The 210371-nt window shown below is 71.2% G+C and carries 175 protein-coding genes and 2 pseudogenes (1 of these 177 only partly in view); 100 read left to right on the top strand and 77 right to left on the bottom strand.

The window, feature by feature from the left end; translation table 11 throughout:
* Nucleotides 1-265: 265 nt before the first annotated feature.
* Entirely contained in the window at nt 266-562 is a 297-nt protein-coding gene (locus ACFU9P_RS01405; RefSeq protein WP_376386989.1) for a hypothetical protein, read from the top strand.
* A gap of 95 nt (nt 563-657) precedes the next feature.
* Here the strand turns inward: ACFU9P_RS01405 and ACFU9P_RS01400 are convergent, their stop codons facing one another.
* Together ACFU9P_RS01400 and ACFU9P_RS01395 are read right to left on the bottom strand one after the other, a co-directional pair.
* The gene (locus ACFU9P_RS01400; RefSeq protein WP_384077893.1) at nt 658-2247 is read right to left on the bottom strand and encodes an MDR family MFS transporter; all 1590 of its coding nucleotides are present in this window, start codon (nt 2245-2247) and stop codon (nt 658-660) included.
* Nucleotides 2248-2341: 94 nt separating this feature from the next.
* Nucleotides 2342-3055, bottom strand: coding sequence for a TetR/AcrR family transcriptional regulator (locus ACFU9P_RS01395; protein ID WP_384077892.1), 714 nt, complete (start codon nt 3053-3055; stop codon nt 2342-2344).
* 323 nt (nt 3056-3378) lie between these two features.
* Here ACFU9P_RS01395 and ACFU9P_RS01390 point away from each other — a divergent pair, with 323 nt between their 5' ends.
* Both ACFU9P_RS01390 and ACFU9P_RS01385 read left to right on the top strand, forming a co-directional pair.
* Entirely contained in the window at nt 3379-3582 is a 204-nt protein-coding gene (locus tag ACFU9P_RS01390; RefSeq protein WP_041994569.1) for a cold-shock protein, read from the top strand.
* A 351-nt stretch (nt 3583-3933) separates the two neighbouring features.
* Complete coding sequence (locus ACFU9P_RS01385; protein WP_376382057.1) at nt 3934-4359, top strand: pyridoxamine 5'-phosphate oxidase family protein; 426 nt, start codon at nt 3934-3936, stop codon at nt 4357-4359.
* 109 nt (nt 4360-4468) lie between these two features.
* Here ACFU9P_RS01385 and ACFU9P_RS01380 read toward each other — a convergent pair whose 3' ends face one another.
* A complete protein-coding gene (locus tag ACFU9P_RS01380; RefSeq protein WP_376382055.1) occupies nt 4469-5134 on the bottom strand; it encodes a histidine phosphatase family protein in 666 nt (221 codons plus the stop codon).
* A gap of 179 nt (nt 5135-5313) precedes the next feature.
* On the opposite strand from ACFU9P_RS01380, the gene ACFU9P_RS01375 reads away from it, so the two are divergent.
* Entirely contained in the window at nt 5314-5568 is a 255-nt protein-coding gene (locus ACFU9P_RS01375; RefSeq protein WP_384076996.1) for a type B 50S ribosomal protein L31, read from the top strand.
* Nucleotides 5569-5687: 119 nt separating this feature from the next.
* On the opposite strand, the gene ACFU9P_RS01370 is transcribed toward ACFU9P_RS01375, so the two are convergent.
* Nucleotides 5688-6146 (bottom strand): MarR family winged helix-turn-helix transcriptional regulator, encoded by a 459-nt coding sequence (locus ACFU9P_RS01370; RefSeq protein WP_384076993.1) that lies wholly within the window; start codon nt 6144-6146, stop codon nt 5688-5690.
* A 159-nt stretch (nt 6147-6305) separates the two neighbouring features.
* On the opposite strand from ACFU9P_RS01370, the gene ACFU9P_RS01365 reads away from it, so the two are divergent.
* Nucleotides 6306-7502 (top strand): MFS transporter, encoded by a 1197-nt coding sequence (locus tag ACFU9P_RS01365; RefSeq protein ID WP_384076990.1) that lies wholly within the window; start codon nt 6306-6308, stop codon nt 7500-7502.
* Nucleotides 7503-7567: 65 nt separating this feature from the next.
* Nucleotides 7568-8392, top strand: a complete 825-nt coding sequence (locus ACFU9P_RS01360; RefSeq protein ID WP_384076987.1) for an aldo/keto reductase — start codon at nt 7568-7570, stop codon at nt 8390-8392.
* Nucleotides 8393-8464: 72 nt separating this feature from the next.
* Here the strand turns inward: ACFU9P_RS01360 and ACFU9P_RS01355 are convergent, their stop codons facing one another.
* Complete coding sequence (locus ACFU9P_RS01355) at nt 8465-9211, bottom strand: FadR/GntR family transcriptional regulator (RefSeq protein WP_384076985.1); 747 nt, start codon at nt 9209-9211, stop codon at nt 8465-8467.
* 298 nt (nt 9212-9509) lie between these two features.
* Here ACFU9P_RS01355 and ACFU9P_RS01350 point away from each other — a divergent pair, with 298 nt between their 5' ends.
* The 5 genes from ACFU9P_RS01350 (at nt 9510) to ACFU9P_RS01330 (ending at nt 16950) form a co-directional block, all read left to right on the top strand.
* The gene (locus tag ACFU9P_RS01350) at nt 9510-10838 is read left to right on the top strand and encodes an SLC13 family permease (protein WP_384076982.1); all 1329 of its coding nucleotides are present in this window, start codon (nt 9510-9512) and stop codon (nt 10836-10838) included.
* A gap of 35 nt (nt 10839-10873) precedes the next feature.
* Nucleotides 10874-12316, top strand: a complete 1443-nt coding sequence (locus ACFU9P_RS01345; RefSeq protein ID WP_384076979.1) for an acyl-CoA synthetase — start codon at nt 10874-10876, stop codon at nt 12314-12316.
* A 73-nt stretch (nt 12317-12389) separates the two neighbouring features.
* On the top strand, nt 12390-13784 hold the full coding sequence (locus ACFU9P_RS01340; RefSeq protein WP_384077891.1) for a carboxyl transferase domain-containing protein: 1395 nt from the start codon (nt 12390-12392) through the stop codon (nt 13782-13784).
* Between the two features lie 125 nt (nt 13785-13909).
* Nucleotides 13910-14875: a DUF2510 domain-containing protein gene (locus ACFU9P_RS01335; RefSeq protein ID WP_384076976.1), complete on the top strand. Its 966-nt coding sequence runs from the start codon at nt 13910-13912 to the stop codon at nt 14873-14875.
* A 596-nt stretch (nt 14876-15471) separates the two neighbouring features.
* On the top strand, nt 15472-16950 hold the full coding sequence (locus ACFU9P_RS01330; RefSeq protein ID WP_384076973.1) for a UDP-N-acetylmuramoyl-L-alanyl-D-glutamate--2,6-diaminopimelate ligase: 1479 nt from the start codon (nt 15472-15474) through the stop codon (nt 16948-16950).
* A gap of 112 nt (nt 16951-17062) precedes the next feature.
* Here ACFU9P_RS01330 and ACFU9P_RS01325 read toward each other — a convergent pair whose 3' ends face one another.
* A complete protein-coding gene (locus ACFU9P_RS01325) occupies nt 17063-17605 on the bottom strand; it encodes a cupin domain-containing protein (protein WP_384076971.1) in 543 nt (180 codons plus the stop codon).
* A 246-nt stretch (nt 17606-17851) separates the two neighbouring features.
* Between ACFU9P_RS01325 and ACFU9P_RS01320 the strand changes: the two genes are divergently transcribed.
* The 14 genes from ACFU9P_RS01320 to ACFU9P_RS01255 all read left to right on the top strand — a co-directional run bounded on the left by ACFU9P_RS01320 (nt 17852) and on the right by ACFU9P_RS01255 (nt 33244).
* Nucleotides 17852-18316, top strand: coding sequence for an RrF2 family transcriptional regulator (locus ACFU9P_RS01320; protein WP_384076968.1), 465 nt, complete (start codon nt 17852-17854; stop codon nt 18314-18316).
* Nucleotides 18317-18510: 194 nt separating this feature from the next.
* Entirely contained in the window at nt 18511-19389 is an 879-nt protein-coding gene (locus tag ACFU9P_RS01315) for a DsbA family protein (RefSeq protein ID WP_384076966.1), read from the top strand.
* A gap of 790 nt (nt 19390-20179) precedes the next feature.
* A complete protein-coding gene (locus tag ACFU9P_RS01310) occupies nt 20180-21769 on the top strand; it encodes an ABC transporter substrate-binding protein (protein WP_384076963.1) in 1590 nt (529 codons plus the stop codon).
* The gene (locus ACFU9P_RS01305) at nt 21766-22857 is read left to right on the top strand and encodes an ABC transporter permease (protein WP_384076961.1); all 1092 of its coding nucleotides are present in this window, start codon (nt 21766-21768) and stop codon (nt 22855-22857) included. The genes ACFU9P_RS01310 and ACFU9P_RS01305 overlap by 4 nt, the downstream gene beginning before the upstream one ends.
* The gene (locus ACFU9P_RS01300) at nt 22854-23825 is read left to right on the top strand and encodes an ABC transporter permease (RefSeq protein ID WP_384076958.1); all 972 of its coding nucleotides are present in this window, start codon (nt 22854-22856) and stop codon (nt 23823-23825) included. The genes ACFU9P_RS01305 and ACFU9P_RS01300 overlap by 4 nt, the downstream gene beginning before the upstream one ends.
* Entirely contained in the window at nt 23809-24933 is a 1125-nt protein-coding gene (locus tag ACFU9P_RS01295) for an ABC transporter ATP-binding protein (protein WP_384076955.1), read from the top strand. Before ACFU9P_RS01300 ends, ACFU9P_RS01295 begins: the two co-directional genes overlap by 17 nt.
* The gene (locus ACFU9P_RS01290) at nt 24930-26066 is read left to right on the top strand and encodes an ABC transporter ATP-binding protein (protein WP_384076952.1); all 1137 of its coding nucleotides are present in this window, start codon (nt 24930-24932) and stop codon (nt 26064-26066) included. Before ACFU9P_RS01295 ends, ACFU9P_RS01290 begins: the two co-directional genes overlap by 4 nt.
* A 42-nt stretch (nt 26067-26108) precedes the next feature.
* Nucleotides 26109-27257: an LLM class flavin-dependent oxidoreductase gene (locus ACFU9P_RS01285; RefSeq protein WP_384076950.1), complete on the top strand. Its 1149-nt coding sequence runs from the start codon at nt 26109-26111 to the stop codon at nt 27255-27257.
* A complete protein-coding gene (locus ACFU9P_RS01280; protein WP_384076947.1) occupies nt 27254-28495 on the top strand; it encodes an acyl-CoA dehydrogenase family protein in 1242 nt (413 codons plus the stop codon). Before ACFU9P_RS01285 ends, ACFU9P_RS01280 begins: the two co-directional genes overlap by 4 nt.
* A complete protein-coding gene (locus ACFU9P_RS01275; protein WP_384076944.1) occupies nt 28492-29631 on the top strand; it encodes an LLM class flavin-dependent oxidoreductase in 1140 nt (379 codons plus the stop codon). Before ACFU9P_RS01280 ends, ACFU9P_RS01275 begins: the two co-directional genes overlap by 4 nt.
* Nucleotides 29628-30611: an alpha/beta fold hydrolase gene (locus tag ACFU9P_RS01270; RefSeq protein ID WP_384076942.1), complete on the top strand. Its 984-nt coding sequence runs from the start codon at nt 29628-29630 to the stop codon at nt 30609-30611. Before ACFU9P_RS01275 ends, ACFU9P_RS01270 begins: the two co-directional genes overlap by 4 nt.
* A gap of 26 nt (nt 30612-30637) precedes the next feature.
* Complete coding sequence (locus tag ACFU9P_RS01265; RefSeq protein WP_384076939.1) at nt 30638-31183, top strand: flavin reductase family protein; 546 nt, start codon at nt 30638-30640, stop codon at nt 31181-31183.
* 430 nt (nt 31184-31613) lie between these two features.
* Complete coding sequence (locus ACFU9P_RS01260) at nt 31614-32564, top strand: DUF1996 domain-containing protein (RefSeq protein ID WP_384076938.1); 951 nt, start codon at nt 31614-31616, stop codon at nt 32562-32564.
* Nucleotides 32564-33244, top strand: a complete 681-nt coding sequence (locus ACFU9P_RS01255; RefSeq protein ID WP_384076935.1) for a DUF305 domain-containing protein — start codon at nt 32564-32566, stop codon at nt 33242-33244. Before ACFU9P_RS01260 ends, ACFU9P_RS01255 begins: the two co-directional genes overlap by 1 nt.
* A gap of 166 nt (nt 33245-33410) precedes the next feature.
* On the opposite strand, the gene ACFU9P_RS01250 is transcribed toward ACFU9P_RS01255, so the two are convergent.
* The gene (locus ACFU9P_RS01250) at nt 33411-34433 is read right to left on the bottom strand and encodes an alpha/beta fold hydrolase (protein ID WP_384076933.1); all 1023 of its coding nucleotides are present in this window, start codon (nt 34431-34433) and stop codon (nt 33411-33413) included.
* A 287-nt stretch (nt 34434-34720) separates the two neighbouring features.
* Here ACFU9P_RS01250 and ACFU9P_RS01245 point away from each other — a divergent pair, with 287 nt between their 5' ends.
* Both ACFU9P_RS01245 and ACFU9P_RS01240 read left to right on the top strand, forming a co-directional pair.
* The gene (locus ACFU9P_RS01245; RefSeq protein ID WP_384076930.1) at nt 34721-35689 is read left to right on the top strand and encodes an SDR family NAD(P)-dependent oxidoreductase; all 969 of its coding nucleotides are present in this window, start codon (nt 34721-34723) and stop codon (nt 35687-35689) included.
* 150 nt (nt 35690-35839) lie between these two features.
* Nucleotides 35840-36220, top strand: a complete 381-nt coding sequence (locus tag ACFU9P_RS01240; protein ID WP_376382005.1) for a VOC family protein — start codon at nt 35840-35842, stop codon at nt 36218-36220.
* A 9-nt stretch (nt 36221-36229) separates the two neighbouring features.
* Here the strand turns inward: ACFU9P_RS01240 and ACFU9P_RS01235 are convergent, their stop codons facing one another.
* Nucleotides 36230-37258 (bottom strand): LacI family DNA-binding transcriptional regulator, encoded by a 1029-nt coding sequence (locus tag ACFU9P_RS01235; protein ID WP_376382003.1) that lies wholly within the window; start codon nt 37256-37258, stop codon nt 36230-36232.
* Nucleotides 37259-37604: 346 nt separating this feature from the next.
* On the opposite strand from ACFU9P_RS01235, the gene ACFU9P_RS01230 reads away from it, so the two are divergent.
* Both ACFU9P_RS01230 and ACFU9P_RS01225 read left to right on the top strand, forming a co-directional pair.
* Entirely contained in the window at nt 37605-39077 is a 1473-nt protein-coding gene (locus ACFU9P_RS01230) for a glycoside hydrolase family 1 protein (protein WP_384076927.1), read from the top strand.
* Nucleotides 39078-39117: 40 nt separating this feature from the next.
* Nucleotides 39118-39948, top strand: a complete 831-nt coding sequence (locus ACFU9P_RS01225; protein WP_384076924.1) for an aldo/keto reductase — start codon at nt 39118-39120, stop codon at nt 39946-39948.
* A gap of 35 nt (nt 39949-39983) precedes the next feature.
* On the opposite strand, the gene hypE is transcribed toward ACFU9P_RS01225, so the two are convergent.
* The 6 genes and pseudogenes from hypE to ACFU9P_RS01195 all read right to left on the bottom strand — a co-directional run bounded on the left by hypE (nt 39984) and on the right by ACFU9P_RS01195 (nt 46431).
* Nucleotides 39984-40973 (bottom strand): hydrogenase expression/formation protein HypE, encoded by a 990-nt coding sequence (gene hypE, locus ACFU9P_RS01220; RefSeq protein WP_384077890.1) that lies wholly within the window; start codon nt 40971-40973, stop codon nt 39984-39986.
* 130 nt (nt 40974-41103) lie between these two features.
* Nucleotides 41104-42252 carry a hydrogenase formation protein HypD gene (gene hypD / locus ACFU9P_RS01215; RefSeq protein WP_384076921.1) on the bottom strand — a complete coding sequence of 383 codons (1149 nt, stop codon included), beginning with the start codon at nt 42250-42252 and terminating at the stop codon, nt 41104-41106.
* A gap of 188 nt (nt 42253-42440) precedes the next feature.
* Nucleotides 42441-42716, bottom strand: a pseudogene (locus ACFU9P_RS01210) (HypC/HybG/HupF family hydrogenase formation chaperone); the annotation flags it as partial.
* Between the two features lie 151 nt (nt 42717-42867).
* The gene (gene hypF, locus ACFU9P_RS01205) at nt 42868-45285 is read right to left on the bottom strand and encodes a carbamoyltransferase HypF (RefSeq protein WP_384076919.1); all 2418 of its coding nucleotides are present in this window, start codon (nt 45283-45285) and stop codon (nt 42868-42870) included.
* Nucleotides 45282-46001 (bottom strand): hydrogenase nickel incorporation protein HypB, encoded by a 720-nt coding sequence (gene hypB, locus ACFU9P_RS01200; protein WP_384076916.1) that lies wholly within the window; start codon nt 45999-46001, stop codon nt 45282-45284. The genes hypF and hypB overlap by 4 nt, the downstream gene beginning before the upstream one ends.
* Nucleotides 45985-46431 (bottom strand): hydrogenase maturation nickel metallochaperone HypA, encoded by a 447-nt coding sequence (locus tag ACFU9P_RS01195; protein ID WP_384076913.1) that lies wholly within the window; start codon nt 46429-46431, stop codon nt 45985-45987. The genes hypB and ACFU9P_RS01195 overlap by 17 nt, the downstream gene beginning before the upstream one ends.
* Before the next feature lie 113 nt (nt 46432-46544).
* Here ACFU9P_RS01195 and ACFU9P_RS01190 point away from each other — a divergent pair, with 113 nt between their 5' ends.
* Entirely contained in the window at nt 46545-46946 is a 402-nt protein-coding gene (locus tag ACFU9P_RS01190) for a helix-turn-helix transcriptional regulator (RefSeq protein WP_376381991.1), read from the top strand.
* A 66-nt stretch (nt 46947-47012) separates the two neighbouring features.
* Here the strand turns inward: ACFU9P_RS01190 and ACFU9P_RS01185 are convergent, their stop codons facing one another.
* The 8 genes and pseudogenes from ACFU9P_RS01185 to ACFU9P_RS01150 all read right to left on the bottom strand — a co-directional run bounded on the left by ACFU9P_RS01185 (nt 47013) and on the right by ACFU9P_RS01150 (nt 54023).
* Nucleotides 47013-47216 carry a DUF6893 family small protein gene (locus ACFU9P_RS01185; RefSeq protein ID WP_376382067.1) on the bottom strand — a complete coding sequence of 68 codons (204 nt, stop codon included), beginning with the start codon at nt 47214-47216 and terminating at the stop codon, nt 47013-47015.
* A 94-nt stretch (nt 47217-47310) separates the two neighbouring features.
* Nucleotides 47311-47778 (bottom strand): annotated as a pseudogene (locus ACFU9P_RS01180) (hydrogenase maturation protease); the annotation flags it as partial.
* Between the two features lies 1 nt (nt 47779).
* Nucleotides 47780-49180 carry a hypothetical protein gene (locus tag ACFU9P_RS01175; protein ID WP_384076910.1) on the bottom strand — a complete coding sequence of 467 codons (1401 nt, stop codon included), beginning with the start codon at nt 49178-49180 and terminating at the stop codon, nt 47780-47782.
* Nucleotides 49177-49854: a DUF6084 family protein gene (locus ACFU9P_RS01170; RefSeq protein ID WP_376381987.1), complete on the bottom strand. Its 678-nt coding sequence runs from the start codon at nt 49852-49854 to the stop codon at nt 49177-49179. The genes ACFU9P_RS01175 and ACFU9P_RS01170 overlap by 4 nt, the downstream gene beginning before the upstream one ends.
* A complete protein-coding gene (locus tag ACFU9P_RS01165; RefSeq protein ID WP_384076906.1) occupies nt 49851-50522 on the bottom strand; it encodes a DUF5947 family protein in 672 nt (223 codons plus the stop codon). Before ACFU9P_RS01165 ends, ACFU9P_RS01170 begins: the two co-directional genes overlap by 4 nt.
* The gene (locus tag ACFU9P_RS01160; RefSeq protein ID WP_384076903.1) at nt 50519-51112 is read right to left on the bottom strand and encodes a NifU family protein; all 594 of its coding nucleotides are present in this window, start codon (nt 51110-51112) and stop codon (nt 50519-50521) included. Before ACFU9P_RS01160 ends, ACFU9P_RS01165 begins: the two co-directional genes overlap by 4 nt.
* Before the next feature lie 4 nt (nt 51113-51116).
* Nucleotides 51117-52901 (bottom strand): nickel-dependent hydrogenase large subunit, encoded by a 1785-nt coding sequence (locus tag ACFU9P_RS01155; protein WP_384076901.1) that lies wholly within the window; start codon nt 52899-52901, stop codon nt 51117-51119.
* 66 nt (nt 52902-52967) lie between these two features.
* Nucleotides 52968-54023, bottom strand: a complete 1056-nt coding sequence (locus tag ACFU9P_RS01150; protein ID WP_384076898.1) for a hydrogenase expression protein HypE — start codon at nt 54021-54023, stop codon at nt 52968-52970.
* Nucleotides 54024-54274: 251 nt separating this feature from the next.
* On the opposite strand from ACFU9P_RS01150, the gene ACFU9P_RS01145 reads away from it, so the two are divergent.
* Nucleotides 54275-55864, top strand: a complete 1590-nt coding sequence (locus tag ACFU9P_RS01145; protein ID WP_384076895.1) for a PstS family phosphate ABC transporter substrate-binding protein — start codon at nt 54275-54277, stop codon at nt 55862-55864.
* 19 nt (nt 55865-55883) lie between these two features.
* Here ACFU9P_RS01145 and ACFU9P_RS01140 read toward each other — a convergent pair whose 3' ends face one another.
* Complete coding sequence (locus ACFU9P_RS01140) at nt 55884-56144, bottom strand: hypothetical protein (protein WP_384076892.1); 261 nt, start codon at nt 56142-56144, stop codon at nt 55884-55886.
* Nucleotides 56145-56158: 14 nt separating this feature from the next.
* Nucleotides 56159-57307: an anion permease gene (locus ACFU9P_RS01135; RefSeq protein ID WP_384076890.1), complete on the bottom strand. Its 1149-nt coding sequence runs from the start codon at nt 57305-57307 to the stop codon at nt 56159-56161.
* A 388-nt stretch (nt 57308-57695) separates the two neighbouring features.
* On the opposite strand from ACFU9P_RS01135, the gene ACFU9P_RS01130 reads away from it, so the two are divergent.
* From ACFU9P_RS01130 to ACFU9P_RS01110, 5 genes are all read left to right on the top strand, one after another.
* The gene (locus ACFU9P_RS01130) at nt 57696-60587 is read left to right on the top strand and encodes a carbohydrate-binding protein (protein WP_384076887.1); all 2892 of its coding nucleotides are present in this window, start codon (nt 57696-57698) and stop codon (nt 60585-60587) included.
* A 20-nt stretch (nt 60588-60607) separates the two neighbouring features.
* The gene (locus ACFU9P_RS01125) at nt 60608-63337 is read left to right on the top strand and encodes a ThuA domain-containing protein (protein WP_376381970.1); all 2730 of its coding nucleotides are present in this window, start codon (nt 60608-60610) and stop codon (nt 63335-63337) included.
* Nucleotides 63338-63639: 302 nt separating this feature from the next.
* Nucleotides 63640-65067 carry a polyprenol phosphomannose-dependent alpha 1,6 mannosyltransferase MptB gene (gene mptB / locus ACFU9P_RS01120; RefSeq protein WP_384076883.1) on the top strand — a complete coding sequence of 476 codons (1428 nt, stop codon included), beginning with the start codon at nt 63640-63642 and terminating at the stop codon, nt 65065-65067.
* Nucleotides 65064-66326: a glycosyltransferase 87 family protein gene (locus ACFU9P_RS01115; protein WP_384076880.1), complete on the top strand. Its 1263-nt coding sequence runs from the start codon at nt 65064-65066 to the stop codon at nt 66324-66326. The genes mptB and ACFU9P_RS01115 overlap by 4 nt, the downstream gene beginning before the upstream one ends.
* An 84-nt stretch (nt 66327-66410) precedes the next feature.
* Nucleotides 66411-67157, top strand: coding sequence for a DUF4232 domain-containing protein (locus ACFU9P_RS01110; protein ID WP_384076877.1), 747 nt, complete (start codon nt 66411-66413; stop codon nt 67155-67157).
* A gap of 62 nt (nt 67158-67219) precedes the next feature.
* On the opposite strand, the gene ACFU9P_RS01105 is transcribed toward ACFU9P_RS01110, so the two are convergent.
* The gene (locus ACFU9P_RS01105; protein ID WP_384076874.1) at nt 67220-68767 is read right to left on the bottom strand and encodes a CAP domain-containing protein; all 1548 of its coding nucleotides are present in this window, start codon (nt 68765-68767) and stop codon (nt 67220-67222) included.
* A 113-nt stretch (nt 68768-68880) separates the two neighbouring features.
* Nucleotides 68881-69951, bottom strand: a complete 1071-nt coding sequence (locus tag ACFU9P_RS01100) for a ferric reductase-like transmembrane domain-containing protein (RefSeq protein ID WP_384076871.1) — start codon at nt 69949-69951, stop codon at nt 68881-68883.
* A gap of 152 nt (nt 69952-70103) precedes the next feature.
* Between ACFU9P_RS01100 and ACFU9P_RS01095 the strand changes: the two genes are divergently transcribed.
* Nucleotides 70104-70775, top strand: a complete 672-nt coding sequence (locus ACFU9P_RS01095) for a hypothetical protein (RefSeq protein ID WP_384076868.1) — start codon at nt 70104-70106, stop codon at nt 70773-70775.
* 232 nt (nt 70776-71007) lie between these two features.
* Nucleotides 71008-71643 (top strand): sigma-70 family RNA polymerase sigma factor, encoded by a 636-nt coding sequence (locus tag ACFU9P_RS01090; protein ID WP_376381956.1) that lies wholly within the window; start codon nt 71008-71010, stop codon nt 71641-71643.
* 8 nt (nt 71644-71651) lie between these two features.
* Here the strand turns inward: ACFU9P_RS01090 and ACFU9P_RS01085 are convergent, their stop codons facing one another.
* From ACFU9P_RS01085 to ACFU9P_RS01020, 14 genes are all read right to left on the bottom strand, one after another.
* Nucleotides 71652-72824: an MFS transporter gene (locus ACFU9P_RS01085; RefSeq protein ID WP_384077889.1), complete on the bottom strand. Its 1173-nt coding sequence runs from the start codon at nt 72822-72824 to the stop codon at nt 71652-71654.
* Nucleotides 72825-72921: 97 nt separating this feature from the next.
* Complete coding sequence (locus ACFU9P_RS01080; protein ID WP_384076865.1) at nt 72922-74172, bottom strand: ATP-grasp domain-containing protein; 1251 nt, start codon at nt 74170-74172, stop codon at nt 72922-72924.
* A complete protein-coding gene (locus ACFU9P_RS01075) occupies nt 74169-75320 on the bottom strand; it encodes a pyridoxal-phosphate dependent enzyme (protein ID WP_384076862.1) in 1152 nt (383 codons plus the stop codon). Before ACFU9P_RS01075 ends, ACFU9P_RS01080 begins: the two co-directional genes overlap by 4 nt.
* Complete coding sequence (locus ACFU9P_RS01070; RefSeq protein WP_384076859.1) at nt 75317-76057, bottom strand: class I SAM-dependent methyltransferase; 741 nt, start codon at nt 76055-76057, stop codon at nt 75317-75319. The genes ACFU9P_RS01075 and ACFU9P_RS01070 overlap by 4 nt, the downstream gene beginning before the upstream one ends.
* Nucleotides 76058-76294: 237 nt before the next feature.
* A complete protein-coding gene (locus ACFU9P_RS01065; protein ID WP_384076856.1) occupies nt 76295-76984 on the bottom strand; it encodes an NADPH-dependent F420 reductase in 690 nt (229 codons plus the stop codon).
* Between the two features lie 103 nt (nt 76985-77087).
* On the bottom strand, nt 77088-77540 hold the full coding sequence (locus ACFU9P_RS01060; RefSeq protein WP_376381947.1) for a lamin tail domain-containing protein: 453 nt from the start codon (nt 77538-77540) through the stop codon (nt 77088-77090).
* A 129-nt stretch (nt 77541-77669) separates the two neighbouring features.
* Nucleotides 77670-78923 (bottom strand): exo-alpha-sialidase, encoded by a 1254-nt coding sequence (locus tag ACFU9P_RS01055; RefSeq protein ID WP_384076853.1) that lies wholly within the window; start codon nt 78921-78923, stop codon nt 77670-77672.
* Entirely contained in the window at nt 78920-79717 is a 798-nt protein-coding gene (locus ACFU9P_RS01050; RefSeq protein ID WP_384076851.1) for an HpcH/HpaI aldolase/citrate lyase family protein, read from the bottom strand. Before ACFU9P_RS01050 ends, ACFU9P_RS01055 begins: the two co-directional genes overlap by 4 nt.
* Nucleotides 79718-79878: 161 nt before the next feature.
* Nucleotides 79879-80859, bottom strand: a complete 981-nt coding sequence (locus tag ACFU9P_RS01045) for an aldo/keto reductase (protein ID WP_384076848.1) — start codon at nt 80857-80859, stop codon at nt 79879-79881.
* Entirely contained in the window at nt 80856-81692 is an 837-nt protein-coding gene (locus ACFU9P_RS01040; RefSeq protein ID WP_384076845.1) for an ATP-binding cassette domain-containing protein, read from the bottom strand. The genes ACFU9P_RS01045 and ACFU9P_RS01040 overlap by 4 nt, the downstream gene beginning before the upstream one ends.
* A 68-nt stretch (nt 81693-81760) precedes the next feature.
* Nucleotides 81761-82615, bottom strand: coding sequence for an ABC transporter ATP-binding protein (locus ACFU9P_RS01035; protein WP_376381937.1), 855 nt, complete (start codon nt 82613-82615; stop codon nt 81761-81763).
* 3 nt (nt 82616-82618) lie between these two features.
* On the bottom strand, nt 82619-83593 hold the full coding sequence (locus ACFU9P_RS01030) for an ABC transporter permease (protein WP_384076841.1): 975 nt from the start codon (nt 83591-83593) through the stop codon (nt 82619-82621).
* A 2-nt stretch (nt 83594-83595) separates the two neighbouring features.
* Nucleotides 83596-84525: an ABC transporter permease gene (locus tag ACFU9P_RS01025; RefSeq protein ID WP_046505504.1), complete on the bottom strand. Its 930-nt coding sequence runs from the start codon at nt 84523-84525 to the stop codon at nt 83596-83598.
* Between the two features lie 3 nt (nt 84526-84528).
* Nucleotides 84529-86151 carry an ABC transporter substrate-binding protein gene (locus ACFU9P_RS01020; RefSeq protein WP_384076837.1) on the bottom strand — a complete coding sequence of 541 codons (1623 nt, stop codon included), beginning with the start codon at nt 86149-86151 and terminating at the stop codon, nt 84529-84531.
* 213 nt (nt 86152-86364) lie between these two features.
* Here ACFU9P_RS01020 and ACFU9P_RS01015 point away from each other — a divergent pair, with 213 nt between their 5' ends.
* The 13 genes from ACFU9P_RS01015 to ACFU9P_RS00955 all read left to right on the top strand — a co-directional run bounded on the left by ACFU9P_RS01015 (nt 86365) and on the right by ACFU9P_RS00955 (nt 106979).
* Nucleotides 86365-87711 carry a four-carbon acid sugar kinase family protein gene (locus ACFU9P_RS01015; protein ID WP_384076834.1) on the top strand — a complete coding sequence of 449 codons (1347 nt, stop codon included), beginning with the start codon at nt 86365-86367 and terminating at the stop codon, nt 87709-87711.
* On the top strand, nt 87708-88757 hold the full coding sequence (gene pdxA, locus ACFU9P_RS01010) for a 4-hydroxythreonine-4-phosphate dehydrogenase PdxA (protein ID WP_384076831.1): 1050 nt from the start codon (nt 87708-87710) through the stop codon (nt 88755-88757). Before ACFU9P_RS01015 ends, pdxA begins: the two co-directional genes overlap by 4 nt.
* A 78-nt stretch (nt 88758-88835) precedes the next feature.
* Nucleotides 88836-89615 (top strand): DeoR/GlpR family DNA-binding transcription regulator, encoded by a 780-nt coding sequence (locus ACFU9P_RS01005; RefSeq protein WP_376381926.1) that lies wholly within the window; start codon nt 88836-88838, stop codon nt 89613-89615.
* Nucleotides 89616-90180: 565 nt separating this feature from the next.
* A complete protein-coding gene (locus tag ACFU9P_RS01000) occupies nt 90181-92049 on the top strand; it encodes a BTAD domain-containing putative transcriptional regulator (RefSeq protein WP_384076828.1) in 1869 nt (622 codons plus the stop codon).
* A gap of 63 nt (nt 92050-92112) precedes the next feature.
* Nucleotides 92113-94365 carry a TOMM precursor leader peptide-binding protein gene (locus ACFU9P_RS00995; RefSeq protein WP_384076826.1) on the top strand — a complete coding sequence of 751 codons (2253 nt, stop codon included), beginning with the start codon at nt 92113-92115 and terminating at the stop codon, nt 94363-94365.
* Nucleotides 94366-94594: 229 nt separating this feature from the next.
* Nucleotides 94595-96499 carry a TOMM precursor leader peptide-binding protein gene (locus ACFU9P_RS00990; RefSeq protein ID WP_384077888.1) on the top strand — a complete coding sequence of 635 codons (1905 nt, stop codon included), beginning with the start codon at nt 94595-94597 and terminating at the stop codon, nt 96497-96499.
* Nucleotides 96500-96543: 44 nt separating this feature from the next.
* A complete protein-coding gene (locus ACFU9P_RS00985; protein ID WP_376381921.1) occupies nt 96544-98211 on the top strand; it encodes a SagB family peptide dehydrogenase in 1668 nt (555 codons plus the stop codon).
* A gap of 22 nt (nt 98212-98233) precedes the next feature.
* Nucleotides 98234-101029 (top strand): lantibiotic dehydratase, encoded by a 2796-nt coding sequence (locus ACFU9P_RS00980; protein ID WP_384076823.1) that lies wholly within the window; start codon nt 98234-98236, stop codon nt 101027-101029.
* The gene (locus ACFU9P_RS00975) at nt 101017-102078 is read left to right on the top strand and encodes a lantibiotic dehydratase C-terminal domain-containing protein (protein WP_376381917.1); all 1062 of its coding nucleotides are present in this window, start codon (nt 101017-101019) and stop codon (nt 102076-102078) included. The genes ACFU9P_RS00980 and ACFU9P_RS00975 overlap by 13 nt, the downstream gene beginning before the upstream one ends.
* On the top strand, nt 102075-103205 hold the full coding sequence (locus ACFU9P_RS00970) for a peptidase M50 (protein WP_384076820.1): 1131 nt from the start codon (nt 102075-102077) through the stop codon (nt 103203-103205). Before ACFU9P_RS00975 ends, ACFU9P_RS00970 begins: the two co-directional genes overlap by 4 nt.
* A 47-nt stretch (nt 103206-103252) precedes the next feature.
* Complete coding sequence (locus ACFU9P_RS00965; RefSeq protein ID WP_384077887.1) at nt 103253-104251, top strand: ABC transporter ATP-binding protein; 999 nt, start codon at nt 103253-103255, stop codon at nt 104249-104251.
* Nucleotides 104248-105003 carry an ABC transporter permease gene (locus ACFU9P_RS00960; RefSeq protein WP_376381913.1) on the top strand — a complete coding sequence of 252 codons (756 nt, stop codon included), beginning with the start codon at nt 104248-104250 and terminating at the stop codon, nt 105001-105003. Before ACFU9P_RS00965 ends, ACFU9P_RS00960 begins: the two co-directional genes overlap by 4 nt.
* Nucleotides 105000-106979: a TOMM precursor leader peptide-binding protein gene (locus tag ACFU9P_RS00955; protein ID WP_384076817.1), complete on the top strand. Its 1980-nt coding sequence runs from the start codon at nt 105000-105002 to the stop codon at nt 106977-106979. The genes ACFU9P_RS00960 and ACFU9P_RS00955 overlap by 4 nt, the downstream gene beginning before the upstream one ends.
* A gap of 160 nt (nt 106980-107139) precedes the next feature.
* On the opposite strand, the gene ACFU9P_RS00950 is transcribed toward ACFU9P_RS00955, so the two are convergent.
* A complete protein-coding gene (locus ACFU9P_RS00950) occupies nt 107140-107316 on the bottom strand; it encodes a thiazolylpeptide-type bacteriocin (protein ID WP_046505532.1) in 177 nt (58 codons plus the stop codon).
* A gap of 166 nt (nt 107317-107482) precedes the next feature.
* Here ACFU9P_RS00950 and ACFU9P_RS00945 point away from each other — a divergent pair, with 166 nt between their 5' ends.
* Nucleotides 107483-108805 carry an amidohydrolase gene (locus ACFU9P_RS00945; RefSeq protein ID WP_384076813.1) on the top strand — a complete coding sequence of 441 codons (1323 nt, stop codon included), beginning with the start codon at nt 107483-107485 and terminating at the stop codon, nt 108803-108805.
* Here ACFU9P_RS00945 and ACFU9P_RS00940 read toward each other — a convergent pair.
* Nucleotides 108708-110144 carry a M20/M25/M40 family metallo-hydrolase gene (locus ACFU9P_RS00940; RefSeq protein WP_384077886.1) on the bottom strand — a complete coding sequence of 479 codons (1437 nt, stop codon included), beginning with the start codon at nt 110142-110144 and terminating at the stop codon, nt 108708-108710. The two genes, ACFU9P_RS00945 and ACFU9P_RS00940, sit on opposite strands and share 98 nt — an antisense overlap.
* A gap of 217 nt (nt 110145-110361) precedes the next feature.
* Here ACFU9P_RS00940 and ACFU9P_RS00935 point away from each other — a divergent pair, with 217 nt between their 5' ends.
* Genes ACFU9P_RS00935 through ACFU9P_RS00925 form a run of 3 tightly spaced genes read left to right on the top strand, consistent with a single transcriptional unit; the run spans nt 110362 to nt 112777 of the window.
* The gene (locus ACFU9P_RS00935; RefSeq protein ID WP_384076810.1) at nt 110362-112101 is read left to right on the top strand and encodes a DUF885 domain-containing protein; all 1740 of its coding nucleotides are present in this window, start codon (nt 110362-110364) and stop codon (nt 112099-112101) included.
* Between the two features lie 56 nt (nt 112102-112157).
* Entirely contained in the window at nt 112158-112400 is a 243-nt protein-coding gene (locus ACFU9P_RS00930; RefSeq protein ID WP_376381905.1) for a hypothetical protein, read from the top strand.
* Nucleotides 112400-112777 (top strand): toxin Doc, encoded by a 378-nt coding sequence (locus ACFU9P_RS00925; RefSeq protein WP_384076807.1) that lies wholly within the window; start codon nt 112400-112402, stop codon nt 112775-112777. Before ACFU9P_RS00930 ends, ACFU9P_RS00925 begins: the two co-directional genes overlap by 1 nt.
* Nucleotides 112778-112807: 30 nt before the next feature.
* On the opposite strand, the gene ACFU9P_RS00920 is transcribed toward ACFU9P_RS00925, so the two are convergent.
* Nucleotides 112808-113476: a helix-turn-helix domain-containing protein gene (locus tag ACFU9P_RS00920; protein WP_384076804.1), complete on the bottom strand. Its 669-nt coding sequence runs from the start codon at nt 113474-113476 to the stop codon at nt 112808-112810.
* A gap of 192 nt (nt 113477-113668) precedes the next feature.
* On the opposite strand from ACFU9P_RS00920, the gene ACFU9P_RS00915 reads away from it, so the two are divergent.
* Nucleotides 113669-114868, top strand: coding sequence for a cytochrome P450 (locus tag ACFU9P_RS00915; RefSeq protein WP_376381899.1), 1200 nt, complete (start codon nt 113669-113671; stop codon nt 114866-114868).
* Nucleotides 114869-114871: 3 nt separating this feature from the next.
* Nucleotides 114872-115087, top strand: coding sequence for a ferredoxin (locus ACFU9P_RS00910; protein ID WP_384076802.1), 216 nt, complete (start codon nt 114872-114874; stop codon nt 115085-115087).
* A 117-nt stretch (nt 115088-115204) separates the two neighbouring features.
* Here ACFU9P_RS00910 and ACFU9P_RS00905 read toward each other — a convergent pair whose 3' ends face one another.
* From ACFU9P_RS00905 to ACFU9P_RS00895, 3 genes are all read right to left on the bottom strand, one after another.
* Nucleotides 115205-115807, bottom strand: coding sequence for a hypothetical protein (locus tag ACFU9P_RS00905; protein WP_376381895.1), 603 nt, complete (start codon nt 115805-115807; stop codon nt 115205-115207).
* Nucleotides 115808-115947: 140 nt separating this feature from the next.
* Nucleotides 115948-118098, bottom strand: coding sequence for a hypothetical protein (locus ACFU9P_RS00900; RefSeq protein WP_384076799.1), 2151 nt, complete (start codon nt 118096-118098; stop codon nt 115948-115950).
* A 268-nt stretch (nt 118099-118366) separates the two neighbouring features.
* Nucleotides 118367-120490, bottom strand: coding sequence for an alpha-galactosidase (locus ACFU9P_RS00895; protein WP_384076796.1), 2124 nt, complete (start codon nt 120488-120490; stop codon nt 118367-118369).
* A 178-nt stretch (nt 120491-120668) separates the two neighbouring features.
* On the opposite strand from ACFU9P_RS00895, the gene ACFU9P_RS00890 reads away from it, so the two are divergent.
* The 9 genes from ACFU9P_RS00890 (at nt 120669) to ACFU9P_RS00850 (ending at nt 136564) form a co-directional block, all read left to right on the top strand.
* Nucleotides 120669-121844: an ROK family protein gene (locus ACFU9P_RS00890; RefSeq protein WP_376386852.1), complete on the top strand. Its 1176-nt coding sequence runs from the start codon at nt 120669-120671 to the stop codon at nt 121842-121844.
* A gap of 8 nt (nt 121845-121852) precedes the next feature.
* Nucleotides 121853-123163, top strand: a complete 1311-nt coding sequence (locus tag ACFU9P_RS00885; RefSeq protein WP_384076793.1) for an ABC transporter substrate-binding protein — start codon at nt 121853-121855, stop codon at nt 123161-123163.
* Nucleotides 123164-123185: 22 nt separating this feature from the next.
* Nucleotides 123186-124145 (top strand): carbohydrate ABC transporter permease, encoded by a 960-nt coding sequence (locus ACFU9P_RS00880; RefSeq protein ID WP_384076790.1) that lies wholly within the window; start codon nt 123186-123188, stop codon nt 124143-124145.
* Complete coding sequence (locus tag ACFU9P_RS00875; RefSeq protein WP_376386858.1) at nt 124142-125068, top strand: carbohydrate ABC transporter permease; 927 nt, start codon at nt 124142-124144, stop codon at nt 125066-125068. Before ACFU9P_RS00880 ends, ACFU9P_RS00875 begins: the two co-directional genes overlap by 4 nt.
* A 117-nt stretch (nt 125069-125185) precedes the next feature.
* The gene (locus tag ACFU9P_RS00870) at nt 125186-126988 is read left to right on the top strand and encodes an alpha-galactosidase D (protein WP_384076787.1); all 1803 of its coding nucleotides are present in this window, start codon (nt 125186-125188) and stop codon (nt 126986-126988) included.
* A 157-nt stretch (nt 126989-127145) separates the two neighbouring features.
* On the top strand, nt 127146-129587 hold the full coding sequence (locus ACFU9P_RS00865) for a glycoside hydrolase N-terminal domain-containing protein (protein ID WP_384076784.1): 2442 nt from the start codon (nt 127146-127148) through the stop codon (nt 129585-129587).
* Nucleotides 129588-129640: 53 nt separating this feature from the next.
* The gene (locus ACFU9P_RS00860; protein WP_384076782.1) at nt 129641-130822 is read left to right on the top strand and encodes an SGNH/GDSL hydrolase family protein; all 1182 of its coding nucleotides are present in this window, start codon (nt 129641-129643) and stop codon (nt 130820-130822) included.
* 214 nt (nt 130823-131036) lie between these two features.
* Nucleotides 131037-133223, top strand: a complete 2187-nt coding sequence (bglX, locus tag ACFU9P_RS00855; RefSeq protein WP_384076779.1) for a beta-glucosidase BglX — start codon at nt 131037-131039, stop codon at nt 133221-133223.
* Between the two features lie 122 nt (nt 133224-133345).
* Nucleotides 133346-136564 carry an alpha-L-rhamnosidase gene (locus tag ACFU9P_RS00850; protein WP_384076777.1) on the top strand — a complete coding sequence of 1073 codons (3219 nt, stop codon included), beginning with the start codon at nt 133346-133348 and terminating at the stop codon, nt 136562-136564.
* Between the two features lie 57 nt (nt 136565-136621).
* Here ACFU9P_RS00850 and ACFU9P_RS00845 read toward each other — a convergent pair whose 3' ends face one another.
* Nucleotides 136622-137929: a nucleotidyl transferase AbiEii/AbiGii toxin family protein gene (locus ACFU9P_RS00845; protein WP_384076774.1), complete on the bottom strand. Its 1308-nt coding sequence runs from the start codon at nt 137927-137929 to the stop codon at nt 136622-136624.
* 247 nt (nt 137930-138176) lie between these two features.
* On the opposite strand from ACFU9P_RS00845, the gene ACFU9P_RS00840 reads away from it, so the two are divergent.
* The 4 genes from ACFU9P_RS00840 to ACFU9P_RS00825 all read left to right on the top strand — a co-directional run bounded on the left by ACFU9P_RS00840 (nt 138177) and on the right by ACFU9P_RS00825 (nt 142092).
* Nucleotides 138177-139445, top strand: coding sequence for an ATP-binding protein (locus ACFU9P_RS00840; protein WP_384076771.1), 1269 nt, complete (start codon nt 138177-138179; stop codon nt 139443-139445).
* A 138-nt stretch (nt 139446-139583) separates the two neighbouring features.
* A complete protein-coding gene (locus tag ACFU9P_RS00835) occupies nt 139584-140093 on the top strand; it encodes a hypothetical protein (protein WP_376385513.1) in 510 nt (169 codons plus the stop codon).
* A gap of 46 nt (nt 140094-140139) precedes the next feature.
* Nucleotides 140140-140523 carry an MmcQ/YjbR family DNA-binding protein gene (locus ACFU9P_RS00830; protein ID WP_384076769.1) on the top strand — a complete coding sequence of 128 codons (384 nt, stop codon included), beginning with the start codon at nt 140140-140142 and terminating at the stop codon, nt 140521-140523.
* Nucleotides 140524-140796: 273 nt separating this feature from the next.
* Nucleotides 140797-142092, top strand: coding sequence for an SUKH-4 family immunity protein (locus ACFU9P_RS00825; RefSeq protein WP_384076766.1), 1296 nt, complete (start codon nt 140797-140799; stop codon nt 142090-142092).
* Between the two features lie 38 nt (nt 142093-142130).
* Here ACFU9P_RS00825 and paaE read toward each other — a convergent pair whose 3' ends face one another.
* The 6 genes from paaE to ACFU9P_RS00795 form a co-directional block, all read right to left on the bottom strand.
* Entirely contained in the window at nt 142131-143285 is a 1155-nt protein-coding gene (gene paaE, locus ACFU9P_RS00820; RefSeq protein ID WP_384076764.1) for a 1,2-phenylacetyl-CoA epoxidase subunit PaaE, read from the bottom strand.
* Nucleotides 143285-143809 carry a 1,2-phenylacetyl-CoA epoxidase subunit PaaD gene (gene paaD / locus ACFU9P_RS00815; protein ID WP_384076761.1) on the bottom strand — a complete coding sequence of 175 codons (525 nt, stop codon included), beginning with the start codon at nt 143807-143809 and terminating at the stop codon, nt 143285-143287. The genes paaE and paaD overlap by 1 nt, the downstream gene beginning before the upstream one ends.
* Nucleotides 143803-144666: a 1,2-phenylacetyl-CoA epoxidase subunit PaaC gene (paaC, locus tag ACFU9P_RS00810; RefSeq protein ID WP_384076759.1), complete on the bottom strand. Its 864-nt coding sequence runs from the start codon at nt 144664-144666 to the stop codon at nt 143803-143805. Before paaC ends, paaD begins: the two co-directional genes overlap by 7 nt.
* Nucleotides 144667-144675: 9 nt before the next feature.
* Nucleotides 144676-144978 (bottom strand): 1,2-phenylacetyl-CoA epoxidase subunit PaaB, encoded by a 303-nt coding sequence (paaB, locus tag ACFU9P_RS00805; protein WP_376385525.1) that lies wholly within the window; start codon nt 144976-144978, stop codon nt 144676-144678.
* Entirely contained in the window at nt 144975-145997 is a 1023-nt protein-coding gene (paaA, locus tag ACFU9P_RS00800; protein ID WP_384076756.1) for a 1,2-phenylacetyl-CoA epoxidase subunit PaaA, read from the bottom strand. The genes paaB and paaA overlap by 4 nt, the downstream gene beginning before the upstream one ends.
* 116 nt (nt 145998-146113) lie before the next feature.
* Nucleotides 146114-147325 (bottom strand): thiolase family protein, encoded by a 1212-nt coding sequence (locus ACFU9P_RS00795; protein ID WP_384076753.1) that lies wholly within the window; start codon nt 147323-147325, stop codon nt 146114-146116.
* Nucleotides 147326-147530: 205 nt separating this feature from the next.
* Here ACFU9P_RS00795 and paaK point away from each other — a divergent pair, with 205 nt between their 5' ends.
* A complete protein-coding gene (paaK, locus tag ACFU9P_RS00790) occupies nt 147531-148874 on the top strand; it encodes a phenylacetate--CoA ligase PaaK (protein WP_384076751.1) in 1344 nt (447 codons plus the stop codon).
* Nucleotides 148875-148958: 84 nt separating this feature from the next.
* Here paaK and ACFU9P_RS00785 read toward each other — a convergent pair whose 3' ends face one another.
* Complete coding sequence (locus ACFU9P_RS00785; protein WP_384076749.1) at nt 148959-149597, bottom strand: TetR/AcrR family transcriptional regulator; 639 nt, start codon at nt 149595-149597, stop codon at nt 148959-148961.
* Nucleotides 149598-149697: 100 nt separating this feature from the next.
* On the opposite strand from ACFU9P_RS00785, the gene ACFU9P_RS00780 reads away from it, so the two are divergent.
* A complete protein-coding gene (locus ACFU9P_RS00780; protein ID WP_384076746.1) occupies nt 149698-150489 on the top strand; it encodes an MBL fold metallo-hydrolase in 792 nt (263 codons plus the stop codon).
* Between the two features lie 38 nt (nt 150490-150527).
* Here ACFU9P_RS00780 and ACFU9P_RS00775 read toward each other — a convergent pair whose 3' ends face one another.
* Nucleotides 150528-153923, bottom strand: a complete 3396-nt coding sequence (locus ACFU9P_RS00775) for an amidohydrolase family protein (RefSeq protein ID WP_384076743.1) — start codon at nt 153921-153923, stop codon at nt 150528-150530.
* 135 nt (nt 153924-154058) lie between these two features.
* Here ACFU9P_RS00775 and ACFU9P_RS00770 point away from each other — a divergent pair, with 135 nt between their 5' ends.
* From ACFU9P_RS00770 to ACFU9P_RS00750, 5 genes are all read left to right on the top strand, one after another.
* A complete protein-coding gene (locus ACFU9P_RS00770) occupies nt 154059-155264 on the top strand; it encodes a cysteine desulfurase-like protein (RefSeq protein WP_384076740.1) in 1206 nt (401 codons plus the stop codon).
* Nucleotides 155265-155312: 48 nt separating this feature from the next.
* Nucleotides 155313-155582: a hypothetical protein gene (locus ACFU9P_RS00765; protein WP_376385540.1), complete on the top strand. Its 270-nt coding sequence runs from the start codon at nt 155313-155315 to the stop codon at nt 155580-155582.
* Nucleotides 155583-155727: 145 nt separating this feature from the next.
* The gene (tap, locus tag ACFU9P_RS00760) at nt 155728-157848 is read left to right on the top strand and encodes a telomere-associated protein Tap (protein ID WP_384076737.1); all 2121 of its coding nucleotides are present in this window, start codon (nt 155728-155730) and stop codon (nt 157846-157848) included.
* Between the two features lie 2 nt (nt 157849-157850).
* On the top strand, nt 157851-158408 hold the full coding sequence (tpg, locus tag ACFU9P_RS00755; protein WP_384076734.1) for a telomere-protecting terminal protein Tpg: 558 nt from the start codon (nt 157851-157853) through the stop codon (nt 158406-158408).
* A 67-nt stretch (nt 158409-158475) separates the two neighbouring features.
* A complete protein-coding gene (locus tag ACFU9P_RS00750) occupies nt 158476-159096 on the top strand; it encodes a DinB family protein (protein ID WP_384076733.1) in 621 nt (206 codons plus the stop codon).
* Between the two features lie 8 nt (nt 159097-159104).
* Here the strand turns inward: ACFU9P_RS00750 and ACFU9P_RS00745 are convergent, their stop codons facing one another.
* Nucleotides 159105-159524: a MerR family transcriptional regulator gene (locus ACFU9P_RS00745; RefSeq protein ID WP_376385549.1), complete on the bottom strand. Its 420-nt coding sequence runs from the start codon at nt 159522-159524 to the stop codon at nt 159105-159107.
* Between the two features lie 59 nt (nt 159525-159583).
* Entirely contained in the window at nt 159584-160609 is a 1026-nt protein-coding gene (locus tag ACFU9P_RS00740; protein WP_384076729.1) for an MDR family NADP-dependent oxidoreductase, read from the bottom strand.
* A gap of 364 nt (nt 160610-160973) precedes the next feature.
* Here ACFU9P_RS00740 and ACFU9P_RS00735 point away from each other — a divergent pair, with 364 nt between their 5' ends.
* The 3 genes from ACFU9P_RS00735 (at nt 160974) to ACFU9P_RS00725 (ending at nt 164338) form a co-directional block, all read left to right on the top strand.
* Complete coding sequence (locus tag ACFU9P_RS00735; RefSeq protein WP_384076726.1) at nt 160974-161432, top strand: VOC family protein; 459 nt, start codon at nt 160974-160976, stop codon at nt 161430-161432.
* 184 nt (nt 161433-161616) lie between these two features.
* Nucleotides 161617-161838, top strand: coding sequence for a hypothetical protein (locus ACFU9P_RS00730; RefSeq protein WP_384076723.1), 222 nt, complete (start codon nt 161617-161619; stop codon nt 161836-161838).
* 403 nt (nt 161839-162241) lie between these two features.
* Nucleotides 162242-164338 carry a glycosyl hydrolase family 28-related protein gene (locus ACFU9P_RS00725; protein ID WP_384076720.1) on the top strand — a complete coding sequence of 699 codons (2097 nt, stop codon included), beginning with the start codon at nt 162242-162244 and terminating at the stop codon, nt 164336-164338.
* A gap of 87 nt (nt 164339-164425) precedes the next feature.
* Here ACFU9P_RS00725 and ACFU9P_RS00720 read toward each other — a convergent pair whose 3' ends face one another.
* The 5 genes from ACFU9P_RS00720 to ACFU9P_RS00700 form a co-directional block, all read right to left on the bottom strand.
* Nucleotides 164426-164830 (bottom strand): VOC family protein, encoded by a 405-nt coding sequence (locus ACFU9P_RS00720; protein ID WP_376385559.1) that lies wholly within the window; start codon nt 164828-164830, stop codon nt 164426-164428.
* Between the two features lie 75 nt (nt 164831-164905).
* Nucleotides 164906-166045 carry an ROK family protein gene (locus ACFU9P_RS00715; RefSeq protein ID WP_046494922.1) on the bottom strand — a complete coding sequence of 380 codons (1140 nt, stop codon included), beginning with the start codon at nt 166043-166045 and terminating at the stop codon, nt 164906-164908.
* 219 nt (nt 166046-166264) lie between these two features.
* Nucleotides 166265-169564, bottom strand: coding sequence for a PQQ-dependent sugar dehydrogenase (locus ACFU9P_RS00710; RefSeq protein WP_384076716.1), 3300 nt, complete (start codon nt 169562-169564; stop codon nt 166265-166267).
* A 127-nt stretch (nt 169565-169691) separates the two neighbouring features.
* On the bottom strand, nt 169692-170660 hold the full coding sequence (locus ACFU9P_RS00705; RefSeq protein WP_376385563.1) for a sugar phosphate isomerase/epimerase family protein: 969 nt from the start codon (nt 170658-170660) through the stop codon (nt 169692-169694).
* Nucleotides 170661-170903: 243 nt separating this feature from the next.
* Nucleotides 170904-171863, bottom strand: coding sequence for a hypothetical protein (locus ACFU9P_RS00700; RefSeq protein WP_384076713.1), 960 nt, complete (start codon nt 171861-171863; stop codon nt 170904-170906).
* Between the two features lie 635 nt (nt 171864-172498).
* On the opposite strand from ACFU9P_RS00700, the gene ACFU9P_RS00695 reads away from it, so the two are divergent.
* Both ACFU9P_RS00695 and ACFU9P_RS00690 read left to right on the top strand, forming a co-directional pair.
* The gene (locus ACFU9P_RS00695; protein WP_384076710.1) at nt 172499-174115 is read left to right on the top strand and encodes a hypothetical protein; all 1617 of its coding nucleotides are present in this window, start codon (nt 172499-172501) and stop codon (nt 174113-174115) included.
* A 37-nt stretch (nt 174116-174152) separates the two neighbouring features.
* The gene (locus ACFU9P_RS00690; RefSeq protein WP_384076708.1) at nt 174153-174650 is read left to right on the top strand and encodes a GNAT family N-acetyltransferase; all 498 of its coding nucleotides are present in this window, start codon (nt 174153-174155) and stop codon (nt 174648-174650) included.
* 6 nt (nt 174651-174656) lie between these two features.
* Here the strand turns inward: ACFU9P_RS00690 and ACFU9P_RS00685 are convergent, their stop codons facing one another.
* The gene (locus ACFU9P_RS00685; RefSeq protein ID WP_384076705.1) at nt 174657-175454 is read right to left on the bottom strand and encodes a class II aldolase/adducin family protein; all 798 of its coding nucleotides are present in this window, start codon (nt 175452-175454) and stop codon (nt 174657-174659) included.
* A 101-nt stretch (nt 175455-175555) separates the two neighbouring features.
* On the opposite strand from ACFU9P_RS00685, the gene ACFU9P_RS00680 reads away from it, so the two are divergent.
* Both ACFU9P_RS00680 and ACFU9P_RS00675 read left to right on the top strand, forming a co-directional pair.
* Nucleotides 175556-176371: a FadR/GntR family transcriptional regulator gene (locus tag ACFU9P_RS00680; RefSeq protein WP_384076702.1), complete on the top strand. Its 816-nt coding sequence runs from the start codon at nt 175556-175558 to the stop codon at nt 176369-176371.
* Nucleotides 176372-176533: 162 nt separating this feature from the next.
* On the top strand, nt 176534-177535 hold the full coding sequence (locus ACFU9P_RS00675) for a cupin domain-containing protein (protein ID WP_384076699.1): 1002 nt from the start codon (nt 176534-176536) through the stop codon (nt 177533-177535).
* Between the two features lie 113 nt (nt 177536-177648).
* Here the strand turns inward: ACFU9P_RS00675 and ACFU9P_RS00670 are convergent, their stop codons facing one another.
* From ACFU9P_RS00670 to ACFU9P_RS00625, 10 genes are all read right to left on the bottom strand, one after another.
* A complete protein-coding gene (locus tag ACFU9P_RS00670) occupies nt 177649-178548 on the bottom strand; it encodes an AAA family ATPase (protein WP_384076696.1) in 900 nt (299 codons plus the stop codon).
* A 52-nt stretch (nt 178549-178600) separates the two neighbouring features.
* Nucleotides 178601-179686, bottom strand: coding sequence for a cupin domain-containing protein (locus ACFU9P_RS00665; protein WP_384076694.1), 1086 nt, complete (start codon nt 179684-179686; stop codon nt 178601-178603).
* A 111-nt stretch (nt 179687-179797) separates the two neighbouring features.
* On the bottom strand, nt 179798-181027 hold the full coding sequence (locus tag ACFU9P_RS00660; RefSeq protein WP_384076691.1) for an MFS transporter: 1230 nt from the start codon (nt 181025-181027) through the stop codon (nt 179798-179800).
* Between the two features lie 128 nt (nt 181028-181155).
* Nucleotides 181156-182292 (bottom strand): ABC transporter ATP-binding protein, encoded by a 1137-nt coding sequence (locus ACFU9P_RS00655; protein ID WP_376381171.1) that lies wholly within the window; start codon nt 182290-182292, stop codon nt 181156-181158.
* Nucleotides 182293-182316: 24 nt separating this feature from the next.
* Entirely contained in the window at nt 182317-184113 is a 1797-nt protein-coding gene (locus ACFU9P_RS00650; RefSeq protein ID WP_384076688.1) for an ABC transporter permease, read from the bottom strand.
* A gap of 6 nt (nt 184114-184119) precedes the next feature.
* On the bottom strand, nt 184120-185226 hold the full coding sequence (locus ACFU9P_RS00645; RefSeq protein WP_384076685.1) for an ABC transporter substrate-binding protein: 1107 nt from the start codon (nt 185224-185226) through the stop codon (nt 184120-184122).
* 40 nt (nt 185227-185266) lie between these two features.
* Nucleotides 185267-186376: an ABC transporter substrate-binding protein gene (locus ACFU9P_RS00640; RefSeq protein WP_376381162.1), complete on the bottom strand. Its 1110-nt coding sequence runs from the start codon at nt 186374-186376 to the stop codon at nt 185267-185269.
* A 297-nt stretch (nt 186377-186673) separates the two neighbouring features.
* A complete protein-coding gene (locus ACFU9P_RS00635) occupies nt 186674-188275 on the bottom strand; it encodes an ethanolamine ammonia-lyase reactivating factor EutA (RefSeq protein WP_384076682.1) in 1602 nt (533 codons plus the stop codon).
* 7 nt (nt 188276-188282) lie between these two features.
* Entirely contained in the window at nt 188283-189419 is a 1137-nt protein-coding gene (locus ACFU9P_RS00630) for an ethanolamine ammonia lyase-activating protein (protein ID WP_376381156.1), read from the bottom strand.
* A gap of 77 nt (nt 189420-189496) precedes the next feature.
* Nucleotides 189497-190255, bottom strand: coding sequence for a 2,3-diphosphoglycerate-dependent phosphoglycerate mutase (locus tag ACFU9P_RS00625; RefSeq protein ID WP_384076679.1), 759 nt, complete (start codon nt 190253-190255; stop codon nt 189497-189499).
* A 166-nt stretch (nt 190256-190421) separates the two neighbouring features.
* Here ACFU9P_RS00625 and ACFU9P_RS00620 point away from each other — a divergent pair, with 166 nt between their 5' ends.
* The 5 genes from ACFU9P_RS00620 (at nt 190422) to ACFU9P_RS00600 (ending at nt 194458) form a co-directional block, all read left to right on the top strand.
* Entirely contained in the window at nt 190422-190745 is a 324-nt protein-coding gene (locus ACFU9P_RS00620; protein ID WP_376381150.1) for a 2Fe-2S iron-sulfur cluster-binding protein, read from the top strand.
* A gap of 41 nt (nt 190746-190786) precedes the next feature.
* Nucleotides 190787-192073, top strand: a complete 1287-nt coding sequence (locus ACFU9P_RS00615) for a Rieske 2Fe-2S domain-containing protein (RefSeq protein WP_376381147.1) — start codon at nt 190787-190789, stop codon at nt 192071-192073.
* Between the two features lies 1 nt (nt 192074).
* Nucleotides 192075-192581, top strand: coding sequence for a 3-methyl-2-oxobutanoate hydroxymethyltransferase (locus tag ACFU9P_RS00610; protein WP_376381144.1), 507 nt, complete (start codon nt 192075-192077; stop codon nt 192579-192581).
* A gap of 80 nt (nt 192582-192661) precedes the next feature.
* Complete coding sequence (locus ACFU9P_RS00605) at nt 192662-193513, top strand: 3-methyl-2-oxobutanoate hydroxymethyltransferase (protein WP_384076675.1); 852 nt, start codon at nt 192662-192664, stop codon at nt 193511-193513.
* Between the two features lie 90 nt (nt 193514-193603).
* Nucleotides 193604-194458, top strand: coding sequence for an alpha/beta fold hydrolase (locus ACFU9P_RS00600; protein ID WP_384076672.1), 855 nt, complete (start codon nt 193604-193606; stop codon nt 194456-194458).
* Between the two features lie 129 nt (nt 194459-194587).
* On the opposite strand, the gene ACFU9P_RS00595 is transcribed toward ACFU9P_RS00600, so the two are convergent.
* Nucleotides 194588-195070: an RpiB/LacA/LacB family sugar-phosphate isomerase gene (locus tag ACFU9P_RS00595; protein WP_376381135.1), complete on the bottom strand. Its 483-nt coding sequence runs from the start codon at nt 195068-195070 to the stop codon at nt 194588-194590.
* 57 nt (nt 195071-195127) lie between these two features.
* Nucleotides 195128-196081, bottom strand: coding sequence for an ABC transporter substrate-binding protein (locus ACFU9P_RS00590; RefSeq protein WP_384076670.1), 954 nt, complete (start codon nt 196079-196081; stop codon nt 195128-195130).
* A 189-nt stretch (nt 196082-196270) separates the two neighbouring features.
* Between ACFU9P_RS00590 and ACFU9P_RS00585 the strand changes: the two genes are divergently transcribed.
* Genes ACFU9P_RS00585 through ACFU9P_RS00570 form a run of 4 tightly spaced genes read left to right on the top strand, consistent with a single transcriptional unit; the run spans nt 196271 to nt 200154 of the window.
* Nucleotides 196271-197392, top strand: a complete 1122-nt coding sequence (locus ACFU9P_RS00585; protein WP_376381129.1) for a zinc-binding dehydrogenase — start codon at nt 196271-196273, stop codon at nt 197390-197392.
* Complete coding sequence (locus tag ACFU9P_RS00580) at nt 197389-198078, top strand: 4-carboxy-4-hydroxy-2-oxoadipate aldolase/oxaloacetate decarboxylase (RefSeq protein WP_384076667.1); 690 nt, start codon at nt 197389-197391, stop codon at nt 198076-198078. The genes ACFU9P_RS00585 and ACFU9P_RS00580 overlap by 4 nt, the downstream gene beginning before the upstream one ends.
* Before the next feature lie 52 nt (nt 198079-198130).
* Nucleotides 198131-199153: an amidohydrolase family protein gene (locus tag ACFU9P_RS00575; RefSeq protein ID WP_384077885.1), complete on the top strand. Its 1023-nt coding sequence runs from the start codon at nt 198131-198133 to the stop codon at nt 199151-199153.
* 8 nt (nt 199154-199161) lie between these two features.
* On the top strand, nt 199162-200154 hold the full coding sequence (locus tag ACFU9P_RS00570) for an ABC transporter substrate-binding protein (RefSeq protein ID WP_376381123.1): 993 nt from the start codon (nt 199162-199164) through the stop codon (nt 200152-200154).
* A 72-nt stretch (nt 200155-200226) separates the two neighbouring features.
* On the opposite strand, the gene ACFU9P_RS00565 is transcribed toward ACFU9P_RS00570, so the two are convergent.
* Entirely contained in the window at nt 200227-201513 is a 1287-nt protein-coding gene (locus tag ACFU9P_RS00565) for an NAD(P)/FAD-dependent oxidoreductase (RefSeq protein WP_384076664.1), read from the bottom strand.
* 262 nt (nt 201514-201775) lie between these two features.
* Between ACFU9P_RS00565 and ACFU9P_RS00560 the strand changes: the two genes are divergently transcribed.
* Both ACFU9P_RS00560 and ACFU9P_RS00555 read left to right on the top strand, forming a co-directional pair.
* On the top strand, nt 201776-203434 hold the full coding sequence (locus ACFU9P_RS00560; RefSeq protein ID WP_384076661.1) for an FAD-dependent oxidoreductase: 1659 nt from the start codon (nt 201776-201778) through the stop codon (nt 203432-203434).
* Between the two features lie 31 nt (nt 203435-203465).
* Entirely contained in the window at nt 203466-204911 is a 1446-nt protein-coding gene (locus tag ACFU9P_RS00555) for an ATP-binding protein (protein WP_384076658.1), read from the top strand.
* Here ACFU9P_RS00555 and ACFU9P_RS00550 read toward each other — a convergent pair.
* Nucleotides 204878-206065, bottom strand: a complete 1188-nt coding sequence (locus tag ACFU9P_RS00550) for an MFS transporter (RefSeq protein ID WP_384076654.1) — start codon at nt 206063-206065, stop codon at nt 204878-204880. The two genes, ACFU9P_RS00555 and ACFU9P_RS00550, sit on opposite strands and share 34 nt — an antisense overlap.
* A gap of 413 nt (nt 206066-206478) precedes the next feature.
* Between ACFU9P_RS00550 and ACFU9P_RS00545 the strand changes: the two genes are divergently transcribed.
* From ACFU9P_RS00545 to ACFU9P_RS00525, 5 genes are all read left to right on the top strand, one after another.
* A complete protein-coding gene (locus ACFU9P_RS00545) occupies nt 206479-207042 on the top strand; it encodes a hypothetical protein (protein ID WP_384076652.1) in 564 nt (187 codons plus the stop codon).
* 121 nt (nt 207043-207163) lie between these two features.
* Complete coding sequence (locus ACFU9P_RS00540) at nt 207164-208000, top strand: DUF4097 domain-containing protein (protein WP_384076650.1); 837 nt, start codon at nt 207164-207166, stop codon at nt 207998-208000.
* 147 nt (nt 208001-208147) lie between these two features.
* Complete coding sequence (locus ACFU9P_RS00535) at nt 208148-209161, top strand: ATP-binding cassette domain-containing protein (RefSeq protein WP_384076648.1); 1014 nt, start codon at nt 208148-208150, stop codon at nt 209159-209161.
* Entirely contained in the window at nt 209158-209946 is a 789-nt protein-coding gene (locus ACFU9P_RS00530) for an ABC transporter permease (RefSeq protein ID WP_384076645.1), read from the top strand. Before ACFU9P_RS00535 ends, ACFU9P_RS00530 begins: the two co-directional genes overlap by 4 nt.
* Nucleotides 209947-210088: 142 nt before the next feature.
* Nucleotides 210089-210371, top strand: the 5' end (the start) of a protein-coding gene (locus ACFU9P_RS00525; protein WP_384076643.1) for a class I SAM-dependent DNA methyltransferase. It continues 455 nt past the right edge of the window; the window shows 283 of its 738 coding nt (coding positions 1-283); the start codon lies at nt 210089-210091; its stop codon lies off the right edge, out of view.

Raw genomic sequence — 210371 nt, 5'->3', positions numbered from 1 at the left:
GCCGCGGAAGCGCCTTCCCGGCGGTCCCGCACCCGTACGGTCTCTCACCCGGCGTTCCGCCGATACGGCCGGTGGGCGGAGGGGGCGACGGGCCCGGAGCCCGTCGCCCCTTCCGCGTTGACTCCCGCGTCCACCCGGGCGCACTCGAATGCAGCATCGACGGTGACGCGGTTGTCCCACGGCTCGTTGGGGTGGCGACATCAGCCCGGCAGTGCCCGTGGACCGGACGGGCCGCGCCGGCTCCGAAGGACGACCGGAGAGAGCCATGACGACTGCACACGCTCCCCACCCCGACCACACCCACCAGCACGGTGGCGGCTGTGGCCATGTGGCCGTCCCGCACAACGACCATGTGGACTACGTACATGACGGCCATATCCACCATATGCACGGGGACCATGTGGATGAGTGCGAGCCCGGCAGCCACGCCCCGCACGGCGGCCACGCACACCAGCACGGCGAAGGGTGCGGGCATGTGGCGGTGCCCCACGACGACCATGTCGACTATGTGCACGACGGACACCGGCACGCCGAGCACGAGGGCCACTGGGACGACCACTGAGCGGAACGCACAGGGCCCCGGCCGCACCCGCGAGGGAGCGACCGGGGCCTGAGTCCGTGACCCGCCCGCCGGACCGGAGCCGGAGAGCCGCCGGGTCAGCCCACTGGGGCGGGCGGAACCGCCGGGGCGTCTGCGCCCGCATCGGCGCCGCTGCCGGACGGCCCCTGCTTGCTCTCCTCCGCGAGCCGCTCCATCCCGCTGGTCGTCTTGAGCGGCTTCTCCTTGACGAAGAGCACCGCGATCAGCGCCAGCGCCGCGAACGGGGCCGCGACCAGGAAGAGTTCGGCCGTGGCCACTCCGTACGCGTGCTGCACGATCTCCCGCATCGGCGCGGGCAGCGTGGAGATGTCCGGTACGGCGCCCTCGCCCGAGCCGCCGGACGCCGCCGCCCCCGAGCCGCCCAGGCTCTTGGCCATCTCGGCCGTCACCCGGTTGGCGAGGATCGCGCCCAGCACGCTCGTACCGATCGTTCCGCCCATGCTGCGGAAGAACGACAGGACCGAGGTGGCCGCGCCCAGTTCGGCCGCGGGCACATCGTTCTGCGCGGCGAGCACCAGGTTCTGCATCAGCATGCCGACACCGATACCGAGCACCGCCATATAGACGCTGAGCAGGCCGAAGCCGGTGTCGGCGTCGATGGTCGCCAGCAGCGCGAGACCGCCCGTCATGATCACGGCACCCGCGATCAGATGGATCTTCCACTTGCCGGTGGCGCTGATGATCTGGCCCGCGACCGTGGAGGACACCAGCAGACCGAGGATCATCGGCAGACTCATCAGCCCCGCGATGGTGGGGGACTTGCCCAGCGAGATCTGGAAGTACTGCGAGAGGAAGACGGTGCCGCCGAACATCGCCACACCGACCAGCAGGCTGGCCAGGGTGGTCAGGGAGACCGTGCGGTTGCGGAAGATGCCCAGCGGAATGACCGGCTCGGGCACCCGCCCCTCCACGAAGACCGCGGCCACCAGCAGCACCACGCCCGTACCGGTCAGCGCGGCTGTCTGCCAGGACGCCCAGTCGAACTCGTTGCCCGCCAGCGAGGTCCAGATCAGCAGCGCGCAGACTCCCGCGACGATCAGGAACGCGCCCAGATAGTCGATCTTCACCTCACGGCGCACCGTGGGCAGCCGCAGGGTGCGCTGCAGGATCAGGATCGCGGCCAGCGCGAACGGCACCCCGATGAAGAAGCACCAGCGCCACCCCAGCCACGAGGTGTCCACCAGCAGACCGCCGACCAGCGGCCCCGCCACCGTACCGACGGCGAAGACCGCGCCGAAGATCCCCGCGTACCTGCCCAGCCGCCGGGGCGGGATGACCGCCGCCATGACGACCTGCGCGAGAGCGGTCAGACCGCCCGCGCCGATGCCCTGGACGACCCGGCTGAAGATCAGCAGCCCGACGCCCTGCGAGAAGCCGGCGAGCAGCGACCCGGCCACGAACATGGCGAGCGAGATCTGCAGCAGCAGCTTCTTGTTGTAGAGGTCGGAGAGCTTGCCCCACAGCGGCACGGTCGCCGTCATGGCGAGCAGTTCGGAGGTGACGACCCAGGTGTACGAGGACTGGCTGCCCCGCAGATCGGTGATGATCCGGGGCAGCGCGTTGGCCACCACTGTTCCGGCCAGGATGGCCACGAACATTCCGGCCATCAGCCCTGACATGGCCTGAAGGATCTGCTTGTTGGACATGGAGGTCGGCGCCTGTTCCGGCGCGTCTATTGCACTCAAGGTGTCCTTCTTCGGGGTACGTACGAGGAGACGGAAGTCGGTGGGCAGGGGAGGGTCAGCCGGTCGGGGACGGCTCCGGGAGGCCGGTGGCGGGAGGGGGCTCCGGGAGGCCCGCCGCGAGATGGGCGAAGACGCTCCGGAGCACCTCGGGGAAGTCGGCGCCCGGCCCCTGCGCGCACCAGTGCTCGATGGCCACCCGGGCGGCGGTACCGGCGACGGCGGCGAGCAGCCGTGAGTAGAGATCGGGCCCGGGGGCGCCCGGACCGTTCTCACAGCTCCCGGCCGCGGCCGGTGGCTCCTTGCGCGGGGCGCGCGAGCCGATCCGTACGGCGATGGTCTCGGCCATCTCGATTTCCTCGGCCATATGCGCGCCCAGGCCCCGCACCAGCAGTTGCGGCGAGCGCTGGAGCACCTTGGCCCGCAGGGTCCAGATCTCCTGCCGCTCGGCCACATCGACAAGTTCGGTGGCGAGCGCCTCGCGTACCGCGTCGAGCGGCGACAGTCCGGCGGGTGCCTCCCGTACCGCCCGCCGCACCCGCTCCCCGGCGTCCCGGTCGATCATGACGAACGCGTCGTCGTGGCTGTCGAAGTAGTTGAAGAACGTACGCGGCGAGACCCCGGCGGCCTCGCTGATCGCCTCGACCGTCACGTTCTCGGCCCCATGTTCGGCGGCCAGCCGCACCGCCGCCTCCGCCAGGGCTGCCCGGGTGGCCCGCTTCTTCCGCTCGCGGAGCCCAGGCACCGCACCGTCGTCCGTCACATATTGCAGGGTATGCAAAAGTGCAGGATCTGCAAAACTGGCTTCGGCCGTAGGTCGTACGGGCCGGCTGACCGGGGTGCGGCGATCGCTGAGCGGGTTGGGCCGATCGCGGTCCGGTACACGCCACGGGCGCAAGAGTTGGTCGTTTCTGTGGCTGTATCGCTTCGGGCCCTGTAGCGTCTTGATCAGCTGTCGTGGTTCCGAAGTACCGCTCGCCCGTGACGTGCCGTCACGGGCGTTTGTGCTGTTCAGCGTCTCTGCGGACCAGGGCGATCACCTCCGGTTCCCGCACCGTGCGGGAATCACGCGTCCCTTGAAACGGAGACTGAGCAATGGCCAGTGGCACAGTGAAGTGGTTCAACTCGGAAAAGGGCTTCGGCTTTATCGCCCAGGACGGCGGTGGCCCCGACGTGTTCGCGCACTACTCGAACATCGCGACGTCCGGCTTCCGTGAGCTCCAGGAAGGCCAGAAGGTCACGTTCGACGTCACCCAGGGCCAGAAGGGCCCCCAGGCGGAGAACATCCTTCCCTCGTAACGCATAACGCGTACGCGTAGTACGGCGTCCCCGAAGGCCTGAGAGGGCCGGGACGACAAGGGCGCCGGGGGGGGGGGGGGGGGGTTTGCCGCCAGCGCGGTCGGTGCGGGGCCTGGTAGCTCCGTCGCCCGTAGCGCATCCGAGTGGACGAGCGAGGAGCAACCGGCGCGGGTGGGTCAGGGAAACCCCCCCCCCCCCCCCCCTCCGCCCTCCGTTTTTCCTCCGTACGGCGGCGCGTCGCCGCCACCCGGACGGAGCGGCTGCCCATGCTGAGGGGGCCGCCGCCCGTACCCGGGCGGACCGGCGCGTACCAAGGCGTGAGCCGTGCACAGCACAGACGGAGGAAATCCCGTGGCCCTGACCCGAGAAGAGCGCGAACAGTTCCTGGCCGAGCCGTACATCGGCGCGCTGGCGGTGAACGCGGCGGACGGCCGGGCTCCGCTCACCGTCCCCATCTGGTACCAGTACCGGCCCGGCGGCGACCTCTGGATCATGACGGGCAGTACCTCGCGCAAGGGGCGGCTCATCGAGGCGGCGGGCCGGTTCTCGCTGCTCGCCGACCGAACCGAGCCCACGATCCGGTACGTCTCGGTCGAGGGCCCGGTGACCGCCACCGAGCCCGCCACCCGCGACCAGGTCCGGGAGATGTCGGCCCGCTATCTCGCGGCCGACAAGGTCGACGCCTATGTCGACCTCGCGATGCGTGAGTACCGCGATCAGGTGGTGATGCGGATGCGGCCCGAGCACTGGTTCTCGGCCGACCTCGGGCGGCTGTGAGCGTTCTGAGCGTTCCGGGTGTTCTGGGCGGTGCGAGCCGGCTCCGAGCGGCGGTTCCCTCGCCTGTGCCGTCGTACCGCCGCTCGCGCCGCCCGCCGTCCCGCCGCCGTCAGGCGACGTTCTCCTTGTGCTCCTTCTCCCGGTGCTCCTTCTCCCGCGCCGTGGCGCGCAGCAGGCCTTCGGGGAGCGCCAGGTTCCAGGCCGTGATCACCGGCCGGCCGTGCTCCGTGCCCAGCCGGCAGACGGTCCCGGTGGCGAGCAGGAAGAGCGCCCCGGCCGCCGGGGCGAGCCCGAGATAGCGCGCCGTGAGCACCCGGAGGAAGTGGGCGTGCGAGACGAGGGCGACATCGTCGTCACTGGAGTCGAGCGCCTTGAGGGCCTCGGCGAGGACACTGTCCGCGCGGTGCCCGACATCCGCGGGACTCTCCCCGGGCTGGCTGGCGGAGCCGGGCACGACGCCGTCGGTCCAGAGGTCCCAGTCGGGCCGGGTGCGGTGGATCTCGGCGGTCGTGATGCCCTCGTACCCGCCGTAGTTCCACTCCCGCAGATCCGGGGTGACCCGGAAGGTGCCGAGGCCGGCCAGCTCGGCGGTGCGCCGGGCGCGGGTCATGGGGCTCACGAGCGTCAGACCGATACGGCGCTCGCTGAGCAGCGGCACGAGCGAGCGGGCCTGGTTCTCACCGCGCTCCGTCATCGGGAGATCGGTGTAACTGGTGTGCTGCCCGGAGAGGGACCAGGTGGTCTCTCCGTGCCGTACAAGGATCAACTCACCCATGAGTGCCGCCCACTTCCTGCTCTCCGCGCGCGTTCCGCCGGGGGCCGCCACGGGCCCGCCACACCCAGTGTCCCTTCTTTCGGTGTCCGGTACCCGGCGGGAATGCCACCGGCGGGCGTCGCGTTACACGGACGTACCACTTGATGGAAGCGAATTCCACCATCAGGAAGGATTCCCGTATGAAGCCTCGTATTCACCCTGAATCCCGTCAGGTCGTCTTCCGGGACCGTGCCGCGGGAGCCGCCTTCCTGACCCGTTCCACCGCGGACTCGGCGGAGCGGGTGGAGTGGGAGGACGGCAACACCTACCCCGTCATCGATGTCGAGATCTCCTCCGCCAGCCACCCCTTCTACACCGGCAAGGGCCGCGTCGTGGACACCGCGGGCCGGGTGGAGCGCTTCGAGCGCCGCTACGGCAAGGGCGGGCGGAGCTGACCGTACGGTCGTACGGGCGGCAGTCGTAAGCCGTACGAAGCGTGCGAAGGGCCGGACAGGGACCCGAAGAGGGTTCGCTGTCCGGCCCTTCCGCGTGTGCGGAGACGTTCCCCGGCGGGTCAGGCGGTGGTGTCGAGGGACTCGACCGTCCTGACCAGGGGCGCCAGTTCGGGGTTCTTGGCCGCCTCGTCGAGGGCCTCCCGCAGTGCCCGGTCGTTGGTGGGCCGCGCCTGTTCGAGCAGCCGCAGCCCCTCCTCGCTGACATTGGTGTAGATCCCGCGCCGGTCGGTCGGGCAGAGGTAGCGGGTCAGCAGACCGCGGTCCTCCAGCCGTGTGACCAGGCGCGTCGTGGCGCTCTGGCTGAGCACCACCGCGTCGGCGACCTGCTTCATCTGGAGATGGCCGCCCTCGCCGTCGTGCTGACGGCTGAGAACGTCGAGCAGTGAGTACTCCCGGACGCTGAGGCCGTGCCCGGCCTGGAGCACGCGCTCGATATGCCCCTCGATCCTCCCGTGCAGCAGGGAGAGGGCGCACCAGCCCTGGGCAAGACCCGTCAGCGCGGTGTCCGTGGCGGTCATGGCTTCCTCCTGCGGGCGAGGCGAGGGCGTACGGGGCCCCTGAGCCACCCAGGATAGGACATTGCCGCAATATACCGCGCTTGCAAATAGTCGGCGTGTGCAAGTATTGTCTTCGCGTGTAAGCCGCATGTGCAATCGTCTGGGAAGGCCAAGAAACCCATGCCACTCGCGCTTCTCGCCCTGGCCATCGGGGCGTTCGGGATCGGCACCACCGAATTCGTGATCATGGGACTGCTCCCCGAGGTGGCCGACGAGTACGGCGTCACGATCCCCACCGCCGGGCTGCTGGTCACCGGCTACGCCCTCGGAGTTGTCCTGGGCGCCCCGCTGATGACCGCCCTCGGCACCCGGATCCCGCGCAAGCGGATGCTGATGCTGCTGATGGGGCTGTTCGTCGCGGGCAATGTGCTCTCCGCGCTCGCACCCACCTTCGGGGTGATGCTCACCGGACGGGTCGTCGCCTCACTCGCCCATGGCGCGTTCTTCGGGATCGGCTCCGTCGTGGCGGCGGGCCTGGTCGCGCCGGAGAAGAAGGCCGGTGCCATCGCCATGATGTTCACCGGACTCACCGTCGCCAATGTCGTCGGCGTACCGCTCGGCACCTTCATCGGACAGAACGCCGGCTGGCGGGCGACCTTCCTCGTCGTCGCCGGACTCGGAGTGCTCGGGCTCGCGGGGATCGCCGGGCTGGTGCCCGAGCAGCCCCGGCCGGAGGGCGTACGGCTGCGCCACGAACTGGCGGCCTTCCGCAACGCGCAGGTGCTGCTCGCCATGGCGATGACCGTGCTCGGCTTCGGCGGTGTCTTCGCCGCGATCACCTACATCACCCCGATGATGACCGAGACCGCCGGATTCGCGGACTCCTCGGTGACCTGGCTGCTGGTGCTCTTCGGCATCGGCATGGTCGGCGGCAACCTTCTCGGCGGCCGGTTCGCCGACCGGCGGCTGATGCCGCTGCTGTATGTGACCCTGGGGGCGCTCGCCGTGGTTCTCGCGCTGTTCACGCTCACCGCTCACCACAAGATCGCGGCGGCCGTGACGATCGTACTGATCGGCGCCCTCGGTTTCGCGACCGTACCGCCGCTCCAGAAGCGGGTCCTCGACCAGGCGTCCGCCGCGCCCACCCTGGCCTCCGCCGTCAATATCGGGGCCTTCAACCTCGGCAACGCGCTCTCCGCCTGGCTCGGCGGCATCGTCATCGCCGCGGGCTTCGGGTACACCGCGCCCAACTGGGTAGGCGCGGCGCTGGCGGCTTCCGCACTCGTCCTCGCGGTCGTCTCGGGCGCGCTGGAGCGCCGTACGCCCGCTGTCACTGAGCGCTCCGCGGACGACCTCGTTACGTTGGAAAAGGTGTGACCCCCGCGCTCGTACCCGCCGAGAAGCAGCTCGTACACGCTACGAAGCAAGAGAACAGGAACACCATGACTTCCGTCCCGAACGTCGTCCTCAACAACGGCGTCAAGATCCCCCGGCTCGGCTTCGGTGTCTTCCAGGTCGACGACGCGCAGACCACCGACGCCGTCCTGACCGCTCTGGAGGCGGGCTACCGCAGCATCGACACGGCGGCCGTGTACGGCAACGAGGAAGGCGTCGGCCGCGCCATCGCCTCGTCCGGAGTGCCCCGCGACGAGCTGTTCGTCACCACCAAGCTGTGGAACAGGAACCAGGGGTACGACTCGGCCCTCGCCGCGTTCGACACCAGCCTCGCCAAGCTCGGTCTGGACCGGGTGGATCTGTATCTCATCCACTGGCCCACTCCGGCGCGTGACCGCTATGTCGACACCTGGCGCGCGATGGAGAAGCTGCTCGCGGACGGGCGGGCCCGCGCGATCGGCGTGTCCAACTTCCAGCCCGCCCATCTCCAGCGGCTGCTGGACGAGACGGGTGTGGCGCCGGTCCTCAACCAGGTCGAGCTGCACCCCGGCCTCCAGCAGGCGGTACTACGGGATTTCCACGCCCAGCACGACATCGCGACCGAGGCGTGGAGCCCGCTGGCGCAGGGCGCGCTCCTCCAGGAGGAGGCCATCGCGGAGATCGCGGCGCGGCACGAGAAGTCGCCCGCGCAGGCCGTGCTCCGCTGGCACCTCCAGCTCGGGAACATCGTGATCCCCAAGTCCGTCACGCCGGCACGGATCCGCGAGAACATCGATGTCTTCGACTTCGAGCTGTCGGCCGGGGACATGGATGTGCTGGCGTCGCTCGACCGAGGGCTGCGGACCGGCCCCGACCCGGACACCTTCAACTGAGGCGAGGGCCAGGGCCTGAGAGCGGGTGCGGCCGGGGTGCGGGGCGGGCGCGGGCCGGGGCGGTGCCGCTGATCAGGAGGCGTCGGGCCGGATCTGGGGCGGGACGGCCGGCTGGGCGCCGTCGTCCGGGTTCCAGTCCAGCAGGCGCACCTTCGCCACCGTCCGCACATGGCGCCGCATCGCGGCCGCGGCCGCCTTGCCGCGCCCGGCCTCGATCGCTTCGAGGATGGCCCGGTGCTGTGCCAGTGACCGCTTGGGGCGGCCGGGCTGGCGCAGGGATTCGGTGCGGCTCTCGGCGATCTGGCCCGCGATGGAGCGCATGAACTCCGCCAGCAGACCGCTGTGCGCGGCGGCGGTGACCGCGGCGTGGAAGAGCCGGTCGCCTTCCGTTCCGTACCCGCCCGCCTCGATCTCGTCGGTCATCCGGTGCAGCGCGTCGTACAGCGCGGCGAGATCCTCTTCCGTGCGCCGCTCGGCGGCGAGTTCGGCGAGTTTGGTCTCCAGCGCCTCACGCGCCTCCAGCACCTCGGGGAGCAGTCGCTTGCGTTCCACCAGCCGCTCGACCGGCTCGGGATCGAGGCCGTTCCTCGTCAGATAGGTGCCGCCGCCGTGCCGTACCTCGACCAGGCCCTGGACCTCCAGGACGACTATCGCCTGCTTGACGGAGGCACGGCTGACCCCGAGGCGCTGCGCCAGCTCCCGCTCGGCCGGCAGCCGGTCACCGGCGCCGAGGTTCCCCTCGATGACATAGCCGCGCAGCCGGTCGAGGACCTGTTCGTACAGCCGTGGCCGGGTCATCGGCCGCAGTGCGTCGGACATCCGGACCCACCATCCCTGCCCTCATGGGCCTTTGGGTTCTGAGTGCGTCAGCGTATCGCGTGGTCCAGTGGCTGAGCCAATTCGTGTCGGGTCCCTTGACGGTCGCGACGGCCGACGGCCAGTGTGGTTCAGCCACTTGGCCACTGAGCCACTGGGCCAGTCATCCAGTCATCCACTTGTCCGGTTGTTCTGCGGGCCGGTTGGTCACTCGGCCGGCCGGGACGGCCGGACGGTTGGACGGCCGGACGGCTCGTCAACTCCGCCACGTACCAGGGACCCAGGGACGGGAGCCCCCGCCATGTCCGCCGAACTCATATCGATCCTTGTCCTGGTGGCGGTCTTCGTGATCGCCACCACCCGCTCCATCAATATGGGCGCGCTCGCCTTCGCCGCGGCCTTCGGCGTCGGTGAGCTGGTCGCCGGTCTCGACGCGGACGGCATCTTCGCCGGCTTCCCCGGCGATCTCTTCGTGGTGCTCGTCGGTGTCACCTACCTCTTCGCCATCGCCCGGGCAAACGGCACCACGGACTGGCTGGTCCATGCGGCGATCCGGCTGGTCCGCGGCCGGATCGCGCTGATCCCCTGGGTGATGTTCGCGGTCACCGGCGCGCTGACCGCGATCGGGGCCGTCTCCCCGGCCGCGGTGGCGATCGTGGCGCCGATCGCGCTCAGCTTCGCCGCCCGGTACGGGATCAGCCCGCTGCTGATGGGCGCGATGGTGGTGCACGGCGCGCAGGGCGGCGGGTTCTCGCCGATCAGCATCTACGGTTCGATCGTCAACGGCATCGTGGAGCGCGAGAAGCTGCCGGGCAGCGAACTCACCCTGTTCCTGGTCTCGTTGGCGGCCAACCTGGTCATTGCCGGGATCGTCTTCGTACTGCTGGGCGGGCTCAAGCTCACCGGCGCGCCGTCCGGCGGGCAGTCCGGCGGGCAGTCCGGTGGTGCGGCCCGGCCCGGCAAGAAGCCCGGCAGGAAGCCCGGCGAGACGGACCAGGCCGCTGACCGGGCGGCCGACCCGGAGCGCGCCCGCCTCACCCCCGCCCGTACCGCCACCCTCGCCGCCCTGGTCGCGCTCGTTGTCGCCGTCCTCGGCTTCGACCTGGACGCCGGGTTCTCCGCCATCACCCTCGCCGTCCTGCTCAGCGCCTGCTGGCCGGAGACCAGCCGCCGGGCCGTGGGCGCCATCGCCTGGCCCACCGTGCTGCTCATCTGCGGAGTCCTCACCTATGTCGGTGTCCTGGAGGAGATGGGCACCATCGACTACGCGGGCAACGCCGTCGGCGACATCGGCATCCCGCTGCTCGCCGCCGTCCTGCTCTGCTACATCGGCGCGGTCATCTCGGCCTTCGCCTCCTCCGTCGGCATCATGGGCGCGCTGATCCCGCTCGCCGTACCGTTCCTCGCACAGGGCGAGATCGGCGCGGTCGGCATGGTCACGGCGCTCGCGGTCTCCGCGACCGTCGTCGATGTGAGCCCCTTCTCGACCAACGGCGCCCTGGTGCTGGCGGCGGCGCCCGACGTCGACCGCGAGCGTTTCTTCCGGCAGCTGATGGTGTACGGAGGGATCGTGGTGGCGGTGGTACCCGCCGCCGTCTGGCTCGTCCTGGTCGTGCCAGGCTCCGTCTGACCGGTCAGACTCGTCGACAGCAAGGAGAACGACGCGTGTCCCCTCTCTTCCCGGCCCTCGCCGCGCGCGCGGAGCGGCCGGCCCTGCGGTTCGGCGACCGTACGCTCACCCATGCCGAACTGGCCGACGCGGCAGGCGCGTTGGCCGTCCGGATCGCCGGTGCGCGGCGGATCGCCGTCTGGGCCACGCCCACCCTCGGTACGGCCGTGGGCGTGGTGGCCGCGCTGCTGGCCGGGATCCCCGCCGTACCGGTCAACCCGCGGAGCGGTGAGCGCGAACTGGCGCACATCGTCAACGACAGCGCCCCCTCGCTCGTCGTCGCCGAGCAGGGTGTCGTACTCCCTCCGGCGCTCGCCGCCCTCGACCGGGTGGACATCACCGGCACACCGGGCGGGGCGCCCGCCGGGCCGTTCCCCGAGCACGCGCCGGAGTCCCCCGCCCTGATCGTCTACACCTCCGGTACCACCGGCCCGCCGAAGGGTGCCGTCCTGCCGCGCCGGGCCCTCACCGCCACTCTGGACGCGCTGGAGGACGCCTGGCAGTGGACCGCCGACGATGTCCTCGTCCAGGCCCTGCCCCTCTTCCATGTGCACGGGCTGATCCTGGGCATCCTCGGCCCGCTGCGGCGCGGCGGATCGGTGCGCCACCTGGGCCGGTTCGATATCGAAGGCGTCACCCGTGAACTGTCCTCGGGGGCCACGATGCTGTTCGGCGTACCGACCATGTACCACCGCATCGCCGAAGCGCTGCCCACCGATCCCGCGCTCGCCAAGGCGCTGTCCGGGGCACGGCTGCTGGTGTCCGGATCCGCCGCGCTGCCCGTCCACGACCATCAGCGGATCACCGCGGCGACCGGCCGCCGTGTCATCGAGCGGTACGGCATGACGGAGACCCTGATGAACACCAGTGTGCGCGCCGACGGCGAGCCGCGCGCCGGGACGGTCGGCGTGCCGCTGCGCGGCGTGGAACTGCGGCTGGTCGACGAGTCCGGCGACCCGGTCGAGGCGTACGACGGGGAGACGGTCGGCGAGATCCAGGTCCGCGGCCCGAACCTGTTCACCGAGTATCTGAACCGGCCCGACGCGACCCGGGAGGCCTTCACCGACGGCTGGTTCCGCACCGGGGACATGGCGATCCGCGATCCCGACGGCTACGTCCGTATCGTCGGGCGCAAGGCCACCGACCTGATCAAGAGCGGCGGTTACAAGATCGGCGCCGGTGAGATCGAGAACGTCCTGCTGGAGCATCCGGGGGTACGGGAGGCCGCTGTGACCGGCGAGCCGGACGCGGACCTGGGCGAGCGGATCGTTGCCTGGATCGTGCCCGCGCGTGCCGAAGCCCCTCCGTCGGCCGAGGAGTTGGCGGACCATGTGGCGGCGCAGCTCGCCGTGCACAAGCGGCCGCGCACCGTGCGCTATCTGGACGCCCTGCCCCGCAACGACATGGGGAAGATCATGAAGCGGGCACTCCGTGGCTGAACGCCTGACCGCGCGCGAGGCGATCGCCGCTGTCGTCGGCGAGGGCGAGGGCGAGCCGGCCGGCGAGGGTGCATTGGCCGGTGGGGGCGCACTTGCGGGTGAGGGCGGCGCCTTCACCGAACTGCCCGTGCCGGAGGGCGAGTTCGCGCCGGACGGTCCGCTCGGCTGGGAGGGGTACGACGCCGCGCGCGCCCGTGCCGAGGAGCGCACCGGCGAGCAGGAGTCCGTCGTCTGCGGCACCGGCCGGATCGGCGCCACCGAAGTGGTGGTGATCTCCTTCGAGTTCCGCTTTCTGGGCGGCTCGCTGGGTGAGCGTACGGGCGACCGGCTGGAGGCCGCGTACTCCCTCGCGCGCGAACGCCGCCTGCCGGTGGTCTCGTTGATCGCCACCGGCGGCAGCAGAATGCAGGAGGGGATGCGCGCGCTGCGCCAACTCCAGCGGGTGGCACGGCAGTCCGCGCTCACCCGTGCGGCCGGGCTGCCCCAGCTCGCGGTGGTGCGCGACCCGACGACCGGCGGTGGCTGGGCCACACTCGGCGCGGGCGCCGATGTCGTACTGGCGCTGCCGGGAGCCCAGATCGGCTTCGCGGGCTCGCGCGTACGGCCCGCTGATGCCGATCCGTACGCCTATACGGCCGAGGCGCAGCTCGCCGGAGGCCATATCGACGCGGTGGTGCCGCAGGGCGAATTGCGCGCCACGGTCGGGCGCTGGCTGACGTTGCTGACGGGCGGCGGCGCGGGCGTACGGGACGCCGCACCGGCGCCCGCACCGCCGCCTCACGGTCTTGGCCGTGGGGAGCTGCCCGTCACCGGATGGGACGCGGTCGTCCGGGCCCGCTCGCCCGAACGGCCGCGTGCCGAGGCGTACTTGGACGCGTACTTCACCGAGCGCGAGGCGATCGTCGGTGACCGCTGCGGCGGTACCGACCCCGGGATGCTGTGCGGGTTCGGCCGGCACGGCGGGCGGACCGTCGCGTACGCCGCGCAGTGCGGCACCCCCACCCTGCCGTCCGGCTACCGCACCGCGGCCCGGCTGATCCGGCTCGCCGGCCGGCTGGGCATCCCCGTACTGACCCTGGTGGACACGCCCGGCGCGGCCAACGACGCCGAAGCGGAGCGCGGGGGAGCGGGCGCCGCCATCGCGGACCTCTTCGCGGCCGTGGCCACCGCCCGGGTGCCGCTCACCACCCTGCTGATCGGCGAGGGCGGCTCGGGCGGGGCCCTGGCGCTGTCGGCGCCGGACAACACCTGGGCCACGCACGACAGTTACTTCTCGGTCATCGCGCCCGAACTGGCCACGGCGATCCTCAAGCGTGCCCCCGACGAGACCCGCGCAACGGCCGACCAGCTCCGGCTGCGCCCCCAGGACCTGGTGTCGCTCGGTGTGGTACGCGGGATCGTGCCGCCGGGGCCGCCGGGGCCGCCGGGGCCGCCGGGGCCGCCGGGGCCGCCGGGGCCGCCGGGGTAGGCCGCGCTCCATTGACATGGGCGCGGCGGGTCGTGTCGGGGCGAGGCGGGTCGCGGCCGGGTCGCGACGGGGATTCTCATGGGGCTCTCACCAGTCGTTCAGACAATATGCTTACGCTGAGACGCGTGACATACACGACTCCGCCGGGCTGGTATCCGGATCCAGGGCACTCGGGCGACGGCCCCCAGCAGGAACGCTGGTGGGACGGTTCTGCCTGGACCGATGAACTCCGCGCCGCGTCCGCCGCGGAGTGGGCAGCGCCGACCGCCTCTCCCTTCCCCGGCGCGCCCCCGTACCCCGCCGCACCGCCGCCCGGCCGTACGAACCGTGGCCGGCGGATCGCCGTCGGTGTCATTGCCGTGGTCGTGGCCATGGCCATCGCCGGGGGCTTCTACCTCCTCGGGCGCGACGGCGGCTCCGACAGCACCGCGCAGCGGGCCGGGGACGCTCCGTCCGCGGCCCCCTCACGGCCCGGTCAGCCCGACGGGCCGCAGGAGGCGCCGCGCGGTCCCGGTGGCGGCGAGAGCGGCGCGCCGGGGATGCCCCGGACCGAGGACGGCTACGCCACCGACGCGGCCAGCGGGATCAGCATCCCCGTACCGGACGGCTGGACCGGTGAGTCGGGGGTCGTCGGCGCCGGAGTCACCACGGGGAAGTACGCCTGCCCCGGGGACTCGTCCCAGAGCTGTGTCCGGGGCGGGGTGTTCTCCGCTCCCGCGGCCGCGATGGAGATCGATGCCACCACGCCGAAGGCGGCGGCCGAGAAGGACATCGCGGCGAACGCCGAGGAGTCCTACGGCGGCGAGATCTACGGGAAGATCTCCTCCCACGAGGAGCTGAAGTCCGAAGAGGTCACCGTCGCCGGGCAGAAGGGCTATCTGGTGCGGTGGAAGGTGGTCACCAGCAGGGGCGACGACGGCTATGTGCAGTCGCTCGCCTTCACCTCGCCCACCACGTCGGACCTGATGGTCGTCGTACGCTCCGGCTTCGACATCAATGACAAGGCGCCCAAGCTGTCCGTGATGGACGAGATCACCCAGGGCATCAAGGCCGCGGCGGGTGGCGGCAGCGGCAGCGGCCAGGGAGTGTGACCCGCGGCTTCCGGGCGCCTCGCTCTTCGGGGGTGCTCGAACGAGTTGATGTTCCATAGTGTTTGAGAGCGGTTTCAGGGCGGGGCGCCATGTGCGGCCCGCCCTGTGGCATGCGGTGACGCGGTCCGGCGGCGCCGGGGGCGGCGTCCGTGCCGGTCCGGCGGCCGTACACTCCCTGCATGGGGTGTACACGTGCGGTGAGGGAGTGCCTGCGACAGGCCCCCTGCGCGCTGTGCTCCGCGGCCGCGGGCGCGGTGCCCGCCGGGGCGGGCCCGCTGTCCCCGCCGGAAGCCGGCTGCCGCGCGCTGCACGGTCACGGCTAGCGCCCCTCAGCCGCACGCACCGGAACGGCCGGAGCTGGGGCCGTCGGGCCGTTCGGCCCCGGCCGCCCGGCGGGTCTGTCTCCCCGGCCGGCGCATTGGCGTAACGCCGTAGCACGCCACCCTCCGGGCCGGTTCTCGGCGTCTTCACTCGTCACCCCCAACCCATGCACGCGATGCCTCGGCGTGCCGTCGAGCCGCACCGCCGACACCTTCGTGCCGTGATTTCGAGCCGCACCCGAGCCGCACCCGAGCCGCACCTTCGAGAGGATCCCTGTGAAGTTGAGCGAGTTGCTCGCCGGTCACGACCACGAGACTCTGCGGGGCGATCCGGCGACGGCGATCACCGCGGGCATCTGCTTCGACGCCCACCGGGTGGCGCCGGGTTCGCTGTTCATCGCCGTGCCGGGCCATCGCGGGGGCGGTCCCGAGTCCATCGGCCCGGCCCTCGCGCGCGGCGCGGTGGCGGTGCTGGTCGACGCCAGGGCACCTGATCTTCCGTCCTCGGCGTGGGCGGACACGGGTGTGTGCGTGGTACGGGTACGGGACACTCGTACGGCCGCGTCTGCCGTCGCGGCGCGCTACTACGGTGACCCCGGGCGGGAAATGGACGTGGTGGCCGTCACCGGCACCAACGGGAAGACCTCGGTGTCGTACATGGCCGAGTCCCTGCTGCGGCTCGCCGAGGGCGCGAAGGTCGGTGTCATCGGTACCGCGGGCAGCCGAATCGGCGACGAACTGATCCCCATGCCGCGATCGGTCCTGACCACGCCCGAATCACCGGACTTCCAGTATCTGCTCGGGTGCATGCGCGACCGCGGGGTCGGCACCGTGGTTCTGGAGGCCACCTCCATGGGCCTGCTGACGCACCGGGTGGACCACGCCTACGCGGACGTCGGTGTCTTCACCAATCTGACGCAGGATCATCTCGACGACCACGGAACGATGGAGAACTACAGGGACGCCAAACTCCGTCTGTTCCAGGGGCTTTGCCGGCATGCGGTGGTCAATGCCGACGATCCGGTGGGCGCCGGGATCGGTGCGCTGATGCCGGGGGCCGTGACCACATACGGCCTGGACGCCGAGGCGGACTTCCGGGCGACCGATCTCACCATGGACGCGTTCGGCACGCGGTTCACGCTTCACCACGAAGGGCGCAAGTACCCGGCGGCGATTCCCGTACCGGGCCGGTTCTCGGTGGCCAACGCCCTTGCCACCGTGGCCGCTTGCCATCGGCTCGGGCACGATCTGCCCGGACTGGTCGGGACACTCGACCAGATGCCGCCGATTCCCGGGCGGTTCGAACGCTTTGAGACCCCGGGAGGCACCGCCGTCATCGTGGACTACGCGCACTCCCCGGACTCCCTGGAGAAGGTGCTCACCACTGTCCGCGACTTCGCCCGCGGCCGGATCATCACGGTCTTCGGCTGCGGCGGCGACCGCGACAGCACCAAGCGCGCCCGGATGGGGGAGATCGCCGGTACATACTCCGATCTGGCCGTTGTCACCTCGGACAATCCACGGCACGAGGACCCCGGGGCGATCATGGACCAGATCACTCCGGGGCTGATGGCCACCGGCTGCCGCTTCGAGCGGTTCGCCGACCGCCGCCGGGCCATCGCCTTCGCACTCGCCGACGCGGACCGCGAGGACATCGTCCTGATCGCGGGGAAGGGCAGTGAGCCGTACCAGATCGTCGGTGAACGCCTGCTGCCGTTCAGCGACATGGCGACGGTCCGCGAACTCGCGGGGTGACTTGCCGACCGCGTCGGTGTAGGCGAGAAGGAGTTTCCGTACGGCTTCCGGGTCCGGGTCTCAGTTGCTTGCTTTGCCGTAGGAATCTGCCCGTCCCGGCGGCGTGTCGGGCTCAGCCGGCGTCGGATTCGTGCCCGAGGACATACAGTTCGGGCAGATTGACCACGATCGCCTCCTGGGTGCTGCGGGCGATCACCACCACGGCCTCGTCGTCGGGGCTGGGGTTCTCCTCGCGGTGCGGGACATAGGGCGGTACGAAGATGTAGTCGCCCGGCGAGGTACGGATCCGGATCTCCTCGCGGGTGCCGCCGGAGTCGTCGAGGAACACGAACTCCGGGTGCCCTTTCACCACATGGATGGCCGTCTCCGACGCGCCGTGGTGGTGGTTGGAGGAGGCGGTGGCGGGCGCCACATGGGTCTGGCCCATCCAGATACGTTCGGAGCCGACGCTGTTTCCGCTGATGGCCGCGAAGCGCCGCATCCCGCCGGTCTGTGCGGTGTCGGCGTCGAGCGCGTCGGCACGGATGTGGTGCAGCCGGGCGCGCAGGGGGAGCGAGCTGTCCGCCGTACCGTCCTTGTGGTCGTGGTGGTGGTCCGGCAGGTCGGGGTGGAACGCGTCGTGTCCGGGGCCGGTGGGCGGGGTGTGCGGGGCCATGGCGATCCTGCTCGTCGGGGGCCGCGGACGCGAGGTCCGGACCGGGGGCTGGCGACGGGGCGGCGGGACGCGGCGGGCACATGGCAGGGTGTCCGGCAGAGTACGCGGGTCCCGGCGCCGACCGTAGAGAGCGCGGCGAATGGATGTCAAGATGTGTCCATTACCGCCGAGCTGGCCGTTCCCGGCTCCCGGGCGGCTCTCGGACGGTACTCGTCAGGTACGGAAACCCACGGGGAGACAGTGCACATGCAGATATCGGCGAAGGCGGACTACGCGGTACGGGCGCTCGTCGAACTGGCCGCCGACAGCGGACGGCCCCTGACCTGTGAGGGCATCGCGTCGGCGCAGGACATCCCGTTCCGGTTCCTCAAATCGGTCTTCCGGGATCTGCGGCAGGCCGGTCTGGTCCGCAGCCAGCGCGGCTGTGAGGGGGGTTACTGGATCGGCCGCGATCCGGCCGCCATCAGTGTGGCCGAGGTGATGACCGCGGTGGACGGTGAGTTCCTCACGCTCCGCGGCGAACGGCCCGAGACGCTCAGCTACCCGGGCGCCGCCCAGGGGCTGCCGGATCTGTGGCGCGCGGTCGAGGACGCCGCGCAGTCGGTGCTGGGCCGTACGACCATCGCCGGACTCGCCGCCGAGGGCGCCGCGTCCCGGAACGCCGGCCAGGGGACCGAGGCCCGCGATGTCTCCCCGGTGGTGCCGGCGTGAGCGGGCGCGGGGAGCAAGGCCAGGAGCGGGTTCGCGAGGGGGATCGGGATCCGGGCCGAGATCCGGGTCAGGGCCCGGAGCAGGACCGGGGGCGGAGCGCGGGCCAGGGCCCGGAGCGGGACCAGGCGCAGGCAGAGGACCAGGGGCCGCGGCCGGACCGTACCGGACCAGTGGCTGATCCTGTTGCTGAACCAGTGGCTCAGCCACTGGTCCGCATCACCGAATACACCGATCCCGCTTGCCCCTGGGCCTGGGGCTCCGAGCCGGTCTTCCGGTCACTCCGGCAGACCCTCGGTGCCCGCGCGCAGTGGCGGCAGGTCTTCGGGATCCTCTTCGACGAGGACGACGATCCGGCCCCCGACCCGGATGCCGAGGCCCGCTGGTACGAGCGGTTCATCCACGAGGTCACCGCCCATACGGACGCCCCCTACCCGCACCGGCTGCGCTGGCTGACGCGTACGAGTTGGCCCGCGTCTCTCGCCGCCACCGCCGCCGCATCGCAGGGTCCCGGGATCGCCGAGCGGGTGCTGCGGCGCCTGCGCGAGAGCACCTTCGTCCACGGTGCCCCCGCGGACACCCCGGCCGGCATCCGGGACGCCGTACGGGACATCCCCGGCCTGGACATCGACCGGCTGCTCCATGAACTGGCCGATCCACTGACCCGCAAGGCGGTCCGCGCCGACTGGGCAGAGACCCGCGCCCCCGTCCCCGAGGTGCTCGGGCTCGACGGGCCGGGACCGCACCCCGGCCGTGCGAAGGAGACCGGCGACCACCGCCGCTACGCACTGCCCACGCTGCTCTTCGACGGCCCGGGCGGGCAGGTGTGCGTACCGGGCTGGCGGCCGCTGGAGACCTACCTCGAAGCCGCCCGTACGGCCGCCGCCGCGCCCCTGCCCCGCACCCCCGTACGCCGGTCGCCCCGGGAGGCGCTGGAGCGCTGGCGCAGCCTGACCGGTCCCGAACTCGCCCTGCTCACCGGCGAGTCGGAACCGCCGCCCGAGGCCGTACGGATCGATACCGGCCACGGTCCGCTGTGGCTGCACCCCGGCGAAGCGCGGCCCGGACCGGCCTGAACGGCCCGTCGCGCAGGGCCGGTCCGACCGGTCCCGAAGCGCCCCCCGGGCAACCGCCGTGCCCGCGTGCGGAGATGAAAGCGCAGGTCGTCAGGGTCTCGGACAATGAGACACCAAGAGGTGTCCATTGACAGCGCGGCGCCCGGCCGTGAGGATACGGGGCATGCATTCGATGCACCCCGGTGTGGTCTGCCGCTACGTGGACTATCGGCGCACGTCCAGCGCCCTCTGTCGCTGACCCGACCGCCGACGCGGCCTGCTGAGGCCCCCGGCGCTCCGGCCCCGTCGCCCCGGAAGCTCCCGCCGCGACAGTGGTGATGTGCAGGCCCCGGAAACGCGGCGCACCCCCGTACACCGGACCCCCGTTCGCCGGACGGACTCTCGTCACCGGACCTCCGCCCACCGGATCTCCATCGACCGGCTCCGCCGTGGCACCTTCCGCCGCAGGCCGTGGCCGTAGCCGTACCGCCCGCACATACCAGCCGTACCGAGCTGCCGTGTCCGAGCCCCCGCCGGGCCCGGGAGCGGTACCTCTCCTCGCCCGGAACCGCCGTCGTCGTCCGAGGGCCCGGTGCCGTCCCGCCCCAATGCCGCGGCGGTGGACGGTGCCGTGCTCCGCGCTGGGTCCAGCCGCTCAACCGCCCCACAGGCCGGCCGACTTCGTCCTTCCCAGCCCCTCTGTCTTCTTCCTCCTCTTCCGTCTTGTTCGTCCGGGCCGCCAGGCCGGGCGGCCCTCGGCCCCGCCCGCGTACCCGAGCGCACCGGCACGGCCCAGAAAGGTGGCGTACCCATGCCGATCCTCCGCACCTCATCGACCCCCGCCGGCGCGGACCGCCCGGTCCCCGCCCCGCTCTCCCGCCCCGGTCTGGGGCGCCGCTCCTTCCTCGGGCTCTCGCTCGGCGCGGGCGCCGCACTCGCCCTCACCGCCTGCGGAGGCGAGCCGGCCCCGGCGGCCGGAAGCCGGGGCGGCACCCTCAAATGGGGCTGGGCACTGCCCACTTCATGGGATCCGGTCACCTCGTCGGCAGGCTGGGACGTCCACGCCCTCTCCCTCGTGTACGCGGCGCTCACCACCCTCGACCAGGCCGGCAACGCCGTTCCCGCCCTCGCCGCCTCCTGGACGTACAACGACGAGGGCACGGTCGTCACCTTCGCCCTCCGCCCGGGCCAGAAGTTCAGCGACGGTACCCCGATCGACGCCACCGCCGTGAAGAAGAGCATCGAACGCGGCCGCGACGACGGGAAATCGCTGATCGCCTCCCAACTCGTCGGTGTCAAGCAGGTCACGGCCGTCGACGCCCGCACCGTCGAACTCCGGCTCGCCGAGCCCGACTTCCAGATTCCGCTGCTTCTCGCGGGCAAGACCGGCATGGTCGTCAACCCCAAGGTCTTCGAGAGCGACCCCGCGAGCCTCGCCACCGAGCCCGCTGGCTCCGGCCCGTACACCCTGGTCTCGTACGTCCAGAACTCCAAGGCCGTGCTGCGCCGCAACCCCGGCTACTGGGACGCGGGCCGCGTCAAGGTCGAGAACTTCGAGCTGTATCCGCTCCCCGAACCCTCGACGGTCGTCGCGTCCCTCACCTCCGGGCAGTACAACGTCGCCCAGATACCCGGCAGTCAGGTCGAGGCGGCCAAGGCCGCGGGTCTTGAGGTCCAGGTCATCCCCTCCATGGTGGTGGCCGTCCTCGATGTCCATACCGGCAAGGAGCCCTTCACCGACCCGGATGTGGCGCTCGCGCTCAAGTACGCGATCGACCGCGAGGAACTCCTGAAGACCGCGTCCTTCGGCCATGGCGCGGTCACCCGCCAGCCCTTCCCCAAGGGGTACGCGGGCCATGACGACGCCCTGGACGCGCTCTTCCCGTACGACCCGGAGAAGGCGAAGGAACTGCTGGCGAAGGCGGGACACGCCAACGGTCTGGAGATCACGCTCTCCACCTCGAAGGCCGAAGGCGTACCGGAACTGATCCAGGCTCAGCTCAAGAAGGTCGGTATCACGGCGACGATCGAGACCATCCCGGCGGCCCGCGCAAGCCAGTTGGTCTACATCCAGCGCAGCACGGCCCTGTTCGTCGACCAGTTCGCCGGACGCGAGTCCGCGACCCAGGGCTTCCAGGTGCTCTTCGGCAAGGAAGGCCTGATGAATCCGGGCCGTACCACCCCGCCGGAGCTGGAGAAGGCGCTCGACGCCGTCCGCCGGACACCGCTGGACGCGCCCGGCTATCCGGCCGTTCTCCAGAAGGCCACCGGGATCGCCGTACGGACCATGCCGAACGTGTTCCTCTACACCGTTCCGCGGATCCTCGCCCGTAACCCCAAGGTCTCCGAGATCCCGGCGTACACCGTGGTCCAGAGGTTCGAGGGGGTCACGGTCTCATGACCGCGCCGGCACTGACAGAGAAACCGACAGAGAAAGGGCCGCTGCGGCTCGTACGGTCCGTTTCCGTACGGCGGCGGCTGGCCGGGGCGCCCCGCCCGCTGGGCCGGCTGCTCGTCGTCACCGCCACGGTCTTCGTCCTCGCCTCGCTGCTCACCTTCGCGCTCGGCGCCCTGTCGGACGCCAACCCGGCGGCGGCCGTCCTCGGCGACCAGGCGACACCGGCCGACATCGCCCGTATGGAGGCGCAGTTCGGACTGGATCAGCCACTGTACGAGCAGTACGTGAAGTGGCTCGGCCACGCGCTCACCGGCGACCTCGGTGTCTCCTGGTTCACCGGTGTTCCGGTCGCCGACAGCATCGCCGAGGCGCTGCCCGTCGATCTGTCCATCGCCGGTCTCGCGCTGCTGCTCGCCGTACTCATCGGTGGCGGTGCCGGGATCGCGGCCGCCCTCAACAACGGCGGGCGCTTCGACCGGGCCGTCACCCTTGTCTCGTCCGCCCTGGCCACCCTGCCGCCGTTCCTCATCGGCATTGTGCTGATCGTCGTCTTCGCGGTGCAGCTCAGGGCGCTGCCCACCGGCGGATACGTACCACTGGGGGAAAGCGCGGGGCAGTGGCTGCGGTACGCGATCCTGCCCGCCTTCGCCCTCAGCCTGGACGCCGCCGCGTCCATCGCCCGGCAGCTCCGCACCTCGCTCGTCGGCGCCCTGCGTGAGAACTATGTGACCGGCGCGGAGATGCGCGGCTTCTCCACCCGGCGGGTGCTGTTCGGGCATGTGCTGCGCAATGCCGCGGGGCCCGCGCTCTCCGTCCTCGGTATCAGTGTGCCGGTGATCCTGGGCGGCGCGGTCGTCACCGAGAAGATCTTCAATCTGCCCGGCATCGCGCAACTCTCGCTCCAGTCGGCCGAACAGCACGACATTCCGGTGATCCAGGGGACGCTGCTGGTCACCGTCGCGGTCGTGCTCGTCGCGAACATCGGGGTCAACGCGGCCCTCACAGCGCTCAATCCGGCCGCGCGCAGACAGCCGGGCGCCGGTCGTGGGCCCGCCGGTCGTGGCCCGGCCGGTGAAGGGAGCACCCGATGAGGACGCTCCGCCGCACCTGGCGGCTGCCGTCGGCGCGGATCGCGCTGGCCGTACTCGCCCTGGTCGCGCTGGTGGCGGTCGCGGGCGGCGCCCTCGCACCGTACGACCCGCTCGCGCAGCGGCCGGCCGACATGCTGCACGGACCCAGCGCCCAACATCTGCTCGGCACCGACTACTTGGGGCGCGACGTCCTCAGCAGACTGCTGGCGGGCACGGGCCGTTCGGTCGTCGGCGCACTGGAGGCGGTCGGCGCGGCGATGCTGCTCGGCATCGTGCCCGGGATCGCCTCCGTGTGGCTCGGCCGGACGGTCGAGTGGACCGTCCAGCGGGCCGCGGACACCTTGATGATCATGCCGTTCACGGTCTTCGCCATCGCGGTGGTCGGAGCGCTGGGCAACGGTCTGCACCAGGCGATGCTCGCGCTCGGCGTGCTCTTCGCGCCGCTGTACTTCCGGGTGACCCGTGCCGCCGCGCTGGGGCTGAAACAGGCGCAGTACGTCGAGGCGGCGGAACTCATGGGCGCGTCCCGGTGGTGGATCCTGCGCGTCCACGTCTGGGGCAAGATCCTGCCGACCATCGCGGTCACCACGGCGCAGGCCGTCGGCCAGGCGCTCCTCGTGGTGTCGTCGCTGACCTTCCTGGGGCTGGGGGTGCAGCCGCCCGCGCCGACCTGGGGCGGAATGCTCGCCGCGGATCTGGGCTATCTGGCCCAGCAGCCTTGGGCGCCCCTGGTCCCGGGTCTCACGATCATGATCACGGTCGGTGCCCTGAACATCCTGGCGGACGCGGTCCGCGACAGCGGTGCGGCGGGCGGTGCGGTACGGGAGGTTCCCGGGCCGGTACGAACAGCCGCCCCGGCCCCGGTTCGCGTACCGGCGGCGGACGTGCTCACCGCGAGGACCACCCCCGGCCCCGGGACCGCGCGATCGGAGTCGAAGGAGGTCGAGCAGCGTGTCACGACCGGTTGAAGCCACCCGCACGCCGTCCGCCGTACTGACGGTCGACGGGCTCGATGTCACCGTCACCGGCGGGGTGCGCGCGGTCCGCGGAGTGTCGTTCACCGTGGGGCGCGGTGAAGCCGTCGGCCTGGTGGGGGAGTCCGGCAGCGGCAAGAGCCTGACCTGCCGGTCGGCGCTGGGCGTGCTGCCCGCCGGATGCGAGGTGTCGGGCGGGCGGATCGTCCTCGGCGGGGAGGACGGTGGTACGAACGCGGGCTCCGGCGTCGGCCTGAGTGAGGCCTCCGGTTCCGGTGGCGAACCGGTGGCCGTCGGCCCCGGCGCCGAGCTGACCGCGTTCACCCGCAAGCAGTGGGACGCGGTACGGGGCCGCCGCATCGGAGCCGTGTTCCAGGACCCCGCCTCGTACCTCAACCCCACCCTCACCGTGGGCCGCCAGCTCACCGAGCAGCTCCGGGTGGGCGGCGGGCTGCCCAGGGCGGAGGCGCACAGCCGCGCCGTCGAACTGTTCGCGGCCGTCGGACTGCACCGCCCTGAGGAGGTCTTCCACCAGTACCCGCACGAGCTGTCCGGAGGGATGCTCCAGCGGGTCCTCATCGCCATCGCCGTGTCCTGCGCACCCGAACTGCTCATCGCGGACGAGGCCACCACCGCGCTCGACGTGGTCATCCAGGCCGAGATCCTCGAACTCCTCCAGCGGCTCAGGGCCGAACGCGGCCTCGCCCTGATCCTCGTCACCCATGACCTCGCCGTCGTCGCCGAGAGCTGCGACCGCGTGCTGGTGATGTACGCGGGGGAGATCGTCGAGGACGGTCCCACCGCCGAGGTGCTGGCCGCGCCCGCGCACCCCTATACGGAGGCGCTGCTACGGGTGGCGTCGATCGGTGCGTGGGGGCGGCGCGAGCTGGACATCATCCCGGGCCGTCCGCCCGAGACCGGCGCCGAACTGCCCGGCTGCCGGTTCGCCGACCGCTGCGCCCACGCCGTACCGCGGTGCACCGAGGGGCCGGTCGCGCTGCACTCCCTGGACGGCGGGCGCCGGGCGCGCTGCCTGCGCCCGGCCGGACTGCTCGACGAAGCGCCCGCGCCCGGTCCCGTCACGGAAGGAGCCCCGGCATGACCGCCACCACCGGAGGACCGGTCCGCATGCCCGGTCAGGGGTACGGTGCCGGGCCGGACGAAGCCGAGCCGGCCGGCATCGTCGAGGCGTCCGGTGCGGGTTCCGGCGCGGGTTCCGGGGCGCGGGATCCGGCCGCGCTGCTGGAGATCAGCGGGCTCACCGTGTCGTACGGCCGACGCGCCACCTCGCTGCGCCGCGCGGGCCGCACCCGGGTCCTCTCCGGTGTCGATCTCACCGTACGGGCGGGCGAGATCCTCGGGATCATCGGCGAGACCGGCTCCGGCAAGACCACCCTGGCCCGTGCCACGGTCGGACTGGTGCGGCCCGACGCGGGCGGCATCGGCTTCGAGGGCCGGGACCTCACCCGGCTGAACCGCCGTGAGCTGCGGGACTTCCGGCGCTCGGGGCGCGTGCAGTACATGTTCCAGGACCCGTTGCGCTCCCAGGACCCCGAACTGACCGTCCGCCGGACAGTGGCCGAGCCACTCGCCGCGGTTGGCTCATCCACTCGGCGGGAGCGCGCGGAACGGGCCGACGAGGCACTCACCCTGGTGGGTCTGGACGCCGGCGCGCTCGGCTCCCGTACCCCCGGACAGCTCTCCGGCGGCCAGCGCCAGCGCGTGTCCCTGGCCCGCGCCATCGTCACCCGCCCCCGGCTGCTGCTCAGCGACGAACCGGTCAGCGCCCTGGACGCCTCCAACCGCAATCTCGTGCTGAGCCTGCTCGACCGGCTCCGCCGCGAACTCGGTCTCGCCGTCGTCGTCATCTCCCATGACCTCAGCTCCCTGGCCGGTATCGCCGACCGCGTCGCGGTCCTCTACCGGGGCCGGCTGGTCGAACAGGGGCCCATCGGCGAGGTGCTGGAACATCCACGGCACCCGTACACGGCCCTGCTCACCGCCTCGGCGCCGAGCGTACGCCGTGAACACCGGCTGGTGCCCGCCCAGTTGCGCCCGGCCCCCGAGCGGCCGCCCTGGCCGGACGACGAGGGCTGTGTCTTCGCGCCCCGCTGCCGGTTCGCCGGTCCCGAGTGCCGGGACGAGCCACCTCGTACCGCCCTCGGCTCCACAGCCGGACAGCCCCACACCGTCGCCTGCCACCACACCGCCACCTGGCGCGACCGGACCGGCTGACGACCTCCCCTGCCTCCGCGCACCCACAGGAGAACCACCGCCATGCCCATCGAATTCATCGGGATCGCCGCCACCCAGGAGATCAGCGAAAGTGGCTCAGCCACTCCCGTGCCCGCCGCCGCCCGCGACGGCGTCTCCACTCAGACCGAGACCGGACACGCCGCGGGACCCGTCGTCCAGCCCGGCTATCTGCGCGAACTGGCCCGCGCCCACGAGGAGTCGGGCTTCGACCGGGTCCTGGTCGCGCACTCCTCGGCGAGCCCCGACGGCTTCACCGTCGCCGACCAGATCCTCACCCACACCGACCGGCTGGGCGTCCTCCTCGCCCACCGCCCCGGCTTTGTCTCCCCGACCCTCGCCGCCCGCAAGTTCGCGACCCTCGACGCCTTCCACCCCGGCCGGATCGCGCTGCACGTCATCACCGGGGGCGACGACGCGGACCAGGCCAGGGACGGCGACTTCAGCGACAAGCCGACCCGCTACCGGCGCACCGACGACTTCCTCGACGTGGTCCGCAAGGAGTGGAACTCCACCCGGCCCTTCGACCACGACGGTGAGTTCTACCGCGTCCGGGCCGGCTTCTCCGCCGTACGCCCCACCGCGCCCATCCCCGTCTACTTCGGCGGCGCCTCCGAGGACGCCGTACGGGTCGGCGGCAGGCACGCCGATGTCTACGCCTTCTGGGGCGAGCCGCTCGCCGGAATCGCCGAGCGCATCCGTGAGGTACGGGCCGCCGCGGCGCCGTACGGCCGCGACCCCCGGTTCAGCGTCAGCCTGCGCCCCATCCCCGCCGCCACCGAGGCCGAGGCGTGGCAGCGGGCCAGGGAGATCCTGCGGCTGACCAAGGAACGGGCGGGCGAGATCCGCAAGGCGTTCAACCTGGACCATGCCGAACAGCGCGGCTCCCAGCGGCTGTTGGAGTACGCGGCCCAGGGCGAGATCCATGACAAGCGGCTGTGGACCGAGATCGCCAAAACCACCGGGGCGGCGGGCAACTCCACGGCGCTGGTGGGGAGTTACGAGCAGGTGGCCGAGTCGCTGCTCGACTATGTCGCCCTCGGTGTGAGCACCCTGCTGATCCGCGGCTTCGCCCCGCTGGCCGACGCGCGCGACTACGGCACACTGATCGGCCTGGTCCGTGCCGAAGCTGCTGAAAGCGCTGAAGCCGAAGAAGCCCCGGTCCCGGCATGACCGCCCCTCCCGCATCCGCCACCGAACACCGCCCCGGCGCCCCCGCGTTGCGGGTTCCGGATCTCGGGCGGCTGCCCGCCGTCACCGAGGCCCTCGCCGCCCGCGCGGCCGAGCACGACCGCGACGCCTCCTTCCCGGCCGAGGGCTTCGTACTCGTACAGGACGCCGGGCTGCTCACGGCCACCGTCGCGGCGCGGCACGGCGGTTCCGGGGCCGGGCTCGCCGACACCGTGCGTATCCTGCGCGCCCTCGGCGCCGGAGATCCCGCCGTCGCGCTCGTCACCGCCATGACCCTGTTCACGCACGCCGCCGAGGCCCGTACCCCCGGCTGGCCGCCCGCCGCGTACGCAGCGCTCCTTGATGCCGCGGCCACCGGCCCGGCTCTGGTCAACGCGTTGCGCGTGGAACCCGAACTGGGCAGTCCGGTACGCGGCGGGCTGCCCGCCACCACTGCCCGCCGCGACGGCGACCGCTGGCTGCTCACCGGGCGCAAGATCTACTCCACCGGTGCCGTGGGCCTCAGCCATCTGCTTGTCTTCGCCCGTACCGAAGAGGACCCCGTACGGGTCGGCACGTTCGTCGTCCGCGCCGGCAGCCCGGGGCTGACCGTCGAACCCACCTGGGACCATGTCGGGCTGCGGGCCAGCCGCAGCGACGATGTCGTCCTCGACTCCGTACCCGTACCGCTCGGCGACACCATCGGTCTCGCCGAGCCCGGCGAGATCCCCGGCGCCCGGCCCGACCCCGAGACCGGCGCCTGGAACGCCCTCGGCCTGACCGCCCTCTACCTCGGTGTGGCGGGCGCGGCGCGCGACTGGCTCACCAACTTTCTGCACCAGCGCGTCCCGACCGCACTCGGCGCGCCCCTGGCCACCCTGCCCCGGTTCCAGACGGCCGTCGGCGAGATCGAGGCCGCGCTCTTCGGCGCGGACACACTCGTCGACACCCTGGCCGCGCGTGTCGACAGCGGCGACCCGGAGGGCGCGGAACAGGCCGGGGCCGTCAAGGTCCTCGGCACCCGCGCCGCCATCACCGCGGTCGAGCAGGCCGTCGCCCTCACCGGCAACCACGGCCTCACCCGCGCCAACCCCCTCCAGCGGCACTACCGCGATGTGCTGTGCGCCCGCGTGCACACCCCGCAGGACGACTCCGTACTCCTCACCACCGGCCGTACGGCGCTCGACCGCGCCATCGCCCGTTCGACCGACGGCCCGCACCGAAAGGCAACCGACTCATGAGCGTCGAATTCATCGGCATGATCGGCACCCAGGACGCCTCGGAGACCAGGCCGCCCAGCGGTCCGGTCATCGACGCCGACTACACGGCCCGCTTCGCCCGCGCCCATGAGGACGCGGGATTCGACCGGATCCTCATCGGCTACAGCTCCAGCAGGCCCGACGGGGTCCAAGTGGCCGCGTATGTGGCGGGGCACACCGAACGGCTCGGCCTGCTCGTCGCCCACCGGCCCGGTTTCATCGCGCCCACGCTGGCCGCCCGTACGTTCGCCACGCTCGACCGGTTCACCGGGGGCCGGGTCGCCGTCCACACCATCACCGGCGGCAACGACGCCGAACAGCGCAGGGACGGCGACTACCTGGACAAGGAGGAGCGCTACGACCGCACCGACGAGTATCTGACCATCCTGCGCCGGGCCTGGTCGTCCGCCGAACCGTTCAGTCACGAGGGCCGCCACTACCGGTTCGAGGGGTACGGTTCCGAGGTCCTGCCGGTGCGCGAGTCGGGCATTCCGCTCTACTTCGGCGGCTCCTCCGAGGCCGCGTACCGGGTGGGCGGCCGGCACGCCGACACGTTCGCGCTCTGGGGCGAGCCGCTCGCCGGGACCGCCGAGCAGATCGCCTCGGTACGGGCCGCCGCGACGGCCGCGGGGCGCACGGAACCGCCTGGTATCAGCGTTTCCTTCCGCCCGATTCTCGGCCCCACCGAGGAACTCGCCTGGGAACGTGCCCATCGCATTCTGGACACCATCAAGTCCGGTGCCGGACGGGCCTTCTTCGACCAGGCGCGCCATCCCCACGGCGCCGACGGACCGCAGAACACCGGGTCGCGGCGGCTGCTCGCGGCCGCGGCCAAGGGCGATCTCCACGACCGCGCGCTGTGGACGCCGACCGCCACGGCCACCGGCGCGGGCGGCAACACCACCGCGCTCGTCGGCACCCCGGAGACGGTTGCTCGGGCGCTGCTCGACTACGTCGACATCGGTGCGACCACCCTGCTCATCCGGGGGTACGACCCGCTGGACGACGCGATCGCGTACGGGCGCGACCTGATCCCGCTGGTACGCCAGGAACTCGCCCACCGCAAGGCGGCCGAGACCGTCGCCCCCGCCCTCGACGCGCTCGGCAGCCGAGGATGAACGACGACCCGTACAGCGCGCCGGTGCCCGCACCAGCGCTCGTGCCAGCGACCGTGGCCGTCGGCGCGGCGGATACGAGCAGTTGGCGGCCACCCGCCGGGATCGCCCCGCGCGGCACCCTGCTCCTGCTGCCCGGCCGGGGCGAACACCCCCTGGTCTACGAGCGGTTCGGGCGCCGACTGGCCGCCGACGGCTATGTGGTGCACGCGCTCGGTACGGTGCCGGACGACGGCCCCGAGGAGGTGCTCAAGCGGGCGGCCGACGCCGCGGGACCAGGACCGGCCGAACCAGTGGTCCTGGTCGGCAGCGATACGGGTGCGCTCCAGGCCCTGCACACCGCGGTGGCGGCCGGCGCCCGGCTCCCGGTCGGCGGTGTCATCGCCGCCGGAGCCGCGCCGGTCCCGCGCGTGGCTGAGCCACCGACTGGCTCAGCCACCGATCCACGCAGTGGCTCAGCCACCGATCCACGCAGTGGCTCAGCCACCGTTCCGGGCAGTGGCTCAGCCACTGATCCAGCCGCCGGCCCGGCCGCGGGCGAATCCCCGGACACAGGCCCGGACACTCCCACCCCCGCCTCCATCCCGACTCCCGCCCCCGCCGACCCCGACTGGGACGCCGAGCTGGCGGCCCGTACCGCATGCCCGGCCCACCGCAAACGGCTCACCGAGGACGAGGGTTTCGTACGGGGACGGCTCGCCGGTCCCGTACCGGCCCTGCTGCTCGCCGAGGCCCGCCCCGATCTCCCCGTCCTGGTTCTGCACGGCGGAGCCGACACCGTGACCCCGCCCGACCAGGCCAGGGAGCGGGCGGCGCGGCTTCCCCGCGCCACGCTGGGAGTGGTGCGCGAAGGACTGCACGACATCCTCAACGACGCGTCCCACCGGACCACCGCGGCCACGGTCGTGCTGTGGCTGGAGCGGCTGCGCGCCGATCCGGAACTGCGCCCGATCCTCACAGTCGAGCAGGGCGCCGCCCTGTGACCATCACCCAGTCGAAGGGAAACGGCATGACCGTGTCCACCGACCGCACCGCAGCTGGTGACCCGACCGGACCTTCCGCCCTCGAACCCACCGCCTTCTCAGGTGACGAGATACTGCGCCGCACCCTGCGCCGGCACGCGGCCGGGGTCACCGTCATCACCGTCCCCGGACCCGCCGGATTCACCGCGACCTCGTTCACCTCGGTCTCCCTCGAACCCGCCCTGGTCTCCTTCTGCCTCGGCGTCACGGCGTCCACGCTCCCGGCCGTCCAGGCGGCGGACCGATTCGCCGTCCATGTGCTGGGCACCGAAAACACCACGCTGGCAAGGCAGTTCGCGCGCAGCGGCATCGACCGCTTCGTCGGCGTTCCCTGGACGGAGAGCCCCGACGGCCTGCCCCTGCTCGACGGCGTACCGGCCTGGCTCACCGCCCGGGTGACACTGCGTCAGCGGATCGGCGACCACATCCTCGTCGTCGGCGAGGTCGAAGCAGGCGGCGGCCATGGCCAGGGACCCGCACTGGTCCACCACGACGGAGCCTTCGCCACCCCGGTACCCCTGCCTTCGCCCTGATTCATCAGTCGAACGCCCTGATTCGTTAGTCGAAGGTACGGTCCGGCGCGCCTACCGAAAACGTTCACCAACTGAACACGCGGGCACGACGCGTCGCCGGACCGCGGCACGACCGGGGCGCGGGAGCCGAGGCTTCCGGCGGGTCCCGGCGGCGCGGGGGGACCAGGTACGAGCGTCTCGGCATGATCCACGGGGCCCGTCGGTGCGAGCGTCAAGGCCCTTGCCGGCATCCGGAACTGACGATCCATCAGTTCCGGAACTTGACGCAGCACCTTGACGGCACCTGGGGCCGACTCTAGCGTCCGGCAGTCGAGGGGAGCCTCACTTCGGGACTCCCCGCCCCCCACCCTCGGAATGCCGCACTGCCCACGCACCGGTCGGTGACCGGTGCGGACGATGTGCGGAATCCTCGACTCCGTTTGGAGTGGTCATGAGATCATCGCGGTCCGAGAACGGCCGCCGCGTCGGCAGGGGACGCGTGCGGGCCCTTCTCGCCGGTTTAGTAGCGGTGTGTGCCGTCGCCGCTCAGCTCATCTTCGGTTCCACCGGGGCGGTCGCCCAGGTGGAGAGTGGAACCACCCGGCAAGCCGCTCCGGCCAAGGCCGCCGCGGCGCCGGACGTCGTGCGTGTGGCCGAGTTCGTGGCCGAGTGCAAGTTCAGCCACCGGCTGCCGGACGACCCGATCGTGGTGCCCGGTCTGCCCGGCGGTTCGCACATGCACAGCTTCTTCGGCAGCCACGCCACCAACGCGTACACCAACCTCGGCGATCTGAAGGGAGCCGACACCACCTGTGACCCGGTCGTCGACCTCTCCGCGTACTGGGTTCCGACCCTGTACGTGAACAACCAGCCCGTCGAGCCGACCGGCACCACCTTCTACTACCTCGGTGAGGGCGTGTCCGACGACATCATCGCCCGTACGCAGCCCATACCCGAGGGCCTGAAGATCGTGGCCGGCAACGCCAAGGCGACGGGTCCGAACGACGTGGACACCCGTTCGCGCTGGTCGTGCCTGCACGCCGGTCATGTCCCCCCGTCGAAGGACTTCGTCAACTGCCCGGCCGGCACGATGATGGAGTCGTACCTCGACTTCCCGCAGTGCTGGAACGGCAGGGACCTCGACTCGGCGGACCACAAGAGCCACATGGCCTACCCGGTCAACAACGCGTGCCCGGCGAGCCACCCGGTCCCGGTGCCCAAGCTGCGCCAGGTCCTGCGCTACCCGGTGAACGGGGACCCGTCGGGCTTCCGGCTGGCCTCGGGACCCGGCTACACCATGCACGGTGACTTCTTCAACGCCTGGCCGGCGGGGGAGATGGAGCGACGCGTGAAGAACTGCATCAACCCGATCATCAAATGCGGCGCCAACGGGAACCCGTGATGCCGTGGGGCGGCGGCCGGCCGCGCAAGGGTGGTGGGCCGCCGCCCCGTCCGGGCCGTACGAACCTGTCGGGTGTCCTACCGGCCGCGCTGCTGACGCTGGCCCTGCTCGGGACGCAGGGCTGCGCAGGTGGCAGTGGCAGCGGCGGCAGTGACGGGAACGGAAGCGGCGGCGCCCGGCCGCCGGCGAAGAGCGCCACACCGTCCTACTCCGCCGACACTGTCGCGCCCGGCGGCTACAACGCCACCGACCGCGGCTGGGCCCAGCTCATGGCGCCCATGAACGAACGCACCCTCCTCCTGCTCGACCTGGTCGCCGACCGCGCGGCCGACCCGGGCCTGTCGGATCTCGCGCGGCGTACGGAGGTGACGCACCGGGACGAACTGACCCGGCTGCGCGCGGTCCTCAAGGCGACAGGAGCGGCGGGCACCAATCCGCACGAGGGCCATGACATGAAGGGCATGGTCACCGACGCGGAGCTTCGGACCGTCGCCAAGAACCGGGGCACGGCCTTCGACACCCTCGCCAAGACCTATCTCCGCGAGCACCTCGAACAGAGCATCCTCCTCTCGCGGGGCGAGCAGGACTCGGGAGCCGCACCCGCCGCGACCGGCCTCGCCAAGAACGTGGGGGAGCGCCGCGCCGGGCAGTTGAAGGAACTGGACCGGCTGGGCGGGTGACCGTACCACCGGCCGTGCACACCGGTGCCGTGCACACGGACGCCGCGCACACGAATGCCGCGCACACGAATGCCGCGCACACCCGTGCCGGGCGCCCGCCGGCGCCCGGCACCCCTTCGGCCGGGCGGCTCCGGCGCCGGTGCCCGCATCGAACACGCGGGTACGGTCACACCGGCATGGCCACGGACGTACCCAGGGTCTCGGGCGTGCTGCAGTACGGCAGTTCGTCCAGCGGGCGGTCGGTGCAGAAGCGCGCCACGAGATCCGCGAAGTCCGCGATCCGCTCCACCGGCGCGAGATGGTCGGTCTCGTCGATGGTCATGAACCGCGCCCGCGGGAGCTGCGCGGCCACCTCCCGCCCCATCTCCGGGGTGCACAGCGTGTCGTACTCCCCGGTGACCACCAGGCTCGGTACGGCGGGCACCGGCTCGGGCCGGTACCACTCGTGCCGCATCAGCCGGGTGTTGTGCTCCGCCGACTTCCGGAGCTGCTCGGGGTCCTGGCCGACGATCTGCTGGTACACGAGCCGGGAGACGGCTGCGTGCTTGCGGACCCGGCCCGTGCCGGGCGGCGACATGAAACGGTCGGCCAGCTCACGGGCGATGGAATCCGTCTCGCCCCGGTCGATCATGACCGACCAGCGCTCCATCGCCGCCGCGTAGTCCGCCGGGATCCGGGTGGTCATCCCGACCAGCAGCAGCCGGGCCAGCATCCCCGGGTAGTGCTGGGCGAAGCGCAGCCCGACGGCTCCGCCGTAACATGCGGCGACCAGATTGACCCGCGGCACGTCGAGTTCGGTGAGCAACTGCCGTACGACCGCGGCCAGGAAGTCCACACCGTACGACGCGGGCAGGAAGTCCGCGGTGCCATACCCCGGCAGATCCACCGTGATCACCTGGCCCAGCGGGCTGAGCCATTTCTCGTGCCGGATCCACGAGTTGCGGTCCTGGGACGAGCCGCCCAGCACCAGCAGGGGCTCGGTCAGCCGCTCGCCGTGGCGTACGACCCGGCAGGTGTAGTGGAACCCGTCGAAGGCGAGGTCCCGCTCCTCGACGGTGACGCCCGCCGCGCCCGCACCCGCGCCCGCTTCCGTACCCGGGCCCGCCCCCTCGTCCGCCTCCTGCTCCGGGATCAGCGGGCGAGCACTGGGCGGTTCCTGGCCCTGGGCGAGGACGGTGTCGATGGACATGGATGACTCCAGAGCTGCGGAAGGGACAACGACGTCCCCGCCTGCCTAGCAGTTGATCCGCCCGGACCTCGCATCGCTGACCCGATCGTGGGCGGTTCGCGCCCCGCGGTCCGCTGGTGGATTCGACGATCGCTCGTGCGGCCGACGTACGGGTCGCTCGTGCGGCCGCTCCGTCACCTGGTCGGACCGTGCTCCGCGACCGGGTCCGGCCGTGGGCGGCGCTCGCGTGTTCGGCCTGGAGCGCCGCGTTTGACTTGGAGCGCGCTCCAATTCGTAGCCTTCAGGACATGACCACGTCTCAGCACAAGATCGGATCAGGGTTCGGAGCGCGGAGCACCGCGGCGGACGTACTGCGCGGGATCGACCTCACCGGAAAGCTCGCCGTCGTCACCGGCGGCTACTCCGGCCTCGGACTGGAGACGACCCGCGCGCTCGCCGGCGCCGGTGCCCATGTCGTCGTACCGGCCAGGCGGCCCGCGACCGCCGAGGAGGCGCTCGCCGGCGTCGACGGCGTCGAGATCGACGGACTCGACCTCGCCGATCTCGACAGCGTCCGCGCCTTCGCCGAGCGCTTCGTCGCCTCGGGCCGTTCCATCGACATCGTCATCGGCAACGCCGCCGTCATGGCCTGCCCGGAGACCCGGGTCGGCCCCGGCTGGGAGGCGCAGTTCGCCACCAACCACCTCGGCCACTTCGCGCTCGTCAACCGGCTCTGGCCGGCGATCGAGCCCGGTGGGGCGCGGGTGATCTCGGTGTCCTCCGGCGGGCACCACCGCTCGCCCATCCGCTGGGACGACCTGTGGTTCGAGACCGGCTACGACAAGTGGGCGGCCTACGGCCAGGCCAAGACCGCCAACGCGCTCTTCGCCGTGCAGCTCGACGCGCTCGGCTGCGACGCCGGTGTACGGGCGTTCTCCGTGCATCCCGGCGGCATTCTCACGCCGCTCCAGCGCCACCTCGCCAAGGAGGAGATGGTCGCGGCCGGCTGGATCGACGAGGACGGCAATCCGCTGAACCCCTCCTTCAAGTCGCCCGAACAGGGCGCGGCCACCCAGCTCTGGGCGGCGACCTCGCCCCAGTTGGCGGGCGCGGGCGGGGTGTACTGCGAGGACTGCGAGATCGCGGAGCCCGCGGCGGCCGACCCCTCGGTGCGGGGCGGCGTACGGGACTGGGCGACCGATCCGGAGCAGGCGGCGCGGCTGTGGCGGCTCTCGGCCGAGCTGACCGGGGTCGACGCGTTCGGGCCGACTGCCTGAGCCCCCCGCGCTGCCTGAGCCCCCGGGCTGAGCCCCCGCGCCTGAGCACCCCTCCGCATCGGCAACGCTCGCCTGTCCCGGCCGTGCCGTACTCCGGCCGTCGGTGGGTACGATCGGCCGGGGCCCGCCGGGCCGGGGGAAGGTGGCTCTGTGACAGGACGACCGCGGACGACACTCACCGGCGCGGTGCTCGACGCGCCGGACGCGCGCGAGCTGGCCGCGTTCTACCGGCGGTTTCTCGGCTGGACGGTGGCGGCCGACGAGCCCGACTGGGTCAAGCTCGTCCCGCCGGGCGGCGGCGCGGGCCTGGCGTTCCAGTCGGAGCCCGCGTACACCAGGCCCGAGTGGCCCTCCGAGTCCGGCCGGCAGCAGATGATGATCCATCTCGACATCGAGGTCGACGATCTGGACCGCGCCGTCGCGTACGCCGAGGAGCTGGGCGCGGTCCTGCACCGCTTCCAGCCCCAGGACGATGTACGGGTCTGTCTCGACCCGGCCGGACACCCCTTCTGCCTCTGGGTGCGCACCTGACCCAGCCGCTCAGGTGCTCCGGCGTTCGGTGAGCGTCGTCGGCAGGGTGAGCCGGCGGCGGGGCACGGCGGGATCGTTGATCTCGTCGAGGAGGAGCCGGGTGATGGTCCGCCCGATCTCCTCGGTCGGCTGGCTGACGCTGGTCAGCGGCGGCACCGTATGGCGGGCCACGATCGAGTCGTCGAAACCGATGACCGCCACATCCTCCGGCACCCGCCGCCCCCGCTCGCGCAGTTCGGTCAGCGCGCCCGCGGCCATCACATCGGACGCGGCGAAGACCGCGTCGATGTCCGGGCGGCGCCCGAGGAGTTCGCTCATGGCGGCCCGGCCGCCCTCCTCGGTGAAGTCCGCCTCCGCGACCAGCGACTCGTCCGGCAGGATGTCCCGCTCGGCATGGGCGTCGCGCCACCCCTGGAGTCGGCTGTCGCCGACATCCATGTCGAGCGGTCCGGCGATGGTGGCGACGACCGTACGCCCCCGGTCCAGCAGCAGCCGTACGGCCTGCGCCGCGCCGCCCGCGTTGTCGGAGTGGACGTGGCTCAGTGGCTCGTCCACCGACCGCCGTCCCACCAGGACCGTCGGTATCCGGGTCTTCTCCAGGAACGCGGGCAGCGGGTCGTCGCGGTGGACCGACACCAGCAGCACCCCGTCGACCCGGCGCGCCTCCACGAACCGGATCAGCCGGTCCAGCTCGCGCCGGTCGCGCACCAGGATCAGCAGCAACTGCATCTCGGTGTCCGCGAGTTCACTGCTCACCCCGCGGATCACGGCGGCGAAGTACGGTTCCGCGGCCAGCCGGCTCTCCGACTCGGGGATCACCAGCGCGATGCTGTCGGTCCTGCTGGTGACCAGGCTGCGGGCGGCGGGATTCGGTACGTAGTTGAGTTCCGCGATGGCCGCCTCGACGGCGGTCCTGGCCTTCGCGCTGACACCCGGGAGGCCGTTGACGACCCGGGAGACCGTACCCCTGCCCACGCCCGCGAGCCGGGCGACCGCTTCCAGGGTCGGCCTCCTGTCCGGCTGTGCGGCGCTGCTCATCCGTCGTCTCCTGCCTTTCGTTCCGGGTGCCGCGCCGTGGCGCTCACCAGGAAATCGTGCGGGGCCGCCGGAGAGCCGGCGGCCCGGGGCCCGCGCCCGTCCAGGTCCGTGCCCGTCCGCATCCGGACTCATCCGGGCACGGAACGGAAAGTGGCCTTGACAAGGCAGGGTCTCCACGGAGAGTCTTCCACAATCGAGTGGGAGCGCTCCCAGGGGCCCGGTCCGCCGGACTCCCGGTCCGCGGAGGAAGGCTCCTCCGCACCGCACTCCCACCGCTGCACCGCTTGTACGACCCGTTTGTACGACCGCCGTTCGCCCTCTGCCCGCCCTCTGCGGAAGGACCCCTGTGGCCACCTCGGAAACCGCCCCCGGGCACGTCCCCGACCCCGCGGCGCCCCTGAGCTTCCCGTCCGGCTTCCTCTGGGGCGCCGCGACCGCCGCGTACCAGATCGAAGGCGCCGCACAGGAGGACGGGCGCACCCCCTCCATCTGGGACGTCTACTCCCGTACGCCGGGCCGGGTACGCAATGGCGACACCGGCGACATCGCCACCGACCACTACCACCGCTGGCCCGAGGACATCGAGATCCTGTCCGGTCTGGGCGTCGGCGCGTACCGCTTCTCGGTCTCCTGGCCACGCGTCCAGCCCACCGGCAGCGGACCCGCCTCGGAGAAGGGCCTCGACTTCTACCGGCGGCTGGCCGACGGACTGCTGGAGAAGGGCATCCAGCCGGTCGTCACCCTCTACCACTGGGATCTGCCCCAGGAACTGGAGGACGCCGGGGGCTGGCCCGCGCGCGACACCGCGTACCGCTTCGCCGAGTACGCGGGCATCGTCGCCGACGCGCTGGGCGACCGGGCGGGCACCTGGATCACCCTCAACGAGCCCTGGTGCAGCGCCTTCCTCGGGTACGGCTCCGGTGTCCACGCCCCCGGCCGTACCGACCCCGCCGACACCCTGCGCGCGGCCCACCATCTCAATCTCGGCCATGGCCTGGCGGTCCAGGCGCTGCGCGAGCGGCTGCCGGCCGACGCCAAGGTGTCCGTCACCCTCAATCTGCACCATGTGCGCCCGCTGACCGGGAGCGCCGGGGACGCGGACGCGGTCCGCCGTATCGACGCCGTCGCGAACCGGATCTTCACCGGGCCCATGCTGGCCGGCGCCTATCCCGCCGATCTGCTGGCCGACACGGAAGGGGTCACCGACTGGTCGTTCGTCCGGGACGGCGACACCGCCCTCATCCACCAGCCGTTGGACTTCCTCGGCGTCAACTACTACTCACCCACCCTGGTCTCCCATGGGGCCGGCACACATGGGCCCGACACACATGGATCCGACGGACACGCGGTGAGCGACCACAGCCCCTGGACCGGCGCGGACGAGGTGGTCTTCCACCCCACCCCCGGCGACCGGACGGCCATGGGCTGGACCATCGACCCCAGCGGTCTGTACGAACTGCTGATGCGGGTACAGCGGGACCACCCCGGGCTGCCCGTCATGATCACCGAGAACGGAGCGGCCTTCGACGACTACGCCGCCCCCGACGGCGAGGTCCGGGACCCGGAGCGGATCGCCTATCTCCGGGACCATCTCGCGGCCGTCCACCGGGCCATCGCCTCGGGTGCCGATGTCCGCGGCTACTTCCTCTGGTCGCTGCTCGACAACTTCGAATGGTCGTACGGCTACGGGAAGCGCTTCGGCGCGGTGTACGTCGACTACGCGACCCAGCGCCGCACGCTCAAGTCCAGTGCCCACTGGTACGCCCGGGTGACCCGTACGGGCACCGTACCGCCGCCGGAGCAGCAGCACACGGCCTAGGCTGGGCGGGACCGGCAGGCGAGAGGAAAGCGGGAGCCCTGTGACCAGTACTCCGGTGCATACGCTCAATGACGGCACGGCCCTGCCCGCCGTCGGTCTGGGGACCTGGCCGCTCGACGACGCCGGGGCCGAGACGGCCGTCACCGGGGCGCTGGCGCTCGGCTACCGGCTGGTCGACACCGCTCTCAACTACCGCAACGAGACGGGCACCGGGCGCGGTGTGCTGCGCAGCGGCCTGCCGCGCGAGGACATCGTCGTCACCACCAAACTGCCGGGGCGCCACCACGGGTACGAGGAGACCCTCGCCTCCTTCGAGGAGTCCCGGCGCAATCTCGGGCTCGACCGGGTGGATCTGTACCTCATCCACTGGCCGCTGCCGCGCGTGGACAAGTACGTCGAGTCGTGGAAGGCGATGATCAAGCTTCGCGATGACGGACTCGTCCGGTCCATCGGGGTCTCGAACTTCACCGCCGCGCATATCGAGCGCCTCGAAGCGGAGACCGGGGTGCTGCCTGCGGTCAACCAGATCGAGCTTCATCCGCTGCTGCCCCAGGCGGAGTTGCGCGCCTTCCACGAGGCCAAGGGCATCGTGACCGAGAGCTGGAGTCCGCTCGGGCGGGGCAGGGGGCTGCTGGAGGACTCGGAGACCGTGGCCGTCGCGCGGGCGCACGGGGTGACGCCGGGGCAGGCCGTGCTCCGGTGGCACACCCAGCTCGGGGCGGTCCCGGTCCCCAAGTCCGCCGACCCAAGGCGGCAGCGGGAGAACCTGGACATCTTCGGCTTCGAGCTGACCGAGGACGAGATGGCCAGGATCTCGGCGGGTCCGCACCGCAGGCTCGGCGGGGACCCCGAGGTCCACGAGGAGTTCTGAGCGGAGGCCTGCCGCCTGCCGCCCTCGGCCGGCCCTCAGCAGATACGCGGCAGTTGCTCACCCAGCGGCAGATCCACCACCCGGGTCCCGCCGAGTCCGGTGTTCGCCACCACGATGCCGGGATGGTCCGCCGTACACGTGCCGATCACCACCGCTCCTCCGCCCAGCGGATGCGCGCGCATCGCCGCGAGCACCGCGTCGGCGTGCGCCCGCGGTACGAATGCCACGAGCTTGCCCTCGTTGGCCACATACAGCGGATCGAGGCCGAGGAAGGCGCAGGCGTTGGCCACCGGCTCCGGTACCGGAAGCGCGCGCTCCCTGAGAGTGATACCCACTCCGGCCGCCGAGGCGATCTCGTTGAGCGAGGTCGCCAGACCGCCGCGGGTCGGATCGCGCAGCGCGTGCAGATCGGGGCAGGCGGCCAGCATCGCCCGCACCAGCGAGGCCAGCGGCGCGGTGTCGCTCTCGACCTCCACCCCGAACTCCAGGCCCTCGCGGACACTCATGATGGCCACGCCGTGCTCGCCGATCGGACCGCTGACGATCACCACATCGCCCGGCGCGGCGCGCCGCGGCCGGATGTCGACACCGTCGGGGATCAGCCCGATGCCGGCCGTGTTGATGTACACGCCGTCACCGTGTCCCGCGTCCACCACCTTGGTGTCGCCCGTCGCGACGGTCACCTCCGCCGCCCGGGCCGCCGCGCCGAGTGCCTCGGCGATCCGGCCCACCGTGGCGAGTTCGACGCCCTCCTCCAGGATGAACGCGCAGGACAGAAAGGCGGGTCGGGCGCCGGTCATGGCCAGGTCGTTGACCGTTCCGTTGACCGCGAGATCGCCGATGCTGCCCCCGGGGAAGAACAGCGGGCGCACGACGTACGAGTCGGTGGAGAAGGCCAGCCGCGCTCCGCCGAGGGTGAGTGCCGCGGAGTCGCCCAGTTCCGCGAGGAGTTCGCCGCCGAACGCCGGGGCGAAGAGATGCTCGACGAGTTCGGCGGAGAGCCGCCCGCCCCCGCCGTGGCCCATCACGATCTTCCGGTGGTCGCGGAGCGGTACCGGACAGGCCCACCCGTCGAAGTCCGGTGCGGCAGGCCGTACATGGGGCCGTACGCGGGTCCGGACACCGTCCGCCTCGCGGATCCCGGCCGGCATCGGCTCAGCCAACGGAGGTCACCTCTTCCCGTGTTCCGGATCCGGCGGTGGCCGCCGGGCCCGGTGCAGACAGGCCCCGGTACAGGTAGTACGCGGCGCAGGCGCCCTCGCTGGACACCATGGTGGCGCCGAGCGGGGTGCGCGGGGTGCAGACCGTGCCGAACGCCTCGCACTCGTGCGGCTTGATCAGTCCCTGGAGCACCTCGCCGCTGCGGCAGGCCGTGGACTCCCGCGTTCGGATACCGGTCACCGAGAAGCGGTGCTCCGCGTCGTACGCCCGGTAGGCGGGGGACAGCCGCCAGCCGCTGGCAGGGATCATGCCGATACCGCGCCAGGCCCGGTCGGTGACCTCGAAGACCTCCTCCAGCATGGCCCGCGCGGCCGGGCTGCCCTCCGCCCGTACGGCCCTCGGGTAGGCGTTCTCGACGGTGTGCTCGCCGGCCTCCAACTGGCGTACGGCGCGCCTGATCCCCTCCAGGATGTCCAGCGGTTCGAAGCCGGTGACGACGATGGGAACACGGTGCCGGGCGGCGAGTGCGGGGTACTCGGCGGTGCCCATGACCGTGCAGACATGGCCGGCGGCGAGGAACGCCTGGACGCGGCAGGCGGGCGCGTTCATGATGGCGTCGATCGCCGGGGGGACCCGGACATGCGAGACCAGCAGGCTGAAGTTCTCGATGCCGAGCTTTCTGGCCTGGTGGACGGTCATCGCGTTCGGCGGGGCCGTCGTCTCGAACCCGATCCCGAAGAACACCACTTGGCGGCCGGGGTTCTCGCGGGCGATCCGGAGCGCGTCGAGCGGTGAGTAGACCACCCGTACGTCCGCGCCCTCGCTCTTGACCTTGAACAGATCCCGGCCGCTGCCCGGCACCCGGAGCATGTCGCCGAAGGAACAGAAGATCACATCGGGACGGGAGGCGATCTCCAGTGCCTTGTCGATGGTCTCCAGGGGGGTCACACAGACCGGACAGCCGGGGCCGTGGATCAGTTCGACCTCGTCGGGGAGGAGCTGGTCGATGCCATGGCGGATGATCGAGTGGGTCTGGCCGCCGCAGACCTCCATCAGCGCCCAGGGCCGGGTGACGGTGGCCCGGATGTCGTCGAACAGCCGGGCGGCGAGATCGGGATCGCTGAACTCGTCGAGATACTTCATGGTCTCTCCTCCTGCGGGGGACGGGGCTTGCGGCGCGGGGGCCGGGTGGCGGCGGGCTGGGCGGGACTCCGGACGGCCGCGGCTCCAGGGACTCCAGAGGCTTCCGGCCCGGTGCGGGCGGCGCGGGCGGCCTTGCCGGCCCGGGACTTCGCCGTACCTCCCGAGTCCTTCGTGCCCTTGGGACGGGCGGTGCCCGCCTCCTTCGCGGCCCGCCCCCAGGCGTCCCCGAACTCCTCCTCCAGGACGCCGAGATTCTCGAACAGCGCCAGCGTCCGTCTCGCCGACTCCTCGTCGAGCCGCTGGAGCGCGAAACCGACATGCACGATCGCGTAGTCACCGACCTCGATCTCCGGCACATACTCCAGACAGACGTCCTTGACCACGCCCCCGAAGTCGACGTGCGCCATCCGGGTTCCGTCCCGCTCCTCGATGTCCAGCACTCTGCCGGGCACGGCAAGGCACATGGCTTCTCCTCAGAAGTTGTTGGTCCGGCCTATGGCGGCTCCACCTGTGGTGGCTCCGCCCATATGTGCTCACCACATGTGGGCCCGCCACATGTGGATCCCGTACATGTGGGCCCAGTACATGTGGCCTCGGCCTGTGTCAGTTCGTCTGTCAGTTCGTCGCGACCCGGGCGGCGACCATCAACTGGCCCAGAGCCAGCCCGCCGTCGTTGGGCGGCACCACGTGATGCCGCAGTACGGTGAATCCGTCGCGCTCCAGCAGCTCCGTACAGCCGGCGGTCAGCAGGGCGTTGCAGAACACGCCGCCGGTCAGGGCGACGGTGGTCAGTCCCGTACGGTCACGGGCCGCGCGGCACAGTTCGCCCACCAGCCAGGTGACCGCGCCGTGGAAGCGCGCGGCGACCACCGGTGCACCCGCACCCGCCCGTATGTCCCGCACGGCTGCGGCCAGGAGCGGCGCCGGGTCGGCCACCAGCTCCACCCCGTCGCCCGGCCGTCCGGGGACCAGCCCGAACCGGTAGCCGACTGCCGGGCCGCCCTCCGCCGGACCACAGCCCGCCAGGCCACCGCCCGCCACGGCCGCGCTCTCCAGCTCCATCGCAGCCTGAGCCTCGTACTCCACCCGGTGGCACACCCCCGCCAGCGAGGCGACGGCGTCGAACAGCCGCCCCATGCTCGATGTCGGCACACACGCGACGCCGCGCGTGAGCTGACGCTCCAGCAGCCGCCGCTCACCGGCCGAACACGCGGCGGCACACGGCAGTTCGTCCGACCAGGGCAGACCCGCCGCCCGCAGATGCGAGAGCGCCATGCGGTACGGGTTCCGTACGGCCGCGTCGCCGCCCGGCAGCGGCACATAGGCCAGCCTGCCGAAGCGCCGGAAGCCGTCGTAGTCCGCGAGCAGCACCTCGCCGCCCCACACCGCGCCGTCGTCCCCGTACCCCGTACCGTCGAAGGCCACCCCGATCACCGGAGCCGAGCCGTCCAGACCGTGCTCGGCCATCGCCGACGCCACATGCGCGTGATGGTGCTGGACCCGGCGTACCGGACGGCCCCCGGCATGGCGTTCGGCCCACTGCCCCGAGCGGTAGCCGGGATGGCGGTCCGCGACCAGCACCCGGGGCGTGACCGAGGCCAGCTCCGACAGATGCCCGACGGCCGCCTCGAAGGCGGTGAGCGTGGCCAGTTCGTCCATGTCGCCGATATGGGCGGACAGCCACGCGTATCCGCCCTCCGCGACACAGAAGGCGTTCTTCAGGTCCCCGCCGACGGCGAGCGCCGGTTCCACCGGTACGGGCAGCGCCACCGGCAGCGGCGCGTAGCCGCGTGATCTGCGCACGGGCAGCACCCGGCCCGCACAGACCCGTACCACCGAGTCGTCGCACGCCACCCGCAACGGCCGGTCATGGGTCAGCCAGGCGTCCGCGAGCCCGTCCAGTCGGCTCAAGGCGTCCTTGTCATCCGTCACGATGGGCTCGCCCGACCGGTTTCCGCTGGTCATCACCAGCACCGGCGGTCCCGGCGGATCGCCGGGCAGACCCAGCAGCAGATGGTGCAGCGGGGTGTACGGCATGAGCACCCCGAGTTCGGAACTGCCGGGCGCCACACCGTCCGCCACCAGCGGCTCACCGCCCTCGCGACGGCGCAGCAGGACGATCGGCCTGCGCTGCCCCAGCAGCAGTTCGCGCTCCTCGGAGCCGACGAAGGCAAGCCGCTCAACCGTCTCCAGCGACCCGGCCATCACGGCGAACGGCTTGGCGCCGCGGCTCTTGCGGGCACGCAGGACCGCCACGGCGGTGGCGTCGGAGGCATCGCAGGCCAGGTGGTAGCCGCCGAGCCCCTTCACCGCGACAACCGCCCCGGCCGCCAGCAACCGCCGGGCCTCCGCGAGCGCGCCCTCGCCCGAAGCGGTCATGGCAGGCCCGCCCGACGCGTGCCTGAGCAGGGAGAGTCGGGGCCCGCAGGCATGACAGGCGACCGGCTGCGCGTGGAAGCGCCGGTCGGCCGGATCCTCGTACTCCCGCGCGCAGTCGGCGCAGAGCGGGAAGCCGGCCATGGTGGTCCGCGCCCGGTCGTACGGCAGCCCGGTGACGACGGTGAAGCGCGGGCCGCAGTGCGTACAACTGATGAAAGGGTGCCGGTAGCGGCGGTCGGCGGGGTCGGCCAGCTCGGCCAGACACGCGTCGCACGTCGCCATGTCGGGGGAGACCAGGGTGCGTCCGGCACCACCGGAGCCGGAGTCGGCCGAGGGGCGGATCGTGAACCCGCTGCCGCCGTCGGCGGGTACGGGCCGGTGCCGCACCGATTCCACGACGGCCAGCGGTGGCGCGTCGGATGCCAGCCGCTCGCAGAAGGCCGCCACATCCTCCGCCGGTCCCTCGACCTCCAGGCTGACCCCCTCGGCGGTGTTGGTGACCCACCCCGTCAGACCGAGACCGGTGGCGAGCGCGTACACGAACGGCCGGAAGCCCACACCCTGCACCACCCCGCGTACCAGAACATGCCAGCGCTCACACGTGGCCGGTGGTGCGGCCGGGTTGGCCGCGCGGGTGGAGACGGGCCCGCTCATGGCGTTTCAGCCGTTCCGTGAGCGGCGGAGGCGCCCTCGTACACCGGCCGGTGTACGGGCACACCGTCCGCGCAGTCGAGGACGCGGGCCAGCAGATCGTCGACGCCGGCCCCCGTGCGCGCCGAGGTCGCCAGCACCGGGACACCCGGATTCACCTGCCGCACATTCCGGTGGAACGTCTCCGCGTCGAACTCGACGGCCGCCGCGATATCCGTCTTGGTGATGACCACAAGCTGGGCGAGGCCGAACGCCGTGGGGTACTTGAGCGGCTTGTCCTCGCCCTCGGTCACCGAGACCAGCACGATCCGCAGGCTCTCCCCGAGGTCGTACGACGCGGGACACACCAGATTGCCGACGTTCTCCACGAACAGCACCCGGGTGTCCGCCGGGAGCCAGCCGTCGAGATGCCCGCGCAGCATCTCCGCCTCCAGATGGCACAGCCCGTCGGTCAGCACCTGTTTGACGGGCGCTCCGGCCCGCGCCAGCCGCCGGGCGTCGTTCTCGGTGGCCAGATCGGCGGTGATCGCGGCGACCGCGATACCCGCCTCGACGGCCCGTTCCAGCAGCCGTTCGAGCAGCGCCGTCTTGCCGCTGCCCGGGCTGGACAGCAGATTCACCTCGGCCGTGCCCCGGGCGGCGAGATGCTCGCGCAGCTCCAGGGCACTGGCGTCGTTCTTGGCCAGGACGGCCTGGCGCAGATCAACGACTCGGCACATGGGGGGCCTCCTCAGGAGTACCCCGATCCTCACCGCTGTCCGGGCGGCGCGCATCCGAGGAATCCGTCGGAGCGGCCTCGGCGGGATCCATGAGAACGACCTTGGCGATCTCCAGTTCCCGGCCCGAGAGCAGCTCGTCCAGGGGCCGGGCGCAGCCGTCGCACCAGAGCAGGGGCGGCACCCCGACCGCGTACTCCCGGCCGCAGCCGGCGCACCGGCCCCTGCCGGGTACGGTGTCCAGCTCCAGTCGGGCACCGGCCAGTACGGTCCCCTCGCTCGCCAGGCCGAACGAGAACCGGAGCGCCTCCGGCACCACCCCCGCCAGCTCGCCGATCCGCAGCCGCAGGGAGGCGACCCGCGCGCCGCCATTGGTGCGTACGGCCTCCTCCACCTGGGCGACCACGGCGGCCGCGATGGACAGTTCGTGCACGGCTCTCACCTCGTCACTGCGGCTGGCCGGTCCCGCCGGGGCTGGTTAGCGTGTCCTCAACCGCCGTACGAACCGCTGCCCAGCTCGCACGGCCACATCAGGAGACCGCGACCATGACGACGCACGACACCGAACGACGCGCGCTGATGAACCCCGTCATCCTGCTGCTGCTCGCCGAGCGGCCGGGGCACGGCTACGAGCTGACCCAGCGGCTGGGCGCCTTCGGCTGGGCCGAGGCCGAGTCCGCGCATGTGTACCGGCTGCTGCGGGGCATGGAGAAATGCGGTCAGATCTCCTCCCAATGGCGGGCCTCCGCGTCCGGACCCGCCCGCCGCGAGTACGAGATCACTCCGGCGGGGTCGATGAGCCTGTCGCTCTGGTTCGTCCGTCTGGGGGAGCTGCACGGCACCCTGCATCTGTTCCTGGAGCGGTACGCGCAGCTCAACGGGCCGGGTCCCGCCGACAGAGAGGTACGGCCGCTGTCCGGGCACCCGCCCGCGACGGGGCACGCCTGACCGCCGGTCGCCGTCCGCGTTCATCGTTGATCGTTCATGGGGCCCGGTCCTCTCCTTCCCCGGGGCCTACATCCGCCGCATCCGCAGATAGCGGCGCAGATCCGGTACGGACTTCGCCGTCTCGTACGCCACCCCGGCCACGACCGCTCCGGCGCAGACCCACAGCACCGGCCGGTCCGCCGGCCCGGAGCGGGTCCTGGGGTGGGCTCTGGGATGGGTCCTGGGGTGGTCCGCCGCTCGTCCCGCCCGTATCTCGCGTATCGCGTGCATCACGGTCATCGCCTCCTCGGTGTCTTCCGTGGCCTTTGTGACCCTCCTGGCCTTCGTGCCGGACCAGGCCTTCGTGCCGGACCAGATCGAGGACCAGCTCCGCCGCCGGCCCGACGGCGGCGGCGACCGGTTCGCTGAGTCCGATGCCCTCTTCGAGGGTGAGCGGCTGGCAGCCGACCAGCACGATCCGCTCGGGCAGGGTGCCACCGGCGCCCGCGCGCAGTTCATGGACCAGCCGCAGCACGGCCGCCGGATCCATGCCGTGCCCGTCCAGCGGGACGGCCGCCTGAGGCATTCCGGCAGCGGCGGGGTCGGCCGGGTCGATGTCGAGTACGTGCAGGGTGCCGGCGGGAGTGCCGCGGTCGACCGTGTCGAGCAGCACCAGCCCGCGGTAGCCGTCGAGCAGCCGGTAGGCGAGATGGACACCCCGGATGCCCGTGTCCATCAGCTCGACGCCCGGCGGGAGCCGGCGCCCGGCCAGCCGGCGCAGGGTCTCGACGCCGAAGCCGTCGTCGCTCAGGAAGACATTGCCGATCCCGGCGACCAGAGTCCCGCCCGCCATGTCAGCCACCGCCCTCCGGGCAGCCGCAAGGGTCGACCTCGTCCGGCCGGAAGTACAGGAACCGGCCCTGCTGACGGCGTACGTCCGTGCCCGGATCGCCGTCGACGGTCACCCCGATGTGCGTCTCGCCGTCGACGTCCGTCAGCACCGCCTCGACCGTCGCGCCGAGGCCGGCCAGAAAGATGTCCTGGGCATCGGACCCGCGCGCGCCCGGCCTCAGTACGACCCGGCTGCCCACTCCGATGAGCTGCCCGCCGACCGTCACGGTCTCCGGCCCCGGTGCGTCGTACGCGTCGGGCGCCTCGGCCGGGTTCGCGCCTGCCTGCTCACCGGTCACCTCGCGCAGACCCCGGATCGCCCCGTGCAGGCGCTCCATGATCTGCGCCGGCATGCCGTCCACCAGATCGATCACCTCGGCCGCCCGCGCGTCCGTCCCGCGTGCCTCCCGCTTCTCCTGCTCGGTGAGCGCCGCGGTCCGCAGCGAGAGGATCTCGTCGATCTCAGTGGCGTCGTAGAGCGGTCCAGGGCTCTCGGCGGCGAGTCCCGGGTGGTCGTCCAGGATGATCGGCGAGGACAGCAGGACGTCGTCCCGGCCCTCACCGCCGACCAGCACGGGCCAGGTGTGCTCATTGTGGCAGGTCCGAGCGGCGGGCGCGGCCCACTCGGGCGGATCCGTCATCGACAGGAACCGCCCGCCGGGCAGCCCCAGCAGCAGATGCGCCGCGATCAGGCTGTACGGCAGGGCGGCTTCGCGGTTGTCACGGCTGCCCCGCTCACGCCGGTCCGGTGTCCAGTCCGAGGCGTTGCGTACGGTCGCGGTCAGCCGCAGTGCGCCGTACGGGCCCGGCAGCGGCTCGGTGGCCAGACGGATCTCGCCCGCCAGTGCCCGGCTGTGCCGTACCAGGCGCCCGACGACCGGTCCCGTACCGCCCGCCTCCTGGACCGGCTCGTACGCCACCCCGCCGGGGCGGTCGAACCGTACGGTCCGTCCTCCGCCCGCGAGTTCGTCGAGCGGCACCCGCAGCGCCACACGCTGCTCCTCGCCCTCGTCCCAGGGGACCAGCACCCGGTCGGTCAGATCGAGTTGCGCGGTCCCGGTCCAGCCCGAGCCGTCGGGCGCGGGGCGCTCCACCGTGCGCCGGCGCACCTGGAGGAAGCGGAGTTCTACGAGGAGGTGACCGGCGCGGCGGGGTTCCAGCAGGCATTCCGTACGCTGCTCGGCGTGCTCGCCGTGCGCGTCGGCCCAGGATGGCGGCACCAGCACACCGAACTGCCAGCGCAATTGGTTCTTACGAGCCGACGCCCGGTAGGGGTAGAGCACGTAGCCCTCGAACAGCAGGGCGTCGGCGACCCGACGGGCCGGGTCGAAACCCGTGAAATCCACCGCCACCTGGTCCGTCATGATCGCCCTCCTCGCCCGGCAGACCCGGCAGACCCGGCGGGTCCGGGAGCCGCCGCCGTACGGAGCAGCTCCTCGAACACCCGCTCCCAGGACGGCAGTGCGCGCTCCGAGCGGAAGCGGCGCAGCGCGTCCAGACAGTCGTCGCGTACCCGCAGCCAGCCAGAGCCGGGAAAGTACTGCTCGATCAGGCTCCGCCAGACCTTCACCGGCATACGGAACGCCGCCTCCTTGTGCCAGGGCACCGGCTCCGCCATGAACCCGCGGTCACCGGAGAAGACCGTGCCCGAGAAGAGCAGGAGCAGCGGCACCTCGCCGTCCGCGAGCGCGCGGAAGTACGCGGCCGAGGCCACCTCCATGTCGTACGTACAGGGCACCGGCAGTTCGATCTCGGTGGTGCCGGTGAAGCCGGGCACGGTCACCGAGGCATGCGCGAACTGGAGCGGTTTGAGGGTGGTGCTCCAGCGGTCCGGCTCGCCGAAGAGATCACCGAGCATCTCCATCTCGGCGGGCGCGTACCGCCGTTGGACGGGCTCGATCCGCAACTGGCAGCGCAGCGCCACCGCGTGGATCCGCGCGCCCCCCGCCGCCTCGATCCGCAGCCGGAACAGCAGCGTCGGGCCCGTACCGTACGGTTCCGGCCGTACGCCGACACAGGTGAACGTCAGATCGGTCATCGGCCGTCCTCCCGCTCGGTCGTGGGCGGCCGGGCCCGTGCCGCGACCCGGGCGAAGAAGTCCGCCAGATCGGCGCGGGCCTCGGCGCCGCCGTCGAACCCCTGCCAGTGCAGCCGCATCCGGCCCACCAGCTCGTAACAGACGTCGACCGGCACCAGCCAGCACCCGCCCGCGCCGCCCACGCTCGCGGCGCCGGTGCCGCGCTCCCGCCGTATCAGCAGTGCTTCCGTGTCGGGCTGGAGCAGCGCGGCCAGCCGGCCGGAGCCGAGGACCTCCCGCCAGACGGCCGGGTCCAGCTCGCTCTCCGTGGCACCGGCGGGGCTGGGGTAGAACGCGGCCAGCCGGTCCAGTTCGGAGTTGCGGAAGAAGAACGCGAGCCCCACCGGGATCTGGAGCCTGCTCCAGCTCTCCTCGTCCAGGGTGAAGTCCGGATCGGACAGATACCGGTCGGGCACCGCCCGGAAGCGGCCCCCGCCCGCGCCCGGCCGGGTGAACAGGAGATGGCAGCCGACGCAGGCACACAGCAGAGAGCGCTTCCGGGTGTCCACAAGATGCCGGTGTTCCCCGGGCAGCGGCTCGGCGCACAGCTCGCACCGCTCCTCGGCGGCCGGCGGCCGGCGCGTGAAGCCGCGCAGCCCGTCCGGGACGGGCGCGGGCCGGGTGGTCATGGCCCCGCCGCCAGATCGGCCGCGTCCGGCGGCCGGGACATGATCTGGAGGAGCTTCGGCTGCGGACTCTCCTCCGCGACGCCCTCGACCTCCACCCGCGCGATCTCCGGCGCCCGGCGCGCCACGGCCTCCTCGATGGTCCAGCGCACCGTCTGCGCGGAGGAGGGACAGCCGTCGCAGCTTCCGCGCAGCCTCAGCCGCAGGGTCAGCCCCTCGGCGGCGCCGTCCTCCTCCGGCTCCGGGCCGATCCCGGCGATCTCCACATCACCAGCGTGCGAACCGAGATACGGACGGATCTCGTCCAGCGCCCGTTCCACCCGGGTGAGCGTGTCGTCGGGGTGCAGATCGTGCAGGATCAGCAGCCCGCCGACGAGTTCGTCCCCGCCGAGCAGTGCCAGCGGGTCGGCGCCCTCCAGGGGATCGCGCAGCAGCTCGACGGCCCGGGCCAGGCCCGTACCGTAGAACTCGACGACGGCGCGCACCAGTTCGTCCGCGAGCGCGCGGCCCGACGGGCCCATCGCCCTGCTCAGTTCGTCGAGCAGCGCGTCGACGCGCTCACCGGCCCGCTGCTCCCCGGCCGTTGCCGCCACCGTGTCAGCCCCCCAGCCCGCTGAGCCCGGTGGGCATATGGGTCTCCCGTACGGTCCTGCCGCCGCCGACGTACATATGGACGCCGCAGGGCAGACAGGGGTCGAAGCTCCGCACCGTCCGCATGATGTCGATGCCCTTGAAGGTGTCCGGCGGGTTCTCCTCGAAGATCGGGGTGTTCTGCACCGCGTCCTCGTACGGGCCCGGTGTGCCGTACGAGTCGCGCACACTGGCGTTCCACGGAGTGGGCGGGTACGGATGGTAGTTGGCGATCTTGCCGTCCCTGACGACCATGTGGTGCGAGAGCACACCCCGTACCGCCTCGGTGAAGCCGACGCCGATGGACTCGTCGGGCACCTCGAAGCTCTCCCAGGTCTTGGTACGGCCCGCGCGCACCTCCTCCATCGCGCGCTCCGCGAAGTGCAGGGCGCAGGCGGCCGCGTAGGCCTGGAAGTAGGTCCGCGCGCGGTTGCGTTCCAGGGCGTTGCTCCACCGGGGGATGTGCCACTCGAAGCGGGTCTCCGGCTTCGTCATGGTGCGCGGCAGATTGATCTCGACGCTGTGCCCGGTGGCCCGGACATAGCCGAAGTCGACCAGTCCGGACAGGGCCGTGGACCAGAGCCGGGCGAGCGGGCCGCCGCCGGTGTCCAGCGCGAGATGGTCCGTGCCGTCGAACCAGCGCGGGGACATCACCCAACTGTATTTGTCCGCGAAGTTCCGCTTCTGCGGGGCCGGGAGGGTGTGCTGGTTCCAGGGGTGGCGCGGGTCCACGGGATTGCCGAGCGGGTCGTGGTCGACGAAGGTCCCCTGCCCCTCCCAGTCGTCGTAGTACGAGCTGCCCAGCAGGATCCGGATGCCGAGGTTGATGTCGACGAGGTCGTTGGTGATCAGCTTGCCGTCGACGATGATGCCCGGGGTCACGAACATGTGCCGGCCCCACCCGGACATCCGGGCATAGGTGAAGTCGCAGTGCTCGGGGTCGTTGAGGGCGCCCCAGCAGCCGAGCAGCACCCGGCGCCGGCCGACCTCCTCGTACCCGGGCAGCGCCTCGTAGAAGAAGTCGAACAGGTCGTCGTGGAGCGGGACGACGCGCTTCATGAACTCCACGTACCGCGTCAGGCGGGTGAGGTAGTCCGTGAAGAGCTGGATGGTGGCGACGGTGCCGACACCGCCCGGGTAGAGCGTGGAGGGGTGCACATGGCGGCCCTCCATCAGACAGAACATCTCCCGTGTGTAGCGGCTGACATGCAGCGCCTCACGGTAGAACTCGCCCTCCAGCGGATTGAGCGCGCGCATGATGTCGGCGATGGTGCGGTAGCCGTGGTCGCCCGCGTGGGGCGCCTCGGTACGTTCGGCCAGCTCCAGGACTCCGGGGTTGGTCTCGCGGACCATCTTCTCGCAGTAGTCCACCCCCACCAGGTTCTCCTGGAAGATGTTGTGGTCGAACATGTACTCCGCCGCCTCGCCGAGATTCATGATCCACTCGCCGAGGTGCGGGGGCTTCACGCCGTACGCCATGTTCTGCGTGTACACCGAGCAGGTCGCGTGGTTGTCCCCGCAGATACCGCAGATACGGCTGGTGATGAAGTGGGCGTCGCGCGGGTCCTTGCCGCGCATGAAGACGCTGTAGCCGCGGAAGACGGACGAGGTGCTGTAGCACTCGGCGACCCGCTTCTCCCGGAAGTCGATCTTCGTGTGGATTCCGAGGCTGCCCACGATCCGGGTGATCGGATCCCAGGACATCTCCATCAGGCCGCTGCCGTCCTCGGTCTGCTTCGCCGTCGGCGCCATGGACCGCACACCACCTTCCTCAACTGGGGGCTCGCGGGCTCGCTCAGCCGTTTTCCGGCGGGCGGTTCACCACGGGGGGTGGTAGCCGGTCAGGACCTTGTCGCCCTTGCGGCGCCACTTCGGTTCCTTGTCGACGGTCCTGGCCGTGACACCGCGCAGCCGCCGGATGACCTTGCCGTACGCACCGCTGGCCGCGGCGGACACATGACCGCCGGGCGGTTCGTCCATGAACGGCATGAACTTGTCGGGGAATCCGGGCATGGTGCAGGCGATACAGATGCCGCCGACATTGGGGCAGCCGCCGACGCCGTTGATCCAGCCCCGTTTGGGCACGTTGCACTTGACCACGGGACCCCAGCAGCCCAGTTTGACCAGACACTGCGGTGAGCCGTACTCGGTCGCGAACTGGCCCTGCTCGTAGTAGCCGGCGCGGTCGCATCCCTCGTGGACGGTCGCGCCGAACAGCCAGGCCGGACGGAGCTGTTCGTCGAGCGGGATCATCGGCGCGGACCCGGCGGCCTGGTAGAGCAGATAGAGCAGGGACTCCGAGGCGTTGTCCGGGTGCACCGGGCAGCCGGGGACACAGACGATCGGAATGCCCGCGCCCGACGTCCAGTCCCAGCCCAGATAGTCGGGCACGCCCATCGCCCCGGTGGGATTGCCCGCCATGGCGTGGATCCCGCCGTAGGCCGCACAGGTTCCGAGGGCCACGACGGCCAGTGCTTTCGGTGCGAGCCGGTCGATCCACTCACTGGTGGTGATGGGCTGGCCGGTCTCGGGATCGTCCCCGAATCCGCACCAGTAGCCCTCGTCCTTGACGGACTCATTCGGAATAGAGCCCTCGATGACCAGGACAAAGGGCTCGATCTCTCCGCGGTCCGCCTTGAAGAACCACTCGATGAAATTGTCCGCGCCCTGGACGGGCCCGCATTCGAAATCGATCAGGGGCCAGTGAACAGCCACTTTCGGCAGCCCGGGCAGGGCGCCGAGGGCTATTTCCTCAATGCTCGGCTGGCTGGCCGCGGTGAGGGAGACCGAGTCTCCGTCGCAGCTCAGGCCCGCGTTGATCCAGAGAATATGGACCGTGGGGGCGTCCTCGGTGACCGGCGCGGCGGTATCCATCGTCCCCTCCTCTGCCGGGGGAAGAGTTTCTCTCCGCTTTCCTCTCATGGATAACCGGCGTGGACGGGACTCGGTAAGTGCGGGACGGCCTTATGAACCCTCGGACGGCGCCCCTGTGAACCTTGTTGAACCTTCGGCGAACAACGGCACACGGCCCGGCGAAGTGGGCGGCTCCCCGTACTCCACGACCGTACGGTGACCGGACAATTCTTCGTCGGTCGCGTGTTCGAAACGTCGGGGGGCGTACAACCGTGGAATCGTTCAGCGGATGGCTCAGCGCGGAAAATGTCATCGCCGTGGTGACCGCGGTCCTGGGCATCGCGGCCTCACTGGGGGTGCTCTGGTACGAGCGCCGGGTGCCGCGCCGTACCAGGATCGGATACCGGGTCCAGCTCGACACCCCGGTGAGCAGCGCGGAGCGGAGCGGCAGGGCCGGCGTACGGCTCGGTCTCTTCCAGGAGAACCGGCAGCTCTCCGAACTCTCCGACGCCACCCTCGTGCTGCTGCGGATCGAGAACGACGGCTCTCAGAGCATCGCCGGCGACGATTACACCGGACGTGAACTCCACGGCCTGACTGCCGAGTTCACCTCCCGTACCATCCGCGGCATCGCGGTCACCACGCCACTGAACGCCGATCATCTGCTGGACCACTTCACCCCGGCCGCCGGACTGCGCTACACCGACGACACCGTCTTCCTGCCGCGCGTGCCGCTCAACCGTGGTGTGCACTTCAAGCTGCTTGTCCTGCTGACCGGCGGGACGGTCGGGGACCCGGTCCGGGTCAGCGGAGGCATCAGGGACGGCGGGGTCTTCCCCAACCGCAGTACGACCCCCGACGACACCCCGCCCCTGTTCAGCAGGGCCTCCCGGCTGATCACCGTCCTGCTCACGGTCTCCGTGGTCGCGCTCGCCTCCATCGTCGTCGTACGGGACGACACCCGGCCGCCGATGGGGTGCGCGCAGGGAGAGCTGACCATCACCGGCTCCACCGCGTTCAAACCGGTCGCCGATGAGCTGGCGGAGAAGTACGAACACGACTGCGCCGGCTCCACCGTCACGGTCGAAGCCCGCAGCAGCGGCGAGGGCCTCCAGGAACTGGACGAGCGCGGCGCGGCTGCGAAGGGCGGCTCGCCCGCGCTGATCGCGCTCTCCGACGTACGCAGGACCGAGAAGCAGACCGAACTGCAGCCGAGCCGGGTCGCCGTAGCTGTCTACACCCTTGTCGTCCACGACGATGTGCCCGTGAGCGATCTGACGACCGACGAGGTCAAGGCCATCTACCGCGGAGACATCCGGAGATGGAACCAACTACGCGATGTCCCCGACGACTACGACCTGCCCATCGTCCTCGCCAGCCGGAAATCGGGCTCCGGCACCCGCGACATCTTCGAGAGCACCGTCCTCGGCGGCGACATCGAGGAGGCCTACTCCTCGCCCGACTGCGAGACGAAGATCGACCCGTCCGCCAAGGTCTTCCGCTGCGAACTCGACAGCACCGCCCGGGTCCTCGCCAAGGTCGCCGCCACCCCGGGCGCCATCGGGTACACGGAACTGCGCTCCGGCAGCACGGCGAAGGGGGTGCACACGCTGAGCCTGGACGGGCAGGTCCCCCTCCCGGACACCATCGCCCACAGCGACTATCCCTACCGGGGCGTCGAGTACGCGTACACCTACGGATCCCCGCCCACCGGCTCCCTCGTGTCCAGCTTCCTCAACTTCCTGCTGCGCGGCGGCGGCCAGGAGGTGGTCCGTAAGCACGGCCATGTGCCGTGCTCCTCGGCGGAGGCGCAGCCCATCTGCGCCGCCGACCCGGCAGGCCCGGCCGACCGGGCCCGGTGAGGCGGAGGGCCGCGGCCGGTCAGTGGAACTGCGGAACGATCAGGTACAGCCCGTACGCGACGGCCGCCGCGCAGGCGAGGAAGCACAGCCCGGCGACGGCCCGCGCCGGCGCCGAGGGACGCCGGCGGCCCCGGCCGAGCCTCGGGCGGCCATCGGGCTCCTCGTCCTCGTCCCGGTGCGCGAGGATGCGCACACCCAGGGCGAAGACGAAGACGACCCCGACGGTGGCGCCGACGCTGACCAGGGCCACCTCGCCCAGACCGCTCCAGTCCAGAGCCATACCGCTTCCGCCCCTCATACGTTCGCCTTCGCCGCGCGGGAGGAGCGGACCTTGACGGTGTGCTCGTCGTTGACATTGCCCGCGTTCACCGGATGGCGCCGGGAGACGATCACGATGAAGGTCGCCACGGCCGCGGCGGCCAGGGCGACCACGATGGTGCCGGCCGTCCCGCCGTATACGACCATGACGGCGGCGAGCGCGCCCACGGCCGCCGCCGCGGGCAGAGTGACACACCAGCCGATGACCATCCGCCCGGCGATTCCCCAGCGCACCTCCGCCAGCCGCCGGCCGAGACCCGCGCCGAGGATGGCACCGGAGCAGACCTGGGTGGTGGAGAGCGCGAAGCCGAGATGGGCCGAGGTCAGGATCACGGTCGTGGCGGACGATTCGGCCGTGAAGCCCTGCGGGGGGCGGATGTCGGTGAGCCCCTTGCCCATGGTCCTGATGATGCGCCAGCCGCCGAGGTACGTCCCGAGGGCGATGGCCAGACCGGCGGACGTGATCACCCACAGCGGGGGGCCCGCGTCGGGCGCGAGCGCGCCCGCGGAGATCAGGGTGAGGGTGATGACGCCCATGGTCTTCTGCGCGTCATTGGTGCCGTGCGCGATGGAGACCAGCGAGGCGGAGACGACCTGCCCCAGCCGGAAGCCCCGGTTGACGGAGTCCTCCCGGCCCCGGGTGGTGATCCGGTAGGCGAGATACGTCGCCAGCAGCGCGGCCAGACCGGCGACCAGCGGTGACGCGACGGCCGGAAGAATGATCTTTTCGAGGACCACGTCGAAGTGCACACCGTGCCGTCCCGCACCCACCCACACGGCACCGATCAGCCCCCCGAACAGGGCGTGCGAGGAACTGGACGGAAGCCCCATCAGCCAGGTCGCCAGATTCCACAGGGTCGCGCCGATCAGCCCGGCGAAGACCATGCCCGGTGTGACCAGACTGTCGTTCACGATGCCGCCGGAGATCGTTCTGGCCACCGCGGTGGAGAGGAACGCGCCCGCGAGATTGAGTACACCGCTGATCAGGACCGCGACCTTGGGGCGCAGGGCCCCGGTGGCGATCGAGGTCGCCATGGCGTTGGCGGTGTCGTGGAACCCGTTGGTGAAGTCGAACGCCAGAGCGGTCAGGATCACCACTGTCACAAGAAAGGTGATGTGGTCCATTCGCCTCATACAAGCCTGTCACGGGGTGCCCCTCCGACAGGCGCCGTGGGGACACCGGGTGCTTCCTTCCAAAGGATGAGTGGATCAGCCACTTCACGGCGTCTTCACGGAGTGCGCACGGTGTGCGGTGCGGGGCGCGCCGGTGGCCGGTTCCGGGATTTTGACATTGCCTTGACAAATTAAGATCCCGTTGCCAGGCTGCAAAAACTCCACCGAGATCTCGCAATTACGTTGACGCCGCATCGAATCCGTTCCGCCAGACCGGTATGGCTGTTGCTCAGGTGACGGGACATCACCCGAGCGCAGGTTCTTCCACGAGTGACACGGCAGCCGCTGTCGTGCGCTCACGCCTGACTCAAAACCCCCGCAAGGTCAGGAAGGATGCTCCATGTCAGGACCGTCAGAACTTTCACGACTGTCTGGGCAGAGGCCGAGACGACGCCTCTGGTCACGATGGCTCACCGCGTTGGCACTGATCGTCGGCGGTGGCGCCGTCGCGCTGCCGGCGGTCGGTGGCCCGGCAGCCGTCGCGGCCCCCGCGGCGCCCGCGGTCATTCCGCCGGGTGACTACCAGCAGGTACAACTCGCCCTGGGCGGCGCCGAACTGGGCGAAGCGATGTCGCTCGCGGTGCTGCCCGACCGTGCCGTCGTCCACACCGCCCGGGACGGCACGGTCCGGTTCACGGACGCCGCAGGCAACACCAAGACGGCCGGCAAGCTGGACGTCTACACGCATGACGAGGAAGGGCTCCAGGGCATAGCCGCCGACCCCGGCTTCGCCACGAACCGCTATCTCTACCTGTACTACTCGCCCAAGCTGAACACCCCCGGCGGCGACGCCCCCGTCACCGGCAGCGCGGCCTCCTTCGAACCGTGGAAGGGCCACCTCAACCTCTCCCGGTTCACCCTGAAGACCGACGGCACCCTCGACATGGCGAGCGAGAAGGTCGTCCTCGAAGTGCCCAACGACCGCGGCCAGTGCTGCCACGTCGGTGGTGACATCGACTTCGACGCCGCCGGGAACCTGTATCTGACCACCGGCGACGACACCAACCCGTTCGAGTCGGCCGGCTACGCGCCGATCGACGAACGGACCGACCGGAACCCGCAGTTCGACGCCCAGCGCTCCTCGGGCAACACCAACGACCTGCGCGGCAAGGTTCTCAGGATCAAGCCCACGGCCGCCGGCGGCTACACCGTCCCGGCCGGGAACCTGTTCGCCCCCGGTACGGCCAACACCCGGCCCGAGATCTACGCGATGGGCTTCCGCAACCCCTTCCGGATGTCCGTCGACAAGGCCACCGGCATCGTCTACCTCGGCGACTACGGCCCCGACGCCGGAGGCACCGACGGCGGCGGGCGCGGCCCCAGCGGCCAGGTCGAGTTCAACCGCATCACCGCGCCGGGCAACTACGGCTGGCCGTACTGCACCGGTACGAACACCGCCGCCGAGACCTACGGTGAGTACACCTTCCCGAGCGGTCCCTCAGGGGCGAAGTACAACTGCGCCGGCGGCCCGGCCAACAACTCCTTCCGCAACACCGGCCAGGCCACGCTGCCCGCGGCCAAGCCGGCCTGGATCAAGTACGGCGGCGACGCCGGATCCCCGCCCGAGTTCGGCGGTGGCTCCGAGTCGCCCATGGGCGGACCGGTCTACCGCTACGACCCGAACCTGAACTCCAATGTGAAGTTCCCGCAGTCGCTCAACGGTTACTTCTTCGCCGCTGAGTACGGCCGGAAGTGGATCAAGCCCATCGAGGTGAAGGCCGACGGCACCCCCGGTGTCATCGAGAGCTTCCCGTGGACGGGTACCCAGGTCATGGACCAGGCCTTCGGTCCGGACGGCGCGCTGTACGTCCTCGACTACGGCACCGGCGCCAACAACCAGGCCCTGTACCGGATCGAGTACATCGGCGGCAGCAACCGCAACCCGGTCGCCGCAGCGGCCGCCGACAAGACCTCGGGAGCCGTCCCGCTCACCGTCCAGTTCTCCTCGGCGGGCAGCTCCGACCCCGAGGGCAAGGCCCTGACGTACTCGTGGAACTTCGGCGACGGCACCACCTCCACCGCCGCCAACCCGAGCAAGACCTACACCACCGCCGGCACCTTCCGGCCGACCCTCACCGTCAGGGACCCCGAAGGGCTGACCGGCACCGCGAGCCTGGTGGTGACGGCGGGCAACACCGCGCCCACCGTCAATCTCACCGGACCCAAGGACGGTGAACTGTTCTCCTTCGGCGACACCGTGCCCTTCACGGTCAGCGTCAGTGACCCGGAGGACGGCGCCATCGACTGCACCAAGGTCAAGGTGACCTACCTCCTCGGCCATGACGAGCACCGGCACGCGATCACCTCGAAGAACGGCTGCACCGGTACGCTCGCGATCCCGACCGACGGCGAGCACGACACCGCCGCCAACATCTACGGGGTCTTCGACGCCGAGTACACCGACGCGGCCGGACTGACCTCGCACAGCATCCGTGTCCTCCAGCCCCGCCACCGGCAGGGCGAGCACTTCAGCGCCCAGTCCGGCATCGAGGTCGCCGCGCACGGCAACGCCGAGGGCGGTGCCACGGTCGGCTTCACCGACAACGGCGACTGGATCTCCTTCAAGCCCTACGCGCTCGGCAACGCCAACAGGTTCACCGCCCGGGTCTCCTCCGGCGGCCCCGGCGGCACCATCGAGGTACGGGCGGGCTCGGCCACCGGCACCCTGCTCGGCACGGCCACCGTGGCGCCGACCGGCGGCTGGGAGACCTTCACCGATGTCTCGGCCACGCTGACCAACGCTCCGGCCGCGTCAACGGAACTGTTCCTGGTCTTCAAGGGCCCCACGGGCCAGGGCAACCTCTTCGACATCGACGCCTTCACCTTCGCCACCGGCACCACCCCCGCCGGGCAGACCGTGGAGGGCGAGTCGTACACCTCGTCGCTGGGCGTCCAGGCCGCCGACCACGCCGCGGCCAGCGGCGGCAAGACGCTCGGCTACATCGAGAACGGTGACTGGGCGGGCTACGCCTCCGTCCCCACCGCCGGGACCAAGACCTTCAGCGCGAAGGTCTCCTCGGCCGGGGCCGGCGGCACCATCCAGGTCCGTTCCGGCTCGGCCACCGGACCACTGCTCGGCTCGGTCGCCGTACCGGTGACCGGCGGCTGGGAGACCTTCACCAATGTCTCCACCGCCCTGACCGGTACCGCCAGTTCGGGAGCGCTGTTCCTCTCCTTCACCGGTGGCGCCGGATCCCTGTTCGACATCGACACCCTCACCCTCACCAAGTGACGAGCGGGAAAGGGACAGTGATGCTTCATCAGCTACGCCGGCTCCCGTCGGCCGCTGCCTCGGCCTTCGTGGTCGCGCTCGCGCTCGTCGGGGCGTTCCTGACACCGGCCGTGACCGCGCAGGCCGCCGACCCGGCCTACAAGGTCCTCGTCTTCTCCAAGACGGCGGGCTTCCGCCACGACTCCATCCCGGCCGGTACCCAGGCCATTCGTGACCTCGGCGCGGCCAACAACTTCACGGTCACGGCCACCGAGGACAGCGCGGCCTTCACCACGGCCAATCTGGCCCAGTTCAAGACGGTGGTGTTCCTCAGCACCACCGGCGACGTGCTCAACGACACCCAGCAGTCGGCCCTCCAGTCGTACCTCGACGGTGGCGGCGGCTATGTCGGGGTGCACGCGGCGGCCGACACCGAGTACGGCTGGCCGCAGTACGAGGGGATCGTCGGCGCCTGGTTCAAGAGCCACCCCGCGATCCAGCAGGCCACGCTCAAGACCGAGGACCGGACCCACGCGGCCACCTCGCATCTCGGCACGACCTGGTCGCGCTCCGACGAGTGGTACAACTACCGCACCAACCCCCGCGCCAATGTCCATGTGCTCCAGAGCCTGGACGAAGGCAGCTACAGCGGCGGGGAGATGAGCGGTGACCACCCCATCACCTGGTGCCACCCGCAGGGCAACGGCCGGTCCTTCTACACCGGGCTCGGGCACACCACCGAGTCGTACGCCGACCCGGCCTTCCGCTCCCTGCTGCTCGGCGGCATCCGCTACGCGGCCGGCTTCGCCAAGGCCGACTGCCGCGCGGAGACCGGATACACCCCGCTCTACAACGGCTCCACCACCGGCTGGTCGCAGGCGGGCCCCGGCAGCTTCACCAACACCGACGCCACCCTCACCTCCACGGGCGGCATGGGGCTGTACTGGTACCAGGCCAAGGAGTTCAAGTCGTACTCCCTGAAGCTGGACTGGCGGATGCCCGGGGACGACAACTCCGGTGTGTTCGTGGGCTTCCCCTCGTCCACCGACCCCAACTCGGCGGTGAACCAGGGGTACGAGATCCAGATCGACGCCACCGACACCCCGGACAAGACCACCGGCTCCATCTACGGGTTCAAGTCGGCGGACCTCGCGGCCCGGGACGGCGCACTCAACCCGCCGGGGGCGTGGAACACGTACGAGATCCGGGTGGAGGGGGAGCGGCTCCAGGTCTTCCTCAACGGTGTGAAGATCAATGACTTCACCAACACCGACCCCGTGCGCTCCCTCCAGCAGGGATACATCGGCATCCAGAACCACGGCACCGGTGACGATGTGTCCTTCCGCAATATCCGGATCAAGGAGCTGGGCGGCGGCAACCCCAACCCCACCCCGTCCACGTACGAGGGCGAGTCGTACACCTCGTCCGCCGGTGTCCAGCCCGCCGACCACGCCTCGGCCAGCGGCGGCAGGACCCTCGGCTACATCGAGAACGGCGACTGGGCCGGCTACTCCCAGGCGTCCCTCAACGGCGCCACCAACTTCACCGCGAAGGTCTCCTCCGGCGGCGCGGGCGGCACCCTCCAGGTCCGCTCCGGCTCGGCCACCGGACCACTGCTCGGCTCGGTGACCGTACCGAACACCGGCGGCTGGGAGAACTTCAGAACCCTCTCCACCCCGCTGGCCGGCACACCCACCGGACCGGTCTTCCTCACCTTCACCGGCGGGGCGGGCTCCCTGTTCGACATCGACACCTTCACGCTGGACAGGCCGGCGGCGTTAGATGCCCCGGCGAAAGCCGCTCTGTCGAACAATGTCCATCTCTTCTACTACCCGTGGTACGGCAGCCCCGCCAAATACGGCAGCTACCGCCACTGGCAGCAGGGCGGCCGCACCCCGCCGCAGGACATCGGCGCCGACCTCTACCCGAAGCTCGGCGCGTACGACTCCGGCGACTACACCGGAGCCGTCGCCCAGCACATGAAGTGGGTCAAGCAGTCCGGCGCCGGCGTGATCGTCTACAGCTGGTGGGGCAGGGGCGGTTACGAGGACACCCTCGCCAGGGGCGTTCTCGACGCGGCCCAGCGCGAAGGCATCAAGGTGGCCTGGCACATCGAGCCCTACTCGGGCCGCACCGCGGCCTCGGTGGTGTCCGACATCCAGTATCTGAACGCCACGTACGGCAGCCACCCCGCCTACTACCGCGACGCCGAACACAACAACCGCCCCGCGTTCTACATCTTCGAGAGCCTGAGGATCACGGACTGGGCGGCGCTCGACCAGGTCACCCAGACCAACTCGGTCCTGGCACAGACCACCGACACCAGCAAGATCGCGCACTTCTCGGGGCTCTACACCTATGACGGCATCGCGGGCGCCACGGCCCCCGGCTGGAAGCAGGCCGGAGACTACGCGCGCGCGAACGGACTGATCTGGGCCCCCTCGGTCGCCCCCGGCTATATCGACGACCGCGCGGTACCGGGCAACACCACCCCCACCCTCGGCAGGGCCAACGGCGCCACATACGACAAGGAGTGGAACAACGCGCTCGACCCCGCCATCGGCGGATCGCCCACCTGGGTCTCCGTCACCTCCTTCAACGAGTGGCACGAGGGCAGCTCCATCGAGCCGGCCTCGTCCGCACCGCCCGGCGGCTTCGGCTACCAGACCTTCTCGGGCGCGTACGGCAGGACCGGCGCCGATGCCGAGAACGCCTATCTCGACCGTACGAAGTACTGGGTGAACCAGTTCAGCGCACGGCGAGTGCGCTGACGCGCGAAGGATGCCTGACCCCAAGTGACAGACCCACGCAGTGAGATGGGCCCCGGCGACCCCGGGGCCCATCCCCGTTCCCAGCCCAGTCCCCGTTCCCGTTCCCGTTCCCGTTCCCGTTCCCGTTCCCGTTCCCGTTCCCGTTCCCGTTCCCGAACGTCCCTCCCGCCCCGCCCGCCCCTCCCGGTCCAAACCTCCCGGGCGCCCCTCCCGTACGGACTTAAGGCGGTGGCTATGCGTAGGCCACCGGCCGGTGGCGGGGGCGTCGCCTTCCGGCCACCACCTCCTGCAAGCCTCCACAGATGCTCGCCCTGAACGCGGATGTGGACCCGAACCGATGCCGGACGTTGGGGCTCGCGGGTTCCGCAGCGCTCACCGTGGGCGGCCTGACCGCGGGCGCCCTGCCGGTACGCGATGCCCTCCTGCCCACCTCCGGCCGCGCCGCGCTGGGCGTGCTCTGCGCGTACTTCGGGCTCGTCCTGCTGATCGCGGCCTGGTGGTGGCTCGGCCGCGCGGTACGCGGCCCCCGGCCCCCCACACCGCGCTCCCTGCTGCTGACCCTCGGCACCTGGGCGGCACCCCTGGTGCTCGGACCGCCCCTGTTCAGCCGGGACGTCTACAGCTATCTCGCCCAGGGAGCCATGGTCGACGCGCAGATCGACGTCTACACCCACGGACCCGCGCAGCTCGGCGGTCCGCTCGCCACCGAAGTGGCCCCCGTCTGGCAGAACACCCCGGCGCCCTATGGCCCGGTGTTCCTCGCCGCAGCCGCCAAGGCCGCCGACCTCGCCCATGTCGACATGTCCGCCGGGATCCTCGGTATGCGGCTGGTCGCACTGCTCGGCGTGGGACTGATGATCGCCTTCCTGCCGCTGCTCGCCGACCGCTGCGGGGTGGAGCGCTCCGCCGCCCTCTGGCTCGGCGCGCTCAACCCGCTCGTCCTGCTCCATCTGATCGCGGGCGCCCACAACGACGCCCTCATGCTGGGGCTGCTCGGCGCCGGACTTGTGGCGGCGCTGGGCGGCTGGCCCGCCAGAGCCGCGTTCCTCGTCTCCCTCGGCGCCCTGGTCAAGGCGCCCGCGGCGCTCGGACTGCTCGCGGTCGTGGTCCTGTGGTCCGGCCACTTCACCGGACGCGCCCGTACGCTCAGAGCCGCCGCCCTGACCTGCGCCATCGCCCTCGCCACCACAGCGGCCGTGACCGCCGTGACCGGCACCGGCTACGGCTGGCTCACCGCGCTGAGCACCCCCGTATCACCCGACAACTGGTCACTGACCAGCGGACTCGGCCGGCTCAGCGGCGCCCTGCTGGACTCCGTGGGCAGCGGCTTCGCCGATCTGGCCGTACCGGCGTGGCGGTGGCTCGGCCTCTTGGCCACCGCCGTCGCCATCGGGTTCCTGTGGCTGCGCCGGGTCCGTCTCGGCCCGGTGTACGCCCTGGCCCTCTCCCTGCTCGCGCTCTTCGCGCTGGGCCCGGCCTTCCGGCCGTGGTACGCGATCTGGGGCCTGTTCCTGATCGCCGCCGCCGCGCCGGACGGGCGGGTACGGCGCTGGGCCGCGGGTGGCAGCGGCGTCCTCGCCCTGGGCCTGCTGCCCAGCGGATATCCGCCGGACGGCATGCAGTTGACCCTCGCCGTGGGCGGCGGCGCGCTCGCGCTGCTCGCGCTCTGGTGGATGTTCGAGATGTCCGCCCCCGGCGGTGTGCCCTCGCGGACGCAGGCCGCCTCATGAGGGGCCCGCGCCGCGCCCTGGCGAGTCCCGCCGGGCGGATCACCATAGCCGTGTGCCTCGTCGTGGCCACCGCCGTCTTCCTCGCGACCGTCCCGCTGCACCGGGACTTCTTCGACGTCGGTGTCTACTACGGCACGGTCGGCGAGTGGGTCCATCACGAGGGCCGGATCTACGACTACCTCGTGCCCGGCACCCACTACGGCTTCACCTACCCGCCGTTCGCCGCCGTGTCCATGCTGCCCATGGCCCTGGTCTCCTGGCCGGTCGCCGTCGGCATCAGCATCACGCTCAGCGTGGCCGCGTCGGTGCTGCTGCTGCACTGGCTCGTGGGCCCGCTCATCCAACGCGTCTGCTCCGTACGGTGGTTCGCGTTCGTCGTGGCCGCCTGCATGTTCGCGCTGCTCGAACCGGTCCGCGACACCTTCAGCTTCGGCCAGGTCAACCTGCTGCTCGTCGCCCTGGTCTTCACCGACGCCCGGCTGCTGGCCACCGGACGCGGCCGGTACGCGGGCATCGGCATCGGCCTCGCCTCCGCGATCAAGCTCACCCCCGCTCTCTTCATCCTCTATCTGCTGATCACCGGCCGAAGACGGCAGGCCGGCATCGCGGCGGGCACGGCGTGCGGCGCGACGCTGCTCGCCGCCCTGATCGACCCCGGTGCCACCCGTATCTTCTGGACCGACGCCCTCTGGAACACCGACCGCGTCGGCTCGCTCAGCTATGTCTCCAACCAGTCCCTGCAAGGCGTCCTCGCCCGCCTCCAGCCCGACCACCCCAGCCGTGCGCTCTGGCTGGCCTGCGTCCTCGCCGTCCTCGCGCTCTGGGCGTACCGCGCCCGCGCCGCCGTCCGTGACGGTGACGACCGCGCCGGATTCGCCCTGACCGCGCTCGCCGCCTGCCTGGTCAGCCCGGTCACCTGGGTCCACCATCTGGTCTGGGTGATCCCGGCCCTCGTCGTCCTGACGGACAGCGCCCTGCGCCGCGAACAGCGGGAGCGCCGGGCCCTGTTGGCGGTGTGCGCGGTGCTGTACGTGATCCTGTGCAGCAGCGTGGTGTGGCTCTGGCGCTGGGACTCGACCGGTCTCGGCGCCTTCCTCGGCGCCAACGCCTATGTCTGGATCACCCTCGGCCTGCTGCTCGTACGGCCCTGGCCGCACAGCCGGCCGGTGCCCGAGACGACACCCCTGGCCGCCGAGGCGCCCCTGAACCCCGGAGATGTGAGCGAGGGGCTTGCCGGCGGGGCGGGCGCCGCCAGATAAGCGGGGGCATGGCGTCGGTGGTGCCGCCATTCCGGGTATACGTACGGCGGGAACCCGTGCGTCGTCGATGGGCAGGTGGACCGTATGTCCGATCTCTTCCATGGCTCCAGGACACCGGCCGGCGAGGCCGCGGGGAGACGGCCGGTACGGATCCGCAGAGCGGCCCGTGGGGCGGCGGTGGCGGCCACGGTGATCGCGCTCGGCTTCGGTACGGCGGCGTGCGGCGGGGGAGCGGACCCGGTCTCCGGCTCCGGGGCGTCCAGCTCGGGAACCGTGCCGCGGACCGGCGGTACGGAGGGGACACCGGCTCCACCGAGCACGCCTCCGGCGTCTTCGTCCTCGGCGTCCACGGGCCCGGACCAACCGGTGCCCTCGGTCTCCGCCTCTTCTCCGATCCCTTCGCCTTTGTCCGCCCCTTCGGCGCTGTCCGCGTCGCGGTGTACGGCCGACCGGCTCGAGCTGAGTCTGAGCGCGCCGGACGCGGGCGCGGGCAATATCCGCTACGACCTGCGGCTCATCAACAAGGGGCCGGCCGCCTGCGTCCTGCTGGGCTTCCCGGGCGTCTCTCTCCTGGCCGGCGACGGTGCCATGATCGGCCGTCCCGCCACTCGCGAGGGTGAGCGGCTTCCCGCGGTACGGCTGGCGCCGGGCGGCACCGCGGATGTCACCCTGCACACCCTGAACAAGGGCATCAACGGGACGTCCTGCTGGCCCGTTCCCGCCCTGCTGAGGATCTATCCGCCGGGGTCCAAGGACGCCATGACGCTCCGTACGGACTTGCCGGTCGTCTGCGGGGGCACCTTCACGACCACGGCGGTGCGGTCGGGCTGAGGGCCCGGGGCGGGGAGCTTGCGCGGGTGGCGGTGCGGTGGGCGGTGCGGCAGCGGTGGCGGTCAGGCCTGGCCGAAGAGCTGCGTCCAGTACGTGCCGGCCGGGCCGCCGCCCGCGAAGCCGATACCGATATGGGTGAAGTCCGGTTTGAGGATATTGGCCCGGTGGCCCGGACTGTTCATCCAGCCCCGGACCACCTCGCGCGGGCTCCGCTGGCCGCACGCGATGTTCTCGCCGATGCCCCGGTGGGTGGCGCCCGCGGCCGCCGCGCGGTCCCAGGGCTCCAGCCCTTCGGGCGAGGTGTGCGCATAGAAGGCGCGCGCGGCCATGTCGGCGCTGTAGGCCTGCGCGGCCGACGCCAGCCGCCGGTCATCGGCCAGCGGCCGGAGCCCGGCGGCGGTCCGCTCCGCGTTGGTGAGGGCGACGACCTCGGCGGCCGTCCGTACCAGCCCGTCCGAGGTGAAGGGGCACGCCCACAACGCCGTCCAGTAGACATCGCCCGAGCGGCTGTCGACGGCCTGGCCGACACCGGCCTCGGTGAGCGCCGGATCGTACAGCGCTTCCCGGGTCCGCTCGCCGCTGAGGCAGTACTCCACGAACTCGCCGGGCGTACGGGGCCCCGAGACAAGGTGCTGATCGATCCGGATATAGCGGTAACCGGCCGCGGTGACCCGCTGGAACACGGACACCCCGTCCGCGCCTTCGGCCCCGAGCCGCCGCTGCCCGGCCATCACCGCGGCATGGGCCCGGGCGGCGCCGGAGAGCCGTCGGTCCAGCACGACGGCGGGCAGCCCGGCCCGCAGCCGCACATCCCGGACAAGCTCGCCGAACTCCCCGGCACCGCCGGGCAGGTTGGAGACCCCGGCGAGGCCGGGCGTACCGGACGCGCCGGATGCTCCGGCGCGCCCACCGGACCAGCTCGGTGGTCCCGATGGGCCGCGCCCGCCGACCCGGCCGGCCCCGCCGAGCCCGCCCAGGAGGCCGCGTATGCCGGCTCTGCCGAGCGCCCTGGGTTCGTTGGACGGACCGGTCGCGCCGGACCGGCCCGGTGGCCCGGACGCGCCGCGTCCACCGGAGATGTCGGCCCGGCCGACGGCTCCCGGGGCCGAAGTCGCCGGCTCCTCGGTCACCTCCACACCGAAGTCGCGGGCGATTCCGGCCAGTCCGTCCGCGTACCCCTGCCCCAGTGCGCGCAGCTTCCAGCCCGGGCCACGGCGGTAGATCTCCGCCAGGAGCAGCACCCTCTCGTGCGCCGGGCGCGCGGGGGTGAAGCGGGCCAGTACGGTCCGCCCGCCGCCCCCTCGTACCGTCAGTACGGTCAGTACCGGCAGCGGCAGGCGGCCCAGCGCGGTGCCCGGATCGGCGGGGCTGACGACCACGGTGACACGGGTCGCTCCCGGCCGCAGCCGCCGCGGGTCCAGCTCGGCGCGGCCTTCGTACAGCCGGACGCCGGGGGCCGACGGCTGGTTGTAGAAGACGAAGTCGCCGTCCCCGCCGACCTTTCCGCTGTCGTCCGTGATGAGGAGCGACAGATCGAACGGGCCCGGCACCTCGACCGTCAGCGCCGTGTCCGGCAGGGGCAGATTCCCTCCGGGGACCAACTCGGCCATCGCCACCGCCCGCCCGTTCCATTCCGTTCCGTACGCCGTCCCCTGGGGAAACGTCCGGAACGGCCGCGCCGGTTCCGGCCGTTCCGCCCCGGTGCCGGCCCGGAGCGTCCCGCTCAGTCGTGGTTGTGCGTGGAGGAGGTGTCGGCCGGTGGAACCGTACGCCCGCCGTCACGCCCGCTGACGATCACAGCGAGGAGCGCGACGACCACCCCGGCCACCACCAGGCGCCCGCCCAGCCGCAGCCCCCAGACCGCGCGCGGGCCGGTGCCCGCGCCGGGGCCCGACAGCCGCTCGGAACGGCGCGCGGGCCGCAGCAGCCGTGCCAGCAGCAGTGCGGCGATGGGCAGTTGCAGCAGCCAGACCGAGGTCCGGAACCAGCCGTCGTACCAGACGTTCGTGCCGTACAGCAGGGTGTGCCACACGCTCAGCACGTACACGACGATCACGAACCGGTGCAGCACGCGCCAGGTCTTGGGGCCGATGCGGTGCCTGACGTAGAAGAGCAGCCCGAGCGGGACGGCCAGATAGAGGGCCGCCTGGCCGACCGGGATGGCGATCTGGCCCGTACCCGAGGAGTAGCCGCCCGGTACGAACGACTCGACGAAGGCGGACCAGAGCCGGGAGAGCCAGCCCGAGGTGTCGTGCCGTACCAACTCCGCGGCGAAGAACAGGGCATGGGCGACGATCAGGGCGATCGTATTGAGGCTGGTCGTCCGGTGGAGCCGTTCCAGACGCTGCGCCGACAGCGGCAGCCGGGCCGGCCGGGGCCCGGAGAGCAGCAGTCCCAGGACGACCGTGCCCCACGCCCACAGGAGCGCCGCCCAGCCGAAGGCCTGGCTGAGGAAGTACATCCAGAAGCCGCCCGCGTCGGCCATGAAGGGCATCACGGTCACGGTCGAGGAGGTCTTCGCCTTGATACGGGCGTAGAGCAGGGCGAAGACGGCCGCGGTCACGGCCAGGGCGATCAGACCGTCCGGTATCGACGCTCTGAGATCGGATCTGAGGGTGACTCTGGACGTTGACGACGGCGACGGCGATGACGATGACGATGACGACGGGTCCGCGCCGGTCGCGGCAGCGGCAGCGTCAGGGGTAGTGGCAGCGGCAGCGTTATCGGCCTGGGCGGTCGTGGCGGCGGGCGGGTCCGCCGGCTCGGGTGCGGCGGGTGCGGGGGACGGCTTCATCAGGGCGGCCTTCTCGGTGGCTTCGGCGGGTTACCCCAGGAGTCGGGTGCCGGACCCGGAAAGTTCCCGGCGATTTCCTGTGACATGGATCACAATATTGGGGGTCACCTGCCCTTTTCCGACGCTGCGTCACGAGTGACACGATGGCAGTCATGAGAGCCGGGCCCCCACTCCGTCTCACACGCGCCGTGGTGTTCGCGGCCGTGTGCGTAGCGGTGTCCGGGCTCGGTCACGCCCTCCAGTCCGACACCCCGCTGCCGTGGCCCGCCCCGGCTCTCGCGCTGGTCGTCACGGGCGCCGTGGGCTGGTGGCTGGCGGGACGTGAGCGCGGTGCCCCCGCGATTGTCGGCGCCAGCACGGTGGGACAGGTCGTACTGCACGCCCTGTTCAGTTGGACCCATGTCTTCCTGCCGGACGCCACGGAGTCCCGGGCCATGGCCATGCCGGGCATGGGGCGTCCGGGTACGGCGGCGGCGCACGCCCACGCCGGAACGGCCGAGGGGGCGGCGGATCTTCCGGCGCTCCTGCTGGCCTTCGACGGCCACTCCCTGACCTCCGGCATGGCCCTCGCCCACCTGGTGGCGGGGCTGCTGTGCGGCTGGTGGCTGTGGCGCGGAGAGGCGGCGGTCCTCCAACTCGGGCGCTCGCTCGCCCTGTTCGTCAGTGCCCCGCTGCGGCTCGCCTGGCGGGTGCTGTCCGCCGCCGCACCGCGCCCGCCGCGGACCCGGAGCCCCGTACCGTACCGGCCCTGTCGCCCGCGCCGGTTCGTCGTGCTGTACGGCATCTCCCGCCGGGGGCCGCCACCGCTCCTGTCCTTCCTCTGACTCTCCGGCCGCACCCCGCAAGGCGCCCCCACGCCCGGACACTCCGGTGTCCCGGGTGTGCTTCGGCGCGCGCGGGTCCGGTTCCGCCGCGGCCGAGGGTCCCTCAGGCACGTACGCGTGCCTGTTCACAGGCATGCCGGTGATCCGCCGCTCCCCCCGGCGGTGAGCCGGCCACCGATGGCGCCCCGCCCGATCCGGCGCGGCGCCGCGAGGACGCTAAGGACCGAATGCGATGCCCACTGCCACACCGGCACACCCGCGCACCGTCGGATCCGCCCACCGCGACGGCGAGATCACCGCATGGGCGCTGGCCGCAGGCACCGGTGACCGCGAGGCCGCCGAGCGCTTCGTGCGCGCGACCTACGACGACGTACGCCGGTTCGTCGCACATCTCAGCGCCGATGTGCCCGGCGCCGACGACCTGGCCCAGGAGACCTATCTGCGGGCCCTGACCAGCCTGGCGAAGTTCGCGGGCCGCTCCTGCGCGCGCACCTGGCTGCTGTCCATCGCGCGGTGTGTGGTCGTCGACCGCTACCGCAGCGCGGCCGCCCGGCCCCGGGTCGCCGACACCGCCGACTGGCAGACGGCGGCCGAGCGCGCGCAGCCGCGCCATCTGCCCGGCTTCGACGAGAGCGTCGCGGTGTTCGACGCGCTGGACGCGATGGACCCGTCACGGCGGGAGGCGTTCGTACTGACCCAGTTACTGGGTCTGTCGTACGCGGAGGCCGCCAGCGCCGCCGGCTGCCCGGTCGGTACGGTACGGTCCCGGGTCGCCCGCGCCCGCCGGGACCTCACCTCGGTCTGGCAGCCGGACACGGCGACTCTGAGTCTCCTTCCCGGCCGCGCCCCGGCCGTACTCTCGCCATAACTCCCGTGTCAGAGGCGCTCGTCCGGGGTCTCTCGCGAGAGGCCCCGGCGGCGTGCCACCCTCATCAGCAGCACCGGCAGGACCAGGCTCTGGAGCGACACCGCGAGCCAGAAGCCCGGGACCAGGTCCATGTCCTCCGCGACCCCGTAGAGCTGACCGCCCGCCACCCCGCTGGCGAACGCCCCGATTCCGGCCGCCAGCCGCTGTCTGCCGAAGACCGTGGCCGGCGGTGCGGAGGATCTGGCCAGCGCCTCCAGATCGTTCTTCAGGAAGAGGACGATCTCGCCCAGGCAGAGCAGCACCGCGCCCGCGCCGATGCCGGGATGGCCCCCGGCCGCGATCAGCGCCATTCCGGCGGCCATCGCGCCGAAGCCCACCCGTATCGCCGTACGGTAGGCGAGCCCGGCGATCCACTCCGACAGCGGCGGCTGCGCGACAACGAGCAGACAGGCGTAGCCCATCAGCACCGCGCCGTAGAACGACGCCGATGTCCGGGGGACGGCATAGAGCGCCAGATAGTGCTGGAAGAACATGAAGACATACACACTCAGCACGGTGACCACGAAGGGCAGCGCCTCCCGGCCGGTATGCCCCCGGCCAGTGTGCTCCCGGCCGGTACGCGAAGTGCCTTCCGCGGCCGGATCCACAGCGGGCCCGGTGACCGGTGGCAGCAGCGCGTGTCCCAGGCCCACCGCCGCGAACAGCGCCGCGACGCCCGCGAACAGCACGCCCGGTGACGTCAGTACGAAGGGCGCCGCGGCCGGCGGCCCGAGCGCGATGCCCGCGTTGAACGCCGAACCGCTCGCCGACAGCAGCTTCGGCCGCTCCGACTCCTTCGCGCCCTCCACCAAGTACGCCTTGTTCGCGGGCAGATAGAGCGCCGCCCCGCACGACACCAGGAACAGCGCGCCGACCGCGACCGCCGGACTGCCCAGTCCCGGCACGAACGCCGCGAACCCCGCGGTACGTACGGCCAGCGCCACCAGCATGGTGGCCCGAAGCCCGATCCGCCGTGCCAGCGCCGCGCCCACCACCCCGCCGGAGAACTGCACCAGCGAGGCCACGGCGAGCACCGCCCCGACCGTGCCCAGACCGAGCCCCAGCCGCTGGTGCAGCAGCACCGACATATAGGGGAGTACGGCGAAGCTGCCCAGGGTGATCAGGAACGAACAGGCCAGCAGGAACGACTGCGGCCCGGTGGGCCGCCATCCGCCCGCCCGGCGCCCGGGGGCACTTGGCCCCGGGACGCTCGTACGGTCCCGTCCGCCGGCCTCGCGCTCACCGCCCACCGTCGGCCACGAGTACGGGACGCACCCCCGCCGCCGCGCTCGCCGCCCGGTGCAGCGCCAGCTCCGCGGTGGCCGCCTCCGCCAGGACCATCCCGGTGCAGCCCCGTTGGTCGGCCACGGTGGCGATGGTGTCGCCCGGCGCCTTCACCGGATACCAGCGCACCGCCCCCGGGTACGCCCCGAGCCCGTCGAGCCCCTGCCAGCCCGTCAGTTCACCGGTCCGCTCCGGGTAGACGAGGACGAATCCGCTGGCGGGGCCGGTGTGTTCGAGCGCCGCGTCCAGCAGCCCGGGGCGGCGGCCCAGCGCGGTGTCGATCATGGCCTCGTACACATTGACGCCCATCGACCGGCACAGCGCCTCGCCGACCAGGGCCCCGCCGATCCGCCGGTTGATCTCCACCAGTTGGGGGCCCTCGGCGGTGAGGATGAACTCCACATGGGCGAAGCCGCTGTCGTGACCGGCCGTGCTCAGCACCCGGCCGACCCACTCCTCGATCTCGGCCGGCTCCCCGTCCGGCAGCGCGACCGGAAAAGCGGCGGCCTCCTCCCGTACGGCGGGCTCGCGCGAGGTCTGCCGGCTGAGTACCCCCAGCAGCCGGGTCTCCCCGGCCCAGCTCAGGGTCTCCGCGCTGTAGAGCGGCCCGGCGAGGAACGGCTCCGCGAACAGCTCGCCGGTGAAGGCGCGTTGGCGGGCCTCGACGAGCGCGGCGTGCAGCGACTCCAGGTTTCTCGCTATCCAGACGTTGCGGGACGAGGTGCCCGCGGAGTCCTTGAGGACGGCGGGGAGCCCGATCGTACGGAGCACCTCGGCGGCGGGGTCGGCTGCGGTGTTCCCAGGGCCGTCGCCCCACCGCACCGGTACGGCAGGTCCCTTGCTCAGTCCGGCGCCGTGCAGCAGCCCGCGCACCCGGGCCTTGTCGCGCAGCACCCGTACCGCGGCCGGATCGGGACCCGGCAGCCCCAGCTCGGCCGCGAGATCCGCGGCCGGAACGCTCCAGGTGTCCGTGGTGTTGATGAGACCGGCCAGACCCGGGACGGCCGCGAGCGCACGCCGGGTCGCCTCCGGATCGGAGGTGTCGACATCGACGACGGTGAGCGCCCCGTCCGGCAGGGTGTCCAGCTCGTGCCGGTACACGGTGCGGTCACCGGTGAGCAGTGTCAGCCCGTGCCCGGCGGCGGTCGCGGCGGCGGCCATTCTGCCGAGCCCGAAGGACAGCGACTCCAGTGCGGCGATGGTCATGACGGCTCCCCATGTGCCATGGATTCCGGCGCGGCACCGGATCCGCTCTCCAGTCCGATGGATCCGGCCGGCCCGAGCGGCCCGGCCGGCCCACCGGCTCCGGCTGATCCGGTGGCGCCGACGTCCGCCGCCACCAGCTCCTTGTGCGGGCGGCGCTCCCACTCCATCACCGACCACGGCGGCCGCAGCTCGTCGAGCGCCCGGATCCGGCGCGGCCGCAGGGCGCGTCTGTCCAGCGCCTCCGCGTGCCGGGCGAACACCCGCTCCGCGTACCGGTGTCCGGTGTCCGCGCCGATGACAAGATGCTGCCGGCCGGGATCCCGGTCCGCCTCCCACCCCGCGACGAGATGCGCTGCCCCGGTGGACAGCCCCGCGAACACGGCGTGTTCGCGCAGCAGACCCACCGCGCCCGCCATGGCATGCCGGAAGTCCACCCAGTGGAGCGTGTCGTACAGCTCGTGCCGTACGTTCTCGAAGGGGATGGAACTCCCGATGCCCGCGATGATCGCCTCCGGGTCGGTGAACCGCTCACTGCCGAAGGTGACACTCCCGAACGGCTGGATCCCCACCAGCCGTACCGCCCGGCCCGAGCCGCGCAGTGCCCGTACCAGTCCGCCCGTCGACGCTCCCGTACCGACCGCGCCGACCACCGTCAGCGGCCCTTCGGGCAGCGCCTCGGCGACCAGCTCCGCGAACTCCCGGTATCCCGCGTAGTGCACGGCGTCGTGGTACTGCCGCATCCAGTGGAAGTCCGGTCTGCGGGCCAGGAGTTCGCGTACATGCCGCACCCGCCGCTCCTGGTCGAGCCGGAGACTCTCCGACGGCGGCATCTGGTCGACCGTCGCGCCGAGGATCTCCAACTGGGCGCGCATCACCGAGTCGACAGTCGTCGACGCCACGATGTGGCAGCGCAGCCCGTACCGGTGACAGGCCATCGCGAGCGCCAGCGCGTAGATCCCGCTCGAACTGTCGATGAGGGTCTGTCCGGGGACGATACGGCCGCGCCGCAGCAGCGTACGGACGGCGCCCAGCGCCGCGTACACCTTCATCGTCTCGAAGCGGGCGAGTACGGTGTTGCCGCCGAGCCTGATCAGGTCGGGGGCCTTCATGGCGTCGGTGATGTGCTCGTGTATGCGTGCCCGGGTCATTTCCGGATCCCCCGTACGATCAGCCTGCGCGAGCCCGGACCGTAACCGGATCCGTCGAAGCCGCCGAAGCACTCGACATCCGTGAACCCGGCCGTCACGAAGAGGTCGTGGAGTTCGGCGGCGCTGTAGAGGAACGAACTGATCGACGCGGTACGGGCAGTCGAGCCGCGCACCAGCGTCCAGTCGGTCCGCAGCCGGCGCCAGCTGTCGAGCACGGTGTCGCGCTGCACGACATACGAACCGTCCGGCAGGTCCACCGCCTGCGGGCGGCCGATCCAGCCCGCCAGGACCTCCTTGCCCATCACATCGACGAGTAGCCGGCCGCCGGAGGCGAGGGACTCGCGGGCGTTGCGCAGGACGCGCAGATTGTCGTCCGGATCGTCGAAGTAGCCGAAGGAGGTGAAGACATTGAGCACGGCGTCAAAGGATCCCGGCTCGACGTAGTCCAGCATGTCCGCCTTGACCAGCCGCACATCGGCTCCGGCCTCCGCGCAGGCCGTCTCCGCGCGTTCCAGCATGGACGGATTGAGATCGACACCGGTGACGGTGTATCCGCGCCGGGCCAGCGGCACCAGGAAGAGCCCGGGGCCGCAGCAGAGATCCAGCACCCGGGCGCCGGGCCCGAAGTCGAGCAGTGGCGAATCCGCCACGATGCCCGCGACCTGCTCGGCGCGGTCCTGGGAGAACATCGTGGGCGCGAAGTCGGACCAGAGGGAGTCGTCCTCGTACCACTTCAACCGTCCTGCCCGCTTTCTGGGCCCCGACGGCCCGTGATCCGTGCCCTGTTGTCCACTCCTTGTCAGTAGTCGGGCGCGGGCGACGGCTGGTTCCCGGGAGATTCGGGAGGCATCCGGGACGGGACGCGGCAGGGGAGGGGATACGGGACGGGAACGCGGTACGGCGGACGGGCGGGAACAGGGAAGCGCCGCCGGGACCGGCCCCGGCGGCGCTCGGTTTCTCTGCCGGCCGCGCGGTCAGCCGCGCTTGGCCTCGCCCAGGGCCGTACGGACCGTGTCGGTGTCCGCGCTCCTGCCCGGGTCGTTGAAGATCCCGAGACCCTCAAGGTCCTGTGCGTACGGAAGGACATAGGCCGGGGCGTCGCGCTGGAACCGCCAGCTCTCCGCCAGCGGGCCCGCGTCCACGACGTCATAGCCGAGCAGGCCGATCAGCCGGGCGGCGGAGGCCTTCGCCTCCTCGTCGTCACCGGCGATCGGCAGGGCCGTGCGGTCGGGCGCGTCGGTGGGCCGTGCCAGCGCGGCGAGATGCTTGAAGAAGATGTTGTTGAACGCCTTGACGACCTTCGACTCCGGAAGGTGGTCCTGGAGCAGAGCGCTGGTGGTGGTCTCCTCCGCGTCCAGCTCCGGGATCCGCCCGTCGCGGTCGGGATAGTAATTGTTGGTGTCGAGGACGACCTTCCCGGCCAGGGGCGCCACCGGTACCTGGCGGTAGTTCTTCAGCGGGACGCTGACCACGACCCAGTCACCGGCCTCGGCCGCCTCGGCGGGTGTCGCGGCCCGCGCCCGGGGGCCCAGCTCCGCCACCAGACCGGAGAGGGTCTCCGGCCCGCGCGAATTGCTGAGAACCACATCGATTCCGGCGGCTACCGCCAGTCTCGCCAGGGTGCCGCCGATGTTTCCACTGCCGATCAGTGCGAGAGTGCTCATGCGGATGCCAGCGGAGGACACCGCCGCGATATTCCCCGCGACGGTGTCCCGCCCGCCGTCCGGAGCAGTCTCCGGACGGTCCGGTCGTCAGCAGTTCTTGTCGTCAGCAGTTCTTGTAGTCGTACCGCGTGGAGTTGTACGAGCAGGTGTCGTGCACCGCTCCCGTGGACCTGGTCAGGGTGGCCTTGTCCTTGTCGTTGTTCCAGACATACGCGGCGCGCTGCTGGAACACCGTCGCGGCCGAGTCGGTGCCCTTGCCCGTCTTCACGGTCACGGTCTTCCCGGCCTTCAGCGTGAACGTCTTGAACGTGTACACGTGCCGGGAGGCGTCGGTGAGCTTCCAGCCCTTGAGGCTCACGGACTTGGTGGTGCTGTTCTTGATCTGGACCCACTCGCCGTTGAGGCTCGCGTTGGATCTCTTGTCCGAGCCGGGGGAGTCGTACCAGATCTTGGTGATGTACACGGATCCGGCGGCCTGCGCCTGTCCGGGGAACATCATCAGGGTGGCTGCCGCCGCAGCGAGTGCGGCGGCGCCGGCTATGCGGGCACGGGGCATGAAGGAATACGTCCTGTTCAGGGAGGGCGCCGCACAAGACAGCGGCGCGAGGAGCCCGACATTACGCAGCTCGTGCCGGTGAAACACTGTTTTCCGGAAAAACACATCAGAAGTACGTCACCACGTATGTCACACCTGTATGTCATGGACCGGGCGGCAGCTCCCGAGCTCCCGGGCGGTCCAGTCCGGGCTCAGCCGGAGGTGTTTGATCGTGCGGCGGTGGTGGGTGAAGGCAATGTGCAGGGTGCCGTCGCCGGTCCGGGCCACGGACGGATAGGACAGCTCGCGGTTGAGGCCGTCGCGGGAGTTGTTGGTGAGGCAGTAGCCGTCGCCGGTCTCCAGATCGTGGCGGACCGGCCAGGTCAGACCGCCGTCGGACGATACGGAGAGGGTGAGCGGGGCGCGCGGCGCACCCCAGAAGGCGCCGCCGTCCAGGTCCGGTCCGCTGTCCGGGGCGGGACGGCTCGTCCCGTTGCCGCTGCCGAGGCCCTCGTCGTCGATCTCGTCGTACAGCGACACACGCCGCTCGGTGGCGTCCGCCGCACTGCTGTGGTTGTGCACCAGGGCGAGCCGGCCGTCGTCCAGCGGGACGAACTGGAGCGAGGAGTTGTTGTTCGGTACGGCCAGCGCCTTCGGCTCCGTCCAGATGCGCCCTCCGTCGTCCGACGTACTCCGGTATACGGAGTCCGCGCGGCGGCTGCGGAAGAGCGCGACCAGCGAACCGTCCCCCAGGGGGTGGATGTTCATATGGACCAGCCCGGTGGAACCGGGCACCGGCCGCTCCTCCCAGGTACGCCCGCCGTCCTCGCTGACCATGACCGCGCTGGTGTCGTCGCCGCCAGACCACCGCCGCCCCGGCACCGTCGCACAGCGGAACACGGGCAGCAGCCAGCGCCCCGACGGCAGGACGGTCACCGGCTGGCGGACATAGACACCGCCGTCGGCGGTCGCCGGGAACAGCGTCCGGGAGGGACCCCAGCTCGCGCCGCCGTCCCCGCTGATACGCAGCCGCACCTCCGCGGTGTCCTGGTGGCCCGCCCGTTGCGCGGTGTGCAGCAGCCACAGCTCGCCGGACGGGGCGGGGAAGAGCACCGGATTCTGCTCGGAGCGCGCCGGATCGCCGGACAGCCGTACCGGCGCGGACCAGGTGTCGCCGTTCTGGGCCAGCCGCGAGAACCATACGGAGATGTCCGCGACGCCCTCCTGCGTACCGGCGAACCAGACACAGCCCAGATCGCCGCCGGGCAGGACCGTCAGATTCGCGGCATGGCTCTGTACGGCGGGCGCGGGCAGATGTGCTTCGGCGCGGCCCGGCTGCGAGGGGTGCGGGCGCAGCACACCGTCGGCGGAGGGGGCCGGGGACGCGGACGGCGTTGTGGTCACTGGGCCTGTCCCGTGGCGCGGGCGGCGGCGAGATGGTGGCCCGCGGCCTGCTCCAGATGGACCAGATCGCTGGACACGGTGGCGAAGGTGAAGCCCTCGGCCAGCCGCCTGGCGGCGCTCGCGCCGTCCGCGTTGTGGATGCCCGCCGCGATTCCGGCGGCGGCCGCCGCCTCGCGGATCGTCACCAGCGCCGCCTCGAACCGCTCACTCACCGCCGGATCGCTCGGAGAGGCGCCACCGATGCCGATCCGCAGATCCGACGGACCGACATAGACGCCGTCCAGGCCCTCGGTGGCACAGATCTCCGCCACATTCGCGAGACCGTCCGCGGTCTCGATCATCGCGAGAACGACCGTCTGCGCGTGCGCCTCCGCCGGGACGGGCCCGATCCGCAGGGCCGAGCGCATCGGGCCGTACGAGCGGCGGCCGAGCGGCGGGTACCGTACGGCCGCCACCGCGGCGGCCGCGTCCTCGGCCGTGTCGACCAGCGGCACGATCACCCCGGCCGCCCCCGCGTCGAGGGCACGGCCGATCGGCGCCGGGTCATTGGCTTCGACACGCACCAGACCGACGGCCGTGCTCCCCTTCGTGTCGATGGCGGTGAGGGACGCGAGGATGCCCTGGTACGCGAGGAGACCGTGCTGGGCGTCCAGCGCTACGTAGTCGTAGCCGAGGCGGGCGATGCGCTCGGTGGAGACCGGCGAGTCGAGGACGGACCAGTAGCCGATCAGCCGTTCGCGGGCGCGCAGCGCGGTGGCGAAGGCGGCGGGCGTACCGGACGGGGCGCGGGTCATGAAAGGGCTCCTTCTGGGCGGTGAAGTGGTCGTCTTCGGCCGGGAGTCGGTGCTCGGGTCGGGGCGCTCGCGGGGCGAGGGACCGGGGGCGGGTCGGGTGCGGGCACGGGCAGAGGCAGGGACCGAGGTCAGGCCGGGTGCGGGGTCGGAGGCGGCCGGTGTCAGCGGTTGTACGCCGGCATAGGGCCGCGCAGCCGCGCGCCGACGTCGTCGCACGCCGCTGCCACCCCGGGCTCCAGCGGGCCCGCCTCTGCGGCGGCGATATTGGCTCTGAGGTGCTCGGTCCGTGAGCCGCCGAGGAGCAGCGCGTCGGTCGAGGGCCGGCCGAGCAGCCAGCGCAGCGCCAGGTCCGTGAGGGGGATGCCCGCCTCGCGCGCGATCCCGGTGAGGTCGCTGACGGCGGCGAACAGCCGCTCGTCCCAGTAGCGCTCCCGGTACATCACGGCCAGCCGCGAATCGCCGAACCGGCCCGACTCCGGCGTCTGCCCGAACGTATGGCGGCCTGTCAGGAGACCACCGCCGAGCGGGTTGTAGACCATCGTGCGCAGCCCGGTCACGGCCGCGTACTCGACGTACTCCTCCTCCAGCCGGCGCGCCAGCAGATTGTGGAGCTGCTGGGCGATGACGGGCCGTGGCGCGCCCACCTCCCCCGCCGTGCGCACGAGTTCGGCGATCTGCCAGGCGGCGTGGTTGGAGACACCGAGGGCGAGGATCTTCCCCTCGGCCGCGAACTCGGCGATGGCGGAAAGGGTTTCGGCGAGCGGGGTGGCACGGTCCGGCTGGTGCAGATAGAACAGGTCGACGCGGTCGGTGCCGAGGCGCTTGAGACTGCCCTCCAGTGCCGCCCGCATCCCGGCCGCCGACAGCGGGGCGTGGTCGCCCTGGTCGGGGTGCGGGATCCCGGCCTTGGTCGCGAGGACGATCCGGTCGCGCCGGCCCGGCAGCAGGCCGGCGAGGATACGCTCGCTCTCGCCGCCCGCGTAGCCGTTCGCCGTGTCGATACCGGTGATGCCCGCGTCCAGCGCCGTGTCCACCATGGCGGCGGCGCCCGCCCGGTCGACGGTGTCGCCGAAGGTCATGGTGCCGAGGACCAGACGCGAGAGCGGGACGGGGACATGCGGCAGGTCGATGCCGGTGGTCACGAACGAGTGCCTTCCCGTGCGGTGGTGGTGAGCAGATGCCGGGGCTTGACGCCCCGGATCGTGGTCGGGTCGAGAGCCGCGCGGCGCAGCGCCCGGGTGTACGGCTCGGCCGGTGAGGCCAGTACGGCGGCGGTCGGCCCGGTCTCGACGATACGGCCGGAGCGCATCACCACCACCTCGGTGCTGATCTCACGGACCACTCCGAGGTTGTGGGCGATGACCAGATAGGCGATCCCGGTCTCGGCCTGGAGTTCGCGCAGCAGATCCAGCACCTGGGCCTGTACGGAGACATCGAGGGCGGAGGTCGCCTCGTCGCACACCAGCAGATCGGGGCGGGACGCGAGGGCGCGGGCGATCCCGATCCGCTGGCGCTGGCCCCCCGAGAACTCCGGCGGTCTGCGGTGCAGGGCCGAGGACGGCAGCCCGACCCGGTCGATCAGCTCCGCAGCACGCCGGGCACGGGCGGCCCGGTCCCCGACACCCGAGAGGCGCAGTGGCTCGGCCACGATCTGCTGGGCGGTCAGATGCGGGTCCAGTGAGCCGTACGGGTCCTGGAACACCATCTGCACCCGCCGCCGCAGCGGGCGCAGCCGGCGCTCGGACAGCGTCGCGATGTCCGTACCGTCGAGGACGATCCGCCCGGAGACGGGCTTGAGCAGCCGAACGAGGGCCCGCGCGAGGGTCGACTTGCCGCACCCCGACTCCCCGACCACGGCGAGCGAACCCCCGCGCGGAAGCTGGAAACTCACCCGGTCCACGGCACGGAAGGGACCCTGGGCGGTGGGGTACTCGACGACGAGATCCTTGACGTCGAGGAGCAGTGGCTCAGCCACTGGACCATGTGGTGGCCGATCCACCGACCCACCGCGTGGCTCGGCCACCGGACCGCTGAATGGCTCGGTCATCGGGCCACCGCCCCGGTCAGACCGTCCTCGTCCCAGGCGCCCAGGCGCGGGACCGCCGCCAGCAGGGCGCGGGTGTACGGTTCGGCCGGCCGGTCCACGATCGTGCCGGCGGGGCCCGATTCCACGAATCTGCCCTCCTTCATCACATGAATACGGTCGGAGACGACCCGGGCCACCCCCAGATCATGGGTGATCATCAGCATCCCGATCCCCTCCACTTCCTGTAGCTCCATCAGCAGATCGAGGACGCCCGCCTGCACCGTCGCGTCCAGCGCGGACGTCGGTTCGTCGGCGATCAGCAGCCGGGGTTCGGCCGCCAGTGCCACGGCGATCAGGATGCGTTGCAGCATGCCGCCGGAGAACTGGTGCGGATACGCCTTCCAGCGGGTCTCCGGCCGGGGGATACGGACCTGGGCCAGCAGCTCCGTACCCTTCTCCCTCGTCTCGGCGCGGGACAGCCCCGGATGCCGCAGCCGCAGCGCGTCCCCGAGCTGACGGCCGATCGTGTGCACCGGGCTGAGGGCCGTCATCGGGTCCTGCGGGATCAGCGACACCGTCCGCCCCCGCAGCGCGCGGGCGGCACGCGGATCGGCGACGACATCCCGCCCCGCGATCCGTACCGAGCCCGCCAGCACCGCGAGCCCCTCCGGCAGCAGCCGCAGCACCCCCATCGCGGTGGTCGACTTGCCGGAGCCCGACTCGCCGATGAGGGTCACGGTCTCGCCCTCGCCCACCGTGAAGCTCACCCCGTCGACGGCGCGGATCACTCCGTGCGCGGTGATGAGTTCGATCTGGAGGTTCTCGACATCCAGCAGCGGAACGCCGTCCAGCGGCGACACGTCCGTGGCCATGGCTCAGACTCCCTTCCCCGCGCGGGCACCGCGCGGTGTGCGCGCTCCGCGCGGCAGCCGTGTCGTACGGGTACGGTCGCGCAGCCCGTCGCCGATCAGATTGACGCCGACCACCAGCAGGGCGATCACCAGCCCCGGCAGGGTGACCAGCCACCACGAGGTGGTGATGTAGTCCTGGCCGTCGGAGATGATCCGCCCCCAGGTGGCGAACGGCCGCTGCGGGCCCGCCCCGAGGAAGCTCAGCGCGCTCTCCAGCAGCACCGCCTGGGCGAGCAGCAGCAGAACGACCAGGCTCGCCGGGCGCACCACATTGGGGATCACATGGCGGCCGAGCACCGACCAGCCGCGCAGTCCCAGCACCCGGGCGGCGGCCACATACGGTTTCTCGCGCTCCACCAGGACGAGGGAGCGGGTCAGCCGCGCCACCTCCGGCCACTGGGCCACCGCGATCACACAGGTGATGACGGTCACGGAAGGCCCGAACAGAGCGACCACGAGCAGCAGCATCATCAGCAGGGGCAGCGCGAGCTGTGCCTCCAGCAGCCGGGAGACGACCGTGTCGGCCCAGCCGCCGAAGAACCCGGCCGCCGCGCCCGCCGCGATCCCGATCACCCCGGAGACCAGCACCGCCAGGATCCCGACGGTCAGGGACACCTGGCCGCCGTGCAGGACCCGGGAGAGCAGATCGCGGCCGAGCTGGTCCGTACCGAACAGATGCCCGTCGCTGAGCGGCGGCAGCCGGCGCTCGGACAGGTCCTGCGCGTCGGCGCCGGGCAGCGGCAGTACGCGCGCCAGGGCGACCGGGAGTACGACGAGGGCGGTGCACACGGTGCCGGCCCAGAGTTTGAAGCGGGCGCCGCGCCGCTGCCGGGTCGCGGTGGCCCGGGCGAGATCGCGCGCGGTGACCGTGCTCGGCCTGCCGCCGGAGCCGGAGGACGGCGCGCCGGACGAGGCGGCGCTGCGCAGGGCGGTGGTCATGATCAGGCCGCCTTTCCGAGGCGTACCCGCGGATCGAGCAGCGGGTAGGCGAGGTCGACGAGAAGCTGGACAAGGATCGCGAGGGTCGCGGTGACCAGGACGGTGGCCTGGATGAGCGGATAGTCCCGGGTCTCCAGGGCGCGGACGACGAGCGAGCCGACACCGGGCCAGCCGAAGACGACCTCGACCACCACCACACCGTTGAGCAGCGCGGCGAAGCGGGTGCCGATGGCGGTGATCAGCGGCACCCCCGAGTTGCCGAGCGCGTACCGCCAGGTCAGCGCGCGCTCGGAGAAGCCCCGCGAACGGGCGACGGTGATATAGGGGGAGTTGAGGGCGGTGGTCATCTCACGCCGTACCAGCCTTGATATCAGGGCCAGTTGGAGGATGGCGACGGTCACCGTCGGCAGGACCAGACCGCTCCAGGAGGTGAAGCCGGAGGCGGGCAGCACCGGCAGCAGCACGGCGAACACGGTCAGCAGCATCACACCGGTCCAGAAGTCCGGCATGGACTGTCCGGTGATGGTGAGGACATTGGCGCCCAGTTCGCGCTTCGAGTCTGCGCGGCGCGCCATCCACACTCCGAGGGGTACGGCGACGACGGCGGTGACGGCGATCGCGGCGACGGCCAGGGTGATCGTGTACGGCATCCGGTCCAGGACCACATCGAGGGCCGGGGCGCGGAAGGAGTAGCTGGTGCCCAGGTTTCCCGTGAGCAGATCGCGCAGGAAGATCCCGTACTGCTGGATCAGTGGCTGATCCAGTCCGAACTCGCCACGGATCCTGGCCAGATCGGCGGTGGTGGCGGTCGGGCCCGCGTACGCGGCGGCCGGGTCGCCGGGGGCGAGCCGTACCAGCAGGAAGACCGTGGTCAGGGTGAGAAAGACGGTGAGCAGGCTCTGGCCGAGCCGGCGGGCGAGATACTTCGGCACGGCTCAGCCCTCCAGCCGTACGGCGGACAGGTCATAGGAGTTGATCGTCAGCAGCGAGAGACCGCGCACCCGGTCTCTGCGGGCAAGCAGGGTTTTCGGGGCGAAGGCCCAGAGGCTGGGCCAGGTCTCCCAGATCGCCTGCTGCACGGTGGCCAGCTTTCTGGTGCGCTCGGCGTCGTCCACCTCGGTGGCCGCGGCGGAGAGCTGCCGTTCGACGCTCGGTACGACATAGCCCATGAAGGCGTCGCGGGTACGTTCCTTGGCGGCGGTCCCGCCGTACATGCCCTGGAGCGTGGTGAGGGCCTGGCCGGTCGGGCTGCCGTAGCCGTTGCCGATGACATCCCAGTCACCGGCCCGGCCCTGACGCCAGGTGAGGATGTCGCCGCCGGGCTCGAACTGCTGGAGCGACGCCCGTACCCCGACCGCCTTCAGCATGTCGAGGACGGCCTCCATCACCGAGGTGTCGGCGGCGAACTCCCCGCTCTCCCAGATGACTTTGACCTTCAGGTCCGTGGCACCCAGGGAGGTCAGCAGGGCGCGCGCCCTGCCGGGGTCGTAGGTGTACGAGCCGGTCCGCGCGGCACCTTCGAGGGCGAGCGGCACCACACCGCCGGCCTCCTCCGCCGAGCCGTTCAGGACGTCATTGATCAGGGCGTCGCCGTCGATCGCGTAGGCCAGCGCCTGCCGCACCCGGGGATCGGCGAGCGGATGCCCCTTCGGCTTGCGGAAGTTGTAGAAGAGCTGGCACATACGGACACCCGAGGTCTCCTCGACCTCGACCCCGGGCAGACCCGTCAACTGGTCGGCGGAGTCGGGGGTCAGGGTGTCGACGACATCGAGTTCGCCGCTGCGCAGCGCGACCACCCGGCTGGACTCCTCCGGTACGAACCGCACCCGTACGGTGTCGATCCGCGGACGCGGCCCCCAGTACCGGGGATTGCGCCCGAGGGTGTACTCACCGGCGCCGCCGTTCGCCTTCAGCACCCGGTACGGGCCCGTGCCGAGGCCGCTCTGCAGTTCCTCCGGCTTGTTGGCGGCGGCCGGGGTGATGTGGATATTGGCCATCAGCCGGTCCAGCACCGGCACGGGCTTCTTGGTGTGCAGCAGAAAGGTCCTGTCCCCGGTCTTCTCCACGGTGGGCAGTTCGGGGAAGAGGCCGAGGAGGAACGAACCGTTGACCTGTCCGTACATCCTCAGGGCGGTGGCGACATCCTCGACGGTGACGGGGCTGCCGTCCGAGTAGCGGATGTCCTCGCGCAGTCGTACCGCCCACGCGGTGGGCTCGGCCATCTCGAACCGTTCGGCCAGGACGAGCCGCGGCTTCATACCGGGGCCGATACGGGTGAGGGCCTGCCGCACCGCGCGCTGCACGGTGACCGCGGCGTCGAACTGGTTGAGCTTGTTGTCGAGGCTCACCAGGGAGCGGTTCAGTCCGAGGGTGAGCGTGCCGGGGCCGGGGGCCCCGGTGGGTCCTGCACAGGCGGCCAGCGGGGCGAGCGCCACACCCGCGCCGCCGGCGGCGCCCCAGCGCAGCAGGGTGCGGCGGCCGATCGGCTCACGCGGCGGAGCGCCGGCCGGCGTGCCGGGAGAAGCGCCGGAGGAAGCGCTCTGAGGGGTAGGGGTCATCGTCGACCTTCTCGGGTTCTGGGAGGCGACCGGCTCAACTGGGGATGCCCGGTCCGCCGGAGTGTGTCCGGTCTGTCCGGGACCAACAGGTGTCGCGCCGCACAAGGTGGCACGGTTGCGTGTTTCGCGCAAGGGGTCTCGCGCACTTCGCGCAGCATGTGTCATCATCAGGCACCGAGGCAGCCCGCCCCGGGCCGCCCGGAGGAGGTATCCGTGTCCCTCACGCCCAGCGGAGGCCGAACGCCCCGCCAGGTGCTGGCCCTCGCGGACGATCTGTCCGGCGCGGCCGAGACAGCGGCGGCGCTGCGCCTGCCCGCCAGGATCATCCTGGGCCCCGCCGCCTCGGGGCCCAGCACGATCCCGGCCGCCACGGCGTCTCCCGGCGCCGGCCGGGCCCTGATCGTCGACCTCGACACCCGGCAGCGGGACGCGGACGAGGCCGCGCGGATCGTCCGCGAGGCGGTACGGGGGGCCGGGCCCGGCACCGTACTGCTCAAGAAGACGGACTCCCTGCTGCGCGGCAATCTCGCCGCCGAGACCACCGCCTACGCGGAGGGAGCGGCCGGCCTGGTGATCGCCCCCGCGCTGCCCGCGGCCGGGCGCACCGTCCGCGACGGCATCGTCCACCTGCGCGGACAGCCACTCCACGACACGGACGCCTGGCGTGCGGAGACCCGGCCCGCACCGCGCTCGGTGGCCGCCGCGCTCGACGGCACACCGACGGCCGTCGTCCCGCTCACCGCCGTGAGGGCACCCCTTCCGGAGCTGACCGCACGGCTGGGCGCGCTCGTGGAGGCCGGGCTCGTGCCCGTGTGCGACACCGAATCGGACGCCGACCTCGACGCGATCGCCGCCGCCGCACTCGGGCTGGGCCCCGGCGTACGGCTCATGGGCACCGGCGGACTCGCCGCCGCCCTCGGCCGTCTCGGCCCCGGAACCGACGGATCGTCACCCGCCCCCGTGCCCGGCGGCGCACTCCCGCTGCTTGTCGTCGTGGGCACCGCCGAACCCGGAGCCGTTGCGCAGATCGCGCAACTCACCGCCGCGGGAGCCCGGCATATCGCCCTGCCTCCCGAACTCCTCGCGCGGACCGCCGAACCCGTCCCGCTCACCGCGGGACCGGACGACGCCATCACCGTGGTGAGCGTCGAAGGCTCCCAGGGCATACGGCCCGGCTCGGCCCGCCAGGTGGTCGCCGGACTCGCCCGCACCGTCGCCGCCGTGCCGTACCCCGCCGATCTCGTCCTCACCGGTGGCGAGACCGCGCGCCGTGTCCTGGACGCGCTCGGCGTCACCGAACTCCTGCCCGTGGGAGAGATCCACCACGGAGCCGTGCACAGCCGCACCCCCGACGGCCGCTCGGTGGTCACCCGCCCCGGCAGCTACGGCGATGCCGGCTCCCTGCTGCGGATCGCCCGGGCCCTCAGGCCGTACCAGCCCTTCGTGCCGCCGGCCGCACCCGCCGGTCCTCCGGCCCAAGTCCCCGTACCGCGCGCGGAGTTCACCGCGCCGCACCCCCCACCGCCCGTATCACCCGTACCGCAAGGAGAAGCCCTGTGAACGCAGCCCCGACGACCGCCCCCGCGGAGCAGACCGACACCGCGGGCCGGCCGCTCCCGATCATCGCGGTCACCATGGGCGACGGCGCCGGCATCGGCCCCGAGGTGATCGTCCCGGCGCTGCTCCACGCCGACACCCTGCGCCGCTGCCGCCCCGTCGTCATCGGCGACGCGGAGCGGCTGCGCCAGGCCGCCGCCATCCTCGGCGCCGACTGCGAGATCGTGTCCGTCGGGAGCCCGGCGGAGGCCGTGCCGGGACCCGGCCGTATCCATGTCGTCGACCTCGGGCTGCTCCCCGCCGATCTGCCCTGGGGCAAGCTGTCCGCCGTCGCGGGCGACGCCGCGTACCAGTACATACGGGTCGCCGCCGAACTCGCCATGAACGGCGAGGTGCAGGGCATCTGCACCGCCCCCCTCAACAAGGAGGCCCTGCACGCGGGCGGCCATCTCTACCCCGGGCACACCGAACTCCTCGCCCATCTCACCGGAGTCGAGGAGGTGTCGATGATGCTGTCGACACCCCGGGTGAAGGTCATCCATGTCACCACCCACATCGGACTGATCGACGCGGTCAACCGGATAGAACCCGGCCTGGTGGAACGGACCGTGCGCCGCGGCCATGACGCGATGGTCCGCGCCGGTGTCGAGCACCCGGTCATCGGGGTCTGCGGGATCAACCCGCACGCGGGCGAGAACGGCCTGTTCGGCTACGGCGAGGAGGAGGAGAAGATCGTTCCCGCGCTGGAGATCCTGCGCGCCGACGGCATCGACGCCGTGGGACCGCTCCCCGCCGACACCGCCTTCTTCCTCGCCTCGCGCGGCGACTACGACCTGATCGTCGCCATGTACCACGACCAGGGCCACGGCCCGGTCAAGGTCATGGGCATCGAGGCCGGGGTCAATCTCACCGTCGGCCTGCCGGTCATCCGTACCTCCGTCGACCACGGCACCGCCTTCGACATCGCGGGTACGGGCAGGGCCGAGGCCGGTAGCATGGTCGAAGCCCTGCGCCAGGCCGCCGAGATGTCGGCCGCTCCGGCCCGTTGACCGCCGGTCCGCCGACCCCTTGCCCACCGGCACCGGCCCGTCGGCCCCGGTTCGCCCGTACCAGAGGACAGAAAGCTGATGTCTGCGATCGGATCGAACGCCCGGCGCGACCGTATCGTCCATCTCGCCACGACCACCGGGCTCGCCAGCGTCGAGGAACTCTCCCAGCTCTTCGGGGTCACGGCGTCCACCATCCGCCGCGATCTCGCCAAGCTCACCACCGACGGCCGGCTCGCCCGTACGTACGGCGGCGCGATGGCGCTGGCCGCCCACCCCGAGGCGTCGCTCCGGCAGCGTACGGGTGAGGCCTTCGAGGCCAAGCGGGCCATCGCGCGCTGGGCGGCCGCCGAAGTACGGCCGGGGGAGTCGCTGTTGCTCGACGCGGGCTCGACGGTCGGGGCGCTCGCGCACGAACTGCGTACGGCGAAGGATGTCACCGTCGCCACCACGGGCCTGACGGCCCTTCAGGAACTGGCGGATGTCGAGACGGTCCATGTGGAGTGCCTCGGCGGTACGCTGCGGCCGCTCAGCCAGGGCTTTGTGGGGCCGCTGACCGAAGCCGCCCTGGAGCGGCTGACGTTCGACCGGCTCTTCCTCGGCACCGACGGTGTCTCGCCGCAGCACGGCATCTGTGAGGCCGATCTGCGCCAGACCCGGCTCAAGGAGCTCATGGCGCGCCGCGCCGACCGGGTGTACGTCCTGGCGCACGCGGCGAAGCTGGGCCGCCGCCCCTTCCACGCCTGGACCCCGCTCCGGCCGGAGTGGACCCTCGTCACCGACGACGGCGCCGATCCCGAGACCGTCGAGGCGCTGCGCTCGCGCGGCGTCACGGTCGTACTGGCGAAAAGGGAAACGTAAGGGAACGCAACCGGCGCGCCGAGCAAGCCGGCCGAGCGGTACGGCAGGTCCCGGAGGCCCCGTGGAGCACACGCTCCACGGGGCCTTCCGGTCAAGTACGGGCAGAGCGGTGCGAGCGGTACAGCCCGCCACGGGCCGGTCCATTCACGCGCAATCGAGCATCCAATTCCGCCTTGTTGACTTTTTGTCGCAGAATGCCAATCCACGAAAGGGTCGACTTTCCCGGACGCACTTACTAGGATGCCCAACAAGTTCGGGGCGCCCGCATTGATAAGGACCGGTCGGGTGTCCTATGGACCGTCTATTCATCTGTTGGCAAAGCAAGGTTAAAGGCCCCTGGCAGGTCCCTGTGGGACGGTAAAGGCCACGGTGTCCTGAATAGCTGGTAGTGGGGCGTATCGCGCCATGACGGGGGAGTAGGAAATAGTGGGGCCTGGCAGAGGTCTGTACCACGGAAGAATGCGAAGGATTTCTTTCCGTGGATGTCCTGACGTCGCGGTGTGCCCAATCTCCGGCACTTTCACGCGCCGTGTACCCGAGTGCTGATTCGAGGGGCAGGAGTCGCGTGCGTTTCCAGCTTTTGGGCCCTTTGAGCATTGCCGAGGGCGAGGACGTCGTTGTCCTCAAACCGTCCAAACCGTCCAGCCTGCTGGCGGCTCTGCTCATCCATCCCGGATCCGTCGTCTCGACCGGCTACCTGCTCCGGGCCCTGTGGGACGAGGACCAGCCGGCCACCGCGAGAGCCGCGCTCCAGAGCTGTGTACTGCGGCTGCGCCGCCTCTTCACCAAGTACGGCGTCACGGGCAGCCTCATCGAGGCGGTGCCCGGCGGCTACCGGATGAACGCCGATGCCGACACCCTCGACCTGGTGCGCTTCCGCACCCTGGTACGGGCGGCGGACGGCGCGGGTGACGCCGAGAGCGAGCTGTACCGGCTCAAGGAGGCCCTCACCCTCTGGCAGGGGCCGCTGCTGGCGAACGTACCGTCCCCGATGCTCCACCGCGACGAGGTGCCGGGCCTGACCGAGGAGCGGCTGCGCGCCCTCGAAAGGGCCTGTGACATCGAGCTCGCGCTGGGCCGATGTCGCCAGGTACTGGTCGACGTCTGGGAGGCCGCCCGCCGGCATCCGGGGCGCGAGAGATTCTCGGAACAGCTCATCGAAGCGCTCTACCGCACCGGTCGGCAGTCGGAGGCCCTCAGCGAGTACCGCTCGGTGAAGGGCCGGCTGGAGGAGGAGCTGGGCATCGACCCGGGTCCCGGACTCCAGCGGCTCGAACTCGCGATACTCCGGGGCGACGATCTCGGTCCGGCGGCCGTCGACCAGGCGGTGCCGCTTCCGGGCCGGGCGCCACTGGCTCTCGCCGAGGGGCCCGCACGGCCGGCCCTCGCCCCCGCCCCGGCTCCCGCGGACACTCCCGCCGCCCTTCCGCCGGCGCCCGCGGCCGTAACTCCCGTACCGCTCCCGGTACTTCCCGCACCGCTTCCCGTACCGCCCGTGCCGTCGTTCACCGGCCGGGCCGCCGAGCGGGCCGCGATCAACGCCAGCCTCACCGCGCGGGATCCGGGCGCCGCCACCGTCGTCGTGCTCTCCGGGGCCCCGGGCATCGGCAAGACCGCGCTGGCCCTCCAGGCCGCGCACGACTGCCAGGAGGGCTTCCCCGGCGGGGTGTTCATCCTCGCCATGACCCGCCCGGACGGATCGTCCGTCACCCCCGCCGAGGCGATGGCGGACCTCCCCGCGCCCGGCACCGCCGCCGGACGGATTCTGCTCGTCCTGGACGATGTCACCAGCGCCGACCAGGTACGGCCCCTGCTTCCGGCAGCGGCCGGCGGCGCCGCCGTCGTCACGAGCAGACGCGGTCTGGCCGGTCTGGTGGCCACCCACGGCGGCACCGTCCACCGGCTCTCCACGCTGGACCCCGAGGAGTCCCTGGAGCTGCTGGCCGCCGCCCTCGGCCCGGCCAGGGTGCACGCGGAACCCGCCGCCGCCCGTGAACTCGCCCGTATCTGCGGGCACTTCCCGCTCAGCCTGCGGATCGCGGCGGCCAGGCTGCTCACCCGCCCCGGGCTGCGCATCGACGACTGTGTGGCCTGGCTGGCCGAGGACCTGCCCGCCCGGCTCTCCCTCGCCGACGACCCGCGGATGTCCGTACCGCATGTGTTCGGCAGGGCACTGCACCGGCTGGAGCCGCGCTGGCAGGAGGCCTTCCGCCGGCTCGGCGACCAACTCGACGGCCACGACGGGCTGTTGCTCTCATCCGGCGCACTCGGCGGCTCCGCCGAGGCGGAAGAGGCGCTGGAGCGGCTCGCCGACGCCGGGCTGCTCGAAGAAGGGCCTCCCGGCCCGTACCGCATCCATCTGCTGCTGAAAATCTACGCGCGTCGGCAGGCGCGCGAATGGAACCGGAGCCGGACGGCCACCGCGCCCCACTGACGGGCGATGCCCGACCTCGAACGATCCCGCCACCTTGTCCACGTATCCAGGGGTGTCATTCACATGGGCTCAACCTACGAAGCCGTCTCCGCGACCCGTCCGCGTATCCGCCGGGACGTCCTGTTCACCGAGACGGCGGACGGAGTGCTGTTCCACAACGCCGACGGCGGGTTCCAGCTCACGGCCAAGGCCGCCTACCGCTTCGCCACGCTGATCGTCCCGCACCTGACCGGGGACCACACGGTCGCGGACATCTGCCAGGGCCTCGGCGACCGGCAGCGCGCCATGGTCGGGGAGCTGGTGAAGAGCCTGTACGAAAGGGACTTCGCCCGCGCAGTGCCGGGGACCGCGGCCGGGGCCGAGGCGGTGGACACACCGCCCGACGTGGCCCGGCGCTATGCCCCGCAGATCGCCTATGTCGACCACTACTCCGACGACGCGGAAGCCCGGTTCCGGCGCTTCACCACCGCGCGGGTGGCGGTCCTCGGCGACGACGACACCGCCCGCTGGTGTGTGCTCAGCCTGATCCGCAACGGCTGCGCCACCATCGGCGTACAGCCCGGACTCGCGGGCGAGGACCGGGAGATCATCGAGGCCGAGGCGCGGGAGGCCGCGGCCGACGGCTGCCCGGTGGACCTCCTCGACCTCCCGGACGGCGCCCCGGGCCGGCCGCTGGGCTGGGCGGACCTCGAAATGTACGACATCGTCGTGGTGACCGGCGGACCCGCCGCGCCGCCGCGGCTGTTCCCGCTGCTGAGCGCGGGTGTGCCCGAGGGCCGGACCCTGCTGCCCGCCTGGTCGTACGGTCACCACAGCGTCGTCGGACCGCTGATGACGGCCACCACCCCGGGCTGCTGGGCGTGCGCGGCGCTCCGTATCGGCCACCACGAGGAGGCGGGCGCCACCGCCGACATCTGGAGCGCGCTGGCACTGCCCGGCACCGTCCCGGCCGGTGAACTCCCGAGCCGCCCCCTGGCCGCCATGATCGGCAATCTGCTGGGGTACGAGATCTTCCGCCTCACCACCGGCGCCCTGACCGCCGAGACCGCGGGGCGGCTGGTCATCCAGGACATGCGGTCCCTCGATGTGTCCACCGAACCTCTGCTGCCGCACCCGCGCTGCCCGTTCTGCGCGGGGGCGGGGGCCGGAGCGAGCGACGGAGCGGCGGCCGTCGACCTCACCACCGCGGGCAGCGACACCCTGCCCATGCCGACGGTGGCCACCGCCCGGGACGCCGACGCGCTCGTGGAGGAGCTGAACCGCCGGTCCGTGCTGGTCGGGCCGAAGGCCGGGGTCTTCACCCGGTTCGCCGACGAGCCGCTCACCCAGATCCCGCTCAAGGCCACCGTTCTCGAACTGGGCACCGGGCACGGCACTTCGCGCCGTGTCGCCGCCTTTGACGTCCATCATGTCGCGGGCGCCCGGCTGCGGGCGCTGAACGCGGCGGCCGAGGTGTACGCGGAGCATGTCGCGCCCACCGCAGGAGTCCTGACGGGGCATCAGCTCGAAGCGGTACGGGCGGAGGTCCGCTCCCTGGAGCCCGCCGCGCTGACCACCGCCGGGCCCGCGCCGGCCGCCGCCGAGCGGGTGGCCGAGTGGACCCTGGCCACCTCGCTGCTGACCAAGGAACAGGCACTGGTGCCCGCCGCGGCGGTACGGACCTTCGGCCGCCACAACGCCGACCGGCTGTTCGAGCCGACCCGGGCCGGGACCGGCGCGGGCGCCTCGGCCGCGGACGCCGCCGCCGACGGCCTGCTCTCCGCGCTCGCCCATGACGCCCTCACCAGGGCGCTGCGCGGCGGACCGGTCGGCCGGACACCGCTGAAGACACTCGGCGAGGGCCCGGACGCCGACGCCGAACTGACCTTCCTGATCCGCTCCGCGGCCGTCCTCGACATCGGCCTGGAACTCCTCGACCTGGGCGAGAGCGACCGCTCCGGCGTCCATGTCCTGCTCGCCCGGGGCGCCGGCGGCTGGGCCGTCGGCAGCGAGACGAGCTGGCGGAGCGCCGCCTCCGCGGCCGTACGCGATCTGCTCGGCGCGGTGCAGCTCGGCCGCGAGGAGACGGCCGCGCCCTTCGACACCGGGGACCCGCTGCTGCGCGACCTCGACGCGACGACCCTCGACGCCACCGACGCCGACGGCCTGCCCGCCGCCGCGGACCGGGAGACCACGCCCTGGTCCGAGGTGCTCGACCGGCTCCGGACGGCCGGGCGCGATGCCCTGGTGGTGCCGACCGGATCCGCCGATCTGGCCGCCGTCGGCATCAGGACCGCCCGGGTGCTCCTCACCACGGAGGCACTTCGTGGCGCCTAGGGTCTTTCGTTCGGATCAGGCTGGATCAGGGAGCGGGGGACGGCGCCGTGGATCGCAAGGCGGAGGAGAGAGCCATGGCGGAGCCCTGGTGACCGACGACAACGCGGCGAGGCGCGGTGCCGGCGCTCGCGAGCCCAGCAAGATCCAAACGAGAGGCCCTGGCACCCTCTCCGTACGCCCGGTCGGACTCGCGGACCCGGCCGGCGGCGCGCGGCTCCGGCTGGACGAACTGCTGGGGCGCGCCCTGGAGCGGCTCGGCGGGCCCGAGGCGGAGATCGGCGTACTCGGCGTCGGCGACGCGTTCGCGCCCGGGGCGCCGGCCGCCGGGGAGCGTCCGGACCGTACGGAACCGGCCGTTCCCGTGCAGGTGTACGCCGGGCACGCCGTCGTCGGGCCGATGCCGGGCGGCGACGGCTCGTCCGGGGCCCCCTGCCCCAGCTGTCTCGCCCGCCGCTGGCAGGCCGTACGGTCGGTGGCCCTCCGCGACGCCCTGGAGCTGGGCGGGGAGACCCGGGCCGCCGGCGAATGGCCCTACGCCACCCCCTTCGCGGCCGACGCCCTCGCGGCGCTCGTCACCGCCCTGCGGGACCAGCCCCCCGCCGACGGCGGCCCGTTCCCCGCGATCCGGCTCCTGGACCTCCGTACCCTCACCGTCCGCCACTACCCCCTCGTCCCCGACCCCGAGTGCCCGCGCTGCGCCGCGCCCCGTACCGACACCGCCGAGGACGCCCGTATCACCCTGCGCCCCGCCCCCAAGCACCGGGCGGGCACCTTCCGGCTGCGCCCCATCGAGTCGTACGACATCGATGTGGCCGCGTTCGCCAATCCGGTGTGCGGAGCGCTCGGCCCCTCCGTCGTCCATGACGTCTCCTCCACCTCCACCTCGGCGACCATCGGCTGCTTCTCGATGCGCTCGGGGGAGTATCTGCGCGAGACGTTCTGGGGCGGCCACGCCGACTCGTTCGGCCGCAGCAACCGGATCGGCGTCCTCGAAGGCATGGAACGGTACGCCGGGATGCGGGCGCGCTCCCGGGTCACCAGTGTGACCGGAAGCTACGAGGAGTTCGGCGCCGACGCCGTCGACCCCCGTGAAGTCGGCCTGTACGCACCGGAGTTCTACCGCGACAACCCCCGGGTCCGGCCCTTCGCGCCCGACCGCCGGATCCCGTGGGTGTGGGGCCACTCGCTGCGCGACGACAAGCCGCGCCTGGTGCCCGAAGTCCTGACGTACTATCACGCGCCCGGTCTGGAGAACAGATTCGTCCAGGAGAGCTCCAACGGCTGCGCCTCCGGCGGCTGTCTGGAAGAGGCCATCTACTTCGGGCTGATGGAGGTCATCGAGCGGGACGCCTTCCTGCTCGCCTGGTACGGGCAGCAGCCCCTGCCCGAGATCGACCCGGCCACCAGCGACCGCCCCGCCACCCGGCACATGGTCGACCGGCTGGCCATGTACGGCTACCGCGCCCGGTTCTTCGACACCCGGATCACCTTCCCCGTCCCGGTGGTCACGGCTGTCGCGGAACGCTTCGACGGCGGTCCGGGACGGATGTGCTTCGGCGCGGGCGCCGGGCTCGACCCCGAGTCCGCGCTCGACTCGGCGCTCTGCGAGATCGCGACCGACGCGGTGAACCTCCAGGGCCGCACCGAACGCGACGAAGTCCGGCTGCGTGCCATGGCCGAGGACTTCGCGCTGGTGACAGCCCTGCACGACCATCCGCTGGTGTACGGGATCCCGGAGATGGGCGAGCACGCCGGGTTCCTCCTCGGCGACCGGGGACCGCTGGGGCGGGGGGCTCAGGAGCCACCGCGCGCGGTCGCCGACCTCCGCTGGCCCGACCCGTCCGGCGCGCCCGCCTCCCCGGATCTGCGCGAGGATCTGCGGCGCTGTGTCGACGCGGTCACCTCGGCCGGCTTCGACGTGGTCGTCGTGGACCAGACCATGCCCGAGCAGCGCAGGCTCGGACTGCACACCGTCAGCGTGCTCGTCCCGGGTCTGCTGCCGATCGACTTCGGCTGGTCCCGGCAGCGCGCCCGCACCATGCCCCGGATGCGTACCGCGCTGCGTGCGGCGGGACTGCGCGACCGCGATCTGACGCCGGAGGACCTCAATCCGGCGCCCCACCCCTTCCCGTGAACCGACGTCCCGTGCACCCACCGTCCAGCAGAGAGGAGCGTCCCGTGGGCTACGCCCATGACTATGCGGCAGCGATCATGCAGCGCGGCCGGATCCCGATGGAGCCCGCCGATTTCGTCCCCGACTGGGCGGACCGGCCCAGGAAGGCGAAGTACTACCCGGGTATCGGGGCGTTCCCCCTGCCGGAGACGGACTTCCCGGACGAGGCGACCGTCGCGGCCGGCTGCCTGCCTCCGGGAGCGAGCACAACGGGAGGGCCAGGACAGCCGGGAGATTCCCAAGTGCCGTCCGGGGAACGGCCGTTCACCCTGGACGCGCTGTCCGGGATGCTGCGCGACTCGTACGGACTGACCGGCCGCAGGCTCGGTGTCCAGACCAATACCGACCTGGCGGCCCTGCCGCACTACACCCAGGCCAACTGGTCGCGCGGCACCGCCTCCGGCGGCGGCCTCTACCCGGTGAGCGTCTACTGGATCTCAGGACCCAGCGGCCCGGCCACCCCCGGTGTCCACTACTACTCGGCCCCGCACCACACCGTGCAGCGCCTGGTCGCGGGCGATGTCACCGGCGAGGTGCGCGCGGCCCTCGGCGACGGAGCGGCCGGAGCGGACCGGGACCAGTTCCTGGTGCTGGGCATCAAGTACTGGCAGAACGCCTTCAAGTACAACAGCTTCTCCTTCCACGCCGTCAGCATGGATCTGGGCGCGATCCTCCAGACCTGGCGCATCTGGGCCCGCGCCCGTGGTCTGGTGGTCGAACCACTGCTGTGGTTCGACGAGCAGAGGCTCAGCCACGTGCTCGGAGTCGACAACGCGGAGGAGGGTGTCTTCGCCGTCGTCCCGCTGAGCTGGGAGGGCGCCAGGCCCACCGCCCCCGCGCTGCCCGCCCCGCCGGCCGCCCGCTACACCGACTCCGAGCGCTCCCGCAGGATCCTCCACTTCGAGACCCTGGAGCGGATCCACGCCGCGACCGCCGAGGGTGCCACCGACCGCCCGGCCCCGGGCGCCCTGGCCCCCGCCACCACCGCCCCGCCCGCCGGGACCGGGGCCACCGTGGCCCTGCCGGAACCCGCGCTGCCGCCGGTGAGTGTCCGTACCGCACTGCGGGCGCGGCGGAGCAGCTTCGGCCGCTTCGACGCCAGTACGCCCCTGACCACCGCGCAGCTCGCCGCCACCCTCAGCGCCTGCGCCGCCTCCTCGCTCGGCAGCGACGCCGAACGGCCCACCACTCCGGGGGACGGTCCCGGCGGGGATCTGCCCGCCGTCCCGGGCCTGGTCACGCTGTACGCCTTCATCAGCCATGTCGAGGGCATCGAGCCCGGCGCATACGCCTACGACCCCGCCGCCCACGAGCTGCGCCTGGTGGTGCCGGGAGCGCCGGGACCGTTCCTCCAGCGCAACTACTTCCTCTCCAACTACAACCTGGAGCAGGCCGGAGCCGTCCTCGTACCCACCGTCCGCACCCACGCCGTCCTGGACGCCGTCGGCGACCGGGGCTACCGCCTTGTCAACGGCACCATCGGAGCCGTGGCCCAGACCTTCTACACCGCGGCCTCGGCCCTCGGCCTCGGCGCGGGCGTCGCGCTCGGCTTCGACAACATCTCCTACATCGAGGAACTCGGCCTCGACCGCACCGGCGAGAAACCGCTGCTCATCATGTTGCTCGGCAATGAGCGGGCACGGCCCGCCGACTTCCGCTACGAGATCGCCTGACCCGGGACGGGGGAAAACTGCCATGACACCGGGCACAAGCACCGGCGCGCCCGAGGGCGCGCCCACCGGGGAGACCGACTGGCGGCCCGGCCGCCGCTTCATGCTGCGCGTCGCCGGACTTCCGGTCGAGTCCGTGCACGCGCTGCGCTGCGCGGACAGCAGCCGCTGGTCCGACGACGTCCTCGCGGCCGAGGACCGGCTGCGTACGCGCGGAGCCGAACTCAGCGATCTGCTGCACGAGGTGGTACGGGCCACCGATGTCTCGCCGGACGGCGACGGCGCGGCCCAGCGCCGCGAACTGCTCGCCCTGCGCCGCCAGATCTTCAACAACAAACTGCCCGCCGCCCCCGACGCGGCCGTACGGCTGGTCGCCGCGCTCGATCCGGACGCCGCGGAACCGACCGCCGAGTGGCTCAGGGACCGCAGGCACCTGGAGAAGCTGCGGGCCGAGGGCGCGCCGCTGCTCGCCGCCGACCTCGGCCGGACCCGCGCCGCCCTGCGCGGTCTGCTCACCGAGGACCGGCTGCGCTGCGGACTCCTGCTCGCCTCGCCGACCCTGGAGGGACAGCTCGACTCCTATGTCAACGCCGGCAAGGCCGGTCCGGGCGCGCCCAAGCGGATGCGCAAGATCGAGCGCTCGGTGCTCGCGTATCTCTACCGGACGGCCTGCAAGACCAGCCCGTTCAGCACCTTCACCGGTGTGGCCACCGGCCTCTTCGACGAGGAGGGCACGGATGCGGACCTCCGCGTGGAGGACCGGTGGACCAGCCACGTACGGCTCAATGTCGTCGTCCTGGGCCGGCTCGCCGAACTGATCCTCGCCGACCCCGCCCGCCGCGGTGATCTGCCCGTACGGCTGGCCTCCGGCTGGGAGCGCGACGACGACCGGATCCGGTATGTACGCCAGTGGATCACCGCGGGCGACGACTCGGCCGCCGTGACCTTCGACGCGGTCAAGGACCGGCTGTTCTTCCTGCGCCGCAGCGGCACCCTGGACCGGCTCCTCGCCCTCTTCGACGCCGGCCGCGAGCTGCGTTACCACGATCTCGTCGACTGGCTGCGCGCCGAGCACGGCGCGGAGCCCGAGCAGTGCGAGACCTATGTGGCGGCGCTGCTCCAGCTCGGCATGGTGCGCGTCCCCTGCCTGGACACCGACGTGCACAGCCCCGATCCGCTGCGCTCCTTCCGTACCGCGCTCGGCGGGCTCGGGCGGCCCTGGGCCGACGCACTCGCCGCCGCCCTCGACGGACCGGTCTCCGCCATCGACCGCTTCCCCGCCGCCGGCCGCGCCGAACGGGCGGAACTGCTGCGGGAGTTGCGCGCCGGACTGCGCGACGCCCAGGCCCTGCTGAGCGACGGCGGGGCCACCCCGCCGACCCTGCCCCAGACGCTGCTGTACGAGGACGTCAGCGCGGGCCGCGAGGTGAGCTGCGGTCTGGGCGCCTGGACCGGACCGGCCGGCGGGGCGCTGCGCTCGGTCGAACGGATCCTGCCCGCCTTCGATCTGACGCTGCCTCAGCGTGTCACCTTCAAGGGCTTCTTCATGGCCCGTTACGGCCGGGGCGGCCGCTGCGACGATCTCCTCGGGCTCGTCCACGACTTCCACGAGGACTTCTTCGACCAGTACCTCTCCTTCGCGGGCAAGCGGCGGCCGTTCGACGACCGGGGAGAATACGTACCGGAGGAGAACTGGCTGGGCCTGTCCGGGATCCGCGCCATCGACGCGGCCCGGAAGACCTTCATCTCCCGGATGCGGCACGCCTGGGAGACCCGGGGCGACGCGGCCGAGATCCGGCTCGACGAGGCCGACCTCGCCCCCGTCGCCGGGGAACTCGCCCCGGTCGCGGGCGAGTTCGTACCCCAGTCGCACCATCTCCAGCTCGCCCGTGAGAACGGCGAACCGCTGATCGTACTCAACCGCTCCTACGGCGGACTGTCCTTCCCCTTCAGCCGGTTCACCCATGTCTACGACCCGGAGAACCCGGCGGCGGAGGCGGGGGCGTTCTCCCGTGAGCTGCGCGACAGCGCACGCGCCCGCACCCCCGACGGAGCGGTGCTGGCCGAGATCACCGGGGGAGCGGTCACCAGCAATCTCAATCTGCACAGCCCGCTCACCGACTACGAGATCGTCTGCCCCGGCGAGTCCAGCACCGTCCCCGAGGACCGGCGCATCCACCTCGACGACCTGTCCGTCGAGCACGACGAGGCCACCGACCGGCTGGTCCTGCGCTCGGCCCGGCTCGGCCGCGAGGTCATCCCCGTCTACCTCGGCTATCTCGTACCGCTCGCCCTGCCCGAGATCCCCCGCACCCTGCTGCTGATGTCGCCGACCTCGATGGCTCCCCTCGATGTGTGGGGCGGAGTCCCGGAGGGCGAGGCGGAGGACGGGGTCACCTCACGGCCCCGGGTGCGGTACGGCGAGGTCGTCCTGAGCCGCCGTAGCTGGGCCACCACGGCCGGAGCGCTGCCCGTACGCACGCCCGGCACCGGCGATCAGGACTGGTATCTCGGCTGGCGGCGCTGGCAGCGCCGGCACCGGCTGCCCGACCGGGTGTTCGCGACCGTCTCCAGCGGACCCCGGGGCGGCGCGGGCGCCAAGCCCCAGTACGTCGACTTCCAGAGCTGTCTCTCCCTCACCGCCCTCGAAGCCCTCCCGACGCACCCCGACGACCGGGTCGTGCTGCGGGAGATGCTCCCCTCCGAGGACGGACTGCACGTCCGGTCCGCACGCGGCAGCCATGTCGCCGAACTGGCCGTGGAGACCTTCACGTTCACCCCGACCCGACGCACAGAGGGCGCCCCGACATGTCAGAGCTGACCCCCGCCCCCGGCGACTGGCAGGCCATCCACATCTTCTACGCCGCCAACCCGCAGCCCCTGCTGGTGAACTGCGTCCGGCCGCTCGTCGCGGAGCTGACCGCCGACGGACTGCTGGCCGGCCACTTCTTCATCAACTACTGGCTGGAGGGGCCGCACGTCCGCCTCCGGCTCAAGCCGTCCACCCCCGAGGCCACCGCCGAGGTGCGCCGCCGTGCGGAGGAGGCCATCAGCGCCTTCCTCCGTGCCAGGCCCGCCCTCTACGAGGTCGACTCCGGCTTCCTCAACGAGTTCTACAACACCCTCTTCGAAATCGAGTTCCCCGAGGGCGACCGCGGCGCCTTCATGGACACCGACGGCCGGATGAACCTGCGGCCCAACAACTCCTTCTCGTACGAGCCGTACGAGCCCGAATACGGCAAGTACGGCGGCCCGGCCGGAATCGCGCTGGCCGAATGGCATTTCGCGCACTCCAGCGATCTGGTCATGGACGCCTTCCGCACCATGAACCTCCATCTGCGGACCGTGCTGCTCGGCACCTCGGCGCAGCTCATGATGGTCATGGCGGGCTGTTTCCTGCCCGAGCGCGAGGAACTCGGCGGCTATCTCGACCGCTATTACGAGTTCTGGCACAAGGCCTTCCCCGGCACCGGATTCATCGGCTCCAAGGAATACGACAAGAATTACGCGGAGATGGCCCCCGGCCTCGGCCGCCGTTTCGAGGGAATCAGGCAGGCCGTCCGTACGGGGGAACTCGGCCGGCTGCCCGCCTTCCTGCGCGGCTGGGCCGAGCACTGCCTCGAACTCCGCACCCGCGCCGAGGAGTTGACCGTCCGGGGCGAGCTGGTGTTCCGCTCCTGGGACGGTACGCGCGACGAGAAGGTCAGCGACCCCGCCGTGGCGCTGCCGCTGCTGCTCTCGCCGTATATGCACATGACCAACAACCGGCTGCATGTGACGATCCGCGACGAGGCCTATCTGTCGCACGTACTCGGCCGGGTCCTGCGCGAGGACACCACCGGCACCCCGGCCCCGGCGGCGATCCCATGAGCGGTACCCCCGCCCGGCCGGCGGACCCCGCCGGACTTCTCTCCCACCGCCCGGCGCTGCGCCCCGGCATCCTGCTGAGCCCCGCCCTGCTGCACGGCCCCGCCACCGTGCATCTGATCAAGGACCCGGACGGAGGCGCCGCCTTCGAGGTCGGGGTGAAGGAGTACTTCCTGATCGCGCGGCTCGACGGTGTCCGCAGCCTGGCCGAGATCGGCGAGGAGTACGCCGACGCCTTCGGCAAACGGCTCGCCGAGCCGCACTGGCGCCGGCTTCTCCAACTCCTGGGCGCCCGGGGCCTGCTGGCCGGAGCACCCCCTCGGCCGGCCCCGGACACCCCGGCGGCCGGACCGTTCAACGGCACCCTGCTGCGCGGCACCATGCGGCTGGTCGCCGACGCCGACGCCACCACCGGCCGGCTCCACCGCCTGCTCCGCCCCGCCCTGCGCGCCCCGGTCCTGCTGCCGCTGGCCGCGCTCATGGCGGCGACGGAAGTCCTGCTGGCGACAGAGCTGCCCCGACTGGCCGACGACACCTGGTGGCTGTTCCACCAGCCCGTCGCCCTGGTGGCGGTCTTCACCCTGCTCTGGCTCAGCACGGCCCTGCACGAACTCGCCCATGGAATCGCCGCCCGGCACTACGGCGGCACCGTCAGCGAGATCGGGCTGCGCTGGCGGCTGCCCATGGCCGTGATGTACTGCACGGTCGACAACTACCGCTATCTTCGGACGCGTTGGCACCAGTGCGCGGTGGCGGGCGCGGGGGCCTTCGCCAACCTGCTGTTCCTGCTGCCGTTCCTCGCCTGGTGGGCGGCGCTGCCCGACGGGGACCCGACCCGCCGCGTCCTGTCCGGCCTGCTGCTGCTCGGCAGCGCCCAGGCCCTGGTCAATCTGCTGCCCCTGCCCCCACTTGACGGGTACACGATGCTCGGCCACGCTCTGCGCGTCTCCCACCTCGCACCCGAGAGCGGGCGCTACCTGCGGCTGCGCCTGAGCGACCGGCAGGCCGCCGCCGCGTACCCCCGCCGGGCCCGCGCCCTTTACCTCGGGTACGCGGTGGGGTCGGCCCTGCTCGTCGTACTCCTGCTGGCGGCCCTGGCAACAGGCCTCTACTTCCACCTAGTTCACTGACCCACAACCCCCGAGGGGCGCAGAAGCACATGAGCGAGGCCAGGACCATGGCGTCCGTGCCGGACGACACAGACACCGGCGCGGCGATCGTCGCCGACGCGATCCGCAAGCGGTACGGCGACCGCCAGGCCGTCGACGGCGTGTCACTCCAGGTGAACCGCGGGGAGTTCTTCGGACTCCTCGGACCCAACGGCGCGGGCAAGACCACCCTCGTCGAGATCATGGAGGGGCTGCGCCAGGCCGACTCCGGGACCGTCACCGTGCTCGGCCAGTCGCCCTGGCCGCGCAATGTGGCGCTGCTGCCGAGGCTCGGCGTACAGACCCAGTCGTCCGCCTTCTTCGTACGGCAGACCGCGCGCGAGCACCTCCGTACCGTAGCCGCGCTGTACGGAGCCGGACGCGAGGCGGCCGACCGTACCCTCGAATCGGTTGGGCTGACCGGGCAGCGCGATGTGATGGTCGAGAATCTCTCCGGCGGCCAGCGCCAGCGTCTGGCCATCGCCTCCGCGCTGGTCCACGGACCCGAACTGATCTTCCTGGACGAGCCCACCGCGGCCCTGGACCCGCAGGCCCGCCGCGATCTGTGGAAGGTGCTGCGGGACCTCAAGAGCGAGGGCCGCACCATCGTCTACACCACCCATCACCTGGACGAGGCCGAGGCGCTCTGCGACCGGGTCGCGATCCTGGTCGACGGCTCCGTCGTCGCCCTGGACTCCCCGCACCACCTGGTGAGCGCCGCCGCCGCGCCGACCCGGCTGATGATTCCCGCGGAGCGGATGAGCGAGGCGGACGCGGCGGCCATCCCCGGCGTCGACCGGGTCACCGTCCAGGGCGGCTCGCTCGTCCTGGAGACCGCCGTCTCCGGCAAGGTGCTCCAGGCGGTCGACGCGCTCACCGGGCTGGACGGCGTCCAGACGCGTACGGCCACGCTGGAGGACGTCTACCTCGAACTCACCGGCACGAACGGCCCGGACGGCACGCAGAGCACGGGCATCGATGACACGAACAGCACGAACAGCACCGAGGACACGGAGCGGCAGGGATGAGCGCGTACGCGGCACTGACGGGGGCCGGCTTCCGGGCCCAGGTCCGGGACAAGGCCACCCTTTTCTTCACCTTCGCCTTCCCGCTGCTCTTCCTGGTCGTCTTCGGACTGATCTTCCGCGGCCAGGAGGTCGAGGAGACCGGCCGTCCGTACATCTCCTACATCGCGCCCGGCGTGATGTCCTGGGGTGTGGCCAACGCCGCCGTCTTCGGTGTGGCCTTCACCCTGATGCAGTGGCGCCGCGACGATCTGCTGCGGCTGATCCGGATGACCCCCACCCGGCTGCCCGCGGTCCTGGCCTCCCGCTATGTGATCTCCCTGGCCGTGGGTGCCGTCCAGGCGGTGGTGTTCGTCGCGGTGGCGATGCTGCCGCTCTTCGGCCTTGAGCTGGACGCCCGGTGGCCGCTGGCGCTGCCCGTGCTGGTGCTCGGCATCACCGCGTTCCTGGCGATCGGCGTGGTCATCGGCTCGTACGCGGAGACGCCCGAGGCGGTCGCCGCCATCGCCAACTGCCTGATGGTGCCGATGGCCTTCCTCTCCGGTTCGTTCCTGCCGCTCGACATGATGCCGTCCTGGCTCCAGGCCGTCTCCCGGGTGCTGCCGCTGCGCTATCTCAACGACGCGGTGTCCGCCGCCCTTTCGGGCCGCGGCGGGCTCGACGACATCGCGCTGGGCTGTGCGGGACTGGTCGTCTTCACCGTCATCTTCGGCGCGCTCGCGCTGCGGACGTTCCGCTGGAGCAACAAGACATGACGCCTCCGACCACGACTTCTGTGAGCGGGAGCGGGACGGCCGCGGACCGTGTGCCGCTGGAAGCGGCGCGCGAGCTGCTCCAGCGGGCGCTCGCCGAGCGGCTCGCCCCGGCCGCCGGTCCCACGGTGGTGCCCCTGGGCGCCGCCGATGTCCTCGGCCACCGGGGCGAGGACCGGTACGCCGACGCGCGCCCCGGCGCCACCGTCCATCTCACCGCGCAGGCCGTGCTGGTGGGCCCCTGGGGCGGTGACCCGGATGCCGCCGCCTGCGGGCAGTGCCTCGCCATGCGCTGGCAGCGGCTGCGTACCCGTACCGAGCGGGACGCCCTGGAGACCGGCGCCCGTACCCGCGCGAGCGGACCATGGCCCGCGCTCACCCCGTACGCCGTCGACGCCACGCACGCCCTCTACCGTGCCGTCGTCCTCGCGGATTCCGTACAGCCGCCGGGCACGGAGGCGGCCGACCGGCGCCTCCCGCAGGTCTCGCGTCTCGACCTCGCCACACTGGAGATACGGACCTATCCGCTGCTGGCTGATCCACTGTGCCAATTCTGCGGACCGCGCGGTACCGACAGCCCGGACGAGGCGCGGCTCGGCCTGGCCGGCCGGCCGAAGCCCTCGCCCGATACGTACCGGCTGCGGGCGGCCTCCTCGTACCCGATGCCGGCCACGGCGCTCGCCAACCCCGTCTCCGGGGTGCTCGGCGCGGGCACCTGGATCAATGTCACCTCGCCCACCACCGCCCCCGTCGCGGGCAGTGTCTTCATGCGCGGATACGCCGGCCTCACCGATGTCACCTGGAGCGGCCAGGCCAACGGCTTCGACGCCAGCCGCGATCTCGCCTATCTGGAAGGTTTGGAGCGGTACGCCGGAACCCACCGGCGCACCGGCACCACCCTGCTCACCGCGTCCTACGACGACCTCGTCGCGGACGGCCGGCCCGCGCTCGACCCGGCCGAGTGCGGCTTCTACTCGCCCGAGACCTACCGCGACGACCCCATGGTGAGCCCCTTCGACCCCGCCCGCCCCATCCCGTGGGTCTGGGGCTACTCACTGCGCGACGAGCGCGCCGTTCTCGTACCGGCCCGGCTCGTCCACTACAGCGCCGGACTCGCCTCCGACAACTTCGTCTTCGAATGCTCCAACGGCTGCGCGATCGGCGGCTGTCTGGAGGAGGCGGTCCTCGGCGGTCTGCTCGAACTCATCGAGCGGGACGCGTTCCTGGTCGCCTGGTACGGCAACACCCCGCTCACCGAGATCGACCTGGACTCCATCGGCGACCCCACGGTCCGCACCATGATCGACCGGGCCGCCCTCCAGGGCTACGACGTCCACGCCTTCGACAACCGGATCGACCTCGCGGTCCCGGTGGTCACCGGTCTGGCCGTACGGCGCGACGGCGGCCCCGGCACGTTCTCCTTCGGCGCCGGCGCGAGCCTCGATCCCGCGGCGGCGTTGGAGGGAGCCCTCTCGGAGGTCCTCACCTATATCCCGCACCTGCCGCGCCAGGTCGAGGAGCGCCGCCCCGAACTCGACGCCATGGCCGAGGACTTCGGCAAGGTCCTGCATCTCAAGGACCATGCCCAGCTCTACGGTCTGCCCCGGATGGCCGATCATGTCCGCAGCTATCTGGAGCCGTCCGCCGTCCGGCCGATGGCCGAGGTCTACCGAACATGGGAGGAGCGGGACCGGCCGCGCACCGGCGATCTGCGCGACGATGTGACGCACTGCCGGGACGAACTCGTACGGGCCGGGCACGATGTCATCGTCGTCGACCAGACCACACCGGAGCAGCACCGCATCGGACTGCGCACCGTGGCCACGATCGTCCCCGGCCTGCTCCCGATCGACTTCGGCTGGACGCGCCAGCGGGCGCCGAGGATGCCGAGACTGCGAACCGCCGCACAGCGGGCGGGACTTCGGGCCGGCGAGCTGACGGAGGCGGAGATCCGGATGGTGCCGCACCCGTTCCCGTAAGCCCGTAGGGCGTAAGTCCCGTGCCGCACAGGCCATACGGGCCATGCAAGCCGCCACGAGTCATGCAAGCCGTACGGGCCACGCGAGCCGTACCAAAAAAACGGGCGGCACCCGCGCGGGAGTTCGCGGGTGCCGCCTGCTCCTGTGCGGAGCGCCGGAATCAGGCGCTGCAGGAGGTGGTGCTGGTGGTGGAGGAGCAGGTCGACGTCGAGCTGCAGCTCGTGGAGCCCGCGAGCACGACCTCGCTGGCGTCCGAGTAGTCGGAGATCTCGAAGGTCTCCGACTCAAGCTCCATGATCTCGTCGGCGAGGGAGGCGAGGGTGCTCTTGTCAGCCATGATGACTCCTTATGGGAGGGCCCGGCCCCCGGGGGTTCCACGGAGGCCCGATCTCTTGACACCCGTATTCCAGCGGACCCCGCTTGCAGAACGGCACGTCTTCCACTGACCACTTGTGTCAGCGGTCTGTACGTGGCGGACCCGGCCCGTACCGCACCATGGTCCGGTGAGCCCTGTCGCGTACCCCGGAGAGAACGCCCCCGTCCTGGACGGTCTTGCCGAGGTCCTCCGCCCGGCGATCGCCCTCTATCTGGATCTGCACCGCCACCCCGAACTCTCCGGCGAGGAACGGCGCACCGCCGCCGCGCTGGGCGAGTGGCTGCGCACCGCGGGGTACGAGGTGACGGCGGGCGTCGGCGGCCATGGCGTGGTCGGGGTCCTGCGCAACGGCGACGGGCCGCGTGTGCTGATCCGCGCGGAACTCGACGCGCTGCCCATGGCGGAGCGCACCGGCCTGCCGTACGCCAGTGACGGCCCGGCCGCCCATGCCTGCGGCCACGATCTGCATCTCGCCGCGGCGGCGGGGGCCGCGTCCCTGCTGGCGCGCGCCCGGGAGCACTGGCGCGGTACGGCCGTGATCGTCGGCCAGCCCGCCGAGGAGACACTCACCGGAGCGCGGGCCATGCTGGAGGACGGGCTGTACGAGCGGTTCGGGCGGCCCGACGCCGTACTCGCCCAGCACACCGCGCCCCTGCCCGGCGGCATGGTCGCCCACGGATACGGTCCGATGCTGGCCGGAAGTGTCGGATTCGAGGCCGTCATCCATGGCCGCGCCGGACACGCGGGCACCCCGCACCTCGCCGTCGACCCGGTGCTCACCGCCGCCGCGGCCGTGCTGCGGCTCCAGGGCGCCGTCTCCCGCGAGTCGGCGCCGGCCGAGCAAGTGGCCCTGAACGTCGGCTCGTTCCACTCGGGCACCGGCAGCAATCTCGTGCCCGATCTGGCGACCCTCGGGATCACCGCGCGCGCACTCTCCGAGCGGGCGCTCGACCGGATGACCGCCTCGGTGGAGCGGATCGTACGGGCGGAGTGCGCCGCGTCCGGCTGCCCCCGCGACCCCGAGATCACCGTCGCCTCCCGCTCCCCGGTCACCCACCCCGACCCGGCGGCCACGGCGGCCGTACGCCGCGCCCATACGGAGCTGTACGGTCCCGAGCGCGTGGCGGTCTGGCCACCGGCCATGGCGACCGAGGACTTCCCGCTCTACGGCGACGCGGGCGCCGACCTGCACGGGATGACCGGAATCCCGCTGTCCTACTGGATGTTCGGGGTGGTCGGCCCGAAGACCTGGGCCAGGACGCCCGGCTCGGCAGAGGAGAAGCTGGCGGCTCAGCCACCGAACCACTCACCCGAATTCGCCCCGGATGTCCGCACCGCGCTGCCCACCGGCATCACGGCGCTGACCTCAGCGGCACTGTGCTGGCTGGGGAGTAAGGGCGGCAGGTCCGGCGCCGGCTCCTCAGCCGCCACAGAAACAGCGCTTCGGTGACCGACATGCGCTCCAGCTCGCGCGGGTCCACGCTCTCGTTGTCGGCGTGGACCCGGGCCTCCGGTTCGGCCAGACCGATCAGCAGGATCTCGGCGCGCGGGCAGAGTTCCGCCACGGTGTCGCAGAGCGGGACCGGGCCGCCGAGACCGGCCACCCGCATCTCCTGCCCGTACGCCTGCCGCATGGCCTCCGCCATCGCGGTGTAGACGGGGCTCGTGGTGTCCGCGCCGAACGGCTGCGTCTCGCCGACGATGTCACACCGTATGCGGGCACCCCAGGGCGCATGCGACTCCAGATGTGCCGCCAGCAGTCCGGCGGCCGTGCCGGTGTCGGTCCCCGGCGGGACATGGAGGCAGAGCAGTGCTCTCGCGCTGCTCCCGGAGCCCGGCGACGGGGAGTCGAGTCCCACGACGGTCACGGAGGGCCGGGCCCAGAGCCGGTCCTCGATCGCGTCCGACCCCAACAGGCGTACGCCGTACAGGACTTCGGCATCCTGGCGGAACCGTCTGCGCGGATACGGCGCACCGCACCAGCGCCCCCGGGAGCCGAGGCCGTCGACGACCGTGTTGCCCTCGCGGTCGTGCAGGGAGGCGAGGATACGGAGCAGCGAGGCGAGCGCGTCGGGCGTGTCCGGTGTGTCCGGTGTGTGGGGCATGTGGGGTGTGTGGAGCGTGTCGGGTGTCTGCCGGTCGGCGCTGTGCGGCCCTGGGGACACGGCCGCGGCCCGGTCCGGTGCGTTCCCGGGAGGCTCCACCGTGACCCGGGCCAGCACCGCCCCGCGCACGGACGAGGTCACGGTCGGCAGTCCGGCGCGCACATTGCCGGTGTCGCCGATGACCACGGCGTCGGCGGCCAGCAGCTCCGGGTGCGCCCGCGCATACCGCTCCAGCCCGCCCGTACCCCGCTTCTGCGAACCCCCGACGAGCAGCTTGACGTTCACCGGAAGGCCCCCGCCCGCCCTCAGGGCGCGCAGCGCGAGCAGATGCATGACGATGCCGCCCTTGCAGTCGGCGGCACCCCGCCCGTACCACCGGCCGTCCGCGCGCCGGGTCAGGGCGAACGGCGGTGTGTTCCAAGCGGATTCGTCCAGTGGCGGCAGGACGTCGTAGTGCGCGTAGAGGAGTACGGTCGGGCTCGCCGGCGGGCCGGGAAGCGAGCCGTACACCGACCGGGAGCCGTCCGGGGTGTCCAGCAGCGCGACATCCTCGAAGCCCTCCGCGCGCAGGGTGGCGGCCAGCCAGTCGGCGGCGGCGTCGCAATCGTTCCGGGGGAACCGCACTGGATCGGCCACCGAGCGGAAGGCGACCAGTTCGGCGAGTTCGGCGCGCGCCCGTGGCATCAGACAGGCGACGGAGGCGGCGATGGCACGATGGGCGGCTTCTGTTTCCAATGAGCACACTCCTCGCGAACGGCCCGCGCCCGCAGGGGAGTTGGGCACGCGGCTCACAACAAGTGAACCGCGCCGGGCGCGTTTGGCACCGGCGGGAACACGGCAGTTTTACGGTGTGCGCCGCCTCGGTGCGTACGCACGGCCGTTCGGGGTGAGGATGAACGGCATGTCCGCCGCCATGCCCTCGCCGACCCCACGGTCGCGGCCTTTGCCGCGCCGGATCGCGGACGAGTACGTCGACGCACTGATCGCCCTGGATCCGGTCACCGGCACGATCCTCGGCGACCGGGCCAGTCACGGCCGGCTGCCCGACTTCTCCCCGGAGGGCCGCGAGCGGATCGCGGACCTGGCCAGGGACACCCTGCGCCGTCTGGCGGCGAATGGCCGGCAGACCGGCCGACAGGCCGGATCCGGCGCCGACTTGGCGGCCGGTGGTGAAGCCCTGATCGAGCGCAACTGCGCCCGGCTTCTGCACGAGCGGCTCACCGCGGAGCTGGCGATGCATGAGACGGGTGAGACCCTCCGCCCGGTCTCCACCGTCCACTCGCCGGTCCACCAGATCAGGACCGCCCTCATCCTCACCCCGACCGAGGACGCGGAGGACTGGCGGGCGGTGGCGGGACGGCTGCGGGCCCTTCCCGCCTCCCTGGACAGCTACCGTGCCGCCCTCGCGGAGGGACTGCGGCACGGGCTGCCCGCCGGGCCGTCGCCGATCGGCACCATGGTCCGGCAACTGGACGAGTGGATCAGCCGGAACGGCGCGTGGTTCAGCCACTTCATCGCCCCGGCCCCGGAGCCGCTGCGGAAGGAACTGGAGGGCGCGGCGCGCGAGGCCATCGCGGGTGTCGGATGTATGCGCGACTGGCTGAGCGCGGTGTACGCGCCCGCCGTCGACGGCGCCCCCGACGTGGTCGGCCGGGAGCGGTACGCGGTCTCCGCACGGTACTTCAACGGAACCGACCTCGACCCGGACGAGGCGTACGACTACGGCTGGTCCGAATTCCACCGACTGCTCGGCGAGATGCGGACCGAGGCGGCGAGGATCCTCCCCGACGCCGCCACCCCCTGGACGGTGCTGAAGCATCTCGACACCCATGGCCATGCCGTCGTCGGACAGGAGGAGGTGCGCGCCTGGCTCCAGGACCTGATGGCCGGCACGGTCGACCAACTGGCTGGCGCGCACTTCGACATCGCGGACCGGGTGCGGCGCGTCGAGTCGTGCCTCGCCCCCGCGGGCAGCAGCCCCGCCCCGTACTACACCGCGCCGTCGCACGACTTCACCCGCCCGGGCCGCACGTGGCTGCCCACCATGGGCAGGACGCGCTTCCCGACGTACGAACTGGTCTCCACCTGGTACCACGAGGGCGTCCCCGGCCACCATCTCCAACTCGCCCAGTGGGCCCATCTGTCGGACCGCCTCTCCCGCTACCAGACGGGTGTCGGGACGGTGAGCGCCAACACCGAGGGATGGGCGCTCTACGCGGAACGGCTCATGGACGAGCTGGGTTTTCTCTCCGATCCCGAACACCGGCTCGGCTACCTCGACATGCAGATGCTGCGCGCCGCACGGGTCGTCGTCGACCTCGGTATGCATCTGGAGCTGACGATCCCCGCGCACTCGCCGTTCCGCCCGGGCGAGCGCTGGACCCCCGCGCTGGCCCGCGGCTTCCTGCGGGCGTACAGCGGCCGTCCCGGCCACTTCATACAGAACGAGGTGATCCGCTACCAGGGCGCGCCCGGCCAGGCCATCGGCTACAAGCTCGGCGAGCGGGCCTGGCTGCGCGGCCGCGAGGCGGCCCGCGGAGCGCACGGCTCCGGTTTCGACCTCAAGCGCTGGCACATGGCCGCGCTCTCCCAGGGCTCCCTGGGCCTGGACGATCTGGAGGCCGCACTCGCGGTGCTGTGAGAACGCCTGTGACCTGGGCACTTCCCAGGACGGTACCGGTTAGGTACCGTACGTTCATGCCATCACTCAACATCAGCTTCACCGAGGACGAACTGGAGGCGGTCAGGGCCGCCGCGGCAGCCGAGGGCAAGTCGCTCAAGCAGTACGTCCATGATCTGCCGCTGCGCGAGCAGCAGCGGATCCAGTTCGTGCGGTACGCCGCCACCTGGGGCGAACGGCACAGGACCGAGTTCGACGAGGCGTTCGCCGACGAGATCCCACCCGCCGATCATGGGAACCGGCAGGTGGACGCCGCCTGATGCCCGTACTCCATATCGATGTGGCCTGGCTCCTGGACGTACAGGAACAAGCCGTTCCGGAGGATGTGTCCGTCGCCGACTACTCGGCTCTGGTCGCCGCCGTCGCCCGGCACAAGACCCGGATCCCACGGCCGGCCACCAGCGACCCCGACGGGGCCTGGCGCGCGGCGGCCCTCTTCCACACGCTGGTACGGCTGGAGCCGCTGCCGTACCGCAACAGCCTGTACGCGTGCCAGGTCGTCGCCGCGTACATGCACGCGTCCGGCGAGGGGATCGATCCGCCGTACGGCGCCCTTGTGGAGCTGGTGCGCGCCGTCCAGTCGGAAAAGGTCAATGTCTACCAGGCGGCCGAGCACATCCGGGCCTGGCGCATCTGACGCACCCGGCCGAGCCGGATCCGGTGGCGGTCAGGTCTCCCGAGGCCCTGGCCCGGCGTCGGACCCGGCCCCTGCCCCGGCCTCAGCCTCGTGCCGAGGCCCCGGTACCGCCGCAGAAGTCACCCGTTCGGCCCCTTCCGTCCGCTCCAGCAGTGTGCCCAGCGCGCCCAGGACCAGCGCGCTCACATCGGCGGAGGCCGCCGACGCCAGCGGCTCCTTGGGGGCCACCACCCGCATCAGCCCGATGCCCAGCAGCCAGGCCAGCGCCAGATCCGCCCGCAGCGCCGCGTCCGGGGCATCGGTCAGCGTACGGAGCGCGTCCGCGTAGTCCTCGCCGAGCCGGCGGCGTACCGCCGACACCGCACCGCCGCCGCCACCCGACCGGAGGAACGCCTCCAGGAAACCGTCGCGCTCCTCGGCCGGAGCCAGCAGGTCGCCGAGCACCGCGGCCAGTAGCCGCTCCGGCAGGACCTCGGCGAGCCGGTCACGGCCCACCCCCACCATGACCTCCTCGAACAGCCCCTCCTTGGAACCGAAATAGCGGAAGACCAGCGCCTGGTTGACCCCCGCCCGCTGCGCGATGTCCCGCGCCGTGGTGCGGTCGAAGCCGCGCTCGGCGAACAGCTCCGCCGCCGCGCGCAGCAGTCCCCGCCTGGTCTCGGCCGCGTTCCGCCGGCGCTCCGCCTCCTGCTGGGCCATGCCGTACCCCCGTACTCCCGCGCCCGGCGCGCCGACCGCATCCCACGCACCGGCCCTGCGCCCGCCGTGCACCGGACACCGTAGTGCCGCACGGACCCGGAATGTGTCCGAAGGGGCGCCGTTGACGAGCCCGGAACCCACTCCTACCGTTTGTAATCGAGCGCTTACAACGCCGACGATCGGGGCTCTTCAATGACCCAGTTACATGAGACATGGGCCGCTCCCGCCGACTACCCCTTCAATCCGCCGGACGGCATCGAGCTGTCCGAGGAGTACGCCCGCGCCCGCGAGCTGCCCGGGCTGGTCAAGGTCCAGCTCCCGTACGGCGAACCGGCCTGGCTGGTCACCCGCTACGCCGACGCCCGGCTCGTCCTGGGCGACCGCCGCTTCAGCCGCGCGGAGGAGGCGCGGCGCGACGGACCGCGCCAGTGGGCCGAACCGCGCGTGGGCGGGATTCTCAGCATGGACCCGCCGGAGCACACCCGGCTGCGCACCCTGGTGGCCAAGGCGTTCACCGGCCACCGGGTGGAGGCGATGCGGCCCGACATCGCCCGGCTCGCCGACGGTCTCGTGGACGGTCTGATCGCGGCGGGACCGCCCGCCGACCTGGTCGAGGACTACGCGCTGCCGATCCCGGTCGCCGTGATCTGCCAGCTTCTGGGTGTGCCGGTGGAGGACCGCCCGCTGTTCCGGGTGTGGAGCGACGCCGCGCTGTCCACCAGCGGGCTGACCCCCGAGGAGTTCACCCGCAACCGCGAGGAGCTGCGCGCGTACATGGCCGGGCTGGTCGCCCGGCACCGGGAGGAGCCCGCCGACGATCTGATGTCCGCGCTCATCGAGGCGCGCGATGTCGGCGACCGGCTCTCCGAGTCGGAACTCATCGACCTGTGCGACGGCATCCTGATCGCCGGGCACGAGACCACGGCGACCCAGATCCCGAACTTCGTGTACGTCCTGCTCGACCACCCCGAGCAGCTCCGGCGGCTGAGCAAGGACCCGGAGCTGATCCCGGGCGCTGTCGAGGAGCTGCTGCGGTTCGTGCCGCTCGGCGCGGGCGCCGCCTTCCCGCGTTATGCCACCGAGGACATGGAGGTGGGCGGCACCCTGGTCAGGGCCGGCGAACCCGTGCTGGTCGCGGTGGGCGCGGCCAACCGGGACGCGATCCGCTTCAGCTCACCCGGGACCCTCGACATCGAACGCCAGGGCAACCAGCATCTGGGCTTCGGCCATGGCGTCCACCACTGCCTCGGCGCCCAGTTGGCGCGGGTGGAGCTGCAGGAGGCGCTGCGCGCCCTGCTCACCCGGCTGCCCGGGCTGCGGCTCGCCGGGGACATCGGCTGGAAGCGTCAGATGATCGTACGCGGGCCGCGCACCATGCCGGTCGGGTGGTGACCGGTGAGCTGGCACGTGGCGGTGGACGGGCAGCGCTGTATCGCCTCGGGGATGTGCGCGGGGATGGCTCCCGAGTTCTTCGCCCTGGACGACGACAGGGCCAGGGCGCTGGCCGACCGTATCGACCCTGACGAGACCGTGCTCGACGCGGCGGACTCCTGCCCGGCGTCGGCGATCACGGTCACCGAGGGCGACCGTGAGATCGGCCCGCGTCCCTGACACCGGCCCGCTGAGTGGTGGCTCAGCCACCGGCCCAGTGGTCCAGTGGCTGGCTCAGCCACTGGACCACCGAGTGGCTCAGCCCTGCGTGGAGCGCGGACTCGCCGGGGTGCGTGCCTACAGATGCGGGAGGACGAAGTTGAATCCCTGGGCGCTGTGGGCACCGCCGGCCTTGCAGACACCGTTGGTCGGATAACCCCAGAAGAACATCGAGAAGCACTTCTGGCAGAAGCGCCAGTTGTTCTGGGAATACAAATTCGCAGGCACATCGTGCGGGAGGGTGAAGTTGAATCCCTGGGCGCTGTGCGGGCCGCCGGCCGGGCAGACGCCATCGGTCGGGTAACCCCAGAAGAACATGGAGAAGCACTTCTGGCAGAAGCGCCAATTGGCCTGCGCGGTCGAGGTTTCCGGCAGGCTGTGGGGAAGGTTGAAGTTGTACCCCTGCGCGGTGTGCCCGCCGCCGGTCGGGCAGATGCCGTAGTTCGGCTTGTAGCCCCAGAAGTGCATCACGAAACACTTCGAGCAGAAAGCCCAGCTCGTCTGGGTCGCCTGGGCCCCGGCGGGCTTGGCGGAAGCGGGGGTGGCAAGGGCGCCGGTCGCCGCCGTGGCTCCGACCAGACCGGCGGTCACCCCGAGCGTTCTGACGAGAAAGGTCCTTCTGCCCGACAACTCGGTTCCATTCTGCTTGGGCGAGTTCTCGGATTCCCTCAGGATGTCCATGGCTGAACCTCTCCTTCAATCTGTCGGCAGACTGCCGCGCAGCGCTTTTCGCCTGAATCCGGGGAATCGCTTCCGTGCGCCACCCGCGGCACTGAGAAAATACTGTTCGAGGCCGTGCCGCGTCGTGAGTAACGGGCTACTCAACCTCGGGCATGAGCCCGCGGGACCGCCGGGCGCGCGGGACGGAGGGTGATCGCGCAGGCCAGCGCCAGCATGAACAGGGCGCCGGACAGTGTCCCCGGGAACGAGAAGGCGCGGCCCCGGGGCCGTTTCACGGTCACGTCTCCGGAGGCGTCGAGGTAGGCCACCGCGCCGTCGAAGCGGTCCACCGCCCAGAACAGGCGGCGCCGGTCCTGCGGGGTACGGACCGGTGACGGCAGCGGACCCAGCTCGCGCGTACCGGCGCGGCCGGCGCGTGCCGCGTCGGGGAAGTAGGTGATCAGCAGCTTGCGGGCCGCGGTGTCCTGGCTGACCAGGTAGCCGTCGGCCAGTTGCGCGTACCCGGACGGCACGTCAATAAGCCGCTTCGTGGTCCGGTCGTACACGCCCGCGTCACCGCCGGGTCCGCAGGACCAGTAGATCCAGCGGCCCACCACCTGCAGCTCCTCCGGGACGCAGGCGGCGCCCACGGACTCCGTACCCACCTCCTTCAGGGACGGCAAGGAGACCGCGGAGACCGTGCCGGGTTTGCTGCCCGGTGTCCACAGGGTGCTGCCCCACAGGGCCGCGGCCTGCCAGGGACCGCTGCTCAGTACCTTGTCCCCGTCACGTACCTCCTGGTCGCCGTTTCCCTCCGGGCAGATCTTCTGGTCCGACGGGCGGACCACCCGGTAGGGACCGGCGGCCGCCACGACGTGCCCGACTCCGCACACGTTGTGGGCGACGGCGGACTCGCCTGTGGCGGTGAGACGCAGGCAGTCCTCGTAGCACGACGCGTCCGAGGGCGCTGTCATGGCATCGACCGGAGGGTCCAGTGAGCCCGGCACCTCGTACCCCAGGTCGCCCAGCTTCTTGAGCGGTCCGGCGGTCAGCGTTCCGTCCGCCGCGAGGGAGAGCTTGGACGCGGTGAGGAACGTGCTGCCCTCGCCCGGTCTGGCCGGCCTCTCCGTGGCGAGCAGCAGCCGCCCGTGGTCGAGGGCCATGCCGCCGACCTCCCACGCCGTGACCGGAGGCAGCGACACGACCGGCTCGGCGACCGGAGTGCCGTCTTCGGCGAGCGTGATGCGCTGCACCGCCCAGTGCTCCTTGTCGCTGCCGCCCTCGATGTACAGGCTGCCGTCCTGGCCGCTGACGAAAGGGGAGGTGGAACGGGGCAGCAGCGTCCGGACTTTGCCGCCCGCGAGGGGTGCGGCGTGGACCGTGTCGTCGATCCAGTCGGCGTAGACCAGCCAGTCGCCGAGCGTCCGCGTCCTGTTCGGGTTCCATTCGTCCTTGTACGAGTCCCCGTCGTCGGGCAGTCGGTCAATGAGGGTTCCGGGTCTGTCCGGTCGGTCGCGGTCGATGACGTACAAATGCGATGTTGGACAATTGTTTTTGTAAGCCTCGTGGTCCACTTCGTAAGTCTCGAAGACGACCTTGTGGCTGCCGAGATGTCGGACGAACAGCCCGTCGAAGTCACCGTTCGGTACATACGTCAGCCGGGCGGTCTCGAAATCCAGCAGCGCGGTCTGCCAGCCATCCTTGTTGACTGTCTTGTACCGGAGCAGGCCACCGCGGTCGTCCGATGCCGCTTCATAGACGCGACCCTCTTCGACCACGGCAGCGAGATCGTCCAGCGGACCGGGCACCACGAAACCGAGATCGTCCAGGACACCGGACACCTGGCGGTCGGTCGGCTGCCCGCCGCCCTCGGGGATTTCGAGAAGGTGCAGGGTCCTCTCGCCATCGACCACGCGCAGGGTCATCAGACGGTTCTCGGCGAACACGTCGGTGGACGTGTCGGTCGCGGGCAGGTCCACCTGCGTGACTTCGCCGGTCGCATAGTGCCGGATCCGGTACGTGCCCGTCTTCGCGACCCGTTCCAGCCCGTACCCGCCGTTGACGGCGACGGGAGTGGGCAGGCCCTCCACGGTCGAGCCGTCGAAACCGACCCACGTCGACAGGCTCGACGGGCTGCCGGGCGATGGCGACGACAGATAGCCGGAGCTGTCCACTGTATTCAGGTTCGCCGGTCGTGCCGCCACGCGTGGCGCCCGAAGCGTGACGGACGGCATATCCTCGTCGTCCGCCACCGTCCAGGTCAGCAGCCCGGCCCCTGCCGCCAGCACCACCGCGCCGACGGCCAGTCCCACCCTGCCTCTTCTACCTCTTCCTCGCCCTGCCCGCACCACACGCCCCCCTGAGCACCTGAGTGCCGTCAACCGGCTGTCCGACCGGTCCGACCCACAGCGCGGGGCACAGGTTGCGTGCTCCTGGCGGAAAGATCCGAACTGACTCAGGTCCATGCGAAGCGGACATTCGGCTGCCATGCGCCATGACTGCGCGAGCCGTCCGGCGTTCATCGCGCGTTCACGTTGTGCCGGATCAGGCGCACCGTCAAAGATTTTTGGCCGCCACGCCTCAGACCCGTACCAGATGCACCGCCGTGCTCGCCCAGTCCCCGGCCGGCAGTTCCGGTGCGTACCCGTAGCCGGTCAGTACCGCCGCTGAGTGCACGGCGCCGGTACGGGTGTCGCGGTAGCGGGCGGCCGGGTCGAGTCCCGCCAGCCGGAGCGCGGGCCACGCGGCGCCGTGGCGTGGCGCCCGCCGCCAGACCAGCAGCAGCGCCTCGCTCCGGTCCTTCGCGGTGTACTGCACCGTCGACGGCCCGTCGTCCACCGGACCGCGCGGCCTGTGCAGTGTGCCGTGCTGGACGAGATGCCGTACGCGCTTGTACTGCGCCACCAGTTCGGCGCCCTCCGCCAGTTCGTCGTCCGACCACCGGGTGAGATCGCCGCCGACGCCCAGCACCCCGGCCATCGCCACATGGAAGCGGAAGCGCAGCGGCACCGACCGCCCGGTGAGCTGGTTCGGCACATCCGTCACCCACGCGGCCATGGTCCGCGCCGGATAGAGCTGGCCGTATCCGTGCTGGATCAGGACCCGGTCGGCGGCGTCCGTGTTGTCCGAGGTCCACGCCTGGTCGGTACGGGACAGAATGCCCAGGTCGACCCGCCCGCCCCCGCCGCTGCACGACTCGATCCGCAGCGCGGGATGGTCCGCGCGCAGCCGGTCGAGGACCCCGTAGAGATTGCGGACGTACGCCGTCCCGACGCGGTCGGCGCCGTCCGCCTCCCCCGGCCATCCCGCCTCGCTCAGCGCGCGGTTCATGTCCCACTTGAGGAAGTCGATGCCATGGTCGCCGACCAGCCCGGTCAGCCGGCCGTACGCCCAGTCCGCGACGTCGCGGCGGGCGAAGTTCAGCACGAGCTGGCTGCGCAGCTCGGTGCGGGTGCGGTGCGGGAAGTGCAGGACCCAGTCCGGGTGTTCGCGGTAGAGATCGCTGTCCGGATTGACCATCTCGGGCTCCACCCACAGCCCGAACCTCATCCCGAGCCGGTGCACCTCCTCCACCAGCGGCTTGAGCCCGCCCGGGAAGCGGTCGGGGGACGGGGTCCAGTCGCCCAGCCCGGCCCGCTCGCTGCGGCGCGCGCCGAACCAGCCGTCGTCCATGACATACAGCTCCACACCGAGTGCCGCGGCCCGCGCGGCGAGCGCCTTCTGCCCCGCCTCGTCGACATCGAAGCCGGTCGCCTCCCACGAGTTGTAGAGCACCGGCCGGATCTCCTCGGCATGCGGCAGTACATGCGCGAGGGTGTACGCGTGCCACGCGCGGCTCGCCGCACCGAAGCCGCCGTCGGTGTAGAGCCCGGCGTACGCCGGGGTGGTGAACTCCTCGCCGGGGCCGAGCGGCAGCACCGTACCGTCCAGACCGGCGCCCCCGGTGAAGCCCGCCCGGCCGTCCGGGGTGCGCTGTACGGTGACGCGCCAACTGCCGCTCCAGGCCAGGGCCGCGCTCCACACCTCCCCGTGCTCCTCGGTCGCGTCGCCCGCGTCCACCATCACCCAGGGGTTGGCGTGATGGCTGGTGATCCCGCGCCTGCTGGTGAGGACGGTCTCGCCGAACGGCAGCCGCTCCCGGCGCAGTTGGGTCTCGGCCGACCACTGTCCCGTGACATGGCTCAGCTGGTAGTCCTCCCTGGCCGGCAGCGTCCAGGCGGCGGAGTCGGCACGCGGCAGCGCGACGGAACGGTCGCCGGTGTTGCGCAGCACGGTCCAGCGTTCGATCACATCGCTGTCGTCGTGGATCCGGTAGTGGAGGCTGATCTCCAGGGGGTAGTGGCGGTCCCTGAACTCCAGTACCAGTTCGGCCGATCCCTGCGCGGAAGGCTCCTCGACACGGTGCCCGGCCGGCAGCCATTCGACGGCCCGGGTGCCGTCGGCGAACCGTACCTGGAGCGACGGCGGACCGAACCGGGCCCCGCCGTCGACCGGCAGCTCCTCGCCGACGGCCGGACGCCCCTCGAAGCTGCTGGCCGCCGGACCCGGGGGAGTGGCCTGTTCCCGTGCCTCGTCGAGCGTCAGCCGTGGCCCCCACGCGAGATGACAGGGCGCCCCCGTCCCGTCGATCCGCAGCGCGTACGAGGTGCGCGGAGTGGACAGCAGCCAGACCCCGGAGTCCGGGGCGAAGGAGATCACAGGCATGGATCCTCACGTTCGAGTAGCGCCACGAGAGCCGTCCGCAGCCAACCGCCCCTTCGATCTCCTGTCAATACCCCGAGATGTTCTCGTAATTACATGATCATGCTGCTTCGACTTGGCACTTCGAAAGGAGCTTGCTTCTTTCATTGACAGCGGAAAAGAACACACCTACGTTTCGGCCATGCGCTCGACCCCTCGCACCGAGGCGGTTCCGGTACCGACGCCGGCCGCTTCCCTCGTCTTCACCACCGTGCTGTCCCACGGCCCGCTCACCCGGACCGGGATAGCGCGGCGGACCGCGCTCTCCTCGGCCGCCGTCACCAAGGCGGTACGCCCGCTGCTGGAGGCCGGCTATCTGGTCGAGGGTGCCGGCGAGGAGGCGCGGTCCGCCCTCGGACGGCCCGCCAACCCCCTGCGGGTGGACGGCGGCAGGGCCTTGTTCATCGGGGTCAAGGTGACCGGCGACGAGATCATCGCGGTCCTCGCCGACCTCTGCTGCCGTATCCGGGTCGCCCGGCATCTCCCGCTCACCGCCCGCGATCCCGGCTCCGTACTCGCCTCGATCGCCGGACTCGTACAGGAACTCCTCACCGAGGCCGACGGGTTCGGCGTGGAGGTACGGGGAGTGGGCCTCGCCGTCTCCGGCGATGTGGACCGCGCCGCGGGGGTGGTGCGCTACTCGCCGTTCCTGGACTGGCGGGACGTACCGCTCGCCGAACTGGCCGGTACGGTCACGGGCCTGCCGGTCACGGTCGACAACGACGTACGCGCGCTGACCGTCGCCGAGCAGTGGTTCGGCGCCGGGGCGGGCATCTCCGACTTCGCACTGGTGACCGTGGGCGCGGGCATCGGCTGCGGACTCGTCGTGCACGGACGGGTGGTCTCCGGCGCGCACGGTGTGGCCGGCGAGATCGGCCATCTCTCCATCGACCCGCTGGGCCCGCCGTGCCACTGCGGCAACACCGGCTGTGTGGAGGCGATCGCCGGTGACGCGGCCATCATCCGCCGGGTCGGGGAGGTCACCGGCCTGCCGGTCACCGGCTCGGACCAGGCCCTGGACCTCGCCCACCGCGGCGACCCCGGAGCCCGGGAGGTGTACGCCCGGGCCGGCGAGGCCATCGGACGGGCCATCGGGGCCGTCGTCAATGTGCTGGGACCGCAACGGGTGATCATCTCCGGCGAGGGACTCGCCGCGTACGACCTCTTCGCCGAGCACATCCGCGACGCGTTCACCGCGTCCGCCTTCGGAACCGCCGCGCAGTGCGACGTGATGACACGTCCGCTGCCCTTCGAGGAGTGGGCGCGCGGGGCCGCGGCCACCGCCATCCAGTCCTTCATCGGAACAGACACGCAATAGGAGTAGCGATGACGCTGAGCCGCACCCCTTCGCCCGCCAGTGGGCCCGGCCGCCGCGGTGTGGTCCGCGGCGCGCTGGGCATCGGCGCCGCGGCGCTTGCCGCGCCCGTACTGACCGCCTGCGGCGGCGGACCCTCGGCCGACCCGAAGACGGTGACCTTCGGATCCAACGGGGCCGACGCCACCCCCAAGTCCGCCTACGCGGCCGTCACCGGCGCCTTCACCAAGGAGAGCGGGCTGACGGTCAAGACGAACACCGTCGACCACGACACCTTCCAGAAGAGCATCTCCACCTATCTCCAGGGCACCCCGGACGATGTCTTCACCTGGTTCGCGGGCTACCGCATGCAGTACTTCGCCAAGAAGGGTCTCGCCCATCCCGTCGACGAGGTGTGGGAGAAGATAGGCGCCGGCTTCAGCGACGCCGCCAAGCAGCTCTCCCGTGGACTGGACGGGAAGTACTACTTCGTACCGCTCTACAACTATCCGTGGGCCGTCTTCTACCGCAAGAGCCTGTTCCAGGAGCGCGGTTACGAGGAGCCCCGCACCTGGAGCGAGTTCACCGCGCTCGCCAAGCGGATGAAGAAGGACGGCCTCTCGCCCATCGCGTCCGGCTACGGCGGCGGCGACAGCTGGTCCATCCTCGGCGCCTTCGACTATCTGAACCTCCGTGCCAACGGCTACGACTTCCATATGTCGCTGATGCGCGGCGAGGTCGCCTGGACCGACCCCCGAACGGTCAGGACCCTCGACCTCTGGCGCGAACTGAGCCCCTACTACCAGCAGGGTGCGGGCGGCCGCTCCTGGCAGGACGCCGCCCAGTCACTCCTCGACAAGAAGTCCGGCATGGCGGTCATCGGACTCTTCCTCGGCCAGCAGATCACCGACGAGAAGCTGCGCGACGACATCGACTTCTTCGCCTTCCCGGAGATCGACCCGTCCTTCGGCCAGGACACCGTCGAGGCGCCGACCGACGGCTTCATGCTCAGCCGCCGGCCCAAGAACCTCGAAGGCGCCAACCGGCTGCTGGAGTTCCTCGGCGGCGCGAAGGCAGAGAATCTGTACATGGGCGTCGACCCGAGCAATGTCGCCGTCAACTCCCAGGCCGACACCGGCTCGTACAACGCCCTCCAGAAGAAGTCCGCCCAGCTCATCGCCGGGGCCAAGCACATCACCCAGTTCGGCGACCGCGACAGCGACCCGGGCTTCATCTCCACCGTCGTCCTGCCGGGACTCACCCAGTGGCTGGGCCACCCCGACGACGGCTCGGGCCTGCTGAAGACGATCGAGTCGCAGCGCTCGCGCTTCTTCACGGCCTGACCAGGACCCGGGAAGGTTCCACATGTCCTCCGTGCGCCCGGCGCCGCCCTCCCCGGCGTCCTCCGCCCCACCGCGTGCCCGGCCCAGGCCGCGCCGGCTCGGCCCCGGTGACCGTGTCTTCCTCACGGTCCTCATCGGGATCCCGCTCGTCGCCCTGCTGGTCTTCGTCTGGCTGCCCGCCCTGGCCTCCGTCGGACTGTCCTTCACCCGCTGGGACGGCATCGCCCTCTCCGACATCCACTGGACCGGACTGGGCAACTACCAGGAGATCTTCACCAATTACCCGCCGTTCTGGCCGGCGGTGCGGCACAACGTCGTCTGGCTGCTGTTCACGGCCCTGCTGCCCACCCCCTTCGGGATCTTCCTGGCGTACCAGCTCGACCGCAGGATCCGCTTCACCCGGGTCTACCAGACCGCGATCTTCCTGCCCATGGTGCTCTCCCTGGCAGTGGTCGGCTTCATCTGGGAGATCATCTACAACCCCGACAACGGACTGCTCAACGGCGTTCTGAACGGAGTGGCACCCGGCCATCACATCGACTGGCTGGGCGATCCCGACCTCAATCTGTGGGCCGTACTCGTCGCCTCCGCCTGGCGGCACACCGGCTACATCATGATCCTCTATCTGGCCGGGCTGAAGGGCTTCGACCCCGCGCTCAAGGAAGCCGCCGCCCTCGACGGCGCCAACGGCCGCCAGACCTTCCTGCGCGTGGTCTTCCCGGCCCTCAAACCCGTCAACATCATCATCCTCGTCGTCACCGTCATGGAGTCGCTGCGGGCCTTCGACATCGTGTACGTGCTCGGCGGCGGCGTCGGCAGCAAGCCCGGTATGGAGCTGCTCTCCCTCCTGATCACCGACAACATCATCGGCGAGTCCAGCCACATCGGTTACGGCTCCGCCCTCGCGGTCGTCCTGTTGCTCGTCTCACTGGCCGCCATCGGGACCTTCCTCTTCCAGAACTTCCGCAAGGAGGACCAGTGACCGCGACCGCCACACCGCCGGCCGCCGGCTCACGGACCCGCCGTACCCCGCCCGGGGACACCGGACCCTCCCGCCCCAGGAGCCAGGCCGGCCGGCATCTGCTCCTCGGCGGGATCGCCCTGCTCTGGCTCGTCCCGCTGCTCTGGGCGGTCTACACCTCGCTGCGGCCGTACGAGGACACCGCCAGGCACGGCTATCTCTCCTGGCCGCGCGGGCTGAGCCTGGAGAACTTCTCGGACGCCTGGAACCAGTCCGGGATGCCGCACTTCTTCTGGAACTCCGTCCTGATCACCGTCCCCGCGGTCCTCGGCACCCTGCTGTTCTCCGCCGCGGTGGCCTTCTTCGTCACCCGCTTCGACTTCCGCTGGAACATCGTCCTGCTGATGCTCTTCACCGCGGGCAATCTGCTGCCGGCCCAGGTGCTCATCACCCCGCTGTACCGGCTCTATCTGCTGATACCGCTGCCCTGGTGGATGAGCGACTCGTTGCTGCTCTACAACTCGGTGTGGGGCATCATCGTGATCCACATCGCCTACCAGTGCGGTTTCTGCACCTTCGTCCTCAGCAACTACATGCGGACGATCCCCAAGGAGATCACCGAAGCGGCGCTGGTCGACGGCGCCCCCGTCTGGCGCCAGTTCTTCCAGATCGTGCTGCCGCTGTGCCGCCCCGCGTTCGCGGCGCTGGCCACCCTGGAATCCATCTGGATCTACAACGACTTCTTCTGGTCGCTCGCCCTGATCGAGACCGGGGACAAGCGTCCGGTCACCTCCGCGCTGGCCAACCTCCAGGGCCAGTACTTCACCAATCCCAATCTCATCGCGGCCGGAGCACTGATGACCGCGATCCCCACGCTGCTCGTGTACTTCGCGCTCCAGCGGCAGTTCATCAGCGGGCTGACCATCGGCTCCGGCAAGGGCTGAGCCGCCGCCGGCACCGAGCCGCCGCCGGCGCCCGCAATTCCCGTACAGGTACGCCGTGTTCCGGCGCGCCCCGCTCCGCCATGCCCCGAATTCCCCGACAACAGGAGGTCCCGGCCCGTGAGGTCACCCTCGTACTCCCTCAGAGCGCTGCTCGTCCTGGCGCTCACCGCAGGTCTGACCACAGCCGTCCCCGCCGCGGTGGCGGCCACGCCCACAACCGCGACCGCCCCCGCGGCCAAGGCTGCCGCCGTCGCCCAGAAGCCGTACATGGGCTGGACGAGCTGGAGCATGCAGTCCTCGAAGTACCCCGGGCTCAACCCCGACGGCGACTACAGCTACCTCACCGAGAAGAACGTCCTCAAACAGGCCAGCGCCCTCGCCTCCAAGCTCAAGAAGTACGGATACGAGTACGTCAACATCGACGCCGGCTGGTGGCGCGACATGGCGTGGAAGCCCGAGTTCGACGCGTACGCCCGGCAGGCCCCGGACCCCGGCCGCTTCCCGCGCGGCATGAAGCCCGTCGCCGACGACATCCACGCCAAGGGCCTCAAGGCGGGCATCTACCTCCCCGTCGGCCTGGAGAAGGAGGCGTACGGCGGGGGTACGGTCCCCATCTGGAACGCCGAGGGCTGCACCACCGCCGACATCGTCTACGGCGACCTCCGCACCACCAACGGCTGGGACAGCGCCTACAAGCTCGACTTCTCCCGCCCCTGCGCGCAGAAGTACATCGACTCGCAGGCCCAGATGTTCGCGGACTGGGGGTACGACTTCCTCAAGCTCGACGGCGTAGGACCGGGCTCCTTCAAGAGCGGCGACAACTACAACAACATCGCCGACGTCGCCGCGTGGCAGCAGGCGATCGCCGCCACCGGCCGCCCCATCCACCTCGAACTGTCCTGGTCGCTGGACATCGGCCATGTCGCCGACTGGAAGAAGTACTCCAACGGCTGGCGGATCGACACTGACGTCGAGTGCTACTGCAACACCCTGGTGTCGTGGGAGAACTCGGTCGACGACCGGTTCGACGACGCCCCCAAGTGGACCCGGTTCGCGGCCCCCGGCGGCTGGAACGACCTCGACGCCATCGACGTCGGCAACGGCGAGATGGACGGTCTGACCAAGGCCGAGCGGCAGAGCTACATGACCCTGTGGGCCATCGCCAAGTCGCCCCTCTACACCGGTGACGACCTCACCCGCCTCGACGACTACGGCGTCTCCCTGCTGACCAACAAGGACGTCATCGCGATCAACCAGGGCAGCACCCCGCCCGCGCGGCCCGTCACCGCCACCGGCGACCAGCAGGTCTGGAGTGCGAAGAACGCCGACGGCAGCTACACCGTCGCCCTCTTCAACCTCGCCGACGCCTCCGCCGCCGTGACCGCCGACTGGCAGTCCCTGGGCTTCACGGGGCGGGCCACGGTCCGCGACGTCTGGAACAAGGAAGACCTCGGTACGTTCCAGGAGAAGGTGACCCAGGCCCTGCCGGCGCACGGCTCGCGTCTGTTCACCGTCACCCCGCGGGGAACCGCGTTCAAGAAGACGGCCTACGAGGCCGAGTCCCCGGCCAACACGCTGAGCGGCAACGCCTCGGCCGCCGACTGCGGCGCGTGCTCGGGCGCGCGCAAGGTCGGCAATCTGTATCAGGGCGGAAAGCTCCAGTTCAACGATGTGGTGGCGACGAAGGCCGGCCATTACATGATCGAGGTGTCCTACATCAGCGGTGACGCGCGCCCGGCGAGGATCTCCAGCAATGGGAACGGCGCCATCGGCCTGAAATTCCCCGCCACCGCCGACTGGGGGACCGTCGAGACCGTCACGGTCCCGGTGACCCTCAAGGCCGGTAAGAACACGATCACCATCGACAGCGGTGACGACTACGCGCCGGACATCGACCGGATCGCCGTACCGCAGCTCTGAGCCGCGTCCCGCTCCGAACACCGGTGCGGGGCCCTGATGCCACCACGGGCCCCGCACCGGCACCCTCCCCGCACCGGCCCCTGCCCCGCACCGGCGGACCGGCACCCGCATGCCCGCACCGACCGCACCGCACCGCCCTTCCGGAATGGAGTGCACCGTGGACGACCAGCACACCGACACACCCCCCGCGCCGGCCTCGAATTCCCCCCGCCGCCCGAGCCGGCGACAGGTCCTCTCCCTCGCCGCCGCGGCCGGTGCCTTCACCGCCCTCGGCGGACTGCCCGCCTTCGCGGCCTCCCCGCCCGTGGCCCGGCAGACCACGTCCCCGCTGCTTCCCGAGGCGTCGGCCACCAGATTCTGGTACCAGTCCCCGGCCTCGGACACGAACATGATCGAGCAGGGCCTGCCCGTGGGCAACGGCCGCCTCGGCGCCCTCGCCGGCAACGACCCCTCCCGCGAGGTGCTCCTCGTCACCGACGCCACCCTGTGGACCGGCGGTCTCAACGGCACGCTCGACGCGGACGGCCAATTCCCCTACGGGCGGCAGGACTTCGGTTCGTTCACCCTCCTCGGCCGGCTGACCGTCGAGCTGCCGGACCACGACCTGTCGTCCATCTCGTCCTACCGGCGCGACCTCGACATCAGCCAGGGCGTGGTCTCGTCCTCGTACCGGCTCTCCGGCGTGACCTACGAGCGGCGGATCTTCGCCAGCCACCCCGACGACGCCGTCGTCGTGCACTTCTCGCAGAAGGGCGGCGGGCGGTACACCGGCTCCGTGAGCCTCGCCGGCACCCACGGCGAGGAGACCACGGCGGACCGCGCCCGTACGTACGCCTCGTTCAACGGCTCCTTCCCGGACGGCGGGCTGTGCTACGGCGCCGCCGTGACCGCGTACAGCAGCACCGGCAGGGTGACGGTCGACGGTACGCGGATCACCTTCGCCGGCTGCCAGGAACTGACGGTCGTGGTCAGCGGAGGCACCGACTACGCCCCCGACGCGGCCACCGGCTACCGCAACCGCGACCTCGACCCCGAGCGGCTGGCCAGGACCAAGGTCCTCGCGGCGGCCCGCCACTCGGCCACCACCCTGCTGCGCAGCCATGTCGCCGACCACCGCGAGCTGTTCGAGCGGATGGACGTCTCGCTCGGCGAGTCGTCAGCTTTCCAGCGCGGCCTGGACACCTGGGAGCGGGTCACGGCGCGCCACACGGACGGTGAGGCGGATCCCGAACTCGAAGCCGCCTACCTCCAGTTCGGCCGCTATCTGATGATCGCCGGATCCCGGGACAGCCTCCCGGTCGCCCTCCAGGGACTGTGGCTGGACGGCAACGACCCGGACTGGATGGGCGACTACCACACCGACATCAACATCCAGATGAACTACTGGATGGCCGACCGGGCGGGCCTGTCCAGCCTTTTCAACGCCTTCGCCGACTACTGCCTGGCGCAGCTTCCGTCCTGGACCGAGCTCACCCGCGATCTTTTCAACGACCCGCGCAACCGGTTCCGCAACTCCACCGGCAAGGTCGGGGGCTGGGCCGTCTCCTTCTCCACCAACATCCATGGCGGCAACGGCTGGTGGTGGCACCCCGGCGGCAACGCCTGGCTGGCCAACTCTCTATACGAGCACTACGAGTTCACCCAGGACACGGCGTATCTCGCCAAGATCTATCCGCTCCTCAAAGGCGCCGTCGAGTTCTGGGAGGCGCGGCTGATCACCACGACCGTCACCGACGCGGCCACCGGCGAGAGCCGCGAGGTGCTCATCGACGACAAGGACTGGTCGCCCGAGCACGGCCCGCAGGACGCCAAGGGCATGACCTACGCGCAGGAACTGGTCTGGGCGCTCTTCGGGAACTTCCGCACCGCCGCCGCCGTCCTCGGCAAGGACGCCGCGCACAGCGCGGCCGTCGGCGCCCTCCGGGAGCGGCTGTATCTCCCCGAAGTCAGCCCCACGACGGGCTGGCTCCAGGAGTGGATGTCGCCCGACAACCTCGGCGAGACGACCCACCGCCATCTCTCCCCGCTCATCGGCCTCTTCCCCGGGGACCGTATCCGCCCCGACGCCTCCACCCCCGAGGAGATCGTCGACGGCGCGGCCGCCCTGCTGACCGCGCGCGGGATGAACAGCTTCGGCTGGGCCAACGCCTGGCGCAGCCTGTGCTGGGCGCGGCTCAAGGACGCGGACAAGGCGTACCAGCTCGTCGTCACCAACCTCAGGCCCTCCGTCGGCGGCACCAACGGCACCGCGCCGAACCTCTTCGACATCTACGAGGTCGAGAAGGGCCGCGGCATCTTCCAGATCGAGTCCAACTTCGGCACCGCCGCCGCCATGATCGAGATGCTCGTCTACTCACGGCCCGGCCATGTCGAACTGCTTCCCGCGCTGCCCGCCGCCTGGGCGGCCTCCGGCCACATCACGGGGGTCGGGGTACGCGGCGGCTTCGTCGTCGATCTGAGCTGGCGGGACGGCAAGGCCACCGAGGCCCGGCTGCGCAGCGTCGGCGGACGCACCACCACGGTGTCTTACGGCGGGACGACCCGGCAGATCAGCCTCCGGCCGGGCGGCTCCGTCACGCTGCGGAACCTCGACCGGTGAGGCCGCGCCGGTACTCTCCCCGGAGCCTGGGCGCGGCGGGCACCGTTGTCGCGTTGCTGGCCGTGCTGTGCGCACCCGCGACGGCCGTCGCCACGCCCGCGCCGGCCCAGGCGCCGCGGCACCAGGTCGTCACCTGGGGCGCGAGCGCCGACCGGATGGGCGACGCGGCCGCCGACCGCAGCTACCGGCTGATCGTACGGACCAGCGTCGGCGGCGCCGACGCGCGCGTACGGCTGTCCAACGCGTTCGGCGACCACCCGGTGACCTTCGACAACGTCCACGCGGGCCTGCGCGCGCAGGGCGCGGAACTCGTACGGGGCAGCAACCGCCCCCTCACCTTCGGCGGCGCCCGTTCCGTCACGGTCGCCCCCGGCACGACCGTGACCAGCGACCCGCTGCCGGGACGGCTGCCGGACCGGAGCGATCTCGTCGTCAGCCTGCATGTCGCGGACGCGGCGGGCCCGGCGACCGGCCACGGCATGGCCATGCAGACCTCGTACACGGCGGCCGGTGACCACGCCGCCGAGGAGGGGGCCGCCAACTGGACCGAGCGGACGGGCTCCTGGTACTACCTCGACGCGGTGAGCGTGGAGACCGGCACGGACACCGGAGCCGTGGTCACCCTCGGCGACTCCATCACCGACGGCTGGCAGTCGACAACCGACACCAACCGCCGGTGGCCCGACTATCTCTCCCGCCGCCTCCAGAACCCGGCGGGTACGGCAACTGGCTCCGGTATCAAGGGAGTCGCCAATGAAGGGATCTCCGGCAACAAGGTCCTGGCCGACGGCGCGGGACAGAGCGCGCTCGGGCGCCTCCAGCGCGATGTGCTCTCCCAGCCCGGCGTCCGGGCGCTCTTCCTGTTCGAGGGCATCAACGACATCAAGGCCCACACCGGGGTGACGGCCGCCGATCTGATCGCCGGGTACCGCGAGATCATCGGCCGCGCGCACGCGGCGGGTGTCTGTGTCGTCGGCGCGACCGTCCTGCCGTTCAAGGGCTGGCCCGAGTTCGACCCTGCCGGAGAGGCCGTACGCCAGGAGGTCAACGCCTTCATCAGGACCGGTGGTGAACTCGACGCCGTCGCCGACTTCGACAAGGCGCTGCGCAGCCCGTACGACCAGGAGCGGCTGCTCCCGGTCTTCGACGGCGGCGACCATGTCCACCCCAACGACAAGGGCATGCAGGCGATGGCCGACACCGTCGACCTGAAGAGCCTGGACTGCGACCGCTGAGCAAAGGCCCGCTGAGCAAAGACCCGGAGCGCAAAGACCCGCAGTGTGAAGACCCGGAGCGTGAAGACCCCCTGAGCGAGGACGCTCCGAGCAAAGGCCCTCTGCTGCCACCGGGCGCTTCTCCCGTATGATCCACCGGCTCCGCTTCCCCGGACCCACCACGGCCCGGGGAAGCGGCCATGTCCCGAATCCACCCGTACGAGGGAGCGCTCCCATGACCGGCGCCACCACCACGGCACCGTACGCATCCGAGATCGAGGACCTCCTCGGCCGCATGACGGCCGAGGAGAAGCTCGGCCAGCTTCAGCAGCTCTCCTGGACCGGCGACACCGGGCCCGGCGAGGGGCAGACCCACGAGGTGGAGACCGCGGCGCGGCGCGGGCTGCTCGGCTCCGTCCTCAATGTTGCAGGCCCTCAGCACACCAACTACCTCCAGCGCATCGCCGTCGAGGAGTCCCGGCTCGGCATTCCGCTGCTGTTCGGCCTCGACATCATCCACGGCTACTGGACGACCTTCCCGATCCCTCTCGCCCAGGCCGCGAGCTTCGACCCCGGGGTGGCGGCGCGGGACGCGGAGGTGTCGGCCCGGGAGGCGCGCTCCAACGGACTGCACTGGACCTTCGCGCCCATGATGGACGTCACCCATGAGCCGCGCTGGGGGCGGATCGCGGAGAGCGGGGGCGAAGACCCGTATCTCAACGCCCTGTTCGCAGCGGCCAAGGTGCGTGCCTACCAGGGCGACGACCTCGCCGCCCCCGACCGGCTCGCCGCCTGCGCCAAGCACTTCGCCGCATACGGGGGAGCCGAGGGCGGGCGCGACTACAACACCGTCGATGTCTCCGAGGCACGGCTGCGCAATCTCTATCTGCCGCCGTTCAAGGCCGCCGTCGACGCGGGCGTGGCCACGGTGATGGCGGCGTTCAACACCATCAGCGGCGTCCCGGCGCACGCCAACCCGCACACCCTGACCGCCGTCCTCAAGGAGGAGTGGGGCTTCGACGGGTTCGTCGTCAGCGACTGGACCGGTGTCCACGAGCTGATCGCGCACGGCTTCGCCGCCGACGGCGCGGACGCCGGCCGGCTGTCCCTCAACGCCGGGGTCGACATGGAGATGGTCTCCACCCATCTCGCCGACCACGGACCGCGGTTGCTCGCGGAGGGACTCATCAGCGAGAAGCGGCTGGACGACGCGGTCGCCCGGATCCTGCGGCTCAAGTTCCGGCTCGGGCTCTTCGACCGGCCGTACGTGGACGAGGACGCCGCGGTCACCGGGCCGACCGGCGCGGCGCGTGCGGCGGCCCGGGAGACCGCGGCCCGCTGCATGGTCCTGCTGAAGAACGACGGGGGAGTGCTGCCGCTCGACCCGGGGACCGGATCGCTCGCGGTCGTCGGCCCGTTCGCGGACTCCACCGATCTGCTGGGTACGTGGATCGCGCCCGGAGCCGCCGACTTCCCCGCGGTCACCGTGCTCGACGCCGTGCGCGCGGCGGCGCCCACCGCCCGGGTGACCCACGCCCGGGGAGTGGCGGCGGAGGGGGACGACACCGGCGGGATCCCGGAGGCCGTCGCCCTTGCCCAGGACGCCGACCTGACGGTTGTGGTGGTGGGCGAACCGGCCGCCATCACCGGCGAGGCCGCCACCCGCGCCGACCTCGCGCTGCCCGGCGCGCAGCGGGACCTCGTCGCGGCCGTCGCCGCCACCGGGCGACCCTTCGTGGTCGTCCTCGTCAACGGCCGCCCCCTGACCACCGATGAGTGGCTCGACTCGGCGCCCGCCGTACTGGAGGCCTGGCACCCGGGCATCGAAGCCGGACACGCGATCGCGGATGTGCTCTTCGGCGCGGTCAACCCGGGCGGCAAGCTGCCGGTGACCTTCCCGCGTACGGCAGGACAGGTCCCCGTCTACTACAACCACGAGAACACCGGACGCCCCTACCGGCCCGAACACCCCGACGAGAAGTATGTCTCCCGGTATCTGGACGTCGACGAAGGCCCGCGGTTCGTCTTCGGCCACGGCCTGAGCTACACCACCTTCAGTGTGGGCGCGCCGAGCCTGAGCACCGACCGGATCGAGGCCGGCGCGCTGCGCGAGGGCGCCACCGTCGAGGCGGCGGTGACCGTACGCAACACCGGTGACCGCGCGGGCGACGAGGTGGTCCAGCTCTACGTGCACGATGTGGTGGCCACCCAGGTGCAGCCGGTCCGCAGGCTGCGCGGCTTCCGGCGCGTGACCCTCGCCCCGGGCGAGTCCACCACCGTCCGCTTCCCACTCGGCGCCGAGGACCTCGGATTCTGGGAGGGCACGACCGAGCCGCGCTTCACGGTCGAACCGGGCGACTTCCACATCTACGCGGGCAACAGCGCCCGAGCCGAGCAGAAGCGGACGCTGACCGTCGTCTGAGCTGAAAGGTTTCAATCGCACTCGACGCAGACCCTTGACGCGATGCACAGGGCTCTCTAGCTTCCGTTCCAGTTTCGCGGAAGTGAAACGATTCATCGAGCCGAGTCGTAACGGAGCCGAGTGTGATCAGCAGAAGACGACTGCTCAGCACCACCGCCACCGCCCTCGGGACAGCCCTCGCCGCCGGAACCGTACCGGCGGCGAGGGCCGCGGACGGGAGCCCGGCCACACCCGCCGCACCGGGCGCACTGAAAGCCGCGCCCGCGGGCCGGCCGACCGTCGAATACGTCAGTAACCCGCTGGGCCTCGACACCCCATGCCCCAGGCTCAGTTGGCCTCTGGCGTCCGACCGCCCCGGCCATACGCAGAGCGCGTACCAGCTCCGGGTCGCCACCGACCCGCGCCGCCTCGCCAGGCCCGATGTCTGGGACAGCGGCAGAGTTGCCTCGGGCGAGTCGGTCCTCGTCCCGTACGCGGGCCCGCCGCTGAAGTCCCGTACGCGCTACCACTGGTCGGTACGTGTCTGGGACACCGAGGGACGGGCCTCCGAGTGGAGCGAACCGTCCTGGTGGGAGTCCGGACTCACCGATCCCTCGGACTGGTCGGCGCACTGGATCGGCGCCCCCGCCGCACTCATCGGCGCACCGGCGCTGGACGGCGCGTCCTGGATCTGGTTCCCCGAGGGCGATCCGGCGAGCAGCGCCCCGGCCGCGACCCGCTGGTTCCGCGGCCATGCCGATATTCCGCCGGGTGTCACCCGCGCCCGTCTGGTCATGACGGCGGACGACGGCTACACCGCGTATGTGAACGGCGCCCAGGTCGCGCACGCCGACGAGGACGGCCCCGCCGAGAACTGGCGGCGCCCCGCCGTCGTCGACCTGACGGGCCGACTGGCGCCCGGCGCCCAGGTGATCGCCGTCTCCGCCACCAACGCCTCGGCCGGGCCCGCCGGTCTCCTCGGTGTGCTGGAACTGACCACCGCCGACGGCGTCCGTACGGTCGCCACCGGCCCGGGCTGGCGCGTCACCGACCGGGAGCCGTCCGGCGACTGGCGGTCCACCGGTTACGACGACAGCGCCTGGCCCGCCGCGCGGACCCTCGCCCCCTGGGGCTCCGGGCCCTGGGGCCGCGTACAGGCCTCGTACTTCCCCGCCGCCCAGCTCCGCCATGAATTCCGGCTCCGGAACCGGCCCGTGGCCCGGGCACGCCTGTACTCCACCGCACTCGGCCTGTACGAGGCACACCTCAACGGCGAGCGCGTCTCCGAGGACCGGCTCGCACCCGGCTGGACCGACTACCGCCGGCGCGTCCAGTACCAGACGTACGACGTGACAGCGCTGCTCAAGCCCGGCGCCAACGCGCTCGCGGCCACGGTCGCGGCCGGCTGGTACGCCGGGAACATCGCCTGGTTCGGACCGCACCAGTACGGCGAACGGCCCGCCCTGCTCGCCCAGTTGGAGGTCACCTACACCGACGGCTCGACCGAGCGGGTGCTCTCCGGCACCGGCTGGCGCGCCGCGACAGGACCGGTCACCCACGCCGATCTGATGGCCGGCGAGGAGTACGACGCCCGGCTGGAGACCGACGGCTGGACGCACGCCGGTTTCGACGACTCGGAGTGGGCCGCGGCCGAAGCCGTCGACGGTGTCACCGCGGAAGTCGTGGCCGAGGCCGGCGGCCCCTCGCGCATGGAGCGGGAGTTGCCTGCCCGTACGGTGACCGAGCCGGCGCCCGGTGTCTTTGTCTTCGACCTCGGCCAGAACATGGTCGGCGCGGCCCGGCTGACCGTCTCCGGACCCGCCGGTACGACCGTACGGCTGCGCCACGCCGAGGTCCTCAACCCCGACGGCACCCTGTACACCGCCAATCTGCGCACCGCACGCGCCACCGACACGTACACCCTCAAGGGCAGCGGTACGGAGACGTACGAGCCGCGCTTCACCTTCCACGGATTCCGCTATGTCGAGGTGACGGGCTATCCGGGCAGGCCGCCGCTCGACGCCGTCGTGGGGCGGGTCATCCATACGTCCGCGCCCTTCACCATGGACTTCACCACCGATGTCCCGATGCTCAACCAGCTTCACCGCAACATCACTTGGGGCCAGCGCGGCAACTTCGTCTCCATACCCACCGACACCCCCGCACGCGACGAACGGCTCGGCTGGACCGGCGACATCAATGTGTTCGCCCCGACCGCCGCCTATGTCATGGAGTCCGCGCGCTTCCTCACCAAATGGCTCCAGGACCTGCGCGACGACCAGGCGCCCGACGGCGCCTTCCCCGATGTCGCACCGCACCTCGGCGGCATCGGCACGGGCGTGGCCGGGTGGGGGGACGCCGGAGTCACCGTGCCTTGGGCGCTGTACCGGGCGTACGGAGACCTGCGGGTGCTGGAGGAGTCCTGGGACTCGATGCTGAAGTGGCTCGCCCATCTGGAGACGCACAGCACCGGATATCTGCGGCCCGCCGCAGGCTACGGCGACTGGCTCAATGTCGCGGACGAGACACCCAAGGACGTCATCGGCACCGCCTACTTCGCGCACAGCGCCGATCTGGTGGCGCGGGCGGCGGAGGCCCTGGGCAAGGACCCGGCGCCGTACCGGACCCTGTTCGGCGCGGTCCGCGACGCCTTCCGTACGGCGTACGTCTCCGGGGGCGGCCGGGTGAAGGGCGACACCCAGACCGCGTATGTGCTGGCCCTCTCGATGGACCTGCTGGCCGAGGGCGACCGCGGGCCCGCCGCGGACCGGCTGGTCGAACTGATCAGGGCCAAGGACTGGCATCTGTCGACGGGCTTCCTCGGCACCCCGCGGCTGCTCCCCGTACTCACCGCCACCGGCCACACCGACGTCGCCCACCGGCTGCTGCTCCAGCGGACCTTCCCTAGCTGGGGCTACCAGATCGACCGGGGCGCCACCACGATGTGGGAGCGCTGGGACTCCATCACACCGGACGGCGGCTTCCAGGACGCCGGTATGAACTCCTTCAACCACTACGCGTACGGCTCGGTGGGCGAGTGGATGTACGCCAACATCGCGGGCATCGCACCGGGCGCCCCCGGCTTCCGCCGTATCGTCGTCCGGCCGCGCCCCGGGGGCGGGGTGACGGAGTGTCAGGCCCGCTTCGACTCCCCGTACGGCCCGGTCAGCACGGAGTGGACGACGGGCTCCGGCGGCTTCCGGCTCACCGTGTCCCTGCCCGCCAACACCACCGCTGAGGTGTGGATCCCGGCCCGCTCGGCGAGAGATGTGAGCCATGGCCGCGCCCGGTTCCAGCGTATGGACGACGGCTGCGCCGTCTTCACCGTCGGCTCCGGCACCCACCGATTCGCCACCGCATAGGCGGTCCGGCCACCGCCCCGGGTCCTGTCCGGGTCCCGGGGCGGTGGCCGGCAGGCGTCAGCACAGCCGGTCGAGGGCCCGGGTGTGCCACTGGGGGTGGTCACGGAAGCCGCGCCAGCCGTCGGGGGCGGCCAGCACCGCCGTCAGCGCCTCCTCCGGGCCGAGAGTCCCGGGACCCGCCAGCTCCCGCAGGATCACAACGGCCGCCGCCAGACCGTCCAGACCGCCCGCCGAGAAATGCCGCAGAGCGGCGGCCCGGTCGGCCACGGACCCGGACGGTGACGCCGTACCGGCGGCCTCCACCAGCGGCCTCAGCCACCGGGCCCACCTGCTGTACATGCCCTCGCCGGCCGGTTCCGCCACCGTGAGGAACGGCTCCAGCGCCCGGCCCAGCCGGTCCGTATACGTTTGCGCACTGCCCTCGATCCACGGATGGTCCGCGGTGAAGTGCTCCCAGCCGACCTCCGCGTACAGCGGCTCCAGCCACCACCGCCCGGGGGGCCGCAGCCCCTCGTAGCCGCCGAGCACAAACGCGTCGCGCACCAACCCGTACTCCGGCGCCGTGTGTTCGGCCAGCAGGACCGCGTCGTACAGGTCCTTGCCCTGCGGATACGCGTCGCTGACCAGCCACAGCAGCTTCCAGGCCAGCGAAAGACCGGGCGAGGCGGCGAGCAGACGGCAACCGGGACCGTCCCCGAGCGGCCGCAGTTCGGTCGGCTCGGCCGGCGCGGGCAGCAACTCGTTGAAGACCAGGTCGAGTTGGACCGTACCCCCGGGGATCCCGGGGGCCGACCACGGCAGCAGCATCCGGCGGCCGGGGACGCGCTCGTAGGTCCAGATGTCCTCGGTCACCATTCCGGCCGCGTCGATCACGACCCGGTCGCCCCGGGTACGGGCCAGAGCCGCCGTGTCCCGGGCGATCGCCTCGAACAGCCCGGCCGTACGCGGCTCGTCCATCGCCCAGTCCCGCGGTACGACGACAAAGTCCAGATCGCCCGGGTCACGGGCCCGCTCCCCGAACCAGGTGGCCATCAGCACACTGCCGCGCAGCACGAGATGGTCCGCCCAGGGGCCTTCGGCGATCGCCGCGAGCACGAGGTCCAGTACGGTGCGGCGCGCCCGGTGCCAGGCCCGGCCCGTCTCCTCGTCGGGGAAGCGGGGCTCTCCCGCCCGGTAGGCGTTGGCGAACTGCTTCAGCGCGGGGTCGAAGACCGCGGGCCGGTCCATCCCGGCCGGTGTCGGCAGCAGAGTGCGCGGCAGATCCCACCGCTGCCGTGCCGCCTCGTCGAGAGGGGCGTGCGGCACGGTCGGCGAATCGCGCCAGAGCCGCGCCCAGGAAGCGGACTCGTCGGAGGAGGACGTCATGCGATAGGCCCCGGGGTGGTCGATGGCGGCGGTGCGCGGTGCCGGCGTGCGGTGCCGGTGTGTACGGATCACACTGGCAGCCCGCTCGACCGGTGGCCAGAGAATATCGGGCCCGCCGCATCGGGCCGAGCCCGTCACCCGGCGGAGCGAGCGCTTGACAGACGGTGGTTTTCCGGCCAGGACAGGCGGTTCCGGCAGGCAGGGCCGATGATGGAAGGCCAGGAAGGCGATAGGTAGAGGCTGGCCCATGGCCGTGTGGCACGTACGGGACTTCGCCCCGGACGATCTGGAAGCAGTGGTGCGCCTCGACGGGGACAGCGCCACCACCGACCGGCCCCCGGTCTTCGGTCTCTCCGAGGTCGTCGCGGCGCTCCAGGCGCAGCACCCCAGCGTGGTCGCCCTGGCCGACGACCAGCTCGTGGGCGCGGCGGTCGGCCGGGTGGACGGTGAACGGGCCTGGGTGCTGCGGATCGGCCTGCACCCGGCCTGGCGGAACCTCGGCCTGGGCACCGCCCTGCTCGCGGCCCTGGAGCACCGCCTCCAGGGCGCCGGGGCCAAGACCATGGCGGCGGTCCTCCCCGAGGAGGAGACCGGCGCCACCGCGCTCGACAACTCCGGTTTCCGCGCCCACCGGGGCCTGACCTACTTCGAGAAGGCGCAGCCGGTGACCGCCCAGGACTCCGCCGTCCTCTCCTCGCTCGGCGCGACCGTCCCCGAGGCCGGGCTCTGGGAGAAGCTCAGCGGGATGGCCGAGGAGAAACAGCTCATCGAACGGCGCCTCGTGCTGCCGCTGGCCAACCCCGAACTCGCCGACCAGCACGGCGTCGAACCGCCCAGGGCCGTCGTACTGTTCGGCCCGCCGGGCACCGGCAAGAGCACCTTCGCCGCCGCGGTGGCCAGCCGGCTCGGCTGGCCCTTCGTCGAACTCTTCCCGTCCCGGCTCGCACTGGAGGACGGACTGGCCAACGGACTCGGCCGCCGCTTCGACGAGATCGCCCAGCTCGACCACGTACTGGTCTTCATCGACGAGGTGGAGGAGGTCGCCGGCGCCCGCAATCTCGCCGACCCGGTCTCCGTCGGAGTGGTCAACGAACTCCTCAAGTCGATCGTCCGCTTCCGCGACCACGACGGCAGGCTGCTCATCTGCGCCACCAACACGGTCGCCGCGCTCGACCCCGCCTTTCTGCGCCACGGCCGCTTCGACTACGTCCTGCCGGTCGGCCCGCCCGACCACGAAGCCCGCAAGGCCCTGTGGTCCAGCTACATAGCCAAGGCAGGGGCCCGGGTCGACACCGAGATGCTCGCCGACGCCAGCGAAGGATTCACGCCCGCCGACATCAAGCAGGCCGCCCGTACCGTCGCCCAGAGCGTCTTCGAGCGCACCCTCGACAGTGGGGAGCGGGCCATGCCCACCACCGAGGACTATCTCCGCACCATCCGCCGCACCCGCCCCACCGTCACCAATGACATGGCCCTGGAGTTCGCGGACCACACCATCCGCTACGGCCGGACCTGAGCCCTCCCCGAGCCTCCCGCCCTCGCACCTTTATCGCGCCGGTCCCCCTTTCGAGGGATATGCCTGAGGCATGAGCCATTGTCAGAATCGTCGCGTCCCAGTGGTACGAGAACGAGTGGTACGCGAAGGAGAGCGCTCATGAAGATCACCGGACCCCTGTCCGTCCTCGGTACGGCCGCGCTGATCGGCTCGGTCCTGCTCACGGCGGGCGTGTCCGACGCCGCGCCGGCGAAGTGGGCCAGACACAGCGACGCGGCGGCCGAGTTCAAGAGAGCGGGCATCACCTCGGTGTCCAGCGGTGGCTGTACGAACTGGAACCAGAGCACCTGCACCTCGTTCACCAACATCAACAAGGCGACCGTCGCCGGAGCGATCGCCTTCAAGAGGGCGAGCCGCTGCAAGGTGGTCATCACCGGCGGCACCGAGAGGGGCCACGCGGCCGGTACGTACAGCCATCGCAACGGCTACAAGGTCGACATGTCCCGGAGCAAGCCCGTCGCCAGGTGCCTCGACTCCTACATCACCGGCACATTCAAGTACGCCGGCAAGCGAGGCGACGGCGCCAGGATGTACAAGTCCCCGGCGGGGAACGTCTACGCCAACGAGCACAACCACTGGGATGTCACATACTTCAAGGCCAGGGCCTGACAGCCGGGGCCTGACCCGCCCGGCCTGCCGTCCTACCATGGTGCCCGTGACCGCGATCGATACCGATATTGATGCCGACGACGTCCGCCGGATAGCGCTGGCGCTCCCCGAGACCGTGGAGAAGGAAGCGTGGAGCATGCCCACCTTCCGTGTCGCCGGGAAGATGTTCATCACGGTTCCGGACGATCAGACATCGTTCGCCGTACGGTGCCCCAGGCATGAGCGTACGGAGCTGATCGCGGCGGAGCCGGAGAAGTTCTGGGTGCCGCCGCACGAGGCGAGTTCCGCGTGGGTACGGGTACGGCTCGGCGCGCTGGAGGATCTGGAGGAGCTGCGCGACATCCTCGTGGACTCCTGGCAGCAGGCCGCGCCGGACCGTCTGCTGGAGGCGTACCCCGACCTGCGGGTTCGCACGGACCCCCGCGTCTGACGGGCAGTGCGCGGCGGGCGTGACAAAGGCACACAGCAAGAACGCCCCCTCCACCGGAGGGGGCGTAACACTGCTCGACTTCGTCAGCTTCACTCGACAACGCCAGCTCAACCACGTCAGACGGTGCTGACGGCGGGATTTGTACCCGCGATCTGAGATCACTATAGCCCCTCGCGGACGCGCATGGGCACGGGAACCGCCGACACGCCGGGAAATCCGTCGTCGTATGCTCGCCCGCGTCACTGAGGGGCGGCGGAAGCGGAGCGGCGGATCATGACTGAGGGTCAGGCAGTCGGGACGGGGGCGGGCGTGGAGCGGCTGGCGCGCCTGCTGGACGAGGCCTTCGGGGCGGACCAGGTGGTACGGGTGGATCCGGAGCGCCTGCATCCGGCGATCACGCACGAGCCGACGCGGGCCTTCCTCACCGGCACCGGACTGATGCGCCGGGCGGGGCTCCTCCGGCTCACCCCGGAGCCCGAGGGCGGCGCGCGCCAGGTGTCCGACCTGTTCCCGGACGACGAGGAGACCGAGGACACCGGGGAGTTCGTGGTGCTCGGCAGGTTCGCGGCGGAGGGGCGGCACGAAGAACTAGCCGAGTACGCCGAGGATGACGAGGACGATGAGCACGACTCGTACGAGGAGTACATCGTGCTGGACGGCCGCACCGGCCGAATCCACGCCCTCGACGACCCGTCGGACAGCCGGCTGCTCGCCTCCGGCCTGTACTCCTTCACGTTCTTCGCGCTCGCCCTCGCGTGGCTGCGCACCGGCCGCGAGATCTTCGAGGAGTCCGCGGGGCGGTACGGTCCCGAGGCCGTGGCCGAGTCGACCGAGACGCTGCTCGGTCTGATACGGGACCACGACCCGGCGTTGCTCGGCACCGAGCACGGGGACATGGAAGTGTCCCCCTTCTGGCGGCTGTCCTTCCTTCTGAGCCCGCTGTCCCGGATCGCCGCGCCGGGCGGCGGGGACGGGCTCGCGCTCGCCCTGCCCGAGGGGCTGCTGGAGAAGGAGTACGGCGCCGACGCGGTGGTGAGATTCACCGACGAGGACCTGCCCGAGGCCCTCACCCATGAGCCCACGCGCGCCTTCCTCCGCGACACGGGACTGGTCCGCGAGTCCGGCTGGGTGTCCCTGGACGAGGGTCCGCTGGTGACACTGGCCGACGAGCATCGGGCGGACGGCGAGGACGGCGGCGACGACGGAACGGCCGGCGAACCGGCGCCGGGGGCCGAGGGGCTGATCCGTATCGGCTATCTCGTGGAGGACACCGACCTGGTCATCGACGGCGCGACCGGCCGGGTGCGGGGCTGGTTCATCCCGGACGCCCTGCTCCAGTCCGTCAACGCCGATGTCTCCACGCTCGCGTTCACCCAGTGGCTGATCGCCCGCGTGAGGGCCTTCGACCGCGAGCACCGGATCACCGACGACTACCCCAACCTGGCCGCCACGGCCACCGCCGTCCTCGCCGCCGTCGACCCCGTCGCCCGCTCCGGCGACGAGGGCGACATCTGGCAGTACTGGCCGGAGGTCTTCCCCGACGAGGCTGGCGGCGGCCTCTACGCCTGAGCGGCTCTCCCCGTCCCTGGGAGGCCACCGGACAGGGCCTAGCTGTCGAAGTCGACCGTCAGGGTCTCGGAGACGGGGTAGGTCTGGCAGGTCAGGACATAGCCCTCGGCCACCTCGGACTCCTCCAGCGCGAAGTTGCGGCGCATGTCGCCCTCGCCCTGCGTGATGCGGGCACGGCAGGTGCCGCAGACTCCGCCCTTGCAGGCGAACGGGAGATCCGGGCGGGTGCGCTGGGCGGCGTCGAGGATGGACGTGCCGCGCGGGAGCGGGGCGGTGGTGGAACGGCCGTCGAGGGTGATGGTGACCTGGCTGACCGGACCCGTTGCCACCGCGTCCTCGTGGCGGACCGACCGTACCGGCTGGTCGTCGGCGTAGAACAGCTCCCGGTGCACCCGCCCGGCCGGGACATCCAGCGCGGCGAGCAGCCGCTGCGCCTCCTGGACCATCAGATGCGGGCCGCACAGCCACCAGTGGTCCGTCCCCGCCACATCCACCAGCCCGTCGATGAGCGCGGTGAGCCGCTCGGCGTCGAGGCGGCCGGAGAGCAGATCCGCCTCGCGTGGCTCGCGGGACAGCACATGCCCGAGCTGGAGGCGGGTCGGGTAGAGGTCCTTCAGGTCGGCCAGTTCGTCGGCGAACATCACGGTGGCCGTGCGCCGGTTCCCGTAGAAGAGCGTCACCTGCGAGCCGTCGTCGGCGGCGAGCACCGACTCGGCGATCGACAGCATCGGTGTGATGCCGGAGCCCGCCGCGATCAGGACATGGTGGCCCGGCGTGGTGAGGTCGGGGGTGAAGGAGCCGGTGGGCGCCATCACCTCGACCGTGTCCCCGGGGCGTACGTCATGCACCAGCCAGGAGGAGAAGAGCCCTCCGGGCACCACACGGACACCGATGCGCGGGGGCGTGCCCTCGGGGGAGCAGATGGAGTACGAGCGGCGCTCGTCCCGGCCCTCGGTCTCCCGGCGCAGTGTCAGCGTCTGGCCGGCCCGGTGCGTGAACTCCCCGGCCAGTCCGGCGGGGATGTCGAAGGCGATCGCGGCGGCGTCCTCGCACAGCGGCTCGACCGAGGCCACCCGCAGCCGGTGGAACACCGGCCTGCGGCGCGTGCCTCCGGCGGTCCCGGACACACCGGGGTCGGGGTCCGGGGCGGCCGTGGCCGCCCGGCCGGTCTTCCCGGCGGTGGTCGGGCCCATCAGATCTCCTTGACGTATTCGAACGGTTCCAGACAGCCGCGGCAGCGCCACAGCGCCTTGCAGGAGGTGGAGGCGAAGCGCGAGGTCTCCTCGGTGTCGGCCGAGCCGCAGCGTGGGCAGGTCACCGCCCGCCGGGTGACCGACAGCTCCAGCGGGACCGGCCCGGCGGGATGCCTGCGGACCGCGCCGGGCGGTGCGATGCCGTGCTCGGCCAGCTTCCGGCGGCCCGCCGGGGTGATCCAGTCGGTGGTCCAGGGAGGATCCAGCTCGGTGCGGATCTCCACCCGCTCGAATCCGGCCTCCCGCAGCCCCGCCGCCACATCGGCGCGCATCTCGGCCATCGCCGGGCAGCCCGAGTAGGTGGGCGTCAGCCGCGCGACGACCGTACCGTCCGCCCCGACCTCGACACCGCGCAGCACACCCAGATCGGCCAGCGTGAGCATGGGCAGCTCGGGATCGGCGACCCGCTCCGCGACCCGCCGGGCCCGTCGCGCCACAAGATCAGAGGTCTCGGTGGTCACCACGTCGCCTCCGGATGGGCACGCGCCACGCTCTGCAACTCGGCCAGCAGGGGCGCCAGATGAGCGGTGTGATCCCCCTCCCGGCCACTGCCGCCGAGGGGATGGGGACCCTCCGCCGGGAGCGTGAGCCCCGCGGCGTCGAGGACCTGGCCCAGCACCTCCGTCACCTCGTCCCGTACGGCCCCCGCGTCGATCCCGAACCCGGGCTCCGCGGCGAGGAGTTCACCGACGTACGGGGCGATCTCGTGCAGCGCCGCGGTCGCTCTGCGGTGCGACTCGTCCGTACCGTCCCCCAGCCGCAGGGTCCAGTCGGCGGCGAACTGGCGGTGGTACGCAAGCTCGTTGACCCCCTTGGCCGCGACGGCCGCCAGCACCGGATCCGGCGCGGCGGACGCGAGCCGCCCGAACAGCGCCAGCCGCCAGCAGGACAGCATGAGCAGCCGCACGATCGAGAACGCGAAGTTGCCATTGGGCAGTTCGGCGAGGCGTACATTGCGGAAGTCGCCGGCGTCCCGGAAGTAGGCGTACGCGTCCTCGCCGCGCCCGGTGCCGTCCACCTGTCCCACCCGTGCGTAGAGCAGCCGGGCCTGGCCCAGGAGGTCGAGCCCGATATTGGCCAGCGCCACCTCCTCCTCCAGCTCCGGGGCAAGGGTGCACCACTCGGCGAGGCGCTGCGCGCTCACCAGCGCGTCGTCGGCGAGCGCCAGACAGCGCGCGGCCAGCTCGCGCGCGTCGACACCGTCCGGCACGGCTGTGTCCACACCGTGCAGCGGATCCTCGAAGCCGGTGCCGAACGCCCATCGGGCATCGCTGTCGTCGTGTCCCTCGGCCAGGGACAGATAGACGTGGTCGTCGCTCATGCCCGGCTCCTAGATGTGCGGGACATCGTCGGGGATGTCGTAGAAGGTGGGGTGGCGGTAGACCTTGTCCGCGCTCGGTGCGAAGAAGGGATCCTTCTCGTCGCGGGTGGAGGCCGCGATGTGCTGGGACCGTACGACCCAGATGCTGACCCCCTCGTTGCGGCGGGTGTAGAGGTCACGGGCATGGGTGAGCGCCATGGCGTCGTCGGCCGCGTGGAGCGAGCCGACATGGACATGGTTGAGGCCGCGCTTGCCCCGTACGAACACCTCGTACAGCGGCCATTCGCGCGGGGTCTCCTCGGTGCCGGTCACGCCGCCGTCCCTTCCTCGGTGCCTACGTTCCGGGCGGCACGCCTGGCCGCGTGTGCGGTGGCGGCCTCGCGGACCCAGGCGCCGTCTTCGTGTGCGGTGCGCCGCCGCTCCATGCGCTGCGCGTTGCACGGTCCGTCGCCGCGGATCACCCGCTGGAGCTCCGACCAGTCGGGGGTGCCGAAGTCATGCCGTCCGCGCTCCTCGTTCCAGCGCAGCTCCGGGTCGGGCAGGGTGACACCGAGCTTCTCGGCCTGCGGCACGGTCATGTCGACGAACCGCTGGCGCAGCTCGTCATTGCTGTGCCGTTTGATCTTCCAGGCCATCGAGGCCGCCGAGTTGGGGGAGTCGCCGTCGGGCGGCCCGAACATCATCAGCGACGGCCACCACCACCGGTCGACCGCGTCCTGCACCATCGCGCGCTGGGCGTCCGTGCCGCGCATCATGGTCATCAGCAGTTCGTACCCCTGGCGCTGGTGGAAGGACTCCTCCTTGCAGATCCGCACCATGGCGCGCGCGTAGGGACCGTACGAACTGCGGCACAGCGGAACCTGGTTGCAGATCGCCGCGCCGTCCACGAACCAGCCGATCACCCCGACATCGGCGAAGCTGGGCGTCGGGTAGTTGAAGATCGAGGAGTACTTCTGGCGCCCCTCGATCAGCCGCTCGGTCAGATCCGCGCGGTCGGCTCCCAGGGTCTCGGCCGCGGAGTACAGATAGAGGCCGTGGCCCGCCTCGTCCTGGACCTTGGCGAAGAGGATGGCCTTACGGCGCAGCGACGGCGCCCGGGTGATCCACTCACCCTCCGGCTGCATACCGATGATCTCCGAGTGGGCGTGCTGCGCGATCTGCCTGATCAGGGTCTTGCGATAGCCGTCGGGCATCCAGTCCCGCGGTTCGATCCGCTGATCCCTCGCGATCGTCGAGTCGAAGTGCGCCTGGAGGTCCGGTCCGGCCGGACCGGCCTCTCCCGCGGCGGATGGAGCGGCGTCCGTGGGCGGGACGGAGTCTGTCGTGGTCATCGCTACCAGCTTCCCAACCGACCGTTCGTTCGGTACGTGATACGACGAGTTTACTGCGGGTGTACGAGCCCCGCCAAGAGGGGTGTCAGCGGCCCCGGGCATGCGCGGGCCGTCGCTCACACCCGCTCCACCAGCATCGCCACGCCCTGGCCGACACCCACGCACAGGGTGGCCAGGCCCCGGCGGGCGTCCTCGCGCTCCAGGCGGCCCAGCAGCGTGAGCAGGATACGGGCCCCGGAGCAGCCGAGCGGATGGCCGAGGGCGATGGCGCCGCCGTCCGCGTTGACGGTCTCCTCGTCGAGCTTCAGCCGCCGTACGACGGCCAGGGCCTGTGCGGCGAAGGCCTCGTTCAGCTCGACCGCGCCCAGCTCGCCGGTCTGCCAGCCCGCGCGGGCGAGGGCCTTCCCGGTGGCGGACACCGGTCCGAGGCCCATCAGGCCGGGCTGGACACCGGCCGACGCGGTGGCGACGATCCGGGCCCGGGGAGTGAGCCCGTACCGTGCGACGGCCGCCGTGCTCGCGACGACCAGGGCCGCGGCCCCGTCCGACAGGGGTGAGGAGGAGCCCGCGGTGACGATGCCGTCCTCGCGGAAGACCGTACGCAGACCGGCGAGCTTCTCCAGGGTGGTGGCGGGGCGCGGGCCCTCGTCGAGCGTCACCTCGCCGTCCTTGACAGGGACCGGCACGATCTCCCGGTCGAAGTGGCCCGCCCGCTGGGCGGCGACGGCCCGCTGATGGCTGCGCAGCGCGAAGGCGTCGGACTCGGCGCGGGTGATGCCGTCGAGGGCGGCGACCTCCTCGGCGGTCTCGCCCATGGACAGGGTCACTCTCGCCGCTCCGGAATCGGCGCCGGCGTCGGCGGCGGTGAAGCGCGGATTGGTGAAGCGCCAGCCCAGCGAGGTGTCGTACATCTCGCCCGGCTTGGCCCATGGTGTGCCGGGCTTCGCCATCACCCAGGGGGCGCGGGTCATCGACTCCGCGCCGCCCGCGACGATCAGCTCCGCCTCGCCCGACCTGATGGCCTGCGCGGCGGAGGCGACAGCGGTCAGGCCCGAGGCGCAGAGCCGGTTGACGGTGTACCCGGGCACGGTGTGCGGAAGCCCGGCGAGCAGTACGGCCATCCGGGCCACATCGCGGTTGTCCTCGCCGGCCTGGTTGGCCGCGCCGAGGATCACCTCGTCCACGGCCTCGCCCGGAATCCCGGAGCGCCGGACGGCCTCGCCGACCACGAGGGCCGCCAGATCGTCCGGCCGTACGGTGGCCAGGGCGCCGCCGTAGCGGCCCTGCGGGGTGCGGGCCCCGTCGATCAGATAGACCTCGTCGGACATCGGTGCGCTCCTCGGCGGGTTTCCGGGGCATGCGTCGCCCCTCTTGACAGCCGAGGGCGATGCTTGATTCCTTGACAATGCCGACGCTAACCGAATGTTCGGTCGGTTCACAAGACGGCGGAAACGGTGACGCGGGTCACTGGCGGCGCCCATGGCGCACGCCTGGTCCGGGTCACGGCGGCGACCGATGCGCGAAGGAGACACGATGAGCAGTCCGACGAGCCGGGCGGGTGCGGGGATCCGCCGGGGCGAGCCGCTCCCGTACGAACTGCTCGACGACGGCGAGCGGTTGACCCGCGACGAGCTGAGGGCGCTTCAGCTCACCCGGCTCCGGGCGACCCTCCGGCACGCCTACGATCACGTGGAGCTGTACCGCAAGAAGTTCGACGAGGCCGGAGTCGGCCCCGACGACTGCCGCACCCTGGCGGATCTCGCCCGCTTCCCCTTCACCACCAAGGCCGATCTGCGCGACACCTACCCCTTCGGCATGTTCGCCGTGCCCATGGCGGATGTGCGCCGCATACACGCCTCCAGCGGCACCACCGGCCGCCCCACGGTGGTCGGCTACACGGAGAGCGATCTCTCCATCTGGGCCGATCTCATCGCCCGTTCGATCCGCGCCGCAGGCGGCCGGCCCGGGCACAAGGTGCATATCTCGTACGGATACGGCCTGTTCACCGGAGGCCTCGGCGCGCACTACGGCGCGGAGCGGGCCGGCTGTACGGTCATTCCCGCGTCCGGCGGGATGACCGCCCGTCAGGTCCAGATCATCCAGGACTTCCGGCCCGAGATCATCATGGTCACACCCTCGTACATGCTCACCCTGCTCGACGAGTTCGAACGGCAGGGCGTCGATCCCCGTACCAGCTCCCTCAAGGTCGGCATCTTCGGCGCCGAGCCATGGACGGAGGAGATGCGCCGGGAGATCGAGGAGCGCGCCGACCTCCACGCCGTCGACATCTACGGACTGTCCGAGGTGATCGGGCCCGGTGTGGCACAGGAGTGCGTCGACACCAAGGACGGGCTGCATGTGTGGGAGGACCACTTCCTGCCCGAGATCGTGGATCCCCTCGGCGACGAACCGGTGGCCGAAGGCGGGAGCGGCGAACTCGTGTTCACCTCCCTCACCAAGGAGGCGCTCCCCGTCATCCGCTACCGCACCCGCGATCTGACCCGGCTGCTGCCCGGTACCGCACGCCCGGCGTTCCGGCGCATCGAGAAGATCACCGGCCGCAGCGACGACATGCTCATCCTGCGCGGGGTGAATCTCTTTCCGACCCAGATCGAGGAGATCGTGCTGCGTACGCCCGGTGTCGCCCCGCACTTCCAGCTCGAACTCTCGCGCAGGGGCAGGCTGGACCATATGACCGTACGCGTCGAAGCGCGCCCGGACACCGGGAGCGGACGGCGCGAGACCGCCGCGCGGGAGATCGCCCAGGGGATCAAGGACGGTGTGGGGGTGAGTGCCGAGGTCCTGGTCGTCGACCCCGACACCCTGGAACGCTCGGTGGGCAAGATCCGCCGCGTCAAGGATCTGCGCGTCCGCTGACCGGTACGGACGGCTCGCGCCGGCCGGTACGGACGGCCGCACCGCCCCTGTGGTCTTCGCCGGTCTTCGCCAGTCTTCGCCGCGTCACGGCAGCAGCGCGGCCGTGAGCATATGGGCCAGCCACTTCTCGTACTCGGCCCTGGCCCAGCCGCGTTCGCGGGTCAGGCGCTCATGGACCTGGGGGGATGTCAGCAGCCAGCACGCGTCGGCCGCCCTGACCGGATCCAGGCCGGGGCGCAGCAGCCCGGCCGCCAGCAGATGGTCGACGAACGCCCTTGTCCCGGCCAGCCGTTCCCGGTCGGTGACGGCGGCCAGCTCGGCCAGCTCCGGATCGGCCGCCGACAGCACGGGCAGCAGCCCGGCCAGCCGCTCATGGACGCCCGCCACAAAACGCGCGTACCCGGCGAGCTTCCTGCCCGGGTCGGGCTCCGCGAGTACGGCGCGCAGCTCCGGCCTGGCATGCATCGGGACCGGGGCGTCGTCCTCGGCCAGAGTGGTGTCGTAGACGGCCTTCACCAGCTCCTGCTTGCCGCCGAACGCCTTGTACACCGTCGGTACGGAGACGCCCGCGCGCCGGGCGACGGCCTGGACCGAGGTGGCCCGGTAGCCGTCGCGCAGCAGCAGCTCCCGGCAGGCGTCCAGGACCGCGGCACGGGTACGGGCCGCCGCCTCCCGTCTGCCGCTGCTGTCGTAGCCGCGCCGCGGCCGGTCCGGTTCGGGCATGCCTCCGCCTCTCCCTTGATTTCGGTATAGTCGATTCTATCGAAATCGACCCGTACATCAGTCCGGTCGTCGCAGCCGGACCGAACATCTGGGAGCAGCCGTGGAACAGACCCCGCAGGGCCCGCCGGGCGTCCACCGTCTGGGCGACAGTCTGGTCAATTTCTATGTGGTCGAGGAGCCGGAGGGACTGGTCCTCGTGGACGCCGGGCTTCCCCGGCACTGGACTATGCTCGTCGACGCCCTGACCGGCCTCGGCGCGTCCGTCACCGACATCAGGGCGGTGCTGCTCACCCACGCCCATCCCGATCATCTCGGTCTCGCGGCCAGGCTCCAGCGCGAGGCGGGCGCCGCGGTATGGATCCACCGCGCCGACGCCCCGACCCTGGCGGCCCGCAATCCGGCGCTGGCCGCCCCGAAGTCGGAGCGTGCCATGGTGCCGTATCTGCTCCGCCGGCCCGCGGCGCTCGCGCTGCCCCTGCATCTGGCCCGACAGGGCGGTTTCCGGCCCACACCCGTGCCGCGGCCGGGCACCTTCCAGAGCCGGCTCGTCCTCACCGGGGTGCCCGGCGCGCCGGAGGCGGTGCCGCTGCCCGGCCACACCCCCGGCAGTGTCGCGTACGTCTTCCCCGGGCACGGCGCCGTCTTCACCGGCGACGCGCTCGTGACGTACGACGGGCTCACCGGCGGCCGCGGACCCCGGCTGATGTGCCGGGGCTTCAGCCACGACAGCGCCGGGGCGCTCGCCTCGCTCGACCGGCTCTCCGAACTCTCCGAACTCGCAGGCGGGGCCGGACAGAGCGGCGATCCGACCCTCTTCTCCGGCCACGGAGAGCCCATGGTCCACGGTCTGTCCGAGGCGGTGACGCAGGCCCGGGGTCTGGGCGTGATCTGAGTCGCGCGGATCAACTCCCGTCGTATTGGCGGCGGGTGTCAGACGCGGGCACCCGGCCACTCTTCGGCGCAGCAGGGTTCGCGGCGCAGCTCCCGGCCGACGGCGAGCCAGTCCGTACGGTCACGGTCCGTCGCCCGCCGCTGCGCCGGGCCCCCGCTGAACTCCCGTACCAGCGCTTCCCGGTGGTACACCACGCCGTCCCGCATCACCCAGGAGGTGCGGACCAGATCGTCGAAGTCCTCGAACGGATCGCCGTCGACCACCGTCAGATCGGCGAGCCTGCCCGGCTCCACCGTGCCCAGATCGGCGTCAACTCCGAAGAGCCGGGCGGGAGTCGCCGTCACGGTACGCAGCGCCTCGGCCGCCGACAGGCCGCCCGAGTCGCGCAGGGCCCGCAGAGCGAGATGGAGATGGAGACCGACCGGGGTCAACGGGGCGTCCGTGCCCAGCGCCAGTGTGCCGCCATCGGTGAGAACCCTTCGGTAGACGGCCATTTCGGCCTTGATCTCACGGAGTGCCTCATCCGTCGGAGGCTTGGCCGCGAGGCTCTCGACCAGCGCCGCGTCCCAGGGCGGCATCATCCTGGTCACCCGGGGATCCTCGGCCAGCGCGGGATCGGCGCCGATCAGATCGACCGCGCTGAACGGTGTGGCGACAAGTGAGAAGTCGCCCTGCCGGTAGGTCTCATGGACGTCCTGGTACGTACGGCCGGTCGGCGAGAGCGCACGTCCGTACTCCGAGCGCTGAGTGGCATGGAGATGGGTCGTCAGATCCTGTCCGGTACTGATCCCCGGCGACAGAAGGTGACTTCCGGCCGGAACTCCGAGCTTCTCATGGGCGGTACGGGCCGCCTCCTCCATGATCCAGCCCGGGGCGCGGACATAGGTCTTGAGGAAGTCGTAGTCGAGCGCCTCCGCCCGCGCCAGTGTGCGCCGTACCCCGTCCTCGGTCCGGTGGGCGCGGCCCATGCTGTACGCGACCCGGCTGCCGTCGATCAGCTCGCCGGTCGCGAACAGCCGGGGCCCTGCCGTACGGCCCGCCGCCACCGACTCCTTGAGCCGCAGTGCCTCGTACGCGAAGCCGCCGAGGGAGACATTGGTGGTGATGCCGTAGGCGAGCATCAGACCGGTCTGCCGGCCGCCGTAGGTGTTCGGCCAGGGATGGGTGTGGGAGTCCCACAGCCCCGGCAGGACCGTCGCCGAGGACGCGTCGACCAGCCGCTCCCCGGGCCGGGCACCCGCCGGGCGGCGGGGCTCCACGGCCACGATGCGATTGCCGCGGATGACGATGTCCATGTTCTCCCGGACGGTCTCGCCGGTACCGTCCCACAGCCGCCCCGCGCGCACCCGGGTGACCTCGGGCCGGGCGGGCCTGCGGCGGCCGTACTCCAGCGGTACGCGGACGGTCCGCCGGCCGGTGCCGTCGGGCCGGATCACCCGGAGCCGGCCGCCCGACAGATACAGCAGGGTGCGCGAGTCGCCCGACCAGGAGGGATGGTCGGCCGCCTCGTCGGTGATACGGCGCGGCTCCCCGGCCGGTGTGCCGTCGGGCCCGACCGGCATGACCCAGAGCGCGGACTCCATGACGAACGCCATCGCGGAGCCGTCGGGCGACCACACCGGACCGCCGTCGCCCCGGTCGGACAACGACGCGTGCGGCAGCGGGAGATGGACGGTTCCGGCTCCGGTACGGGTGTCGACGACCCGGATGACGTTGTAGCCCTCACGGAATCGCTGGTTGAGCCGGTTGCGGTCGCAGAAAGCGAGGTACCGTCCGTCCGGCGACCAACTCGGCTTTCCCGGAAGGCCGTTCGCGCCCAGCGGTGCGGTGAGGGTCTTCTCGGCGCCCGTCGCCAGATCGCGGACGAGGAGGTTTCCGGTGGAGTCCTGGCAGGCGAGCTTCGTACCGTCGGGGGAGAGCACCGGGCCGAGCCGGCCGCCGGTCGCGAGGATCTCGTCCCTGCCGCTGTCGAGCCAGTGGCGGTGCACGCTGATCAGGCCGGTGCCGGTGCCGGTGCCGGTGTCCGTGCCCGTACCGGTGCTGGTGCCGGTGCCGGTGCTGCGGCCGCCGCCGTCGTACGAGTAGAGGACGCTGCGTCCGTCCGGGGCCCAGGACGGCATCTGGACGTACGCCGAGGGCGCCGCCTGGACCAGCCTGCGGGGACGGCCGCCGACCGGCAGCACCCAGAGGGCGTTGAGCGCGGCGAACGCGACCGACCGTCCGTCGGGGGAGAGGACGGGAAGGTGGATCCCCCGTACGGGGCGTGGCGCGGTGGAGTCGAAGTCGTACCGCTTGCGGGGGTAGGCGGGCCGGGGCACGCTCAGCGACGCGGAGAAGGGGATCTCCCGTGCCGGACTCTCCGCGGGCCGGCCGTCCGCCGCGCCCGGGCGGCGGGCCCGTACCCGCCCGTCGGCGACATAGAGGAGTTCGCCGTCGGACGTCCAGCAGGGCGGCATCGGAGAGACGTCCTCGCCCTCGGTGACCGGTTCGCCGTCCACCATCAGCGCCGAGGCGGCGGCCCTGCCCGGCCGGGCGCTGTCGGTGAGCCGTACGTATGCCACCCGGCCGTCCGGGGCGACCGCCGGGCACACCAACGATCCGGTGTCCACGGTGCGTTCGACGGTCACCTCGCCGCCCTTGGCGGGGACCGAGGCGAGCGTACGGCCGCCCTGGCCGGCGGACCGTACGAACAGCACCCGGTCGCCGTCCGGATGCCAGGCCGGGTCGTAGTCCTCGACGGCCGTTCCCGCCGCGGTGCGGGTGAGTCGGGTCAGCCGGCCGTCACGCACGTCCACGGTCCAGATGGTGTACGAACTGCCCAGCACCGGGTCGCCGCCGCGCTCCGAGGCGAACGCGATCCGCGTGCCGTCCGGCGACCAGGACGCTCCGCGGTCGTCCCAGGGGCCCGAGGTCAACTGGCGCAGACGTGAGCCGTCCGGTGCCATGGTCCACAGATGGAAGCCGCCGTCCTTGTACGCGCACACGGCGATCAGCGAGCCGTCCGGCGACCACGCGGGCCGGGTCGGCTCCAGGTCGGGAGTGGTCAGCGCGGTCGCCGTACCGCCGCCGCGCGGCAGCGACCACAGCACGCCCTGCACCTCGGCCACCAGCCGGTCGCCGCCGGGCGACGCGGTGACGGAAGCGTTGGTTCCGGCGGTGAAGGTGAGCGTTCCGGAGCCAACGGAACGGCCGGACGGAAGTGAAGAGGTGAGATCGAGGGGAGACGCGGAAGCCCGGCTCCCCGGTCCGGAGAGCGAGAGCGCGGCTGCTCCCGCACCGCCCAGCGCTGTCGCCCTGATGAAACCCCGACGGGATAACTCATTCAACGGATCCACAAGAAGAACATAAGCGGACGAGCCGGTGGGGCGCGGCCCGTTGGGCCGGATCGACCGGATGGGGGCGCCATGGCGCGGGACCGGGCCGGGATCCATCATGGGTGCGCGCGGACGTGTACGCGTACGTGGACGCCGCGGCGGACGTGTTCGCGGTGGCGTTTGCGGTGCGGTGCGGTGTTGCGCGGCGAAGTGCGATGCGGTGCGGTGCGAGGAATCAGCGAGAGGAAAACGGCGATGACCTTTGATGTGGCCTCGGTACGCGCGCTCTACCCCGCGCTCCACGACGGAACGGCCTATCTCGACGGCGCGGCCGGCACCCAGGTGCCCACCGCGGTCATCGACGCCATCACCGAGGCCTACCGGACGGGCATCGGCAACGCGGGCGGTGCCTTCGCGGCGAGCCGGTACGCGGGCGAGATCGTCGACGAGTGCCGCCGGGCGGTCGCCGATCTGGTCGGCGGGGTCCCGGAGGGCATCGTTCTCGGCCAGAACACCACTTCGCTCGTCTACCGCTTCTCCCAGGCGCTCTCCGCGGCCTGGCGGCCCGGCGACGAGATCGTGGTCTCCCGGCTCGACCACGACGCGAACATCCGGCCCTGGGTGCAGGCCGCGGACCGTGCGGGCGCGACCGTACGGTGGGCGGAGGCCGACCCGGCGACGGGCGAACTGCCGGTGGAGCAGTACGACACCCTGCTCGGCGAGCGCACCCGGCTGGTGGCGGTCACGGCGGCCAGCAACATCCTGGGCACCCGCCCCGACGTCGCCGCCATCACCGCCAAGGCGCACGCGGCCGGCGCCCTGACCTATGTGGACGGGGTGCACGCCACCCCGCACGGCCCGGCCGACGCCACCGCGCTCGGCGCCGACTTCTACGCCACCAGCGCGTACAAATGGTCCGGTCCGCACATCGGCGCGGTCGCCGCGGACCCGGCGCTGCTGGAGACGCTGCACCCCGACCAACTGGCGTGCTCGCCCCGGACCGTACCGCTCCGCTTCGAGACCGGAACACCGCCCTTCGCCGACTTCGCCGGGGTCACCGCGGCCGTCGACCATCTGGCCGGACTGGCCGGACCCGGGACGGGAAGCCGGCGCGAGCGGCTGCTCGCCTCCATGAGCGCGGTCGAGTCGTACGAGAGCGAGCTGTTCGCGGTCATGCTGCGCGGGCTGGAGGAACTGCCCGGCGTCACCCTGTACGGGAAGCCCGCGCGGCGCACCGCGACCGCCTACTTCCGGGTGGCGGGCCACACCCCGGCCGAGGTCGCCGAACACCTCGCGGTCCGCCGGGTGAACGTCTGGAGCGGCCACTGCTACGCCTGGGAGCTGGCCGGAGCACTGGGACTGCGCGACACCGGCGGCGCGGTCCGCGCCGGTCTCGTCCACTACAACGACCGCTCCGACGTCGACCGCCTGCTGTCCGCGGTCGCGGAACTGGGCGGCTGACGGCGGCCGTCCGGGGCATTGTCAGTGGCGGGTGCGATGCTGCTGGTCATGGACGAACTACTACGGCGACGGCGTGTGTACGGAGCCGATCACGACGACCCCGACCCGGGGCCGCGGCCCGGCCATGTCTACCGCGAACTGGTGGCCGGACCGCTGGACGGCCTGCTCCTGGACGTCACCGGCTGGAGCGATCAGCAGCTTCGCGAGGGGGCCGTGCTGCCCACCGAAATAGGCGCGCACGGCCCCGGCGGCCACACGCTGTACGCCCCGAGACCCGCGGCCCCGGCCTACTGGGACTGGGCGGGCGACATACCGTGACGTGCTCACCTGTCCGGGAGCCCTGTCGGCTTGTGTCCGGCGGCCTCAGGGTGGTTGCACTGCGTGCGTAAGATGTGCGCGGAATGTACGGCGGCCGGTACGCCGGAAGTCTGTTTGAGCGATGTTCGTGGTTGGGAGGTGCTCCATGTCCGAGCTGTTCGACGCGGTCGATGCCCTGATCGCCGGGCAGTCGCCGCTTCCTCCGCCGGCGGAGCGGGAACGGCTGCGGAAGGCGCACGGGCTGAGCCAGGACCAGGTCGCCACGGCGCTCAAGGTGCGCCGGGCCACGCTGGCGAACTGGGAGAACGGCAAGACCGATCCCCGGCCGCCGCAGCGCGAGGCGTACGCGCACTTCCTTGCCGCGCTCGCGGAGCTGTACCCGGCGCCTGCGGCCCCCGTACCCGTACCCGTAACGGCCCCTGCTCCGACGCCTCCCCGGCCGGTAAGCGCTGAGCCCGCTCCGGCACCCGCCCGGCCCGCACCGGACTCGTACCGGCCCGCTCCGAAGAAGGCCGCGCCCGGACGGCCCGCCTCCGCTCCCGTTTCCGGCCGTGCTCGCGCTCGTGCCGAAACCGCCGCTCCCGCCGTCGATCCGCGTTTCGAACACGGCCCGCTCGCGGTGCTGGACGGCGACGGCAGCGCGTACTGCGTCGGCGGGCTGGTGCTTGAGTGCCCGGCGAAGACGCTTCCCGCGCTGGTCGAATGGGCCCTCGGAGAGGCGAAGCTGGGGGCGCCGAAGCTGCACCGGTCGGGCAAGGACTCCGATCCGCTGATCGTCCTGACGGAGGCCGCGGCCGTACGGCTCGGGCTGCCCGCGCAGCTCGACGACCGGCGAGGTCTGAGGCTGCCCGAGGACCACAAGGTGGTGAAGCAGCTCGCCAGGGCGAAGTGGCAGCTCACCCGGCGCGGATTCGGGCCATGGGCCTGGGTCTACCGCCCGGCGCAGGGCAGCCGGCGCCAGTGCGTCCAGTTCGCCGTCCTGCCGTGGGGCGCGCTCGACACCCGTGCCTGGGGCGACGCCGACCGGCTCTCCCCGCCCGAACTCGCCCATGTCCTCGGGGACTACGCGACCCGGGTCCTCACTCCGTGCGGCTCCACGGCCGTCTGCGGGCTGGAGCTGATGACCGCCCTGCGGCCGCCGACCCGCGCGGTGAAGGACGAGTCGTCCGGCATCTGGATGTCCGGTCCGGTGCCCGGCTCCCTCACCGAGCCCGTCGAGTGCGCGCCGCCGGAAGCCCCGGACGGCCACCCCGTCGTCGCGAGCCTCTATCCGCGCTTCCACCAGCGCACCCCCGACCAGGTCCTCGACGAGGAGGCGTACGGCTGGTCCCGGGCGCTCACCGACGAGGAGTGCATGAAGCGGTTCGTGGTCGGTATCGACGTCAACATGGCGTTCGCCGCGGCGGCCAACCGGCTGAATGTCGGCACGGGCCCGGCCGAGCATGTCACGGCGCCCGTGTTCGACAAGAAGCTGCCCGGCAGTTGGCTGGTGGATCTCTCCCACATCGGCTTCGACCCGCGTCTGCCGAACCCGTTCACTCCCGACGGGCGCCGCCCGGCCGGTCCCGCCTGGTACGCGACACCGACCGTCGCGTACGCCGTGGAACTCGGCCACGAGGTCCGGCCCGCCGAGGCGTACGTACGGCGCGAGCACGGCCCGTATCTGGACGCCTGGTACACCAGGCTCCGCGACGCCTATATGACCACCATGGCCGAGCTGGGTGTCGTCGCGGGCATGGACGAGCGGGACTTCCTGGCGGCCATGGCGCGGCACAGGACCGTGGACCAGGGGCAGGCGATCGTACTGTCCGCGGTCAAGTCGACGGTCAAGGGCGGCATCGGCAAGCTGCGGGAGCGGCCCCGCGGCACCGGATGGCGGCACGGCGAGCCCTGGCCCGCCCTCCGGCGCCCGACCTGGCGCCCCGACATCCGCGCCGCCGTCATCGCCACGGCCCGGATCAATATGCACCGGAAGATGGCCAGACTCGCGAGCGCCGCGGACCTCTACCCGGTGGCGGTCCTCTCCGACTGCGCCGTGTACGCGTCCGACGGCCCAGGACCGCTCGACTTCCTCCCGTACGGCGACGACGGCAAGCCGCTGTCCGGCGGCTTCCGCCTCGGGGTCAGCCCCGGCATGGTCAAGCACGAGGGCACCCAGGACATCCTCTGGGCCGAAGGGCTCATCGAGGAGTACGGCCCGGGCGCGGTCAATATCGCCCGGCACATCAAGGACGGCACCGTCACGGCCACTGACAGCGGGGAATAGCGATGGGAATCCTCGGGGACAGCCTCGACAAGGCCGAGGCCAACACCGTCACCCGGCCCGCCCCGAAGTCCGCGCCGGCACAGATGCGCTTCCTGGTGAAGCAGGAGAAGGGCTCCACCCGGACCGTCGCCGCGCTGCTCGGTGTCTCGCAGCGCACGGTGGAGCGCTACCTCAAGGGCCAGCTCAAGCATCCGCGCAAGGACCTCGCCGCCCGTCTCGCCGCGGAGGTACGCAGACGATGGCAGCCCCGGGTGCGCGAGCGGGCCAAGAAGAGGGCGGCCGACACCGGGGGCATCATCATCGAGACCCGCGCGAGGTTCGGCTTCACCGCGGCCCCCGGCACCACCGACGACAGCCGGATCCGCCTCATCACCCAGGCACTTCCCCCCGCCTACGCGGCCCGCCTCTTCGACGCCCGGGCCACCGGTGCGTCCGAGCAGCGACTCCGCGAGATCGCGGCCGAAGGCCTCCAGGAGATCTACTTCAAGGACCGCGGCCGCCGCGCGGACGGCCTGCTCGTAGAGTTCACGGACATCGACTACGTGGAGCTGGACTTCTGAGAGCCGGACGTCCGGCACAGACCCCGGCCTCCGGCACAAGGCTGCCCCGCCCCGCGGAAGGAGCGTCATGACCACACCGCCCCGTCTGATCCCCCTGCTCGCGCAGTTCGACTTCGCACGCAAGCGTCTCGCCGACCGGCTGGCGGGTCCTGTCATGGACAGCGGCAACGGGACGGATGTCCCGGTGGGGCCGATGACGGACGAGGAGTACCTCTGGGAGCCGGTGCCCGGCTGCTGGTCGGTGCGGCGGCGTTCGGACGGGCCGGGGCCCGGTGCGACCGTGCTGGCCGGGGCCGGCGACTGGGGGCGGGACGCCGCGCTTCCCCCGCACCCCACACCGCCGCCGTTCACCACGATCGCCTGGCGGCTGACCCACCTCAGCGAAATGCTGGCCCTGCGCGCCGACCACACCGCCGGCAGCCACTCCCTGACCCGGGACGACTACCGGATCAGCGAGGACGCCGCCGGAGCGATCGCGGCCTTCGACGAGGGCGCCGCGATATGGCGACAGGCCCTGCTCACTGTCGACGACACCGCACTCGACACCGTGGGATACAGCACCTACCCCCATGGCAGCGACCCGGACGATCCGTTCATCGAGATTGTCTGGTGGATGAACCAGGAACTCCTCCACCACGGCGCCGAGATCGCCCTGATACGGGACCTCTACCGCGCGCAACGGCCCTGACCCGGACGTCAGTTGTCGTCGGACCCGCGTGCGGCTGAGGCGGGTGCGGCTGACGCGGGTGCCGCTCCGGAGGCGCGGCGCGCGAGGTTTTCGCGGAGGGCCGTCAGACGGGCGATTTCCGCGTCGAGGACGGCGAGGCGGTGGCCGACGATTCCCGAGCCGGGGGTGCCGGGCTCGACCCCGCCGCAGCGCGTCGGCGGGTTCTCGATGAGGAGATCCAGGCGGTCGGCGCAGCTCCGCAGGTCCTCGACGGTGAGCCCGAGGGTCAGCAGTTCGCGGATGACCCGTACGCGCGCGATCTCGACGGGACCGTATTCGCGCTGGCCGGAGGGGGTACGGGCGGGCGGCGGGAGCACGCCGCGCTGCTCGTAGAACCGTAGCGCCCTGGGCGTCGCACCCGTCACCGCCGCCGCCTCGCCGATCCGCATCCTGCCCCCACTCCCGCTCCCCGTCCGCCTCCACCATCGGACGCGTACGACACGTATGGCTACAACTCCACGACGACGGCCCCGAAGTGGCGGCCTGCCATCAGTTCCTCCAACGCCTGAGGCGCGCGATCGATGCCCGCGATCCGAGTGTGGGGGAAGCTGATCTCGCCGGAGCGCAGCCAGGCGCCGAAGCGGCCGGTCCACTCCTTCTCCATCTCGGGATGGTCCGCGCCGGTATATCCCCGCAGCGAGATGCCCTTCACGACCAGACGGAACGCGTCGATCTCCACCGGCGCGCTGCCGCCGGCCCGCTCCGCCGCCAACTGCCCGGAGAGCGCGCCGACCAGGGCGAACCGTGCCCCCTGCCGGGCCGCGCCGAGCGCCGCGACCAGTTGCTCGCCCGCGACATTGTCCAGCAGGACGTCGATGCCCTCCGGCGCCGCCTCGGCGAGCTGCTCGGCGATGGACCCGGCGCCCCGCCGTACCACCGCGTCGTAACGCAGCTCGGAGACCAGCCGCTCGGCCTTCTCCGCCGTGCTGGTGCTGCCGATCACCCGACCGGCGCCCAGCAGCCGTGCGATCTGCCCGGCCAGCGAGCCCACCGCTCCCGCCGCGCCGGTGACGAAGACGGTGTCGCCGGTGCGGACTTCGGCGAGCCGGGTCAGCGCACCGTACGCGGCCGATCCCACCGACAGATACGCGACCGGGTCGGGCAGTGTGTCGTCCAGGAGTGTGCAGTCGGCGGCGGCGACCAGCGCGTACTCCCGCCATCCGAGGAGGTGGCTGACGGTGTCGCCGGTACGGAGCGGGCTGTCGGCCGGCGCCGCGACGACCTCGCCGACGGCGGGACCGAACAGCGCGTCCCCGCTGCGCAGGGGCGGCAGCGGCACGCCGTCGACCTCACCGCCGATCAGGGTGCGCAGGCCGGGGAAGACGAGGAAGTACCGGTTCCTGACGAGGACTTGGCCGGTCCCGGGCTCGGGCAGCGGGGTCCCGACGACGGTGAAGTGTTCGCGTGTGGGCAGTCCCCCGGGGACGGCGGTGAGCCGGACCTCGCGGGCGGTGCCGGGCAGGGCTGTGGTCATGTTCGGGCTCCTGGACGGGTTACGGGGGCGGTGTCACGGCGCGTGTGTCCGCTGCCGGTGTGCGTGACGCTAACCCCTGACTCGTACGTCAGGGTCAAGCCGACCCGACCCGACCCGACCCGACCCGACCCGGGCCGGGCCGGAGCGCGAAGCCGGAGTCGGGGCCGGAGCTGGCGTACGGAGCCGCGGCCGGACCGGGCCGCCTCCGGAACCGGGGAGCACGCTGAGTTGCCCGGGTGCGCCGGTGCCAGCAGAGTGGGCGTGGGGGAGAGATCACGAACCCCGCCGCACCCCGCTGCGGGCGATGTGTGTTCCGTACGCGGCCGGCAGAACGCGGCCGGCAGAGAGACACAGGGAGACAGCGATGGCGCAGCGAGACGACCTTCCGGCACCGTCGCAAGGGCTGGTTCTGACCCACTTCCTCACCGTGCGTGACGTCCACGTGTCGTGCCGCTTCTACGCGGACATCCTCGGCGGCGAAGTGGTACTCCCCGAGAACCCCGGGATCGTGAAGGTCGCCAATGGCTGGATCATCATGAACCCGGGCGGCGGCCCCACCCCGGACAAGCCCGATGTGGTCCTCACCCCGCCCGCCCCGGGCGACCCCGTGTCGTCGTTCCTGAACGTACGGGTCGCCGATCTGGCGGCCTTCTACGAGCAGGCCACCGCGAAGGGCGCGCACTTCCTGACCGAACCGCTCGACCGCAAGGCGGAACTCCGCTGCTATCTCCGCGACCCCGACGGATATCTGGTCGAGGTGGGCCAGGCCACCGGCATGCTGCGAGGCGTCTTCGCCGACAGGCCGCCCGCCGACGGCAGTTGAGGCACCGACGGCCCTTGAGGCACTGACCGCGACCGGCTCTCCCCACCTCTTGCTCCTGACCTCTTGCTCTTGACGGTGATCTTGCGTGACTTCTCGGTCCGTCCATCGGATAAGCAGGGTGAGAAGTTCATCTGCTCGCAGAACGCGGCAGAACGCGGCGGAACACAAAGGGCAGGAGCCAGAAATGAAGCGCACGACGCGGGCGGTTTCCCGGTGGGCGGTCGGGATCACGGCGACGGCGATGGCGACCGGACTGCCGGCCGGGACGGCGACCGCCGACGAGACCCACACCAACTCGCACAACGGGCCCAATGTGTCGCTGATCTCCACGGGCCAGATCGACGACCCGATGGAGGACGTACTGGAGCACACCCTGCTGTTCGGGGACGGCTACACCTGGGACTGACCCGAGGTTGAACCGGGCCTGCTGTGCGGCTGCCGGTCCCCCAGGACGGACAGGAGCTGGAGCTTCTCGCAGCCCTCCGTCCTGTCCGGGGATCGGCAGTCCCTGTTTACGGGCCTGCGGGCGCAGGGGCGTACGAGCGGGCTTACGGACGGCTCACCCGGTGGGCCGTCTTCTGCCGCGAGCCGGTCGTACGGTGCGGGAAATCCGGCAATGAACCAGGGCTTCCGGCGCAAAAATCTGACGTCTGCGCGCAGTTCGGCGTCAAGGAGGTGAAATCACTTCGCAGGAGTCTTGTGGATCGAACCGCGCGGGTCCTAATGTCGCCTCACCTCATGGCGTCCGCTCCGCCGAGCGTCGCAGGCGTTCACCCCTTCCGACCTCCCGACAGAAACGAGAGCTTTCGATGTCATGGAGCATCACAGGAGCCGTCATCGGACGATCCGGCAGCTCCGGTAGACCACGCAGACCCGGCAGACCCGCACGAAGAGCCGCCGCGGCGGTCGCGGCGCTGACCGCGGCCGCCGCCGGTCTCGGTCTCCTGGCCGGCGGAACGGCCCTCGCCCGCAACGCCACTGATGGTACGTCAGGCGCCGTCGTGACCCGTGCCGCCCTCGACCCGTCACTCGTCGCGGGCCGGGGCGCGAACCTCGGTTTCGTCGAGCAGGAGGCGGAGAACGCCACGACGAACGGCTCGGTCATCGGGCCGGACCGTACCGCGTACACCCTGCCCGCCGAGGCCTCGGGACGGAAAGCCGTCCGACTCACCCCGGGCCGGTACGTCGAGTTCACCCTGCCGAGCGCGGCCAACGCCATCACCGTGCGCTACAGCATTCCCGACGCGCCGGACGGCGGCGGCATCACCGCCCCGCTCGATGTCACGGTGAACGGCAGGGACCGCTCCACCATGACCCTCACCTCGCAGTACGCGTGGCTGTACAACCAGTACCCGTTCTCGAACGACCCCAACGCCGGTCTGCTGCACCCGGACTGGTGGATCACCGAGTGCTCCTGCGTCCCGGACGCGACCACACCGGCCCCGGTCATCGACAAGCCTTTCCGGCCGAACCACTTCTACGACGAGCAGCGCCTGCTCCTCGGCAGGACCTACCGTGCGGGTGACACCGTACGGCTGACGGTCCCGGCCGGGAGCCGCGCCGCGTGGACGGTCATCGACCTGCTCGACTCGGAGCGCGTCGGCCTGCCGCACGTCGAGCCCGTCGCCGCCAACGTGCTGGCCTTCGGTGCCGACCCGTCCGGGCGGCGCGACTCCGCCGACGCGCTCGACCGGGCGATCGCCTTCGCGAAGCGCAAGCACCTCAAGGTCTACATACCGCCGGGCACCTACCAGGTGAACCGTCACATCATCGTCGACGACGTGACGATCGTGGGCGCCGGCAACTGGTACACCATCATCAAGGGACGCCAGACCGACCTCGCCACCCCGGCCCCCGACGGTTCGGTCCACACCGGAGTCGGCTTCTACGGCAAGGACGCGGCGGACGGCGGCAGTACGAATGTGCATCTCTCCGGGTTCGCCATCGAGGGCGATGTCCGTGAGCGCATCGACACCGACCAGGTGAACGGTATCGGCGGCGCGATGAGCGACTCGACCATCGACGGTCTGCACATCCGGCACACCAAGGTGGGGCTGTGGTTCGACGGTCCGATGTCCAATGTGCGGATCACGAACAATGTCATCGTCGACCAGATCGCCGACGGTCTCAACTTCCATACGGGCGTGACCGATTCGGTCGTGTCGAACAACTTCGTCCGAAACTCGGGCGACGACGGCCTCGCCATGTGGTCCGAGAAGACCTCCGACACCCGTAACACCTTCGACCACAACACCGTGCAGACACCGGTCCTCGCCAACGGCATCGCCATCTACGGCGGCAAGGACAACACCGTCTCCAGCAACCTGATCGCCGACCCCATCCGGGAGGGCAGCGCCATCCAGGTCGGATCGCGCTTCGGTGCCGAGGCGTTCACCGGATATCTGCGGATCGCCGACAACACCACGGTCCGCGCCGGAACGTACGAGCTGAACTGGAACATCGGCCTGGGCGCCATCTGGTTCTACGCCCTGGAGAAGAACATCGACGCCGACATCCAGGTGACCGGCGACCACTTCCTCGACAACACCTACAACGCCATCATGCTGGTCAGCGACTGGCCGGTGAAGGATCTGTACTCGATCAGCAATGTCCGCTTCAAGGACATCAGGGTCGACGGTACGGGCACCTCGGTGGTCAGCGCACGGGTCGCGGGCTCGGCGTCCTTCGAGAACGTGGACGCCCGCAATGTCGGGGCGGTCGGTGTGAACAACTGCGGTTCGTTCAACTTCCCGGCCACGGGCTCGGAGTTCTCGCTGACCGACCTCGGCGGCAATGACGGAGGCGGCACCACAGGACCCTGGCTCGCCCCCTGGGAACTCCCCAACACCATCACCTGCGACGACCGCCCACCCGTGGTCGCCCCGCCCGCGCCGTCCGCTTGGTGACACCAGCGGGACCGCCAAGTCGCTGACCCTGCCCGTCCGGTCGGCCGCCCCCAGGAGTCATGGGCGGTCGGCCGGACCAGCCGTCAGTCACAGGTAGTTGCTGAGTTCGATCAGATTGCCGTCGGGGTCGCGTACGTACACACTGACGATCGCTCCCGTGGCGCCCGTACGCTCCACCGGTCCCTCCTCCACCGGCACACCGTGCGCGGCCAGCTCCTCCCGAATGCGGTCGAGGGGTTCGTCCACGACAAGGCACAGGTCCGCGCTGCCCGGTGCAGGGCGGTGCGCCTTGGGCTCGTACTCCCGGCCCGCCGGATGCAGATTGATCTTGCTACGTCCGAAGGAAAGCGCACGCCGTCCGCCGCCGAAGGCGACCGGTGTCATTCCAAGGACGCGTGTGTAGAAGTCGACCGTGGCGTCGATGTCGGCCACGGTGAGGACGAGATGGTCGAGCCGGTTGATCCGCATGGCTCCGGTCTCCTTTCTCTTCACCGTCGCACCGTCTACCGTGGCGAGTGCCTGTGCCTCGCCGTCGCAGAGGGCACCCGAGCCTGGGGCCGCGTACGGTCAGGAATGCCCGCCGTACGCGAGTTCGCTGGCCAGGAGCGCCGCTCCGACAACGCCAGCGCGGGGGCCGAGTTCGGACATGACGATCGGCAGATTGCCCGTGGCCAGTGGCAGCGAGCGCTTGTAGACCACACTGCGGATCTCGGCGAGCAGGAGATAGCCCAGCCCCGACAGGCCGCCGCCGATGACTATCATCGACGGGTTCATGAAGCTGACCAGCGTGGCGAGGACCTGCCCCACCCGGTGTCCGCCGGCCCGGATGAGATTGACGGAGGCGTTGTCACCGCCTGTGGCGCACTCGGCCACATCGACGGCCGTGAGCGTCCCCTGCTCGGCGAGCCGCTCGGCGAGGGCGGGGGACTGTCCGGAGCGTGCGGCCTCCAGGGCGTCCCGGGCCAGGGCCACACCGCCGAAGTACGCTTCCAGACAGCCCGTGTTGCCGCAGGAGCAGACCGGTCCGTCGGCCTCGACCTGGATATGGCCGATGTCCCCGGCGCAGCCCTCCGCGCCCCGGTATATCCGGCCGTGGTGCTGCATGCCGGAGCCGATCCCACTTCCGATCTTGACGAAGAGCAGATGGTCGACGGACCTGGCGACCCCGCAGTGTGCCTCGCCGAGCGCCATCACATTGACGTCGTTGTCAACGACCACCGGGCAGCCGTGTTCCTGGGCGAGGGTGTCCCGTACGGGATAGCGGTTCCAGCCCACCATGATCGGCGGTGAGACGGGCACACCGCTGCGGAAGCTGACCGGTCCCGGCAGACCGATGCCGATCGCGTCGAGACGGGTGTAGTGGCCCTGGGCGCGCAGCTTGTGCAGGATCTCGCTGACCCGGTCCAGTACGGCGACCGGGCCCGAGCGGATGTCGGCGGCCTCCGCGTAGGCGGCGACCGGTTCGAGGCCGCCGTCGGTGATCTCGATGTCGATCGAGCTGGCGCCGAGGTCGACGGCCGCGAACCGCAGGCCCGGGTCGAGCTGGACGAGGGTGGAGCGGCGGCCGCCGCGCGAGGCGGCAGGGCCCGCCTCCAGGACCATGCCGGTGGCGACCATCCGGTCGAGCTCGGCGAGGAGCCGCGGGCGCGGCACCTCCAGTCTGTCCGACAACTGGGCCCGGGACAGTGGGCCGTTGTCGCGCAGCATGCTCAATACACGGTACTGAACGCTCACGGGCTCCACTTCCCCAGACTCCCAAAGGCGCCGGCGCGGTCACACCGGCCCTTACTGTCCGATCGTACGGAACTTTTGCTGATCCTGCTAAAAGTTGGCCGAAGCGCTGCCCCACCACAGGGGGCAGCGCTTCGGACAGTGCTGTCGGACGGTGCTCTCGGCGGTGCTGTCAGGCACCGCCGTAGGGACACGTCAGTCGGTCAGGCCTCCCTTGACGTTCCGGGCGTCCCGCGCGAGGGCGGATCTCGCCGCCGCGTCGGTCACCAGCGCGGGATCGGCCGCCGAGGTCGCGAACGACTCCAGCACCGAGGCCGCCTGGCTGATCCGTCCGGCCTCGGCGTGCGCGCGCGCCTGGCCGAGCCGGACCGTCAGCCGCTGCTCGCCCTGCGCCGTGATGAGGCCCCCGGCACGGAGCCGGGGGATCAGCGCGTCGAGATCGGCGAAGGACGTGGTCGTGGTGAAGCGGACGGTCTTCACCGTGGTGTTGCCCGCCTTGTCCTTGGCCGTGACCGTGAGGTCATGGGCCCCCAGCGGCAGCCGCCAGAGCTGTACGGGCTGACCCGAGGTGATCGCCGCGCCGTCCAGGGTGGCGGTCGCGGTGGCACCCCCGGAGACCGCGTCGGTCGCGGTGATCACCGGCGTGGGCTGCTTGGAGTCGCCGTAGGCGGCATCCGCGTCCACACCGGCGACCGTCACCGAGGGACCGGTCCGGTCGATCCGTACGGTGAGGGTGCCGACCTCCGAGACATTGCCGCCGCTGTCGGTCGCCCGGTACAGGACGGTCGTGGTGCCCTCGGTGGAGAGGGTGACGGCCGCGTTGGCCGACAGCCACGTCGTACCGCCGTTGACCGAGTACTGACGGCTGCTGACCGTACCGTTGTCGGTGGCCGTGACACTCAGGGACACATTGCTCGTGTACCAGCCGTCGCTGCCGTTGGGCTGCGCCGGGTTGAGCGCCGCGGACACCTTCGGCGGTGTCTTGTCGGCGACACCGGGACCCTGGAAGGTCAGCGCGTCCAGATCCACACCGCCCGTGCTGGTGACAAAGAGCTGCCCGGTACCCGAAGGCGCGTCCGGGAGCGGAGTGGTGACGGTCTTCGGGCCCTCACCGGCCGGTACGGTCACGGTCGCGAACGGGTCCGCGTCCGCGGCGTTCCAGCGCAGCGACAGGGTGCCGGCGCCCGAGGCGAGGGTCTTCACCCCGGTGATACCGGTGAACGAGACCGGGTCGTACGAGATCCAGTCCCCGGCGTCGAAGGAGGTCACCGTGCGCTGACCGGACGCCGTGGCGTCGTCGGTGATGGTGACACCCTCCGCGGTGTCGTAGTGCTCGGCCTGCATCAGCGCGGGGTTGAGCACCACCTGGGCGTCGCCGGTGGCCGGCGGCACACCGCCCGCCCCCTTGTCGGTGTAGGTGATACCGAGCACACCGAAGACATTCTCGGTGTCACCGTGCCCGGCGTCGGTCGGTGTGACGACCGCGCCCGAGCAGCCCGTACCGCTGTTGACCGGGTGGCCGTGCTGGTTGTGCCCGAGACCGAAGGTCCAGGCGACCTTGGCGCAGTCGGCCGTATTGCCGTCCTCGACGTCCTCGACCGCGACTCCGTACGGCACGGCGTCGCCCCAGTTGAAGAATCCGCCGTTGGGCGGCGAGGTGATCCCGACCGTCGGAGCGGTGTTGCCGACCGTGATCTGACGGCTCGACAGACCGGTCTTGCCCTGCGGGTCGGTGACCTTGAGCCGCGCCTGGAACTGCCCGTTGTCCGGGTACGTACGGCTGACCCGGGGACCGGTGGCGTCGAAGGTGCCGTCGCCGTCGAGGTCCCACTGATACGTCAGCGCGCCGCCCTCGGGGTCGGTGGACGCGCCGGCGTCGAAGGAGACCGCGAGCGGTGCCTGGCCGGAGGTGCGGTCGGCCTTGATGACCGCGGTGGGCGCCTTGTTGCCCTCGGCGTAGTCGATCCGGTAGAGGCCCGCGTCGGGATTCTGCCGGAAGAAACCGTCGCCGTAGTCCAGGACGTAGAGCGCGCCGTCCGGGCCGAACTCCAGGTCCATGGGGTTGTCCCAGGGCGGAATGCCGTTCTCGGACCGCTCACTGTTGGGCAGGACGTTCTCCAGCTTGGTGACAGGTCCGTCCGGTCCCGCGAGGGTCAGGGCGGCGACATAGTCCTGCGAGAACTCCCCGAAGAACGCCTTGCCGTCCCAGTACTCCGGGAACTTGCCCGGGGACGGGTTGTCCGCGTCGTAGTGGTAGACCGGACCGCCCATCGGGGCCTGGCCGCCGGGTCCGCCCGGGCCGCGGAACGCGGTCAGTTCGGGCCACGGCTGGTCGGTGTCACGGTCCCCGTACCACAGTGTGGCCGGCACGGCCGGGGGCAGCTCGGTCAGACCGGTGTTCCAGCGCGAGTCGTTGACCGGCTTGGCGCAGTCGAAGGCCGGGCCCGGGGTGAGGGTGGCGAAGTCGAAGTCACGGTACGGCTTGGTGTTGTCACCCGTGCAGAACGGCCAGCCGCTGTTCATGGCCTTGGTGGTGGTCTGCCACTCGACATACCCCATCGGCCCGCGGTTCGGGTCGGCCGTGCCCGCGTCGGGGCCGTAGTCGCCCCACATCACCGCGCCGGTCGCCTGGTCCACCGCCAGCCGGAAGGGATTGCGCAGACCCATCACGAAGATCTCGGGCCGCGCCTTCGCCGTACCGGGCGCGAACAGATTGCCGTCCGGGACGGTGTACGAGCCGTCCTCCCCGACCTTGATACGGAGGATCTTGCCGCGCAGGTCATTGGTGTTGCCGGAACCACGGCGCTCGTCGAGCCCCGGGTTGTAGGTGGCGGCGTCGTTGATCGGGGTGTAGCCGTTGACATTGGGACCCGACGCCGGTGTGTTGCCGCCCGTGGCGAGATAGAGATTGCCGTCCGCGTCGAAGTCCACGTCTCCGGCGACATGGCAGCACTGGCCGCGGTTGGAGTCGACCCGGATGATCTCCTGGGCGGTGGACAGGTCCAGCTTGTCCCCGGTCCACTTGAAGCGGGTGAGGGTGTCGTACCCCTTCCACCGGTCCCAGTACGAGTCGGTCTCGCCCGCGGGCAACTGGAGCGGCGCCGAGCCGGCCGGAGTGTTCAGAGGCGGCGAGTAGTAGAGGTAGACCCACTTGTTGGTGGCGAAGTCCGGGTCCAGGGTGACGGTCTGGAGCCCCATCTCCGAGTTCTGGTACACGTCGATGTGATTGACGACCTTGGTCACACCGCTGCCCGGATCGGTGAGTCGGAGATCACCGTTGCGCGCGGTGTGCAGGACCCGGTTGTCGGGCAGTACGGCGAGGTCGATCGGTTCGCCGGTGTCCTTGGTGAGGGTGACCTTCTCGTAGTTTGCCCAGTCCAGGGCGTGTTCATGGTTTTCGTGTGCTTGGGCTGCGGGCGCGACGGCCACCATGCCGAGCGCGGGCAGCGCCGCGAGCAGGACACCCGAGATCAGGCGTCTGAGGGTACGGTGCACGGGGATGCGTCTCCTTGGTCGCTGACGGGCGGGAGGGTGCGCGACCGGGCCGGCCCGTCCGGCCGTACCGCAACGGCGGTACGCCGGTACGGCGGTTCCGGCGGGCCGGGCCCGGTCGGTGTGCGAGCTAGGCGAGCAGACCCTTCAGCGCCGTGAAGCTCCGCTCGGCGGCACCGAGCGAACCCGGCGGATTCGGCTGCGTGTTGGGCGCGGTGTCCTGCTCCCAGATGCCGATGTGGGACTCGCGGGGACCGATGTCACGGATGAACTTCTCGTACGGGAGATCGCCCGCGCCGAACTCGACGATGTCGTACCCGTCCGCCTTCGACGGATTGCTGTCGCCGTCCTTCATGTGGAACAGCGGGTAGCGGTACGGCTGGTTGCGCACATACGCGGCCGGGTCGAAGCCGGGCCAGCGGTGCTGGCCGACATACGCCCAGTAGACGTCCATCTCCAGATAGACATGGCGCGGATCGGTGTTCCTGAGGAACACGTCGTACAGCCGCACCGACGGCTGGTCGGTGGCGAAGGCGAACTCGCCCGCGTGGTTGTGCTGGTAGAGCTTGAGACCGCGGGCGGTCGCCGCCGCGCCCCAGGTGTTGAACTCCTCGGCGGCGGCGAGATAGCCCGCGACCGTGTTCACGTTCGACGGGGCGTTGGCGGTCCCGACATGCGGCATGCCGAGGATCTGGGCGGCGTCGAGTTCGGCCTGGATGTTGTTGCGCAGATTGCCGATGCCGACATGGCTGCCGACCGCGCGCAGCCCGTTGTCGTCGAGGAGCCGCCGGATCTCGGGGAGGGTGATCTGCCGGCCCAGGATGGAGGTGTTCTGGGTGTATCCGGCGAACTCGATCTCCTTGTAACCGATACGGGCCAGCTCAGGCAGCACGACGGCGAAGCCGAGCGCGCTGACCTTGTCGCGGATGCTGTAGAGCTGGATGCCGATGCGGTCCTTGGGGATGGACAGGCCGCGGGTCGCGGCGGAGGCGGTCGCCGCCGTCGCCCCGGTGACCGATGCGGCGGCGAGCGCCACGGTGGTGCCGACGGTGGCGCGCAGGAAGTCCCTGCGGTCGAAGGACTTGTGCAGATGGCCCATGGCCACTCCTGAGGGAGAAAAGAAGCTGAGAACGTTCGGGGCGCTGCGCCGCCGGTGCCACGCCGCTCGGTCGGTGATGGCCGATCGAGGCGTGCTGAGGGTGCGTGGCGGTGGGGCGGTGCTGCGGTGGCGGCGCGCCGGGGCCGGTGGCCCGTCGGCGGGTACCGCGCTGCGGCCGTGGCCGCGGGGTGCCTTGCAGGGCCAATGGCCCTGCGTGGCTGCCGCGTTGGCCGGTGCCGCTGGTTACAGGCGGGTCGCGCCCGCGGCCTTGGCCTCGGCCCTGGCCTCGGCGGCCCGCTCCGCGGCCTTCTCGGCGAGGCCGTTCCCGCGGTCCTGCGGCGCCGCCTTGGCGGAGCGCGCGGCGGCCGGAGCGGCACCGGCGGCGGTGGTCTCGCCGGTTATGCCACCGCGGATCCGGGCCAGTTCACCGACCTGGAGCACCGGGGAGTTGCCCGTGGCCGTCAGCTTGCCCCGGACGATCGCGTTGTCCAGTACGGCGGTCGCGGTGTTGTCGGTGACCGACAGGTTCCCGTCCAGATACGTGGCGCCCGAGCAGGAGCCGAGCAGCCCCTCGCCACCGAGCTGGAGCGTGTCGGAGTTCGCGTTGTATACGGTGTCGCCGTACACCTCGCTGGCGCACAGGACCCCGCCGAGCGCGTTGCCGTTCACGGTCAGCTTTCCGTCGACGGTGCTGTCGTAGACGTCGGAGTACTGGTTCGCCTCGCCGGTCAGGCTGCCGTCCACGGTGCTGCCGGAGACGTACAGTTCACCGGCCTGGGCTCTGACACTGCCGTCGAGCGTCGAGTCGACGGCGTACAGGAAGCCCTGGTTGGCGCTGATCGCGCCCTTGACGGTGGTGCCCTGGAGGTGGGTGCCGAAGGCGCCCTGCGCGGTCAGCGCGCCCTTCACCGAGGTGTCGGTGAGATCGACATAGGCGTTCTCGCCCACGCTGACCCCTCCGTTGAGGGTGGCGCCGGAGGCGACGAGGTCGGCCCCGGCCTGCACCGTCACGGTGCCCTTGACCTTCGTACCCGTCAGCGTGCAGGACTGCCCGGCCGGTACGACCAGATCGCCGCCGACGGTGACGGCTCCGCCGTCACCCACGCAGGTGGTGTAGAGGGCCGCCTGCGCGGATCCCGCGAACGCGACAAGACTTCCGGAGGCCACCAACGAGGCCGTGGCGACGAACGTGCGGATCTTCATATCGCTTCCCTTCTGCTGCGGTCACGACCGCGCGGGTCGGCGCGGTCCGATACCCCGTATGACGACGTTCGTCGGCGTGTGCCGACGAGGTCCTGCACAGTGCGCGAGCGTGCGGCCGTCGCGACGGCGGACGCGCAGCGCCTAGGGACGGGCGGGGCCCGACCGTGGGGGGAGACGAACAAAGACAGAGACGAACGGACGAACTGAGACAGAGGTGCTGTACGGCGCTCGTGGGAGCGCCGGTCGGTCGTGGTGCGGTTGAGCGGTGTGGGTGTTACCGCGACGAAACACTTGCCTGGTTGGGCCGAGACATTAGGGCGGTGCGTGGGGGCTGTCCAGAGGTTCGGATGAAAACTCCGGAACTTTCTCATGATCCGTCAAAAGATAGGCCGCCCGGGTAAAAAGCTGGCGGATACGGGCACGCGGCGTGCCCGTATCACGGCCTGGAGCGATTTGGGCCCCTGTCTGGGCCCTGCCATGGGTCCTGGACTGGGCCTGCGGACCCTGCTGTTGGGGCTCGGGTTGTTCTTACGCTGCTCTGCGTTCGGGGGACGTTTACGACGTTGGGTGAGGGGCGGATGGTGGAGAGTGCCGGGGACATAGCTCGTTGGCATGCGCATGCCAGTACGACCGCGATGGCGCGTCGGGACCGGGGGCAGGGCGGGGTCGAGTACGTCGCCGTGGCCGGGGTGGTCGCGCTGATCGTCGCGGCGATCGTGGGGCTGACGGTGCCCGAGGACGAGGCGGTGGGGCTGAAGGACGCGGTCTGCCGGATCGTTCATGCCGCCGACGGCGACTCCGGGTGCGATTCGGGCAACGAGGGCGGCGGTGGTGGCGGGGACGACGGCGGCGGGGGCGACGGTGAGGATCCCGCCGTACCGCCCGGCGATCCGTTCCAGCCTGCGAAGTGTCTGCTGTCGCAGGATCAGACCAAGGACACCGTGGTCATCCAGATCCTGTTCATCAAGATCAGCAGCTCGGAGACCGTGAAGCTCCAGCAGTGGTCGGACGGTACGGTCACGCTGGAGCGGGTGACGGAATCCGGGGCCGGGGTCACGGCGAGCATCTCCGCGGGCATCCCGGGGCTGAAGGACTGGGGCGGCAGCGCCTCGCTGAGCGGTTCCTATGTGGCGGGCAGCGGCAGCGGCGGCCAGTGGCTGTTCAACGGGAACAAGAGCGACAACCCCCAGGCGGACCTGGAGGCCAATCTGGAGGACGCCAAGCAGTTCGCCGAGTACCTCAAGGCCATGGACGACTGCAACAGCCGTCCGGCGGGCCCCCGTTCCTCCGAACTCGGAATGATCTGCGGCTACCACGCGGGCAAGAAGAAGCCCGACCTCGAACCGGAGCGGGCGCCGGACGTCGACATCACCAAGACGAGTACCGAGGTGTCGGGCGGGGTGAGCTTCGGCAAGTCGTTCAAGAAGGGCAGCGGGGAGGGCGGCAAGGACGGCAAGCCGAAGGATCTCGGCAGCATCTCCGGCGAGACGTTCTCGGGCTCGATGACCGAGGACGTGGTGGTCCTGCGGAACAAGACGGGACCGGACGCGGGGAAGATCACCTTCGTCTACACCTTCTCGGTGAGCGGCAAGGCCGGCGAGGTCGGCCAGGCCACGGGCACGCGGATGCAGCAGGTGGCGGTCACCTATGACGCGGCCATGTACGACGAGGAGGAGAAGAACGGCCGGCCGCACCGTCCGCAGAAGCTGGTGATCACGACCAGTCAGGAGTCCGGGGACGGGCCCGGGATCAATGTCGGGGCCGGGGCCAACGCGGGGCCCGTCACCATCGATGTCGGCGGGGGCGGCGGGGAGATCGAGTCGGAGATCCATACCGAGTCCGCCGAGCTGGTCCTCGACAACGACGCGGACAGCACGCTGGTGGAGGACTGGCTGCGCGGGCGCGGTGACTTCCCGGCCAGTGACGCGCTGCCGACGCCGTCGGACGCCGCGGAGGCGCCGGGCGCGGACGCGGGTCCGCTGGAGCGGTTGCTCCACGACAAGGGCAAGCTCTCCAAGCTGGACTACAAGGCCAACACCGACTGGTGGAACGCCTCACTCGGCATCGGCTTCGGTATCTCCGCCGGGCAGGTCACCGTGGGTTTCAAGCTGTTCGGCATCGACATCACCCACGAACACAAGGAACAGACCATCACCGGCAATCCGACCTACGCCACGGGCCCCACAAGCGGCGGCACCCGCCCCTGGGTCGAATGGAAGAACTGCACCCAGACCAAACCCATCACCGCCTGAGCCCCCGTCACACCGCGGGCGCTCTATGCTTCGACGGGTGGAGATCACCGTACGTCCGGCCGTCGAAGCCGACCTCTCCTCGCTGCTGGCTCTCTACGGCGAGCTGAACCCGGACGACACACCGCTGCCGGACGGGTCCGCGAAGGCGATATGGACGGCCATCGCCGAGCAGCGGGGCCGAACGGTGCTGGTGGCCGCCCATGGCGGCGGGATCGTCGGCACCGCCGACTGCACGGTCCTCCCCAACCTCACCCGGGGCGGCCGGTCGATCCTTCTGGTCGAGAATGTGGTGGTCGCCGACGCGTTCCGCCGCCATGGCGTCGGAAGACATCTGATGGACGCCGCTGTCGAACTGGGCCGCGCCACCGGCTGCTACAAGGCACAACTGCTTGCGGCGGACGACGAGTACGTCCATGCCTTCTACGCGTCATGCGGATTCCGGCCCCTGGCACAGGGATTCCGCCGCTACATCGAACACGGCCATCCGGCCGGAGACGGGTCCGAGGGCGGGACGAGCACGTCCGAGGTGTCCTGACGGCGGTCAGCGCAGTGGGGTACGAGGGCCCTCGTGGGTGGCTCGGGCTTGCAGGTGGTGCCACATTGTTGTGGTGGTGAACGAGGGGCCCAGGTCGGGGAGTTCGGCCAGGTCCTCGTCGCTGACCGGGTGGAGAGGGGCACCGGTGGCGGCCACGGACAGGGTCGTCTTCGCCAGGGAGTTCACCGCCAGGGCCAGGGTGACGGCGGTGGCCACGGCGTCGGCGGGGGCGCCGGTGCCCACGGTCACCAGACCGTGCCCCCTGAGCACCACCACCGGGCGGTCGCCGAGCGCGGCGGTCATCGGCGCGGCCAGGTCGCGGCGGCGGATCAGGGCCGAGCGGGGCCAGACCGGGATGCCGTCACGGGCGAGGCGGGCGGCGGGGATGTCGTACGAGCCGACCAGCGGGAGCCAGGGGAGCCCGGCGACCGAAGCGGCGACGACCGCCGGCGGATGCGCGTGCACGACCGCGGTGACATCCGGCCGCGCCCGCAGGATCTCGGTGTGGAGGGGCAGTTCGTTGGGCGGCGCCCATCCGTCGGCGCTGCTGTCGACCGTACGACGGCCGTCGAGGTCCACCTCCTGGACATCGTCGACGACGGTGAAGGCCAGCCCGCGCTCCCGGGGCCCCCGTCCCCGTACCAGCAGCCTCTCCGCACCCACGCGCGCGCTGACATGGCCCAGGATGTGCTCGACCAGGCCCGTGACGGCCAGCACCCGGCATGCCACGGCCACCCGCTCGCGCAGCGCCTCGTACCCGTGCTCGTCGCGCGGCGCCTCGCCGCCGGGCACACGGTCGGTCATCGGGCGCCCTCCCGCGGCCATCTCGCTGGTATTTTGGTATGACCTTAAACCATTGGTCTGAGGGCCGTCAATCGAGCGTCCCGCCATGGGACACTGTGCGCATGCCAACCCGACCCAGGAGCCAGCCTCCGGCAGCGCAGACCGGTGGCGAGACGCCTGCCGGGCGACTTCCCGTGCCCGAAGAGCTGTTCAAGACCGTTTCCTCCAGCCGTGTCTCGCAGGTCATCGTCGATCAGATCCGGCTTCTGCTGAAGGAGGAGCGGCTCAAACCCGGCGACCGGCTGCCCAGTGAGCGCGAGCTGTGCGTGCACTTCGGGGTCAGCCGGGTGACCGTACGTGAAGCGCTGCGCATCCTTGAGGCGAGCGGACTCGTGGAGATCCGGGTCGGTGCCCGCGGCGGCGCCTTCGTCACCACGCCCGACGCGCGCCAGGTGGGAGAGGGTCTCGCCACCCTGCTGTCCCTGTCGCCGCTCACCGCCGCCGAGGTCACCGAGGCGCGGCTCGTCGTCGAGCTGGGCATCGTCCCGCTGATCGTCGAACGGGCGACACAGGAGGACCTGGACGCCCTGCGGGCGATGTGCGACGAGCACGCCGAGGCGTTGGAGCGCGGCGAGTACACCATGGAACTGTCCGCGGACTTCCACACCCGCGTCGCGGCCTGCACGCACAACGCAGCGATCAAGATGCTGGTCGAGTCCTTCCACGGCCCCCTGCTGATGAGCCTGCGGCAGGCCCAGACCGTCGAGCCGCAGATGGGCCTGCTCGGCTCGAAGGAACACCGGGACTTCGTCGAAGCCGTCGCCGCACGCGACCTCGACGCCGCGACCGCGACCATGAACGCCCACCTCCAGCGGACGGCGTCCCGCGTCAAGGATGAGCACGGCGAGCACGCGGAAGGCGGTCCGGTCGCGAACTGACACCGCCGAGCCCCGCCGGCGCCCCATGACGGTTCCCCGTCATGGGGCGCCTTTCTGTGTGCTTCCAAGGGGTGACGGGTGACACTCGCAGGTATTATGGTTAGACCACTGAACCGAACTGTAGATGCCGCACCACTATGCCCGCACAGCACAGGAGGACCCATGGGAGCGAAAGGGCGCGTCTTCGTCCGCGGCCTGACGTCCGAGACCTACGGTCTCGACGAATTCCGCCGGCAGCAGCTCGCGGTGGACAGGGTGCGCGACGACTCGGTGGTCGTCGACGACGCCAAGGTCGGCCACTCCGGCGACAGCGAGCAGTCCCGCACCTGGTGGCGTGTCGGCCCCGGTGACGAGGACTTCCTCACCCAGACGATCCAGGTCCACTTCGTGGAACTCCCGCCCGAGTCCAGCAATCACGGACACGGCCACCAGAACGAGGCGGCCTTCTACATCCTGCGCGGGCGCGGTTACGAGATCCACGACGACCAGCGCTACGACTGGGCCAAGGACGACCTAGTCTTCGTCCACACCGACTCCGTCCACCGCCACTTCAATCCGTACGGCGAGACGGCCACCGCACTCGTCGTCAAGGCCAAGAGCACCTGGATGTTCATGGGCCTGTGGCAGCAGGGCCGCAGCGGCCCGGTGAAGCGCGAGGCCGAGTTCGGGCCCCGCGAGGACTGGTCCAGCATCTGGACCCCGGGCGTCCTGGACCGCAAGAAGGTCATCAGCCCGGCGGACACCAAGTGGGAGAACACCCCGCTCGGCCGGGTCCGGGTGATGTCCTCCCCGGAGCGCACCGACGCCCGGATCTTCTCCGTCGACGCCTTCGAACTCGACATCCCCGCGGGCAGCCGCTCTGGCAAGTACTGGAAGATGGCCGACGAGGTCTACTACGTCCTCGAAGGCGGCGGCTACGCGCTCCAGTGGGAGGTCGAGGCCGAGATCGCCGAGAAGTACTACGCGCGGATCGCCCTGGAGCCCACCCGGTACGAGATCACCCAGGGCGACACCCTCTACGTACCGCAGAACCACATCTGCCAGCTCTTCGCCGCCGACGGCACACCGCTGCGCCTCTTCTCCTCGCAGAACCGTGTGTTCAAGCACCTCGGTTACGACAACGTCCACTTCCTGGAGGACGCTCCCGAGTACAGCGCGCGGTAAAGGCGGAAACGCCCGCTACGCACGAGGCCGCGTCCCCCGACCGGGGACGCGGCCTCGCCGTACGCTCGCCGTACGTTCACACTGACCGTACGTCTCACACTCCGGCCCAAGGCTCACACTCCGGCCCAGGGCCCGCCGGCCGCGCTCTCCTCCGCCGCCGCGATCAGATCGTCCGCCCCCAGCAGGGACGGTTCACGCGCGGTCTCCAGCCGCAGGGCGAGGGCGCCGTGCACCGTCTTGCGTATCCGCCGCCCGTCCAGACCGGTGAGCAGCTTTCCCACGCGCCGGTGCACCGCGGTGTCCTCGGCCAGCGGCCCCAACGCGGGCCACTGCGCAGCCAGTTCGCGCAGCGAGTCCGCCACGATCAGCGGGATCACGGACTCGTCCGGCAGCGCGGTCCGTACGACCAGGTCGGCGCGCGAGAGAAACGCGTCGTCGACCGCCTCGGCGAAGTTCGTCGTGACCACCAGCAGGGTGCCGGGACGCTCGGCGCGCAGCGCGTCCAGCCCGCTGAGCACGGCATCGGTCGCCCGGTGGACATCGACGGGATTGGTGTCGAACGAGGCGGCCTGCCGGCGCACCGCCAGTGCCTCGACCTCGTCCACGAGGACCAGGGTGTGCGGACGGCGCGCGGCCAGTTCCGGCAGGGTCTCCCGGAAGAGCCGGGACACCGAGCGCTGGCTCTCGCCCAGCATCTCGCTGGGGAAGGCGTGCGGATCGACCTCGACCAGGGTGGTCGCGCCGTGCGGCGCAAGCGTCCGCGCGGCGGCCTGCGCCAGCCCCTGGGCGAGGGTCGACTTGCCGGTGCCCGGCGGTCCCGCGAGGACGATCAGACCGTGCGGGGCCACGGCGGATCCCGCGAGCCGCGCCCCGTGCCGGAGCACGAGGACAGCGGTCGCGAGCAGCCGTTCCTTGACCCGGGGATCGGTGATCACCGCGTCCCACGGGCCGTCGTGATGACCGGCGGGCAGGGCATGGATCCCCGCCACACCGTGCGGCAGAGCTGCGGTCACCTCGTACACCTTCCGTTCGAGCCCACCGCGGGACCGTCTGCGGCCTGACCGCTCATGGCCAGGTGGGCCGCTGGAGCGGCGGCCACTCGATGGTCGACGGGTCACCGGCCTGCGCGTCCCGGATGTGGTCCGGCGGCTCCTCGAAGAGGACCAGCGGATCGCACAGCGCCCGCATGGTCTCCAGGAGACTGTCGAACATATGGATGCGCACCACCTTCGCCGTACGCGACGGGTCGGTGTTGATGTGCTGGTGCCACAGGAAGTGGTCGACGACGATCAGATCGCCCTTCTTCCAGGGATGCCGCTCGCCGCCCTCCGGCTCGGTGCCCAGATAGCTCTCGCCCGAGCCCTCCACCACATACAGCCAGGCCTCGCCCGGGTGCCGGTGCATCGACTGGGCACGGCCCGGACCGATTTCGAACATGGCCATGGTGATGCCCGAGGCCTGGTAGCCGATGGCACGGTCGAGCAGGAAGGTGGTACGGGTGCCGCGCGGGGTGTTGCGCAGTTCCAGCTCGTCCCAGCTCGTGTGCAGCCGTCCTGAGCGGCGGGCCCCCTGGTCGCGGGCGAGCCGGCGCAGCCGCGCGGCGTACGGATCGGCCCCGTCGTGTCCCTCGGAGTACGGCGGGCGCGGCGGGAGTTCGTCCCAGGGAGTGTGTCCCGCGTCCTCGATGACGGCCATCCCCATCGTCTCCAGGAGCGGTTCGCTGGAGAACGTCAGATAGCGCGCGGTGGCAGCGGTGTCGTCGTCGGAATCAGCGGCATTGCCGCTGCGATGCCAGGACCAGGCCGGGAAGTGCAGCGAGTCGCCCGGCCCCCACTCGATCCGTTCCCCGTCGATCTCGGACCAGCCGTACCCGGCCACCATGAACACCATGGCGTCCCACGAGTGCCGGTGTGTTGTGGTGGTCGTCCCCGGATCGAGTTCATGGACCAGGGCGTCCATGGTGCGGGTCGGCCGGTCGCCGTCGGCGCCGACGTACACCCCCACCCGGCTGCCGCGCGCGGTGGGATGTGTCTCGACGTCCTCGTGTGCGACCACGGTCCGGTGGTTCTTGCGCCAGTCCTCGATGAACTGGGCGCGGCGGCGTTTCTGTACGTGGTAGTGGGTGGTTTCGGTCGTGGTGTGCGTACTCATGGTGCCTTCCGGCTGTCGGTGGGCGGGAGTTGTACAACGACGGCGAGAGGTGTGTACGGACGAGAGGTGTGGATGAGCGAGGTGTGTACGGGAAGGGGCGGCGGGGGCGGGTCAGGTGGAGGCGGGCTGCGCCTTCGGCACGCTGTAGTCGCGGACCGTACGGCTGCCGAGGGCACTCAGCCCGGACACTGCGGCGGGGACCAGACCGCCGAGCGTCAGCGCGAGCACGGGACCCGCCACTCCGGCGAGCGCGCCCATCACCGAGTCCCCGATCGCGGGACCGCCCCGCGAACACATCTGGTAGATGGCGGAGACCCGGCCGCGCAGTGTGTCCGGTGTCTCCACCTGCACCGCGGCATGCCGGACGGTGGTGGCGAGCGCGTCCGCGGCCCCGAGGGCGAGGGCCATCACGATCGCCACCGGGAACACCCGCGACTGCGCGAGACCCGCCACGGCCAGCCCGTACCCGGCCGTGGCCCACAGGACGATCCGGCCCGAGCGCGCCGTACGCACCAGCTTGAACACCCATACGGAACCGATCAGCGCCCCCGCCGAGGGAGCGGCGGCGAGCAGACCGTACCCGGTGGCCCCGGTGTGCAGGATGTCCGCGGCGAACGCGGGCAGCAGCACCCGGTACGCGCCGAACACCGTGGCCGCCAGATCGAGCCCCATGAGCTGCCGTACCAGCGGCTTGCGGCCGACATACGCCACGCCTTCGCGCAGGCTCTCCAGCAGCGACGCCCGCTCGTCGGCCACTGCCAGCGGCGGAACGCGCAGCACCGCGAGGACGGCGACGAGCGCTCCGTACGTCACGGCGTCGAAGACATAGACCGCGCCGGGCCCGCCGGCCGCGATCAGCAGACCCGCGAGCGCCGGGCCAGCCAGAACCGCCAGTTCGCGCGAGGGGTTGAGCAGGGCGAACGCGTCGACGAGCCGCTCCCTCGGCACCATCGCGGGGATCAGCGCCTGGCGGGCCGGCTGGTCGAAGGTCGCCGCCGCCGTCGCCAGCAGCGAGGAGACGACGACCGTCCAGACCGTTGCCGCGTCGGCGAGGGTGACGGCGGCGAGCCCCGCCGACACGACGAGCGCGAGGCACTGGGTCACCTGCAGCAGGCGCCGCCGGTCGAGCCGGTCGGCGTAGATCCCGCCGAGCGGCGACAGGACCAGCAGGGCGACGGCCTGCGCGAGTCCGACGAGGCCCACCTGCGCGGTGGAGCCGGTGAGTTGGTAGACCTGGTAGAGATTGGCGGCGACGGCTCCCCGCGTCCCGATCTGGGACAGGATCACACCGCCCCAGTAGAGGGTGAAGTCGCGGTTGCGCAGCACTTCGGGTATCGCCATGCGGGACACTACGCCTCTCCCTCGTTCCGGTGTCCGCTCCTGGGCCGCTGTGACCGGGCCGGTGTGACCGGGCCGCTCCTCCGGGTCCTGACCGGTCCCGGAAGAGCGGCCCGGAGGCCCCGTACATCTCAGTCGACCGGTACGAGCGTGACCTTCTCCGGAGCCACGGTGAGATGCACCTCGGTGCCCGGCGGTATCGACACCGTCGGGTTGGAGCGGCTGCGGATCTCCAGATCGCCGACCCCGGTGATGTGGTCGATGGCATCGCCGAGAAACGCGCGCGTACGGACCTTCCCCGACCATTCGTTGGGCACATCGCCCCGCGGTGTGGTGGAGACATCGATCGACTCCGGCCGGATCGACAGCAGGACCGAGTCCCCCGCGGCGGGCTTCCGCGGACACTCCCGCGCCACCAGCCGCCCCTGGGTGGTCTCGACGGTCACGTCCTCGCCCGTCACCGACACCACCCTGGCCTCGATGAAGTTGGACGTACCGATGAACTCGGCGACGAACCGGGTGGCCGGCTTGGTGTAGATCTCGCGCGGCTTGCCGATCTGCTCGATGCGCCCCTCGTTCATCACCGCTATCCGGTTGGACATCACCAGCGCCTCGGACTGGTCATGGGTCACATAGATCGCGGTGAGGTTCAGCTCCCGCTGGAGCCGCTTGAGTTCGAAGCGCATGCTCTCGCGCAGCTTGGCGTCCAGATTGGAGAGCGGCTCGTCGAGCAGCATCAGCTCCGGCTGGGTCACCAGCGCCCGGGCCAGCGCGAGGCGCTGCTGCTGGCCGCCGGAGAGCTTGGTGGCCGGCCGGGAGGCGTACGCGCCCAGCTCGATCACATCGAGCACCTGGTGGACGCGCTCCTCGATCTGTTTGCGTCCCGGCCGTTTGGCGCGGGGCATCACATCGAGCGGGAACGAGACGTTCTTGAAGACCGACATGTGCGGCCAGATCGCGTACGACTGGAAGACCATGCCGAAACCACGGCGGTTGGCCCGCAGATTGATCCCCTTCGCGGCGTCGAACAGCACCCGGTCGCCGAGGCTGACCCGGCCGGCCGTGGGATGTTCGAGGCCCGCGATGGAGCGCAGGGTGGTGGTCTTGCCGCAGCCGGACGGGCCGAGCAGGGTGAACAGCTCACCGTCGCGCACATCGAAGTCGACCCCGTCGACGGCGAAGACACGGGTGCTGTCGGCGGACTTGCGGCGGCGCGCGGAGCCCGCGGACGATTCATAGCTCTTGGCGAGGGATTCGACAGTCAGCATCCCTGGTGTCCCTTCGGGCAGGTGCTAGTTCGACGAGTCGCCCTGCAGCCCGAAGCGGGCTCCCAGGCGGTAGGCGATGGAGACGAGCAGGACGAGGATCAGGACCATGCAGACACCGAGCGCGGCGAGCGTGGTGAACTGGCCGTTCTCGAACTGCTCCCAGATCAGGACCGAGAGCACTTCCTTGCCGGGGCTGTAGAGCAGGATCGTGCTCGACAGCTCGCGGAAGGACACCACGAGGATGTAGACCCAGCCGGCCAGGATGCCGCTGCTCATCAGCGGCAGCAGCACCCGCCGGAAGGTCTGGAACCACGAGGCGCCCGAGACCGCCGCTGACTCCTCCAGCTCCGGCGACATCTGGGCCATCGCCGCGGACGAGTAGCGCATGCCGTACGGCAGGTAGCGCGTGCAGTACGACACCAGCAGGATCAGCAGCGTGCCGTAGATCGGCAGCGGCATCCGCAGATAGACGAAGGACAGCGCCAGGCCGAGGACCAGCCCGGGGATCACGATGGGGGTGAAGGCGAGCAGGTCCAGCACCCGCCGCCCCGGTGCCCTGGTGCGCAGCACCACCCAGGAGACGATCGAGGTCAGCAGCATGACCGCGGTCGCCGCGCCGATGCCGACGATCAGCGAGTTCTTCAGCGCGGTGAAGGCGAGGGGCATGTGCAGGACCTCGCTGTAGTTCTCCAGCGACATCGAGCTGAGCGTCTCGCGGGAGGGCGCGGCGTAGTACTTGAGCAGGGACGCGTAGACGAGGACCGCGACCGGCAGGACCACCGTTACCAGGAAGTACACGATCACGCCGGCGCCGACCCAGGGCCGCGCCCGGCCCAGGTCCACCGGCCGGGGCCGGAACGCCTTGCCGGTCACCGTCTGGAAGTTGCGCGAGGAGCGCTGGAGCCAGCCGGAGAGCAGCACCCCGGCCGCCGCGATCAGCAGCAGCCCGATGGCCAGCGCGCCCGCCGCTCCGTAGTCGATCGGATAGGCGCGCAGGACGAAGTAGATCCGGCTGGTGAAGACGTAGATGCCGTTCTGGAGTCCCAGCAGGCCCGGCACCTCGAAGCTCTCCAGGGACTGGACGAACATCAGCAGCGAGGCCGAGATCATCGCCGGGCGCAGCAGCGGGACGGTGATCCGCCGCAGTACGGTGAGCCGCCGGGCCCCGGACATCGCGGCGGACTCCTCCAGCGAGGGGTCCATCGCCCGGAACGCGGCGACCATCAGCAGGAAGGTGACGGGGGCCAGATGCAGCCCCTGCACCCAGATCATGCCCCACACACTGAAGATGTTGACCGGCGCGCTGCCGAACAGCGGCTGGAAGATCAGGGTGTTGATGACCCCGCTCGACGGGTCGCCGAGGAAGATCCACGAGGTCGCGTAGAGGATGCCGGGCACGATCAGCGGCACCAGCGAGGCCGCGAAGAACAGCCCCTTGAAGGGGGTGTCGGTACGGACCTGGATGTATGCCAGGACCGTACCGAGCACCAGCGCGAGCGCCGCCGAACCGAGCGCGAAGCCCAGCGAGTTGAGCATCATCGAGCCGGCCTGGGAGTTGCCCCCGTACGCGCGGGTGAACGCGTCGAACGAGACTCCGGTGCCGGTGCTGTTCAGAAAGGTGTCATGGACGAGATAGCCCAGCGGCACGAGGGCGAGATAGCCGACGATCACCACGGCGCCGCCGACCAGGAGCCCCTGGAAGGAGAGCAGCCTCCGCAGCAGTCCGGCGAACCGGCCGGGGGACGCGGGCTCGGGGGAGGCCCCCGCGCCCGGAGTCCCCTGGCCGCCCTGCGGAGCGGTGGCGGTGGAGGCGAGTGCCATCGCGCGTCACCGCCCCACCGTGTCGGCACCGCGGAGCAGCGCGTCGTACTTCTTGTCCCAGACCGTGTCGTCCTTTGTCAGGCCCTCGACATCGAACGGTACGAGGGTCAGCCCGTCCACGCTCTTGTCTCCGGGGACCTTGGTGGACGGGGTGAGACCCAGATCGACCAGGGTCTGCTGGCCGCCGCTGAGCAGCCAGTCGTAGAACAGCCAGGCCGCGGCCGGGTGCTGGGCGCCCTTGATCATGCCGACTCCGTTGGGCCGGGCGAAGGCGGGTACGGTGGAGACCCCGCTCGCGGGCAGATGGGTCACGGGCGCCCCGTCCTTGGCGGCTCTGGCGGTGATGTACGTGTAGTTCATCGCCTCCATCGAGGTCTGGCCCGCGGTCAGGAACTGCATCATCGTGGTGTGTCCCTTGGCGACCTTGGAGTTGGCCGCGATCGCCTTCCAGAGGGAGTCCACCTCGGCCTGTGACTTTCCGTGGTCGAGCCAGTACTTGGTGACGTTCTCGTACCAGTCGCTGTCGCTGATCTCCAGGGTGATCTTGCCCTTGTACTTGGGCAGGGCCAGGTCCTCCCAGCTCTTCGGCTCGTCACCGGGCTTGATCTTCGTGGTGTTCCAGGCGGGCTGGAACACATTGAAACGGGTGGCCGTCCAGTGGTCGAACTTCCCGGCCGGCTCGACCTTGTCGAGCGCGGAGCCGTTGTAGTCGGCGAGATGGCCCTTGCCGGCGAGGATGGCCATCTCCGCGAAGTTGGTCTCGATGACATCGGCCCCCGGCCGGCCGGCCTCCTGTTCCTGAAGGGTCCGCTGGAGGACCGTCTCCGAGTTGCCGCGGAAGACGCTGACGTGGATGCCGTATTCCTTCTCGAAGGCCTCGGCTATCGGGGTCGCGATATCGGCGGTCATCGAGGTGTACAGGGAGAGGGTCTTCCCCTCCTTCCCCGCCAGCTCCTCCGCCTGTGCGCGTTGCTCGGTTCCGGCCAGCCCCCGGAGCTGGCCGTAGACCTCGTCCGAGCCCGCGCCGGTCTGGCCCGGCAGGCCGCCGCACCCCGCGACGAGCGTCGCGGCCAGCAGACCGGACACGGAGAAGGTCAAGTTACGGGTCCTCATACGGGTGCGCTCCTGTGAAGAGGTGCAAACGGTGAGTGGGTCAGCCGGCCTTGGGTACGCCGCGCAGCAGGGCGTCGTAGTCGGCGCTCCACCGCTTGCCGTCCGTCTCGGCGGACTTCGAGAGGCTGTAGGTGGTGGTGCCGGCCGGGATGGGGTCCTGGAATCCGGGTACGGACGTGGCCGCCGGGATACGCAGGGACTCGGCGATCGCCTTCTGCCCGTCGCTGAGCACCCAGTCGGTCCACAGCAGTGCTGCGGCCGGGTGTCGGGGGTGGGACATGAGGCCGACTCCGTTGGGTCGCAGGATCACTGGTTCCACCACGGGCCGCCATGCAACGGGCGCGCCCTTCTTGGCGGCCTTGTCGACGGTGTGGCTGTATACGGACAGGGCGACGGCGAACTGTCCCGCACTGAGCAGTTCGCCCTGCACCGTGTGGCCCTTCGTCACCTTGACATTGGCGGCGATCCTTTTGAAGAGGTCGTCGGCATCGGATTGGCTCATTCCCTGCTCTTCGGTGAGGTACGTGTGCATCGACGCGTACCAGTCCCAGTCGCCGATCTCGACGGACAGCCTGCCCTTCCAGCGGGGATCGGCCAGGTCGGCGAAGCTCTTCGGCTCCTGGCCCTTCTTGACCAGGTTGGTGTTCCAGCCGATGACGAACGCGTTGAAGCGCTCCGCGGTCCAGCCGCCGAGGCCCTTCGCGGCGTCCTTGAGGCCGGCCTCGGCCGGTCCCGTGTACGGCTTGAGCAGGCCCTGCGAGTCCAGTGCGCGCAGTTCGATGTCATTGGTGTCGACGACATCGTTCTGCGGCTTGTTTGCCTGGTTCTCCTGGGATATCCGCTGGAGGACCGTCTCGGAGTTGGCCCGGAACGCGTTGACCTTGATCTCCGGGTAGGCCTTCTTGAAGCCGTCGACGAGGTCCTGGATATCGGTGTTCGAGGTGTAGAGGTCGAGCTGGGCGCCGTCCTTCTTCGCGTCGGCGAGCAGCTTGTCCGTCCGTGCCTGGCCGGTCAGCGAGGCGTAGGGGGCGTAGGGGTCGGTGTCGGCGGCCTGGCCGCCACCGGGGGACTGGGTCGTGGGAGACGAACCGCAACCCGTGAGGATCAATCCGGCGGCCAGGAGGCCGGCCGTAAGAGCACCATGTCGCATCGCACACTCCTGGGCGAAGCCGGTCGCGGGCCCTCATTGGCGGGCGAGTGGGGCGCGGGCGTTAAGGGAGGAGACCGGGCAGCGGGCTGTTCGTGCGGTTGAGATGTCCGAGCGTTGCCGCTTGGGTCCCTGCATGAAACACCAGGTTCGGTCTTATGGTCTAACCATGCGACGGCTGTGTTATCTCATTGTTACCGACGCATTGTCGGGAGATTGACCAGATACGTTTCGGACATCTCGTCAGGTCTCCGGCGGGCCCGCCGGGGCACCGGGAAACGGGGCCCGGCGGGGCCGGTGTCAGGTGCGGGGATCCTCGCCGAAGACAAGGGACTTGATGGTGACGGGCACGGTGTTGGAGGGCTGGCGGACGCGGCCGATGTCGATGTGGTCGAAGTCCCGCAGCCGCAGCCCGTCGATGACCAGGAGCGGTCCGGTGACCCCGAGTTCGTCCCTGAGCAGTCTGCCGAGGGTCAGGGCGACATCGCCGTCGAGCACGACGAGCACGGCTCTGCCCCGCGCGGTGCGCTCGGCGAGCGCGTCCCGCAGCCCCCGGGCGAAGGCCAGCAGCCGCCGATGGCTCGGCGGCCCGCTCCATGACAGGGCGACCGCCACGTCCGTATCGGCCGCCACCTCTTCGACGGCGGCCAGCCGGTGGCGTACGGCGGCCTCGACCGCGTCAGCGTCGACGTTCTTCCCGAGCGCGAGGACCGGCCGTACGACCCGCAGATCGCGGCGTGGCAGGAGGGCGCCCGGGTCGGAGACGAATCCGGTGTTCCCACTGAGCTGGACGCTGTACTCCGACGCGCCCAGCGCGGTCGCGCGGATGCATTCGCCCGCGGGCAGCAGCGGGAAGGGCAGCGCGCCGGAGTCGACCCGGCGGCGCACCGCCCGGCCGAGCGGGAGCCCGAGATCCCCGAACGCCTCGGTCTGCCGTCCGTACACGTACTCGGCGACCCCGCCCGAGAACATCACGCCGTCGACGGGACCCGGCACCATGAGCGGCGCCGTCAGGAGCAGCTCCGCGACCTCGGGCGGCGGAGGACCGCCAGTGACGGCCGCGACCAGCGCGTCCGCCATCGCCTCCGCGACCCGCTCCGCTTCTTCGGGGCGCACGGGATCTCCGGGCTCCCAGTCGAACCCCGCCCGCGCCGCGTGACGCCGGCCGGCCGGATCGAGCCGTACGATCCGGCCCGCGCCGTCCATGACCTGGAGCCGCCCGCCGATGTGCACGGCGGCGGTCGACACCACCTCGCCCCGGTCGAGGACCGCCAGCTTGGTGGTGCCGCCGCCGATGTCGATATTGAGGATGCGCAGCCCGGTGTCGTACGAGACCTTCGCCGCGCCCGAACCGTACGCGGCGAGCATCGCCTCCATGGTGTGCCCCGCGGTCGCGGTGACCAGATCGCCGCCGCGCTCGGCGAGCACCCCCGCGATGGCCTCGGCGTTGCGGCGGCGCAGCGCCTCACCGGTGAGGATCACCACGCCGGTGTCGACCGCGGCGGGGTCCACGGCCGCGTCCCGGTACGCCCGGTCGATGACCGAGCCCAGCGCCTCGGCGTCGATGCGCTCGGCGCTCGCGTACGGGGTGAGGACGACGGGGGAGCGGTAGACGGTCTCCCGGCGCACGACGATGTACCGGCTGGTCAGGTCCTCGCCGATACGCCGCAGCAGCAGCCGGGAGAAGACGACCTGCGTGCCGGAGGACCCGATGTCCATCCCGACGCTGTTCAGCGTGACATTGTCCTGCTGCCAGATCGGGTTGTCCTCCAGCGCGCCCGGCTCCTCGTCGTCGTGGTCGTCATGTACGTGCGCATGCGTGTGCGCGTCGGTGTGTTCGTTGTGATGGTGGCTGTGCCGGTGGTCGGTGTGGTGAGTGCCGTGCGGCCCCGAGTGGCTCACGACGACATCAGCCGGTGACCTTGGCGCCCTCCGGCAGCGGTGCCAGCGTGGGCAGCTCCGCCGCGTACACCTCGTCCATCCGCGGCTCCATGCCGTGCTTGGCCAGCGCCTCGCGGAAGGTCTCCCGTACCACCGGCGACTCGTCGGCGTAGTCGATCTGGTCGCCGCCGACGCGCCGGCTGATCCAGGCCTTCGGCACCCCCTGCGCGTTGCGGATGGAGACCACCTCGTGCTTGAAGGCGAGATAGCGGCCCGGCTCGGGGCCGGTGTTGAAGTGCTGGTGGAACCACATGTTCGGCGGCACGATCAGCGAGCCGGGGCCCCACTCGTAGCGCCGCGGCTCCTCGCCCTCCGGCCACATCAGGCTGTAGCCCTCGCCCGACAGAATGATCACATGGGCGCCGGGACCGTGCCGGTGCCCCTTCTTGTAGGTGGCCGTCGGGAACTGCGAGATATGGCTGTTCATCGACCCCTTGGCCATCGCGAAGCGGATATGGCCGCCGCCCGCGCCGCGCTCCTTCGCCTCGATCAGCGGCAGACTGACCGCGTCGGCGACGAAATTGGTGTCCAGCAGCAGGCCCTTTTGCTCGCCCCTGGGGGAGAAGTAGTCGGGCTCGCCGTTGAAGCGGTCCGGGAAGTCGTGCGCGGTGCCGAAGACGAAGTCCACGTCGTCGTAGAGATTGATGACCGGGGGCATGTTCGTCGAGGAGACGAAGCGCGCGGTCTTCAGCCCGGAGCCGTTGAAGTGCTGGTGATGGGTGTTGAGCGGGATGGCGAAGATCGATCCGGCCTGCCACTCGAAGGTGACCTCGGCGCCGGCGTCGTTCCACACCGTTGTCGAGCCCTGTCCGTCGAGGACGAGGATCATCTCCTCGAAGAGCTGCCGCTGGGGCGCCAGTTGGCCGCCCGCGGGGATCTCGCAGACATAGCAGTCGTTCGAGGTGCGGGTGGCCTCGTGGTTGATGAACACACCCCGGCCGCCCCGCCGCTCCCACGGCTTCAGCTCGACCGTACGCAGGTCGGGTACATAGTGGGCGGCGATGATGTCCAGTCCCTCCGCGGCGACCCAGCGCGTGTAGGGGGAGTCCTTCTCGGTGGCGAACTTTGCCGCCAGCTTGTCGTCGACGATTGCGTCCTGGGCCATACCACGGCCTTTCCTGGTCGGCTTCTCTGCCACGCGCATTGGATTGGTAGAACCATAAGGCCATGCCTTTTTTGGTGTCAACGAGTCGTGCGGGACCCCGGCGCCCAGGTCAGATACCCCTCCTGGGCCACCGCCCGGGCGGCCTCGGCGGCGGTGACGGGATCGAGATAGCGGCCCCCGCGGACGATCGGCGTGAGGTGCTCGTCGAGGGTGTAGAGCAGTGGGATGCCGGTGGGGATGTTCAGCTCCATCAGCTCGTCGCGGTCCAGCCCGTCGAGATGCGCGGCCAGCGCGCGCAGCGAGTTGCTGTGCGCGACGACCAGGACGGTCCGCCCGGCGCGCAGATCGGGCGCGATGACGTCATGCCAGTGGGGGAGCAGCCGGGCGCTGACATCGGCGAGGGACTCGGTCAGCGGCGCCCGCTCCGCGTCGGCGCCCTCGGGGGCCGGCCCGTCGTCGGGGGTGAGCGGGGGCGGAGCCACGTCGTACGACCTGCGCCAGAGCCGGAAGCGCTCCTCGCCGTACTCCCGCAGCACCGCGCTCTTGTCCTTGCCCTGAAGCGCGCCGTAATGCCGTTCGTTGAGCCGCCGGCTCCGGGTGAGCGGCGCCCCGGGGCGGCCGAGCGCCGCCAGCGCGAGGGTGCCGGTGCGGACGGAACGCCGCAGTACGGAGGTGTGCGCGACGTCCGGGAGCAGTCCGGCGGTACGGAGCAGCCGACCGGCGCGGCGTGCCTGTTCCTCGCCGTGCGGGGTCAGATCCACATCGACCCACCCGGTGAAGAGGTTTCTGGAGTTCCACTCGCTCTCGCCGTGGCGGAGCAGGATCAGCGTGTGCATGGGCCCGATTGTGAGCACGCGTCACGGCGGTCGCGCTACCTCCTTGTTCACCTCTCAGCAATCTGGTCTAATGGTCGGACCAAGGGCGGGATGGCTCGATGCCGCGTCCGTCGCTTCGGAAGAGACCAGCCCTGAAGAGACAGAAGCCCGGAGAGGGAGTAGGACCTTGCCCAAGGTGATCTTCGTCGGCAGCGCCGGCTCCTCGTACACCGTCGACGCGGCGGCCGGGGATTCGGTGATGGCGGCAGCGGTCAGGAACGGCGTCCCGGGGATCGTGGCGGAGTGCGGGGGCAACTGCTCCTGCGCCACCTGCCATGTCTGGGTACGGGAGGAGTTCGCGCCGCTCGTCGGCCCACCGGGCGACATGGAGGACGACCTGCTCGACATGGGTGTGTCCGACCGCAGGAGCACCAGCCGCCTCTCCTGCCAGATCCGTGTCACCCCGGAGCTGGACGGGCTGACCGTCGACATCCCGCCCGAGCAGCCCTGAGCGCTCAGTACCCGAGGTCAGTACCTGAAAGGGAAACGGCTGTGCTAAGACAAGACATCAACGAGCTGCTCACGCAGACCGGCCCCGGGACACCCATGGGGGAGCTGTTCCGGCAGTACTGGATCCCCGCGCTGCTGGCCGAGGAGCTTCCGGAGAACGACTCCCCGCCCGTACGCGTCAAACTCCTCTCGGAGCGCATGGTCGCCTTCCGCGACAGCGAGGGACGGTACGGCCTGGTCGACGAGTTCTGCGCGCACCGCGGCGCCTCGCTGTGGTTCGGCCGCAACGAGGGATCCGGGCTGCGCTGCCCGTACCACGGCTGGAAGTACGACGTCACCGGACAGTGCGTCGAGGTGCCCTCGGAGGCCGACAACAGCAGCTTCTGCCAGAACGTGCAGCTCACCGCGTATCCGCTGGTGAAGATCGGCGATGTGCTGTGGACCCATATGGGGGACGCGGCCACCCGGCCCGCGCTGCCGGAGTTCGAATTCGCCCTGGTGCCGCCGGAGCAGACCTACACCTCCAAGCGCTGGCAGCAGTGCAACTGGCTCCAGGCGTTCGAGGGCGGTATCGACTCCAGCCATGTCACCTTCCTGCACTCCGGCGGGCTGAAGACCGACCCGCTGTTCCGGGGCGCCAAGGGCAACGAGTACAACATGAACGACACCAAGCCGTTCTTCGAGGTCGCCGACAGCGACGGCGGACTCTTCGTGGGCGCCCGGCGCAACGCGGAGGAAGGCACCTACTACTGGCGGATCACGCCCTGGGTGATGCCCAACTTCACCATGGTGCCCCCGCGCGGCGACCACCCGATCCACGGCCACTTCTGGGTGCCGATCGACGACGAGAACTGCTGGACCTACTCGTTCGACTACCACCCGGTCCGCGCGCTCACGGACACGGAGCGCCAGGCGATGATGGACGGGCACGGCGTCCACAGCAAGAACATCCCGGGCACCTACCGGCCCGAGGCCAATATGGACAACGACTATCTGATCGACCGCGAGGCCCAGAAGCGCGGCGACACCTACTCGGGGGTCGCGGGCATCGCCATGCAGGACGCCTCGCTCCAGGAGAGCATGGGGCCGATCGTGGACCGTACCCGGGAGCGCCTTGTCCCCGCCGACAGCGGGATCATCAAGGCCCGGCAGAAGCTCCGCAAGGCCGCGATAGCCCTGCGGGACGAGGGAGTGACCCCGCCCGGGGTGGATCCCGCGCACCACAGGGTGCGGTCGGCGGCGGTGGTCCTGCCGCAGGCCGAGTCCTTCCTCGACTCGTGCCGCGACGCGGTCAAGTCGGTGCCCGGCGTACCCCAGTCGTCGGTCTGACATGCCGGCGGCGACGGCGTATCTCAGCGAATGCGCGCGGGCGACCGCGCCCGGCGAGTCACGGTTCCGGATCCGGGCGCGCATCGCTCCGGCCAGGGCCGCGCGGATCATCGCCCTGGACGAGCGGGCCGAAGGCGTCGCGCACCGGCTGGCCGGCCGGCCGTGGACCAACGCCCGCTTCTATGTGAACCGCAGTGCGGGAGGCGCGGACACGTCCGGCGCCGGGGTGCTGCTGCGGGAGATCGACGGTCCGTCCGCACCGCTCGAACAGGTGCTGACGGACACCGATGTGGTGGTCGTCCTCGCCACCGAGGACGGCGGCCGGGCCACCGCCGCCGCGATCGGGCGGCACTGCTGGAGGCACGGCATCACAACCGCGGGGGTGGTGCTCGGCGACGGCTTCGAGGCCGGTGACGCGGTCGCCGCGCTCCGCCCGTACGCCCGGGTGCTGCTGCTGTCCGCCGACGAGAGCGATGTGTCCGAACTGCTCACGGCCCTCAGGGTCTAGACCCGTGCGGCCTTCCTCCGGACAACCGGGAACTCCGGACACACGGGAACTCAAGACACTACCGGGAAGACGAATCCTTCATGACCGACAGCACGCCTGACAGGATCAGTCCGCGCACGCTCCAGCGGATGAAGGAGGACGGCCGCAAGATCGTCGGTGTGGTGGCCTGGGACTACCAGATGGCGCGGATCGTGGACCGGGCCGGGGTCGACCTCGTCTCGGTCGGCGACACGGTCGGCGTCAATCTCTGGGGACAGTCGAACCCCTTCGAGGTCACCATGGACGAGATGCTCGTGGTGACCCGGGCGGTACGGCGCGGGGTGCGCCGCGCGCTGGTCAGCGCGGACTTTCCGTTCGGCCCGCTCCAGGAGGGCACCGACAGCGCGGTGCGCGCGGCGATCCGGTTCGTCAAGGAGGCCGGCGCCGACATGGTCAAACTCGACGGCGCCTCGGACTTCCCCGAGGCGGTCACGGCCATCACCCGCGCGGGCATCCCGGTGTGCGCGCAGTTCGGCATCACCCCGCAGACCGCCCTGCGGTACGGCGTCGAGTACCGCGCCATCCCGTCCGCCGCCGACCAGGTGCCCGAGGCGATGAAGGGCGCGCTGGTCGCCGAGGCCAGACGGCTGGAGGACGCGGGCGCCGCTCTGCTGAACTTCACCAACTCGGGGCCGGTCGTCGGAGCCGCCGTCGCCGCGGCGGTCTCCGTCCCGGTCGTCGGCGGATTCGGCGGCGGCCCCTGGCTCGACGGCCGGATGCGCATGGTCAACGCGGCCATCGGCTATGCCGCTTCGGCCCTCGACGACCCGCCGGACACCTATGCGAACGTCGCCCGGACCACGCTCGACGCGATCACGGCCTACGCGGGGGACGTCCGGGCCGCGCGGCAGATCGCCGGAGGCATCCCCGTACCGCCTCCCGCCACGGACTGAACGCCGCCCGCCGAACGCCATCCGGAACGCCGTCCGCCGAACGCCACCCGCCGAGCCGACAAGCCGGGCCCACACGAGAGGAACCGCGCCATGCCCACCGCCGTCATCGACGGGATTCCCACCCGCTACGAGGTGGCCGGCGACGGCCCGCCGCTGCTGATGTTCTCCCCCGGCGGCTTCGACTCCTCGCTCGAAGGCTGGCGCGAGGTCGGCGTCTACCGGCGGCTGCGCCTGCTCGACCGTCTCACCGAGCGGTACACCTGCATCACCTTCGACCGCCGTGAGTCCGGCCGGTCCGGGGGCCGGCTGGAACGGATCTCCTGGGCCGACTACGCCGCCCAGGGCGTCGGCCTCCTCGACCATCTGGGGATCGGCCGGGCGCATCTGATGGGCGGCTGCGTCGGCTGCTCGACCGCGGCGGTGCTCGCCGTGGCCCACCCGGACCGGGTGCTGAGCATGGTGCTCTACTCGCCCGCGGGCGGGGTCAAGTACCGGATGAAACAGCACGCCCGTTTCCTGCGGCACCTCGCCCATGCCGAGGAGCACGGCCCGGCCGGGGTGGTGGAACTGGTGCGGAGCACCGACGCGGGCTTCACCGCCGATCCCCGGGTCGGCCCCTGGGCACGCGTCATCCGCCAGGACGACGAGTTCGCCGAACGGTACGCGCGGACCGACGCCGGCCGGTACCAGGTGACGGTCGGCGGTATGGCGCGGCTGCTCTTCGACCGCGACACGGTGCCGGGCCCCGAGCCCGAGGACCTGCTGACCCTTGATGTCCCGGCGCTCGTCGTGCCGGGCCAGGACGACTCGCACGCGCCGTCCGCCGCCCGCTACCTCCAGGAATGCCTTCCGCTGGCGGAGTACTGGGGCGTCCCCGTGACCGAGCAGACGGAGCGCAGCGCGCCGGCGAGGGTGCTCGAATTCCTGGACGGGGTGCGGGAGTAGGGGTACGGGAGCAGCTTCCGGCCGCGGTCGGGAGCCGTGGTCGGGAGCCTTGGTACGAGAGCCGCGCCCCGGACGCACTGCGGTGCGCGGGGCGCGGTCGGTCGTTTGAGCGGCGAGCGGCCAGCGGTATCAGCGCGTCCCGCCGTCCCGGAGTGCCCGCGCCCCGCCGCCACGCTCGATCGCCGCGATCTGGTCGAGCCGCCTCCGGTGCACCCCGCCCTTGAACGGGGTGTCCAGCCACGCGGCCACGATCTCCTCGGCCGCCCCCGGCGCCACCACCTTCGCGGCCAGCACCAGGACATTGGAGTCGTTGTTGCCGCGCGAGATCCTGGTGCTCCACAGATCGTGGCAGAGCCCGGCCCGTACCCCGGGGAACTTGTTGCAGGCGATGGTCTCGCCCAGTCCGCTGCCGCCCAGGACGATCCCGCGGTCCGCCGGGCCGTCGGTCACCTGCCAGCAGACATCGGCGCAGAGCGGCGGATAGTCCACCGTCTGGTCGGCGTCCCCGTAGGCGCCGCGGTCGTCGACGGTGTGGCCGTGCGCCGCCAGCCATACCGCCAAGTGGCCTTTCAGTACCACGCCGTTGTGGTCCGCGGCGATGACGATGTGCATGGTCTCTCCTCCAGTGGCGAGTGCGGTGGCCGCCGGCCCGGTGAACCCGGCCGGGCCTCAGGCCGTCAGATCGAGCGTGCTCTCGGCGAAGAGTTCTTCGAGCACCGGCGCCCGGTCGAGGATCCGCTGGTCGACCGCGTGCCGTACCAGCGTCTCCAGCACCGCCCGGTTCGGCCCGATGCCGTACGGGAGCGGATCGGCGCCGGTCATCTCCATGACCCGCCCGTACATCAGGTCCGCCGCGCCGGGCTTCGCCGGGACCCCCTCGCGCAGCCGGTCGACATACAGCCGCTTCGCCCGGGCGAACGCGTCGAAGACCTCCGCGCCCAGCTCGGGCCGCTCGGCCAGCAGCTCGTCCCGTACCACCACGAGATGGTTGACGGGATAGAAACCGCGCTCGCGCAAGGCCGTGAAGCCCGCCTCCTCGGGGTGCGGGATCAGCGGTGTCAGCCGCTCCGCGCCCGGGCCGGAGACCGCGCCGATCACCGCGGCGAGTTCGCCGTCGAGCACCCGCTCGGCCAACGAGCGCTGCCCGTCCATCGGTTCGACATTCGCCGGCGGCCGGTACGCGCTCACATGCTCGTCGCCGGACAACACCCACCGCACCCCGTCGAGATCGACCCCGTACTCCTCGCGCAGGACGGCCCGCGCCCAGACACCGGTGGTGACCGTGTAGCCGCGCTGCACACCGACCCGGCGGCCCTCCAGATCCTTGGGGACCCGGATGTCCGACGCGGGGTCGCGCAGGATCGCGCCGTGGTGGAAGCCGCGTACCAGGAACACCGGCAGCGCCGTGAACCGTACGCCGTGCGCCTTGGCCACCAGATAGGTGGTCAGCGCCATCTCGCTGATGTCGAACTCCAGCCCGCGGACCATGCGCCGGAAGGCGTCGACCAGTACGGGCACCTCCTCGAAGGCGAAGCTGAAGCCCCGCGGAACCACCTCGCCGGTCTTGAGTGCCTCGTTGTTGCCCTGGGTGCGGGTCACGGTCCTGAGCTGAGGTGCGGCCATGTGTCTCTCGGCTCTCTCGTGTCTCTCGTGGCGTGTCTCTTGTGGCGGTCTGCCGACGGCCCGAAGGCGGCCCGAAGGCGGCCCGAAGGCGGCCCGAAGGCGGGCTGACGCCCGAAAGGTACCATGGTCAGTCCATCAGTCCATAGAGTAGTGTGGCGGCCCGACAGCCCCCGAGGGTGAGGAGAAGCCATGGCGGAGCAGGTGCTGGCGGCGGTCAGGACCGCGCCGGGCACGACCGAGCTGCGCGAGTTCCCGATGCCGGACATTCCCGACGACGGAGCGCTGCTCAAGGTCGAGGTCGCCGGAATCTGCGGCACGGACGTGAAGATGTACGCGAAGCCGCCGTTCGCCGACCCGGTGATCATGGGCCATGAGAACGTCGGGGTCATCGCCCGGGCCGGCCGTACCTTCACCGAGCGCAGGGGACTCGCCGAGGGCGACCGTGTCTTTGTCGAGCACTATGTCGGATGCTTCCGCTGCGAGTGGTGCCACCAGGGCGAATACCGCCACTGCGAGGCCACCGACTGGCGCACCAACCCGGACGCCCGCCGCTACGGCTACACCTCGGCGAACAACCCGTACCACCTCTGGGGCGGCTTCTCGCAGTATCTGTACCTGCCGTGGAACGCGGTGATCCACCGGGTCCCCGACGGGGTCTCCGCCGAACTCGCGGGCCTGGTCACGCCCTTGTCGAACGGCATCGAATGGGCCCTGGTCACCGCGCGGGTCGGTTACGCCTCGACGGTGCTCATCCAGGGCCCGGGACAGCAGGGCCTCTCCCAGGTCGTCGCCTGCAAGCAGGCGGGCGCCTCCCGGATCATCGTCACCGGCACCACCCGCGACACCGCCCGGCTGGCCCTCGCCAGGGAACTCGGCGCCGACGACGTCATCGACGTACGGCGCGAGGACCCGCTGGCCCGGGTAATGGAGATCACCGGCGGCCGGGGCGTCGACGTGGTGCTGGACTGCACCGCGGGCGCCGGCACCGCCCCCGTCCTGCTCGGTGTCGACGCGCTGAAGCGCCGTGAGGGCACGATGGTGGTCCAGGGCGAGCTGGCGGCCTTCCCCGACTTCCCGCTGAAGAAGATCACCGAGAAGTCCATCAGCCTGCTGAGCGCCCGCGGACACAGCTTCCGCTCCTGCGAACTCGCCCTGGAACAGCTCGCCTCGGGACGCTTCCCGCTGGAGAAGCTGAGCACCCACAGCTTCGGCCTCGGTGACACCGACCGCGCCATCCGGACCGTCGGCGGCGAGTACGGCGAGGACGTCGTCCATGTGTCCCTGCTGCCCTGGGCGGGGGTGACGGCATGAGCGTCGTGGTGCGCGATCCCCTCCGTACGGACCGGGCGACCGCCGACGGACTCGGCGCGTACGGTGTCGCCACCGTGCACGAGGCCCAGGGCCGCACCGGGCTCCTCTCGCCCGCGCTCCGGCCGGTCTACCGCGGCGCGCATGTCGCGGGCACCGCGGTGACGGTCAGTGTGCCGCCCGCGGACAACTGGATGCTCCATGTCGCGGTCGAACAGTGCAGGGAGGGGGACATCCTCGTCGTCGCCCCCACCTCCCCGTCCGAGGCGGGCTACTTCGGTGAACTCCTCGCCACCGCCGTCGCCGCCCGTGGAGTCCGCGGCGTGGTCATCGACGCGGGCTGCCGCGATGTGGCCGAGCTTCAGAAGATGGGCTTCCCGGTATGGGCGCGCCACATCTGCGCGTACGGCACCGTCAAGGAGACCCTGGGCGATGTCAACACTCCCGTCGTCTGCGCGGGTCAGCGCGTCGAGGCCGGCGATGTGATCGTGGCCGACGACGACGGAGTGGTGGTCGTACCGCGGCTGCGCGCGGCCCAGGTGCTGGAGGCCTCCCGCGCCCGCGAGGAGAAGGAAGCCGTCTCCCGCGCGCGGTACGAGCGCGGTGAACTCAGCCTCGATGTGCACGGAATGCGCGAAAGGCTGGCGCGCAAGGGGCTGACGTATGTCGACCGCGCTCCGGACAACTGATCCGGATGAGACCTGGCAGACCCGGCAGACGACGAACGAGGACCGCATTTCGATGATCATCGACTGTCACGGCCATTACACCACCGCCCCGCCCCAGCACCAGGAGTTCCGCGACGCGCAGCTCGCCCGCCTCCGGGACCCCGCCCTGCCCCTGCCCGTACCCGCCGCCATGAGCGACGACGAGATCGGGGAGAGCGTCGAGAACAACCAGCTCAGGGTGCTCCGCCAACGCGGCGGCGATCTCATGCTGTTCTCCCCGAAGGCCTCCGGGATGGAGCACCATGTGCCCGATCCGGCCACGGCCCGCACCTGGGCGCGGGTGAACAACGACCTCGTCCACCGGATCGTCGGCCTGTTCCCGCGCCACTTCGCCGGGGTGTGCCAGTTGCCCCAGACCCCCGGCGGCCCGCTCGACGACTCGGTCGCCGAGCTGCGCCGGTGTGTCACCGAACTGGGCTTCGTGGGCTGCAATCTGAACCCCGACCCGTCCGGCGGCCGCTGGGACTCGCCGCCGCTGACCGACCCGTACTGGTTCCCGCTGTACGAGGCGATGGTGGAGCTGGACGTCCCCGCGATGGTCCATGTCTCCACCTCCCACAACCCCAACTTCCATACGCTCGGCGCCCATTACCTCAATGCGGACACCTCGGTGTTCATGCAGTTCGTCCAGGGCGATCTCTTCGCACGCTTCCCGGCGCTCCGCTTCGTCATCCCGCACGGCGGCGGCGCCGTGCCGTACCACTGGGGCCGCTACCGCGGGCTCGCCGTACGGCTCGGCCGCCCCGACCCCGCCGAACTGCTCGCACGGAACGTCTTCTTCGACACCTGCGTCTACCACCAGCCCGGTATCGACCTGCTCCACCAGGTGATCGGGGCCGACAGCATGCTCTTCGCGTCGGAGATGCTGGGCGCCGTGCGCGGTGTCGATCCGGACACCGGTATCGCCTGGGACGACACCAAGCGTTATCTCGACCGTACGGGACTGACCGAGGCCCAGCGCCGCAAGGTCTTCGAGGAGAACGCCCGCCGGGTCTATCCGCGGCTCGACGCCCGACTCACCGCGGAAGGCAGGTAGACAGCCCCATGTCCCGACTGCGTCTCACGTTCGCCTGCGGCGACTACGACCGTACCCGCGCCCTCGCCGAGGGGACGGTCCGCGCCGACGGCATCGAACTGACGTATCTCAGACTGCCCGTCGAGGAGACCTTCTTCCGGATGATGCGGCACCAGGAGTTCGAGGTGGCGGAGATGTCGCTGTCCTCGTACGTCCTGTCGCTGCGCGCCGACCCCTCGCCTTTTGTGGCCCTGCCCGTCTTCACCTCCCGGATGTTCCGGCACGGCTCGCTGTACTTCCACACCGGCTCCGGTATCTCGTCGCCCGAGGACCTGCGCGGCAAGCGGGTCGGCACCCCGGAATACCAGCTCACCGCGTGTGTGTGGATGCGCGGCATCCTGGGGGACCGGCACGGCGTTCCGTACGACTCGGTCACGTACCTCACCGGCGGACAGGAGACCGCGGGGCGGGTGGAGAAGGCCGGCGTCGACCTGCCGGACTCGGTACGGATCAGCCGTATCGCCGAGGACAGGACGCTCTCCGCGATGCTCGCCGAGGGCGAGATCGACGCGCTGTGCACCCCGCGGGTCCCGAGCCCGTTCGTCGCGGGGGATCCCCGGGTGCGGCGGGTGTTCACGGATGTCGTCGCCAGTGAGAAGGAGTACTACCGGGAGACCGGCATCTTCCCGATCATGCATGTGGTCGTGATCAGGCGCGATGTGTACGAGGCGTATCCCTGGGTCGCGCAGTCGCTCAACAAGGCGCTGGTGACCGCCAGGGACGAGGCGTACGCGAACCTCTACGACACCTCGGCGCTGCGCTTCATGCTGCCCTGGCTGATCCCGCAGCTTGAGGAGGCCAGGACCCTGCTGGGCAGGGACTACTGGTCGTACGGGGTCAAGGACAACCACGAGACCCTGGCCACCTTCCTGCGCTACCACCATGAGCAGGGGCTCTCCTCGCGGCTGTGGACGCCCGAGGAGCTGTTCGCGCCGGAGTCACTGGAAGCGGCGGTGATCTGACGCTCTCCCGGCAGAAGTCCGGCCCCGTCCTCGCTGTGGGAGGACGGGGCCGGAGCCGTGTGCGGGCCGCTGTCAGGTCGGCAGGACGGCGTCGGTGCGCGGGCCGGTGACCAGGAGCTTCAGGGCGGTGGCCGTATCGGCCGCCGCGCCGGGCTCGACGGTGGCGCCCCGGGTGAGCGCCCCGCGTACGGCCATGTAGTCGGCCGGGCTGTTGACGGAATCGGCCGCCAGGAGCCGCCCTTCCCGGTAATAGAGGACGGAGAACCGCTCGCTGTCCGGATCGCCGCGCACCACATACTCGTCGTACCCCGTGGAGAGCCCGGCGATCTGAAGCTTGAGATCGCCTTGGTACGACCAGAACCACGGCACCGCCCGCGGCCCCGCCGACAGCCCGAGCAGGGTCGCGGCCGCCACGGTGGCCTGGGCGACGGCGTTCTGCACGGACTCCAGCCGTACCCTGCCGACCCCCGTCGTGGGATGCGGCTGTACGGTGCAGTCGCCCGCGGCGCAGACCGCGGGATCGCTGGTACGGGCCTCCGCGTCGACGACGATGCCCTGGTCGCACTCCAGCCCGAGCCGCTCGGCGAGTTCGGTACGGGGAACGGCGCCGACACCCACGAGCACCAGATCGGCCGGGAGACGGGTGCCGTCGGCGAGTCCCACCCCCGTCACCTGCCCGGCCGCCCCGTCGAACCCGGTGACCGAGCCCGACAGCAGGACGCGAATCCCGCGACGCCGGTGCGCCCGCAGATAGAAGTCGGAGACGACCGGGGCCACGGCGCGCCCGAGCAGCCGGGGCGCCGCCTCGACCACGGTGACCTCCTTGCCGAGCGCCCGGGCCACCGCCGCCGTCTCCAGACCGATGAAGCCGCCGCCCACCACCACGACCCGTCCGGCGGCCAGGAGCCGCGACCGCAGATGGGCCGCGTCGTCACGGTCCCGCAGGACACAGATCCCGCCGAGGTCGGAGCCGGGCAGGGTGAGCCGTCGGGGCGTGGAACCGACCGTGAGGGCCAGCCGGTCGAACGGCAGGGTGCGCCCGCCCGCCGTCACCGCGACACCGGAACCGGGCCGGCCGTCGGCGGTCAGCGACACATCGGTGACCCGCTCGCCACGTACGAGATCGATCCCCGCGGCCTCGTAGAAGCCGGGCACCCGGAAGTCCAGCGACGCGAGATCCGCCTCACCGGCCAGGAACTCCTTGGACAGGGGCGGCCGCTGATAAGGCGGATGAGGTTCCTCGCCCACCAGGGTGATCGGTGCCGTATCACCCAACTGCCGCAGAGATACGGCGAGTTGCAGACCCGCCTGGCTCGCGCCGACAATCAGCGTGCCGCCGCCCGCGGCCGTGCCGCTCACCGGTACCCCGCTTCCGGTGCGCCATGTCCCATGTCCCGCCGGGGGCTGTGTCGCTGGTCTTCGGGCGGCATCGGGTGTCCTCTCCGGTCGAAGATCTCCAACTGAGGCCAAACTGTCATACCATTCTACCATCGCGATTCCGGGTGGTCCCCGATGGCGGCGGCAGCATCCCGGAGCGCCCGCGGGCCCGCACCGGAACCCGGCGCCCGTCCGCTCGTACACTGGTGTTCAGGCCGTTCCGTCCGCAGACGATGGTGAGGGCATGGCGAATCCGACGATCCTGACGGTCGACGACGATCCGGCGGTCTCCCGGGCCGTCGCCCGCGACATCCGGCGCCGCTACGGCGACCGGTACCGGGTCGTCCGCGCCGTCTCCGGCGCGGAGGCACTGGAAGCGCTCCAAGAGATCAAGCTGCGCGGCGAACGGCTCGCGGTGATGCTCGCCGACTACCGGATGCCGAAGATGAACGGCATCGAGTTCCTCGAAGCGGCGATGGACCTCTTCCCGCTGGCCCGGCGGGTGCTGCTGACGGCGTACGCGGACACCGGCGCCGCCATCGACGCGATCAATGTCGTCGATCTCGACCACTATCTCCTCAAGCCGTGGAACCCGCCGGAGGAGCACCTCTACCCGGTGATCGACTCGCTGCTGGAGGCCTGGCTGGCCACCCCCGATCCGGGCTGCACCGAGACCCGGGTGGTGGGGCACCGCTGGTCGGCCCCGTCCTTCGCCGTACGGGACTTCCTCGCCCGCAATCTGGTCCCGTACCGCTGGCTCCCGGCCGACGAACCCGAGGGCGCCCGTCTGCTCACCGCCGCCGGAGCCGCCGCCACCGACGTACCCCTGGTGGTCACGCCGGACGGTACGACGATGGTGGCGCCCGCCGAGGGCGAACTCGCCGCGCATGTCGGGCTGAGCACCACCCCCACCTCGGACTTCTACGATCTCGTGGTGGTCGGCGGCGGACCCGCCGGGCTCGGCGCCGCGGTGTACGGAGCCTCCGAGGGGCTGCGTACGGTCCTGGTCGAGCGCGAGGCGACCGGCGGGCAGGCGGGCCAGAGCAGCAGGATCGAGAACTATCTCGGCTTCCCCGACGGTGTCTCCGGCTCACAGCTCACCAACCGGGCCCGCCGCCAGGCGCTGAAGTTCGGCGCCGAGATCCTCAGCGCCCGCGAGGTCGTCGCCCTGGAACCGGCCGGCTCGGGCCGGGTGCTGCGGTTCGGCGAGGGCTCCTCGATCACCGCGCACACGGTGGTGCTGGCCACCGGCGTCTCGTACCGAAGACTGGCCGCCCCCACACTGGAGGAGTTCACGGGCGCCGGGGTGTTCTACGGATCGGCCGTCACCGAGGCACCCACCTGCTCGGGCGAGGAGGTGTACATGGTCGGCGGCGCCAACTCGGCCGGCCAGGCGGCCGTGCACTTCTCCCGCTACGCCAAGCGTGTGCACATGCTGATCAGAGGCGCCGATCTTTCCCGGTCCATGTCCAGTTATCTGATCGAGCAGATCCGTGACATCGGCAATATCGTCGTCCACCCCTGGACCGAGGTGATCGCCGGGGAGGGTGACGGGCACCTCCAGCGGCTGACGCTGCGGGACGCCCGGTCGGGCGCCGAGGACAGCGTCGACACCTCCTGGCTGTTCGTCTTCATCGGCGCCGAGCCGCGCACGGAGTGGCTGGACGGCGTGGTCGCGCGCGATCCGCTGGGGTTCGTGCTCACCGGCCCCGACCTGCTCGCCGACGGACAGCGCCCGCCCGGCTGGACGCTGCCCCGGGACCCGTACCACCTGGAGTCCAGCGTGCCGGGGGTGTTCGCGGCCGGAGACGTCCGCGCCGCGTCCCTGAAGCGGGTCGCCTCGGCCGTCGGCGACGGCGCGATGGCCATCTCGCTGGTCCACCGTTATCTGGAGGCGCAATGAACGCAGAGGCGCCTGTCGTTGTGGAGGCGCCATGACCGCTTCTGACCGGTTGACACCGGACCAGGTGCGCACCCTGTTCCTTTTCGAAGCGCTCGACGACAGCCAGCTCGGCTGGCTGGCCGAGCGGGGCAGGGTGGAGGTACGGGAGGGCGGCACGGCCGTCTACCAGGAGGGCGAGCCGGCCACCTGCTTCTTCGTCCTGCTCAGCGGGGCGGTGACGCTCAGCAGACGGCTGCACGGGGACGACATCGAGGTCACCAGGACCGACAAGCGCGGTGTGTACGGCGGAGCCACCCAGGCGTATCTGGGTGACCGGGTGGACCAGGCGTATCCGAACACCATGCGGGCCGTCAGCGACGCCGAGTTCTTCGTCCTGCCGGCCGAGGAGTTCGCCGATGCGATGCGCGACTGGTTCCCGATGGCGCTGCATCTGCTGGAAGGCCTGTTCTTCGGCACCCGCGCGGCGGACACGGTCATGGGCGAACGCGAACGGCTGGTCGCGCTCGGCGCCCTGTCCGCCGGCCTCACCCATGAACTCAACAACCCGGCCGCGGCAGCCGTACGGGCCACCGAGGCGCTGCGCGAGCGGGTGAGCGGGATGCGGCACAAGCTCGCCCTGATCGCCGACGGCCGACTCGACGGCACCCGGCTGCGCGGCCTGGTGGAACTCCAGGACGCGGCGGTCAAGCAGGCCGCCGCCGCCTCCCCGCTGTCGGCGCTCGCCGCCGCCGACGCCGAGGACGAGATCGGCGACTGGCTGGAGGAGCACGAGGTCGCGAGCCCCTGGGATCTGGCGCCGGTCCTGGTGTCGGGCGGGGTGGGCGTGCCCTGGCTGTCCACGGTCGCCGAGACGGTCGGCGAGGACCATCTGGACTCGGCGGTGCGCTGGCTCGCGTACGCCATCGACACCGAACTCCTGATGGGCGAGATCGACGACGCCGTGACCCGGGTCTCCGACCTGGTCGGAGCGGCGAAGCAGTACTCCCAGCTCGACCGGGCACCGCACCGGACCGTCGATGTGCACACCCTGCTCGACGCCACCCTGACCATGCTGAAGGGCAAGATCCCCGCCGGGATCCGGGTGGTCAAGGAGTACGACCGCGACCTCCCGGAGATCCCGGCGTACGGCGCCGAACTCAACCAGGTGTGGACCAATCTGATCGACAACGCGGTCGACGCCATGGGCGACGAGGGCACCCTCACCCTGGCCACCCGCAGGGACGGCGAGCAGCTCCTGGTGGAGGTCGCCGACACCGGCCCCGGCATCCCCGCGGAGATCAGGCCCCGGATCTTCGAACCCTTCTTCACCACCAAGTCCGTGGGCGACGGCACCGGCCTCGGCCTGGACATCTCGTACCGCATCGTCGTCAACAAGCACCGGGGCGACATCCGCGTACAGTCCCAGCCGGGGAACACCCGCTTCCAGGTGCTCCTGCCGATCACTCAGGAACCTTCCTCCGAAACCCCCGAAGCGTGAGCGCACACCTCTGACGGATACCTCTGACGGAACAGGTCCGGCAGGAGGCTGACGAGGCCGAGCGCGGCCAGGCCGGCGCCGAGCCACAGCGGACCGCGCAGGCCGTACGCGTCGATGGCCGGCCCGCCGGCCGAGGAACCGATGATGACGCCCAGCGTGATGAACGAGGAGTGGACGGAGTTCACCAGCGGCCCGGCATTGCCGGCGCGCTGGACACGGGTGGCCATCGCCGGGTTCATGGTGACGCCGACGAGGCCGATCCCCATCAGGCAGACCAGCGCGGGGGCGGACATGCCGGCGAACAGGGCGAAGCCGGTGAGGAACACGAGATTGAGCAGCAGCCCGCAGAACAGCACCTGGAGGGTGTACCGGTCTGCCAGCCGCCCGACGACGGTATTGCCGATCACGGTCGCCGCGCCGTATCCGACGAGCAGCAGCGGGACCGTACCGGCGTCAAAGCCGGCCACCTCGGTCAGGATCGGATTGACGTAGCTGAACGCGGAGAAGGTCGCGCCGATGATCAGGGTGCTGGTGGGCAGTACCAGCCAGAGCCGGGGACTGCGGAACACCGCCATCTCCTGCCGGAAGTCGCTACGTGCTTCGGCCCGCGCCGGGCGGGGCACACCGACGGCCGTGCACACCGCGGCGATCACCGTCAGGACGGCGATGCCCCAGAAGGCGGCACGCCAGCCCAGACGTTCCCCGATGACGGTGGACAGCGGCAGACCCAGCAGGGTGCCGAACATCAGCCCGTTCATGAGCACCGCGATCGCCCGGCCGTGTACGCCGGGGCGGGTCAGCCGGACGCACATCGCGATCGCGACACCGAAGAACGCCTGCGAGGCGGTGCCGGTGAGGATACGCGCCGCCAGCATGACACCGTACGAGGAGGCGGTGGCGGCCAGGATGTTGCCGGCCAGGAAAAGGGCGAACACCAGCATCAGCGCGCGCTTTTGAGGGACCTTCAGCACGGCCACGGTCAGGAACGGGCCGCCGGCCGCCATCGCCACGGCGAAAGCGGTGATGAGGTAGCCGACCTGGGGGATGGTGACCCCCAGCCCGTCGGCGAGTTGCGGCATCAGTCCGGAGACCGCGAACTCGCTGGTGACCATGGCGAAGACGCCAACGGTCAGCACGTATACGGCACGAGGCATGAACCGGTTTCCTTCGGGATTGGTTTGCGATGGTTTTGAATCGCTGGTTACGGAAAATGGGCAGGCCGAAGTCGGACATGTGCTGGGGGAGTCGCTCCAAGGGCGGAGCGGGAAGTGGGGGAGCGGCCTGCGTGCGGCTCAGTCGGTGAGCGGGCTCAGCAGGTCAGGGTGTCCAGCGTGGTTTCCGCGATGCCGTGCGTGGCCGGCGGGGCCCGGATCCGCTCTGTGGCGGACCCTCGACGTCCTCAAGGACGGCCCACTGGGTGGCGGTCGTCAGGTCAATGTAACGGCCCGACGCGGCGAGGCTGGACGGGGGGGCCGGTGGGGCCGGATTTCGGGCCCGGCGCCGTCCATGGCGCATCATGGCGCCATGATGGCTCGACATGGCGCCATCGATGTGCCATGGTGGTGCTATGGACCTCACGCCGTATGTCGGCAACCTCCGGCATGAGCTCGCCGTCGCAGCGGACGCGGGCGGAGACGAAGCCCGCGCCCTGGCGGAGCGGCTCACCGCACCCCTGGAGTCGGCCGCCCGGCTCACCCTGCTCAACGCACTGTCTGCCGCCATGGAGGAGGTGACCCGTGAGCTGGCGCCGGGCTCGGTCGACGTACGGCTGCGCGGGCTCGACCCCGAGTTCGTGGTGACACCGCCGCCGGTCCCGGAACCGTACGAGGAGACCGGGGACGGGGAGCACGAGGTGGCGCCACATGGCGCCATGGCGGCACCGGCTCCCGTACCCGTTCCCGCCGTCCCGGACGGCGACGAGGGCGGAATGGCCCGTATCAACTTCCGTCTGCCCGCCCACCTCAAGGCCCGGGTCGAGGACGCCGCGGGTCAGGAGGGCCTGTCCGTCAACGCCTGGCTGGTACGGGCGGTCGCCACGGCCCTGGAGCCCGGCCCGGCGGCCGAGCGCGGCAGCGCCCCGGGCCGCGGCCGCCCCCGGGGCCAGAAGGGCTACAAGGGCTGGGTGCGCTAGCCCCGCCCCGGCCACCGCCCGCACCGGGCCTGTTCATCGACAACGACTTCTTCGTACGGACACTCTCACCCGCCCCCTCGGTGGCGGGACAACACACCAAAGCCATGAGGACGGGACAGCCATGCCTACTTTCGACACCCCCGAGCCGATCTCGGCCACTCTCGAATTCGACGTCGGGTCCGTCCGGATCAGCGCGAGCAAACGCACCGACACGGTCGTCGAGGTCCTGCCCGGCGACGGCGCCGACGACGCCGACGTACGCGCCGCGCGCCAGGTCGAAGTGGTCTGCTCGGGCGGTGCGCTGCGGGTCAAGGGGCCCAAGAACCGCTCCCTGTTCGGCCGGAGCGGCACGATCGACGTGACCATCGAGCTGCCGGCCGGCTCGGACATCCGGGGCACCTCGCCCCTGGGCGACTTCACCTGCGAGGGGCCGCTCGGGGAGTGCGCGCTCAAGACCTCGGCCGGCGACATCCGGGTCGACGAGGCGGCGACCGTGACCCTGAAGACCAGCCACGGCGACATCCACCTGGCGCACGCCACCGGGGACGCCGAGATCACCGGGGCCGGCCGGGTCGACATCGGTACGGTCACCGGCGCCGCCACGGTCAAGAACCTCAACGGCGAGACCACGATCGGCGAGGTCACCGGCGACCTGCGCGCGTCCTCGTCCAACGGGCGTATCTCCGTGGGCATCGCGCACGCCGGAGTCGAGGCCAAGTCCGCCAACGGCGGCATCCGGATCGGTCAGGTGGCGCGCGGCCAGATCGTGCTCCAGACCGCCTCCGGCGACCTTGAGGTCGGAATCCCCGAGTCCACCGCCGCGTGGCTCGACGTGAACACCCGCCTCGGGCGGGTACGCAACTCCCTCAGCCCGTCCGAAGGCCCCGGCGCCTCCGACGAGACCGTCGAGGTGCGCGCCCGGACCGGACTCGGCGACATCGTGATCCGCCGCCCCTGACCGGCCCGTACCACCCGTACACCCGCATCACCTGTACCGCGCCGCCCCGCGCACTCGGCCATCCGTACCGCGGACCGGGCCCCGGCCACCCGTACCGGAGCCGGCCGTACCGCGGAACTCCGTACCGCAGACAAGGACATGACCGCCATGACCGCGCCTTCCGCGTCCTCCGTATCCGCCCGCTCGTCCACCGCCCCCGCCCCGGCGATCACCGCTACCGGCCTGTCCAAGTCCTACGGCGACAAGGTGGTGCTCGACGGCATCGACCTGCGTATCCCCGAGGGCTCCGTCTTCGCGCTGCTCGGACCCAACGGGGCGGGCAAGACCACCACCGTGCAGATCCTCACCACCCTCATCCCCGCGAACGCCGGAACGGCCGAGGTCGCGGGGCACGACGTGGCCCGCGACGCCGACGCCGTACGCGCCCTGATCGGTGTCACCGGCCAGTTCTCGGCGGTGGACAACCTCCTCACCGCCGAGGAGAACCTGCTCCTCATGGCGGACCTGTACCACCTCGACCGCCGCGAAGGCCGGCGCCGTACCGCCGAGTTGCTGCGCCGGTTCGATCTGACCGAGGCGGCCACCAAGCCCGTCGTCACCTTCTCGGGAGGTATGCGGCGCAAGCTCGATCTCGCGATGACCCTGGTCGGCGATCCGCGCATCATCTTCCTCGACGAGCCGACGACCGGACTCGACCCGCGCAGCCGCCGCACCATGCGGGAGATCATCCGTACGCTCGTCGCCGACGAAGGCGTCACGATCTTCCTGACCACGCAGTATCTGGAGGAGGCCGATCAGCTCGCCGACCGTATCGCCGTCCTGGACCGGGGAAAGCTGGTCGCGGAAGGCACCGCGGAAGAGCTGAAGCGCCGTATCCCCGGCGGCCATATCCGCCTCCGGTTCGCCGACGAGACCGGACTCGACTCGGCCTCCGCTCTCTTCCCCGCCGTGAAACGCGACAGTGAAGCGCTCACCCTGCAGATCCCGAGCGACGGAAGCATTCCCACCCTGCGCGCCGTCCTCGACGTACTGGACCACGCGTCGGTGCAGGCCGAGGCACTCACGGTGCACACCCCCGATCTCGACGATGTCTTCCTCACCCTCACCGGCACCGCCCAGCCCGGTGACGAGGCCAACTCCCAGAAGGAGCACGCCCGATGAACACCCCGTCCTATGCCGTCACCGACTCGCTGACGATGCTGCGGCGCAATCTGAAGCACGCACAGCGCTACCCGTCCATGACGGTCTCGGTCGTCGCACTGCCCGTCATGATGCTCCTGGTCTTCAACTACGTGTTCGGCGGCGCGCTGGGCAGCGGCATCGGCACCGCCGCCGGCACCACCGACTACATCGACTATGTCGCCCCCGGCATCATCCTGATGGCCGCGACATCCGGTGCCCTGGTCACGGCGGTCGGGGTGTGCGTCGACAAGACCGAAGGCATCGTCAACCGGTTCCGTACGATGCCGATCTCCCGCGCGTCCTTCCTGACCGGGCATGTGGTCGGCAGTGTGATACAGACCCTGGTGAGCGTCGCGCTTGTCATCGGTGTCGCGCTGCTCATGGGCTTCAGGCCCAGCGCCACACCTGTCGAGTGGATCGCGGCCGCCGGCCTTCTCGTCCTGCTGATTCTGGCGCTCACCTGGCTGTCGGCGGCGATCGGCCTTGTCGCCAAGACCCCCGAAACCGCCAGCAACATGCCATTGCCGCTGCAGTTCCTGCCCTTCGTCGGCAGCGCCATCGTCCCGCCGGAGTCCATGCCCACCGGCGTGCGCTGGTTCGCGGAGTACCAGCCCTTCACACCGATCATCGAAACACTGCGGGGCCTGCTGATGGGCACTGAGATCGGCGGCAGCGCGCCCGCCGCGCTGGCCTGGTGTGCCGGCCTCACCCTGGTCGGCTATCTGTGGGCCCGAGCGGTCTTCCGGCGCGGCGTCATGAGTTAGGCATCCTCGCTCATGGCCGCTGAGGGCCCCGGGGCAGCGGTCGTACCGCTCGCTCCGGGGCCCGAGGCCGTCGGGGATCCGAGGCCGTCGCCCCAAAAAAATCACGGGTGTTACGGGTGCTGTTTGCAGTACGGTCCCGGCCATGGATGATCAGGACGGTTACTTCGGAGAGCGGGTCGCGGCGACGTACGACGACTCGTCGGGCGGCGAGTTCGACCCCGGTGTCATCGGGACGACAGCCGACTTCCTGGCGGGCCTCGCCGGGGACGGCCGCGCCCTTGAACTGGCCATCGGCACGGGACGTATCGCACTGCCGTTGTCACACCGGGGCGTCCCGGTCCATGGCATCGACATGTCGCGGGCGATGGTCGCCCGGCTCCGCGGCAAGCCGGGCGGCGACGCGATCGGTGTGACGATCGGCGACT

The sequence above is a fragment of the Streptomyces sp. NPDC057617 genome (assembly GCF_042800555.1).
Lineage (GTDB): Bacteria > Actinomycetota > Actinomycetes > Streptomycetales > Streptomycetaceae > Streptomyces.
This window is presented reverse-complemented; position numbering and strand designations above follow the sequence as displayed.

What these genes read in the sequence shown, in the direction of transcription:
- ACFU9P_RS01325 (WP_384076971.1), bottom strand. Translation starts at nt 17,605, where the DNA reads ATGGCCCCGCACACCCCGCCCACCGGCCCCGGACACGACGCGTTCCAC.
- tpg (WP_384076734.1), top strand. Translation starts at nt 157,851, where the DNA reads ATGGGAATCCTCGGGGACAGCCTCGACAAGGCCGAGGCCAACACCGTC.
- ACFU9P_RS01095 (WP_384076868.1), top strand. Translation starts at nt 70,104, where the DNA reads ATGAGAGCCGGGCCCCCACTCCGTCTCACACGCGCCGTGGTGTTCGCG.
- ACFU9P_RS01075 (WP_384076862.1), bottom strand. Translation starts at nt 75,320, where the DNA reads ATGACCCGGGCACGCATACACGAGCACATCACCGACGCCATGAAGGCC.
- ACFU9P_RS00785 (WP_384076749.1), bottom strand. Translation starts at nt 149,597, where the DNA reads ATGCCCGAACCGGACCGGCCGCGGCGCGGCTACGACAGCAGCGGCAGA.
- ACFU9P_RS01185 (WP_376382067.1), bottom strand. Translation starts at nt 47,216, where the DNA reads ATGCACGCGATACGCGAGATACGGGCGGGACGAGCGGCGGACCACCCC.
- ACFU9P_RS00680 (WP_384076702.1), top strand. Translation starts at nt 175,556, where the DNA reads ATGCCAACCCGACCCAGGAGCCAGCCTCCGGCAGCGCAGACCGGTGGC.
- ACFU9P_RS01060 (WP_376381947.1), bottom strand. Translation starts at nt 77,540, where the DNA reads ATGCCCCGTGCCCGCATAGCCGGCGCCGCCGCACTCGCTGCGGCGGCA.
- ACFU9P_RS01300 (WP_384076958.1), top strand. Translation starts at nt 22,854, where the DNA reads ATGAGGACGCTCCGCCGCACCTGGCGGCTGCCGTCGGCGCGGATCGCG.
- ACFU9P_RS01190 (WP_376381991.1), top strand. Translation starts at nt 46,545, where the DNA reads ATGACGACGCACGACACCGAACGACGCGCGCTGATGAACCCCGTCATC.
- ACFU9P_RS01360 (WP_384076987.1), top strand. Translation starts at nt 7,568, where the DNA reads ATGACTTCCGTCCCGAACGTCGTCCTCAACAACGGCGTCAAGATCCCC.
- ACFU9P_RS00735 (WP_384076726.1), top strand. Translation starts at nt 160,974, where the DNA reads ATGGCGCAGCGAGACGACCTTCCGGCACCGTCGCAAGGGCTGGTTCTG.
- ACFU9P_RS00980 (WP_384076823.1), top strand. Translation starts at nt 98,234, where the DNA reads ATGACACCGGGCACAAGCACCGGCGCGCCCGAGGGCGCGCCCACCGGG.
- ACFU9P_RS01155 (WP_384076901.1), bottom strand. Translation starts at nt 52,901, where the DNA reads ATGGCGCCGACGGCGAAGCAGACCGAGGACGGCAGCGGCCTGATGGAG.
- ACFU9P_RS00745 (WP_376385549.1), bottom strand. Translation starts at nt 159,524, where the DNA reads ATGCGGATCGGCGAGGCGGCGGCGGTGACGGGTGCGACGCCCAGGGCG.
- ACFU9P_RS01110 (WP_384076877.1), top strand. Translation starts at nt 66,411, where the DNA reads ATGTCCGATCTCTTCCATGGCTCCAGGACACCGGCCGGCGAGGCCGCG.
- ACFU9P_RS00570 (WP_376381123.1), top strand. Translation starts at nt 199,162, where the DNA reads ATGTCCCGACTGCGTCTCACGTTCGCCTGCGGCGACTACGACCGTACC.
- ACFU9P_RS00750 (WP_384076733.1), top strand. Translation starts at nt 158,476, where the DNA reads ATGACCACACCGCCCCGTCTGATCCCCCTGCTCGCGCAGTTCGACTTC.
- ACFU9P_RS00955 (WP_384076817.1), top strand. Translation starts at nt 105,000, where the DNA reads ATGACGCCTCCGACCACGACTTCTGTGAGCGGGAGCGGGACGGCCGCG.
- ACFU9P_RS00625 (WP_384076679.1), bottom strand. Translation starts at nt 190,255, where the DNA reads ATGCACACGCTGATCCTGCTCCGCCACGGCGAGAGCGAGTGGAACTCC.
- hypB (WP_384076916.1), bottom strand. Translation starts at nt 46,001, where the DNA reads ATGTGCCGAGTCGTTGATCTGCGCCAGGCCGTCCTGGCCAAGAACGAC.
- ACFU9P_RS01380 (WP_376382055.1), bottom strand. Translation starts at nt 5,134, where the DNA reads ATGGGTGAGTTGATCCTTGTACGGCACGGAGAGACCACCTGGTCCCTC.
- ACFU9P_RS00600 (WP_384076672.1), top strand. Translation starts at nt 193,604, where the DNA reads ATGCCCACCGCCGTCATCGACGGGATTCCCACCCGCTACGAGGTGGCC.
- ACFU9P_RS00765 (WP_376385540.1), top strand. Translation starts at nt 155,313, where the DNA reads ATGGACGAACTACTACGGCGACGGCGTGTGTACGGAGCCGATCACGAC.
- ACFU9P_RS00965 (WP_384077887.1), top strand. Translation starts at nt 103,253, where the DNA reads ATGGCGTCCGTGCCGGACGACACAGACACCGGCGCGGCGATCGTCGCC.
- ACFU9P_RS01250 (WP_384076933.1), bottom strand. Translation starts at nt 34,433, where the DNA reads ATGTCCATCGACACCGTCCTCGCCCAGGGCCAGGAACCGCCCAGTGCT.
- ACFU9P_RS00650 (WP_384076688.1), bottom strand. Translation starts at nt 184,113, where the DNA reads ATGGCACTCGCCTCCACCGCCACCGCTCCGCAGGGCGGCCAGGGGACT.
- hypF (WP_384076919.1), bottom strand. Translation starts at nt 45,285, where the DNA reads ATGAGCGGGCCCGTCTCCACCCGCGCGGCCAACCCGGCCGCACCACCG.
- ACFU9P_RS00660 (WP_384076691.1), bottom strand. Translation starts at nt 181,027, where the DNA reads ATGGCGATACCCGAAGTGCTGCGCAACCGCGACTTCACCCTCTACTGG.
- ACFU9P_RS01065 (WP_384076856.1), bottom strand. Translation starts at nt 76,984, where the DNA reads ATGAGCACTCTCGCACTGATCGGCAGTGGAAACATCGGCGGCACCCTG.
- ACFU9P_RS00840 (WP_384076771.1), top strand. Translation starts at nt 138,177, where the DNA reads ATGGCCGTGTGGCACGTACGGGACTTCGCCCCGGACGATCTGGAAGCA.
- ACFU9P_RS01105 (WP_384076874.1), bottom strand. Translation starts at nt 68,767, where the DNA reads ATGGCCGAGTTGGTCCCCGGAGGGAATCTGCCCCTGCCGGACACGGCG.
- ACFU9P_RS01080 (WP_384076865.1), bottom strand. Translation starts at nt 74,172, where the DNA reads ATGACCATCGCCGCACTGGAGTCGCTGTCCTTCGGGCTCGGCAGAATG.
- ACFU9P_RS00675 (WP_384076699.1), top strand. Translation starts at nt 176,534, where the DNA reads ATGGGAGCGAAAGGGCGCGTCTTCGTCCGCGGCCTGACGTCCGAGACC.
- ACFU9P_RS01050 (WP_384076851.1), bottom strand. Translation starts at nt 79,717, where the DNA reads ATGACCCGCGCCCCGTCCGGTACGCCCGCCGCCTTCGCCACCGCGCTG.
- mptB (WP_384076883.1), top strand. Translation starts at nt 63,640, where the DNA reads ATGCTCGCCCTGAACGCGGATGTGGACCCGAACCGATGCCGGACGTTG.
- ACFU9P_RS01405 (WP_376386989.1), top strand. Translation starts at nt 266, where the DNA reads ATGACGACTGCACACGCTCCCCACCCCGACCACACCCACCAGCACGGT.
- ACFU9P_RS00545 (WP_384076652.1), top strand. Translation starts at nt 206,479, where the DNA reads ATGGACCTCACGCCGTATGTCGGCAACCTCCGGCATGAGCTCGCCGTC.
- ACFU9P_RS01270 (WP_384076942.1), top strand. Translation starts at nt 29,628, where the DNA reads ATGAACGACGACCCGTACAGCGCGCCGGTGCCCGCACCAGCGCTCGTG.
- ACFU9P_RS00630 (WP_376381156.1), bottom strand. Translation starts at nt 189,419, where the DNA reads ATGGCCCAGGACGCAATCGTCGACGACAAGCTGGCGGCAAAGTTCGCC.
- ACFU9P_RS01365 (WP_384076990.1), top strand. Translation starts at nt 6,306, where the DNA reads ATGCCACTCGCGCTTCTCGCCCTGGCCATCGGGGCGTTCGGGATCGGC.
- ACFU9P_RS00795 (WP_384076753.1), bottom strand. Translation starts at nt 147,325, where the DNA reads ATGTCCGACGAGGTCTATCTGATCGACGGGGCCCGCACCCCGCAGGGC.
- ACFU9P_RS01005 (WP_376381926.1), top strand. Translation starts at nt 88,836, where the DNA reads ATGTCTGCGATCGGATCGAACGCCCGGCGCGACCGTATCGTCCATCTC.
- ACFU9P_RS00550 (WP_384076654.1), bottom strand. Translation starts at nt 206,065, where the DNA reads ATGCCTCGTGCCGTATACGTGCTGACCGTTGGCGTCTTCGCCATGGTC.
- ACFU9P_RS01165 (WP_384076906.1), bottom strand. Translation starts at nt 50,522, where the DNA reads ATGACCACCCGGCCCGCGCCCGTCCCGGACGGGCTGCGCGGCTTCACG.
- paaK (WP_384076751.1), top strand. Translation starts at nt 147,531, where the DNA reads ATGAGCAGTCCGACGAGCCGGGCGGGTGCGGGGATCCGCCGGGGCGAG.
- ACFU9P_RS01245 (WP_384076930.1), top strand. Translation starts at nt 34,721, where the DNA reads ATGACCACGTCTCAGCACAAGATCGGATCAGGGTTCGGAGCGCGGAGC.
- ACFU9P_RS00970 (WP_384076820.1), top strand. Translation starts at nt 102,075, where the DNA reads ATGAGCGGTACCCCCGCCCGGCCGGCGGACCCCGCCGGACTTCTCTCC.
- ACFU9P_RS00960 (WP_376381913.1), top strand. Translation starts at nt 104,248, where the DNA reads ATGAGCGCGTACGCGGCACTGACGGGGGCCGGCTTCCGGGCCCAGGTC.
- ACFU9P_RS00715 (WP_046494922.1), bottom strand. Translation starts at nt 166,045, where the DNA reads ATGCTGCGCGACAACGGCCCACTGTCCCGGGCCCAGTTGTCGGACAGA.
- ACFU9P_RS00845 (WP_384076774.1), bottom strand. Translation starts at nt 137,929, where the DNA reads ATGACGTCCTCCTCCGACGAGTCCGCTTCCTGGGCGCGGCTCTGGCGC.
- ACFU9P_RS00610 (WP_376381144.1), top strand. Translation starts at nt 192,075, where the DNA reads ATGCCGGCGGCGACGGCGTATCTCAGCGAATGCGCGCGGGCGACCGCG.
- ACFU9P_RS00920 (WP_384076804.1), bottom strand. Translation starts at nt 113,476, where the DNA reads ATGGCCCAGCAGGAGGCGGAGCGCCGGCGGAACGCGGCCGAGACCAGG.
- ACFU9P_RS01175 (WP_384076910.1), bottom strand. Translation starts at nt 49,180, where the DNA reads ATGACGGACCAGGTGGCGGTGGATTTCACGGGTTTCGACCCGGCCCGT.
- ACFU9P_RS00730 (WP_384076723.1), top strand. Translation starts at nt 161,617, where the DNA reads ATGAAGCGCACGACGCGGGCGGTTTCCCGGTGGGCGGTCGGGATCACG.
- ACFU9P_RS00645 (WP_384076685.1), bottom strand. Translation starts at nt 185,226, where the DNA reads ATGAGGACCCGTAACTTGACCTTCTCCGTGTCCGGTCTGCTGGCCGCG.
- ACFU9P_RS01115 (WP_384076880.1), top strand. Translation starts at nt 65,064, where the DNA reads ATGAGGGGCCCGCGCCGCGCCCTGGCGAGTCCCGCCGGGCGGATCACC.
- ACFU9P_RS00530 (WP_384076645.1), top strand. Translation starts at nt 209,158, where the DNA reads ATGAACACCCCGTCCTATGCCGTCACCGACTCGCTGACGATGCTGCGG.
- ACFU9P_RS01125 (WP_376381970.1), top strand. Translation starts at nt 60,608, where the DNA reads ATGCTTCATCAGCTACGCCGGCTCCCGTCGGCCGCTGCCTCGGCCTTC.
- ACFU9P_RS00595 (WP_376381135.1), bottom strand. Translation starts at nt 195,070, where the DNA reads ATGCACATCGTCATCGCCGCGGACCACAACGGCGTGGTACTGAAAGGC.
- bglX (WP_384076779.1), top strand. Translation starts at nt 131,037, where the DNA reads ATGACCGGCGCCACCACCACGGCACCGTACGCATCCGAGATCGAGGAC.
- paaC (WP_384076759.1), bottom strand. Translation starts at nt 144,666, where the DNA reads ATGAGCGACGACCACGTCTATCTGTCCCTGGCCGAGGGACACGACGAC.
- ACFU9P_RS01090 (WP_376381956.1), top strand. Translation starts at nt 71,008, where the DNA reads ATGCCCACTGCCACACCGGCACACCCGCGCACCGTCGGATCCGCCCAC.
- ACFU9P_RS01265 (WP_384076939.1), top strand. Translation starts at nt 30,638, where the DNA reads ATGACCGTGTCCACCGACCGCACCGCAGCTGGTGACCCGACCGGACCT.
- ACFU9P_RS01135 (WP_384076890.1), bottom strand. Translation starts at nt 57,307, where the DNA reads ATGGACCACATCACCTTTCTTGTGACAGTGGTGATCCTGACCGCTCTG.
- ACFU9P_RS00590 (WP_384076670.1), bottom strand. Translation starts at nt 196,081, where the DNA reads ATGGCCGCACCTCAGCTCAGGACCGTGACCCGCACCCAGGGCAACAAC.
- ACFU9P_RS01370 (WP_384076993.1), bottom strand. Translation starts at nt 6,146, where the DNA reads ATGACCGCCACGGACACCGCGCTGACGGGTCTTGCCCAGGGCTGGTGC.
- ACFU9P_RS00560 (WP_384076661.1), top strand. Translation starts at nt 201,776, where the DNA reads ATGGCGAATCCGACGATCCTGACGGTCGACGACGATCCGGCGGTCTCC.
- ACFU9P_RS01285 (WP_384076950.1), top strand. Translation starts at nt 26,109, where the DNA reads ATGCCCATCGAATTCATCGGGATCGCCGCCACCCAGGAGATCAGCGAA.
- hypE (WP_384077890.1), bottom strand. Translation starts at nt 40,973, where the DNA reads ATGGGCCACGGCGGGGGCGGGCGGCTCTCCGCCGAACTCGTCGAGCAT.
- ACFU9P_RS00825 (WP_384076766.1), top strand. Translation starts at nt 140,797, where the DNA reads ATGACTGAGGGTCAGGCAGTCGGGACGGGGGCGGGCGTGGAGCGGCTG.
- tap (WP_384076737.1), top strand. Translation starts at nt 155,728, where the DNA reads ATGTCCGAGCTGTTCGACGCGGTCGATGCCCTGATCGCCGGGCAGTCG.
- hypD (WP_384076921.1), bottom strand. Translation starts at nt 42,252, where the DNA reads ATGAAGTATCTCGACGAGTTCAGCGATCCCGATCTCGCCGCCCGGCTG.
- ACFU9P_RS00685 (WP_384076705.1), bottom strand. Translation starts at nt 175,454, where the DNA reads ATGACCGACCGTGTGCCCGGCGGCGAGGCGCCGCGCGACGAGCACGGG.
- ACFU9P_RS00905 (WP_376381895.1), bottom strand. Translation starts at nt 115,807, where the DNA reads ATGGACATCCTGAGGGAATCCGAGAACTCGCCCAAGCAGAATGGAACC.
- ACFU9P_RS01305 (WP_384076961.1), top strand. Translation starts at nt 21,766, where the DNA reads ATGACCGCGCCGGCACTGACAGAGAAACCGACAGAGAAAGGGCCGCTG.
- ACFU9P_RS01030 (WP_384076841.1), bottom strand. Translation starts at nt 83,593, where the DNA reads ATGACCACCGCCCTGCGCAGCGCCGCCTCGTCCGGCGCGCCGTCCTCC.
- ACFU9P_RS00895 (WP_384076796.1), bottom strand. Translation starts at nt 120,490, where the DNA reads ATGCCTGTGATCTCCTTCGCCCCGGACTCCGGGGTCTGGCTGCTGTCC.
- ACFU9P_RS01260 (WP_384076938.1), top strand. Translation starts at nt 31,614, where the DNA reads ATGAGATCATCGCGGTCCGAGAACGGCCGCCGCGTCGGCAGGGGACGC.
- ACFU9P_RS01400 (WP_384077893.1), bottom strand. Translation starts at nt 2,247, where the DNA reads ATGTCCAACAAGCAGATCCTTCAGGCCATGTCAGGGCTGATGGCCGGA.
- ACFU9P_RS00655 (WP_376381171.1), bottom strand. Translation starts at nt 182,292, where the DNA reads ATGCTGACTGTCGAATCCCTCGCCAAGAGCTATGAATCGTCCGCGGGC.
- ACFU9P_RS00585 (WP_376381129.1), top strand. Translation starts at nt 196,271, where the DNA reads ATGGCGGAGCAGGTGCTGGCGGCGGTCAGGACCGCGCCGGGCACGACC.
- ACFU9P_RS00725 (WP_384076720.1), top strand. Translation starts at nt 162,242, where the DNA reads ATGTCATGGAGCATCACAGGAGCCGTCATCGGACGATCCGGCAGCTCC.
- ACFU9P_RS01255 (WP_384076935.1), top strand. Translation starts at nt 32,564, where the DNA reads ATGCCGTGGGGCGGCGGCCGGCCGCGCAAGGGTGGTGGGCCGCCGCCC.
- ACFU9P_RS00770 (WP_384076740.1), top strand. Translation starts at nt 154,059, where the DNA reads ATGACCTTTGATGTGGCCTCGGTACGCGCGCTCTACCCCGCGCTCCAC.
- ACFU9P_RS00880 (WP_384076790.1), top strand. Translation starts at nt 123,186, where the DNA reads ATGTCCTCCGTGCGCCCGGCGCCGCCCTCCCCGGCGTCCTCCGCCCCA.
- ACFU9P_RS01150 (WP_384076898.1), bottom strand. Translation starts at nt 54,023, where the DNA reads ATGGATACCGCCGCGCCGGTCACCGAGGACGCCCCCACGGTCCATATT.
- ACFU9P_RS01355 (WP_384076985.1), bottom strand. Translation starts at nt 9,211, where the DNA reads ATGTCCGACGCACTGCGGCCGATGACCCGGCCACGGCTGTACGAACAG.
- ACFU9P_RS00700 (WP_384076713.1), bottom strand. Translation starts at nt 171,863, where the DNA reads ATGAAGATCCGCACGTTCGTCGCCACGGCCTCGTTGGTGGCCTCCGGA.
- ACFU9P_RS01275 (WP_384076944.1), top strand. Translation starts at nt 28,492, where the DNA reads ATGAGCGTCGAATTCATCGGCATGATCGGCACCCAGGACGCCTCGGAG.
- ACFU9P_RS01035 (WP_376381937.1), bottom strand. Translation starts at nt 82,615, where the DNA reads ATGGCCACGGACGTGTCGCCGCTGGACGGCGTTCCGCTGCTGGATGTC.
- ACFU9P_RS00540 (WP_384076650.1), top strand. Translation starts at nt 207,164, where the DNA reads ATGCCTACTTTCGACACCCCCGAGCCGATCTCGGCCACTCTCGAATTC.
- ACFU9P_RS00885 (WP_384076793.1), top strand. Translation starts at nt 121,853, where the DNA reads ATGACGCTGAGCCGCACCCCTTCGCCCGCCAGTGGGCCCGGCCGCCGC.
- ACFU9P_RS00575 (WP_384077885.1), top strand. Translation starts at nt 198,131, where the DNA reads ATGATCATCGACTGTCACGGCCATTACACCACCGCCCCGCCCCAGCAC.
- ACFU9P_RS01290 (WP_384076952.1), top strand. Translation starts at nt 24,930, where the DNA reads ATGACCGCCACCACCGGAGGACCGGTCCGCATGCCCGGTCAGGGGTAC.
- ACFU9P_RS00640 (WP_376381162.1), bottom strand. Translation starts at nt 186,376, where the DNA reads ATGCGACATGGTGCTCTTACGGCCGGCCTCCTGGCCGCCGGATTGATC.
- ACFU9P_RS00665 (WP_384076694.1), bottom strand. Translation starts at nt 179,686, where the DNA reads ATGAGTACGCACACCACGACCGAAACCACCCACTACCACGTACAGAAA.
- paaA (WP_384076756.1), bottom strand. Translation starts at nt 145,997, where the DNA reads ATGACCACGACAGACTCCGTCCCGCCCACGGACGCCGCTCCATCCGCC.
- ACFU9P_RS01170 (WP_376381987.1), bottom strand. Translation starts at nt 49,854, where the DNA reads ATGACCGATCTGACGTTCACCTGTGTCGGCGTACGGCCGGAACCGTAC.
- ACFU9P_RS01310 (WP_384076963.1), top strand. Translation starts at nt 20,180, where the DNA reads ATGCCGATCCTCCGCACCTCATCGACCCCCGCCGGCGCGGACCGCCCG.
- ACFU9P_RS01020 (WP_384076837.1), bottom strand. Translation starts at nt 86,151, where the DNA reads ATGACCCCTACCCCTCAGAGCGCTTCCTCCGGCGCTTCTCCCGGCACG.
- ACFU9P_RS00890 (WP_376386852.1), top strand. Translation starts at nt 120,669, where the DNA reads ATGCGCTCGACCCCTCGCACCGAGGCGGTTCCGGTACCGACGCCGGCC.
- ACFU9P_RS00580 (WP_384076667.1), top strand. Translation starts at nt 197,389, where the DNA reads ATGAGCGTCGTGGTGCGCGATCCCCTCCGTACGGACCGGGCGACCGCC.
- ACFU9P_RS01390 (WP_041994569.1), top strand. Translation starts at nt 3,379, where the DNA reads ATGGCCAGTGGCACAGTGAAGTGGTTCAACTCGGAAAAGGGCTTCGGC.
- ACFU9P_RS00995 (WP_384076826.1), top strand. Translation starts at nt 92,113, where the DNA reads ATGGGCTCAACCTACGAAGCCGTCTCCGCGACCCGTCCGCGTATCCGC.
- ACFU9P_RS00740 (WP_384076729.1), bottom strand. Translation starts at nt 160,609, where the DNA reads ATGACCACAGCCCTGCCCGGCACCGCCCGCGAGGTCCGGCTCACCGCC.
- ACFU9P_RS00925 (WP_384076807.1), top strand. Translation starts at nt 112,400, where the DNA reads ATGCCCGTACTCCATATCGATGTGGCCTGGCTCCTGGACGTACAGGAA.
- ACFU9P_RS00915 (WP_376381899.1), top strand. Translation starts at nt 113,669, where the DNA reads ATGACCCAGTTACATGAGACATGGGCCGCTCCCGCCGACTACCCCTTC.
- ACFU9P_RS01350 (WP_384076982.1), top strand. Translation starts at nt 9,510, where the DNA reads ATGTCCGCCGAACTCATATCGATCCTTGTCCTGGTGGCGGTCTTCGTG.
- ACFU9P_RS01375 (WP_384076996.1), top strand. Translation starts at nt 5,314, where the DNA reads ATGAAGCCTCGTATTCACCCTGAATCCCGTCAGGTCGTCTTCCGGGAC.
- ACFU9P_RS01100 (WP_384076871.1), bottom strand. Translation starts at nt 69,951, where the DNA reads ATGAAGCCGTCCCCCGCACCCGCCGCACCCGAGCCGGCGGACCCGCCC.
- ACFU9P_RS01140 (WP_384076892.1), bottom strand. Translation starts at nt 56,144, where the DNA reads ATGGCTCTGGACTGGAGCGGTCTGGGCGAGGTGGCCCTGGTCAGCGTC.
- ACFU9P_RS01235 (WP_376382003.1), bottom strand. Translation starts at nt 37,258, where the DNA reads ATGAGCAGCGCCGCACAGCCGGACAGGAGGCCGACCCTGGAAGCGGTC.
- ACFU9P_RS01320 (WP_384076968.1), top strand. Translation starts at nt 17,852, where the DNA reads ATGCAGATATCGGCGAAGGCGGACTACGCGGTACGGGCGCTCGTCGAA.
- ACFU9P_RS00705 (WP_376385563.1), bottom strand. Translation starts at nt 170,660, where the DNA reads ATGGGCCATCTGCACAAGTCCTTCGACCGCAGGGACTTCCTGCGCGCC.
- ACFU9P_RS00930 (WP_376381905.1), top strand. Translation starts at nt 112,158, where the DNA reads ATGCCATCACTCAACATCAGCTTCACCGAGGACGAACTGGAGGCGGTC.
- ACFU9P_RS00695 (WP_384076710.1), top strand. Translation starts at nt 172,499, where the DNA reads ATGGCGCGTCGGGACCGGGGGCAGGGCGGGGTCGAGTACGTCGCCGTG.
- ACFU9P_RS00555 (WP_384076658.1), top strand. Translation starts at nt 203,466, where the DNA reads ATGACCGCTTCTGACCGGTTGACACCGGACCAGGTGCGCACCCTGTTC.
- ACFU9P_RS00535 (WP_384076648.1), top strand. Translation starts at nt 208,148, where the DNA reads ATGACCGCGCCTTCCGCGTCCTCCGTATCCGCCCGCTCGTCCACCGCC.
- ACFU9P_RS00975 (WP_376381917.1), top strand. Translation starts at nt 101,017, where the DNA reads ATGTCAGAGCTGACCCCCGCCCCCGGCGACTGGCAGGCCATCCACATC.
- ACFU9P_RS00835 (WP_376385513.1), top strand. Translation starts at nt 139,584, where the DNA reads ATGAAGATCACCGGACCCCTGTCCGTCCTCGGTACGGCCGCGCTGATC.
- ACFU9P_RS00605 (WP_384076675.1), top strand. Translation starts at nt 192,662, where the DNA reads ATGACCGACAGCACGCCTGACAGGATCAGTCCGCGCACGCTCCAGCGG.
- ACFU9P_RS00950 (WP_046505532.1), bottom strand. Translation starts at nt 107,316, where the DNA reads ATGGCTGACAAGAGCACCCTCGCCTCCCTCGCCGACGAGATCATGGAG.
- ACFU9P_RS00940 (WP_384077886.1), bottom strand. Translation starts at nt 110,144, where the DNA reads ATGCCACGGGCGCGCGCCGAACTCGCCGAACTGGTCGCCTTCCGCTCG.
- ACFU9P_RS00775 (WP_384076743.1), bottom strand. Translation starts at nt 153,923, where the DNA reads ATGATGGATCCCGGCCCGGTCCCGCGCCATGGCGCCCCCATCCGGTCG.
- ACFU9P_RS00935 (WP_384076810.1), top strand. Translation starts at nt 110,362, where the DNA reads ATGTCCGCCGCCATGCCCTCGCCGACCCCACGGTCGCGGCCTTTGCCG.
- ACFU9P_RS01280 (WP_384076947.1), top strand. Translation starts at nt 27,254, where the DNA reads ATGACCGCCCCTCCCGCATCCGCCACCGAACACCGCCCCGGCGCCCCC.
- ACFU9P_RS01130 (WP_384076887.1), top strand. Translation starts at nt 57,696, where the DNA reads ATGTCAGGACCGTCAGAACTTTCACGACTGTCTGGGCAGAGGCCGAGA.
- paaE (WP_384076764.1), bottom strand. Translation starts at nt 143,285, where the DNA reads ATGGGCCCGACCACCGCCGGGAAGACCGGCCGGGCGGCCACGGCCGCC.